The sequence below is a fragment of the Anaerohalosphaeraceae bacterium genome (assembly GCA_035378985.1).
In the GTDB taxonomy this organism is placed as follows: Bacteria; Planctomycetota; Phycisphaerae; order Sedimentisphaerales; family Anaerohalosphaeraceae; genus JAHDQI01.
Genome location: DAOSUR010000003.1, coordinates 1 through 200,009 on the forward strand (window position 1 = coordinate 1; position 200,009 = coordinate 200,009).

Genomic DNA, 200,009 nt, shown 5'->3' on the forward strand with positions numbered 1-200,009 from the left:
GAATCCAGACATTTCCGCCGATAACAGCCCCTCGTCCGACAGTAATGTCGCCGAGAATCGTGGCCTCTGCATAAACCGTCACATCATCCTCAAGCGTCGGGTGACGCTTGCAGCCCCGAATCAGCCGTCCCCGTTCATCTTTCGGGAAACTCAGCGCCCCGAGTGTAACGCCCTGATACAATTTCACGTTCTCCCCGATAACCGAAGTCTCACCAATCACAACCCCCGTGCCGTGGTCGATGAAAAAGCGTTTGCCGATCGCAGCACCGGGATGGATATCTATACCCGTCTGGCTGTGAGCCCATTCGGAAATAATCCGGGGAATCAGCGGCACCTGCATTCGGTACAGTTCATGCGCAATCCGATGGGCAGCTATCGCCGTAATAAAAGGATAACTGATAACGATTTCCTCCAGAGACTGAGCGGCCGGGTCGCCGTCATAGGCGGCCTGAACATCGGTTTTCAGGATGTTCCGAATCTCCGGAAGCCGTACCAGAAGACGGTCCGTGCATTCCAGCGCCAGACGCGGACAGTCGCAGGTCGGACAATCCGTCAGACGGCAGTTATGCCGCAGGGCCCGCTCGATCTGTTCCGACAGTTCACGACGGACGGCCAGCAGCAATTCATGCACCACAGAAAAAACCGTAGGACGCCTGACGGTTCGTTTGCCGGTATAGCCGGGAAAAAGAATCTCAAACAGAAGCTCAACCACATGGATAATACGCTCCCGGACCGGCAGGTTTTTTATGTCGATAAAGTTAATGCCGGAATCGTCTTCATACGTCTTGACGATTTGTTCGGCAACGGCATCATAATTAAATACAGGTTCAGTTTCCATGAGTAGGTTCAAAGCTGAGCATATAAATCTGTGGACAGGTACCGTTCTCCGGTATCGCACAGAATGAAAATGATTGTCTTTCCGTCATTTTCCTTTTGTTTGGACAATTCTACGGCTACATGGCAGGCCGCTCCCGCACTGATGCCGGCCAAGATGCCCTCCATACGGGCCAGCAGACGCGAGGCGGCAAAGGCCTGCTCATTGGTTACCGTCACAACCTGATCATAGATTTTTGTATTCAGGACATCCGGAACAAAGCCCGCTCCAATCCCCTGAATCTTATGGGGCCCCGGTTTTCCGCCGGAAAGAACGGGGGAATCGGCCGGCTCTACGGCTATCACCTTCAAATTCGGATTTCTGTTTTTGAGCACTTCTCCGCAGCCGGTAATTGTTCCTCCAGTCCCGACACCGGATACCAGAATATCGACTTTGCCTCCGGTATCTTCCCAAATCTCCTCGGCCGTCGTCCGGCGGTGAATCTCCGGATTGGCCGGATTCTGAAACTGCTGGAGAATCAGTGAATTCGGAATTGTTTCTTTCAGCCGTTTGGCCTCCTGAATAGCCCCGGACATGCCCAGGGAAGCCGGGGTCAGAACAATCTGGGCCCCCAGCATCGCCAGCAGCTTCCGTCGCTCTATGCTCATTGATTCCGGCATAGTCAGGATAAGCTTATACCCGCGTGCGGCACAGACAAAAGCCAAACCAATCCCAGTATTCCCGCTGGTCGGCTCTATCAGAGTAGTTTCTTTGTTCAGAAGCCCCTTTTCCTCTGCCGCCTGAATCATCGATACGGCTATCCTGTCTTTTACGCTGTGACATGGGTTAAAAGACTCCATTTTGGCTAAAACTGTGCCATACGGCCCGACCATTCGATTTAATCGAACAAGGGGCGTTCGACCGACTGTTTGCGTAATGTCTCCATAAATGCGGCCCATAAATTGCACCTTACCCGGCAAAAGTTAAATTTGGAAGTTCTTGGCGTCCTTGTCCTGGCCTGTCAGGTCGATTAAATCCTTGAGTGTTCTGGAGGCCAAAACTTTGCTGATGGCACTCTGAATCTCATTCCAGATTTGACGCGTGGCGCAATCCGTACATTGAGGTGTAAATTGAGAATGCTTCAGACAATCAACAGGGGAAATCGGGCCTTCGAGTGTAACAAAAATATCCCTTAAAAGAATCTCCTGCGGCGGTTTAGCCAGCATATAGCCGCCCCTTGGTCCCCGAACACTTCGTACGAGACCAGCGCTCTTCAGCATAGCAATCAATTGTTCGAGGTATTTGTTGGAAATGTCTTCTCGGTCGGCGATGGACTTAATTTGCAGTGGTCTCTTGCCGTACTCGAGGGCCAATTCGAGCATGGCCCGGATTCCATACCTTGTACGCGATGACAGCTTCATAACAATCTCCTCTATTTCACAGTATTATAGTAGTTTTATTCTATATACACAAAAATCCTTGGTTTTGTGCGATAAAAAATACAATATTCTGAATTGTCCATCAAGAATTAGACCAATTACTGAAAATAACGGATATGTTTATACCAATATTCGCCTTTGCTTTCTTTTTTTGCTGTTTTCAAAATGAAATGGGTATATAAAATATAAGAGGGAATTTCTATGAAGAAAAAAATGAAAATCGCAACATATAATGCAAACTCCATCCGAAGCAGAATAGAACTGCTGAAGGCATGGTTGGGCAAGCATAAGCCGGATATCCTTTGTGTACAGGAAACCAAGGTTCAGGATGATGAATTTCCCCTCGAAGCTTTTAGAGATACCCGATATGAAGTCGTTTTTCGGGGACAAAAAAAATACAATGGAGTAGCCATTTTCAGCCGTTTTCCGCTTGAGGAAATTGAAGTCGACCTCCCCAATGACCCCGTCCAGGAAGCTCGTTTTCTTAAAGCAAAGGCAGGAAAAATTATCGTTTTAAACACGTATATCCCTCAAGGACAGGAAGTCGATTCAGACAAGTTTCAGTATAAATTGGAATATTTCCGCCTATTAAAATCTTATTTTTCGTCTCGTTTTGACCCTCAAAGGGATTTCGTCCTTTGGTGCGGCGACTTAAATGCAGCCAGAGAGCCCATAGACGTATATGATCCGGAGGGATTGTGGGGGCATGTTTGTTATTGCAAAGAAGTCAAAGAGTCGTTCGAAGATGTAATGAAATGGGGATTTATCGATTTATTCCGTCAATTTCATCCTGAAGGCGGTCACTATACATTCTGGGACTATCGTATCCCAAATTCCTTCCAACGAAAATTGGGTTGGCGTCTGGATTATATCTTAGCCACAGAACCTCTCGCTAAAACCTGTCAAGACTGTTGGATTGATTTGGAGGCAAGACGGGCGGAAAAACCGAGCGATCATACCTTTTTAGTTGCAGAATTTGCTTTGTAAAGACAAAGAAAACCATCTCTTGCAAGAATTGTTAAAACAGGTTATTTTGAAAATAACCCTGTAAACCTAAAAAAGGGTAAGACGATATAATTAGTGAGAGAAACCCAAAAACACTTTAATCAAGACTGATATTGTCTTCTTCTTGAGAGACTAAACAATAAAAAATATGGTACCTCCAACAATCTCCTATGAGGAGTTTCAGCATTTAATTGCTCGGCGGTCGGGTGCTTTGTTTCGTGCATCCGGATTTTTAGTCGCCCATGGGCAAAGCCCGCAAATCCTCACTCGCCCGCTTTTGGGGGAATTGTTGTTCCAATCGACCCAGCTTGAGGAACTTCTGGACGCCTACGGTGCACGAAACAACTCAAAATGGGAACGGTTTCGTTCGCTGATTGCCGCCATCAAGCTGTTTTCGTATGTCAGTTATGAACTTCTGCACATTCAGCACAGCATTCCGGCTTATCGTCTTCTTGATATTGGAGAAGATTTTGAAAAACATACGGTAGATGCGATTGCCTTTACGGAATCCATTCTTGTTGAAGCCACCCGTCGACTTCTCGATGAAGCCAGAACTCTCCATCTGCCGGTCCCAGAAGTGGACTTACCGGAGGAGTATTACAGCGAAAAACTGCCGCCTGGACGGCTGCCTCATGATCTGAGCGCACGAAAAATCGATGCGGTTTCACAGACTATTTCTATGCTGGCCACTTCTTTCCTGAATCTGTCGGCAGAGTGCAAACAATCTCTTCCGAAGGAATCGATGAAGGCCGATGCGCAGTTATGCGATTATATCGGCCCCCTGCGAGAGGATAAACTTCGTTCTTTTGAACTTCGCTTTCACAATCTTCAGTCGCTCTACGATACCTATGTTTCCACTACGGAAACGGAAGGGATAGACCCTGAAATTCCGGTGCTCCGAGGCCATATCAGTGTTGTGCTTCATCTGCTGAGAACCGCCAGAGACTTTGCTCATTATATCGAACGACACGCCGGTCCTTTCCGAGTGCCCCTACCGCCCGGCCGAAAACGTCTGGTGGAGCCCGAAGTTTTATTGCAGGTCATGCTGAATTATTCGATTCATTTTGTTGTTCAGTATCTCAGCAGCGCCGAGAATCTGTGCCGAATGATGCTTCATCGCTATACGGAAATCGGCAGCATTGAAGTACCGGTACCGCCCTATCGAGGTTTTCATGTCCGACCGTCCACCCTGATTGCCAACATTGTCCTTCATTACGGCAGCGAAGTCACAATGGAACTGGACGGCAAAACCTATGACGCCAAGGCCCCGCTTCATTTATTCCGGGCCAATGAAGAAATCAATGCTCACAAGCGGCGGGACATTGCCAATGAAATCATTCGAATGAATCTGCTGCCGGATGCACCGCAAGAAGATGTTCCTTCACTGATCCGTTCCGTCCTGATGACTCTGTCTAAATATAACAAGCTGATTATTTACGAAAAACCGCTTCATATTGAAGCGCCGAAAAACACTCAAAACGTCCCGCTGCTGAAACTGGTAATGGATGAAATTGTCCGTTTGCAGGCAGCCGGAAAGATCGACATATTTACTGATACAAAAGTCCGCTTTATCGGGGACAAACGCGTCCTTGCGGACATCGAACGGCTGGCAAAACACGGATACGGAGAGGATCTGTTCGGGAACAATATCCCTCTTCCAGAAGGGCTGGAATATCTTCGCTACTGCCGCTAAAAAGGCTTTATCCTGCTGATTCAGCCGGCTTCTCCGAAACAGATTTATCTGCCGCCGGCATCTCCGAAGCAGCCGGAGCGGCGGGTTTATCCTCGATTAAATCCTGCAGAGGCCGAATCATTTCCTGAGCCTTATAAGAAGGGATTATATACACCCAGCCGTCATGTTTGGCTGTGAATGATTCGGCGGTATCCCGAGCCAAAAACAGCGCCTCCCGTTCACGGAGTTTTTCTTCGGACTCCGCTTCCTGCTGCACCTGGGGTTCCGGTCCCGTATAACGGGCAGACAGACGAATGTAATATTTGCCGTCCTGCTCAGCCAGACGAACGGTATAAACCAGATAATTTTTCACTTCACAAACATAGGTGTTCGAAAACTTCAGGTCCGGCAATTTGGAGGCAGCGGAAACATCATCCGCCCGCAGATAGGTCAAGGCAGAGAAGGTAGTTTTGGCATTGGCCTGCCGAATCTGTTTGCCTTCCGGCAGAGAGTCCAAGGCCAGATCGGATGAATCCGGCTGTGCTGTTAACGTATAGGTCCGCTGATTCGGGTCGGTCACAGACACCCGAAGAATCTTATCCCGTTCCACCTGAAGAATCTGAGCCTCGATGTAATCCATTGCACGGGTGGATATATAAGGCTCATCCGTCAGGCGATAGACATTGGGCTGATTCATAAGGCGAACTGCGCTGACTGGGCGTGACTGTTCTCCTTCCGTTTTGGATTCAGAAACCAGCAGGCCGGTAATGAGTTTCTGGTCGGCCCCCAGAAACTCCACACGCCAGCGTGCCGTATCCTCCGTGACTCCGATTTGGGCATGATTGGCGGGATTGGACGTAATGAGGGCATCCGACGTAATCCGAATATCCAGACAGTCTGAAATCAGCGAATTCACTTTGCTTACACTGGCTGGGTAGCCGTCTTTTTCTCGGACTGTAAAGGCCTTGTCGCTTCGGTCCAGATGAATCGGCCCGTCTGCACTTTTTGCACCAATGACAATCGTCTGAATCCGGTCGATATCCAACCCTTCAATCAGAGGAAAAATTGTGACGCTCGGCGGGGTATAATTTCGACTCAATCGAGACGAAAGCATAGCCCCCGCCGCCGCCAAAACCGCTACTATTGCCAAAATCGCAACTTTTTTATCGTTCATCGCCGTTGACTCCCTGTCAGATTCATTTCCAGGCCGGGGTTAAGGTTCTCTCATATGCTGAATTGAATATCTGCGTTTGACCGCTCGATACACGGCAAGCACCACCGCGGCCGTCAGCACAGCCAGCGGACCGGGCAGGGTGCAGAAATTCCGGATGCGGTTTTTCAGGGCCTCTTTGTCCGCCACCTTCTTCATTTTCACATCACGAAGACGCATTTCCGCTTCGTGCAGTTTCAGTTCGATTTCCTTCTTTTCTTCCAGAATCGTCTTGTTGATCAGCTCCTTTTCCTTGGATTCGAGCGCCCGCAGTTTTTCATTTAACTGGCTTTCAAACCCCTTGATTTCCGCCATAATTCGTGTCTCTTCTTCCGCGGTTTTTTCCTCTGCCTCTTTCTCGATCTGATCGACGCGGGTAAAGGGCCGCTTATAGCCGCCGCGGGAACGCAGCCGAATCAAATCCGTAGAACCGGACAGTTCCTCCAGAGCATTCAGTACAAAAGCCGCATTGTTCCCGACTACAGCCAGCCCGAAGATTGTTTCCTGATAAGCCAGCACATCACTGAGAAAATCCACATCAGCCACCACCACAACGGCGGCGGGCTGGCGGGCCTCGGATAAATGCTCCGCAGCGGGTTTGGTCTCTTCCGAGGAAGCGTCCTTATTCTCGTCCTTGTTTTCTTCCTTATTGTCTTCTTTTCCCTCCTCTTTTTTCTCTTCCTTCGGAGGTCCGTCCGGGAAAGCCGAACGGAAGGTGCCGGTCACCCGGTAAGCCAGCACTTGTTCCTCGGTGCCGTCCCGAAAACGCCGCAGAATATCCGCATAATCCGGAACCCGAAGTTCGAAAGGACTCGAAATGGTCCAGGTATTGCCCTGCTTGGTTGTCATCATCAGAGGAATGTATTCCATATCCGCAGGCAGATTCGCTGCATCTTTCTTTTTCTTTAGAACACCGGGGAACCAGAAGGTCACCTCGTTCAAGGAGGCAGTCATAGGAACATCTTTATTAAAACAGCCGTACGATGCCGTCAATTTCTGATAAGGAAGAATCTTCATCGGACGTTCGTTCGGCGAAGGAGAACCGATTCCGGCCAGGACTCGGTCGCCCGCAAACGTATTGGCCGGCATCTCCAGACCCCAGGCCGCCAGCAAATCATCGAGGGAGGAAGCCGCCTTGTGTTCCATCCCGTACTGCATCATTGCCGGGTCCGGCCTGTCCACCACGGAGAATGGATCCAGAGCAATCACCGCACGCCCGCCCTTCAGGATATACTGGTCAATGGCATACCGGGTTTTTGCGGAAAGGTCCTTGGGATGAATCACCAACAGCAGGTCCACATCCCGAATCTCCTCCGTATCCGTCGGGATGGAACGCACGTCGGCATACAATTCTTTCAGCTGCCGCACCAGCCCCCACGGCCCGCGCGGCCTCTGCCCCTGCATCCGCATCATCGCCGCCATATAGCCGGACATATCGTCGCCCATCACCGGGAGCGAACTGAGAATGCCCACCCGCGTTTTCGGCGGGTTGACAGCGGTATCAATCAGGTAGGTAATGTCATATTCAATAAAATTCCCCCGGTCGGGGCTGAAAAACGGAATTGTCTTGGTCACCCCCAGCTCCGTCTGAACAACCAGACCAAAGAAGAAGCTTTCTTCCTCTGTAATAGAGAACCGCTTCAAACCATATCGAATAGCCGCCAGTTCTTCCTGCGAATAAGGCCGCGGGTCCACAATCTCCAGCTTGATTTTGCCGTTCGAATGCAGGACATATTCCTCCAGAAGCGCCCGGACATATTCATAATAGGCATTGAAAAAGCGGATTTGGTCCGGTGCACTGAGGGTCGCGGTCTTGGTGTAGTAAAGCCGCAGCGTCAGAGGCTGCTGAAGCGCCTGCAGAATGTTTTTGGTCCCTTCAGAAAGGGTGTACAGTTTTTCCTGCGTCACATCGATCCGCCAGCTTCCAAACAATCGCTGCACAATCTGAATCGCGGATACCGAAATTACCAGAATCAACAATATGACAATAATCAGACGTACGGTTCGATTCATCAGTTCGCCTTCCTTTCTTCCAGAACATACATCGAAGCGTAAATCCAGGTCGCGATGAGAATCACAAAGTAAGCAATATCCTTTACGGAAAGTATCCCCCGCTGAATGGCATCAAACCGGATTTGGAAACTGAGTGATTCAATCAGGGAAAGCACCGGTGCCGGCAGAGTGCCCGACAGGTATTCGAGGGTTGAAGGCATTCCGGCATAAACGAGAATCCCGCAGGCCGCCACAGAAAGAATGAAACTGATGACCTGATTTTTTGTCAGAGCGGAAAAGAACGCTCCAATTGCCAAAAAACCGCCGGCCATCAAAAAGGCCCCCAGATATCCGGCCGCAATCAGACCCGGGTCCGGACTGCCCAGGTAAAAGACCGCTGCCGGCATCGGAAACGTCAAAAGAAGGGCGATTCCCAGAAAGGCCCACGCGGCAAAGAACTTGCCCAAAACCGCCTGCGGGACCGTAATCGGCAGTGTCAGAAGCAGTTCAATCGAGCCGGTCCGGCGCTCCTCCGCCCACAGCCGCATCGCCGTAGAAGGAACCATAAAAACAAACAGCAGCGGAAGCATCTTAAAAAAGAGATTTAAATCCGCCTGCCTTAATTCAAAAAATCCCTCCCGAAACGGCAGATAACCTGCAAAGAACAGAAACACCACCAGAAAAACATATGCAACGGGAGTCGAAAAATATCCTTTTAATTCTCGCTTGAAGACTGCCCAAAAGCCGTTCATTGCCTGACTCCTTAGTGTTTCTTCGTTCAATCCCTGCGGCCGTTAAGCCGTCTTTTTTCCTAACGTAATCTTCCGGAAGACCTCTTCGAGAGTCCCCTGATAATCCGTCTGCAGTTTCTGAGGTGTGGAATCGGCCAGAATCCGTCCGCGGGCAATGATAATCGCCCGTGTACAGATTTGCTCGACTTCCTCCAAAATATGGGTTGAAATGATAATGGCTTTTTCTTTTGCCATCTTCAAAATCAGTTCACGCACTTCATGCTTCTGGTTGGGGTCCAGGCCGTCCGTCGGCTCATCCAGAATTAAGACAGGCGGATTGTGAATCAGGGCCTGAGCCAGTCCTACCCTTCGCTTATATCCTTTGGAGAGTGTGTCAATGGTCTGATGATACACTGTACCAATGGAACAGAGCGGGATAATGCGTTCAAGAGCCTCCCGGCGGGCCGCTCCCTTCAGCCCGCGCGCGTCACAGACAAAATTCAGAAAGCCCGCTACCGTCATTTCCGGATAAGCCGGTGCATTCTCCGCCAGGTATCCTATGGATCGCCGCACCTGTAAGGGCTGCTGGACAATATCGTACCCGCAAACCTCTGCCGTACCGCTGTCAGGGGGCAGAAAACAAGCCAGCATTTTCATTGCCGTGCTTTTGCCCGCGCCATTCGGTCCCAAAAAGCCGAGAATATCTCCCTTCTGAACCTGAAATGAAATCCCATCAACTGCCACAATCGGTCCGAACCTGCGGGTCAATTTTTGTACTTCAATCATCCCTTATACTCCCGTTTTTCAGTTGATCAATCAGAATGGAGCCCGCCGCAGCCAAGCCCTCCAGGAATCGGGCCCTGTTCACATGAGTTTTTCTTTTTTACAATTTTGAGAAAAAATGTCAACCCCGAAGAAGTTTTTTTGGACAGAAATTGCGGACATTGTCAGTCTTATTTAGGCCCATCAAGTTTTTTTAAAAAAAAGGGCTGTCCGATATTCTGGACAGCCCTTCGGGTTTTATAATCGGCTATGCCTTACTGGATAGGCCTGTTGGGACAAGTTACCGTATTTGTACCGGCGCTGCAGGTTGCACTGGGCTGCGTTTGATTCTGATTCGGCGAGCGGTCACGCACAAGGATGTAGTACTCATAGTACGCCGTCGAGACATACACAGGCACCCAGTACTCATTCGGCAGCCGCGGTGTGAAGTCCGGGTCCACGATGCCTGCCACATTGTCCACATTCTGCCAGCCGCTGCTCAAGCTCGGGAATGACACACAGACAAATTTGTATTCCACACCGCTCGGGTCTTGAGCCTCCGCCGCCCGCATGTAGTGATACCACGTATCGTACTGCAGGTGACTCGGCCAGACCGCCCACTGAGCCGGATTCGGCGTCGGCGGCGTTAAATCTACTTCAATCGGACCGGCTGCATAGACGGGGGACGGCTCTGTGTAAGCCACAACCCGAACCGTACCGGTTGCCGTCTCGCGGAATACCAGCTGTGTAAAGACTCGGTAGTAATACGTCTGTCCCAAAGTTAAGCCGGTATCTGTAAACCGCCATGGAGTTGTCGTGTAGACTTTTCCGGACGGCTGAGATGAGTCATAATTCTGCTGAACAATCGGGTTCGTCCCCGCCGGCAGATTCAGCGGATTGCCCGCCGCATCTGTCTTAACGAAGCAGTACTCTACATGGAACGTACCCTTACCGACCAGCGGAGCAGGAACCGCCGGCACACCCGTCGCCTGCACAGCCGTCATTGTGATCGTTGTCGGCCCGGAACCGGCCGGCGGTATCTCAAAGTCCGCCGGATTGGGGGCAAGCAGGTTATAATTGCTGCCCGGTGTGACGGAAGCCGCTGTTGAAGGCAGGGTCACATTCCCGCTCGGGTCGCGAGCGTAAACTACAAACTCGTAGGGTTCGCCCGGATACAGTCCGGAAAGGACCTTTGACGGGTCTGTTGTCCAGACCAGCGGGGTTGTCACAGCAGGATGCGACACACATTCGACCGCATATTCGAGATAGGAATCCGGCCACCAGGCATCGTGGGCCTGAATCGCCTTCATTGCCACCTTGTCAATCCTGTAATCCGGATTCAACGTAACCCCATCGATTGTCAGCGGCAGCGGTGCAGGCAGTTCGGCCCACTGCATCGGACTGGGCGTCGGCGACTGTGTATCCTCCGCCAGCCAGCACACCGCCAGAGAAGCTACGTCGGACATATCGACAAGGCGGTCGAAGTTCAGGTCGGCACCGCCGCACCAGCCGGGTGAACCGCACGGCTGATTGAGCCACTTGGAACCGAGGACGGCCAAATCACTCAGGTCAATCTGGCCGCTCAGGACCAGCGAGTTATCCACTTTGGCGCATTCAGCTCGACGGATAACGAAGTAATGGTACCCCAAATCAACCTCACCGCGGTCCAGCACACCGCTCAGCTGTGTGGTGTAACCGTCCAAATCCAGATTGCGGGCCAAATCGCTGCCCGCATCAATACACGGACTGGACGGATTCAGGTAGTAATATTCTTCCGGCAGCACTTCGCGGGTCGGGTCTTCCGGTCCTTCAAACATCGGATTGCTGCTGAAGACGCCGGCGACCTTGTTGAGCGTGCTCCCGGGCCGGACATAAACTGCATTCCCCGACGTGTTGATATTCAGCACATCCGAGAACGACAGGTTCATTACCGACGGATACGGTTCTGTATCAAAACCGGAGCCCACCGTGGCCTGAGCTCCCTGCAGAGCATAGTTCAGCCAGAAAATGCTGTCGATCACATCCACGGTGCTGCCGTAGCCGATATACAAACCGCCGCCGGTACCCGTCGGATAGTTCGGCCTTCCCGTCGCCTGGTTATCGGCAAAGGTGCAGTTTCGAATGACGGGATTGGCACCCCAGTAAACGGAGGCGCCGCCGCCGTCGCGGCCGGAACTGTTCTGAGCAAACAGGGCGTTCTTAATCAAGGAACCCTTCGCGGAAAGTCCGGTCATGAACAGACCGCCGCCGGAGAAATCAGCCGCGTTCTGGACAAAGATCGTGTCGCGAACGTTCAAAGCGGTACTTCCGACATACACACCGCCGCCCTGACCTAAGAAGGCGTTCTCCACAGGGGCCTCAAACGACGTGCTTCTTGCCAGATTGCGGCGGAACTGGCTGTTCGTTAAAGCCGCTTCATTATAAATCTGGAAGAAGCCGCCGCCCAGATACGCCGTATTGTCAGCCACGTTGCAGTCCTGAATCAGCGTATCGGATGCATTGGCATAGATCGCACCGCCGTCACTCGCTTCGTTTCCAATCATCGTGCAGTTGACGAACTTGGCAACGCAGTCGTACTGATACGCCACGGCACCGCCGAAGGCCACGTGGATGGTATGCGGGTACTGCTGGACATTCGTATCCGCCCTGTTGTTGGCCAGGACGCAGTTTTCAAACTCGAGCGTGCAGTCGTACATCGCGTACACCGCGCCGCCGGCATTGGGAATATCCAGAGCCCGGTCGGGTTCCGGTATATCGTTGAGCGAGTTGGAACCGCCGACGCCGCTTACGCCGCCGTTGCTGCTGTTGCCTTCAAAGACGCAGCCAACAAACTTGGCGCTGCTGCCGTAAGCGCAGAACACTGCGCCGCCGTATCCGCCGTAGCGCCAGTAGGACAAGTAGGCATCATACGGGTCGTACTGGTAATAGACATAGAAGTCCTTCCAGCTCTTGTACTTGTTTGTATCCAGTTCAAACCACTTGGCGAACGTTTCCCAATCATACATTTCAAAATAGAGAGTTGGGAAGTCATACTTATGGCCGTTCGTCCAGCCGTCCCAGCCGCGGTAAATCAGCCAGCCGATTTCGACCTGGTCGGAATAATTCCACCCGCCGCCCAGACCGCCGTAGCCGGGATTCGGAGGCGTTTTTCCGGCGCCGCCGTTGCCGCCGTTGCCGCCCAGAACGAAATTGTTGCGGAACGTACAGTTCTCAAAGGTTGCCTCACTGCTGAATTGGCAGGCCACAGCACCGCCGTAGGCCCAGCCCGGCCAGCCGCCGTCGCCGCCGTCCGGATGAGCATCGCAGCCGGCATTCCCGTTGGTACCATTGCCGCCCGTCACGGAATTGCCTTCAAACAAGCAGCCGATAAACCGAACGGAACTTTCCATCAGATCCACTGCACCGCTTTCCGCCATTCCGCCGTTCACACCATCCTGGGCGCATCCATCCGGCGTTCGCCCAGTTCCACCATTCCAATTGCAGCTGACAAAACGGCAGTTGCGGACGGTTGCAGCGGAACGCTCAAACATCACGCTGCTTTGACGGAAGGTAACCCCTTCAATCAGCGACCCTTCTTTTAAGCCGACAATGTAGAGTCCATGATGATCGAAAATGGTATTTTCGACCGTCTCCGGGTCATCCGGATTGGAACTGCGAATTGTCAACCTCTTTCCGGCAAAACTTGCAATTGTTTCATAGTCCAGATTGGTTGTACTCGTCGTCTGATAGATGCCTGGATTGACAATTATAATGTCTCCGTCCCTGGCGTCATTCATGGCCTGTGACAGCGAATTGTAGGCCGCAGAACCACCCACATGCAGTGTCTGCTGTGCACGGACCTTTACCTGTACCACCTTATTGCCGTCAATAACCGCCCGATTGACTGCTTCAGTGCTTCCGTCATTGATTGTGCCCGACCAGCCGGTAATGACATAACCATTCTGTATCTGGGCCGTCAACTCGACAATCTGGCCTTTATAGTAGGCACTCAAGGCAGGTTCAACCGAAACAGCGCCCCGGCCATCCTGCACGGAAACCGTCAGTGTATACGTCGGCAGACTGGACGCAAACGGGTAGTGATAACCCAAATCCGCCATTCCCGTGTCTGCAGCCGTCCCCGCCGGGTCTGTTGTAAACTGGTCCAGACCGATCGAAGAAGCGGTCATCAGGCCGGCGTTGACCGCAGGACTGGATGTCTGATTCAGATAACAGCCGCCGAGCGGCCCTGTCTCAAACCGCGGATCAGCCGTCAGGGTACCTGCGGGCAGAGCGCCGGAATAATCCGAACCGAGATTGCCGTAGAACAGACACCGCTGAATCTGAGAATCTATGGGAGCATCTTCGGCGACTGCGATTCCATTGCTGCCGACAAAGACAGAGTGGCTCAGCACCGCTGCGCCGTTCGGGCCGATGTAAACAGCCCCGCCGCCGGTTCCGGAGACGCTGATGAGATTGCCGGAGAATGTGCAGAACTCTATCGTCGGGCTGGAGCCGACCTTGGCGGCAACGGCGCCGCCGGCCTGCTGTGCCCAGTTGTCGGCAAACAGACAATTGCTCAGACGGTGCGTGAGAATCACATCGCCGTTGGTAAAGTTGATTGCACCGCCCTGGCCGGTCTGACCTTCCGCACGGTTTTCCACAAACCGGCAGTTCCAGATGTCGGCTTTGGTGTTTATACAGGCAACCGCACCGCCCTGACCTTCGCCGCTGACGGTCTGGTAATAGCGTTTAATACCGGTCGCCGTGTTCAGCGTAAAGGTGCTGTTGCCGACGTTCATCTCACCTTCCGTCAGATAAATGCCGGCGCCGCTGCGGGCTTCATTGCGAATCCACGTGCCGTCCTCTGCAGTCAGATTGACCTTGCGGCCGAAAACGGCACCGCCCAGCAGGAATGCGTCATTGTCGGCAAATGAACAGCCCGTCATCTGCAGCGTCAGCGTCTTGGCCGTTTCACCGGCACTCAGATTGTAATACACATCCACAGCGCCGCCGCGGCTGGCCTTGTTGCCGCCGAACGTGCAGTCGGTCAGCGTCAGATGACTGTCTGAACGAATAGCGCCGCCGCTGCCGAGCGTGTAGTTGCCGAAGAAGCGGCTGTTGGTAATCACAGCGCTGGGTGATCCTTTGCTGAGCGTAATCGCGCCGGCCTCTCCGAGAGATTCCATCAAATCAGACAGGAGCGATTCGTCCACGGAATACAGGAATGTCAGTTCATATTCCGTGTAGAAATCAATCCCAGGCACTTTGTCATAGGTGCCGTTGTCGGAAAACTCGCAGTTGTCAACCTCAACGGCCGTCAATTCATCACACCAGACGGCACCGCCCATGTTTTCTTTAAAGAGGCAGTCCCGCAGCCGCAGCGTACTGCTTTTACCGACAGCCACCGCACCGCCGTCTGTGTAGAGATGCTGCTCAATTGGCACCAAATTATCCATCCACGTCTGGGAAGTATTTTCAAAGGCATAGTTTCCAATGAATGTACATCCAACAATCGTGGCTTGAGCATTGTCGCCCAAACGGATTGCACCGCCGTCCAGCGGCTGGCTCGGATAGACGTTTACCACGCCGTCCGTACCCGGATAGAATTGATCATACGGATCAGAATACGTTTGTCCGGTTCCGGCTGAACCGCCGATGCCGGCAATTCCGTGCTGAGCAAAATTGTTTTCGAAGGTGCAGTTCTGAATCACCGGCTGACAACCGGTATCGGCAAAAATGGCTCCGCCGACGCCGTTGCCGTTGGCATCACCGCCGTCGCCGCCCCAGCTGCCTTTCCCGTTGGTTACACCATTGCTGCCGTTGCCGCCGTTGCCGCCGCAGCCGCCCAAGGCCTTGTTGTTGCGGAAAATGCATCCTTCGATTGTCGGGGAACTGCCTCCTACACAGGCAATAGCTCCGCCGCAGCCCATTCCATATCCGTCGCCGCCGTGCCCGCCGGACTGGCCGTCATTGGCCGGGGCTTGTGCATTTTCAACGGCCGGCCGACCATCATTGCCGTCTCCGCCGTAACCGCCGGTTACGGTGCAGTTTTCAAACACACACTTGCGAATCGTCGGCGAACTGCCGTTTTCACACAAAATTGCACCGCCGTAGCCGTTGCCGAAGGCGTCCATTCCGCTGTTGGCACGGGGCGGAGCTTCCGGATTCTGGCCGGGCGGGGTCGGTTCCCCGGGAATTGCCCCGCTCGCTCCCAAAGCACCGACCATAAATCCATTGCGGATTGTTAACCCCTGAATGATCGTCGAGGGACCTTCTCCGCTGCGGAAGACAAACCCACGGCTGGGCTGATATCGCGTTCCGCCGCAGTCAACAACCGTGGAGGCCACAATCAGCGGGTCATCCGGATTTTCGGACGTAATCACGATGCTCTTGCCCTGCAGGTCAAGCCCTTCACCGATGCCGTCAAAGTTCGTATCCACAAACTCAATCGTATAGGGTGTTCCCGGACGAGGAGCCAGAACAATCGTATCGCCGCTGCGGGCGATTGCAATCGCTCCCGATAAGGTGGCAACCTGAGACGGAACGGTGATAAACTTCGGAATTGCCTCCTCGAATTCCACTGTTACCGTTCGATTCATCCCCATCGTAACCGTATTCGTCAGGGCTGTGGAATTGTCATTATTCGTTCCCGACCACTTCTTCACACGATAAAGGGCCGGATCATCCGGAATCGCTTCCAGATAGATAATCGTCCCTTGTGCAACGGTAATAGGCGGCAGAACCACCGCCGGTCCGACCTCCTGAACGGTACCATCCACAGTCCAGGATGCCTTCAGTTTTCCCATCGCCTTAACGTCTGCAACATAAACCCGTGCATTCAATGTATAGGTCTGCACCGAAGACAAATCAGCATTGTAGTGATACCCCATGTCCACAGTACCGACATCCGGAATGAAATCCGTGCGGGTCGTTGCCGCAAATTCGAGCAAAGCCGACAGAGCGGCCGCCGTTCCTGTTCCTGTATCAATGCAGGGGCTGTTCTGAGCCTGGCCTGCAGACAGGTGGCTCAAGAAGACCGTTCGATTCTGAGGAGAGGCCGCTGAACCAAAATCGACCAGGAGCGGATCGCTCTGGATATTGTTCGGTCCATACCAAAGCCACGGCTCAATCCCCGGAGCCACGTACACCTGACTTTGTCCTCCCTGAACTGTGCTGTAATCCACAAAAACGGTTGTAAAGGGCACTGAATAAGTTTCATACGGGTCACCTACTGAAATCTGCGGCCCCAATGCAGCCAGGTTGCCCCAGAAAATCGAATTGGTGATGTCTACGAAGGTGTCGTGGGTCATCATCGCACCGCCGACACCGTACCACGAGTCTGTTACGGTGTTATCCACAAAGGTGCAGTTCACGACACTCACATCGCTGGACCAGTCAGCCAGGAAAGCCCCGCCGCCGCTGAGTGCTGTATTCTGAATGAAGAGGTTGTTGATGACTTCCTGCGGCCGGTCCCAACCGAGCGGAGGCCCAATCATCGCCAGAGCTCCGGCATAGCCCTTCGACTCATTGGCAACAAAGCGGTTTGCAGCCAGCAAAACATCCGAATCGGAAACATAGAAGCCGGATGCACAAATTAAAGCGTTAAAAGTACCGCTGTCCTGACTTCGGCGCGGACTGAGAAGTCTGCCGGTATTGGTGTAGAAATAGTTGTTCCTGGCGGTCAGGTCGCAGCCGTAAATAAAGCCGCCCGCACCGATATGCCCGCTGTTTCCGATAAATTCTGCACCCGTTATGGTCAAGAGAGATGCATCCGCATTCAGACCGCCGCCGTTGGGCGAACGGTTATTCTCAAACAAACTGCCTTCGAAAGAAACCTTATAAACGGGCTCTTTTTCACCGGCCAGAATATGGTCCACTTCCTTCAGATTGTCCCACATCTCCGTTCGGACAATATACCAGAAGTTAATCCGTCCGTGATTGATGTACTCGGAGGTAATAAAGTTGGAAATTTCCCCGGTCACGTCTTCCGGTTCATCGCTTCGGGCAAAGAAATTATTAAAGTAGGATTCTTCGTATGCGTCGAAGGAGTTGCCGACATAAACAGCTCCGGCATACGATTTGACCAAATCATAATCAGCGGCATTGCCGGAGAAAGTGCAGTCAACAAAGTTCACGTCGGGCGTATACCCTTCAGACGAGGGCCCCAGATTGCAGTAAAGGCCGCCGCCGCTGAAGGCATCATTGTTTCGGAAGACACAATTGGTAAAGACCATGCTTTGGGGCTGGTCAGCAAACATCGCCCCGCCGATACCTTCATAGCGATAATCCGTCGGATTGGTGACATCGGCATAAGCGCTGTTGCCTTCAAAGAGGCAGTTTTCAAAGGTCGCCTGACATCCTTTGTCATACACTTCACCGCCGCCGTGGTTGGCAAAACCGCGATTGTTGGAAACTGTTGTATTCCGCATCGTAATGACGCTGCCGGCACCGTAGAAGTTGGCGCCCGCGCAGGCACCTGCATTGGGCTGAGTCAAATCCGTCGAGGACCACTGCTCCCCAAACGTTGTCTGTGAGGTACCTGAAACACGGGTAGTCAGGTCCCAGTACCACGAAGCCGGGTCTTCCGGATGGTTCGGGTCCATGGTTGCCAAAGTGACCGTGAAGGTCTCGGTTTCCTCTACCAGACCATAGAAGGGATAAAAAGCACAATAAAAGGCCGATATGGTTGTCTCCTGTCCTTCCCCTGTGGTTACCCCCGGTTCTGCCGGAGGTGTCGGCAATTCCGGCAGTTCAATTTCGCTTTGCCATTCCCAGGGAATCACAAAACCGGTTAAATAATCGCCCGCGTCGTCGGTATGGGTATAGGAATTATCGATGTTGGCAATATCTTCCCAGTAATAGGCCATATAGTAAAGATTGGACGGCCAGATTCCGGTATGATCCAGCAGATCGCCCCAGTTCTGAGGTGCCCCGCCCATTCCAAAACGGAATCCGCCGTATCCGCCGGTTCCTCTGCCGCCGGTTCCGGCACCATTCCCGCCGTCTCCGCCGGTTCCGCCGTTGGCTCGGACACCGTCGGTTATCATAGCACCCGTCTGGTCCCGGACTACTCCGAGCTGATAGAGCTTATCGGGGATATAGAAAGCAGGTCCGCCGTGACCGCCGTTTCCGCCGTTGCCGTTTCCTTGACCGTTGCCTCCGTTGCCGCCGTCCCCGCCGGAATAATCCCCGTGAAGTTCGACAACAACTCGGCAGCCTGTGAACGTGCAGCCGTCAATCACGGCCTGTGTATTCTCTCCAAAATAAACGGCGCCGCCGGCGGAATTCGGTGCACGCAAATCTCCACCCATTCCGCCGTTGCCGCCGTGCCCTCCGCGGCCTTCAGTCTTCGCGTCACCGCCGTTTCCGCCGTTGCCGCCGCGTCCGGCTTCTCCAACCTGGATATAGCAGTCGGAAACAACGACATCAATCAATTCAGGGGCACATCCATTTTCAAAATAAATCGCCCCGCCCCAGGCACAGCCGCCCTTGCCGGCGTCTCCGCCGTCCCCGCCGTCAAATCCATCGGCCTGATCTACACTGTCCGGCACCCCTCCTCCGTCGCTGCCGTTGCCGCCATTGCCGGCATTTCCGCCGACGGCGGAACATCCCTCAAACGTACAACCCTGAATCAGGGGAGCTGAGCCGCTGACAGCGTAAATCGCACCACCGTACGCATTGCCCCCGTCTCCGCCCGGAGCCCCCGGACGGCCGGGACCTGTATTGACATTTGGTGCGTTCATACCGTGTGTGCCGAATTGTCCATGTGCTCGGCAGTTCTGAAATACGCAATTTCGCAGAATGGGGCTGGCTCCTGCGTAATCTCCAAGGTAAATCGCTCCGCCTTTCGCATCCTGTCCCGGGCCTCCCACAGGATAAACGGAAACATTCACCGCAAGAGAAGAACCATAATATTCGGGATCATCTACGGCAACAGCATTCCGAATCGTCAGTCCGGCCAGAATGGTATTGCGGCCGACATTCCGGAAGATAAAGGCACGCCGCGGCTCGTTAAACCAAAAATCCCAAATGTCTTCGCAGTCAATTACCGTTTGGCTGACAACATCCGGATTATCCGGATTCAGACTGCGAATCGTAATCGCTTTGCCGTCCACCACAATATTGGTTTCCCGGTACAAGCCCGGATGGATCAACACCGTATCGCCGGAACGAGATGCATCGACGGCGCTCTGAATCGTCGGATAGGCCGCTGACGGAACATGACGCGTAACCGGTTTCGTCGTATAACCTCCCGAAATCGGTTCAGAGGGATCCGTCTTGGGAAGTTCGCCGCCTTCGCCGACTGCCTGCCGAACATAAATCACAAACCGAAATTCCTTGCCGGCCACACCGCCCGGAACCAAAGGCGTGAAGTAATACGGCACGGTCAGCCAGCCGCTGTCATAATCATCCGGATTGCCTTCGGACGCCTCAACACAATCGAAGAAGTATTCCACTCCGTTTTCATCGTACGCCGTTACGGCCTCCATGCCAAGCCGCAGATTGCCCAAAGCACGCGGAGCCGCTTTCCAGCGCGCCGGATTGGGGGCCGGCGGCAGCGTATCAACTCCCGAAGCGGTCGTGGTCTGTTTTGATTCAGACCATTCCGTTTCATTATGATTGTCGGATTTATCTCTTGTTTTAAAACGGAAGGTATACGTTGTTCCTTCCGCCAGCAGGGCACGTTCCTCTGCTGTATCGCCGAGAATATACAGCGGGTCATCCTGCCAGCCGCTGTTTAATGCCGAATTCTCTATGCACTCGAAATAATATTGAACTCCGGAGGCATCCGTTGCCGAAGCTGCTTTCATTACAATATGCTTAAGTCCCGTTGCTGCCGGCACAATATCCCACTGAGCCGGATTCGGTGTCGGGGCAATCAAGTCTTCAATCTCAACGGACAGGGCGGCTTTATACAGATTCAAACGCCCCCCGGTGACACAAAGGTCCTTCAAATTGTCCAGTTTATCCACGGAGCCCAGAATAATTTGTTTGACTTCCGCCGCTGTCATTGTAGGGGACAAAGACCACACCAAAGCACATGCTCCGGCCACATGCGGGCTGGCCATCGAAGTGCCCTGGTAAAATTCATAACCATTTCCCGGCACCGTGCTCAAAATCCCTCTCGCATCATCCTCCGAGTACATTTCACCGCCCGGAGCCGCTAAATCGACGCTCGTTTTGCCGTAATTCGAATAATAGGTGATTTGATCGAAAGGATTAGCGGCTAAAACGGAAATAATTGAAGCCAAATCAAAACTGGCAGGATAGGCCGGGAAATTGTCATTATTGTTTTGTTCATTTCCAGCCGCCGCTACAAAGAGCTGTCCGGCCTGCTGGCTGGCCAAAATCGCATCATACAGCGCCGGATCGTACCCATATCCTCCATAAGAATTGTTGGTAACTTTAGCCCCCATCCGAACGGAATAACGCAGTGCCTCAATAATCGCGGAATCCAAAAGCCCCGGTTCATCGCTGCCCTCTACGGCATAGGCCACTTTCAAGGCCATAATCCGGACATTCCAGTTCACTCCTGCAACACCGAGATTGTTGTTGCCGACAGCGCCGATTGTTCCGGCCACATGGGTCCCGTGTCCGTATTCGTCCATCGGGTCAGAGTCCCCTTCGCCGAAATCGTAGCCGTAAATGTCGTCAACATACCCGTTGCCGTCATCATCCACACCCTGCGCCCCGTTCCGCTCGGCTGTATTGACCCACATATTTGCGGCAAGGTCTTCATGGGTGTAATCCACACCGGTGTCAATTACCGCTACAATCATTTGCTTACTGCCGGTTGTCAGATTCCACGCTTCCGGTGCATCAATATCTGCATCAACCGTGCCGCCTGTTTGCCCTGTATTGTTCAACCCCCACAGCTGAGCAAATCGTGAATCATTCGGCGTTAATGATGGTGTTCGAATAAAGTCCGGACAGGCATACTGGACTCCTGGTGTCGCCTGAAACGCCACGCGCGCCGCTTGCACATCGGTACCCGCCGGCAGCTTTACCAAAGCCAACCCCGGGACAAGCTCGCTGTACATCCGAACAATCGTTCCCCCCCCTGCTTTCTGCACAACGGCTGAACGGATCGCTGCTGCAGAGGACGTGGTGCCTGTTTCATAAAAGCGAACTAAAAGATATCCATCCCGATAGAGGGGAAGAGTAGACGTGCTCAAAGGATTTTGGAAGAACCCTGCTGTGCCAAAAGAGGAGAAAAGAAAAAGAAAAAAAAGAATTGCCAAAGAAAGTTTACGTGCCATGGCACCCTCCGTAAAGGACCCTTTATTTCCCATTTTGACGGCTTCCTCATTTCATTGTTTGCGTATCTTTATTACTCACCTTAGGGAACCTCATGTACCCTGAGCTCTAACGACACCTTTACCGTATCGGAAAACGTAAAAGGCGAGTTTATCTCACCTTACCAAAATGCCTATTTTTAGTCAAGGAACTTTGAAAATACACAAACTGAACAATCTGGAAAAGAATGGTATTATAGGACGCCAAAAACCCCCAGTAGAAATAAGACCTAAAAACTCTTATAATAGCAAAAACATCCTATAAAAACTCGCATATAAACACATATAAACACAAAGAAAATGATTCTTTACTATAATAATTTTTCTTTCCTTTTTCCAGTTTTTTTTGATAAATTTCCATCGGCGTAAAACCTTTAACAAATAATAGAGTTATTATGTCTTGATATATATGAAACTTCACGTATATCCATCAGAGCTGTCAGGGATGGTTTCTATCCCTGGTTCCAAATCTCATACCATTCGTGCAGTCGCCATTGCTTCTTTGGCCTCCGGAAAAAGCCGGATTCGTTTTCCTCTTGTGTCCGGGGACACCTTAAGTGCTGTTTCTTGTTATCGAATTCTCGGCGCTCAAATAGACACTTCCAATGAGAAGGAATGGATAATCAAAGGGACTGCAGGAAAAATCCTTAACGAGCATTGCAGCATCGATGTCGGCAATTCGGGGACTACCCTTCGCCTGGCTATGGGGTCTGCCTCGCTGGCTTCCCCCAAAGCTGCTATTGCGATGACCGGCGACGAACAAATTCAAACAAGGCCCATCGGCGGTCTGCTCCAATCTTTGAAAGACCTCGGTGCCGACGGAAAATGTATCAAAAATAACGGATGTGCCCCTGTTGAAATCCGGGGTACGCTCAAAGGCGGGCAGACTTCGATTGAATGCTTTACCAGCCAGTTTTTATCTTCACTGCTCTTGGCCTGTCCTTTAGCCGAAAAAGACTCCCAAATCAACGTCCTACTGCTGAATGAACCGGATTATGCCAGGATGACCCTCGATTGGCTGGACCGCCAGGGCATCCGCTATGAAAACAACGGGATGAAACAGTTTTTTATTCCCGGCAGACAAAAATACACATCCTTTGATGCTCCGATTCCTGCAGATTTTTCCAGTGCAACCTTTTTTCTGTGTGCCGGTGCTCTCTTCGGCCGGGACATTACCCTGACCGGTCTGGATTTTACAGACAGTCAGCCCGATAAGGCCGTCGTGGATTACCTCAAACAAATGGGGGCTCACATTGAATATTCTTCCGAAGGGGTAACAATTTCAAAATCTCCCCTGAAAGGGATTGATATTGATATGAACCGCACACCGGATGCCCTGCCGGCAATGGCCGTCACTGCTGCATTCGCTGAGGGAACAACTCGTTTTCTGAATGTCCCTCAGGCCCGCAAGAAGGAAACAGACCGAATCGCCTGCATGGCCGCTGAACTGAAAAAACTCGGTGCCGATGTTGAAGAACTGCCGGATGGTCTCATCGTCCATGGAGGCAAACCTCTCCATTCCGCTCATCTGAACGGACGCGCGGACCACCGCATTGTAATGGCTCTCAGCTTAGCGGGAATGGTGCTGGACGGCTGTACAGTTATCGATACGGCTGAAGCAATGAATGTTACCTTCCCCACCTATGTTTCTCTTATGCAATCCCTCGGTGCACGGATGAATATTTTTCCCTAAATCAGTTTCGGTATTTCATTGATCTTTACCGAAAAATCCGTATAATCTTCCGCCCGGCAAAATCTTTCTTCAGAAAGGGAAAAATGAATACCATAGACTACAGAAAACACTGGTCCAGAACCAATCTGCCCGAACACATTAAGCAGATTCTCGGCAGCTGCCGCTCACTTACTTTTCCCCTTAACCGGGATGATATCATCAATTTGGCCATGGGCGGGCTGAAAAGAGGCACCTTTGAGGTCGCCTATGAAGTCCCGGGAAAAAGGATGGTTTTAGAAGCAACCGTTACCCGCTGCAAGAATGGTTTAGCCGTAAACTATCCGGAACCGTACATGCGGCGTCGCGACCCGGATTGTATGTTTGTTGCCGACGAGCGGGAAACAGACAAGGCCAGGTTTCAGGAGCACTTCAAACAGCCTTTTGAACCTCTCCGCCAAGAAACATTTCAATGGCTGCAAAAGCAGGACTTGGCCGTTATTTTCTTTACCATCGGATCGTTCGATGTCCAAAGCGGGCAGGGAGCGATGCTGATTGCTCCCCAAAATGCAGGATTCTTTGTCGGCGGACTGGCTGATCTGCAGGGAATGATCACTCCGGACCGTATTCCCGAAAACTTTCGCATCCGCAGTGTTATCTACCTGGCCCCGCCGTTTCGACATACCTATTTCAACGGCAAACAGGTTGTTGTGCATAACCGGCTTCCCGGGCTTCATGAAATTTTCTCCTTCAACCTCTATCCCGGTCCCAGTGCCAAAAAAGGCATTTACGGTGTGCTTCTTTCCATCGGCGAAGAAGAAGACTGGCCCACGCTTCACGGCTCTACGGTTCAGGTGGTTACACCGTATGACAATATAACCACGATTATGCATGAAGGAGCCAGCGGAGGCGGGAAAAGCGAAATGCTCGAATATGTCCATCGTCAGGAAGACGGCCGCTTGCTGCTGGGTACGAATGTCATAACCGGGGAACAGCGATTTCTGACTCTCAACCAGGCCTGCCGTCTCAACCCCGTAACCGACGATATGGCGATGTGCCTGCCCAATATTCAGAATGCAGGCGGTTATCTGCTGGCCAAGGATGCGGAGCAGGCCTGGTTTGTTCGGCTCAATCATATCCGCCGATATGGAATAGACCCTCATCTGGAAAGTATTACGATTCACCCGGGTGAACCCCTGATTTTCCTGAATCTTCAGGGAATCCCCGATGCGACGTGTCTGATTTGGGAGCATACAGAAGACAGTCCGGGCCATCCCTGTCCGAATCCGCGTGTTATTCTTCCTCGGCGGCTTGTCCCCGGTGCCGTAGAGGGTCCGGTTGAAGTGATGATTCGCAGTTTTGGGCTTCGCACACCGCCCTGCACGAAAGAACATCCAACCTACGGCATTGCCGGTTATCTTCATATTCTTCCGGCGGCTTTGGCCTGGCTGTGGCGGTTAGTCGCCCCTCGCGGATATTCCAATCCGAGCATCACAGATACGGAAGGAATGACCAGCGAAGGCGTCGGTTCCTATTGGCCTTTTGCCGCGGGACGGCTGGTGGACCACGCCAATTTACTTCTTCGTCAAATTCGTGCTACGCCGAAAGTTCGCTATGCCTTAATGCCCAACCAGCATGTCGGAGCATGGGAAGTCAGCTTTATGCCTCAATGGATTGGACGTGAATACCTCGGTCGAAGAGGTCTGGCCCGTTTCCAGCCCCATCAGCTTACCCCGGCGCGCTGTCCCCTTCTTGGTTATGCATTCAACTCAATGCAGGTTGAAGGAACTCCCATTCCTCTGATTTTCCTGCAGACACATACCCAGCCTGAAGTCGGACTGGAAGGATACGACGGCGGCGCCGAAATTCTGCGCAACTTTTTTGTTCAGGAACTTCAGAAATTCCGTCATCCCGACTTAGACCCGCTCGGAAAAGACATCATTGAATGCTGCCTGGACGGCGGAACTGTTCAGGACTATGATGCTCTGCTTTACGATGTTTTCTTCTGATGAAATCCGAAAGGACGAAAAAGAAAAAAGGCCTGTACGGGACAGACCTTTTTTGATGTAGGTACCTCCGCAGATGCCGTGCGGAATCGATTGAAAGCAACCCTGTATGTTTAGGTGGGCGACCGTTGCGGGAGTCCGGAACGTCCTGTCAGGCAGGCATGTCCGATCCTAACCGACCTGGTCTCCCCGATAGGGTGCATCGGTTCTTTCAAATTAGCGTTTCCGTCACGCACACCGCAGGGGCCAACCTGCATCTTCAACTATAGCAAAGTATCGGTCAAAAAGCAAGAATTCTATTACTCAAAAAAAGAAATGAACCCAAGTTCTTTGCTTTCCAGAAGTTAATTTTTGAAGAGCACAAAACTCTGGAACTTATTGAATTCGGATTATTCATCCGAAGGCCGTATCTGGCCGCCCGCGCTGCCACCGAGCAGGCAATTGCCGTCAAAGATGATGTATTCGAACAACTAACGGAGGCCGTCAAGCGATATCCGCACACTGAAAATACGATTAATTTCGATGACGATAAGCTAAAACTGCTCGGCTGGTCGGACACCGACAGTATTGGCCCAGCCCGGAGAGGTGCGCCAACTCGAAGCGCCTAATAAGGACGACAGCTGGGTATTTCTGGACTTGAAAGCCCCCGCCGAAGACGGTAAAATAAATGCATATAAGATTCAGCGACGAAACCGCCCCGAAGGCGATTGGTAGGATATCACCACAGCAATCGAAACCGCAGCTACTTTGGAAAGAAATTGAAATCGAATATCGTGTTATAGCCGTAAATAAACCAGGCGAAAGTTCGCTGAGTAATACCGTGATAGTGGTTTTGTGAGAAAGGAGCAGTTCTTATGCTGCCCAAAAAGCAAATATTCCCACTGTTATGGATATCTTTCCTATCGGTTCATCCGCTAATTACCTTTGCTGTTGAAATCACTATTGGTGAGGAAACGCTTCAAGTCTCAGCACCAGACGGTTTCACAGAGCTTAAATCAATCTCTGAAGAACAATTTGCAATGTTCGAGGGCATGCTTCCCAAATCGAATCGTCTTCTTGCTGTCTTCATTTCTCAACAAGACGCAGGACGTCTTTTACGTGGTGAACCCGCTCAATTCCGGGAATATATGACCGTCCATTCTGTGAAAGAGCTGGAGAATCTGACGTTACCCAAATACCAGTTTGCCGAACTGCGATCCGTGTTGCGCAAGGAATATGATACGCTGCTCCAGAATCAAGAGGAATCTATAGACAAAATGACAAATGAGGCCGGAAAAGCTCTTTCTCAAAGATTTGGAGCCGAAGTCAATTTTAATGTAAACGGTGTCATACCTCTTGGAATTGACAAGGAGACAGCTTCCTACATCACTATGTCACAAATTGCAAAGTATAAATTGTCAGTTGATGGTGACCAAACAGAGCACACTGTGGCGGGGACAATAACCGTTTTATTGATAAAAGGAAAAGTCCTGTATCTGAGTGTATTTAAGACTTACGAAGAAGATAATGATCTTGAATGGACACGCAGTCGGTCAAAAAATTGGTTGTCATATGTCTTGTCCGCAAACGAGACCACTTGGCCACGATCTTTCGGGGTAATCGTACCTAAGGGAACGCAAGTCGATTTGGTTACAAAAGAACTTCTGTCGGAGGAACAAGCAGAATATAATCTGAAATCGCACCCAAAGGCATCTGGATTAGATGTCAGTTTGAAATACCCAAAGTCATGGCGAGCAGAAGAAGGAATTCATCCTCACATAGTACAGAAATTCACGGGAAAAGCGGTGGGCGGAATAATTCCTGGGTGCATGATTATCGTGCAAGATCTTCCAGTTTGGGCATCCCTGCTCCTCGAAGGCGATATAGGAGCGGAAGTTTTGTCCGAGAGTCTGCGCGAAATGATACCACCCAATGCAACTTATCTCGATGGTGGGAAAACCCAAATAGATGGTGAACCAGGAGCATGGCTCAAGTGTCACTATCAAGTTGAACGTGCTGGCATGAGAGCAGATATGTATTCACTAATGTATCTCCTATTCTATAACGGCAAGATGCTCTCAATTGAGTGCGCTGTCGTCGGTGTCACAGAAGACAAGGAAATAATAGAGGATGCTTTTGCTTCATATCTTCCACTTTTCCAAGCTATAGGTAACAGCGTTGTCATACACGACAAATGGGTAAAACCAACAAATGAGGGAGGCGGCTCTATAATGGAGATAGCCTTTGGAGAATACTGGTGGATAACTTTGATCGTCTCTGCCATTTTGACTTGGGGAGTTGGGTTAGCTCCGCCACTGTTAATCAGATTTGCTTTCCTTCGGCGTCCTATATCTAAGGGATGGGCCATTGGTATTGTGGTTTTTTTCTGGGTCATCAATATTATGTTTTTCACTGCGATTGGAAGCAAAAGCGAGACTCATACAGCACTTTTTCTTGTGGCATGGGCTTCCTATGCGATTTTGCGGAAAGGGGCGTGAAAACAGCAATCTATTCAACTTAAAAATGCCTCAGATCCAAAAATTGCAATCTGATGTAATACAGGAAAACATGGAAGCTTTTCAGAATTTTGAACCCGAAAAGCCACACCAAGACAGCCAATCTTTGCTCCAACCTCTCTTAACTGAACCTATGGGGAGCTATGCTACTGTTTTAACAGAACCAGAGATTAGCCCCTCGACTATTGGCACGCCGGATACAACCAACCTCAATGTAGAAGAAGAGCATAAGCAAGAGAAGAACTACGGAGGGATTCGGCGCACTGGATACTTCCTTGGAATGTTTGGGGTTGCTGTTATCAATGCTATTTTCAATGTCGCCGCCCGAGATGAACCAGCCGTGGAATTTTTCGGATTCATAATAACAGTGACGGCTTCTTTTATCCTGGTTGTGAGTCGTCTGCATAACATCGGCATAAGCGGGTGGTAGTCATTGCATACACTCGTGCCGATCGCGAGTCTTTTCGTGGGGGTCACGTGCTTTATGTGCCCAGAGGGATATCAAGACACCAAGAAACTTGACACCGCTGGCAAAATAATTGCCGGGATATTCATCGGCCTTGCCGTGGCAGGTTTGGTAATCTATTTTGCGACATAAATGTTACATCGTCGAATTAAAGGCTTACATTACATTATGGCATTGAAAAATAAAGAAACGACAGAAAAAAGCGTGTTTTTGGCCTAAAAATGGCGATTTGCCTGTTTACTCCATCGCAAAGTCGGTTAACTCCGTGGCGGAGTCGGCTTGCTTTGAGACAAAGCTAGCTAACTCTTTGATAAAAGATAAAATAGGCTTACTCTGAGGCAAAGTAAGCGTAACCTGTGACGGAGTCAGTGAACCTTGAGGCAGAGTCGGCTTACTACGAGGCAGAGCAAGCGTAACTTGAGGCAAAGTCAGCTAACTTTGTGCCGGCTTACAATGGTTTCGGGGCTTACCTCCAAAGCAGCGATTTACCCAGCGTCTCCGGTATTACCGGCGGCCTTGACTACGTTGGTCAGCGTATATACGACCGCCAAGAACGCCGCTATTGCAGCACAGGCTCGCGCAGAGAACGCAACCGCCGTCAAGGATGATGTGCAGGAGGATTTGTCTGATGCGATGAAAAGCGATATCCGATATGCCGAAAATACGGTCAATTACGATGATGACAAATTGAAACTTATCGGCTGGGCGGGCAAATCTTCCCCCGGCGCCGCTGGCAGCGCCCGGACAGGCACGTCTCTTGGAAACGCCCAAACAGGGCGAGGGCTGGGTTTTTCTGGACTGGTAGGCACCGATAGACGGCGGCGTGGTCAGTGCTTATAAAATCTCACGCAGGAAATGACCGGGCGGTTTTATATTTGCTTGCCGCCAGCACCGGCTTGCGACGCCAAGAGTTGCTGTCATTGCACTGGCGTGATATTCACCTTGACGAAAACCCGCCGTATGTATCTGTGCGGGCCGAAATAACCAAAAATAAGAAAACTGCTTGCCAACCGCTGCCGCAAGTCACAGCCGATGTTTTGGCATATTTCAAGACCTATTACCGAAAGCCCGCCAGCGAATATGAATTTGTCTTCTCATTCGGCGGACGTTGGATTGCAACATCCGAATGGCTAAAAGCCGACCTGCAAGCTGCCGGCTTGCCATTGGTAGACCGAGAGGGAAACGAAATTTCTTTCCTTTCGCTTCGAAACACCTACATCGCGCTGCTTGCAAGCCAAAACCTGCCGGTCAAGGTTCGTCAACAGTTAGCCCGCCACAGCGACCCCCGTTTGACGCTGAATACTTATGCCCGCACGCTGCCAGAAACCGAACAGAACGCCATCAAAGCGCTGCCCGATTTTGGGCAGGTTTTGTGGGATTTTTATGTTGCCAAAAGTGTTGCCAAACTGGGCGAAAAACAGCGGATTGCGTCAAAAATGCGGTTTTTAGCCAACCCTGCAATACCCCCAAGGGGACTCGAACCCCTGTTACCGGGATGAGAACCCGGCGTCCTAGGCCGCTAGACGATGGGGGCAAAAAAATGGCGGCGAGTGGATTTGAACCACTGACCCAGGGCTTATGAATCCCTTGCTCTGCCAGCTGAGCTACGCCGCCATCAGACAGACCTGTAGTATAATCCGCTCCCGTAATTTGGCAAGCAAAAAACTCCCGCCTTCCGCAAAGACGCATCAAAAACCCGTTGGCCCTCCTGACAAGCCATTCTGGATTTCTTCGGTCTGATTTTCATCAAGGCCTTCATTCCCCGTTTGACTTTCTTGATTCAAAATCTCTTGCTCTTCAGCCGGAATCTCTTCCATTTGCTCTTCAGAAAGACCGTTTGGTTCAGCCGTTTCCGGTTCCTTGACAGCAGTTTCTTTGGGGATTAATACCTCCTGTTCTTCTTTTTTCTGAGCATCCGGCATCATCTCCGGTTTCGTCTGTTCCTGAGAAGCCGCCTCTGTTTCCCCGGGTCCCCGATTGGGCTCTAACGATACATACTCTATTTCCGTCTCCTGAGCCGGAACAATCCCCCGCAGGCGTTGTTCGATTTGCTCAATGGCCAAAAGAAACGGGTCCTCGTCCGTAGACGAGGGAAACCATCTTCGGGAGGCCCTTTCCAGCGGTCCGATAGCGGAGGCATCTCCAAAACGCCCTAAAAAAACCGCTGCCGCCACCTGGGCCGGATAGGGTCCGGACTGAAGAATCCGTAAAAGCTCAGGTACATCTCCTACAGAACCCGCCGCAAAAACCTGATTCAACGTTTCTTTGAGGTCTTCAGCAGATTCTTTTTTTTCTTGAGGTTCCAAACGGCGGGAAGAAACCGGAGCCGGATGAATGGAAACGGCCGTTTTTTCTTCAGACGGGACGAGCTTTAAAAGAAAAGAAACAAGTACCGCTATTCCCAAACAAAGAACCACTCCGACCGGCCGCAATAAATGCTTTCTCAGCAGAATCCGCTCGGCTCGAATACTTGAGCTCCTCAGATCGGCCTGATGCAAAAGCGTCTCTTCCAGTGCGCGTCGTTTCTCCAAAGGCAATTGGAGAAACGGCGGAATCGAGCGGAAGATTTTTTCCAGATTCCTCTCAAAAAGGTCCAGTCGAAACTCGGCAGGTATTTCTGCAGGAGCCGTTTGCAATTTCTTGAGCCAGGCGGACAAGAACCGTCGAAAATAATAGCGGGCCTGGGCCAAATCCTCCTCATTCCCTTCCGGTAAAGATTCAAAGAAGACTGTAGACATCTCTTCTGTCTCAATCCGGTAGTAGCGGGAAAGCAAAAGCCGTCGATACGGCTCATCCAGTTCCGCAAGAACCGCCTGAATCAGATGAACCGTCAGCGGATTTTCCAAATACTCTTCCGGGAAATCATTTGTCCCGATTCGAGCCAGTGAATACAAAACCTCTGCTGCTTTTGGAACATTCCGAAGATTTTCCGGCGAAAATGCCGGTACTGTCAGCGCGGCCGCCTCCCCAAGAAGCCAAGAATACATCGAACCCGCCGACGGCTCATATTCTTCAATTTTCGAATAAGCCGTCTGAAGCAGATGAGCTGTTTTTTCCTGCGCCTCCTCTTGCCGCAAACCGGAATGACGAACAATCCAGGTGTACAGACAGTCTGCATACGCGTAAAACCATCGGCGAAGCATCCGAACATCCCCGCTTCGCAGCTGTCTGACTTCTGTTTTGGACCAACTCTTCCTCAATCTGTCCTTTCCTTTCTTCTAATAAATCGTCCAGATTAAGGAGAAAACGTAAATCTTTTGTCCAGTATCAACCCAAAAAAATGACATCCCTCTTAGGATGTCATTTTATTCAATAGTTGTCAATTCTTAGCCGGCTGTTCCTTTGAACCGTCCTCTTTTTGTTCTGCTGACTGAGGTTGAGCAGAGGAATCCGCATTTGTCTGCTGACGACGCTCCCGCAGCCGCTGTTCAATGCGTCTCTGCATTTCCGCTCGTCTTTGCTGCAGCAGTTCAATGTTTTGTTTGTACTCGGCATTGTGTTTATCAATCAGTTTCTGGACGGCCTCTGCTGTTTTAGAAGCATTTTCCTCCTGTGCCAATTTTAGAATGGAAGTCAGTTCTGCAATTAATGCCTGATGGCGTGTCTCGAGGGCCGTCAACGGAGTTGTACCCGGCTGCATTTGCTCCCGGGCAAACGGACGGGGAATCGGAGCATTGGGGTCGCTCCTGCTGACACGGGGTCTCGGCTGAAGCCGTTCCCGCAGCCGAATCGGACGCGCCGGCATCTGTGTTTCGGCCTGTTTGTTCTCAGGCGAAGCAGTCTCCGTCTCAGCTGCCGTCACCCAAATCCCCAATCCCAAAAGCAGCACCGTTATTCCCCAAAACCATCTCTTTTTCATTCGCCAGTCTCCTCAATGAAACAGTCAATCTTATCTCATTCCGAAACAGAACGAAGCCGTCAACCATTCCGAAGCTTCCGATAAACCAGGCCTTCAAAGACAGCGGAGGTTTGGCCCTCCTCATCCGTTATGGTAATCAAATAACTGCCGATTCGGCCTTCCCGATTCCGTTCCTCGGCCTTCGCATAAAGGACGCCTCCGCTGACGGCCTTCAGATAGGAAATGTTGATATTGATGGCCACCGCGACATGGTCATAGGAGTTGGCGGCAGCGGCAAAAACCGCATCCGCCAGCGTGAAAATCGCCGCTCCGTGAACGATTCCGACGGCATTCAGATGCTCCGGACGAATCACCAGACGGGCACGGGCCGTCCCTTCCCCGGCCTCCAGCAGCTCAACCCCGCATAGGCGGGCAAATGCATCCTTCTGGAAAACCTCCCTGCCTTTCTCCATACAATCCGCCTTTCCCTGGCTGACATTTTTATTTATTGAGCAGGCGTATTGCCGGCTGTATCTGTATGCACAACAGCGGTTTCCTCAGGGGCTTTCTCCTCCCCGTCAATCCCTTCAAACCGCAGATGTTCTTCATCCTGCACGGTGATGCGGATGACCTTTTTGCCTTTGAATTTCCCGCGCAGCAGGTCTTCCGAAATCGGGTCTTCAATGTACCGTTCGATCGCCCGACGCAGCGGGCGAGCCCCGAACTCCGGATTATACCCCTTGTTAATCAGGAACTCCTTGGCGGCCTCATCCAGCTCCAGACGCAGGCCGTGCTCAATGAGCCGCTTGAAGACTTTGCGGAGCTCATAATCAACAATCGTCTGCAGATTTTCACGCGTCAGCGGCCTAAAGACGATCACCGCATCCAGACGGTTCAGGAATTCCGGACGGAAGTGCCGTTCGATTTCCTTATCCAGCAGCTCTTTCATCTTTTCATAGTTGGCCTGCTCCGTCCGCTTGCCGAAGCCGAATCCGGACTGGTTCTTGATCAGCTCAGCGCCGATATTGCTGGTCATAATCAGGATGACGTTCTTGAAATCGACATGGCGTCCGAAGGAGTCCGTCAGACGGCCTTCCTCCATAATCTGCAGAAGCATATTGTACACATCGGAGTGGGCCTTCTCGATTTCATCCAGCAGCAGTACGGCATACGGCCGACGGCGGATTCGCTCGGTCAGCTGACCGCCTTCTTCGTAGCCGACATACCCGGGCGGAGCCCCCACCAGCCGGCTGACGTTGTGCTTTTCCATATACTCGCTCATATCAATCTGAATGAGCGCATCGGCATCGCCGAACATAAATTCGGCCAATGCACGGGCCAGAAGCGTCTTGCCCACACCGCTGGGACCAATGAAGATAAAGCTGCCCATCGGACGGTTCGGGTCTTTCAGTCCGCTGCGGCTTCGGCGCACCGCCTTGGCCACCGCACTGATGGCCTCATCCTGAGACACCACCGTCTTGTGCAGCTCGGCTTCCAGTTCGAGCAGTTTTTCAGCTTCTTCTTTCTCCAGACGCGTCAGCGGCACGCCGGTCATCTTGCTGACCACTTCGGCGACAACATCCACATCCACGACACCGACCTTGTCGTTGTTCTGTTCCTGCCACTGCCTCTGGACTTCAGCCTTTTCATCCAGAATCCGCTGGATGTCATCCCGCAAAGCCGCCGCCCGTTCGTAATCCGCATTTCGAACGGCCTCATCTTTCTCGGCCTGAAGCTTTTCAATCCTGGCCTCGAATTCCGCCAAATCCGGCGGCGGCGTCATATTCTTCAGACGCACACGAGCCCCGGCCTCGTCAATCACATCAATGGCCTTATCCGGCAGGCAGCGCCCGGAAATATACCGGCTGGACAGCTCAACCGCCTGATAAAGGGCCTCATCCGTAAACCGGACGCGGTGATGCTGTTCGTAGCGGTCCCGCAGTCCGCGGAGAATCTGCACGGTTTCCTCCTTGCTCGGAGGTTCCACAATAATCGTCTGGAAACGACGCTCCAGCGCCGCATCCTTCTCTACGTATTTGCGGTATTCATCAAACGTTGTCGCACCGATGCACTGCACCTCGCTGCGTGCCAGAGCGGGTTTCAGGACGTTGGAGGCATCGATGGCCCCTTCCGCCCCGCCGGCCCCCACCAGCGTATGAAGCTCATCAATGAACAGAATGACATTGCCGGCACGGCGCACTTCATTAATCACGGCTTTGATGCGCTCCTCAAACTGGCCGCGGTATTTCGTACCGGCCACCATCATCGCCAGGTCCAGAACAACCAGACGCTTATCCCGCAGAATCTCCGGCACCTCGTGCGAAACAATCCGCTGGGCCAGCCCTTCCACAATTGCCGTCTTTCCGACGCCGGCTTCACCCAGCAGCACAGGATTGTTTTTCGTACGCCGGCAGAGAATCTGCACCAGGCGTTCGATTTCCGTTTGCCGCCCTATCACAGGGTCCAGTTCATCTTTGGCTGCCAGCTCCGTCAAATCCCGACCGAAGCTGTCCAGCGCCGGTGTTTTGCTTTTGGCCTTGACCGACTGAGCGGACGAAGGCGGTATCGATGGATTCATTTTCATCCCCATAGCCGGATAGCTGCTGTTATCCTCGACTCCGGCTCCCAGCAGATTCAGCACTTCCTGTCGTACATCTTCCAGTTTCAAACCCAGATTCATCAGAACCTGAGCCGCTATGCCCTCCGTCTCGCGAAGAAGCCCCAGGAGGATATGCTCGGTTCCCACATAGTTATGATTCAGTGCGCGGGCCTCTTCGATCGCATACTCGATGACCTTTTTGGCTCTTGGAGTCTGCGGCAGCTTGCCCATCGTGACCATATCGGGACCGCTCTTGACCAGTTTTTCAATCCCCAGTCGAAGCTTCTTGAGGTCCACATCCATGTTCTTCAAAACATTCGCGGCTACCCCGCTGCCTTCCTTGACCAACCCCAAGAGAATATGTTCTGTCCCGATATATTCATGATTGAAACGCTGAGCTTCCTGGTTGGCCAAGGCCATCACCTTTCTGGCTCTGTCCGTAAAACGCTCAAACATATTTATCCCTCTTGTCTATCGTGTATATCCGGTTATTGAACAAGTTCTATTATGCACATTTTTCAGCGAAAGTCAAAATGGCTTATCCGCCATTCGGCAGCAACCCCCTTTCTTAGTATATATAATCTCCATTTTGCGGCTTGTTCAATCAACAAAAAAGACAATTTCAAACTTATTATACACCTTTTCTATCGACTTCTATCGACAAAAAACTTTGCCTACTTTCGTGAAAAGAGAAAAAGGGGAGAAAAGCAAAAGAAATGGGAAAGTCTGGAAAAGGGGAAAATAGCCGACAAAACTATTCTTGTTTCTCTTCGAGGAGTTTCTTCAGATAGGCGTTTTCCCGACGAGTTGCCTCCAGATCAAAAATCAGGTACTTGACACTGATGCGGAGGTAATCGAGAGAATCCTGGAGGGCACAAAGACTGTTTTTCAGCTTTTTCTGATTGTCCTTATGCTGATTGGCGATTTCGAGGAGCTTTTGGTGAGTGGAATCCGGCAAAGCACCCAGCTCACGAACCAATTCCTCGAGTTTTTCTTCAAAAAACTCTTGGTCCATCACGTCCTCATCTCCGAAGCCGTTTTGCATGTTCACTAATTTATCAAGGACATGCCATGTTTAATATACCCTTTTTTACAGGACGAATCAAGACATCCGTCGGGAAAACGCCCGGATACACAAACTTTTTCCAAACGGAAGTCGGTCTATAGCGATTATAGGCCTTTTCTCATTCGAAGGGGTGTGCCGCCTTGTCGGCTTTGGAGTGAATGCCGAACCGATCCTGGATGTACCCGATTTGCTTTCGCAGCTGCTCGAGCCCTTTTTCTTTGAGAAACGGCTCGAGGATTTTCCGGTTCGCCTTATCATAATATTGCAGCAACGCAAATTGGAGCTTCTTTTCCCGAAGTCCTTTTGGAATAGGAATCGGCTTGCCCTGCGGGGAACAGCCGCTCACAAACATGGCCGTTGAAAGGGTCAGCGGAATCGGCACAAAATCCTGAACCTGTCGGGGTTTCCAGTTTCGTCGAATCAGGTAGTCCGTCAGCCGAACGGCCTCTTCCGTACTGCAGCCAGGATGGCCGCTGATGAAATAGGGAACCAGATATTGCTTTTTTCCCGCCTTTCTGGATATCTCTGAAAACTTTTTTTCAAACTGCTCAAAAACCTCAAAAGACGGCTTATTCATCAAAGTCAGGACATCCGGGCAAAAATGCTCCGGAGCCACTTTCAGATGCCCGCCCACAAACTCCCGCACGAGCAATTCAAGATATCGGCTATCCCTTAAGGCCAAATCGTGTCGAATGCCGGAGGCCACAACCATCCGAACCGGTCGTTTCTGGCTTTTTGCCCAGTCTCGCAGTGCCTCCAGCAGGCAAATCAGCCGCCTGTGGTCCGCCTGCAGATAGGGACATACCTCCGGACAGATACAGCTGCTTCGTCCGCAAGCCCTGCCCTTTCTGCCGCACTGCATCCCGTACATATTCGCGGTTGGCCCTCCGATATCCTGGATCGTGCCCTTAAAATCCGGATGGGCCGCGATGGCCGCCGCCTCCTGCAGAATCGACTCCATCGAACGGCTGGAAATAAACTTGCCCTGATGAAAATAAATTGAACAAAAACTGCACCCTCCAAAACATCCTCGATGGGTGGCAATGCTGAATCGAACCGGCTCGAGGGCCGCAATGCCCCCCTGCTTATCATATTTGGGATGCCAGCATCGGGTAAACGGAAGGGCATAAACGGCATCGATTTCCTCCTCCGTGAGCGGTTCGGCAGGCGGATTGACGACCACTATTTCCTGTCCCTGACTTTGAACCACAGGCCGTCCCATCGGATGGGTTTCTTTTTGATAGGCCAGATGGGCTTTCATAAAAAGGCCGCTGTCTGCCCGCAGGTCCTCCCACCCCGGCAGTTCGACTGCTTCCGCCGGCCGCGCGAGCCCCCCTATCAGCCGATAGGCAATTCCGGGAATGTCTGTCAAGTCCGCCAAAGATTGTCCGGCATCAAGCCGGCGGGCAATCTGGAGAATCTGCCGTTCCGCCATTCCGAAAACCAGCAAATCCGCCTTGGCCTCAATCAAAATGGAGCGCTTCAGCCGGTCCTCCACATAGTCGTAATGAACCAGCCGCCTCAAACTGGCCTCCAGCCCGCCTAAAACAATCGGAATACCCTTAAAGGCCTCCCGACAGCGAGCTGTATAAGCCGCCAGCGGTTTGTCCGGACGCAAATCGGTCCGGCCGCCCGGACTGTAATCATCCTTTTTCCGTCGATGGCCCATTGAGGCGTACATCGCCAGCCGGGAGTCAATGCAGCCGGAAGTAATCCCCCAAAACAGCCGCGGCGGCCCAAATTGCCGAAACGGCTCGACCTGCCGCCAGTCCGGCTGGTCCAGTATCACCACCCGAAACCCGTGTCTCTGAAGCCATCGGCCTATCAAAGACACACCAAAAGCCGGATGGTCCACATAGGCATCCCCCGTAATCAGGATGATGTCCGGGCGTTCCCATCCGAGGGCTCGCATCTCCTGCGGAGAGGCAGGCAAAAAACAATTGTCTTTTTTGGGACCCATTTTCTCGACACTCATTGACGACAAGGCCAGTTTACTATACCATATCTCTTTCGTCGAGTTCGCTCTTTTTTCCGGGCCCGTAGCTCAGCGGTAGAGCAGGGGACTCATAATCCCTTGGTCCAAGGTTCGAATCCTTGCGGGCCCATTTTTCGAGAGAAAACCGCGGGAAAAGCAATTTCTGCTTGAAATAAAAACCGCCTCAAGATAGGATATGGGCTGTCCGGCGGCGTACCCAAGCGGCTCAAGGGGACGGTTTGCAAAACCGTTATTCGTCGGTTCGAATCCGACCGCCGCCTTTTGAAATCTATCTGTAAAAATCTCTCCGATTCGAGATTTTCTTGCCTGCAGATAGGACCTTCCCGACCTTAGCAGATACTGAAGGTCTTGTTTTTTTGGAATTTGCGTCAAAAAATGCTGGAAAACCGTTTGAATCTTACTACAATTTCTGGGCATGAAATTTGTTCTGATTGATAAAATTACGGCTCTGAAACCGCGGGAATCTCTTACGGCTGTGAAAAGTGTTTCGCTGGCCGAGGAGTACCTGGCGGACCATTTTCCGATTTTCCCGGTCCTGCCCGGCGTTTTGCTGCTGGAAGGTCTGATTGAGTCGGCTTCCTGGCTGGTTCGTCAGGCCGAAGATTTTGCGCACAGCATGATTCTGCTCGAATCGGCCCGCAATGTCCGGTATAAGAGTTTTGCGGCTCCCGGAATGCAGATTCAGTACCGAGTGGACGCTCACTCCATTGAGCCGAACACCAGCAGCTTCAGCGGCGAGGGAATCTGCGGGAATGAATCCATTGTCGAGGCCAAATTTACGCTGCGGCATTTTAACCTCAGCGATGAAAACCCCAGAATGGCTCGTCTGGATGGACAAATCATTGAACAGATGAAACAGCGCTGGAAACTTTTATACTCAGAAGCATAAAGTCAGCCCCGGGCCGGCGGCTTTGGGCAGCAAAATCAGGGATTGAAATCTACGGAGAAATCGAATTATGGCAATCAGCCGCGAGGAAATTTTCAAGAAAGTTCAGGATGTTTTGGTGGATGCACTCGGTTTGGATGAAGAGGATGTGACGGAAGAGGCCACCCTGATGGGGGATTTAGGAGCGGAAAGCATCGACTTTCTCGACATTGTGTTCCGTCTCGAAAAAACGTTCAACATCAAGGTCCCCCGCGAAGAGCTCTTCCCCGCCGAAAGTGTGCTGAACAACCCGGAATTTGTCAGCGGCGGAAAGCTGACAGCCAAGGGGCTGGCGGAACTGAAGGCCCGTATGCCTCATACAGACCTGAGCAATTTTGCCAAAGACCCCGACGTCAACAAAATTGCCGACCTGTTTACCGTCGGCGCCATTGTCAACTTTCTGGATGCAAAACTGAACGGCTGATTCCGCAGTGTTGAAGAACCTTTTGGGCGCCGGGCTGTTTCGGCCCTGCCGTTTTTTTCCCGATAAAAAATGCGATGGATTTGGATTGACAAGTTTCTTGAGTTTGAAAGCGGCAAACGAGCCGTGGCCCTCAAAAATGTCACGCTCGCTGAAGAACACCTGCACGACCATTTTCCGGGGTTTCCGGTGATGCCGGAATGTCTGATAATTGAGGCAATGGCCCAGACCGCCGGCATTCTGGTCGGACAGGCCCGGAATTTTCAGGAAAAAGTTATCCTGGCCAAAATCAAAAAGGCGGTCTTTTACCATTATGTTCGGCCTGGTGATACGATTACCCTTCATGCCCAGATTGAAAGCATCTCCCCGGAAGCTGCCAGCACCGAAGGGGAAATTCGCCGCGGACAGGAGCTGATCGCACGCATCAGCCTGATGTTCAGCCACATCGATAAAAACCTCTCCGGCAAGCGGTTCCCGGAAGAAAATTTCGTCTTCACCGATACCTTCTGTTCGCTGCTTGACGGATTTGTGCAGCAGGAATCTTCGGAGGGCCGCTCCTGATGGCAGGACGCCGTGTGGTCATTACAGCCGTCGGAGCCGTCAGCCCCCTCGGATTAACCAGCGGTCAGATGTGGGAGGGTCTTCTGCAGGGTCGCTGCGGAATCGGGCGGATTCGAGCGTTTGACCCCGCGAAAATGCCCTGTCAGATTGCCGGCGAAGTCCCGGAATACAACATCCGGGACTATGTCCCCAAAGCCTATCGAAAAGCCGCCAAACTGATGTGCCGCGACATTGAATTGTCGGTGATTGCGGCCGATGAGGCCGTCCGGGCCTCCGGTCTGGTTACCAAAGCCATAGACCCGGAGCATCCGACCCTTCCGTCGGAAAGAACCGGCATTGATTTTGCCTCCGGAATCATCAGCTGTGAGCTGCCGGAAATTGCTCCTTCTGTGGCGGTTTCGGCGGAAAACGGACGGTTTGACATGAAAAAATGGGGTCGGGAAGGCATCCCGACCGTCACTCCCCTTTGGCTGCTCAAATACCTGCCGAATATGCTGGCCTGCCATATCGGAATCATTCACGATATCCAGGGCCCCAGCAATACCATCACCTGCGGCGAGGTCAGCTCGCATATTGCCATCAGCGAAGGGGCGGAAATGATTCAGCGCGGACATGCCGACATTGTCCTGGCCGGCGGCGGGGAAGCCAAAGTCAACCCGCTTCTGATGGTGCGTCAATGCCTGCTGAAGCGTTCCACTTTTTCGGGAAATCACAACCCGCAGGCGGCCTGCCGGCCTTTCGACGCCAAAGCCGACGGTTCGGTCTTCGGCGAGGGGGCGGGCGTGCTGATCCTCGAAGACCTCGATTTTGCCAAAAAACGCGGGGCCGCCATCCTGGCTGAATATGCCGGCGGGGCGTCCAGTGCTGCCGACACCGACGATTACATCCACTTGAAAAACGGGGGGGGGCTGGAAATTGCCGTCCGGCAGGCCCTCGAAGAGGCCCGCGTCCGACCGGAAGAGCTGGATTTGATTATCCCGCACGGAACGGCAGTTCCCTCGGATGACCGCATTGAAGCAGATGTGCTGCAAAATGTACTCGGCAGCGCCGTCAGCCGGGTGCCCGTCTGGCCCCTGAAAGGCCAGCTGAGCCATGCCGGCTCTGCCGCCGGTGCGCTGGACCTGGCGGCCGCTGTACTGGCCATCCGAAACCAAACCATCGGGGCCGCTTTTAATCTGGAAACTCCGCTGGACGGCTGCCGGCTTCTCTTCCCGAAAAAGGCCGCCGCACATCCTGTTCGAACCGTTCTCTGCTGCGGATACAGCTTCGGAGGCCAGACCGCCGCCGTCGTCCTGAAGCGATACGAGGAGAAATCAGAATGAAGGAACGGGTGGTCATTACAGGAATGGGACTTGTTTGTCCGTTAGGCAACGATGTCGCCTCCACATGGGAAGGCCTGATAACCGGCCGGAACGGAATGAATTATACCACGCTCTTTGATGCCTCCACGTATCCGACGACCTTTGATGCAGAAGTCAAAAATTTTGACCTGAATAAGGTTTTGAAATATCCGCAGCGTCATCGGCACTGCAACCGCGGCAGCTCGTTTGCTCTGGGCGCCGCTCAGGAAGCGTGTCGGCAGGCCGGTATCGAGACCGAAACGGACACCCCCGCCGACGGGATTGACCGGCGGCGTATGGGCATTTATCTGGGCGCCGGCGAAGGGGCCATGGACAGCGACGCCTTCTTCACCGCCATTGTCAAGGCCTGGAACAGCCAAACCCAGCAAATGGACTGGGCTGTCTGGACGGATACCACCTTTGCGATGATGTCGGCTGAACACGAACTGGAGCAGGAAACGAACATGCCCGCCGCTCACCTGGCCGTTCTGACGGGAGCCCGCGGAATCATCCGCAGCTGTCTGACGGCCTGTGCCGCCAGTACGCAGGCCGTCGGCGAGGCCGCTATGCTGATTCGGCAGGGGAAAGCGGATATTATGATTGCCGGCGGGGCCCATTCGATGATTCATCCGCTCGGTGTGATGGGCTTTAATCGGCTGACCGCCCTGTCCACTCGAAACGACAGCCCGTGGACAGCTTCACGTCCCTTCACCGCCAGCCGAGACGGTTTTGTTCTCGGCGAGGGCGGAGCGATTGTCATTCTCGAATCCTTATCCTCCGCTCAAAAACGCGGGGCAAACATTCTGGCCGAAGTGATCGGCTTCGGCAGCAGCAGCGATGCCTTTCGGGTCACGGATATGCATGAAGAGGCGCGCGGGGCTGTGCAGGCCATGCGGGCCGCCCTGCAGGATGCGGGCATCGGCATCGAAGACATCGACTACATCAGCACACACGGCACCGGCACCGCCGAAAACGACTCCATCGAGACGCTGGCCATCAAGAAAGTCTTCGGGCCGCGCGCCTACCAAATCCCCTGCAGCAGCCCCAAAAGCCAGTTCGGCCATCTCATCGGCGCCACCGGCTGTGCGGAACTGATTACCTGCGTGATGGCCATCCAGACCCAAACCCTGCCGCCCACGATGAATCTTCACGATCCGGACCCGGCGCTGGACCTGGACTATGTGCCCAATCAGCCCCGAAAAGCCAGGGTCGAGACGGTTCTGAAAGAATCCTTTGGATTCGGCGGTCAGAATAATGTCCTTGTCATCCGACGGTTCGGGCCGTAAACTGGTTTGGCGGAAGCTTGTTTCCGGAGAAAAACAATGATTGATATCAAACTGATTCGCCAAAACCCGCATCTGTTTAAGGACGGCGCCAAAGCCAAAAAGTTTGATGTGGATATCGATGAACTGCTGGCCATCGACGCAACCCTTCTGGATGTCAAAAAGAAGCTGCAGGACATTGCTACCGAAAAAAACCGCCTCGGCAAGGAAATCCCGCGGCTGGACGGCGAAAAAAAACAGGCCTGTCTGAAAACCCTCAGCGAACTGAAAACACTCGAAGCCGAATTGGAACAAAAGGTCAAAGAACTTCAGCCCCAGTTCGACGCTTTGATGCTTCAGGTGCCCCAGCCCCCCGCTCCGGAAGTCCCTTACGGCGAAGACGATACCCAGAATGTCGAGATTCGCCGCTGGGGCACCATTCGACAGTTTGACTTTGAACCCAAAGACCACATCCAGCTCGGCCAGATGCTGGACATTATTGATGTCGAACGCGGCGTCAAACTGGCAGGCACCCGCAACTATTTCCTCAAAGGAGACGGAGCTCTTCTGCATTATGCTGTTCTCCGTTTTGCTATGGATTTTATGGTGCTGCGGGGCTACAAACCGATGGTTGTTCCGCTGCTGATGCGGGATGAGGCCATGCGGGGCACTGGCTACTACCCGGGAGCGGAGGAACAGACCTATCGAATGGAGCGGGATGAGCTGAATCTGGCCGGCACAGCCGAAGTGCCCCTGACGGCGTATTATATGGGCGAACTGCTTTCGGAAGAAATGCTTCCCGTCAAATTTGTCGCCTTAAGCAGCTGTTTTCGCCGGGAAGCCGGAGCCGCCGGCAAGGACACTTACGGACTCTACCGCATCCACCAATTCGACAAGGTCGAACAGGTCATTATCGGCGAAAATGACGAGGCCAAAAGCATCGCCTATCATCAGGAAATCCTCGCCAATTCCGAGGCGGTACTGCAGGCCCTCAACCTGCCCTACCGAGTCGTGAATGTCTGCACCGGCGACCTCGGACGAGGACAGGTTCAGAAGTTCGACATCGAAACCTGGATGCCCTCTCGAAATAGTTTCGGCGAGACCCACTCCGCCAGCCGCTTTTATGAATTTCAGGCCCGGCGGATGAATCTTCGCTATCGAACCGCCAAAAAACAGAATCTGTACTGCCATACGCTCAACAACACCGTTATCGCCTCCCCTCGTGTGCTGATTCCGATTCTTGAACTGTATCAGAACGCCGACGGCAGCATCACGATTCCGGAAGTGCTTCGGCCTTATATGGGCAATCGGGAACGCATCGAACCGAAATCATAATCCTGTGTTCTGAAAAAGAAGGAGAAAACGAAGGAGGACAAAAGGGCTGTGAAAAACCAACGGTCTCAGGCCGACCCGATACGGCTTGAAATAGAGGCCCTTCAGAACCAGCTGCAAGAAAAACGCCCTTTTGCAGAGCAAATCCTTCAATCCGGTCCGCTCCTTCCGGTTGCCGTCGGTTTTATGACAGGGCTGGTTCTTCAGAACTATACCAATCTGCCTTTACTCCTTTGGCTTTCTATTTTGTCTGTCCTTGCGGGGGGTACGCTGTGTATCGGAAAAATCCGAGGGCAAATCCGCCGGCTTCAGGTCCTTTTCCTGTCAGCCGGTTTGGCTGCTGCGGCAGCCGGCGCGGTTCGGCTGAAACTTTTCCAGATTCCATCTCCGCCGGACATCCGCCGCAAAATGGCATCCGCTGCCTCCTTGGCGACTTTGGAAGGAATGATCCTGACTGAACCCCACATCGAAGACCGCAGGCAATGGGTGTTTGCCAAATATCAGTGGACACCGCCGTCTACATCATTCCTTTTGGCTGTCGAAAAAGCCCTCACTACGGACGGCTGGCAGCGGGCGTGCGGCACCCTCGCCGTCTCCGTCAATCAGCCCGTCCGTACGCTCTCGGCAGGTGAGCGGATTCGATTTCACTGTACGCTTCAAAAACTGCCTCCGCCTGACAATCCCGGAATGGTTGATTATGGAAAAACGCTGGCCGCCCAGGGAATTTTTCTGACCGCAGAAATTCCAGGTCCGGAAGCAATCGAAAGAATGCCGTGGGACAAGAAGGGACGTCAGCTCGCCGGAATTCAGCAGTTCCGCAGCCGGATAGCTCAATCTCTCCGCGCATGGGGAGGGGACTATGAAGAATTTTCCTCCCTGCCCGATGCCTTGCTGCTTGGAAAACGCTCCGGCCTCAACACGACAATTCAGACGGCCTTTCGCAACACCGGCCTGGCCCACTTTATCAGTCTGTCGGGAATGCATGTAGGGATACTGGCCGGTATTTTCTGGCAGGCGGGGCGGGTCTTCGGAATCAGCAAACGCTTCCGTGCCGCGCTGTGTATGCTCCTGCTTCTGGCCTATGCCCTGCTTGTTCCGCCGCGTGCCCCGACGCTTCGGGCGGTTGTTTTTGCTCAGTTTTTCCTTCTGTCCGTGCTGCTCGGTCAGCAACCGCGTCCGCTGAACACCCTGTCTTTGACGGCGGTTGTTCTTCTGATGTTTCGTCCAATGGACCTCTTTACCGCCGGCTGGCAGCTCTCCTATGCTTCCGTGGCCGGCATCCTCTTTTTCTATGAACCGATTTTCTTCAACCTGTTTCGTCTGTGTCTGAAAATCCCCTTTTATCCGGCCCTGTCGGAGTCTTTTGTCGGCTCATCTGTCTGTGTGCTGTTGGAATCCGTCCTGAAACTTCTGTCCGTCGGTTATGCTGCCTGGCTGGGCGGAGCCGGCATTCTCCTGTACCACTTCAGCTCGTTCACACCCCTTTCGGCTCTTTGGACGGTTCTGCTGTTCCCGCTGGTCTTTCTGGTTCTGCTGACCGGTTTTCTGAAAATTCTCCTTCTGCCGCTGCTGCCGACGGCAGCGGCCGTTTGCAGTGTCCCGCTGGACAGAGTCAGTGATGCATTTTGTTTTCTGACTATCAAGATTGCAGACGCAAACATCCTTTCCTTCCAAATAGGCCGTGTCGGACTTTACGTCGTTTTGCTTTACTACGTGTGGCTGGCCTTCGTTCGAGGGCTTTCGGCCGGAACAAAGTGGAAATCTGCTCTTCTCTGGACGGGTACAGCCCTGCTCCTGCTGCTGCCTGCTGCGGTTCGTTTCAGCCGGCTCCTTTCAACCGATTTCAAACTGACCTGTTTGTCAGTCGGTCACGGTCTGGCCATTGTGGGGCAATGCCCAGGCGGACAAACCTTCCTGTTCGACACCGGCTCCATTACACGGAAAAATCCCGGCAGCCGAATTGTTGTTCCCTTTCTTTTACAGTAGGGCATCGAATCCATTGATGCCGTTGTCCTCAGCCACGGGGATTTGGACCACTACAACGGCCTGCCGGAAATTCTCTCCTCCATCCAGACCAAAGCAGTCTATGTCAATCCGGGGCTCCTCGAGCGGGCGGAACGTTCACGTGCTGCGGCCTTAATGAAAAACATTCTTACTCAAGAAAACCTTCTGCATCCGTCGATGGAACTGCCGTCCTCTTTGGGGGCCGTCCGGCTGCACCGCCTTTGGCCGACCCCCTCTGTCCTCGAAGACCCCTCTGTATCCGACAACAACAAATCCGAAGTGCTTCTGCTCGAATATGCCGGACGCACCGTTCTGCTCTGCGGCGACATTGAAGAAGCCGCTCAGCGGCAGCTCGGCCTGCTTTATCCGAACCTGAAAGTCGATGTCCTGCTGCTGCCTCATCACGGTTCCGGACGGAACAATCTGCCCGGCTGGATTCGTCAGCTTCAGCCGTCTGTCCGTCTGGTCAGCTGTGCATCGAGGCGTCTGCCTTCCGTCTTGACTCTCGATGACACGGCTGCCGACTTTTATACCCCCGGCGATGGAGCCGTGACCATTACAATAAAAGCCGACGGCACGCTCAGCGCCGTCGGCTTTCTCAAACCATAAAAAGGGAAACTGCTTTACCGCATATGCACCACAATTTCAACCCGGCGGTTCTTGGCCTTGCCCGCGGCCGTAGCATTGGACGCTACCGGCCGGCTCTCGCCGCAGGCGACCCCGCGGATTTGCTGCGGCGGGATGCCTTTGTTGACCAGATACCGAAGAACCGTCAAAGCACGGCCTGCCGACAAATCCCAGTTATCCTGCCAGAGATTTTTCGTCTTGCGAATCGGGTCAGAATCCGTATGTCCGACGACATCGATCTGCCGGCCCGAATACCGCTCGCGAATGACATTGTAAATATGGTCCAGTTCAGCACTCGTTGCCCCTTTCAGCTTCGCGCTGCCCGGAGCAAAGAGAATGGTATTCTCGAGGGTAACCGTAATCGTCCCCGCTTTTTCATCCACCGAGACTTCCCCTACCTGAAAACCGGTAGCCGATGCCGGAGTCGCTTTCTTCTGGGAAATCTGCTTCTGCAATTCTTCTATGGTTGTCTGGCTCTGGCTGAGCTGCTGGCTTAATTCGGCCTGCTTGGCGGAGGAACTGTCCAGAGAGGCCACGCAGTTTTCATAAAGCCCCTTGAGATTCTGATGTTCTACTTCCAGTGCTTTGTATTTCTTTTCCCAGTTTGTGCAGCCGCTCAGAAAAGAGACCGCCGCCGTCATCAAAACCACCCTCAACAATGCTGTTTTCTTTGCCATACGTAACCTTCCTTTCGCTTCCTGTGCGATCCTCTTTTTATTCCAACCCGTAGAACTGATTCAGGTAAACCAAAATCCAATCGTGAAAAAGTATAACCAGCAAAACGGCTGATGACAAGAAAGGACCATAAGGAATTTGTCGACTTTTTCTCGACAGCCACTGATAAAGAGCCCACAGCAGGCCGAAAAACGGAGCAACAAAAAAAGCCAAAACAACCCAGCCGGGCCCGATGACGGCACCTGCCGCCCCCATCAGGTGAACATCCCCGAGCCCCATCGCTTCCCTGCCGAAAATCAATGTCCCTACTATTCGTGTGGCCCAGACAATTCCCGCTCCGGCCAAATAGCCGGCCAATGCCCCCATAAGTCCTGAAACCACAGGAAGTTGTGAAACTCTTTCCCACCCTTCCATCAGCACGGGAAAACGCAGAATGCCCCATCCTGCAATTCCGCCTGCCGCTGCCGGTGCCAAAAAGACAATCTCTTTAAGAATTTCACGACGGTCGTTAAAAACCGGCTCTTTGCGGTCCGGATTTTTCTCTTCCCGTTCTGATTGCTCAGCATAACTGGCTTGGATCCATCCTTTTTTTAGGCATATCAGCGATACCGCCAGTCCGGCTGCCGCCCCGACGGAAATACCCGCCCACACGGGGGTTACCGATGGGAAAAGACCGGCAGCCATCTCCGTCGAATTCGTCTGAACAATCCAGGGAGCAGCTGCCGAACAAACAAATCCAGCCGCTGTCACAAACCAGCACAGAGACAACGGAATCAGCCATAACTCCAAATCAATTGCAGAAGCCGCCAGAAAAGCGGCTGTAAGCACCATCACATTCACATAAAAAAGCCAACCGCCGGAGAAAAAAAAGCGTTCAATGGGTCCGTCCCCTCTCAGATCCGTTGCCCGATACTCCCAAACAAAAAACCATAAATACAACCCCGTAAACAAAACAGCCGTCAGAAGCTCAACAATCGGATAGCGGATCGAAATCGGTGCACGGCAGCTGCGGCAGTGCCCTCGCAGGAGAATCCACGAAATCACAGGGATATTGTCATAAAAGGCAATCTGCATTCCGCAGGAAGGACAGGACGACGGAGGGCTTACAATCGACTTATCCAGCGGCAGCCGATAAATCACCACATTCAGAAAGCTGCCTACACAAGCTCCGAATGCAAACACAAAAGCAAGCCAAATCCCTTCCGGCGTCATCCGCGCACCTTCCCTGAGGAGTTTTTTTATCACCCGCGTTTGGATTTTTTGGCCGGCTTTTCCGGATTCTGACGGCGAACCAGCGCGGCAACCTTCATCGGCAGGCCAAACAGACGGATAAAGCCGGTCGCATCCGTCGGATTGTATTCATCGCCCATCGTAAAGCTGGCCAGCTTCGGGTTATACAGACTCTTCGGACTCTTCACGCCTGCCAGCGTCGCCTGTCCCTTGAAGAGTTTCAGCCGCACCGTTCCTGTCACCGCTTCCTGCGTGACATTCACAAACGCATCCAGGGCCTCACGCAGCGGTGAATACCACTGCCCGTAATACACCAGTTCGGCGTACCGCAGGGCCACCTGCTGCTTGTAATGCATCGTCTCCCGCTCGAGCGTGAGCATCTCCAAGGCCCGATGGGCCGTGGACAGAATCGTCCCGCCCGGTGTTTCATACACCCCGCGGGATTTCATTCCGACCAGCCGATTTTCCACAAGGTCCGCCTGGCCGATTCCGTGAAGTCCGCCGATTTCGTTGAGCATTTCAATCAGCCGCACTCCGCCGACCGCCCGGCCGTTCAGTTTCACCGGAACACCCTTTTCAAAATCAATCTGCACATAATCCGGCCGATTGGGCGTTTTTGAAACCGGACGCGTCAGAACAAACAAATGCTCCTGCGGCTCATTCCACGGGTCTTCCAAATCCGCCCCCTCATGGCTGATATGCCACAGATTGCGGTCGCGGGAATAGATTTTTTTCTTGCTCTGCTGAATCGGAATGTTGTGCTTCCGGGCGTACTCTACGGCTGCTTCCCGGCTGGTGAGCGTGAAATTCGGGTCTTTCCACGGGGCAATAATCTTCAGCGCCGGGTCCAGCGCCATATAGGTCAGTTCGAACCGCACCTGGTCATTGCCCTTGCCGGTCGCCCCGTGCGCCACCGCCGTTGCACCGGTCTTGTGCGCCACATCGACCTGATGCTTGGCAATCAGCGGTCGGGCGATACTCGTTCCCAAAAGATATCCATTCTCATAAACCGCACCGGCCTTGAGCATCGGCCACAGAAAATCCTCCACAAACTCTTTCCGCAAATCGCGGACGATGCACTGCACCGCTCCCGTCGCCAGCGCCTTTTTCTGAATCCCTTTCAGCTCATCTCCCTGCCCCAGCTCTGCAGCAAACGCCACGACGTCATAGCCGTAGGTTTCCTTCAGCCACGGCAGAATCACACTCGTATCCAGTCCCCCGCTGTATGCCAGGACAACCTTTTCCGTTTTCTTCTTAGCCATAGTTCTTGTCCTAAAAAATTCTTTTTCTTACAGTTCAGTATTGTACTGCACCCGAAGAGTACAAAAATGTCAAGATGAAAATCATTTCAGTTTTTCCATCACAATTCGGCGAAGCAACAACTCGTCCGGCTCAACGCCCGTCAGGTGCCGATACTGCACAACGGCCTGTCGGATAAACATTTCCGCCCCGCTGACCACCCGTGCACCGGCGGCCTTTGCCTCCCGCAGAAAGCGGGTTTCCAGCGGGACATACACCGTATCAAACGCCACGGAATCCGGCCCGAACACCTCCGCCGGCACCGGTGTGGAGTCTGTGTTGGGGGCCATTCCCAAACTGGTGCAGTTGACAAAAATCCGAGCTCGGCAGCTGCGGATTTCCTCCAGGGGTGCCGCCCGACAGCCAAACTCCTCTGCCAGGGAATAGGCTTTTTCAAGCGTTCGGTTATACACCGTCACCCGGCAGCCGGCATCCATCAGCCCGACGATCACCGCCCGGGCCGCTCCGCCGGCCCCGATGACCGCCGCTTCCTGATTCCGCAGCTCCTTCCGTTCAACTCCGAGCGTTTCCGTCAGCGCATTCAGAGCCCCTACACAATCGGTATTGTAAGCACTCACCTGACCGTTATGGCCGATTTTTACCGTGTTGGCCGCCCCAATCCGCTCCGCCAGCGGCTCCAGATACCCCCCTTCCCGATGGACAAATTCCAAAGCCGAGCTCTTATGCGGAAGCGTTACTCCAACCCCCCGAAAATCCAGCCAGGGGCGCTGAAGAATCGACAGTAGAAAAAGATTAAACTCCGCCTGTCCCCCTCCCACCTCCAGCGGCAGATGCAGGGCGTTGCGGCCCTGGGCTTCAAAACAGCCGTTATACACCGCCGGACTGAGCGAATGCCCAACCGGATTTCCGATAATCCCGTACAGCTCCGTCTGACGATTGAGGGCATCCCATCGATACAGCGTCTTCATTTTCCGAATCGGAATCTGCCCGGGTGCCGCCGCCGCTGCTTCTTCCGGACAGGCAAAAGTCAGAAATCCGCCGAGCTTCTTGGCCAAAATTCGTGTCATCATTCCCGCCTGCCCCATGGCAAAAACGATCAAATCCTCCTTTTCCTGATGCAGCAGGTCCATCGACTCAAAACATTCGTTGATATGGCGTGCCGTATAGACCAGCTTCACAACCGCCTCCGGACAAAGCGTTCGCATCGCTTCATAACGAGCCGCCAAATCCTCAAAAGGACCGTGAAAGTTGTGAGCGGAAAGAATCAGCCGGCATGCCCGAAAACGCCGCAAGGCCGCCGTGAGCGTCTCCTGAACACCGGGCTGAAGATACTGAGCGAATTCCCAATCAATAAAATCGGCTCCCGCCTCCATCGACGCTGTCAGCACCTTCAGCCGTTTCTCAGTCGGCCAATCCGCCGCGCCGCCTTCCGAAATATGCCGAAAAGTTGCAATCACGGGCAGCCCTTTGGACCTGACATATTTCACCAGATTTGCGGGCGCTGCCTCAGCTTGATTTTTCAGAAAGTCCAGACGCAGCTCAATGGCTTCCGCCCCCTGACAGATCGACCGGTCAATCTGCTCTTGGGCTTTTTCTACGCTTTCTGCTGAAATAGAAACCGCCAGTATTGTCATAAAGAATGACAATAACCGGCGGTTGTGCAAAATTCAAGACAAAACAGAGCCGTTAAGCCCCCGCTTATTTACTTGTTTCCTGCTGCGGCGGATATTTCACCGTACAGCCGTACGGCTTGGTTTCCTTTACGGGCGGTTCTTTTCCGGCCAGCAGGGCATCCAGAGCCTGTTCTACGTAATTGACATACTTTTCATTTTCGGGGACCTTGCCCAGAGGAGCATTGTCAATGGCCCCCTGATAGGCAATATGTCCCTCTAAATCGATTACAAACATCTGCGGGGTATTGGTGGCCTTGTACAACCGGCCGACCTGTCCGGTTGGGTCCGCCAGAATTGGATGCTTCAGCTGGTGCTCTTTGGCCCAGGCCTTGTGGTCCTCCGGCTTGGCATAGTGCGTGCTGTTGATTGTCAGCCACACTACCTTTTTCTCTGGTTCGCCTTCTTTGGCGTTCACATATTTGTCAATCAGTCTGGCGAATGTCTTATTCTGGTAATGCGGTTTGACAAACGGACAGTCCCAGTTGGCCCATTCGAGCACCACAATCTTTTTGCCTGCATAGTCTGACAATTTTATGTCCTTGCCGTCCAAATCTTTCAAAACGAAATTGGGAGCGGCACCCGGACACTTTTCCGCCCCGCACTGATGGCCTTCGGCTGCTTTCTGAGAATCATCTCCGGCCCAAACTCCCTGAACGGCCCAGAACGCCAGAGCAGCCGCGGCCGCTGTCACCAAAATGTTCTTATAGCTCACCATGTTATGCTCCTTTCCAGAATTTCCTCTTTGACAAAAAAAAGATTCTTCGCTACCGTAATCAAAAAAATATACGTTGGAACCGGATGGAAAGATTGTTTTTCTTGGATTTGCCCCTGAATTTTCCTATGAAACAGATGAAAATGAAAAAATGCCTTGTCCCTGTAATCTTCCTGACAATAGCCCCCATATTCCCCATATTAACATCCGGCTGTCAACCCTGGCCGGATCCTTATGCCCCGAAAGTTGTCACTCCGGTTACGATAACTCCCTATTCCATCGGTACTTCCGTTGAAGGGAGGCCTATCGAATGCTATCAGTTCGGCAACACTGGCCCGACAATTCTCGTGCTCGGGGCTATCCACGGCAATGAACCCGCCAGCCGGGTCCTGGCCGACGCACTTAAAGATTATTTAATCCGAAACCGGTATTTGTATGCTCGCCAAAGAATTCTTCTGATTCCGGTCGCTAATCCGGACGGCTTGGCCGCGGGTACACGCGACAACGCCCGCCAAATCGATTTGAACCGTAATTTTCCTGCTGACAACCGGCTCAACAACGACCGATATGGCCGGGAGCCGCTCTCTGAACCCGAATCCAAAGCGCTGTATAACCTGATTGAAACGGAAAAACCTGTTCGAATTCTCAGCATTCATCAGCCCTACGGCTGTATCGATTATGACGGCCCGGGGAAATATCTGGCTCAGCGGATGGCCCTGTGGTGTCCGCTGCCCGTAGAACGCATCGGGGCACTGCCCGGTTCACTCGGTTCCTGGGCCGGTGAAACCAAAGGAATTCCCACCATCACATTCGAAATGAAGGCCGAAGACACCCTTCTGAATCAACAGCAGCTTTGGGACAAATACGGAAGGGCCGTTGTCGATTTCCTGATTGCCCCCTGATAAGACTTAATCGAAATCCGCCGGAATCGAGGGGTCCCGATACATCCGAAAGAACTGTTTGATTTCGTGAGGCAGCGTGCGGCCTTTCGACAGCGGAGGAATTTCATCCTCGCCAAAAAAAGCCACTTCCGTCGTCTCATGGCTGGTTTTGGGCTCTCCTCCGATAATCTCGCACAAAAAGAAGATTTTGTAGATATTAAACGGATACGGCGGCGTGTGCCCCTGACGGTCCCGGTCATAGACCGCCAACAGCCGAACAACCCGGGCCTCAAATCCGGACTCCTCCCGGATTTCCCGCACGCAGTTCTCACTGGCTGTCAGCCCCACATCACACCAGCCGCCCGGCAGCGTCCATCCCCCGTCGGCCGACTCACGAACCAGCAGAATCTTGTTGTCGCGAAAACAAACCCCTCGGCAGTCCACTTTGGGGGTTGGATAGCCCGTATCTTCCTGCAGATGATACAGTATTTTCTCCGGCTTCAGCCCGGTATAGCCTGCCAGAATCTCCGCGCAAATCCGTTCAATCTCTTCGTGCCGCGCCCGCTCGTACTCATTTTGAGCAAATGCCCGACCCGCTTGGGAAATCGCCTTCAGCCGTCTGACAATATCAAACCAGTCCAATGCCACTGTGCACCTCAGCCAATATCACTTTTCCAAAAAGGATAAAAAACTCTCCCATCTATGTCAAATTCGAACAAAAAATATTGCTGCGGAACTCACTGATTTGGGGGCGGCGCAAAGTTTTTCAAAGAACTTGTCGTCTCGCCGAAAAACTGGACTTCTGCGGCATTCCCATACCCGTCGGCCGGGGACAAATACCGGACATATCGGAACCAATTCGGATTTGAAATCGGCTGTGAGGTCAGGACCCCATCCGGCGGCTGTGTACGGATGATAAACAAATCCACAACTTCGTCGGTGAAATCCGCCGTATTAGAGCCCTGAAATCGACCGCCCACCATTCGACTGCCGTAACCGGGCCGTGGACAGTATCTTATCTCTGTAATTCGAGCCCTGACACCTTCCCCAAAATCCAGTCCAGCCCAGGCCGAACGGTTCGGGGCATCAAAAAAGTTTTGCAGGCAGCCGTCAAAAACCGCATCCCTTACTGCACCGGCATTTTGATAGGACCCCTCTGTCCCAATCACCGTTCCAAACAGCTGCTGATTCGCCGTCGCGGCCGCCGGAGCACAATCCTCCGTTTCTCCCTTCGGTATGTTAGAGGAAACAGTGTAATAATAGGTGATTCCCGGCGTCAAACCACTGTCGGTGTAGTGTGTCTCTTTCGTCTTTGCAATCGTCGTATAAGGACCGCCGTGCGAGATACGGCGTTTGATATTGTAGCTTTGAGCGGAAGCCGAACCCGCCCAGGCCAAAACAATCTGCCGGCCCTGAACAGTCAGCCGCAGGGCGCTCGGTGCGCATTTGGAGGCAATCGGCTCCAGCGTATGCGTGAGTGTCGTAAAACCAAGCTGGTCAAATCCGCCGCTGGTCGTCCCGTAATTAAACCCTCCTCCTTCCGGACGAACTTTCTCCGCAAACCGCCGGGTATAAGGGGCTGACAGGCCTTTTCGGTTGACATAATGATTATAAATCATCTCCCAGCCGGGCCGCATTTGACCGCGCGCCGTCGAAGAAACCGCCGAATGAGCCGGCCAGTTGGGATACCTGCAGGTCATATAGATTACAAAAGGCACCTCCTGCCCCAGATTATATTTGGCAATAGATTCACAGCCCGCCAGCACTCGATTATCGTCATATCCGTAAAGGTCAATCCCTTGATTCCAGGCCATCTCGCAAATAGTTCCCAACAGCGGCACCCCCATTAAGGTATGTCCCTGGTCCCGCCCGCTTTCCTGCCACTGGCCTAATCCGTCCGGATGAATAAAATGAACCGCATTTCGAATAGAACCATTCCCTTCCCCATGATAAAAATAATTCAGCCCCTCCTGGAAAATATCCTGTCGATCGCACAGCACACCAATCGCCATCACGGAGGCAACATTCGCCAAATCCCAATTGGCCCAGTAGTGGCTGCTGCACGTGCCGTGATGAGAGGCAAGAAAAGAAGAATTTTTTGCGTAAAAAACATTAAGCATCCACGTTTGAAATGCCGCAAAAGCATCCGCACTCCAGCCGGAATAATCCCGCATCAGCTCCGCTGCACAGGCCAGCTGGTATCCGTATAGACCGGCACGCAGACTGACATTGGTATCTCCCTGCCAGCCGGTCATCACAGAAGCCCAGGCGTTCAAAATCTCCACCGCCTTGTCTCCATACGCCGTTTCGCCGGATATCTGATAACGAAGTGCGCATTGATAAGCCCGGGCACAGTCTCGAGCCAGCCGGATATAATTCTCCGAATGTCCCTCACCTGCATAGATAATCGGCACCGCTTCCGATTTTGTATGGAGAAATGAATTCGTATTGCTCACAAGGATGTCCCAGCTGCCGTTCCATGGCTGCTCCCCAGCCGCAACCTTTGCACGAATCCGTTCTAAATCCACTCGCGTGGACAGAAGCCCCGGATGGACAAACGCAGAGGGTGTCTGCAGCCCCAGAATTATCCAAACGAAAACACTCACCCCCAGACCCTGCATCATCAGGACCCCCTTGCTTGAGAACGATAGAGAGAAGAGCCTACTGGACAATCAGCCAGTTGTCTGCCAGCTCGGCCAAATCCGCCAGATCCACCCAGCCGTCCCCGCCCGTCGGCGCAATATCCGCCGACACCTCATTCGGCTCCCTTAGCCACTGACCCGACAAAATTGAAAAGTCCTCCAAATCCACCAGACCCGACCGATTCAAGTCCGCCAAATTATACCGCCGAATAAACTCCACATAATTCAGCGACACCAGCGAGTCCGCCAGGTAAAACCGCAGCAGACGATTCTCACCCCCCGGCAGATACACCCCCTCAATCACCGCATCCTGCCAGGCACTCCAGCCCCCCGTCCGCGCCAGCGGAAAACTCGCCAAAACCTGTCCCGTCTCCCCGTCCAGCAGCTGCATCGACTGCACCGCATAATTGGTGGTGTACCGAACCCGAAGGGCATACAGCCCTGCCTGAGCCGAACAGGTATATTCCATCCACTCGCCCGTCGTCATATACACCCCGTACCCCGCCCCGCCGTCCGAAATGGCCAAAATGTCCACATCCACATCTGTCCGGTAAGACCCGTAGCTGTTGCCGCCAGTGGTGTCAAAATACGAAATCCCCTGCCCGCCGATGTCAAAATCCTCAAACTGAACAATCCCAGGCAGAACAATCGGGGTCCCCTGATACGGAAGACGGCTTTGGAAGTCTATCCAGTTGACCCGATAACCGCTTCCGACAAACTCAAGTTTTAAGACCGCACTTGCTTTCTCCTGCAGGGCAACAGACGGCACAACCACATTCTGCCAGGCATCCAGGGAACCGGTATTCGGCACATCCACCGTCGCCAGCAGGGCATCATCCAGCCACACCTGAACTTGTCCTCCGGCTTGCATAGCAGCCGCCCGCAGATACAAATCCACCGTCTCTGCGGCCGTATTGACCCGATATGTCAGCCACTCCCCCTCAACAACCTCGATTGCATAATCTGAGATACCGTCTGTTACGGAAACAATGTCCACATCTTCACGAATCCGCAGCACTTCGCCGGAATTGCCCGTCGTGGTATCAAAATACGTAACTCCCTGTCCGCCGACATCGAAATGCTCCGCCTGAATTTTGCCCGGAAGTCCGCGAACCTGTCCCCCGTAGGGATAAGGCGATAGATTCGCCGTAAACGGCTCTGAATAAGCCGTTTCATTCTGATTATCGCTTAAATCCCGGGCCTTCACACGGTAGGTGCTCGTGGTCTGTACAACCCCCGTATCTGTATAAACCGGACTGCTCTGCCAGCCGCTGTCTTTGCCGCCTCCTGAAACACACTGGAAATAATACTGCACATCCGCTCCCTCCGGGTCAACGGCGGTCGCGGCCGTCATCGTTACAGTTCCCATCCCGCTCTCGGATGGCTCTGCCGACCACGTCATCGGATTGGGCGTCGGCGGATTGAAATCCGGGTCCACCAGCACAAAAATCGACGGGTCCCCATACAAAGTCATTCTTGTCGCATTCGGCGGATAGATATAATCCTGCTGTTTGGCATTCGCCAGCGCCAGCCCGCAGGTCTGACGGTTAACCACCATGTTTCTCGTATAACGGTAAGCCAGCGTACCGATGCTTCCGCCGCCGGCAAAGTTGGTCTGTCCTACATCGTAATAACTCTCGCGCGTCGCTGCCACCGTCGTAATGGCTCCCCGCTGCAGAATCTTATAGGCCAGATTGGAGTTGTTCTCCGGATAGGCATTCAGACAGGAGCCCTGATACACCGCACTGGGGTACGAATCATTCAGCCACGGAACATTGTCGTTATTGATGACCTCATTGGCTATATTCCAATACCCGTGCGTCAGCCACGTCACAAACCCATACGGCTGGCTGGCCCATTCCGTCGCCGGATACCGAGTCGAAAGCAAATATTCCGGAGCGGGATTCAGCCCGTAATTGTCCCGATAAATCCGTGTCGAGGCAATCCCGTTTGGAATATAGAAGGTGCTGCGTATCTGCTCGCCGCACTGATAGGCCGGCGTTGTGTCATCCAGCGGAACCATCGGCAAAAGTCCCTTGCGCCGCCACAAGACCTGATGAGAATTCTCATAACTCATCGTCTTCTGGAGAATCGCATCCAGGATGGAAATCGTCCCATAGTTCGGGATCCGCCCAACCACCACCTCCCAGTATTTATCCCAACCGTCCGCCGTGCTCAAATCTGAATACATTGCATCAATCGGAGCACTGCCTCGCCCGTCATCGTACCACCGCATCGGCACCGTTCCGGTATCCGGATGCGGGTCTCCGATCAGCAGCACATACAGAATATCCCTCGTTTGATAATTCGCCCGAAGCCAGTTGCGGATATTGACGGCCGCCGTCGACCCCGTTCCCCCGCCCCAGGTGCTCTCCGTCACCACGCTCACATTCCAACCCCGCGATGCTTTGTGCGCTACAAACGCGGCCAATTTCGTCGAGCTGTTCACAATCGAAGAAGTCGTCAAAATCACATATCCCTTCGAATTCACTCCCGCTGTGCCGATAAGGCTCTCCCCGGACCCCGTCGAAAGGGTTCCGACAACAGAAGAAGCCCCCTCCTCCGCCTCATACTCCGCCGCTGCGGAAGTAAAATTGACCGCCAGTTCCCGAACCCGTTCCCGTCCTCGGCGAGCGTTGATTGTTCGTCCAGCCGCTTCCAACCGTTTGCGCCGCTCCGCCTTTCGGTCCCAATCCGTCCAGACTTTTGCCTCTGTCAGTTCCTGTACCTGTCCGGTTACAGGATTGTATCGAACAAGCGGGACGGCTATTTCAACCAGTTTCCAATCCTCCAGCTGCCCCTTGTGAATCAGCCGATACGTTTCTTTTGGCCAAAAAGCATCACGGCCATAGATTTCCGTATCATATCCATCCACAATGTTTCGGCCCTCCGGCCAGACAAAAATCGGATTTCCCTCCGGGTCCCAAGTTCCCCACGGCCCCCGAGGTGCAATCTTCTGGGTCTCATCAATGGCAGAGTAAACCCCGTCCACCCACACAGCAATCTGCTCCAAATCTGCAAACGGCGGCAGAACTACCCGCAATACCTGCCAGGGAATATCCGGCTCGCCCGGCTGACTTGTATAGGCGGCATCTTCCGCCCAAACTCGAACTTGATTTTGCTCGTCTTGATGAAACCGCAGCGGACGTGTCTCTGCCTGTCCTCCCTGACGAGTTCCTGTGTACACCCGAATAATCCCTGCCGACGATATCGAAACGGCAGACATCCAAACTAGAAGTCCAAATCCCAGAACTCGCTTCATCTCATTTCCCTTGTCCATGGTTGTATCCACTATTGCAAAATCAGCCAGTTGTCTGCCAGCTCGGCCAAATCCGCCAGATCCACCCAGCCGTCCCCGCCCGTCGGCGCAATATCCGCCGACACCTCATTCGGCTCCCTTAGCCACTGACCCGACAAAATTGAAAAGTCCTCCAAATCCACCAGACCCGACCGATTCAAGTCCGCCAAATTATACCGCCGAATAAACTCCACATAATTCAGCGACACCAGCGAGTCCGCCAGGTAAAACCGCAGCAGACGATTCTCACCCCCCGGCAGATACACCCCCTCAATCACCGCATCCTGCCAGGCACTCCAGCCCCCCGTCCGCGCCAGCGGAAAACTCGCCAAAACCTGTCCCGTCTCCCCGTCCAGCAGCTGCATCGACTGCACCGCATAATTGGTGGTGTACCGAACCCGAAGGGCATACAGCCCTGCCTGAGCCGAACAGGTATATTCCATCCACTCGCCCGTCGTCATATACACCCCGTACCCCGCCCCGCCGTCCGAAATGGCCAAAATGTCCACATCCACATCTGTCCGGTAAGACCCGTAGCTGTTGCCGCCAGTGGTGTCAAAATACGAAATCCCCTGCCCGCCGATGTCAAAATCCTCAAACTGAACAATCCCAGGCAGAACAATCGGGGTCCCCTGATACGGAAGACGGCTTTGGAAGTCTATCCAGTTGACCCGATAACCGCTTCCGACAAACTCAAGTTTTAAGACCGCACTTGCTTTCTCCTGCAGGGCAACAGACGGCACAACCACATTCTGCCAGGCATCCAGGGAACCGGTATTCGGCACATCCACCGTCGCCAGCAGGGCATCATCCAGCCACACCCGAATCTGCCCGCCGCTCTGCATCGAGGCCAATCGCACATACAAATCCTTCACGGCCGCACTGCTGCTGACGGTATAAGTGAGCCATTCACCGGTTTCAATCGAATCCACCGCATAACCGGCGACACTGTCCGTAATCGAAACAATATCCACCGACTCGTATATTCGATATGCTCCACCTGAATTGCCAACCGTTGTATCCGCATAGGCATATCCGGGACCGCCAAAGTCAAAGTTCTCTACCTCCACCCGACCCGGCAAAACGGCCGCCGTTCCGTTCCACGGCGACTGCTGCTTGCGAATCTCAACCCAATTAACCTCAAGACCGGCCGACGGAAAACTCAGTTCCAGCACTCGCCAGGCCCCCGCTTCCAGCGGCAAATCATTCAGCATAAATGTCCCAAACGTATCCGGAGAGCCCGTGCTGTTGACCGAAATCGTCCCCAGCACCGCATTGTCCAGCTTCACAGTTACCGGAATATTGTTCCCAATCGCGGACGCCCGCAGATACAGACAGTACAATCCGGATTCCGTCACATTCACCGTATAGCGGAGCCATTCTCCCGCTGCAATGTTCGTCACGGCATATTCGCTGCCGTAATCCGAAATGCTTCGAATATCCACATCCCCGTCCGTCCGGAACGCTCCGCCGCTGTTGCCCACCGTCGTATCATAATAAGCCGCTCCCGACTGCCCGAGGTCATATTGTTCGGCTTCAATCCGTCCGGGAATCACAGCCGGCTGACTGCTGTAGGGACGGCTGCCCCCGGAGGCATATAAGGCCGCCGCCTCACTGGTCGTCACCGCATAATCATAAATCCGCACATCATCCAGCAGTCCCTGATAATAGGCATCCGCCGTCCAGTTGCTCCGCCCGACGTAATTCGCCGTCCGTATCGCACTCTGCGGAATGCTTGTCGTCGCCGTCAGAATCAGCTGACCATTCTTGTAAATCTTCACATTGTTAGAGGAACGTTTGCTGATGCTCACAACGAAATGCTGCCAGACATTCAGTTCCAGCGCATTGGCCGCGCGAACCGCTGTCCCGCCTGCGGATCCGTTAAAAACCTGCACAAACAGGTCATTGGTTGTGCCGTAACGCCCCACGATAATATTATCAGCGTTCGGCCCGCTGCCCAAATCCACAAAACGAGCATAATTCTTCACCGCTGTCGGATATGCCCAGAACGAAACGGAAAACCCGTTGTCAAATTCATAAAAACCGCTCGGAAGCTGAATATAGTCATCCGTCCCGTCAAACTGAAGAGCCTGTCCCAGAACACCGGAGACACTGTTTGACGCAAAATTCAGCCCGCCCGTCAGGGTTCCGTACCGTCCCTTCCCGGACAGGTCGCCGGCCGTTGTCCCTGTCTGCTCATCCAGCCGATAATACCCGATACACTCAAAATTGATGTCCAGAGAGTTCGCCATCGGCGGCAGATGATTGCTGTAGACTACTCCCGCCGGTGTCAGGGCTCCGTCCACAATCATTTCCCGATTGGTGCACCACTGATAAATCGCATACCGCTCCACATACGGCAGACTGGCCATTCGGGTTGTCAGCTCATCAATCTTGGCGGCATTCTCTTCATAGGTCGGATGCGGAGTCGTCCAGTTGCATCCGTTATTGAATTCGGTAATCCACAGCGGCCGTCCCGTCCGCTGATGAATCCCGCGCAGCCAGCTTTCCAGTTGGTCCGCCGTCCAGTTGTTCTTATAATAATGAACTGCCACAAAATCCACCCGCAGCCCCAGTGCATCCGCCTGGTCGATGAAATCATACAGCCAGCTTAAGCCGCCGTCGCTCGGCGCCGGCGACCCCAGCCGAAGCCCCGAGGCCGTCAGATTCGGCCATGCGTCAATCACCTGCTGGACCGTCATATTCGCCTGATCTTCTTTATCCGGCTCATTAAAGGCCAATACATGGGTGGAGTTCTGCTTGCTGTTGATATTTGAATAACTGTTCCAGTTGGCATTGTGCCGCATCGGCACGTACTCCATATCCAGCGTCGAGGTCGCCACGTTGTCCCAGTCATACCGCCAGGTACAGCTGACCATCGCCGCATCCGTCGCACTGCCGCACCAGCCCTTCTTCGAAGGCCACCGCCACGGAAACACCCGCACAAACGATACATCATTTTCCAAATCCGCCGGCATCACCCCTATCCACAGGTCCGCATCCTTAGCAACATAGACCCGGCTGGGGCCTGTCCCGTCGTCATTGGCCGCAAAGGTTGCCATATACCCTCGCTTGAGCCGGAACGAACGGATATTGTTGTTCATCGCCCCCAGCTGCGTCGAACGGTAATACGTATAATTGCCCAGATTTACGGAGCTGCCGGTGAAATTCACATTGCTGAACACCTGCAGGGCCTGATATGTTGTCGAATGCGGGATAACCACGGTTCCCTCTTCGTATTCAACAATCCGAATATTTGTATTCAGAACGGCAGCCGCTCCATTCACCTTAATTTGATTCAGGTAGGTTGACGTATTTACAGCAGACGGCTTGAGCGAATCAAAAAACAGCCAGGCATCCGAAGAATTCAGGTGCACCGTACTGTTTGTCAAAGGACTGCTCGAACCGGTCAAATGCAGCTCCGAAGTGCCTGTCATATAGACCGTCGCATTGCTTAAAGCGCCATAGGTCTGAATACTGTTGTCAATATAGATTTCAGACGGAAGAACCGTCAGCATTCCGCTGCTCTGGTCAAATTGATAGGTAACTCCATTGGCACTCTTTTCCCAAACGCCGCCGCCTTTATTCGTAAAACCAATTACAGTAAACGTAGAACCAAACGTTCGATTCGAGGCACTGACAATCGTCCAGCTGTCTCCCGCATTAGTCCCCGCCCCGCTCAAATTAAATGCAAAATCCCCATTTAAAACAGTTTGAGCACCGGTTCCGGAAATGCTGTTGCAAACCCCACTGGCCCCGATTACAAAATTCAGCACGGCATTATCCGCCAGAACAAACCGTCCGTTGTTAACGATGCTTCCCGTGAACGTATTGGCGGATGAATAAAACGTGAGTGTCCGTCCATCCCCATCCGAACCGGGATTCGTAATTTTCGCACTGCCGCTGATGGCTGCATAGACATTCACCGGTCCCTGCTTGGCATACATCATCGAATCGGCTGCAATATGAATGTTCCCGTACAAATTGCAGACATCGGCCGTCCCATTCCGATGGTCAATAATTGTTCCCCCATTGCCGATGAGATTATTCACCGTGATGCTGCCGGTCGAGCCGGTCCCTTTGTACATCAGAATCCCGCCGGTGTTAATGGTCAGCGAATTGCCGCCGAAAACATAACTGCCTCCGTCCGGCGGGGTGCGCAGCTGAGCAATGCTCACCACATAATCATTGCCCGCGCTCGGCGGCTGACCGTTGCTCCAGTTCAGCCCGCTGTTAAAAGAAGACTGCCCAATCGCATCCCCCGCAACCAATGTAATCGTGGCGGAAAAAACGGGTACCGTCCAAAAAACCGCTGCCAGCAAAATGATTTTTTTCATAATTCCCCTCTAAAAATCCTCTCCTTGGTTTCCATCCGGGTATGAGAGACTGAATCTCTCAAACAAAACCAGCCCCCATAGTCAGAAAGCGAATTGAACATTTCTTTCAGAAAAGACTTTTCTTTTAGACCCCCATTTCTTCAACTTAAGACTTAAATAAATCATTTTGTATCATTATAGCACACTTCCTTCACTTCAGCAAGCCGCAACTGAAACAAAAAAAAGGCAGGCAGAGTCCATTTTGCTCCGCCTGCCTCTTTTATAAACTTTTACCGGCAATCCGGATACAGACCGCAGGCCAGCCAATTTTGAACAAACACAGCAAGGTCCGCTAAATCCACCCGGCAATATGAATCAATCGTGTTGACAAAGTTGTACGCATTGCCCGTGAAGGAAGGCGTCAAACAGGGTTTCAGACCTGTCTTATCCACATACTCCTGCGCAATCACTGTGCCTGAAACAGGATAGTTATACACTCGGAGATTGTCGATGGCTCCGCCTAAGAAGTTCGTCAAAATGGTCCGGTCCGCGGCTGTCCGACTGGCGCCAATCAGCAACCCTCGCTGCCACGGCAGATACTGGTCCGGCTTGCCGCCGGTTACAGAAGCCACCTGCTCGCCGTCCACGTAAATCTGGACAAACTCCCCTTCTTTCCAGGAAGCCCCGACCAAATGCCACCGGCCGTCATAGAGATTGAATCCGGTCATCCCCGGGCGACCCTCCGCTGTACCGATTTCCTGATATTCCTGCTGGAGACCTTCACCGCGGATGTTCAGCCGAGCATTCGGAGCTGTATTCAGCGAGAAGCCGAATCCTGTCGTCGTCCCGTCGTTGTAGTTCAGAAGCACTGTGCCGGCCTGCGTGGGCTTCACCCAGCACAGAACTGTGCCTTCCGACATTCCGTTCGCAAATCCGGACTTTGGATACGCATCGGATCCCAAGTCAATATATTGACCCAGTCCGTCCAGAACAGCATACATCCCGTCAATTGGAGCGGTATTGCCGAACGTCGGTCCGCCGGAGCCCGGATTCGCGTAATTCAGGCCCACGCCGTGATTAGTCCCGACGGAATCATTGAAGTTGCCTTCAAAATCATACCGCGCCAGCAGCCGATTGACAATCAGAGGAGCCTGCTGACTTGTCGTGCTTCCGGTCAGATTTGTCAGCACGCAATAGTAATAGCCCTGATCGCTGAGCCCCGGATTGTTAATGGTCAGCGTCGTCGTCGTATCGTTCCAGGCAATCGAATACTTGCTTCCGGACGTAAGCACGGTATCGTTTATACCGTCCACGTATTTCTTCCAGGTCGGCTGGGCCGCAGAGAGCTCACTGCGGAATGTCACCGTAAAGACCGCCGGAGGCGGCGTCGGATTCGAACCGTCCACCCGGACTTCGCTCGGGTGAGTGAGAATAAGCAGAACGGCCGGAATGGTCTTAAAGGTCCACACTCCGCCTCGAATCGTTCCGGGGTCAGTCGGTGCAGAATTGTTAATGCTTTCATCCACACGCCAATAGTAAGTCCGGTCTGCTTCCAGCCCGGTCGGGGGCACATAAGAGCCGACAGCTCCGCCGGCCGGAATTGTAATCGGGCGTCATTTCGACAAAATTGGGGTCCGTATGACGCAGATACAAATAGTGTTTGGTAATTCTCGGATTGACCTGTGAAGGATTGTTCGGGTCCACACCTGTATTCCAGCTGAGCACCGCATCCAGCAGAACATTTGTGGCCCCATTCACCGGAGATGGATTATAGGCCGATCCGGGCACATACACCGACAGATTCTCGCCGGGACTGGTCACAATGTTGTCAAAATGAAGCCGTGTGCCCGCCGTGATGTTGGAACCATAGTTGGCAATAGTATAAAACCGGTCCAAATCTCCGTCTGTTCCACTCGTGCGGAAAGCGAAATCCGTTGCCACACGGTCTGCCGCCGTGGCCGCAGACGGTGTTGTTTTGATATAAACGGAATAGGTATTGCTGCTGTTATTTACGACAATCCAGAGATAATACCATGTATTGGCCTGGAAGGTTCCGACGGTCTGAGAGGAGCCGCCGTTTCTTACCAGCAGGTTTCCCCGCACCAGAGCGACCTGACAGTTAAAATTGGCAAATCCGCCGCTGGTCGGTGAATCAATCGACGTGAGGCCGAAGGACTGGTCCAGTGCCGTCGTCGTCACATAAAACTGACAGAACAACGTACCAATCGTGCCGTCCTTGACGGCATCCGCCGACGGAATCACCCCATACATTCCATACTGACCGGTGTTGTTGGTTTCCACATAAATCACCCGATTCGAGGGATTCGTCGGGTCAACCGCTATCTGCCGAACCGTCGAATCCGCCCCTGGGTCCGTACCGGCACCGCCGTAAACAGGCACCCATTTGCCGCCGGTTACCTGCGTAATCACCCCCGGCTGATAACTTTCAAAATCATCTACGAGAGCCGACTGTACGGACACGGCCAGTCCGATAAACAATCCCAGAAAAACCAACTTCTTCATCAGAGTTCCTTTCTACACAAAAAGTTTTCGTTGTTACTCCAATTCCTGCCCCCTTTCTCCCCCCCGATGTCAAAAACAAAACACCCCTTCTTTTAAGAGACGGGCTGTCAAGCTTTTCGGCAAGAACAGCCCGTCTCTTGAACGTTTCACTCGAAACAACTGCAACCGCCGGTTCTGTCCGTTTTTACCGCCTGCGAAGAACGCTCAACAGTCCGCCCAGTCCCAGCAGCATCATCGAAGCCGGCTCCGGAATCATCGGATTCGCCAAATTCACTCCATCCATCAGATAAATGTTGTCAATCCGATAGTTGAAGTCTCGGTAGTTCGTAAGCGCCAGAAAATATGACAAATCCGCTATGGTCCCGTTCCGAAAATTAATTGGATCCGGATTAATCGGAGACATCCCAACAGCCGAATCACTGCCGGTTGTGACATACATATCAAACCAGTCACTGGTCTGGTCGATAACCGCCCAGATATTGTACCATCGGCCGATTTCCAAAGCCAGATACGTCTCCACAGTGCTTCCATCGCGAGCCCGTAGGTTGACATGCTGGCTGTCATCCCCGTTTCCCAGAGCCATCTGAACCTCAAAATCACCCCAGTTGGCCGCTGATGTGGTTATTTGATCAGCCAATCCGAAACTCGTATCCTGCAAACTGTTTCCGGCATACACCTGGAGAAATAAAGTCACGGCCGAAGACGTATTCGGAACAGCAGGAATGGAACGAAAAGCCCCGCGGCCGCCTCCTGTCCATCCGGTTTGCAGGAAAAGATTTCCTGCATCCTCCCCAATCCTTGCAAAAGAGGTTCCGGCTGTAATCTCCGTCCAAACTCCTCCGGTCACTCCGTCCCGGATGAGCCCGGCTGTGTACCCCTGAAAATCATCAATCAAAACCGCTTCAGCGGCAGGGATTATCCCAAGCATCAGGAAAAGAAGGAAAAACCTTTGCATCTTTCTTCCTCCGCTAAAATCCTTTTGATTCATCTCCGGCACTTCTTACCGTTTCCGAAACACAGACAGCAGTCCGCCCAGTCCCAGCAGCATCATCGAAGCCGGCTCCGGAATCACGCTCAGCACACCGGTGGACTCATCAAACTGATAAAAGACGCCGTTGGCATGCTTTTTCCAGATCAGTCCATCCACATCCGTAAACCCGACTACGTTAAAGGTAGAACCAAAGGTCTTCGCAGACGTGCTGACGATTGTCCAGCTGTCTCCTACATTCGTTCCCGCTCCGCTCAAATCGAAGATAAAATCCCCATAGAAATCATTTTGGGGACCGGTCCCTGAAATGCTGTTATTGACGCCGCTTGCGCCAATCACAAACCGCAGCACAGCATCATCCGCCAGCACAAACCGTCCGTTGTTAACGATGCTTCCTGTAAACGTATTGGCCGACGAATAAAACGTCAGGGTCCTGCCGGCTCCATCCGACCCGGTGTTCGTAATTTTGGCACTGCCGCTGATGGCTGCATAGACATTAATCGGCCCCTGCTTGGCATACATCACCGAATCCGCAATAATAGAGATGTTTCCATACAAGTTGCAGACATCTCCCACACCATTGCGATGGTCAATTACGCTGCCCCCATTGCCGATGAGATTATTCACCGTGATGCTGCCGGCCGTACCGGTTCCTTTGTACATCAGAATCCCGCCGGTGTTAATGGTCAGCGAATTGCCGCCGAAAACATAGCTGCCTCCATCCGCGGGAGTCCGCAGCTGAGCAATGCTCACTACATAATCATTGGCCGCATTCGGCGGCTGGCCGTCGCTCCAATGCAGCCCGCTGTTAAAGGAAGACTGCCCCAGAGTATCCGGGGCTGTCAGCGTAATCACGTCTGAGAACGCCGGAACTGCCAAAAAAGCCAAGACCAAAACACATATCTTTTTCATCATCTTTCCTCCACATTTTTCGTACCTGCCTATTTGGTTTCATCCGCCCTGCGGCAGGTTCACAAAGACGGATTGGTCCACACCTTCACTACGCACACACCACACTTCACACGGTTTTTTACGCTGTTATTGGTCTCCCTGAATCGCCCGCAAAATCTTCTCAAATGTCTGCACATCATCTCCCGGACCGTTGGAATATCCATCCCCGGCACGATTTCGGTTGTTCCACGTCTCTGCACTGAAAATATTCCGGTCCATACAGAAACTGACGTGTCCGTCGCCAAACAGGGCGGAAACGCCCTGCGGAGCGGAACTGAGGCTGCGATTCTGCCGATGCGGAATCACCTCCCATTCCTGCAGGTTGTCCACTACCACCGGCCGAATGCCCAACTGACTGAAAAACTTCTTATCGTAAATCCAGTAATTATAGGATGTCCTCACAAAAGCATGTCCGCCGTAGGTCGGCACATAGGTCCCCCAGGAGCCCCGCTCGGTGTACGCTTCATAATAATAGGGATACGGATAATCCGTGATCCGCGGCTGAGCCGGACAATAAAAGGCCTTCGGCTCGGTAAAATAATCCAAATCATATAAGACCGCCAAATGAAACGGGCGAGGCCGGCTGTTGCTCAGCAGCAGACTGCCCTGATGGGTAATGACCGCATTATACGGCTGCGGCTTTACATTAGTCACACCGCCGCTTGTGCCGGACGCCGAAGGGTCATATTGATTCCCTGCATAGTTTCCGCCCAAGTGATACATTGGAATCAGCCTGTCATTATAACTTTGGCTGTAGGTCCGCAGGGCTACACCGATCTGCTTAATATTGCTGCTGCAGACAATCCGCTTGGAGATGTCTTTGGCCTTCCCAATCGCCGGAATAATGATCGACAGCAGCAGCCCGATGATTGCAATCACAACCAGCAGTTCAATCAGCGTAAACCCCCCGCGACGGCCGGACTTGAACACCTTCTTCATTTCTCTTTCCTCAGTCAAGTTACGGTTTACCGTTCTCATACAATTCCCGAATTTCCCCGCTCGTCAAACACCGGCGGAAAATCATCAGTTCATCCACGACCCCGTCAAAATCTCCCTCCGGCAGAACATACCCGTCAATCTTCATCGCCCCCAAAATAATCTCCGCCGGCTCTGTCTCCTTCAGCCCTTCATAGGGAGCCGTCTGGAACAAATCTCCATTCACATAAATCTGAAGTTCTTTTCCGTCATACACCGCCGCAAAATGATACCAAACTCCGCTTTGCGGCACGAACGGCTGGCTGTAAAAACCTGCTTTCCCCGCCCCGTCATACTGACGAAACTCAAACCGAGTCTTTTGATAATTGTAAACATACCGGTCATCAAACAGGGAAAACTGATAATTCACCCGATGTTTTTCTCGGCAGGAAATCAAGTGCCCGCCCCAATGCTGATTGTCCGGGAAATAGACCCATGTCGAAATCGTCAGCGGCGACCCAAACGAAAGACCCGCTTGAGGTCCAATCAAAATAACCTGATTTTTCCCCCGTTCAAACCGCACTGCCTCTTTTTGCGGCCAGCGTCCGCTGACCCAAGCGGGTTTATTTCGACTGACATCTCCAAATACCCCCTCCCGCTCGGCTCCGCCGCCGGCTGCATTGATAAGCCGCTCCGGATTGTTCGAATCCCGTTCAAAAAAGTAATGCGCCGCCAGAGAGGGGTCTTCCCGATGCAGCCGGTACACCCACGAACGCCACCGGTAATAGCCGCCGATTTTGGATGCCTGCTCGAAGACCTCCGCCTCCGAAGGACGAACAAAATGATAGGGATTCACGGCTTTTGCCGCCAGCCGTCCCTGTTCATCCGCCGCCGCTCCCTGACCGGCCTTCAGCAGCATACTTTTAGCAAACTTCACCGGGTCCGAAGAATCGCGGATTTGGACAGACCCTTCATAGACATAAGTTTCCGTCTGTCCATTCTGCTGGACGTAGACGCCGAACTCTGTTCCATAGTCCACCAAACTGGCTGTCGGAGAACGCACCACAAAGGCCTGTTTTCCCGCCCCCTTCATCGATGCGACAATGCGTTCTTCCTGAAGGTACATCTGGACCGGGGTCTCGAGTGTAAAGGCAGACGGTCCTTCCACAAGAACCGTTGCCCCCCCTTCCAAAACAATTTCCGCCAATCCTTTAACCAGATGCATTGGCCCCGGATAGAGTTCACTGCCGTCGGACAGATGACGGCCGCTTGCATCCCGCCATACGGCATTGACTGTCCGCTGCAGACGTCCGACCGTTACTCCATTGGTTCGAAGCGGAGAAAGATATGCGTAAGCAATCAGAAAAATCAAAGCCGCTGCAGATGCAAGAAGCGAATAGACGGAAAACTTGCTCACAGGAGTCCGTACAGAAACCGTCGGAGCCTCCGCCGCGCGAACCGGCTCTTCCGGAGAGCGCTCCACACATACCGCCTCTGCCTTTTTTTCCTCTTCCGCCAGAAGCTGCCAAGTGTTTTCATTCAGAAGAGAATCATCCGGCGTCCCTTCGAGGAACAAAGAAGCCCCTTTTCGCCGATGGAGATGCGCATACACACAAAGAAAATCGATGTATTCCCGACGGGCTTGGGGACTCGTTTCCAGAAGAGCCGACAATTGAGAGGTCTGCTCGTCGGTTGCCAGCCCGTAGAGCTCCGCCAAAACCCAGTCATAGAATTCATTCGGCAAAGAACTCATCGAGCCGCCTCCTCGGCAAGAGTTTGTTTGATGCACTGAAGCAGAAACCGATGAATTCGAACCAAAGCGTAATAAGTCGCCCGCGTGGACTTGGAAATATGCGCCCCGATATTTTCCAGTGTTAAGTCCTTCTCATACCGGAGCTTGAGAATATACCGATCCATTTGGGTAAGTTTATCAATGCATTTTTTCATTGCACCAATCCGCAGGTCCATCTCCGGCAGTGCCCGGACAACCTCCTGTTCGAGCGATTCGGCAAGGGCCTCACTTAAACAGAGTTTCCTGCTCTTTTTTTTCTTGAAATAGGAAAGAATCTGGTACCGGGCAATCGTTAAAGCCCACGCCACAAAATCCATCCCGGGGGTAAAAGAGGAGAATTTCCGCCACATCACCGCTGACGCTTCCTGCATAATATCATCCGCATCCGCTGCATTCGGGACAAAGGATAAGATGTAAGCGTAAATTCGCTTATCATTCAGCATCAGCAGACGCAAAAACTGCTCCTGATTTTGTTCCTTTTCTTCCTGCATTTACACGATTCCCTTTGACAGTCCCTCTCCCTCTCAACTTATTTATCCCCAAAGGATTCTTTTTTACCAAAAAAATCACTTTTCCAGATCAAAACCCTTGTTGATGCACCCTACTCTGGACTATATACATCCGTTATATCTTTTATAAGTACCCCGTTTTTCAGAAAAAGCGATTTCTCACCATTTAAAAAAGCAAAAAGCCATCTGGAAAGACGGCTTTTTGCCTTCAGTTCAGTCATCAAACAATTCGGGATCTTTTACCGCTGGCGGCGCAGAACCATCAATCCCCCGACGGTCAGCAGAGCCAATGTAGCCGGCTCCGGAATCCCAACCAGAGTAATGTCGTCCACAAAAAGGGCTCCGGTGCCATAATACGTCTTATCATACCCAACTGTGATATACATCACGTTCTCCAGATTCATTCCCGGAACCGTATAGTCGGCAAAATTCATCTCCCAGACTATCCCATTCGGCCACCCTGTGCCGCTGGGGGTCACATCGCCGGGGTAGCTGGCTCCAAACACCTTCTGTCCCCAGCAGTCAAACATGCTCAGGAACACATCGCCGCCGGAACCGCCCAGTGTCCCCCACGGTGCAACGCCATCGTTTTTGGGAACCGCGAAGGTCATCTTAATCATATAATATCCCGGATAGGTCAGATTAACCCCATGAACCTGCCATACAGCCCCCGGCAAAGCATACTTGGTCTGAGCATAATAGGGCGAGTTCTGATTGTTCTGAATCAGCATACACTTGCCGTTCAGTACTGATTCGAGTGTTTCGCTGGTTATGTTTGAATTCGGATTGACCACCCAGGCCGCATTCAAAGCCGCGCTGTCGGCATATCCTTCAAAGTTATCCACAACCGTCACGAACGTCGCCTGAACAAGACCGATACAGCCCAAAACCATCAAAATTGCCAAACACTTCTTCATCTTTCTTTCCTCCAAAAAAGGTTAAAAGGTTTCCGGATTATTTCTCCACACACTCCACACACGAAAATCTTCCCAATTGACAATTCCGTCGTTATTCAAGTCTGCCGCATAGTCAGAACCCTCCTCAAGCCAATAAGTACACAGCACTTGCAAATCGTTTAGATCAATTTCTCCATCTCCGGATAAATCCGCTGCCGGCATCTGGCGAACCGCCATCCCCAGAATCTGCGCCGGCGACAAAACTCCCTTCCAGATTGCAAACTCATCCAGCTTTCCTGCAAACCGCCTCGGCGCCTGGTCCGGAATTACCGGCAGAATGGAAACACGGTTATCCGCCGTGCGAAATCCCCCCGTGTAGTATCGTCCCTGCGGGTTAAACGAAGCAATGAGATTTCCGTTTTTATAAATCTTCAGGGCCTGGCCCGTAGTATCCGTGCCCTGCTGCTGCCAGAGAGCATGTTCATAGGTGATCGTAATCATCTGCCAGACGCCCGCATCGTAGGGAACATTTGCATACGTCGGCACCATTGTCGTGCTGTAAAAACTGATTCCCTTTCCCCATCCCCAGTTGCCGATGCTTCGGGCGTTTCCGTTTTTGGACCAGCTGTTCGTCCCGAAGGCCGCCAGTGCCAGCGCATGATAATCTCCGCCGATGGAAATCGACGCATTCGGACGAACCCACAGATTCATCGACCAGTCATCGTCGGCATTCAGCGGCAGATTGGCTCCATTCACCAACTCAATCAAGACCTCCGTGCCGTCCAGCGACAGGGCCTGCCCGATTCGCCCTTTGCCGAACCGAAAACCGCCCTGGGCTGTTGTTGCATCATTCCCCCAGCCGCTGGAATCCGTCAGGCTGCCCTCAAATTTCCATTCCAGCACCTTCTGCGGCTGATTCGGCGAAAATTCAAAGGCCGCCGTCAGCACCGTATCAGACGGCAGAGTCAGTTCTATCAAATTCGGTTCGGCCAAATGAAGAAAACGGCTTCCGTCCCCGATTCCCTCCGCGGAATAACTCAGCGCACAAACCCATTCTTTGGGCTGAGAGCTGTTCAGGCGAACGAGACGGCTTTGCGAGCTTTCCGTACCGTTCACCGCCGCCAAAACAATCCCTTTGTCATAACGAAACGCCGCACAGTAAATCCCCTGTTCCTGCGGTCCTGCCGACAGGACTTGAGCCCCGGGCGGAACCAAATCCGTCAAAATCCTTAAAGCATAATAAACCGGCCGCCTGACGCTTCCGTCCGCCGCCCGGCGCTGAAGCCCCCAGCCTGAATCCGACCAGCTCTGATCGGCCGCCTCCCAGACAAAGGGGACCGACGCCCCGCCGTTCAGCAGTGAAAGCGTGTTCTCAAACACCCGAACGGCAAACGGAACCGTGTCCGACGCCGAATAAGTGTAAGCAGAACCGGGCGAAGGATACTCAACCCCGTGGAAAATACGATTGCCGGTCATATACTCCGTTACAAATATGGGCTTTTGTCCCAGCGGGTCTTTCGCTCGTACCGCTGCATAAAACGGCTGCCACCGCTGCCGCAGGAATTCGGGCCCGCACCCCTGCAGGAACGTCTCATCCCAGGCATGAGTCGCAAACGCCCCTAAGGAAGCGACGGCTGTTTCATCCAGCGCCCCCACCCAGAGAGCCCCGCCGCCGTTATGGTCCAGATAGGCCAGCCCCGGCCCGACAATCTGAACGGATTCAAAGCCCCGCTCATTGAGTTCCTGCCGGACCCGCTTGAGCACATCGTTATACTGTTCCGGCGGCACCCGGCAGTTCCACGTCCCTTCCGGCTCGTTGAACAAATCCACATACTCCGGCACAATTCCATAAGACCGCAGATAAGCCAGCTGCGCCCCCCACAAGAGGGCAACATCCTGGTGGTGTTCCGGTTTCAAAGCCCCCCAGACGTTTCTCCACGCAGAAAGATAATGAAACTGATTAAACACCGCGGCAATTCCGAGCTGGCGAAGGAGCTGACAGGTATTCTGCATAGCACTGAGCCGAGAGGAGCCGTAATTAGCAGCCACATATTGGTCAAAGGAAGAGCGAAGCCCGTCGGTCGGCGGCGTCTGCGAAACGGAGGCCCAATTCGGAGTCGCCTCCAGCCGCACATAGCGAATCTTCAGCGAAGTCAGCAGCGGTGTGATGGAATTGTCGCCGGCCCAAATCTGCGCCCCCAGACCGCCGAACGGATGCGAGACCGTATCAGCATCGAACGTCACCTCCGCCCCGCCTGCGGCTGCGGCCGGCAGGCAAAGCATCAGCAGACGAACCAGGATGACTCTAGGGCAAAACACCTTCCCGCTCCTCCGAATCGGCCGGAAAGCAGCCGCTACTGGCCGTAGAAGTACATCGTCCAGCGGCGTCCGGATTCACTGTTCGGCACAACCTCTGCAAAGTCCCTCGGCTCGCGGCTCACATGCCCGTCCACCCAGCCGATCATCCCGATGCCGTAAATATCCGCAGGACGTTTCTGATGCCACCGGGTCTGGAACCAAAACCGCTGGTCGCTCTGAATCTCTTCCGGTTTCCGAGTCGGGTCAAAAAACCAGCGGGCGATGAAATAATATTCATGGTCCATAAAATAGGTCGTCCGTGCCGGATTGCGAATCGTGGACAGTTTGGTGGACCCCCGCTCATCCCAGTACATATACCCGCCTTTGGCCGTTCGCGGACCGTTCTCGCGTCCGCTGCCCACCTCATCATAGCGAGGACCGTCAATGACTCCGGGCGTTCGATTGTTGTAATTGAGAACCATATACCCGTTTACGGCATAGGTAAAAGTCTGCTCATGTCCCTGGGTTTGGTAATCCTCACTCAACGCATAAAATTTGACATTTGCAGCGCTCGGACAGACCAGAGAATCGCCTTTGTTCTTGATGGAGGCGGCCAGATACGGCATCAGTGAAACCTTGGAATTGTCTTCCACCTGCCCGTTAGGGTGGGTGTGCATCGGGTCTCGCCACCATTTCAGCGCCACTGCATATCCGTTGTTGTCATCCGCCCAGAGCCGTGCCGCCATCACCAAAGATTTCAGATTGGTCCCGCAGACCGCCATCCGTGCCAATTCGCGTCCTTTATAAAGGGAGGGGACGATAATCGACAGCAGAAGGGCAATAATCGCTATCACCACCAGCAGCTCAATTAATGTAAAGGCCTTTCGAATTCGCATGATTATCTCTCCTGATTTTGTCTTTTCGGAAAGCGGAACGGATTCCTTTTCCGCCCCGCCCTCCGAGAATTTTTTTATTGAATCCCCAGCAGCCATTCCTCGACGAGGATAAACAAATCATCCATATCCACCTTGCAGTCCTTGTTCAAATCCGCCTGCGGGATTCCCGAACAAACCGGCTCCCGGATAAACCTGAACTCATCGATATCGATTCGGCCTGAACGGGCGTCCGTCCGATCGCTGCTGCCGGTACCAATCAGAATATAGCGAATCTCCGTCAAGTCTCCTTCGTCTGCTGTGCCGACACCGCCGGGTCCCAGAAGCGAATTCGGGTCAATCACCCATTCGGACCACTGATCAACCGGCTGGACCGTCGCGCCGCTTCCGACAATCCACTGCTCCGCTTTAACCTGCATAGTTTCATCGATAAACTTCAGGAAAAGAATATCTTCCTCGCTGTTATTCTGATGCCGATACAGCCGCAGAGAAACCTTCTGAAAACCGGACAAATCTTTCACCTGTCCGAAGTCATAAAGGATGCTCGTGTAATTGTTCGGGTCCGCCGGAGATGTCGCCGGCAGCACATAATCCCACCGCAGGGCGTAATTGCCCGCATACGCATTGCTCGTCTGACTGATGGTGCCTGTGCCGCTGTAGCGGGGGCTGGCATAAACACTCCAGCGGTCCAGCGTCCCTTCCATATCATCGGCCACCAGCAACTCGCCCGGATCCAGAACGGTATCTTCCATCCAGTCTGCGCTGACCGCGGCAGCATCGGTCATATCCACTTTCAGGTCGTTATTGAGATTCGAACGGGCTGCCAGCGCCTGAATCTGCGCCGGAGTAAGGGCCCCATTCCAAATCGTCACTTCATCGATATAGGGCTCTCCCCATTCCCCCAGAAATCCATCATCCGCCCAACTGTAGCCGATAGCCGCAGACAGCGTTCGGGTTTTGTGAGAGCTGCGGGGATAATCCGCCCAGGCGAATTCCTGCCCGTCCAAATATAACGTTGCCTTCGCTGCCTCGCCGTCCGCAACGACCGCCAAATGATGCCACGTCTGTCCGTCCAGATAGGCCGAGGCGTCTGCTTTTATCAAAAATAACGTATTATAATCTCTTTCTTTGCTGATGACCTGAAGTTCTGCATTGTTGGCACGAATCAGAAATTGTGTACCTTTCGCCAGTCCGCCACCGGGATCAGACACCTGTTTTTCCGAATAAAACGCTGTCCAATACGGCTGCTCGCCGGATTTGAACCAGAAACTGACCGTATAATTGACCGGCTGGGAAACACAAAACGGCAAATCAATCTTCTGGTGGCCGTCAAACAACAAAGCATCCCCTCTGTATCCTTCGGCAAGCCAATCCGAAATGGGGTCCGTATATCCCCACAGTTGTCCGTTATTGCCCAGCCCGGAATAATCCGGCATCACAAAGCCGGATGGATTCTCCATCTTGTAATACGCCACCTGACGGGTGGTCGGAACTTCCGCCAAAACCCCCGGAACAATCAGATTCCGGATTTCATCCGCCGTCAGGACGCCCCGCCAGACCGTGAACTCATCAAACCGTCCGATGAAGAAATCATAGGAATTCCAGGGATTGGAAGGAATCCGAACTTCTCCCGGTGCATCCATGAATGTCGTATTCCTCATCGCAATCAGAACACCGTTTTTATAAATGCGAACAATCCGCCCGTCGTAAGTCGTTGTAATCATCTGCCACTGGTTAATATCCCAGGGAATCATCGAAGAAATATAGGTGGTTGCTGTGGTTGTTCTTCCGACGAACGTAATCAGTCCGCCATAATCGACATAGCCGGACGCATAAACAGCCCGCGAGTTTTTGCTCGCATCCGGCTTCTCACCCAAACACCAAAGCGTCCGCCAGTCTCGCGGATTTTCCGTCGGATACACCCAGACATTGACGCTCCAGGTATCCGCAGCCAGGACCGGCAGCAGTGCCGTGCTGATGCCGGTTCGGTACACGCAATTCGTCCCGTCTGACACAAAGGCCTGTCCGCTCACACCGGCCGTATAAGCGGGCGTCCCAAACGCAATCCCATCCAGTCCATTGCCGCTGCTGTCGGCCAGACTGCCGTCAAACTTCCACTCAATCACCTTCTGAGCCCCCATCGACGCCCCGCAGAAAAGTATCGCCAAACAGACGCTCACAATCCACTGCATCCTCAAACTCTTCTTCATCATCATTCTCCTTTCCTGCCGATCAACAAAAAGCATTTTTTCACCTAACAAGAAGGTTTTGCCGTAGAATTCCGAACGATTAATTCGCAGCTGACCCGAATGGTTGCCGCTGGTCCTGTTACTTCTTTTTCAACGCGCTGAACAATGGCCCGGCCGGCGCACTTGCCCACCTCAATGCCGTTCTGACGAACTGTCGTCAGCGGAGGACGCATCTGTCGGGAAAAATCCAAATCGGAAAAGCCGACTACCGACAGGTCTTCGGGAATACGAACCCCCAAATCCGCCGCCGCCAGATACAAATCATAAGCCAAATGGTCCGTCTCGGCAAAAATCGCCGTCGGACGGTCCTTCATCAGCAATATTTCCTTAGCCAGCTGAATCGCATTGCCCCCTTCCTCTTTCAGGTGCCACACCCGATACCGCACATCGGGGGCCAGCGTTCGCAGCGCAAACTCAAAATACCGCTGCCGGCGGAGCTGCCAGCTTCGGGCATCCTTTTCAAATTCAGTAAGACATCCGATATTCCTGTGTCCCAGATTCAGCAGATGTTCCGCCACCAGCCGGCCGCCCAGTTCTTCGTCCGTCTGAACGGAATCCGCCAGCCGGCAGTCCTCCAAAGCATGGTCTACAACCACCAGCGGGATGCCCCGCTCAATCAGTTCACGGAAATAATCTTTATAAGAGGCCGCAAAGTCCGGCCAGACCAGTATCCCTTCTACACGCCGGTCCACCAGTTTGTGAATCTGCTCAAGCCCTTGTCCGTCATCCGCAAACCGTTCCCCATCCCCAACCCACAAGGTAATCGGCATATAATCCGCTTCGGTCAGCACCTGATGGATTCCGGTCAGTACGTTCGTCCAGTACGAGTCAAAGGGCGGGATCAAAACCCCAATCGTGCGTGTCTTGCCGGTCTGAATGCTTTGCACCAGCAGGTTCTGCCGCCAGCCGAGCCGTTTGGCCACCTCCAGAACCCGCTGTCGAGTCTCCTCCGCAAAACGCCCGTTTCCGTTTCGAAGGATGATGGACGCAGTCGCCATAGATACGCCGGCGGCGGAAGCGATGTCTTTCAGTTGCGGCATGGATGGTTTCTTCATTCCTTTTCCCTTCAAAAAACTCAAAAACTACTAAAGTACTTTATCATCAAAATAAGATATTTGTCAATAATTTTTTGCATTTTTTAAAAATTTTTAAGAAATCAAATGCAATTCGTTGAGAAAAAAGCATTTACAAATCTTTCTGTCCAGCTCCGATAATAAAATACTTTACTGAAACCTAAAAGAAGAAAAATCATAAGTCGATATATATTAATATCTTACATAAATTCTTGCTCTTCCGTTGTTTTTTGCCGAGTTCCTCAGTTTTTTTGAGATTTCTTCAAAAAAGATTCCAAAAAACTCTTTTCTTTTGATAAAAAACGCCTATAATGACCTGATAAAGTACTTTACTTCTTTTAAAGAATGAAAGGTTTTTTAACATGACAGATGCTTGCGGGAAACGCCAACCCAGGTTTTTCACCCTTATTGCTTTTGTAAGTCTTTTTTATACAGATTGTTATGTTTCTTTTGCTCAAAAACAGAGTGAGTCACTTTCTGCAACCCGTACTCAAAACATCGCTAATCTTGATTCCGAGGTAATTCGGTCCCTTCAAAATCTGGCTTTAGTCCCGGAAAGCAAATGGGGTTATCTTTTTGAAGCCGGCGGCTCTTTCCCGGCCCTCATGTGGTCTGACAGCTATTTAGTCCAGAAATTGACCGGTGCGGAAAAACCTTCCGTCCGCTGGTTTGACAGTGCCTTGAATGAAACAGTTTCCTGTCAAAAATCCGGTCGTTATCTGGCCTATGCCGAATTGAAACTGCCGGACGGACACCTCATCCGACATTCAGCCACGTTTTATGCAATCCCCCCCAATTCGCATCCCTGGAGAAATGATACCCGTTTTGTCCTTTATAATCGTTCCCGTCCCTGGTGGCACCCCTGGCACGGCAAACCTCATGCTCAAGTCGATTTCTTGGAGAATCTGGGGCTGTCCCGCTCTGCCTGGGAGGCCAACCAGACGCTCCTTGCCGCCTGGGCCGGAAAGGCCTTTGTAGAATTCCTCGAATCCGACCCTTACGGTCCTGTTCTTTTGGGTTTTCTCTCCGAACCGGAGCGATTTGATTATCTGCCCCCCAAAGCCCGCACACCTGAAATCGCCAACGATGAACTCCACCTGCAATTGAAGCGAAAAATCCTCAACCTTTCCGAGCCGGCCCGGAAACTGCTGCCCCCGCCGCCGACTCAGGAACCGTCGGTTGAGCTTCGGCCCGGCTCCCCGCAGGAAGCCGGTTTCAGCCCGGACGCCCCCCAGCAAATCCGTCAGCTCTGTCAAAAATGGTACGAAGAAAGCCGCGAGCCTTTTGCCGTCCTGCTGGCCCGAAACGGAGTCATCTTCTTTCATGAGGCCTTCGGTTCCCTGCCGGACGGCACCCCCATGACCGTGGATACCCCGATGTTCATGGCTTCTATCACAAAATTGATGAGCGGAATGCTTTTCGCCCAGTTTGTCGAGCAGGGATTGGCCGACATCGACCAGCCCGTTGGTGTTTTTCTGCCGGACTGGTCTGTCGAAGGTCCCAAAGCCGTCACATTCCGTCACTGTTTTACCCATACAACCGGCCTGAGCGGTCATTACGAATTCGGCGGGATGCACAATCCCTGGCTTGAAAATGCTCTGGCCCTGGCCGCCCCGCAGCTGCCTGTCGGGCAAGTGCATGAATACAACGGGATGGGGTATGACCTGGCCGGCAAAGCGATGGAGATGATTGCCGGCAAAAGCGCTTTTCGGCTGATGCACGAACAGATTTTTGAGCCCCTCGGGATGAGCCATACCGTCCTTGATGATATGGCCACCTGCTCTACCAGCACCCCGATGGACATCGCCCGCATCGGCCAGCTCATCCTCAACGGCGGCGTCTGCGGCGGCAGACGGTTCTTCTCCGAAAAAACCCTCCAGCGGCTTCTGCCCTGTCCTTTAAATACGTATTATCCCGCTGTCCAGAAAGACTGGGGGATCGGAATGACCTGGATGCCCGCAGAAAACCCGGATGCCGATAAAACCGGCCGAGCGTATCTATTCAGCTCCCGTGTTGTCGGCCATGGAGCCGCCTCCTCCGCTGTCTTTCGCGTGGACCTCGAAAACCGTCTGATTATCGTCCAGACGCGAAACCAGGCCGGCCCGCATTACGACAAATACCTGACGGAGTTTCTTAAGACAATCGACCAAACCATGAATCGATAACCCCTCAAGCAAACCAGCAAGAATGGATGAGGAGTATCCTATGCAGTACTTGACAACCCTCGACTATATCCTGATTGTTCTGTATTTTCTGGCCCTGATCGGCCTGGGCTTCTTCCTGCAGAAACGCGCTTCCGGCTCGATGGAAGAATACTTTCTGGCCGGAAAATCCCTGCCCTGGTGGGCCATCGGCATCTCCGGCATGGGCTGGTCGCTGGATATGACCGGCACGATGCTGATTACCTCCCTTTTGTTTCTGCTGGGACCGCGGGGGCTTTTCCTCGAATTTCGCGGCGGAGTGCCGCTCGGGTTGGTCTTTGTAATGGCCTGGACCGGCAAATGGCATCGCCGAAGCGGCTGTATGACCGGAGCCGAATGGCAGGCCTACCGCTTCGGAACAGACTGGGGCGGGCATGCAGCCCGAATCCTCTCGGCCGTCGCCGGAATCGTCTTTACCATCGGAATGCTTGCCTACCTGGTCAAGGGGTCCGGACTCTTTGTGTCCACCTTTATCCCTCAGCTGTCGCCCGCAGCCGCTTCGCTGATTCTGGTCGTCGTTACTACCTTATACACCGTCACGTCCGGCTTTTACGGAGTAGTATATAGTGATATTCTTCAGGCCTTTCTCATTTTCTTAGGGGCCGTCCTGGTCATTGTCGTCGCCGTCGGAAAAATCGGCAGTCCCGAGGAATTATCTCGACTGGCTCAGGAAGTCACCGGCAGTACCGACTGGATGACTTCCTTTCCGCAATGGAAAACCTACATGCCCCCCGGCTACGAAATGTACGAATGCCTGATGATGTTCACCATCTTTCTGATTTTACGCAACATCATTGTCGGGCTGGGCACGGGCAATACTCCTCAGTACTTCGCCGCCCGCAGCGACAAAGAATGCGGAAAAATCGCCTGCCTCTGGTCCGCTCTGCTGACCTTCCGCTGGCCGATGATGATGGGTTATGCGGTCCTCGGGATTTATCTGATTAAAGAAATGTTCCCCTCCCCCGACCTGTTCGCCGCCGCTGCCGAGCAAATTCATCGGGCCCTGCCCAACCTTTCCAAAGCCCAGTGGTCGGATATGCTCTCTACAATCGCCAACTCCTCGGCGGCCTATCCCGATTTGGCCAAAACCCTCGAATCCGTCCTCGGCAAAGACTGGGCGGTTCACCTGCCTTATGTGAGTTATGAAGGCACCGTGCTGGCCGAAAAAATCCTGCCCGCCGCCCTGCTCTATATGATTCCCGCCGGCCTGAAGGGATTGATTCTGGTCAGTCTTCTGGCCGCCACGATGTCCACCTTCGACTCCACGGTCAACATGGCCGCCGCCCTCTTTACCCGCGATATTTACCAGGCCTACCTGCGTCCCAAAGCCCAAACACGGGAACTGCTCTGGTCCAGCTATATCTTTACTGTTCTGATGGTGGCCGTCGGCTTTTTCATGGGCTACTACGCCAAGAGCATCAACGACATCTGGGGCTGGATTACCATGGGCCTGCTGTCCGGATTGGCGATTCCGAGCGTGCTGCGGCTCTATTGGTGGCGGTTCAACGGCGCCGGCTTTGCCATCGGCACCTTCGGCGGAATGGCCGCCGCCGTCATCCAGCGCATCTATTGGCCCGACTGGACGGAACAGACACAATTTATTGTCCTGACGCTGGCCTCTTTGGTCTTTACCGTTTGGGGGACTTATGTTGCCGGTCCCGCCGACAAACAAACGCTCGAGAATTTCTACTGCACTACCAAACCCTTCGGACTTTGGGGACCCTTTGTCAAACGCCTTGACCCGGAAACCCGCCAACGGCTTTGGCAGGAACACAAAAACGACCTGCTGTCGCTGCCCTTCATCTTCATCTGGATGGTCTGTATGTATCTGATGCCGATGCAGCTGATGCTCGGCACCTACAAGGCCTTCACTATCACAACACTTTTGTTTCTAATCGGAATCGCAGGAATCTTCTGTTTCTGGTATAAAAATGACAGCGGGCTGCCCGATCGGCTCACGCTTCTGGAGGAACAAAAATGAAATCGTTTGCCAATGCCGTACTCTTGGGACTTTTTGCTGTCAGTTTTTGCAAAGGAAACGATAAGCAGTCCTATTCCATCGGCCTCATCGGGGAAAGCCCTGTTGCGGAGCAGGCCCTTCGCCAGGCCGGCTATCCGCTCACAGCCCTGACTTGGAATGATTTTCTCGAGGGCAAAGTCACTGCAGAGCGTTTCTCCTGCCTGCTGTTTGCCCAGCCCCGCCGATTTCCCTATCAGGCCCGCCAAGCCCTTCAGCAATATATGAAAGACGGCGGCGACCTGATCCTTCTGAACGGACCGGCCTTTGAAATCCCTGTCTTTCTGCATCGCGGCCGATGGTACTCCCCGCAGGAACTCCTGCCGCAGCTGGCGGCGGATACCGCTGACCGAAATCTGTCCATCGATTTCGCCAAGGAAGACCCCGCCCGCTGGACTCGGGACTGCGACAATCCCGGCTCTCCCAGCACTCTGCAGAAAAAGGAGGAAGGCGGGTTGACGTGTTTTGAAGCAGCTATCCGTCAATTCTCCCGCTGGGACACCTTCCGCGGCCCCTTCCAAAGCAAAAAAGGTCACAACGCCCTCTGGCTGAAGGTCAGGGGCTCGGACAACCTTCGCCAACTTGTCGTCGAAATTCGGGAGCAGGACGGCAGCCGCTGGGTGGCCGTCGCTGACTGCCCCCGTCAATGGCAGGAAATTGTCCTTCTTCCGGCCGGTTTCCAGTTCCTGCCGGACGGCTCACCGCCCGGACGAGGCGGACGCGGAGACGGACTTTGCCTCGAAAAGGCCGCCTGGCTTCAGTTCGGCATGTCCTACGATTATTCTCCGCATCCGCCCGCCGATTATCAAATCTGCCTGGCACAGGCCGGAACGGCGAAAATTGACCTGCCGGACGGCTTCGGTAAACCTCTCTTCGAAAAGATTCTGCCAATCTTTTCCGCTCAGCCGTTTCACCAATACGACGATGCTGTTTCTGTTCGGCCCGCTCCCCATCAGTCCCTTTTCGAAGGTCCCGCCCAAACCAAAATGGCCTTAAAAGGCACCTCCGCCATCGGATTTCCGTACATCAACGAATCCAAATACACCGGAATCCTGCAGGTCTTTGATGCCTGGGACCGCTCCCGAGGATTCGCCGCCGGCCTCCTTGAACACTACGAGGGCCCATACAAAGGCGGCCAATGGCTCCTGTTCGGCGTCCACACCGAGGGTTTCTATCAATCCAACCTGTTCAAGGACTGCCTGCTCCAAACCCTGCAAAAAATCCGGCAGCCGAATCGCCTCCGACAGCTGGCCGAGGCGGAAAAGCAGGCCAAAGAAAAACGCATGCCCCGGCCCCAAAGCCGATTAAAACCCATCCGCCTCAGTTCGGACGGGAAGCACTTCATCGACGCCGACGGCAAACCGTTCTTTATGCTCGGCGTCAATTACATCGGCTCGTTCGACTGCAAGACCTCCCACGCTTCCGATAACTTCTTTTACGACAAGTGGGAAACCGATTTTCGCAAGGCCCGCGACGCCGGCATCAACTGCCTGCGGCTCTGGATTGAAGGCCTCAACGCCGACAAAAGCAAAATGGACAGTATTCTGCATCTGGCAAACCAATACGGCCTCTATCTGCTTCTTCACCCGACCGCCCACCCCAAAGAAAAGGGCGAAGACCTGACGCAGCTGTTTACAGACCTGGCCCGCCTTGTCTCTGCCGAACCGGCTGTCATCGGCTACGACCTGCAGAACGAACCCTACATTACCACGGTCGGTGCCGTCCGAATTGCAGGACGTCCCAGCGCCGTCATTCAGCATGACCCCTACAACCGCTACGCCGACAAAGGTCTTTATGAGAAAGAATGGGTCGATGTCCGCGCCCAGCACGGCAGCGACTGGCCGCCTGTGAGTGAATGGGCGTCCCGAGAGGAACGCAGGGCCCTTCTGGCCGCCTACAACATCCTGGCTCGATGGAGTGCCCGGTATATCCATCCGCGGGATTACTCGTCTCTGTACGGCTGGAACACGACATTGCCACTGACCGGAGACATGGCCCCCTTCTTTGAGGCCGTTAACCAGACCTTTGCCGACTGGCTGAACCTTCACATCCCTGCCCTCCGCTCCATTCATCCGTCGGCTTTTCTTACCGTCGGCTACAACAGTCTCCTGACCGCCCTGCCTGCCAACAGCCGGCTGGATTTTGTCAATCATCATCTTTACCAGCCGCCGACCTCCTTCGAAGACCTCCGGAAAGCCGTCACGACCTTTGACCGCCTCCGTGAAATCTGGCCCGACAAGCCCATCACGCTGGGCGAATTCGGATACAGCTGCGGCACACGCCTGCCGGACGGCTCCACGCTCGACATCTACAATTCGGCAGCAGCAGAACTGATGATTTACCTTTATGCATGGGCCAACGGATTTGACGGAGCTATGTCCTGGATGGAGTCTGATTGGCCGATTGCCCTGATTGATTACTCCGCCCCATGGGTCAGCAAAACCAAACAGGCCTATGAAGCGGGCTTTGGGATGTACTACTACGATGGAACTGAAACCGGGCATCCCAAACCGATTGTCGGCGCCCTGCGGACATTCCGGGATTATCTGGACCTTTATCCGTCTGAAAAAGGGCAGCTGGAACTGCGGCCCGATTCCGCCCTTCAGACCGGCTGCGGCTGGCTGTATCAGGCCCCCCATGCCCGCTTTGCCGGTACCAAAACCTTTCAAAACGAGCACATCCTGTTCCGCGCTTCACAGGCCGCCGTTCTGTTGCTCTACTGGACGGACAAAGAGCTTTGCATTCTGTCCACGGCGGATGCCCAGCTGTCTTTGAAAAAATCGTTTCTGCGGAACATCCTCGGCACAGACAACTGTTCCCTCGAAGGCCGCCTGAAAACCTCCTCCCAAGCCGAAGAATCCTGGACCCTCGAATTGCTGGAAAGTCAGCCCTGTCGGCTGAGAAGTCTTTAATCGCTGCATTTACGGAGAGTCATCAATGAAACTGGTTCGTTATTCAAAAAATCCGATTCTGAAACCCAACCCGAAGAACTCCTGGGAAAACTTCGTCACAACCAATCCCGGCGCCTGGTATGAGGAAGAAACCGGCCGCGTGCTGATGCTCTATCGGGCCGCCGGCGATGACGAAGCCCATGTCATCCGTTTCGGTCTGGCCGTCAGTTCCAACGGCTATGACTTTCAGCGTGTCAGCGACCAGCCCGTCTTCGGCCCCAGTGCCGACGGATTCGACGCCGGCTGTGTTGAAGACCCCCGCATCATCAAAATCGGTGAGTACTACTACATCACCTACGCCGCCCGTTTTTATCCGCCGGGCCGATACTGGCTGGCTGCCGGAAAACCCCAGGTCTGGAAACAGAGCCCGTCCGAGTTTCCCTATCTGATTCGGGAAAACGCTACTGTTACCGGCCTGGCCCTGACCAAAGATTTCAAAACCTGGATTCGGGCCGGACGTCTTACCAGCCCTCTGGTTGATGACCGCGATGTCATTCTGTTTCCCGAAAAGGTAAACGGAAAATTCGTGATGCTCCACAGGCCAATGAGCTGGGTCGGCCCCCAATACGGAACGGAACATCCGGCCATGTGGATTTCCTTTTCGGAGGACCTGCTCCACTGGCCCCAAAGCACCCTGCTGGCCGCCGCAAAGGAGGATTGGGAATGCAAAATCGGCGGCAATACCCCGCCCATCCGCACCCCGCACGGCTGGCTGACGCTTTACCACGCCGTCGGCCCGGACCGGTACTACCGCCTCGGAGCGATGCTGTTGGACCTGAACAATCCGGCCAGGGTTACCCATCGAACCAAAGACTGGATTTTCCAGCCCGAAGAATGGTATGAAACCCAGGGATGCTATGACGGCGGCGGGGTCGTCTTCCCCTGCGGAAAAGTCGTCATCAACGATACGCTGTTTGTCTATTACGGAGCTGCAGACAAATATGTCGGATTGGCCACCTGCAAACTCAGCGAGCTGCTGGATTACCTGCTGTCTTGTCCCGCCAATCACTAAAAAAACATTGCCCTGCTGAAACATTTGCGGCACTCCCCCTGCAAAGGGAGAGTGCCGCAAACAGCGCACAGACTCATATCGCTGAATCTGTGGCAAAACAAAGTCGAGGAACTCCCTGGACTCCCCTTTGTTCTGTGGAACTTCTCTCCCTGGACCCCAATCAATGCCCAGGACTGGAGTCGAACCAGCACGAGGTGTTACCCCCATCAGGCCCTCAACCTGACGCGTCTGCCAATTCCGCCACCTGGGCTCCATTCAGATGGTATTGTACCGCCCCTATCTATTTTGGCAAGTTTTTTTTCACTTCCTCTTGGGTTGAGCATAAAAAAACACCCCACCTCACACCATCGATTTTCCCAGGGGAAAATCACGATTCCAAAAGAAAGTCTTGAGTTGTCATTAGACGAAAGAATATTATAGCCAGGGTAGATTTATCCGAGATTCCTTCGATAAGCAGGAGACTCTTTATGACTGCACAAAGAAACCGAGTTGCTGCAATCTTGTTCGCATTAGGATTTACCTCTGCCCTGCAGGCAGAAACCGCCGTGGAGGCGGCAATCCGAATACAGAAGGCAATTGACAAGGGTACCCCGCCGGCATGGATGAACCCCGTTTTGCCCGAAAACATTCAAAAAAACATCCAAAACAAAGGGAAAACCCTTGCCCAACACCTGAAGTTAGGCAATGAGGAGAAGGAAGCCAGAGTCGCCTCGCTGCTGGCCGAGCACTACGGCCGGGTCTGGGCGTGGCATCAGCAGATAGATCAAGAACTGGAGGCCGCCTGGTCTGCCTGGGATGAGGCACGAGACCCAGCCAAAGGAGGCAAGGATGAACTGAAGGCCCTGACTGTCATGGTCGAACAGATCGACCCAATCTATGCCCAGTTTGCTCCCCAGATACAGAACCTGCTCGAGGCCCTTCAGCAGATACTCACTGACGAGCAAATCACGGCCCTGCTGGACCAGATTACCCGCTCCCCGGGCGTAGACCGCACCTACAATGCCTACCTCGAAATGGTTCCCCAGATGAAAGACACGGAAAAAAAGATAATTCGCCAACGGTTAGAACAGGCACGACGGGACTCCCTGGCAGCCTGGACAGATAAAGAAATCGTCAGGATTTTTAAAAAATATAAGCTCCGTAATGAATTTTCTATAGATTACTTCGGCTACGGCTATCGGGAACATTACAAGGCATGGGTCGAACGGAACAAACAGGCGAAATGACCCTCTTGGTTTTCTTCCTTCGTCTGATTTATCGCCCCCGCTGCCCATCCCAGAGCATCACCTGGAGCCGCCCCGAAAAAGAAAACCCCGTCTTCAGACAAGACTCCGCGATCCACAGGGCCTTCTGAAGATACTCGGTCCGATTTGATGCCTGCGGCATCAGATAGACTTTGTACGGCTCCACAGTCCCCAGTGTTTCCAGACACACCGCAATCTCATCGAGGTCGTCAGGCCGATCCACAACAAACTTGAGCTGATAATCATAGTCTTTCAGAAGCTTTTTGATTTCATCAGGACGGAACCATTCCTTTGGTCCGCCGGCATTAGACAGCTTCGGACTAATACTCATCAAATCACAGGCAAGCCCTCTGATAGAGCGAATTCCCGATGTTTCAATGGTGATATGACGGCCCTTTCTTGCAAGCTTTCCGACTAACTCTTCCAAATCCGGATGCACCATCGGCTCGCCGCCTGTGATAACAAGATACGGTGTGTCGTAATTGGAAATCTCCTTCTCAACATCCTCGATTTCAAATTCACGGCCCGCTTTATAATCCCAAGCGTACTTTGTATCGCACCACCGGCAGCGCAAAGGACAACCTGATAAACGGACAAATACACTCGGAATTCCAGAAAGACGGCCTTCCCCCTGAAGTGAGTAAAAGATCTCGCTAATCTGTATCTTCAATTATCTGCTCAATGACATACAAAATGCAATTTGTGTACAGGAACGGAGAGGGCGGGATTCGAACCCGCGGTACGGGCTTGCGCCCGTACGACGGTTTAGCAAACCGTTGCCTTCAGCCTCTCGGCCACCTCTCCCGTCGTCGCCAACCACATTTATCGCCTGAACTTATCAGCCGTTCTAAAACTTTTCAAGTACAATCCCCTCAAAACCACCTTTTTCTTAACTTTTTCAACCCTTCAACCTATTAATTTTATTCTATTGACCCCCTTCTAAATTGCCGATATACTCTCAAAGGTTAGGAGTCTTGCCATAAGTCAAAAGAAAGGGTAATTTTATGAAATCCGACAAATTGAATCTTATACTCTCTATCCTCGTTTCTCTTTCCTTGACGGGCTGTTTTTCGTCACGTCCGGAAGATATTCAAGCGTTTCAATTCCCGAATGAGACCGAAGTTACGATGGACGAATACATCCTCCAGCCGCCGGACTCCGTCACGATTATCAGCACAAAAATCCCGCTTCTTCGGGGAGCTGAAACCTCACCGGGGCTTACACAGGTTATTAAGCCCGACGGCACAATTTCCCTCGAAGACATTGGACAAATCCCGGTAGCCGGCAAAACTCCCCGTCAGGTTGCCGACATCATTGCCCAGAAATTGTCTGCTCTTTACAAACTGGCCGGTGAGTATCCGATTGATGTTCAAGTCGTCAACCGAAGCAAATTTTATTATGTAATCGGACAGGTAGAGAGACCGGGAGCATATACTTATACCGGACGGGATACGGCTCTTCAGGCCATTGCCAAAGCCGTTCCTACCAATCTTGCCTGGGAGGAAAAAGTTCAGGTGATTCGTCCTGCCAAAGCCCCATCAGAACGTTCGCTGGTCTTTGCGCTGAATTTCAAGAAAATGGCGGAACAGGGACAAATGAACCAAAATGTGCTATTGGAAGCAGGGGATGTTATCTACGTGCCGCCGACAATTCTGGCCTCTATCGGCCTGACCGTTCAGGAAATCGTAGGACCGATTTTTACCGGCGGAAGCGCATACCGTGTTCTGAATCCGAGCAACTAAGAGAAATGGAGTTGTCTTAGCTGCACAAACAAAAGACAACAAAACCATTTGATATGAAGTTGCGCATTCTGTTGAAATTCCTTCATGTTGCCGGAACAGTCTGGCTGACTGTGTGTGCCGCCTTCCTGCTCATTCTCTCTCTCCGGCAGGCCGGGGCCGGATGGTGGCTGGTTTTCTCCGTAAGCGGCTTTTCAGGCATTGCTTTTCTTCTCCTGATGAGCGTCTATCTTTTTGCCCTCTTCCGCGGGGTTACACGAAAACAGCTGATCAAAGAGCATCCTTTGACCTCCTCAGGGTTTTATCTTTTATTCTATGATGTCTGCCCTCTTTTAGGAACACTGGCAGGACTGGTTTCAGCAGGAGCTGCGGCATCGACAGTACCGCTGGAATGGCTGAGTTTCGCCGCTGAAGGGGCCTTGGCAATGACTTTTTTAGTCTGGATTGTCGGAGATCCTTTGCTTGGACTGATTGAGACCTTTCTGCCTGCCTGTGCAGCAGCCCGCCGTGAACGCCTGACTGCAGAATCACAAATGCGGATGCAACGAGAAGAAAATCGACGCCGGCTGCTCGAGCAAGTCCGTCTGTCCTGCCAAACCGAACAAGCCCGGTGGGAGCAGGAACTGCTGCCGATGGCACAAAGACTGCTCGCGGCTCTCGAGCAGACCAACCCCGGGCTGCACCTTCGTCAGGAATCTATTGAAATCGGCGCATATGCATGGCAAAAGGGCGGCGTGAACTGCATGCAGATTCTTCTGCGCTTAGTCAACCGGCTCTTGCAGGAAAAAGGGATGTCTCCGCTTCCGCATCTGGCATTCTGGTGGGACGGCATCGGAACCTGGCGAAAACCCTCCCTCAGTGAATCTCTGTTGCATAAAACAAAAAATCCTTGCTGAGATTCGGAGATATTGTGAAAAAACAACTTTGGGCAATTTTTATTCTGGCCGGTTTTTCAAGAGGTGCGGATTGGTATGTGGCTCCGGCCGGCTCCTCCTCGCCAGACGGCTCTCGAGAGCATCCGTTTGCTTTCATCCAGCAGGCCCTCGATACAGCCCAATCCGGCGACCGCATTATCCTTCAGCCGGGAATTTATTCGGGTCCAGGGAACGCCAATCTCAATCCGCAAGGAAAAATCCTGACTATCCAGAGTATTGACCCTGAAAATCTTGATGTTGTGGTCTCCACAATTATTGACCCCAACGGCCTTGAACGGGGTTTTGTCTTCAATCACAATGAAACTCCTCAATTTATCCTCCAGGGCTTTACTCTCCGAAATGCAAGGTGTCGTCAGGAAGATGAGTTCCCTCATGGTGCAGGCATATTCTGTTCGGAATCCAGTCCTACAATCCGATTCTGCATCTTTGAAAACTGTGCGGCTGAGGATGGATGGGGCGGGGCCTTTTACGGCGAATTCTGCAATACCGCATTCACGCACTGTTTGCTGGCATGCAACAAAGGCCGTTACGGCGGAGCCATAGCCGCCAATCTTGAAAGCGCAATTTCGCTCAATCACTGCACCGTCTCCGGCAACAAAGCTTTATTTGCCGGCGGGGCGATTGTCTGCGACTTTGAATCATCCATTTCTTTACGCAATTCGATTCTGTTCTTCAACGAAATTGAATTCCCCAATGGGCAGGGATTTCAAATCGAACTCCGCAGTTCTTCTCTTTCGATTTCCTACAGCAACATCGCTGACGGTCCCGGAGATATAAGAGCTGATAGGGAGTCCTTCCTTGCTTATGGAAAAGGCATTCTCCACCTTGACCCTTATTTTGTCTTCTTTGAACCTGGAGCTCCTTTCGAACAACTAAATTTCCGCTTAAAAAGCCGTTGGGGACGCTGGAATCCATTGACTCGTTCTTGGGTTCGTGATTTCTCCACAAGCCCCTGCATTGATGCCGGAGATCCGAACGAAATATGGCTGAATGAACCCTGGCCGAACGGAAAACGAGTCAACCTCGGCTTTTATGGGGGAACCAATCAGGCATCCCTGTCCGGCAATCCCGCCGATTTTAACATCGATGGGATTGTTAATCTTTCAGATCTGTCTGAACTGCTTGAACTGTGGCTGAATGATTCTCTTTCAGGCATTTATGATTTATCTCAGGACGGCCGAATCGATTTGGAAGACTTCGAACAGTTCACGGGTCATTGGTTTCAAAAATCCAAAAGCATTGCCGATTTCGATGAGGACGGGGATGTTGACTTGAATGATCTCTCTGCTTTTTCAGAATATTGGCTCCAGACAGGAACTGTCGGGCAAGATTTGAACCAAGATGGAATCGTGGATTTGCAGGATCTTGCCTTATTCACCTATGAATGGCTTTGGGAAATCTGAAAAGATTAGAGGTATTTAAAAAATTATGGAGAGTCCTTTCGACTCTCCATATGTATGAGTCTACCTTCCGGCTGTTTCAAAAAATCAGCCGGGTAATAGATTCAAAAACAGTTCACACCCGCCTTACAGGGACTTGCGGGTTCTCAACCATCCAACCAAAACCAACCCGAACGAACTGAGCATAACCGCAGCCGGTGCCGGTACAACTGTCGCCGGAGGTGTATAGGTCCGAACGCTGAAGGAAATTCCCTTGTTGTAATAATGGCAATCAGGATCCAGACCAAACATAATTCTGCCGTTTGCCCCATACGTATTCAGCACGGCCAGCTGATCGGCATTGAAACTGATTACCAAGTCCTTTGTCTTGTTCCACTCTTCGGGATCATTCCAATCAATCAAAAGAATACCTTTGTTCTTGAAATAATCCCCTCCGCCCTGACCGTCCCAGTACCGTTTCAAACCAAGCGGGCCTTCATCAATCAGATGAACATACAGATGGTCTTTTTCCACTCGCCAGTTGTAAATATCTGTGAAGGTTAACACCGCTTCCACAATTGGTTTGTCCGTCGTGTTAAAACCCAGATCAATACCCCATGTGTAGGCATAATAATGATCTAAATCAAACACATCCGGGACCGGCGGAACAAATACGGCATCAGCCAATACTGCTCCGCTAAGCAAGACAAAAGTTGTAAGAATAATCGCTCCTTTTTTCATAATTGTTTTCCCTTTCTAAAATAAACTTTTTGACCTATCTTTTTATGATTCCTTAAAACATTCTTAAGGCAGAATTACTCTACCACAGATTAGGGGAAAACATCAGAATGACCTCTTTGAAGAACCCAACTCCTTGCAAACTCCCCACCCCGCTGCAAAAGAGTTTTCTCCGCTCCGGTATTCCTATGTTTTCTCCGCCTCAATTATCAAAATGCTTTGAACCTCAAAGCACTTTAACATGCCCTTACTATACCAACCCCCCCAAAAAAAGTCAATCTTATTTCTTTTTATTCAGCCAAACGAGTATTCCCTACACTGGATAGACTATGTCTGCATATTGTTTAAATTTTTTTCTCGACACTATAACTCCATTTCTTAAAATAAGTTAGGAAACTTTCGCAGTTCATCTAACTGACCCTCTGTCAGAACCGGATTCTGCTGATTCCATCTCTCGACCTCCGCAGACAGCTTCATTGCTTCTTCTTTTTTCCCGAGATTGATAAGTGTCTTAACAAGACGAAAACCGGTTTTGACCCTCTCAGGAGAGAACGGCGGGAAATTCTGAATCGCACTTTCAAAATCTTCTCGGGCCTTAACATAATCGCCCAGCTGAAAATAGATCTCACCCCGTGTATCGAGCAAATCCGCGTTTTTTGGCTGAATCGTCAAACCTTTATTGGCCCATTGAAGGGCTTCCTGCGGCAGCCGATTCTGGTGGAATAAAATCCACGCAAGATTATTCATAACAGTTGCTTTGTCAGCATCATCCAACAGATTTTCCTGCACCAGCAAATCTCGATAAATCTGTTCAGCCGTTCCGTACTGCTGCCAATAATGGTAAAGTTTGGCCAAAGCCAGCATCAGCTGCGGATGTTTCGGATAACGGGTCAGCAGAGTCTGAAGACAATCGGAAGCTGTTTGATGTCCTTTGGGGTCCGAATCCACTCCCATCTGAAGACAAAAACGGGCTGCTGTATCCGGAAGAGAAGGAATTTGGTCAGAATACCTCTCAAACAAATCTCTCAGCAGAGACCATTGTTTATCCTGGACCAAAAGCGCCGCCCATTTCTGAAAAACCAGCAACGGGTCTTTTCCTTCCTTCATTTCTTGGTCAAACAGCTGCGAGGCCTGCTCCGACCGCCCGCTCTGGTAAAGAAGAATAAGATAAAGGACCCGAAATGAAGGATCCGGCGATTTCGAGCGGTTTAAGTGTGCCTGCAAAAGAGATTCGGCATCCTGAAACCGTTTTGCCCGTAGAAGAGTTTCTGCATACTGAGCCGCTATACGTTCATCGTTTGGAAACCGCTGATATAAATCCTGCAAAGTTGGAAGTGCCAAGTGCCCTCCGCGTATCCCCTCCAGACGTGCCTTCAGCAAAAGAAGGGGTTTGCTTTCGGGGAAAAACTCCAGCCCTCGAAGAAGACAATCCATCGCCCGGCCAGTCTGTCCGTTTCGCAGATACCAATCCGCCAGCGTAGCCCAGCCGGCCTCGAGGCGGGGGTATTCATTCAGAAGCTGGTTTAATAGGGTTTCGCCCTCTTCTGCAGAGGAGGCGGTATTTTCCGCCAGAAGCATCTGGGCCTTCAGCAAAAGAAGCAGAGGGTCTTTGGGGTCAGCTGACAGAGATTTTTCAAGAAGAGCACTAACAGTTTTCCGCCGCTGCGGATCTCTCGCATATACCAGAACGGCTTTTCGCAAAACCGCCGAATCCTCCGGAAATTCCTGCACCGCCTTATCCATGGTTTCAACAGCCGCCTGGAGCCGATTCAAACTGACAAATAAATCTGCCGCAAGGAGGTAATTTTCCCGGGAAGAACCGGATTCTCTCAGCAGAGTCCTGACATCTTCTTCGGCTTCCTCCATTCGGCCAATCTGCATACGCGTCATCGCTCGTAAAGCGTATAAACGCGGCTCCGGATGCTCGGCAATCGCTTCATCACAAATCTGAACAGCCCCTTGGGGATTGTTCCGGCGGAGCGCCAGTTCAACCCTGGCGGCGATCACCGGCAGAGAAAATGTCTCTGGCTCCTGCAATTGATGAATGCATTGTTCAGCTTCATCAAGCTGATTTTGATAAAGATACATCAGAGCCAGGGATAATTTAAGATTCTGATCATCCGGAGATTTCTTGATCATTTCTCGAAGGATTTCCGTAGCCGGCCCGAACTTGCCCTGCTGAATCAGACGATGGACCTCCAGTCGTGACAAACGCGGATCGCGGAGTCCCCGGCGGGCCGCCTCCTGAAGAACGGCTTCCGCTGCCTTGTATTCCTGCGCTCGATACATTGCCGCTACGGCGGAAACCACCAGCTCCAAGTTGTCCATATCTCGCGCTAATGCATTTTGGTATTCCTGAACGGCCAGTGTCAGATTGCCGGCCGACTCGTGAACGGAAGCCAAAAGAATCCGGCTGTCTATATCATCCGGATAACTGCGAAGAACTGTACTCAGAAGCGAAACAATCTGCGAATAGTCCCTGTGAATCTCTCCCCGTTCATACAGCAGGCGCGCCTGCTCATACCGCCATTGACGTCCTTGTTCGCCTTCTATACTTTTAATCTCCTCAATCCATTTTTGAAGACGCTCTATTTCTTCCGTTCGGCGGGTCCAGTCAATCAGGCGCCGTCGGATGGAAATCTCTGATGGAAATTGCTTGGCCAAAGCAGAAAGAATCTCTGCTCCTTCCTGAGTCCACCCTTGCAGAAAAAGCACTTCCGCACGCCACGTATTCAGCGTTTTTTGCTGTTCTTTGGAAAAAGAATCCAGAGGCAGAGCATTCAAAAAAGCGGCAGCTTTCTCATACTCTTTGTTTTGAATCGTAAAGACAACCCATTTTTGAATCGGCTCCAAAGAGTTCGGATATTCTCGACAAAGCTCCTCCAGCATCTGACGGGCCTGTTCCAATTGTCCCTTGGCCCTGAGAAGTTCACATTCAAGGATACGAAGTTTAAGGGTTGGACCTCCCTGTTTTTTAAGCTGTTCCAGTTCTGTTTCCGCCTCGTTTAGCTGTCCGGTTTCAATCCATAAGCCGAGCTGTTCTAACAAAAGCGAGGGCTCCTCCTGGGCTACAGACCTTAATTCTTGAGCGATTTTTTCCCGCTCGGAAGATTGCCCAGACTCCTGAACCTGACGAAAGCGGACAGTCAGCCATATCTTCCGATATTCCAGATTATCCGGCTGCTTTCGCAGGGCCTGCCGAATATGATCCGCCGCTTCAGACCACCGCCCTTCCTTCAGGCACCAGCGAGCCAGAAGGGCATGAGCCTGGGTATGGTCGGGAAACCGCAGCAGCACCGTTCGCAGATGCTGAATAGCCGCTAACGGGTCTCCAATTTCCATCAAGGCCTGCGCCAATCGAATGGAAGCATCCGGACCGGCGGAAGCAGAGGATAATTTCCGCCAAATCGATACAGCCGCCGGCCAATCTCCTTTGGCCTGCGCCAAGACTCCCTGCAGATATAAAATCAGCTCCGGCTCTTCCTTCCTCTCCGTCATTTGCCGGATGATGCTCTCTGCCTGTTCCCACTGACGGGCCTGAATAAAAAGTTCTGCAGCTGTTGTCAGGAAGTCATAGGGGTCCGGCTGCAAAGTCGCCATCCCCTCCTGAGCCACGCGAATCATCTCCTCCTCGCTGCCGAGCCGTACGGCCCATTGGGCCCACAAAAGCCATATAGACAAATCGTTTGACTCTTCCGCCTGCAGCGATTCTAACAGTCTCCTCGTCTCCTCCAATCGCCCGGCCGCCAGATAAACTGACGCCATTTGCATCCTTTGCTGCCGTGTCTGAAGCGGCAGAGATTCAGCTTTCTGAATATCCGCCGCGGCCTCTGCCGCCTGCCGATTTTGGAGGATATATTGAGCCCGGTATAAATAGGCTGCCGGATCATTTGGATTGGCATTCACCCCGGCTGTCAGCCACTCCAAAGGTGTTTTGCCTGCCGATTCGGCATCTTGCTGTGCCAGCTGAGCCAGCAGAAGATAGGCCTGAAGACAGTCCGGATGTTTTTCAAGCACCTGTTCAAGACGCCGCCGGGCTGCCGCAAATTGACCGCGCTGCAGGACGGCCTGTGCGGCATAGCAGGCAATTTCCGGACTATCCTGCCGCTCCAGAAAGGACTCGGCCAGACGCTGGGCCTCCGCCGGATCAGTCCGGACATAGAATTCAATCAGCCGTCGGCGAACCTCATCGTTTTCTTCCAGCCGAAGAATCTGGTGATAGGCACGCAGGGCCTGTTCAATATAACTGCGTGACAGCGGTCGCCGATTCATCTGAGCTTCCGCATATTTTAAAAGAATGGCCGTATCCTGTCTGGGTTGTATCGCCGCCAGATAATTGCCCAAATGAACAGCCGCAGACTCCCACTGCTTCTTCTCAAAAGCAGCCAGTCCCCTCTGAAGCCCGCGCTGAGCACGCAAATGTTTATTCCAGTACCATAGCCCCCCTACCGTCAGCATTCCGGCGGTCAGCGCAAAGACAACAACGAACAAAAAACCCCAATTAATCCGGCCAGGTCTTCTAAACATTCAGACTCCCTTTCTTGACTCCCAAATCATCCAAACTGATCTAAAAATGAACCAATGAGTTTCCGCGCTGTCTTCATGCAAATCAGCAAATCCAGTCCCAGCGACAGCCGCCGCACATATTCCATATCATAATAAATCCATTCCTGAAAGTCCCGACCCTGCTGCCGGGTTCGACATACCTGCCACAAACCGGTAATCCCGGGACGAACGGAAAGTCGGGCCTGACGCCAGGCCGGACAATACTCATTCTCGTTTTCCGGGGAAGGACGCGGCCCCACCACACTCATTTGGCCCAGCAAAACATTGAAGAACTGCGGCAGCTCATCGATGCAGGTGTCCCTCAGAAATTTGCCGATCGGACTGGTTCGCGGGTCATCTTCAATCTTAAACTGAGGACCGTCAACTTGGTTGGCGGTTCGAAGCTGCTCCTGGAGTGTCTCGGCGCCAACAATCATCGTCCGGAACTTCAGACAGGAAAACTCCCTGCCGTGAAGCCCCTGTCTGCGGGCTCGGTAAAAAACAGGGCCCGGTGACGTCACTTTGACCGCTAAGGCAATCAAAGGGAAAAACGGCAAAAACAACAAAAGCACAATTATTGAAATCACAATATCCACAAGTCGTTTTCCAAACCGGGGATATGAAAAAAAAGACCATTCTCGAAACGGCTTTTCATCTCGGTTCAGCCCTTCCGGACTGATCGGGAGAGTCTGAATCAGTAAATCCTTTCCTTCGCCGTTCCAAATTCCATGCCTTTGAATCCTCTGCCGGCTTGGCACCGAAACGGAAGGTCCCAGAAAAACTCCCTGCACAACAGCCCCCTCGCCAATGTGTGCCCGGTCGCACAAGATGGCAGGCGCAGCAATCACAGCCCCTGAACCGATTTGAAGTTCCCTGCCGCCGTGGACAATCCCCTTGACAAATGCACGCCCTTTCCACAAGGCTGGATTCACTATCGTCCCCGCACGGTGGGTTTGACTGAACCGAAGCAGTGCCGCCAGACCGGCCTCTGAAAACAGTTCCAACCGCTGCCCGCCTATACTCAGCCAAGACACCTTCAGGCCGACAGATTCACAATGTTTCAGAAAAGAAAGCCCCGGCTTTTCTAACAAAGAACGCAACAGTCTCTCAAACACTTCCGGCCTACAGCAAAAAAAATCCGGCCGCTGCTCAGACGGAAAATCCGGCTCCGCTGCCGGGTGATACTGCCTTCGAAAGCCGACAATCCTCGAATCCCTCGTGAGACGCGCCTGCTCACGCCCTGCATCCAGAGAAGGGTCTATACGAAAAGCCGCTGCCTCCCAGTCAAAAGAAGAAAGAACCTCGCGGAGATACGTCTTCTCGACCTTCGCCAAAACCGCACCATTCGAAAGAAGAATATAATCCTCTTCGGTTCTTTGAATCGGTTCGACGGGACTTTCGGCAGGATAGAAAAAGACTTCTTTCAGACTGTCCAAGTCCATGGTTCGGCAGCAGGCAGGCAGATAAAATCGGCATGGGGCCTGCGCTTCGGTCTTGAGCATATCCAGCAAAAGACGATTCGCCGGATAAGCCGTCAGCAGCCGTTGTCCTAAGGAAGAGTTCGAACCCGAAAGATTTTCAAGCCCAAACCAAAAATAATGCATGAATCTCCCCTCTTCGGATTCCTTACGAAGACCGCGGCAGATGTGGCGGCGGAGGGTTCTGAGAATCTTCCGAAGCACTCAAAAACAGTTCGGAATGTTTCTTGCGGCGGCGTCGGCTTTTTTGTCCGTATGCATAACCGTAGCCGTAACCGTATGAGCGGTAACCCTGGTCCGCCTTCACATTGTTCACCACCGTTCCGATTACTTTGGCCCCCACCTGGCGCAGCCGTGAGAGGGCCTCCTGAATATCCGGTTGGGACGTATGTCCCAAAAACGTCGTCAAAACGACCGCATCCGCCTGTCGAGACAAAACCAAGGCATCCGCAAAAGCCAAAACCGGCGGAGAATCAATCAGAACAATATCAAAGGATTCACGCAGCTTCCGCAGTCGTTCCCCGCTTTGCGGATGCGCCAGCAAATCCAGAGCATCTGCACTGTTTCGAAAATCAGAAGCCAGAATAAAAAAATTGGACTTCGAGTACGGATACAAACACTCCTCCAGCTTTTTCCCAAAGAGATAATCCTGGAAGCCGCGGAGCGCCCGGGGCAGATTCAGCACCTCCACAATATCCGGTTTTCGCAGGTCGGCATCAATCAGAAGCGTCTTTTTTCCGGAATTGGCAAAAGAAGTGGCCAAATTGACACAAAACGTCGTTTTGCCGTCCTGGACACCCGGACTGGTCACCAAAATAATCTTGGACCCCTCCGGATTCTCCAAAAGTCCCAGATTCGCCCGAATTGTTTGATAATCATCATTCAGCTGCTGTCCGAGGAGCGTTTTGTTGATTGAACGAGGGTCCGTTGTGGTCCCCAGAATCCTCACTTGCACCCGTTTGACCACTTCCTGGGGATCATGAATGCGTTTATCAAGCCGGTCAATCAGAAAAGCCGCCAGCAGCCCCAGCATCAGCCCGCCGAATCCCACTGCCGCTGCCATCTTCTTGCGTGTAGCAGTAGAGGGGGAACTGAAAGCATTGTCTGCAACCGAAATCCTCGCCGGACGCTTGCTCTCAATCATAATCTCCTCAATCCGCCGATTAATGCTCAGCAGGTCTTCTTTGGTCTGTTGAAGCTGTTCTTTCTGATCATTAATAATAAACTGCTTGCGCCCAAGCTGAATGGCCTCCTGGTCCTGCTCAGCCAGTCTTTCTTGCAGTTGGTTCTGCAACGCCAGCAGCTGCGTTTTCTGACTTTTCAGCTCATTCAGCTTCAGCTGACGGCTGTTTTGCTGGTTTTGTTCAAAGGTAGCTTCAAACTGCTTTAGAACCTCCTGCTTTCGCTCTTCATACCGATCCTTGAGAGTCTGAAGAACCTGCTCCTGACGAATCAAAACCGGATTGCCGGGCTGCATTGTCTGCCGGCTGATTAGAACCTCTTTTTCATACCGAAGAATATCTTTCCGGAGAACCTGCAAAGATGGTTCCTGCTGAAGAATCCGCTCCCGCTGCTGTTCAAAATATTCCGTATTCGGAACCTGCTCCGCCGCGCCATTTTCCAGGAGATGAATCTGAGAATCCAATGCCAGCAGCTGAATCTCCACATCCGTCAGCTGACGCTGAAGACTGGCCAACCGCTCATACCGCATCTTTTGGAGAATCGTCAGTTCCTCTGTTCCATATTCTTCCGCCAACTGACGAATCGTCTCCTGCTGGGCCTCAATTTTCTGAAGCAGCTGCTTTCGCTTATCCTGCAAAATTGTCAAACGGGCATTTTCCTCCCCGCTTTGGCCTTCCATCGCCACATTCAAATAATTTCGGATGATGGAATTGACAAGAATCTTTGCCTCCTCCGCCAAATGCTGGGGAGTAATCATCTCAATCTTGACTAGGTAGGTCCTCCGGTCCGGCCGAATTGCAATCGTCCCGTTTTCAACCATTTGCCGCAGTGCGGAATACAAATCCGGTACGTTCGCAAACAGTTTCAGATTCATCGGTTTGATTTCTTCCGCCACCCGCCGCAGTACCCGATCACTGGCCATCAAATCCGCTTGAGTATTTTTGAATCCTTCATAGTTCGGCAGCGGACGATCAGATTCATAATCCCGATAAATGATAGCCGGAACAATCGGGGCAATCTCGATTGAACCAACGGTCCGATAAAGCTTTTTGGTCATAATGAGAATCGTAGGTATTCCCGCCGCATAAACAACTCCTGCAACGAGAACAAGAATCCACCATCGCCGTCGAAGAAGCCCGAAGAAATCAAACTCCGACTGAGGAACCTGTTCTTCTGCTTCACCAGGGCGATATTCAACTAATTCCGCAAACGGCTCCGGCATTCCGGAAGTATCTAACTTTCTGTCCGGATAATCCATTTCTCTGTATCCCAACCCATTTCCTGATTAACACGCTCCAAAACCGGCTACAGTTCTTTCTTTTTTCGCCGTTGCACAATCAAGGGTACAGTCTCGGTCGGATGAATAAACAATTTTGAAAGAAACCAAAGTTCCAGAACTGTCAAGGCCACCGCCAAAGGCATCATTGCCAGACCGCCGTAATCATGAAAGGTTTTTTCCCAGTCCTGTCCTTCCAAATACAAGAAAGCAATCGCCGTTAATGCCAGGCGGACCGTATTGCACAATAATGCTATCGGCACACTGGAAACAAAGATTAAGACCTTTTCCCAAAGCGGTCGTCTGCAAATCAAAACAATAAAACCGCTTACGACAAAAAAGGCCGTCAGCATTCGCAGGCCGTTGCAGGCCTCCGCTACAGCTACAAGAGTCCCATTGATATTAATAATATTCCCTTCACGAATCACGTTAAAACCCAAAGTTTCCAGACAAAAAACGGCGGAAATTGTCGCCCACTTCTGAAGGGGAATGGTTATTTTCCATTCTACAAACTTCGGCAGCGGAAACATCAAATACAAGTACAACCAGATGGGGTATATCTTCTTAAAACATGGCCAACCTAAAATCATCCAGAGAAGACTCCCAATGGTTAGAAAAAAAGAGAGTCGCTCGAAGGTCCCGGAGCCGATCAGAAGAGCCCCCAACCGAAGTACCTGCACCGACAAAAGTATGAAAAAAGCCGGCGGAAAAGGACGGATTGGACAGTCCAAAAGTTTCTTTTTCCTGTCCCAGAGAAGGTAAGCCGCTAAAACAGGCACAAGAATCCCGCTGGAATATTCATCACTGCGCATCCAAACCCGCCAAAGGTCAATTAAAGTAGGATTCCAATAGACTGAAATTAAAACGAACAGGACAAGTCCAGATAAAAGAACAGCCCAAACTCCTCCCCAGGGTTTGGCTAACAAAGAAGAGAGTGTTGCCTCCTGCCGAAGTTGTTCACGCCGAACCAGACGTCTTCGGACTCTTTCTTTCAAATCGGCCATTCTTCCCGGGGATGACACAATCAGTTTATCAGATGCTTCTGTGCGAGGGGCAATCACAGCCCCTTTTCCTAAAACACAGCGGTCAATATAAGAATCGGCCCCCACCGTTGCCTGCGGACCAAGGATACACGAACTAACAGTGGAATGCGGCCCTATCCACACATCGGGCTCAATCATCAAAGGACCAAAAAGGAAACTTCCTTCTTTTACAACAGAGTCTTTCCCTATCAAAACAGGACCTGTCACAGACACTGTCGGTGCTATTTGAACATTTTCGCCTGTCCACAAAGGAATAGAGGGGTGCTTGGAAAACTCCGGCAGACCGATGTCCCCATTCTCCAGAGAAACAAAATACCCTCGCATCGAATCCCGATATTCTCTCCACGTCCGATATGTGCCGGTAGGTTTTTTTAGATTTGCACAAGCAATTACGAACCCTTCCTTTACAAGCACAGGCACCAGATTTTCTTTTAAATCAAAATAACCTTCGGAAGGAATCAGACGAACAATCTCGGGCTGACAGAGATAAATCTCTGCATCTTCAAAGAGGTCCGCTGTATCTGTCGGCTGGAAAAAGAACGTAAGCCGCCCCCCTTTTTTCCGGTGCTCTTCCAGCAGTTCAGAAAGACACGGGGGGGTCATCATAGCTCCATTGAAGACAAAAAGAACCGTTTCAGGCGGTTCCGACACCAAAACATCATGGATAGTCCCTGCAGTTCCCCGTGGAAGCGTCTCCAGCCGCACCCTCACATCCGCCCCGGACCCAAACTGCAGAGATTCCAGCTCGCTTCGATTCCGCTCTGAACTGCAAATCTCAATTCGCCGGATTCCCTGTCCGATAATATGTTCCACCAGCCGCAAAAGAACCGGTTTGCCGCCCAGCGGCCAAAAGGCTCTGTGAACACGGCTGGCCAGCGGACAGCGGCCGAAATCCGGCTCCCCGATCAGAATCAGTGCTTTGCTGTCTTTCAGAATGGTTTGACTTGCGGCCATCTATCCCTGATGGGCATTCAGACGCCCTTTTATTTCTTCAATAATCAGCCGAAGCGTGTCGTCCAAAGTATAAGTCGGCTGAAAGTGAATCGCCTGACGAATTCGCTCCAAAGACGGAACACGACGAATCATATCATCAAAAGGCCTGCCGTACACCTCCTCATACTTGCGAAATACCTTCACACTGCGGCTTTGCGTCATTGCTATAATCCGGTCTGCAAGCTCCTCAATGCTGATTTCCTCATCTGAACCGAGGTTAAACACCTGTCCGCAGGCAGACGGACAATTCAGCAGGTCCTCCAGAGCCCGAACCACATCAAACACACAGCAGAAACAGCGGGTTTGTTTGCCGCTGCCGTAAATCTCCAGCGGCTCATTCCGAAGAGCCCTTTCCACAAAACGCGGAATTACCATCCCATACTGCCCTGTCTGGCGAGGCCCTACTGTATTAAACAAACGGACAATCACCACCGGCAGCCCGTACTGCTGATGATAGGCCAGCCCCAAAAATTCATCAATGGCCTTGCTGCATGCATACGACCAGCGGCTGAAACGCGTACTGCCCAGCACGGTATCATCATCCTCATGGAACGGGATCGCCTCGCTTTTTCCATAAACCTCGCTGGTGGAAGCCAGAAGCACTTTCTTGCGGAAACGATTGGCCGCCGCCAGAACCACCTCTGTGCCGTGAATATTGGTTTCAATCGTATGAACCGGCCGCTCCACAATCAGCCGGACCCCCACCGCCGCCGCCAGATGTACAATCACATCGCAGGACTCGGCCAACTGGTTCATCAGCCCTTCGTTGCGAACGGAATCATAGACAAATCGAAAGCAGGGGTTGGGCATAAGGGCCTGAATATTCCGGATATTTCCGGTACTTAAATCATCAATTACCGTAACCGTATGTCCTCCCAGCAGAAGCGACTCCGCCAGATGCGACCCAATAAATCCTGCCCCGCCGGTAATCAAATAATGCATAGACTGTCCTTTATACAAAGATTCTCAGCACGGTTCGTTTCAGAATATAGGTAAAAACCAGAGAGATTGCAAAGACTGAAATGACAACCAACCACGAACCCGACTCCCCCAGAATGAACCGGCAAAAAGACAAAAGAAGCGGGTGAATCAGATAGATGCCGTATGTCAATTCTCCCCCCTTCAGGGCCAGGGAAGCGGCCGGGATGTTTTCCCCGCTCACCAAGAACACCGTCCCCACCAAAGGGCAGGCAATCGCATAGGAAATGCAGAGACCGCTGTAGCCCATTTCATACAAAGCCGCCAAAAGAATTTCTGTACCAACCACCAGAAAAATGCCCGCTGCCAAGCGTCTTCGAAACGGAAGAGATTGGTACATGCTCATCAGAAGCAGTCCGTAAAAAACAGCAGGGGTGCCAAATACCCATTGAGGAAAAGGAACCGGCAACCGCCAGTGCTTTAAGCCGTAGGAGGAAAAGACCAGGACCCCCATAAATCCTGCGATGCAAAGAAACAGGAATGATCGCCCCAATTTCGGCCGCAGCCAAATAAGACCATAAATCAGAATCGATGCCAAAAATGCATAAGGCAGATACCATAAATGAATACTGGTTCCCGTTAAGAATGTCAGGATGGAAAGCCCGAAAGATTCCGGTTTATGAATCCAATAGGTTTTTACAAAAGCAAGCAGCAAATAAATACAAGACCAGAATACCCAGGGGAGCAGCAGCCGCCGGGCTCTCTTAAGCAAAAACGTCGGAAAGGAACCGAAAAGAGAGGAACGCTCAAATAATAAAGCTGAAAAAATACTCAGAAAAGCCGGCAGTCCGAAATATCCGATCGAGCGAATCAATCCCGTCTGCCTGTCATAAGCATGAAACACAACTATCCCAAAAGCCGCAAAAATACGCAGCCACTCCACAAAAATATAATTGTAAGAGGAAGGTCTGATTGTGTTATTTCGACTGGCGTTCATGAAAACATCACAACCCTACTGGGACAATTCTCTCCTCTGCTGAGGCCACTGCTTGGCCAAAATGTAGTCTGCCAGTCCCCGAGCGACAATCCGACATCCCAGCGGCGTCAGGTGAAAGTGCCCTTTTTCTGTAAAAAGCTTCCGGCCCGCATAACGAAGGAAATCCTGAATCGGCGAATAATAATCTAACTGAAGTGAAGAGACCCTTTCCATGGGAAATACGGAACGAAATTCAGTTCGCCCGTAAACCCTCGGAATATCCAAAACAAGAAAAGGGATATTCCGCTGCCGGCATTCCTCCTGCATTTTCGCAAGCAATGCCGCTGTCAACTCCTCCCGATATCGCCGCACGGCTTCAGAACGCAGCGTTTCGTCTTCTTCCGAAACTGCTTTACGGCCTCTCCAGAAAGCCAGCAGGTCTTTGATTTTCATCGCCGTCCATTCTCGTATAAAACTGTAAAGCTGAGAATTTTCCGACAGAAAACGATATCCCGGAATCCGATAAAGAATCCTGGAAACGGCGATTCCCGGTAAATAGGATTGGTTCCGACGAACCAATACACCATCCTGAAGAGCGAACAGCCCCGACCGGACATTATCCAGCAAATCCGTAGAATGCCACTGAAGCAAAACCAAATCCGGTTCATACTGAAACCCTTCGCCGGTGAGCATAATATATTCTTCTGCATTTCCATGGCCTGAAACGGAAAGGTTGACAATTTCAGTTTTCCATCCCGCCTCCTCCAGCATTCCAGCCAGCTGGGAGGTAAACGTATCTTCAAGATTGACTTCATAACCCATCCCGTACGAATCCCCCAAGACAACAATCCGATAAACCCCTTCCGTCTTTTTATAAGGGATCTCTCGATCCGCCCGCAGTCCCTTCGAATTGGTCTGGATAAGAACCCTGCATTCAGGGGTTTTCTGCCAGTATCGGCTGTTCGGAACATTGCCCCGAATCCCGTATTCATTTTCACAGACATAGCGGGGCATAATCGCCACCGGAGCAAAAAATCGAAGATACAATTCCATCAGGACCAATACATACAAAAGCCCCGCCGAAATACGAAACACCTTCCAAAGACGAATGCGTGTTCCCTTCATCACTGTCTTCCTAAAATGCGAAATAAATAAACTCCTGTCCCCCCGGAGCGGACAGTCTCAGCAGAGACATCCCGAGATAAACCCAGACGGCGGCTCGGAGCATCCAGGGCCATCGGCGAATCGGCCATAGATCTCCGGAAAAATACTGAAAAACCTGAAAAGCCGCCAGGAACCAGACGTAATACACCAGTTCCTTTCCGGCTTCTATTCCCTGCAGAGTAAAAGAAAAATCGCTTAAAATCGACCTCAGAATAAGCCATACAGTCGGAAGATTTTGCGACCGAAACAGCAGCCAGCCCAGACAGACCAAATGGAACATCAAGAGCCCTTGAAGAAGAGAAAGAAAAAATCCGCGCCTTTGAGTTCCGACTGAAAAAACACGATAGATAACCAGAATCAGACCGTGGAAAGCACCCCACAAGACAAACGTCCAGGCGGCTCCGTGCCAAAGCCCTCCCAACAGCATCGTAATCAGCAGATTGCGGTACGTCATCCAAGTCCCGCTGCGATTTCCTCCCAAAGGAATATAAAGATAATCCCGAAGCCAGGAAGACAGACTGATATGCCATCGCTGCCAAAACTCTGAAGGAGTTTTCGAAAAATACGGCAAATTAAAATTCAGCATAATGTCAAACCCCATCAGCTTGGCCGTTCCTCGAGCGATATCCGTATAACCCGAAAAGTCCCCATAAATCTGAAAAGCAAACGCGTAAACAGCCAGCAAAAGATAAAGCCCGTCTGTCGAACCGGCCGAAAACTGTCCTTTGTCATAAGGGCCAAATGCCTGATTCACCAGGCGGGCCAAATTGTCGGCCACCACAACTTTTTTATAAAGTCCCCAGACAATCAGCCAGAGCCCCTCCCGAAAAGCTTCCCGGCTCAGAATCCTCGGTCTTTGAAATTGAGGCAGAAGATGCTCGCCCCGTTCAATCGGCCCCGCCACCAGCTGCGGGAAAAATGCCACATAGACCGCCAGTTCAATCAAGGACTCCGAGGCAGGAATTTTCCGACGATAGACATCGATTGTATGACTCATTGTTTGAAATGTGAAAAAGGATATGCCGACGGGAAGAACAACCCGAACCGTCCAGTCATTCAGTGTATAATGAAACAGATTTTCCAGAAGAATCCGGAGATTATCCGTAAAGAAATGAAAATATTTGAAAAATCCGAGAATTGCCAAATTTACCGTCACCGAATAAATCAGATACATTTTTCGGACGGTCTCGCTTGGCAGCCGTCGTCCGAACCCCCTCAGTATTTCGAATCCTGCTATATTCACGACCAGCAGCAAAAGTCCCCAACCTCGCCAGGTCGTCCATAAAATCAGCCCAGAACCCGAATCGATACCGGCAGGACCTTTGTCTGAAAGAAAAACATCCCAGTTCACCAGGACAAATCCGGCATAAGCAATCAAAAGACTTCCGTAAGCAGCAATTCGATACCGAATTGGAATATCCTTTCGGTCAATTCCCAGCGAACACAAATAATCCACCACGGTAGAAAGGATAATCAGAAATAAAAAACGGACATCCCACCAGCCGTAAAAAAGATAACTGGCAGCCAGCAGGATTAAATTCTGGACTTTGTAGTGTCTTTGAGAAAGAAGATAAAGGCTGTACACAACCAGAAAAAAAATGCCGAATACATAGCTGTTAAAAAGCATCAGGGCTCACTCCTTCCCAACAGTCTCACGGCTTCAGATTTGACCGCTGAGTTCAGTATCTGATAGGCAGCTGTATTCCAATGAAGCATATCTTTCGCATAACAGGCCTTCAGTCGGCCGTTTTCATCCATTAACTCGGAACAATTCAATACAGCCGACACTCCGCTTTCCGCCAGATGAGCCATTTCTTCATTCATCCGGCGGATGGCGATATCCGCCTCTTTCGACCAAAGGAATCCCCGAAACCATCCAACTTTACCAGGAGGAAGGATTGGCAGGAGAAGAACCGCAATCTGTCTTTCCTGAAGACAGCGAATCATTTCCTTGAAATTTTTCCTGCACTGAGCCATGACCTCCTCTTTTTTCTCCGGGCAAATTCCAATCACCGTCATATCATTAATACCGACCCCGATTACCGCCAAACGAGTCTGGGAGGGATACCGCATCCGGAAAACTTGCTGAAGCAAATCGGCACTGGTTGCCCCGCTGCAGCCGAGATTCAATACGTCCATCCCGTCAAAAACAGGCAGCGGTTTCCACTGAGCAATCCGAGAATCCCCAAGAAAAAGAATAGAAGGCCTGTCCTCTCTGATTTCCGGCTCAAGTTTGCAGAAGGTCCTCGAACGGTCCAGACGAAGCAGGACATACTGACGAATAAGCATTCGCAAACAGACCACATTGACTGCCAGCGAAACGGCTGCCGTCAACCCCAAAACCGCCGTCAGCCATTTCACAAAGAACCTTCTTTTTCCTTTTGTATGGTTTCCAGATAACATCGAATTCGGCTCACAAGATTCGTACGGGTTGACTCCGGCCAACGGGGCCGGAAGGAGGCGATTGACCGGACCTTTTCCTTCAGTTCGGAAGAAGTGTTGGCCGTCAAAACAACCCCCATTTCCTCAAACCTCCGTGCTGTATCCAGCTGATGATCATTCACATGCTCGCCATACTGTTTCAGTCTGGGCACAACAATCATCGGCTTTCGCCTCGACACAGCTGTCAGAATGCTTCCCATTCCGGCATGGCTGATTACAAATTCCGATTCGTCAAAAATCCGGTCAAATTCATTCTTTTCAAGGACAGAAACCCATCGAATATGCTTCGGCTGATAGGTACTGATGCCGATTTGGGCCAATACCTCCGCAGGCATACTTCCTGCCCCCGCCAGTTCGTCAACCATCCGAACCAGACGGTCAAAGGGGTCAAGCGTTCCGATCGTCAGAAAAATCATAGTACCGAACCTGCATACTCAATCCGTTTTTGCTTATTCTTCAGGGATTCCCACTGAGTCAGGAATAAATCCGCCCACGGCCGGATCAGACGGCCGCTCAGCGAAAGCCGCTGAACATTGGCCATGCTGTCTATCCAAATAATCCTTGCGCCAAACACCTTCCCCCATAGACAGACAAAAAGAGCCGGCGCGGCCCCCGTGCTGACAACAACGTCCGGATGCTCCCTGCGCACAATCTGAAAAGCATGGAACAGGACCCGAAAAAGACGAATCGGATGCTTTCGATTGCACTCCTCCAGAATATACACTGTTCCCAGCGAAGCCAGCTTGCTGCGGACAATTTCGGATGTGGAAACATAAACCGTTTCAAATCCGCTCCAGCAGTCCGACAGCCGAAGCAGCTGGACCAAATGCCCCCCCGCAGAGGCAGCGGCACAGATTTTCAGCGGCTTGACCATTACCACACTCCCAATCGTCGTTGAATCGGTCTGAGCAAAATCTGAGGCCAAAAAACAGGGGAAAACCTGAAAAAACGCCTGAATAAATTATGCCGCAGATTCCGCCGACTTTCCTGACAAAGAACGGAAACCTGCCGTCTGTACTCCCTATCGTAGCGGATCGGATTTTCGATTGCTTCACAGGCAAGCCGATTACGTCGGGCTATCTCCTGCTCATAAAAGGTCCTCTTTTCATCCGGGGCCGGAAAAGGCCGGAAATCCTCTCCCCGCACAATCGGAATTGCCTTCCAAGAGCAAATCCGGCCGTCTTTCGCTTCCACCGAGAAAAGAACAGACCAAGAGGTTTTCTCTGAATAACTGTCAAAAATAAAATTCCCCAGACTGTAGGCAATCAGGGAATCTTTTCTTGCATCAATTCCCTGAACAACATGCGGATGATGACCTACAACAAGATGAACCCCGGCTTTTTCAAATCTATCCGCCAGCTGCCGCTGCTGCACAGAAGGATATTCAATCAGTTCATCCCCCCAATGAACAGACAGTATCACAACGGCCGACGGCTCTTCTCGCCGCACCTGTCTGATTTTATCCAGAACATCATCAAGGACCCCATCTCCCTCAAAAGCATACCGTTCCTGCCGAAGGCAAATGCCCGCAAGATAAAAAACCTGCCCTTTCAGCACCATTCGCGTCAATCGAGTACCGCCTTTTCGAAAATCTCCCGAAGGCCCGCAGCCGATAACCTCCAGACCGGCTTTCTTCATTTGCCCTGCCGTATCTGCTGCTGCGGAAAGTCCTTGTTCAAGAATATGATTGTTCGCGACATTTCCGACCGTAAAACCCCACTGAGCCAGAAAAAAGGCCGTTTGAGGCCTCCCTCGCATATGAAGCCGCCGTAAGCTGTACTCCCTGCGGCCGACATCCGAAAGCACACATTCAATATTTCCAAGCACCAAGTCATGGGAACGGAGAAGACGGACCGTTACCTCCGGAACAAAATCAGCTCCATAACGGTCAATCATCGAAGCAGCCCCTCTCCCAAGCAAGGAGAAGGAATCCCCGCACATCACATCTCCGGTAAACGCCAATTTCACCGTTTCACTCATTCCGCCGCTCATCCAGAACGCATTGAAGAATCTCTGACAGACGGTTCAAATGAACATTCCAATCATGACTGCGGGCAATTTCAATCCGACGTTCTTTTCGAACAGGTGTATCCGACTGAAGTTCCCATCGAAGAAAATGGACATACTCTTGGGGATTTCGAGCAATGCTCACAACATCCCGATACTGCTCAAGTTCCCGAATCGGCACGGAAACAATCGGTTTGCCGGCTGCCATATATTCAAAGGCCTTCAGCGGATTGCAGGCATAAATCCACGGGCTTTGCTTCCAATTCAGCATGCATACATCAAAACCCGCACACAAAGAAGGAATCGTCTCATAAGGAAGAAAACCGGTCAAATGCACATTCCGCATCGAAGCCAGCTTCGAATAATCTCCGGCTGTAACCCGCCCAGCCAGAACAAACGAAACATCCGGCATCTGCTGTGCACAATACTCCCAGAGCGCAATATCATTGGAATCCGTCAGGGTTCCGAAATAGCCGGCAATCGGCCGAGGGATCGCCTGCAGGGGCTCCCAGATTTTCCGCTGTTCCGCCGCCGTATGAAACAGTTCAAAATCCACCCCGTGAGGCAGATAAAAAACCCGGGATTTTTGATTTTTCTTCAACTCATACAATTCCCTCGACACACAAATAATCAAATCCGCCTTCTGTGTAATCTTTTCCTCCCGCTGCTGCTGAATCGACCGATTGGCAACATATCCGTCATGAGAAAACAAGTCGGAAACATGATAGATTTTCAGAGAATTCGGAAAAAACGGCAGCAAATCCGCTGCCCGAAGATTCTCCAGCCACAAGATGGGATTCCGAAGACCGCTCAGCCGGCAGGCCGCTTGAATCTGCCACAGGAGCAGCCGGTTATTCAGACTATCCACTGGCCCTTTTCCCTGAATCGGAATAAAAAACGGGCTGAATACAGACAACCCCTCCTGAGGTTTGCGCAGCCATCGAGATAAGCTCTTGGCTTTTCGAATCAGCCGCTGTGAAAATCCCCTGCGTTTGCCTCTGCTGACCCCGAGGAGGTCGGAACTGAACGGATTGACGTAAAGGACTCGATTTGCACCCGCCAGCCGCTTCATAATATGGGTGGTGCAGCTCGGATTCATCCCCCACCAATCCGACGGTGCGAAACAAAGGATGTTCTGACCTTCGATTGTCATTTTAATGATGTTCTGTGCTGACAAAGGACAAATGCTTTCCGCTGACTGATTGTCTCATCCGGTCCACCCGGCGGACAGACACCTCCATCTCGCTGGGTATCTCCTCCCGAAGCAGGGAGCGAAGCTGTTGTTCGTGTTCTTCCGTAAAAGTATTCATCGCTACATATTCCAAGACAAGATGATTGTCGCTTTCCTGAACAATCTGACCTTCCAAAATCGGAAGATTGTACATCGAATACAAAACTCTGGCCAAAATATATTCAATTGCCATTGCCCCCAGCACGCGGCCGGAAGGTGTTTGAATATAGGTGCCTTCCCGTCCTATAATCCGCTCGACCATCGGAAAGGCGCGTCCGCATTTGCACACCCCTTCGCGGGGCTTAACCAAATCACCGATATCGTACCGAATCAGCGGCATCGCCAGGTTCCAAAAGCCGGTCGCAATAATGCGGCGGCACCCTTCATTCGGCCCGGGTGCCTCCAGCAGCTCCGTCAGCCCGTACTCCGGAATAATATGATAACTGCCGTGCTCACACGTCTGAATCGCACAGACCCGCTCCGCGCTTCCGTAATAATCATACACCCTGCACGCAAACGCTTTTTCAATCACCTCCCTCTGCGCCGGTGACAGCGTCTCCGATGTAGTCAGCACGGCTTTCAGCGGCAGAGTCCGGCCGCGTTCCAGCAGCCCTTTGGCCAAAAAAAACGCTGCAGAAGGATATGCATTCAGCGCCTGAATCCGATACCGGCGCATCGTCTCTGCATAGGGCTCAATCATCGCCTCGGACAAATGGATCGTCGACAAATGCAGTTCTTTCCAGGCCGCATCATATGCATAAAGCCGCTCATGCTCATTGGGAGCCGCCACTCGCCGCCACGTCAAATATGCCACACGGTCCCCCATCCGAACGGAGGCCCAGTCAAACTGCCTGCGAAGAAACGCGTGTTCATTCTGAATCGAACGCAAATCCCGTCGAATCGGCAGCGTAGCCCCTGTTGTTCCGCCCGTATGGACTGTCCGCATCCGCCGCGGATGAAAACGAGTAGAAACAAATCCTTCTCCTTCCCGTTTCAAATCCGCCTTGGTGAGAATCGGGAACCGCCGAATGTCCTCCAGGGTCTGAATATCCTCCGGCCGAAAGCCATGTTCCTGCATATACCGTCGGTAAAACGGTACCGTCTCATACGCATGACGAACCAAATACTGCAGCAGTTCCAGCTGAACCTGACGAAGCCGCTCTGCATCATAGTACTGTGTTTCCTGAAGCCATCGCCGCCTCTTTGCAAAAGGACCAAAATGACGTTTGAGAATCCGTGTATAGAGACCACGCCAGGTTAAACGAATATCTTTTTTCAGACCTTTTAAAAACTGCATAGGTTTATTCCTTATTCAGACACGATCCCGCCAGTCCACAATCGCCCGCCGAATATGAAGTCCGGCCCCCTCTAGCCCCTTTTCAGCAATCTCAAGAATAATCGGCAGCAGCTGCCGGCTGTATCGCTCGGAACTGCTGTAGGGAACCAGAGCCGGATATCCGTAGATACACATATGAACCACCCCATCCACCTCATAAGTCGGTTCTTTCATATCCGTCGGCCGGCACGTCTCAATCGGACTGGGATAATCCACCGCCAAATCCACTATCATCGCCGGACGATTCATCAACCCAAGCATAGAGCGGGTCACCACATGTTCTTTTTTATCTCTTTTTTCCTTCGGCCAGGAAATCCCGTTCACCAAAATATCCACATTCCGGAGAAAATGTTCGATAGCTGAGTACTGACATTTCCTCAGAATTTTCACTTTGGCCCCGAGTTTGGAAGCGATTGTAATCGCTCCGGTTGAAACCCGGCCGTATCCCATCACCAGAACGGTACAATCCCACGGGACTTTCTCAAAAAGATGAAAAGCAAAAATCATCGCCTGCTCTCCGGTCATATCCGTGCAGTCCACATACCGTTCACCGTACTCATTGCAGATGGCCTCCATCGCAATGCCGATGCCGCCCGCTTTCGCAATAGCCATTGCATTCTGAGGGCTCTGTTCCTGATGAATCATTTCCAAAGCCAGCCCGCCCGGTTTCATCATCGACGCTTCCTCCGCCGTCAGGGCCTTCAGTTTGACAATCATATCCCGACAAATAGCATCCCGCGGATGAGCGACGATTACAGCTCCGGCCTGCCGATACATTTCATCCGAAATATGAATGCCGCTGCCGGCCCCGGTCTCCACAAATACGCGATGACCGGATTGGGTCAGCACCGCCACTTCGGCCGGCATTAGAATCACCCGACGATCACATCCTCCGCCTCCGCGTTCTCGGATTATGCCGATTTCCATAAGCGATACTCCTTGATTTTCAGATTATTTCATTTTCGAAGCGTTTGATAATACCGAGTTATCAGATTCGGATAAAAAATCTGCAGGGTCGGGATTTCCTAACTGTTATTGCCTTCCAGAAAAGTCGGTCCTCCTTCTGTAATCGCTATGTCCCATCCAATCGAATGGGTTCCGTAAAAAAATCGATGAAGACGGCAGGCTGCATCGACGGCCTCTTTAAAAAAGGGGATTCGGGTTTTTTCAAAAATAAAGCCGGTCTGAGGATGACGCTCTGTCTTCTTGCCGAAACCGGGTTTAAAAAATCCCCACTTCATCATTCTTCCATCTGCCAAGTCAACTCCTACGGCAAGTCCTCCTTCCGCCAAATTATCGCAAAAGGACTTGCCGGCTCCCAGACGCACCATAGCCGCCAGAGGAATTGTCTCCTTGCCTGAGCGAACTGTAACCAGCCGAAGGGTATTAACAGAAGCAGGATTTATTTCAGACATCAAAGGATGCTGACAAACAGATTCCTGCAGAATATTCAGCGGACTCAGCCGCGGCTTCAGCGTTTCGAGCAAGACAGCCTCCTGTCCGAGAAACAATGTTCCCGACTGGACCGTTATTTGAAAAACACCTTGAGCCCGTTCTCCCAAAACATCTTTCACAAAAAAAGTTCCCTCCTGCGTTTGAAGAAAATCCTCCCAGGAGAGCTGTCTGATCGGATTGAGAAGGCAAACCCCCCCTGAACCAGCCAGACCTAACACACGAGGTGTGGGAAATCCGAGACTCCCCACATACTGCCCGAAAAGAAACTTATCCTGAAGCAGACAGTTGTAATTGATTCGATGCGTTCCGATCTGAGCCCGTGCGTTGACGGCATCCCGATAGCGAATAAATTTCTTCTTGCTCCCGTAATGAAACGGACTGGGGCCGTTCAAGCGGTCGCATCCGTAAAAATAATAAAAATGACTGATTTCCTGATGCCGGAGCATCCAGGCAGTCTGTTCCAGATAAATGCGCAGTCGCGACTTTCGCTCAGATTCAGGGTAATACGTCAACTCTTCGGGGCTTCCAAAAACCAGACGAAGAGAATTGATAATTCGGCAAAGGTGTTCGAGCAAGAGACTCATTCTTTCTTGAGACTGTCCAAAAAAACCCGCTTAATCTTGCTGTCATGAAACTGCTGAAAGGCAATATCCCAGCTGTTATTGCCCTCAATGACCAATGGACCCTGCTCCGTAATGGCAATGTCCCATCCGATTGAATGAACCCCGTAAAAGAACCGGTGCAGTCGGCACACCAAATCCAGAGCTTGCTTGTAATAAGGGATTTCGAAAGTTCGAAATACAACATTTGTCTCCGGATGGGCCTTCACTCGGCCGCCAAATCCGAGCCGAAACGTTCCCTCCTCGTTCAGCCGGCCGCTTTGAATATCCAGTCCGACACCGATGCCGCCGCCCGCCCAGTTGTCAAAACGGTTTCCGCCTGCCCCGATTCGAAACGTTCCGGAGGCCGGAATAATCTGGTTGCCTTTCCGCAGTGTGATCAGACGAAGAGTGTTGATGGAATGCGGATACATTCGACTTAACTCCGGATGCTGCACGACCCGTTTCTGAAGGATATATTTCCCCTCGATCATCTTCTGCAGGTCCGACGGCAGAATCTCCCGCTCATTCAGAAAAACGCGTCCCTCCTCCAGCCGCAGAGGGTAAACCGCTCTCCCGCATCGCCCCAGAGCGTCTTTCAAAAAACCGTCCAGCGGAGCATGGGAAGGCAGCTGTTCCCAGGATTCCGTCCGACGTTCAGCCAGCCAGTAGATTCCATCCTCATCACAAAGAGCATAAATGGGCGGAGTCGGAAAACCCAATGAAGAAACATACTGTCCGAAAAGAAACTTATCCTGAAGCATGCAGATATAGCGAGCCCGATGATTGCCGATACGGCAGCAGCCGTTTGCCCGATCACGAATTCGGCAGAATGCCTGCTCGGGAAAATAATCCTCCGGCCGGTTGAAATCCGCCCTGTCAAAGCCGTACAGATAATAAAAATGATTGATTTCGCCGTGTCGAAGCAGCCAAACAAGATTTTCCCATATAATTCGTCCGCGGCTTTTTCGCTTCTCGTGGGGATAGTATGTCTGTGCATCCGGGTTGCGAACCAGATGATAAAAGGTTGGCACAGCAGCCCAAATTCGCCCGAAGATTCCTTTCATACTCTCTCTCCTTTAGGTTTTGCCTTCTTCCGCAAACCGTCTGCGCCCAACAATGCCCGAAAAGCTCCTTTCCAGTATGTCTCAGCGGTCATTATGGATTGTTTCCGCTCTGATTGTACCAGAAGCCCCCGAAGAAACCAATAGGGTGCCCGCAAAGCAAAAAACAAACCAACCAGAAGACAGGAAAGACAATATTCAGCCTTCGAACGGTGCTTTTTCATAAAAAAGAGAATGCTGCCGCGAAGCTGAAGCATCATTTCCGGACGGTTTTGCCGGCTGCTGGCTCCCCCCAAATGCACAATCCGGGCCTCCGGAGTAAACAGCAGTTTCCAGCCGGCCTGACGGGCCCGGTAACACCAGTCTGTTTCCTCACCATACATAAAAAAGGACTCATCCAGAAAACCTATTTGACGAATAACTTCCGCCCGAACCAGCAGAAAACAGCCCGTAATCACCTCAACCTCTCGAACATCATCCCGCTTCCACCAGGTCATTCGTTCCCGCCCGAAGAAACGGCTCTTCGGAAAAAGCTTCGGCAAATAGAAGGCCTGAAGAAAAAGGTTAAGCAAAGATGGATACTGGAAGCAGGTCGGCTGCAGCGTGCCGTCTGCATTCAGCACCCGACAGCCGATCATTCCCGCTTCCGGATGTTGCTCAGCAAACTTAACCGCTTTCAGCAGACTGTTATCAATTAGATACGTATCACTATTCAGAAGAAGGACATAATCCCCCTTCGCCAGAGCCAGCGCCTGATTATTGGCGGCCGCAAATCCCTTATTGTCGGAATTTGCAATCAGGATGACCTGAGGATAATTCTCCCGAACCATCTGCTCAGAGCCGTCTGAAGAACCGTTATCCACCACAAACACCTCAAACGGCAGACCAGCAGTATAGGTATAAATGGATTGAAGACAATTCCGCAGAATCTCTCGTGTATTCCAGTTCACAAGAATAATAGAAAGCATCGGCTTGGAAGGATGGGGTTCTGCCATATTAACAGGACTTTTCTCGAAAAATGTCAGAAGGAAGCGGATAATACAGTTTGCGGTTCCAAATTCGACGAATAGTGCCACCTAAGGATTTTAATTTTTCGGCAAAAGATAATTTTCGCCAACTCCTGTACAGACCAAATCCGCGATACGTCGGACAGGGAATGCCCGTCATACGAAGAACAGCCAGTCGACCCCAAAGATGACGGCGTTTATTCAGCAAAGAGGGCTGCGAGCGGGCAATCACCGTTTCAGAAACCGGCTGCAGAATCAGATATCCTTTTTGAACGGCTTGACGGAGCAGAGTCCGTCCCTGCTCTGTCCGTACAATCACCAGAGAACGGCCCGGTTCATTTGGTTTCGGCGGCTGATACCAGGGATCCCCAAAAGACAGATCGGCAAATTCCCCGGTCGAATCCGGACATAAGCGGCAGCGAAATTCCACATATCGGCTGAGAATCCCGCCCCAGCACTGCTCATATGTCAATTCTTTCTTCTGTCCGGTTTCTTTTTCAATCGCCGTCGCCTTTCCCGGCCAGCCGCCTCCTCGATACCGAAACGAAGAGAGTTTCTCCGCTGAAATCCCCATCTCCCTCAAAACAGCCAATGTTCCCTCCGTGCTGGGTGTTCCTGCACAAAAAATACTGACGGCCGCAAAAATCTTTTTGCTGATTTCCGGAACAATCCTTTCATATTTCCGCAGCGCAGCCACATCACAGGGTTTCCCCACAAAAACACTCGGTTCGGAAAATTCCAAGATACGCTCAAAAAACTCACACGGACTGGCCGGAGAATATCGCGAACCCGAACACTTTAAGATGTCTTCTCGCGTACGGCTGTAGCAGGTCCGGTTCCGAATAGGAACTGTTCCATCGACTCCCGTCTGTACAACTCCCCCGGCGGAAGCTTGTTCGACACAATACAACGCAAATGCAGACGCTGCTCCGCCTGAAGACCCCCAATAACGAATCTCCGGATCCGCCGCATATCCTTCCCACACTTCCAGAACAGGACCCCACTCCGGTGAATAAAGCAAGGCGTTTTCTCGGTTGTGTTCCAGGCCGACGCCGGGACAAACCTGCACACATCGTCCGCAGCGGCGGCAGTGAACATCCTTCAGAATCGGACGCAGTCCCTCCGCCGGAATATCCGCCATCGAAAGATTTCTTTCCGGACAAACAGATACACAGGCACCGCACCCGCTGCACAGCCGCCATCGGCAGATTTGGTCAACACGTTCAAAACGCATGAAATGGAAAACAGACTGGTGAAAACAAGCTCAGAAAGCCGGTTCATACGAACAATTCGTATGAACCGGCCGAAGAAATTCTTCTCATAGAATAATCTGATTACTGTTCATCTGGCCGCTTGCTGAAATCATAGAAATCAAACGCCGCCTGCTTGGCCATCAGAGCCGCAAGAATCTGCTCATTGCTCTGGCCCTGCATATAGGCCCTCAGGTAGATTGAAAAGCCCGTTCCCGGATTCACTTCTGTATCATCCAGAGAATAGAAAACAATCCCTCTTCCGAGAGTCTGTAGGTAGTAATACCCTGAATTGCAGCTCAGAATAAAGAGCCGTTTATATTTCAGCTCAGCCGGATCGATTTCCATCGGACCGCGGGAAACTATCGTTTTAGATCCGTAATGATAATTGGGGTAATTAACATTGTCGATGATTTTCTCATAGACAATCGCCCGTACAAAGTTGTTTTTCGTCAGCGATTTGATTTCCCCATTGGTAAACCGAACGGTCAGGGTCACAGAGTAATTGCCCGGCTCGAAATACGTATGCGTTGGATTGCTGGACGTACTTGTCGTACCGTCTCCAAAATCCCACAAGACGGAACTGATGCTGCCGGAGGTTCGGTTGCGGAAAGATACCGTAACCGGCCGAGTCCCCTCCCGAGAGGTCGCGCTGAATTCCACCTGCCGCGGCGTAGTTCCTCCCACTGTAATATACCCGGTCTTGGTGATTGTGCTGCTGCCTGCAGAGCCGCTCACCGTCAACTTCACCGTATAAACACCATTGGTCGTATAGGTATGAGTAATACTCGAACTGGTTGTTTTCACCGTACCGGAGCCGTCCCCGAAATCCCAGAGCTTCGTCTGAGCATCGCCGGTACTCTGATTTGTAAAGGTCACATCAAACGGAGCGGTTCCCGTGCGGGTCGCTGCGTAAAAGTCTGCCTGAAGAACGATCGGCGGATTTTGCGGATCCGCCACAAGAACAGCATCCGCAATCACATCCCCGCTGGACGTAGCATTGGTCAAAACAACCGGATATTCAACAACTTTCAGAGCCAGCAGGTCTGTTGTTGAAGCAACCTGTTCAAAATCACTGTCAACAATCAGAGCCGGTGCATCCCCGTAAACATTATCCACATAGAAAGCCCCGGCACCGTCATTCCACTGAGCAAAACTGATATGGGTCATCTCATAGAGAACATTCATTGCCCGAACAGCCGACTGGACCAAAACACCATCCACATAGACATCATAAGTCGCACCGGCTACATCACAATCCACAGCAATTTTATACCAGCGGTCGAATTCAAGACCTGACGCCAGCGGACGCCATTGTGAAGTAACATCAAAGGAATTGCCGGGCTCACGGGCCACTAAGGTCATTGTCTTGCCGTCTCCGGGAGTACCGCCGCCGTCCTCACACCAGAAGGCCATATAAACAAAAGGTCCGGTGCCTCGATTGGGACCGCTGCCGGTATCTGCTCCGACCAACATCATTCCGCCGCGGTCCCGTGTGCTGTCATCCAGAATGGAATCCATATAAATATCCCACTCCAGCCGAACCCGGTCTCTGCGGCGCTCATTAAACTTCTGGGTCAAATACGCATTCCCCGACAGCGAAGCGGCAAAAGCCGCCTTCTTTGTACTGTTGCCCCCGATGTTATCCTGATTTAAACTCAGCAGCGAAGGCATATCATTGCGGCTTTCATACCAGTCCTGGCCTGACTCAAACTCAAAAGTCCCCAGCGTATTCCAAATTCCGCCGTTGACCTTTTGACTGACGGCAACCGTTGTACTGCCGTTCTTATGTGTAATCGTATAAGGAGCCGCGGCAGTTCGACCGGACGAGGCCGCCCATCGAGCCGCTACTTTATAAGGACCGTTGAACGGCACGGAAAATTTCCACGTGGCCTTTTCACTTCCGGTGCCGGCCGGAACCCACAAATAATTCACGCCATAATAACCCGACACTTTTACTGAGCCGCCCCACCCGGCTGTCTTTTCAAACGGCGGGTCCCACGGCTTGGGATTTCGAATAAAATACTGTCGGTGCGAAACAATCGAAGGATTGGGTACAGCACCCGTCGGCGAATACCACGCCGGATACCCCGAATCGGGAAATCGGACCAGCGCCGGATTGCGCGGACTTTGAATGCGGTAATAGGTTGGGTCTCCGGGTATTCGATACGTCAGATAATAATTGTAAGGAGGATTGCCGCGAGGATCCCCAAAATCATACGGCATGACGGCACTGGTTCCATCCTTAAACTGAGGATACCAGTTCGGATAGGCCTGACTGGTAATCATTCCTGAAATGCTCAACGCTACAGTATCTGTGGAATAGTTCAGAATCCGATCGTCATCCACATAATAAACATTTTCAATCACCTGCTTGCTTTGTTCCTCTGAAGTCGGGAAAATCGGGCCTAACCCGTAATTGGCATGGCCGTAAAGCATCACATGAGAATCCGGCGTCTTGAGGGCCTCTTTCGCCCCCTCCAAAGTATTCACCGTCCGGATAACATAACTTTTGTTTTGCGCAGGATTCGTATAAACCCATAAATCATCGACCTTGGTCGCCCCGATATTAACCAGCATATCCTCCCACTGGTAATTCACCCGTTCAGACCCATACGCAAAATACGCAAACACCGGCTCAATTTCCGCAGAATTCAGCACAATCACCTTTCGTGTCGCCGGAGTTGACCATTCTCCGTCATCATCCTGAGCCCGCAAGGAAATCGTGTGAACGCCGACCGAAAGCCCGTTGACTGTCAATTCCTGAGTGCTCCCGATGAAACCATCTAAATCAGACGTCCATTCATAGGCGACAATAGTCCCATCTGCATCAACAGCAGAAGCCCGCAGCACAATCGACTCGCCAATTCGAGCCGGATTGGGTGAAGCAGATTCAAACGTGGCATGCGGAGGCAGATTCTCCACCGGAACCTTGACAAAACGCACGGCATCGGCACAAGCCGTCGGCGTTCCCCCGCTCGCATTCAGTGTTACCGCATAGGAACCGCCTGCCTGCATATAAAATGTACCAAGGAGATTCCACTGTCCCCCATTGATTTGCTGATTTACCGTCGTTTGGCTGGTCCCGAAAAAGTGCTGAATAGACACCGGAAGAGCGGTTCCTCGGGACGAATATTCCGTCCACCACATATAAACCTTAAAGACACCGCTCTTTTCCGGAGTAAACCGCCACGTGTAGCTGGCCACATTCCGGGCCCATAAAGAATCAACCCCCCACGGCGGTATTCCGGAAGAAACCGCCCAAGTCCCTGTCTTGGAAGTTCCCGGTCCTCCATTGTCGATGATCACCTCATACGGAGCATTCGGGTCCGCCACCTCAATATAATTTTCTTTCACCTCCGTATCTGTCCCCGCCGAACCGGATACCGTCAGCGACACAGTATAAACCCCCGCAGCCGAATACGTGTAAACCGGGTTCTGCTCCGTTGAGTCAATCAGCCCGTCGTTGTCAAAATCCCACGCCCAGCTCTCAATCGTTCCGGTACTCACAGATAAATCCGTAAACGACACAGCAAGCGGCAAATCCCCTGAACGAATCGAGGCCTCAAAATCCGCCTCTATCGGAGGAGGCGGCAACTTCACAAACCGTACAGCATCCGCACAAATGCTCGAATTGTCCGTCAGCGTGCGAATGGTCACCCGGTAGGTAAGGCCGGCCTCAAAACGATACTGCCCCAGAACATTCCACATCCCGCCGTTCGTCAGCTGATTCACCGTCAGAGAAATCGTTCCGTCCGCCGTCTCAATCGTCACCGGAGCAGCCGCACTGCGGGAGGAATATTCCGTCCACCACATCGACACCTCATACCGTCCGCTCTCTGACGGCGTAAACAGCCAGCTGAACGACAGATTCGGACTTCTCGCATAAACCGAATCCACCCCCCAATAGCCCGTGGCTCCCGACACCGACCAGGTCCCCACCTTCGCCGTAGCCGCATCACGATTGTCAATAATCGTTTCAGCAGACAGAGCCCCTCCGAGCAAAACAAGAAAGCAAAGGAAACAGAGGAAACCTCCATACGGTGAAAATACACACCCTCTCCGTGAAATTGACGTTTGGTTTTTCATTGTTTTCTACCCCTCGAATTTTAAAGGTCTCTTATTGTACTATCGAGGAGCATTATACCTTTTTGAATGAATCAAAGTCAAGGAAAAGGTCGTTGGCCCCTATTTCTCTACTGAAACAAAACCGCCTTCCGCACGAACAAAACCAAATGTCCTATAAAAAACAGATTATCCCCTGAATCCGGGCAACCCGCGAAATCCCTCCCGTACAGCCTCCAATAGAGAAGGGATTGTTTTCTGAAGTTGAGCTCGAATAGAAGAGCGACTCCGGTAAAACGCCTCTACACGATATAATACATCCTCTTTTCTTGTTTTCCGGACATCGATTACACACTCCCCTTGGCCGGCAGACTCAAAAACTCCCAGAAATTTATCACTATATGCCAATCCGACGGAAGGAACTGTCTGAGAAAGAGCTGCAATACAGCTGTGCATCCGAGAACCGACAAAAAAATCGCACTGGCCGATCATATATTTCATCTGATTCGGAGAATAAGGTCCTTCAGCAACAGAAAGACTGCTGTCGTTTGTTTCTTGTTTTACTCGCCGGCAAATCTGCCGGCAGGCATCCAAATCGTCTTCTGCCTGATAGACCTTGGAAGGCGGAAAAACATGAGGAATAAAAAGAACCAGACACCCCTGCTTAACAAGGAGTGCGGCAATCTCGCAGACCAGGGTCGGATAATCCTCACAGAGTCCAAACATGTTCCGGCCGGTATATCCTCCATGATACAGAAGACCGCTGATGTTCAGACCCGCCGCCGGCCTGCCTTGGTCTTTCCACCGGCGAATTGTCTCCGACAGCGAATCCTCGACCGGATGCGGTTCCAGAAGAAATCCAACATCCGGAATAACACGAATTTTTTTCTGTATCTCCGTACGACCGGCAAACAGACGCCGAAGAAACTCTTCCCCCTGCCGGTCACGGGAGCAAATCACCGAAGCTTTTTTAAGGAGACCTCGCGCGGTCCATAAAACCCATTTTCGCTGAAAAGGACCATAGGTCTGCGGAAGAAAATACAAAGGTTTTCCGCAGACAAGCCAGAGCCACTTCGTCAATGCCCCTTGAAGGAAACGCTTCCAGCCGTATATGTCACTGAAGCTGTCCCCTCCGGTAATATCCGCAACCAAATCCAGACGTGCGATTTGCTCCAAATAAGGATTCCTTCGTTCCGCCCAAGCACGATATCGCCTCATTTTTAAAAAACGCCAAAATATCCCTTCCAGCAATAGAACCACAAAATGATTCTTCAAGAAAATCTGCCGGCAGAACCGTACCGGCAGATTGACAATTTCAAGGGTTCGTGTTCCGATGGTTCGGACCTCTTTCCGGACACTTCTGCCGGATGCCAGCAAGATAAAATTGGCATTCGGCCATTTCTCCAGGAATCCCCGAATAGTCCCTTCGGCCAAAGCGCTTACCCCATAATTCCCCGTATCAAAGGAAGCGCCCAAGAGACCGACCCAAACTGTCTTATCCGATGGAGGAGTCATCTGTTCTCGTCGAGGACATTCGAGCCGAAACAAGTTCCCATGCCCCCCAGCCCAAAATCAGACAAAGGACAACAGCCAGCACCGCCCCGCCTCCCCAAAAATGCACCCATAGCCGCTCCGGCCAAAACACAAGCAGAGGCAGAGTCAAACAGCCGTACACTCCGGCCGCCGCCAATCCCGGCAGCCAGGACTTCCAATACGCAGTCATTGAAAGACCAATCTCCTTTTTCACACAATAAACCTGATAAATTAAAGCAAGAATATTCGACACCAGCAAAAGCCAGCCGATGCCGTCCAGACTGAACCGCTTTGCAGCCGGCCAGATAAACAATCCCAAAAGGATAATACGCAGGACAACATAACGGCGGTGAATTTCCGGTTTCCCTCGGCCGAAGAAAAGTTTTCCAAGCGGAAAGGCCAAAAGAAGAAGGGCATAGGTCACACACAGCAACGAAAAAACTCCGGCAACCGTTTCAAATTCGGGCTTGTAAAGAATCGCCAGAAGGGCTCGCCGGCAGAGAATCATATACATCGTCAAAGGAAAAATTACCAAACCCGTCCAGCGGGTTATCCAGAGAATTCCTTTCTGCAAAGCCGAAAAATTGTCCTGTTTCTCCGCAAAAGCCGGCATCAGAAGCGGCCCAAACACGCGGGTCAGAAATTCCCGAGGAGTGCGGGCCAGAATCAGCGCAAAGCCATACATTCCAATCAAAGCCGGACTGACCAGAAGACTGCCGACCAGTACATCCAGATTGAAAGTCAGATACGTTAGAATCGGCATTCCGGCCATTCCTTTCGAAAACCGCATCAAGGAACGAAAACTGGATCCATCGTACCGAAACGTGGGCCGGAAGGGACACATCACATACGACAGCAGGCACAAAAAGAAGAAATTGCTGATGGTTCCTACAACAAACGCCCACACATTGCGGTAAAGAAAAGACAGCCAAATCGTCAACACGCTGCTTAATATCATACTGCCTTGGACCAGCATAACAGACTTGGCAAAACGAAATTCCTTCAGCAGCACCTCGCTTCGCGGACTGACAAATCCGTTCAAAAGAATCGTCAAAAAAGAAATACGAACCATCCACAGCAGTTCGGCGGGCGTGTAATATCGTCCGTAATCCGAATGTCCGTAAATCCAGATGCGGCACAGCAGCGGACTCAAAAAAAACGCCAGGGCATACAACAGAACCCCTCGGACCGCCTGAATCCACCAGGCCATATTCAGATACGATTCGCTGGCTCCGTCCTTGTGCTGAATAACCGATTGTTTGACTCCAATCTCCGTGAGTGTCTCAAAAAAAGTTACCAGCGGAAAAATAACAATCATCACCCCGCGTTCTTCATTGGAAAGCAGTTTGGCCAGAACCACCTTGCTCGCGAAAGCCACTGCTTTGGCCACAACTGCCCCAACCATCAAACTGAAACTTCCGCGGGCACACCGGGCTTTCAGACTGTCGGATGTCCAAAAACGAATAATCCGTTCAGACAGTTTCATCGCGTTCGCTTTTCCCTTCTCATCTGAAATCCCTGCGAAGGTACGGAACCTGCCACTCCTTGATTCTCTCGAGACGCTGTTCCAGACAAGCTGCTGATCACAGCCAGGATCCAGTACCAGAGAACCGTAATTGTACCGACGTAGGCCAAACCGATAAAATTTGCACAATGCACAAATACACTGACCCCGAGAGACCAGGACAGCGCCAGCCGATACGGCTGTCCGCTCCATCGCCTCCACAGACGTCCGACTTGCCGGAAGGCAACGGTAAGAATGCCGATAAAAAGTCCCAGCGTCAGTGCCCCGCCCATGACCCCCTGATAAACATAATAATTGCACAAATCCTGTGCTCCATAAAACCAATGAGCCGTTGAGGGGGTCCCCAGCAAAGCCCATTCAGGGAAATTCCGAATGGCTTCGTCGATCAATTTATAACGAAAATACCCCGTAGAGCCGCCTACAGCGCTGATGCGAGAAATCAGATGCCACACCGGCCCTTTCATCAGCAAATGAAGCCCGACAAGAAGAAGCAGCAACCCCCAGCGAACCCAGCGCATTTGATACCGCAGAAAAAACATCAGTCCGCCGACAAGACCGCACAAAACTGCCAGAACTGGCGTGCTGGAGGCCGAACAGAATACAATCAGCAGCGACGCAGCAAGGGCGAAGAGGGCCCACAGCCTCCATCTGGAAGACTTCCACCACAATGCGGCAAACAGCGGCATCAGAGACCCCCAAAAACAGCCGGCCATAATCGGATGAGCAAAAGCCCCCTGACAGCGAAGCTTGCCGTAGCGCATCATTGTAATAGACGGAACACCGCCAAAAATGGAAAATAAATTTCTCCCGGTCTGATTCTCATAGAAAAAAAAGAGAGAAACCGGAACGACAAGAACAGCCAGACCTCGAATAAAACAGTCGGCGTCATCCCAGGTTCGGATGAAACACCGAAAAAGAAAATACATCCCAACCGAATCAAACCCGAACCCCAGCCGATTGATAAGAGCTCCGACCGTCTGCTGCTGAAGGGTATAAATCGCAATAAAACTGATTGTCCAACCCACCATCCAAGTATCCAAAGTATTCCAGAAAAAAGGCAGGTATTCCTTGCGCAAAACTACACGCACTGCACCAATTAAAACCATGATCCGCAAGATATTAAAATCAAGATTCAGAAGCGTAATTTTCTGGGTCAGGGGCACAAAACAGGCCATTACCATCATCGGCAGCCCAGCCCAACGGCGAGGTGAAAACAGCATCGCCCCCCCAAGCAGCACCAAAAGCACCAAAGCCGTCGGATGAATATTCGTAACATCCTGAAAAGCAACACCGCCGAATCCTTCCGGCATCGTGCGAATTGCAGAATCCATAAAATTGAATTAGACCTTCCCCTCTGAAAGGCCTATAACATCCACATAAGGACGAGTAAACTGGTCCAGATTCCCTTTTAACTCATCGATGTCTTTCTGCCACCAGGGCTCTCGAAGAATTCCCTCTATAACAGATAGAGAAAACCGATATTTAATCACACGGGCAGGATTTCCTGCTGCTACGGCAAAATCAGGAATATCATGAGTAACAACCGCCCCGGCCCCTATCACAGCCCCATTTCCTATTCGTCGTACGGAGGGGGTAATAATGGCATTTCGCCCAACCCAAACATCGCTGCCGATTTCCAAAGAGCCCCGTGAAATCTTCTCCTCCGAAACATATCCAAATGCCGGGTTATAGAAGAAAGGATGAAGCGAAAGATGCTCAAGAGGGTGATTTCCGTTGAAAATGCAAACCCCCGCTGCAAAAGAACAGTACCTTCCGATTCGGGTCATCGGAGCAATTCGACCGGGAGAGAAACACCCATAACTGTAGAGTCCAACTTCAATTTGGTGATAACGCTTAAAGAGTTCACGAAGGGTTATAGAGTACATTTCCCCGCCCTCCGTTTTTTTCACAAACCAGCGTATAAAAGGGCGAAAACGCTGATATTGATAAAGTTGAATTAAAAAATCTTGTTTCATTGACAAAACTTCATACTACAAAGAATTTTCAGACTCCGTCTCCGTCGGTGAACATAAAGAAACCGACCTCCTAATGGGTTAAAAATATAAACTGATGAATGAAAAATCGGATTTAACAATTTCAGTACTTATTTTATCGGCAAAACAACACCATAAGGATGAACGGAGAATTAAAAAACACTTCCGAAAAAAAGGCAAAAATTAAAAAGACAAAGAGAATCTGTATAGAGGCTTTCTCCACAATTTATGTCTGTTCAATTAAATTCACACCATTTCAAAATATTCATTGAAATTAGGAAGAAAGACCGATAAAATGCGTATTCTTTCTTGTTATAATAAATAAAAAAATGCTTCTATCATAGAAATTGTACAGTTTTTTTCTGTTTCTGAAACTATCATCGGCAACTTCGAATTTGCTTCTCGGAAAATCAGTTATCATTTTCTGCTGACATAGAACATTTCATACAAAACATACTATCTGCCCGTTTTTATCGGAAGCAAACGGCTTTGGACCTGTTCTAACCAAACGGCAAAAGATTTTCTAAACTTTAAGTGAAGAAAAGAAAGCCGAATGGCTGATGACAGTTTCAGAATCAGGGGATAACCAATGACAACAATTCGTCATAAAAAATCTTCACGTTTTCTGAATCGAAATTTGCTTTGGATATCGGCTTCTCTGCTGCTTCCGTTCACGGCAGCATATTCCGCAACCTATTACGTTTCCACGACCGGGAGTGATACAGCCGGCAACGGCTCCCTGACAAACCCATGGCGAACTATTTCCAAAGGTCAGTCAATGCTGGCCCCAGGGGATACCCTTTACGTTCGCGGCGGCGTCTATACAGAAAGTGTGACAATTACCGTTCAGGGAACCGAAAACGCCCGTATCACGATCGCTGCTTACCCGGGAGAAACCCCTGTTCTCGACGGGGCAGAACCTGTAACCGGATGGACATGCTGCTCCGCGGATGAGCCCGGACTGATGGTTGCCGGCATTCCCAATAAATTTGCAGACAAAATCTACAAGGCCAGAATCCCGGCCGCCAAAATGCCCAGTTCCAAAACCAAATGGGTCCTCTTTGAAGATGGAACCCATGCTCGGCTGGCACGCTGGCCCGATCAGAATGTCGGATACGGGCTGGACACATCCCTCTTTCAACTCGTTCCCAGTGAATCCGTCGGGTTGACCACTCAGCTCCGAGACGATACGGTCCTCTCGAAGCTCAATCCCGCTTCCGTTTGGTACGATTATATATCCAATCTGTCCGCTTCGGATTTGGCCAACTATTGGAACGGGGCTTATCTGCAGATTTGGTTTCGAACGGACGGGAATTTCACCTCCAGCTACCTGATAACCGGCGGCGGTGAAAATGCAATTTCCATCGACGGCGAATTTTCCCGGGCCCTTCGGAACACCGATGCCTATAACATTAATCGACATCCTCATCTCCTCAACGAACCCGGTGAGTTCTATTTCACCCCTGAGCCGGACGCCGAAGGATACCACACTTTTTATTACTGGCCCTTGAACGTCGCCAATTTGGCTGACAAGATTTCCATTCCTGCAAAAACCAAAGGATTTTACGCCTCGAACAAGGACTATATTACCATTGACGGCTTTACGATTCTCCGATACGCCGGAGAAGGCATTCATTTTTATCCGGGCGGGACAAACACAGCACCTATCGTGCGCAACTGCACGGTGGAGGACTGCGGCGGAACCGGCATCTATCTGCAGAAAACCGTCGACGGTCTCGTTGAAAACTGCATCGTCAATCGGGCCGGAGACCGCGGCGTCTTTCTCAATGACGGACTTCGAGGCATTGTAAAGGGCTGCACGGTTTCCGACAGCGCCGGAACCTGCATTTCTTTTTACACCGTCGAATACGGACAAATCCTCGACAACCGGATTTACGGAGTCGCCGGTGTTCACGCCAACGGTGTGTCCTGTTATTTGGCCTGCAAAAAGGTGCTCATCGCCCGCAACATCTTCTACAATGCCGCCAACCTGGCGATTCAGAACATCTCTGACGTAACCTGCTTCGCCAACGTCTTCGATGCCAAGCATCTCAGCCGCAACTTTATCTCCACCTGGCCTGACAGCACCAACTCCTCCTATGCCACGCGCGGGCACTTAACCTTTCTGCACAATACAATTATTCGAGGCGACGAACCCCGGCACACGGTCCTGGACTTTCTCGGGGCTATCTGCAAATTCACCGATGCAACGGTCGAAAATGACGGCGGCAAAGTCTGCATCCGTCAGGCCGGTAAATTCTCCAGTTCCTCAATCAAAACCACCGGCGAAGGAACGCAAATCCTTTGCAATTTCTCGGCACCGGTCTATCCGAACGGATGGTATCGAGTCCTGAGAAAAACAACGGATACTGTCACGATAGACCTCGATTACATCAATAGTATCCCCACCGTCAGCGGACAAGCCGGCGGTCATACCAATAACTATCTGTACAATAACCTCATCGGCGGCTCCTACGAATGGGATTTCAACGTACTGGGCCGTTCTCACAACGGATGGATCCCTATCAGCAACATGCATACCATTCCTAACCCCGGCTTAGAAGGCGAATGGTATCTGCCTCGTACCAACCCCGATATTAAGACCCAGTACTCACGCATTTTCAAAGATATCGATGCCGGGGACTACTCCTTAGCAGACAACAGCCCTGCTATCGGCGCAGGACGCAATCTCGACAGCATCCTCGATGACCCCACAATCACAGTTACGGGAACCAGCATTCGTCAGGATTTCCCCGATTTTGATTTCAGCCGGGATTTGGCCGGCAATCCCTGGGCGGCAACACCTTCAATGGGGGCGTATGAGTATGTCTCCGCTGCCCCTGCAAATCCTCAAACCTATACCCTGACGATCACCAGCACAAACGGCACCGTCTCAAAATCTCCAAATAAAACATCCTATATTGCCGGTGAAACGGTAACCTTAACGGCAACTCCCGCTTCCGGCTATAGTTTTTCAGGATGGTCCAGCAGCATTTCCGGAACCGCCAATCCCGTGACAATCACCATGAACAGCAGCAAAAGCATTACCGCAAACTTCACACAGATTCCCGCAGCAACCTATATCCTGAGCGTTTCCGCCGTAAACGGAATTGTCACCAAGTCCCCGAACAAAACATCCTACACAGTCGGAGAAACAGTCACTCTGACTGCTGTAGCTGATTCAGGATACGTGTTTGCAAACTGGTATGGAGACGTTTCGGGCACTGCCAATCCTCTTACCGTTACGATGAACAGCAATAAGACCATCTATGCCAACTTCATCCGCCAAGAGAATCAGATATCGCTGACGGAATTGTCCAAAAAGGCGGTCTTGGCCAAATTGGACCCCCAGCTCTTCGACGGCCAGGATGATTACACCGCCGTATCGACTTCCAGATGGAACCTGTCCGCTATGACGTTTCTGATGTGGTTCAAAGCCGACACTGTCAGCGGAATCCGCTATCTGCTCGGACATACATTGGATGGAGGAAGCAGCAGGATACAGCTGTACATCCGAAATGGTCAATTGTGCCTTGGATTGGGAGACAACAGCAGTTTACGGACCAATATTCAGTCGATACAGACCGGGGTTTGGTACTGTGTTTCCTTGATTCTCGACAACTCAAGATACTCTGTCTTCGTCAACAATGTATTGGCCGCTTCAGGCACATTCAGCGGATTGACCGGACTGAATACATTTGCGGATATCGGGAATACCGGAAATCCTGATGATCGGACAACACAGGCCTTTTCCGGCACAATCGACGATGTCCGCATCTTTCCAGAGGTCTTAACAGACAGCCAGCTCGGTTTAATTTACAGTGCCCAGCGCAATGCCGGACTCACCGGCCTCTGGCGGCTGGATGACTACGGACAAGCCACAACCGCCGATGCCGCCGGCAGCGGCTATAACGCTGTGCTCATTGGAAGTCCTCAGTGGGGACGCTCTTGGGCCGATGAGGATTATCTGCTCTTTACAACCCGTACACAGGCCCTGCAGATTTCTTCGAATACCATTTCTCCCCAGGCCGGCACGATTGCTCTTTGGACTGCCCCTTCGTCCGAAACCGGCGCCCGCTATCTGCTCGGCCATACGTACAACGGCTCCAACCGCATCGCCCTTCTGACTGTCAACGGAAAACTGGCCGTCAGCATGGGAAACGCCAGTCTAATCCAGCAGAACATTGCCGACCTGCCCTACGGTCAGATGGTTCACCTGGCCCTGGTGTGGAACAGCGGACAATACACCATCTACATCGACGGCGAACAGAAGGCTGCCGGCACCTACTCCGGGCTCAGCCAGCTCCGCTCCACCTTCGATATCGGCAACTACGGCGACCCGTCCCTGCGGATTGTCGGATTCCTCGGGCTGATCGACGAGGTCCGTACCTACAACCGCGCACTCGCAGCTGATGAGATTCGCAACCTCTACCAGACCTATCACGTAAAAGAAAACCGTCGGCTTGCCTTTCAGGTCCAGGCCGCTGACCAAACCGGAAAGCCGATTCCCTATCGGGCCTCCAACCTCCCCGAAGGCGCCTCTTTTGATCAAAAAACTCAAACCTTTATGTGGAGGCCCTGGTACAAGCAGGCCGGAGAATACAACATTCTCTTTAATGCCGACGGTCTGCCTTCGCAAACCGTAACTATAACCGTACAGGAAGTTGAACTGCAGGACTGGTATCAGGCCCTGCTGAGTACCGCCGGATTGCTATAAAAGAAAAATCATTAAACCGCCAAAATGCCGTATCTGTATCTGGAGTTGAGTGAATGAGAGTGATGAGTTCTCTGTTGCTCGGTCTGAATCTTATCGGACTGGCGGCAGCCTACGTCTGCCCGCCTTATGACGGTTGTATTTGGGGCTTTTCTGCAAACAATTTCACAATCAAACCCGGCTTTGCTGTTACAAACGCCGTACTAACTCTAACGAATATTTGCCCTGCCGACAATTGTCTGAATCCCGTTCTGTCAATCCGACTGCTGGACAATCCTTCCTCCGGATTTTCCCTCCTGACTGACAGCCTTCAAACAACCATTGACTGTTTTCAAAATGCTCCCGCCCTCTCCGCCGCCTGGCGAATGAATGAATACGCCGGCACACAGGCGAATAACTCCGTTGGAGGCGGGAGCCCGGCGATTTTCATCAACAATCCCGTATGGACAGAGAACGAAGGCATTTCTTTTTCAGACAATCAATACCTTCAAATTGAAGATCCTGACAATCTGTGCAGCCGTTCTCCTTTGGCCGTTTCGCTCTGGTTCAAAATCCGTTCGCCCCGCCGATACGCCAAACTGTTTATCAAACCCCTTGAAACCCGCTCGGCCCCCTGGGAACTGGCGGCTCTGGATTTGGGACCGGATGGTCTGACACCTCGTTTTGTTCTCTCAGACGGTACACCCGGCGGTCAATATGCGGCCGTCTTCGACAGCACTCGTAAGATTTCTCTCAATCAGTGGTATCATCTGCTGGGCACGTTCGACGGCTCTCAAATGGCTTTATGGCTCAATGGGGAATTCGTCGCTCAACGACAGGCGAATTTGACCGTCGGAACCAATCCAATGCCTATCTGTATCGGCGGACGGCTGGGCACGGACACAATGGACGGTCTGATTCGAGATGTAAGGATTTACAGCGGTCCGTCTGCCGGAAAACCCCTCCAATGGCTCCGGCCTTCCGATCCCTTTGCACCGCACGGAACTCTTCTTAAGTCCTTCAACACCCGAGACATCCAAACAAGCAGACAAACTCTAACCCTTTCTTTTCAACAGATTGATTCCCCGGATTCGTGGGTTTACAGCGTTTATCCAAGACCATTCTCCCTGACTGTTCCTCCCCGGCAAACTCCTCTCTCTTTCTCCTCTGCCATGCTCGAACTGCTCGATTTGCTTGGCAGAGGCAGGAATTGGGGCATTGGAATCGATACGGACGGTTTTTACTTTGACACTCTTTCTCTCTCTTTGACAATCGAACCGCTGGACGGCTCCCTGCCCCCGACCTATCAGACGTTTTCGTATCGAAATACGCGAGCCCCAATCATTCTCCCGCGAAACCCCATCACAGCCGAGCCGCAGCAAACTATTGCCTTCACCGTGGCTGTTCTTGAACTGGACGGCAACCCCTATACGGTTGCACCCTCCAATCTGCCTTCCGGGGCCTCCTTTGAGGGCAACACGTTCCGATGGACACCCACAGAGGAACAAATCGGTGAATGGGCCGTTACCTTTACAGCAAACGACGGAGTGATGAGTAGTCAAAGAACGGTATCTATTACCGTGAAGGAACCGACCCCGATTTTCACGCCGCTGGCAGACCAGACCGTTTATGAACTCCAGACCCTCACGCTTCCCGTTCAGGCGGTCAACCTGGCAGGTCAGCCGGTCCCGATTACTGTATCCTCTCTACCCTCCGGTGCCGTCTTTGACGGGAATACCTTCGAATGGAAACCCTCCTATGGGCAGGCAGGCACATATACAATATCCTTCTCCGCCGCCAATGAAATCAGACAGGAAACCGTATCTGTAACGATCACCGTCCTGCCGTACAAACCCCCGGCGAAAAGCAAAACCATTTTAATTCTTTAATACCTCTTCCTGAGCCGTCGGCATATACGACGCGATGAGGGGAGCCGCCAGAGTTGTAAAAGAAAGGACCGACGTTAAAGAAGTGGAGGCAACCTGAATTTGAGCCACATAACGAACCTGCCCGCGTGAAAAGGAAGGAAGACGCCAGCGAAGCCCGGAAAAAATACGATGGTCATTTGTCGCCTGACCGTTAATTAAATAATAATTCAGGACAATTAAACGCGTCAAATCCGGCAGCGGTTTTCGAAAAGTATGAAGAAGAACAGGGATAACCTGTCCATCCGATGTCTGAATTTGACGAGTTTCTGTCTGCTCAAGATTCCAGCCGGCTCCCACATAGCAAAGGTCCGGTCTGTGACCGAGCATCGTGCGGGGCTGGCTGGTATAAGACACATAAAAAGCCGCATACTCCTCTGTGCCTGGTATCCGATATACTCGATTCACATAGTCATCATTACCGGCTATCTGCAGCGTCGTTTCGCTAAGCGGCTGGTCCTCCCCCTCCCAAGGCCCAATCCGAACAGGAAAAGATGAAAGAGGCATCGCAGGAAGCAGCGGATTTTTTGCCAGAGCATCTAAACGCACAGCGGTAGAATGGTAAACAACCCCCGACGCAGCCAGAAGCAAACAGGCAAAAACCGTACTGACCCATATTTTCCTGTTGTGATTCACAAAAACAGCCCTTAAAAAATAGCCGGTCCTTCAAAAAACCGTATAATCAGTTCTTCAAAATAGTATTTCTCAATGCTTGTTTGCAAATAAAAAACCCAAAGAACCAGAGGGTAAATATGATTGTCGGCACAATGACCATTCCGATTCATCTGCACGGGCTCGGGTCCCTGAAGGACAAACGCCGGATTGTCAAAAGCATCATTGAACGTCTCCGCAGCCGCTTCAATGCCTCCGTTTCTGAAGTGGCTGCACAAGACAGCAAACGAATCGCTCTGATTGGGATTGCCGTCGTATCCAACGAAAGCCGTTTTGTTGAAGAGCAAATTGACCAAATCGCCGCTTTTATCCGGGAGGACGGCCGTTTTTTTCACGGTCCCATCCAACGGGAAATCTTCTCTTCTCATTACGACATCCCCCTTGTCTAAAAACGACTCAATCCTTGCAATTTCGAACGAAAGACGGTACGTTTCGGTCTTTTGCTTGGTAATACCGGAGAAAAAACATGCAGAATCGGCAATCCGCCCCAGAGTGGGGCGTTATCTTTGATTTAGACGGGACCATCACGCCGAACACCGCTTATCATCGGCAGGCGTGGTTCGAACTGTGCAAACGGTATAACATCCCGATGGATATGGAGCTGTATCACCAGAAAGTCCACGCCCGCAGCAACGATAAAATCGTTCCCAACCTTTTCGGACCGCAGGCAAGTGAGGCCTTTATCCGCAAGATTGAACACGAAAAGGAATCGCTTTATCGACAAATCTACAGGCCTGTGATGAAACCGACGGCCGGTCTGATGCAGCTCCTCGAGAACCTTCGGTCTGCCGGCATTCCGTGCGGAACCGCCTCCAACTCGCCGAAGGACAACGTGGATTTTGTCCTCGACGGGCTGAATATCAGACCCTTTTTCCGGGCCGTTTTCTACCGGGACCACGTTCAGCACGGCAAACCGGACCCGGAAATCCTTTATAAGACCGCCGAGGGACTGGGCCTGCCGCCGAAGCGGTGCATCCTTTTCGAAGATTCCTCGTCGGGTTTTAAGGCGGCCCGTGCGGCGGGGATGCCCTACATTGTCATCACAGCCGGAGGCGACCCGAATGAACTCCGAGAGGCCTTTGATGCCCAGGCCGTTTTTGAAGATTTCAGAGGGATTACCCCAGAGACACTGCAGACGATAATTCGCAGATATTCGACAGAGGCCCGCTCTGCCTGACGTTCAGAGCAGTTGCGCCAGTCTTTTCAATTCAATTCGTGAATTGACGGTCAAAGATTTGTCCCCGGACTCTTCAAGAAAACGAAGGTGAATTTGGCTGAGCTGCTCATTGAGCCGGTCAATTTGAAGGGTATTGTCCGGGCCGAAGGTAAGTCCTTTCTGCTCCCAATTCTGAAAATTTTTCGGACAAAATGATACGGCGATTTCCGGTTTTTCCGCCGTTTCAGTTTCGAAGGCAATCGGCAGTCCGTGTGTTCGGCAAATCAGGGGGCGAAACGGATAAATCTGACACAGTCCGTCCTTTAGAAAACCGCAAGATGCCGATTCGTCAAAAACCAGATGGGAATAACCGGCGGCACGCAGATCCTCCAAAACAGTATAAAACTCCACCGGCCAGACCGTCAGATTCTGGCAGCAGTCTGTACACCCCGCCCGGCAAACAATCTCCCGGCCGTGAATTTCGAGCAGCCGCGCCGAAATCTGATCCGCTTGAGTCCGAAGCAAACGATACTCTTCAACAGCAGAAATGGCAACATCCCCCGCCAAAACCTACAGATGTTTTTCAATCAGTTCTCGGGCTTTCTCAAGGGCTTCCTTGATTTTTGACGGGTCTTTGCCGCCGGCCTGAGCCATCTGGGGTCTTCCGCCGCCCCCGCCGCCGACAATCGGAGCAATCTCTTTGACAATATCGCCCGCCCTGATTCCTTTCTGAATCAAATCATCGGTTACCCCTGCCAAGAGCAGCACTTTGCTGTCCTCTTCCTTGACCGCCAGAACGATAGCCGCCGAGCCGGCTTTTTTCTTAATGCTGTCAATTGCCGTTCGCAATTGTTCCGCCGGTGCGGATGCAACCTCTCCCACCACAACGGCCGTCTGTCCGATGCGCCGGGCCTTTTCGAGCAAAGCCCCGGCCTCCGCAAGCGGGTCATTTCCGCCGCGAACCACCCCGCTTTTGAGCTGTTTTTGCAGATACTTGTTGTCCTCCAGCACCTTCTTCACTCGCGCCGAAATTTGTTCAGCCGGCGTTCTCAGTGTTTCCACCAGTTCATCCACGATTTGGCTACGACGCCGCAGATGCTCCATCAGTGCACGGCCCGTCAGGCCCGTAATTCTTCGCACCCCTGCGGAAATGCTCTCCTCTTTGAGAACCGCAAAGCCGCCGATGAGCCCTGTTCGCTCCACGTGGGTGCCTCCGCAAAATTCCTTGCTGAAGGCCTCGGAAAGTGTGTCGTTTGAGCGGGCGCCGATGGCGATGACCCGCACCTGCTGTCCGTATTTTTCCCCAAAGAGAGCCATCGCCCCTAATTTTTTGGCTTCCTCAATCGGCAGAACCGCCGTATAAACCGGATGGTCCTCCTCGATTTTCTGCTGAACAAGGTCTTCAATCTTTCGGATTTCTTCCTTTGTCAGTGCCTTCGGCCAGGTAAAATCAAACCGGAAATAGTCCGGGCAGACGAGGGAGCCCTGCTGATGCACGGAATCGCCGAGGACCTGCCGCAGCGCCCATTGCAGCAGGTGCGTAGCCGTATGATTCTTTCTGGACTGTCTGCGTCCGGTATCCACGATTGCCTTGACGGTCTGGCCGACTCGCAGAGAACCGGAGGCAACCTTCCCGCGATGAAGGACGCAATCAGACGCTTTTTCCGTCGTCTTGACCGCAAAGACTCCATCCGGCGACTCGATTTGTCCGCAATCCCCCACCTGACCGCCGGACTCCGCATAAAAGCAGGTTCGGTCCAGAATCAACGCAATGTCTTCCTTCCCGGATGGGATTATCCCTTCGCGGTGAAACCCTTCTTCATCAATCCAGCCGGCAATTTGTGCCGTACACTGCTCGGTCTGGTATTTGAGCGAATCCTCCGTTGCAGGCAGCTGCACACCGCTGAGCAATGCCGTCAGCGCCCCGCCTTTCTGGGCCGCTCGCGCCATCGATCGCTGCTGTTCCATCAGCTGCTCAAAGCCCTGCGTATCGACTTTCAGCCCCTGTTCTCGAGCCATCAGCTCCGTCAAATCCAGCGGGAAACCGTAGGTGTCATACAGTCGGAAGGCATCCTCACCGGAAATTGTCCGCTCTTTTGACTTGGAGGCCTTCTCCGCCGCTGCGGCAAAGAGCTCCAGACCGCGGTCCAGCGTCCGACCGAACGAGCTTTCCTCCGCCTCAATCACCCGGCTGACAAACTCCCGCCGCTGTCTCAATTCCGGGAAATGCCCGCCCATCGACTCTGCCAGGACACCCACCAGCTTATACAAAAACGGCTCGTGCAGGTCGAGGGTCCGTCCAAACCGCGCCGCCCGCCGCAGAATCCGACGAATCACATAACCCCGGCCTTCGTTGCTCGGCGTCACACCGTCTGCAATCGCAAACGTCAAAGTCCGGATATGGTCGGCAATTACGCGGAACGCGTTGTCCGTTTTCTTGCCCAGCTGAGACGTATATCGGATTTTGCACAGGTCCTGCGTCGCCTGAATCAGCGGCAGGAACAAATCCGTATCATAATTGCTCCGCTTATTCTGCAGCACAGCCGTGATGCGCTCCAGACCGGCACCGGTATCCACATAATTTGCACTCAGACGCTCCAGTTTTCCATCCGGCCTGCGGTGAAACTGAATAAACACCAGATTCCACAGCTCGATAAAGCGGGAGCAGCCGCCGTTGACCCGGCATTGATGGCCCGGCACTCCCTGCATATCACACCGGTCCGGCCCCAAATCAATGTGAATTTCGCTGCACGGCCCGCAGGGTCCGCTGGAGCCCATCTCCCAGAAATTGTCCTTGCGTCCGCAGAATAAAATCCGCTCTTTTGGAAGAGGGGTTACCTTCGTCCACAGGACCGCCGCCTCCTCATCCGGCTCGGAACCGTCCTCCCGGTCGCCTGCAAAGACCGTCGCCCAGAGTCGAGCAGGGTCGATGCCGTATCCTTTCGTCAGCAGTTCCCAGGCCCACTCAATGGCTTCAGCCTTGAAATAATCATCGAACGACCAGTTGCCGAGCATCTCGAAGAACGTATGGTGATAGGTATCCAGCCCTACTTCCTCCAGGTCGTTGTGCTTGCCGCTGACCCGGATGCATTTCTGGCTGTTAACCGCCCGTCCGCAGTCCGGCTTGCGGAACCCCAGAAAGATATCCTTGAACTGGTTCATTCCGGCATTGGTAAACAGCAGCGTATCATCGCCGACCGGCACCACCGGCCAGCTCGGGATAAACCGATGCCCCCGCTGCTCAAAAAACTGAATAAACGTCCTGCGAATCTCGTTGCTGTGCACGTTTCTTCCCGCTTTATTTTTCTTTCGGTTCAGCCAAACCCCGTACAACCAGGATTTTCTCTTTCAATTCCTCCGCAAACTCCGGATTCTGCTCCAGATACAGCCGGGCGTTGTCGCGTCCCTGCCCCACCTTCTTGTCGCCGTACAGATACCAGGCCCCGCTCTTGGCCAGGACCCCGCATTCGGCCGCCAAATCCAGCAAATCCCCCATCGCACAAATGCCCCGGTCAAAGAGAATATCGAATTCCGCCGACTTGAAAGGAGCCGCCACCTTGTTTTTCACCACCCGAGCACGTACCCGGTTTCCAATCGCCTCGCCTTTGGCATCCTTGAGCGTCTCCACCCGGCGAATATCCACGCGCACCGATGCGTAAAATTTCAGAGCATTGCCGCCGGGCGTCGTTTCCGGGTTGCCGAACATCACCCCAATCTTCATCCGAATCTGGTTGATGAAAATCAGGCAGGTCTTGCTCTTGCTGATAGCACCGGTCAATTTCCGCAGGGCCTGGCTCATCAGCCGCGCCTGAAGTCCGACATGGCTTTGCCCCATATCCCCCTGCAGTTCCGCCGCCGGCACCAGGGCCGCCACGGAATCAATCACGATAATATCGACCGCATTCGACTTAATCAGCATCTCGGCGATATCCAGCGCCTGCTCGCCGGTATCCGGCTGGCTGATCAGAAGCGAGGAAATATCCACGCCCAGCTTTTTGGCCCACGTCAGGTCGAGGGCATGCTCTGCATCAATAAAAGCCGCCACTCCCCCTGCCTTTTGGGCGTTGGCAATTGCATGAAGGGCCAGCGTGGTTTTTCCGGAGGATTCCGGTCCGAAAAACTCAATTACCCGGCCTCTCGGAATACCCCCTCCGCCCAGCGCCAAATCCAGCGAAAGAGCCCCGGTAGAAATGCCTTCAATCCGGCGAGGGCTCCCGTCCTCCATCTTCATAATGGAGCCGGTCCCATACTGCTTTTCAATCTGGGCGATTGCCCGATCCAGTGCATCCGACTTTACAGATGTTTTTTCGGGCGCTGCGGCGGTTTCTTTTTTTCCTGTCGTTTTTTTCTTTACCTCTTTGGCCATAGCATAATCCTCTTCTGCGTGTTTTTATCCGTTTAAGTCATATTTTCCGGCAGGTGTGTAAATCGGCCCTCCCGCCGACAGCTGACTTTCATAAACCACCACCTGGTCAACCCAGACATCCCCAAACGTGCGAGGCGGCTGCATCTGAACAGCCCGCTCGACGGCCCCTCCTGCCTTTGGGTCTTTGATGCGGGCCAAGGTTAAATGGGCACTGAAGCCCTTTTCCTCCCGCGGCCAGCCGGCCTTTTCAAAGGTCTTTTCGATATCTTCTGCAAGAGCCGCCAGTTTTTCCGACTCCAGCACGCCGACCCAGAGCACACGAGGCGGTTTTCCGAACGTTCCGATTCCCTGAACGCGCATCTCAAACGGGGAATGCCTCCGGGCGGTTTCCTCCGTCAGCCGGCAGACTTGCGGCACATCTCTATCGGGCACCTCTCCCAAAAACTTCAGCGTCAGGTGAATCAGGTCCGGATTGACCCATTTCACACCCGGACCGGAAAATGCCTGACGCATCTGCTTCTGCACAGAAGCCAGCTGCCTGCGAACCTGCTCATCGACATCTACCGCAATAAAAAGGCGCATAAAAATCCTGTCGGGGTCGGACAATCTAAAACTGCGTTACCTTCCGCATAAAATCAAACCGCTCGTCTATCATTTCCCGGGTCGCCGAACGAATCCCATAAATGGAAAAATCCCCGATGGTAAATGATGCCACCACGGTCCCATACACAATCGCATTGCGAAGCGAGATGACGTCCACGCGGTCCGACTGGGCCAGATAGCCCATCATCCCGCCGGCAAACGAATCTCCCGCACCGGTGGGGTCAATGACCACCGGTGTCGGATAAGCCGGCAGGATAAAGCAGTCCCCCTCCCGTGTGTACATCATCGAGCCGTGTTCACCCTTCTTAATCACCACAAAACGGGGCCCCATCTCGAGGATTCGCTTGGCCGCTGTAATCAGATTCTGCTGCCCCGTCAGAAGACGCGCTTCCCCATCGTTGAGAATCAGCATATCAATCCGATCCAGCAGCTCCTTCAAATCATCATTGGCCGTGACAATCCAGTGATTCATTGTGTCCGCGGCCACAAAAGCCGGACTGCCCAGCTGGCTGAGCAGCTCCATCTGAAGGGCCGGCGCCGTATTTGCCAAAAAGACATATTCACAGTCCAGATAACTTTCCGGAATCCGCGGCGGTGCTTCGGCTAATACATTCAGCTCTACCGACTCCGTACGGGCCTCATTCATATCCCCCTGATAGGAACCGCACCAGCGGAATGTCTTGCTGCCCTTGCGGATTTCCAGCCCCGTCAAATCCACCCGGCGTCCCTGGAAAATTTCCTGCAAATCAAATGGAAAATCCTCCCCGACTACGCCAAGGAACTTGACATCTGTAAAAATGCCGGCCCCCATTGCAAAATGGACCGCCGAGCCGCCGATACAGTCTTCGTTGTATCCGAACGGCGTCCGTACCGTATCAATTCCGACCGAACCGGTCACCAGCAGCGACATCGCATCCCCTTTCTTTACGCATGGCCGAAAAGTTGAATCGCTCGTTCAATCCGCTTCACCGTCCGCTCCAGCCCCAGAAGATTGACCGCATCGAAAATCGGCGGGCTAATCATCGTTCCCGTAATCGCCACCCGAAGCGGCTGAGCCACCTTGCCCAGACCGGCCTGTTTTTCTTCCGCCAGATTCCGCAGCATTACTTCCAGCGATTCCGCCGTAAACTCTTTGAGCTCCCGGAGCCGCTGGGCAATCGTCTTCAGGATATCGATCGCCCCTTCTTTCTGCAACACCTTTTTCACCGCTTCCGGGTCATAGGCAACGGCCTCATCCGCCGTAAAAGCAAAACGGCACTTTTCCTCAATCTGAGCCAGCGTCCGAGCGCCTTCATTAATCCGAATCAAATGCTCCAGCATTGCATCATCCGCCGCCGCAACGGGTGAGCCGGTCGTCTCCAAAAAGACGCGAAAATGACGCACCAGCGTCTTGAGCGGTACCCGTTTGATATGCTCTGTATTGAAGGCCAGCAGTTTCTTGCGGTCAAACAGACTGTTGGACTTGTTCAGGCGGCTCAGGTCAAAGGCCTCAATCAGTTCCTGCCGGTCCATAATCTCCTGTCTGCCGGCCGGACTCCAGCCGAGCAGGGCCAGGAAATTCACCATCGTCTCCGGCAGATAGCCGCTCTTGAGGAAATCCACCACGTTAATTTCCGGCAGGTGCACGCCCAGAAATGCCGCCATCGTATCAATCGCCGGCATATCCGGCATTTTCTCCCCTGCCAAAAACAAATTCAGCTCCTGTCGGCTTAGGCCGGCGGCCTTGGCCAAAGCATCCAAATCAACCTCTTTTTTTTCCTGAATTGCTTTCCGAAGGGCTTCGGGCCTTTCCCGCTTGGACAGTTTGCCCCCGCTTTCGCTGACGGTAACAGACATGTGCAGGTATGTCGGTGTTCGAAAGCCAAGGGCTCGCTGGAGCAAAAGATGATTCGGGGTATTCATCAGGTGCTCCTGCCCCCGGATGACATGCGTAACCCCCATGAGCTCATCATCCACCACCACCGCCAGATGATAGGTCGGGAAACCGTCTGATTTTAAGATGACAAAATCCCCGATTTCCGCCGGATTGAACACCACATCCCCTCGGAGCAAATCCCGAACCACGATCGGCTCCGTCTCCGTCACAGCCAGACGCACCGTAACGGGCCGCCCCTGGGCCTGTGCTTTTCGGGCCTCTTCCGGTTCCGGAAAACGCGCCGGCCGCGGGTACAAAAAGACCTGCTTTTTGGCCTCGGCCTCTCGACGAAGCCGTTCAATCTCTTCCGGCGTATCAAAACAGTAATAGGCCTTCTTTTCTTCTATCAGCTTTCGGACGTAATGCTGATAAATCTCCAGCCGCTGCGACTGGAAATAGGGCCCGTTGGGCCCCCCGACTTCCGGCCCCTCATCCCAGTCAATCCCCAGCCAGCGTAAATCCGCCAAAACCTGCTGGGTCGCGGTGGGCGTATTGCGCTTCAGGTCGGTATCCTCGATGCGCAGCAGAAACTTGCCGCCGCTTTTTCGGGCCAAAAGCCAGTTAAACAGCGCCGTGCGGGCTCCGCCGATATGCAGATACCCCGTCGGCGAGGGAGCAAACCGTGTTACAATCATAAAAACCTCTCATAAGTTCCGGAAAACCCGACAAGATAGGTTAATCCCTCTGCAAAGTCAAGAAGTCTCTGTCCGGCTATGAAAGCACTTGTTGCAGAACCCAATTTCTGAAACTTTTTATTGAAAATGCCGAAAGATAGTTTAGTTTATACTTCTATTAGACAAAGTGATAAAACAGAAAATTATAACAGGATACAATAAGTCGCAAAACTATGAGCCCAATTGAATCCAACAATAACAATAATCAGCCGCAGCGGATGGACTTCATTCGGCAAATCATTGCGGAGGACTGTGAAAAAGGAACCTGGGGCGGTCGGGTCCATACCCGTTTTCCCCCGGAACCGAACGGCTATCTTCATATCGGACATGCCAAAAGCATTTGCCTCAACTTCGGCATCGCTCAGGAATTCGGCGGCAAGTGCAACCTGCGTTTTGACGACACCAATCCCTCCAAAGAAGACCAGGAATATGTGGATGCCATCATTGAAGATGTCCGCTGGCTGGGCTGGGATTGGGAAGACCGGCTCTATTTTGCCTCCGACTATTTCCAGCAGATGTACGATTGGGCAGTCGAGTTAATCAAAAAAGGCAAGGCCTATGTGTGCGACCTGTCTGCGGAGGAAACCCGTCAATATCGCGGCACTCTCACCGAGCCGGGCAGAAACAGCCCTTATCGGGACCGTTCCGTCGAAGAAAATCTGGACCTTTTCGAACGGATGAAAAATGGTGAGTTCCCAGACGGCTCCCGGACTCTCAAAGCCAAAATCGACATGGCTCATCCCAATCTGAATATGCGGGACCCCGTGATGTACCGCATTCTTCATGCTACGCATCATCGAACCGGCGACAAATGGTGCATCTACCCGATGTATGACTGGGCCCACGGCCTGGAGGACTCTATCGAAGGCATCACCCACTCGATCTGTACGCTCGAATTTGAAAATCACCGCCCGCTGTACGACTGGTTCCTCGACCAGCTGGGGATTTATCATCCCCGCCAGATTGAGTTTGCCCGCCTGAACCTCACCTATACCGTGATGAGCAAGCGCAAACTCCTGCGGCTGGTCAAAGAAAACTTTGTCCGCGGCTGGGATGACCCGCGGATGCCGACCCTGCGCGGTCTGCGTCGGCGCGGCTATTCACCCGAAGCCATCCGCAATTTCTGCAAGGTCATCGGGGTCAACAAGTTCAACAGCACCGTTGATTATGCCCTTCTGGAACATTGTCTTCGCGAAGACCTCAATAAAACATCGCCGCGTGTGATGGCTGTCCTGAATCCCCTCAAAGTTGTTCTGACCAACTATCCGGAAGGACAGACCGAACTGCTCGAGGCGATTAACAATCCGGAAGACTTGTCGGCCGGCACGCGTCAGGTGCCCTTCTCCAAAGTGCTGTACATCGAGCGGGATGACTTTATGGAAAACCCGCCGAAGAAGTTTTACCGACTGGCCCCCGGCCGCGAGGTACGTCTCCGCTACGGCTACTTAATCAAATGTCAGGAGGTCATCAAAGACAGCGCCGGAAATATTGTCGAGCTCCGCTGCACCTATGACCCGGCCACCCGAGGAGGTGAAGCGCCAGACGGCCGGAAGGTCAAGGCCACGATCCACTGGGTCAGCGCCGCACACGCTTTCGATGCAGAAGTGCGGCTCTATGAGCATCTCTTTACAAAAGAAGACCCGGAAGATGTCCCCGAAGGACAGGATTTCACGGTCAATATCAATCCGGATTCTCTGAAAATCCTGACCGGCTGCAAGGTCGAGCCGTCCTTGAAAACAACCCAGCCGTTTGACCGCTGGCAGTTCGAACGGCTCGGCTATTTCTGCACAGACCCCGACACCCGAGACGGACATCTGGTCTTCAACCGAACCGTCACGCTGAAGGATACCTGGAGCAAAATCCAGCAAAAAGGCGACGCGGAATGACATGATTCAGCCGGAGCGGATTCGAACCCTGAACCGCCGCCAGGCCCTGAGCAGGGAATACGTTCTGTATTGGATGCAAAGCGCTCAGCGGGCCGTGTGCAATCATGCCCTCGAATACGCCGTCCGCTGTGCCAATGAACGGCAAAAACCGCTTTTGGCAGCTTTCGGGCTGACGCCTGCTTATCCGAATGCCAACCTGCGTCATTATATCTTTATGCTTGAGGGTCTTCAGGAAGCTCAGACATCACTGGCACGCCGGGACATTCAGCTGACCATCCAACTCGGCGAACCCGCGTACGTTATTTCCAACCTTGCCGCCCGAGCGGATTTGGTGATTACAGACGAAGGATACCTGCACATTCAGCGTCAATGGCGCCATACCGTCGCGGAAAAAATCGACTGCCCATTGTATGAAATCACATCCAACCTGATTGTTCCCGTGGAAACGGCCTCCGAAAAGGAAAATTATTCCGCCGGCACGCTTCGTCCCCGAATTCATCGTCAGCTGGAACGATTTCTCATTCCGCTGCACGAGACACGACCGCATCGGTCATCGCTTTCGCTGCAGGTAAAAAGCATCCAAATTGACAATCCTCTTAAACTGGCCCGCTCGCTGGGCATCGACAGTTCCGTTCCGCCTTCTCCTTTCTTCCGAGGCGGTTATCAGCAGGCCCGTCGGCATCTGATTCAGTTCCTCCAGACCAAACTGACCGATTATGACAAAGCCCGAAACAATCCCGTCCTCGACGGCCAGTCCAACCTGAGCCCTTATCTGCACTTCGGTCAGATTTCTCCGCTGGAAATCGCTCTGGCCGCCCGAGAAGCTGACGAGAAAGCCGCCGTCCCCTTCCTCGAAGAACTCATCGTCCGGAGGGAATTGAGTCATAACTTCGTTTACTACAACCCGAATTATGACCGATTTGAAGCCCTGCCTCATTGGGCTCAGCGAACCTTGCGGTACCATAGCCGCGACAAACGACCAGCCCTCTACACTCCTGAACAGATGGAGACGGCCTCCACAGCCGACCCGTACTGGAACGCCGCCCAAATGGAAATGGTTCTGACCGGGAAAATGCACGGGTATATGCGAATGTACTGGGGCAAGAAGGTTCTCGAATGGACCCGCCGACCTGAAGAGGCTCTTCGAATACTCATCGCCCTCAATGACAAGTATGAACTGGACGGACGAGACCCCAACGGATACGCCGGGATTGCCTGGTGCTTGGGCAAACATGATCGCCCCTGGAAAGAGCGTCCCGTCTTCGGTCAGGTCCGCTATATGAATGCCGCGGGGCTCCGACACAAATTCAAGGCCGATCTTTATGTGCAGAAAATCCGCCGTCTGCAGGAAGACTTGAAACAGCCTGCGGCCTTTCGGCAGATTACTTGATGTCCCATTTCGAAGAATGCTGGATGAATTTGTGCTGAATAAACATTCCAATCAGCGTCGGCACAATAATCACAGTCGGAAGAAACCACGGATGCAGGTAAACCAAATCCTCAATATATCGAGTGGGCTGCGGCTGATTGATTTCATATTCATGAAGAAGCGCTAAAACCCCTACCATTGTAATCAGACTGCCTCCCATACTCGTAAAGAGCATTACCGAAGCCTTCAGCAGAATAAAAGAAATCATTCCGCCCGCTACAATCCCGATAATCGCCCCCGCCCAGATATACTGCTCCGGCAGCCGGCAGGCATACCAAATCCCGCTGGTGATGATTCCTCCCGCCGCAGCTCCCAGGAAACTGACACACCATTTCATCAGCGGAACAGCCAAAAAAGCAAAAACAGCCGTTCCGGCTAATCCCCCGACTACGACATTGCCAAACCGTTCCCCCGCCATAATGCCCAAAAACATACCCAGGAGCCCGAAACAGATAACAACTAACACTCGAAAAATGCGCCATCCGTACAGCAGATAAACGATTCCAAATGAAATAGCCAGAACAGACTGAAACCAGGTCAGCGCTGTAATTTGTTCCCAGAGGAAATCCACCGTTTGGCGAACCACGCTCACATCCGCACCTGCTGAACGATGCACCTGAGCGGCAAGAAGCAGCCAATGATCCATCTTTTCATCTCCGCAAAATATTCTCTATTTTAACATATATTTGCCCCCTACCAATGTGAATATCGGTAATCTATCAGAAAAACCCTTAAAAAAAGAGGACAAGATATGTCAAAATATATCTGGTGTACCGCAAAATACTCAGGCGAGAATCAAAATGCGGATGAGAGGAGTCGAACCTCCACGAGCGCAATGCCCACAGGCACCTGAAGCCTGCGCGTCTGCCAATTCCGCCACATCCGCAACAATTGCAAAATATAGCCGGGGTTCCCTATCCCGTCAAGAATTATTTATCAACAGTTTTTGCCGCAAACGATTCCGAAATCTGCCCTTTATCTCGTGAAAAATAGCGTTTCCCTATATAGGAATAATCTATACTTATGTGTTTTTTTTATTTTTTCCCACAAAAAATAAATCTTCACAACTGCATTATTATCAACCACATACGCAAGTACAAAATAATTTTTTATTCTCTCTTCTTTTCTGTAAGTAAAATTTATTGTTTGGGAGGAATATACAAGATAAAAGGGTTTTATTAAGTGACCCGTGTCTGAATAGGGGGTTGAAACTTTACGGAAAGGGTGGACATATGCGATTGTCCAGACGCGATTTTCTCAAAATCGCCGGTGCAGCAGGCATCACTTCGGTTCTTCCGCTCGACCTTATCCAAAAAGCCATGGCCGGCAATGGTGACCCTCGTGTCATCTGGCTTCAGGGACAAAGCTGCAGCGGCTGCAGTGTCTCCCTGCTCAACAGCGTAAAAACAACAACGATCGACGACATCCTCCTGAATAAAATCAACCTCGAATACCATTCCACCCTTATTGCAGCCGCAGGAGACCTGGCGATAAAGGGTGCCTTGGGGCCGCATCCGAATCTGACGGAACTGGCCGCATTTGAAAATCAGTGGTTAATGGAAGGCCCCAATCTGAAATTTGACTTTGACAAAGACGGGCGAGTGAATCTGGTTGATTTCAACGCTCTCTGCAAACAAGGTTATATCCTGGTTGTGGAAGGCTCGATTCCTGCAGAAGACGCCGCTTGCCCCGTGAAATTCTGCGACATCGGCGGGCATCTTTCTATGGAGGAGGCATTCAGTATCCTCAGCCAAAAAGCCGACAAAATCATCGCCCTCGGAACCTGTGCCTGCTACGGCGGCATCCCTCACGCAATTCCAAATCCAACAGGGGCCAAAGGGGTATCAGACAAACTGATTGAGCTGGGATACAGTAAACCCCTCATCAATATCCCCGGCTGCCCGGCACATCCGGACTGGTTCGTGCTGACCCTGCTGAAGGTGCTGGCCGGTCAAACCGTAACTCTCGACAGCAAAGGGCGACCAGCGGAGTTATTCGGAGACTCCAACAGCCAGAAAGTACATGCAAAATGTCTGTTTCATCCCTCCCGCTGGCCTGGAACGGAGCCGCCGCAGGCCGAAATTCTCGGCGATTACGGCTGTCTGGAAGCGCTCGGCTGCAAGGGCAAAAACACCTGGTCAAACTGCCCTGTTCTGAAATGGAACAGCGGCGGCCCAGGCCAAAACGGTGTCAATTGGTGCGTCGAAGCTCGAACTCCGTGCTGCGGCTGCGTTGAACCGGATTTTCCGGACGGAAAGACCCCCTTTATTACAGGGTCTTAACCATCGGAGAAAATCAGACCCAGTAGAACTGAGGAGATAAACAATGGCGACAACCTTCACAATAGACCCCATTACACGAATTGAGGGACATTTGAAAATTGAAGTGACGGTGGATACCGTCGACAACCAGCAGCAGGTTGTCGATGCCAGGAGCTGCGGAGTGATGTTCCGAGGGTTTGAAAAAATCCTCATCAATCATGATGCATTCGACGCTCCGATTATTTCTCAGCGAATCTGCGGCGTCTGTCCGGTTTCCCACGCCATGGCAAGCTGTCTGTCCCTCGAAAATGCTTTCGGGAGCACGCCCCCGTCCAACGGACGCATCCTGAGAAATCTTGTGCTGGGCGCCAATTATATTCAGTCGCACATCCTGCATTTTTATCATCTGGCCGCCCTGGATTATATTAATACCCAGAGCATTCTGGATATGGCCCCGTGGGCTCCAAGATTTACTACACCGGACATGCTTTCCGGTGTTCCGGCGGAAACCTTTGTCAGCCATTACGTACAAGCACTGACCATCCGCCGAAAGGCTCATCAAATGGGAGCCCTCTTCGGCGGCAAACTGCCGCATTTGGCCAGTTTCATGCCGGGCGGATGTCTGGATGTGGCTGCAACAGAGAAAATAACGGCGTTTCGGACGCTGCTGGATGAAATTAAACAATTTATTGATACGGTTTTCATTCCTGATGTACAGGCATTGAAAGACTCATTTCCCCAGTACTCGCAAATCGGACACGGATGCGGAAAACTGCTTGCCTACGGTGTTTTTGATTTAAACGATGCGGGCACCTCAAAACTGCTCGATCGAGGCAGATACGATGGAACCTCAATTGAACCGCTGGACCCCGCTGTCATTACAGAAGACGTCAAATACTCCTGGTTCAGCAGCCCCAGCGGTCTGAATCCTTCCGTTGGAGAAACCGAAGCCGACCGTTATAAAGAAGGTGCTTACTCCTGGACCAAAGCTCCTCGTTACAACGGGCAGGTTTATGAACTGGGTCCGCTGGCAAGGATGTGGGTAAACGGAGATTACCGAAACGGAATCTCCGTCATGGATCGTCTGATGGCACGAGCCCTCGAAGCCCAAAAAATTGCGTATGCCATGGACAGTGCCGACCACACCTCGGGCTGGCTGAACGAACTTGCCGCAGGGGCACCCTCTTATTCAAAACCAGTCATTCCGACCGTTCCAAACCCGCTGAACGGAATCGGTCTGACCGAGGCCCCGCGCGGCGCCTTAGGCCACTGATCCACCATCAGTCCATACATTCCGTCCGGAAGCACCACAGTAAAAGGAAAAATCCTGCGATATCAGGTGATTACCCCGACGTCCTGGAATGCTTCTCCGCGGGACGACCAAAACCAGCCCGGTCCTCTTGAACAGGCATTAATCGGAACGCCGGTGGCGGACATCTCGCAACCGGTAGAAATTTTGCGGGTCATTCACTCCTTTGACCCCTGTCTGGCCTGCTCTGTACACCTGCTTCGCCCGGACCAGACCAAAGCCCAAAGGGTTGTTCAGACAGGATGCTGTCTTTGAATGGCGGAAAAACCCCGAACGTTAATTTTGGGCATCGGCAATATCCTTCTGGGCGATGAAGGAATCGGGATCCGGGTCATTGAACATCTGCGAAATTGTCCTCTGCCGGATTCCGTGGATATCCTGGACGGCGGCACGGCCGGTGCTGACCTGCTTGACACATTGTGCCGTTATGAGCGGGTGATTCTGATCGATGCACTGGACGGGAATTATCCTCCGGGCACCATTGTGCAGATGACACCGGATGAACTGCGGCCGCCAACCCCTTCTGCTTTATCGCTTCACGATTTAGACTTGCCGCAGACCCTGGCTATGGCGAAAATGCTTGGACAGGCGCCGAAAGAAGCAATCATCATAGGAATTCAGCCTGAAAGGATTGCCTGCACGATGGAGCTCAGCCCCCGGCTGAAGCGATTGCTGCCCGATGTTGCCGAGCGCGTTTTATCGTTGGTCAATCAATTCCGCTAATCTGACAGAAACCGGTGCCGATATTCAATAAACCTGCGGAACAAAGTTTTGGTCCGTAATCGGCGGCCGCACATACCCTTTGTCCTTCTGCCGGGGCGGAAGTTTGATCGGGGGCGGCGTCAGATCCTTATACGGAATCATGCTCAGAAGATGGGCAATGCAGTTCAGACGAGCCCGCCGTTTATCGTCCGCTTCCACCACATACCATGGGGCCTGCTTGATGTCCGTATGCGCAAACATCTCATCCTTGGCCTTGGAATATTCCACCCAGCGGGCCCGAGACTCCAAATCCATGGGGCTCAGCTTCCACCGCTTGGTCGGGTCCTTCAGACGAGCCTGGAAACGCCGCTCCTGCTCTTCATCGCTGACGGAAAACCAATATTTAATCAGAATAATTCCCGAGCGAATCAGCATGCGTTCGAATTCCGGACAGGAGCGCAGAAATTCGCGGTACTCCTCCTCCGTGCAGAATCCCATTACCCGCTCTACGCCGGCCCGATTGTACCAGCTGCGGTCAAACAGAACCATTTCACCCGCCGACGGCAGATGGGCGACATACCGCTGAAAATACCACTGCGTCCTCTCTTTCTCCGTGGGCGTTCCCAAAGCCACCACGCGGCAAATGCGCGGATTCAATTTTTGTATGATTCGCTTGATGACCCCTCCCTTGCCGGCGGCATCGCGCCCTTCAAAAATGACAACAACTTTCAGGCCTTTGTGCTTAATCCATTCCTGAAGCTTGACCAGTTCAATTTGAAGTTTTTCCAGTTCCTTCTCGTAAAACTTCTTATCAAGCTTTTCCGGCTTCTCCGCAGCAGATTTTTCCCCCTTCTTTTCCCTGGCCTTACTCATCGTTTTCTCCTGTAAAAAACAAAGGCTATTACAGGACGTACTGCGTCTTCTTCATCCTCTCCTTATTGGTTGTTATCGTCGATTTCTTTCGCAGAGTTAACAGGGTAATTTCAGGCGGACAAAAAAACCGAACCGCTATTCCGGAAACCCCTATCCCTCTGGACGTATAGCCGAGCATGGCATCTTTTTTCCAGAAGCCCTTTGCAAATCGTCTGCTGACCGACGAACAGGTCACGGGCGGGAAACCGTTCGGCAAACAGACTTGACCGCCATGTGTATGTCCGCAAAGACACAAATCAAACAAATATCCATCTGTTTTATTCACAATTTCCGGCGAATGTGAGAGCAGAATCTTGAAACAATCATTCGGTATCCCGAATGAAGCGGCCTCTAAATCATCCCCTTTGTAATAATGGCAGTCATCTACGCCGGCCAGATAGAGAGCTTGACCGTCTCGCTCCAGCCGACTATGCTCATTGACGAGCATCTGAACCCCCCAATTTTCCATAATGCGGCCCATTTCATACCGGTCATGATTGCCTAAAATCCCGTAAACAGGCACATGCTTCAGAAGCGGCTCGGCGATCTTCTGCATCTGTTCAACCGCTTTTTCGGTCAGGTCATAATGAAAAGCACAGTCCCCACCCAGCACAGCTAGGTCATAATCAAGCGGTTCCACAGCCTTCATTAAGGCCTCCGGCAGTCCCTCCAGCGGTTCGATATGAAAATCCGACAGCCACAGAATCCGCAGCCCATCAAACGCCTCCGGCAGACGGTCAGAAGCGATTTCGACCCTCTCAATCCGCAAATCGAAAAGATTTTGAAAGCCGATTTTATAAAGACCGGATACTCGAAGTCCTTTTTCTACAAGACGTTCCAGCCGCTCCATGTCCTCCCAGGTCAAGCCGGCAACGCCGGGACGACGCAGCTTATATTTTCCCGTCTTCCGCTCTATTTCCATCCGACTTTTCGATATCGGTCCCATGGATTTGCTGTCCTCAAAAGAGAATATAACTATCTCCATAACAAACAGTTAGGGTATTGTCATATTCTTTTTTAAAAAATTATTTGACAAAAGACGAAAATTGTATTAATACTACTAATACAATTTGTATTATTTGAGAGGATTCTTTCATGGCCCTTTGGGTTCAAATCTCGCCTGGTTCGAAAGACCCTCTTTATGTGCAGATTGCCTCTCAAATCAGCCGGGCGATTGCTCTCGGGCATCTCCGGCCGGGCGATAAACTGCCGCCCGTGCGGAAACTGGCCGAAGAACTGGTTATCAACCCCAACACCGTCGCACGGGCTTACCTCGAGCTGGAGCAGCAGGGTTTTGTTGCCTCCAAAACCGGCTCAGGAACCTTTGTCCTCGACCCCACCCTTCAGGACGATAAAGACCTCGCTCAACTGAATCTGCTCGGTCAGCGCATCGATACGCTTATTGCCCAGGGCCTGAATCTCGGGCTGACACCGGAGAAGCTCATCGAATTCTTTGAAGGCCGAGTCCGCCGTTTTCTGTCTGAACAAAATAAAAGGAGCCCCTAACGATGAACGATTTTGTCCTGCAGACTTTTCAACTAACCAAATATTATCACAAGACCCCTGCACTGGACCATCTGAACCTGTGTGTCCCCAAGGGATGCGTTTACGGGCTGCTCGGTCGAAACGGTTCCGGCAAAACCACGGCGATTAAACTGATTCTCGGGCTGCTTGCGCCGACCGCCGGCCGTGCCGAAGTAGTCGGGCATCCCTCCGACAATCTGCCGCCGTCTCTGCGAAGCCGCATCGGCTACATCACCGAAGGCCATCACCTTGAACGCTGGATGACAATCCGGGAGCTCGAACACTTTCAGAAGGCCTTTTATCCCGACCAATGGGACCGGCGGTTTTTTGCGGAAATGCTCGATTATTTTGAATTATCCCCGAAACGCAAAATCAAGACACTCTCCAACGGCCAGCGGGCCCAGGTCAATCTGGCCCTCACGCTTGCCGCCAATCCCGAACTGCTGATTATGGATGACCCGACACTCGGTCTGGATGCGGCAGTCTGCCGGCAGTTTCTGGAGGGGATGGTCCATCTGATTCAAAAGGAAGGACGCACCATTCTTTTTTCCAGCCACATCCTGAGCGATGTGGAGCGAGTGGCCGACCGAATCGCCGTCATTGACAAAGGCGTCCTTCGGGCCGACTGCACCCTCGAAGAGTTCCGCATGCAGATCAGAAAGTATCTCTTTGAGTTCCCGCAGCCGAACATCCCCGTCGATACGCTGCCGGGTCTGATTCATTCCAAACAAAATCAGCAGATGCTCGAGGCCACCGTCGTCAAAACCCCCGAAGAGGCGATTTACGAATGGGCCCGCCGGCACCAGGCCGCCGTCGAACCCGTACCAATGTCCATTGAGGACCAGTTCATCGAGTTTACCGGCCCCAAACAAGCCCAAAAACTTTTTAGCTGGGAGATGCCCGTATGAAATACCTTGCTCTGCTGCGTAAAGAAATTCGCGAATGCCTGCCCTGGGTCCTGCTGGCCGCAGGAATTCTCTTTGTTTTTGGATTCCAAATGCTCCTCAATAATCCCATTCAATCAATCATTTTCCCTTATCATCTGGATGACCAAGCAAATGAAACGATAGAATCGGCTTATCTCTTTCGCCCGTCCACTGTTGCCAGCGTCGGCTCGATTCTGCTTTTCATATCGCTGTGCCTTGGAGCCGCCCTCAGCATACGGCAGTTTTGGTTTCCGTCTTTCACCAGAACCTGGGCGTTTTTACTTCACCGGAACATCACCCGCACAGCCGTTTTCCTTGTCAAAATCACTGCAGCCGTTTTGGGCTTTGTCCTATCCATTTTGAGCATCTGGACTTTGCTGTTTTTGTACAGCGTTTTTGCAGCGGATTATTCCCCGCCGCCTATGCCTCACGTCTGGCTGGAAGGATTGTTTCTGATTTCACAGGGACTTGTCGTCTATTTTGCATCCTCTCTCAGTTCCGTCTTGACAGCCAAATGGTACACGACGCGGCTGTTTCCGGTCATTTTTGTGTTTATGTCGCTGTATTTTTGCTTTTATCCGAAAACGCCGGCTCTGAATTTTCTCTGTACCGGCCTCTCTATGCTTATCCTCGCCCTGCCGCTCTGGCAGGAGTTCAGAAACCGACAGTTTTAATCCGGAGGAGATAGTTATGATACGCTCCATCATCCGTTCGTTTTCTTCCGCTCTGAAAGCTGTGATTATCCTGCTCATCATGCTGCTCATTCTGCTGGTTATTCAGGCAGTAAGCTTGGATATCCTTCAGATTTCTCTTCGAAAGCAATATTTACCTGATTCGGAACAACCCGCTCTTTCCGAAACAGAACAGCTCCAGCAGCGGATAGCGGAGGCGGATAAAGTCTTTCTGCCGGACGGCACCCTTCATCTTCTTCATTCCGACTGGACCGCCCGCCGGCAAACGATTGAAGTGTATGATACAGCCGGCCGTCTGCTCTGGAAAGGTTCCCGCACTGACCAGCCCTATGAGTATCTCAAGCCGGCAGATGAGCTGTACAAAGAAGACTGGAACGGCTGTCTGAGAATCTCTCAGAATTTTTCCAGAGACCTGATTTTTACGGTCAGCAATGAGAAAAAACAAATCAAAGAATTTTGGCGATACGACTTCAACAAGCGGTATTTTACAGGATATAACCTTCAAAAACAGATATTGGGGTATCTGTCTGCAAGCGGCTTTTCAGAAAGCAGAAGCGAAATCCGTCCCTTTGAGCGACTTCAAAACTTCCACGCGTGGATTCCGGCAGCCTCCTGGAATGCACGATGCCTGCTCTGGACAGAACATTCTTTGTATGAAGCAGACTTCGAAAAACGTTCTATGGAAATCCTGTATGAAAATCCGTTCGTTCCCATCAGCCGACTTTTTGCAGTAAACTGGAAAGAAACCGCCTCTTATAAACCTTCTTTCCTTTCCGCTATCCTGATTGATTTTATTGACCAGCCGCCGATTCTGCTCCAGAAAAATCCGCGAAAGGCCATTCCGCTTCAAATTCCGGATGAACTGTGCAAAACAAGAAAGACTTTCTATTCATCCGAACAAACTTTTTACCTGCAGTTTCAATGGCTCCTCAAGGCACCAATGGATAATAAGCAGTATCGGAAATGGTTTCAAGAAAATCGGGACAAACCCTTCGATTACAGAATCGAACTCTATCAAATCCGAGAGGACGGCACCCTTGAGCATCTCAGTCAATTTGACTACATTAAACCGCCGTACAAATCTTCTCCTTCTGTGAACCTTTACGTGACCAAACTCTGTCAATTTAAAGGGTGGGTCACCTTTTCATCCCCGCCTTGTTTTGCCTGGCTTTACAAAACTTTAATAGCCTTGTGGAAATCAGAACGCTATATCCTGAAAGATTTGAAAGAGTTTACTGAACGAATGGAACCGACAAATCCTTATCTGTATTACCCTGCGGCATCCGTTCTGACGATCCTAACCCTGCTCCACTACAAGCCCCGCCGGGTCGGCTGGTTCAAAGGAACTGTCTGGCTGGCCGTTGTCTTCTGTTTTAACCTGGCCGGGTTTCTGACCTATCTGGCTTTGAATCATTATCCTGTGGTTCGCTGTCATTCCTGCGGTCGCAGACGTGGGCTTAATCGTCCGGACTGTCCGGCCTGCAGGGCCCCGCTGCCTTCGCCGCCCGCCCGAGATACCGACTTAATTTATCCGCCGTCTCCTCAAACAACGGCGTTCTGACACTGGAATCGGCCTGCCGATTGCGTTATACTGGCCGGTTCCGATGAACAGCAAAAAAATACATCTGAAGAGTTTCGGCTGCCAGATGAACAAACTGGACTCGTCGCTTCTGGCCGCCGCCCTGACCGAAAACGGATGGGAAATGACCGATTCGCCCGCCGAGGCCGACGTCGTTGTCATCAACACCTGCTCCGTCCGTGAGCACGCCGAACAGCGGGTCTTCTCGCATTTGGGCCATCTGCAGCATCTGAAAAAAAGCCGCCCGCGTCTGCTTGTGGCGGTCATCGGCTGCATGGCCCAGCGGCTTGGGCCTCAGCTGCTCGAACATCCGGCTGTGGACTTGGCTGCGGGGCCTGAACAGCTCCACGAAGTCCCCGCCCTCCTTCAGCAGGCGATTGAGGAACGGCGAAAAATCCTTGCCGTTACCGAAACAATTCGCCGACCCGCCGACAGCCCCGATGTCCATACTGTCAGCGAGAAGCTGGACGAGTTTGAGATTGCCCATGATTCGGATGAAAATCATCTGAAATCGCAGGCATTTATCCGAACCATGCGCGGATGCAACAATTTCTGCACCTTCTGCATCGTCCCTTACGTCCGCGGGCCCGAAGTGTCTCGGCCGCCCAAGGTCATTCTGCAGCAGGCCCAAAAACTGGCCGAGCGGGGCATTCAGCAAATCACTCTGCTGGGACAGACGATTAACTCCTACCGCTATACCCAAAACGGCCGCACGTATACGTTGGCCGACCTGCTGGAAATGGTCAGTCAAATTGACTCGATCCGGTGGATTCATTTCATCACCAGTCATCCGGCCAAAATGGAGGACTCTGTTTTTGAGGCGATGGCCCGTCTGCCCAAGGTCTGTCCCTACCTGCACATGCCCGCTCAGAGCGGCTCGGACAGGATTCTGAAGGCGATGAACCGCGGCTACACGGCCCGCCAGTACCTGGACCTGATTGAAAAAGCCCGGTCGATTGTGCCCAATCTGGCCGTCACCGGCGACTTTATCGTCGGCTTTCCGGGCGAAACAGAAGAGGATTTTGAGGCCACAGCAGACCTGATCCAAAAAGTCCGCTACAAAAACTGCTTTATCTTTAAATATTCCCCTCGCCCGGGCACCTATGCGGATAAGCGGCTTGAGGACAATGTACCCGCGGAAGTCAAACAGCAGCGAAACATTCGTCTGCTTGAACTGGTCAACAAAATCGCGGAAGAAGACAACCGCCGCTTCCTCGGAAAAACCCTTGAAGTGCTTGTGGAAGGCCCCAGCAAAAAGCCCCACCTGAACAAGGCCGAGTCTGCCGACCAGCCCCAGCTGATCGGCCGAACCGCTCACGACTACATTGTTGTCTTCAACGGCCCTGCCGAGCTGGCCGGACGGTTTGTTCAGGTCCGTATCAGCAAGACCTCCGCCCTGACCCTTTTTGGAGAAATATCATCCAGGTAATCACCGGTCATTCCCGCGGCTTGTCCTCCGAAGCTTCAGCGAAGGAGGAAGGCGGGAATCCAGCGGACTTGCTTTCCGCCTGAAAGCAAACCAGAAAAGACGCTGGTCCTTTTATGATAATTTTCCGTTCCGTCGGCCCTTCATGCGAAAAATCAATCCGGATATAGTCCAGTCCCTCCAGAGCCGCCAGTACTTTGTCCGCCCACTCGATTAAAAGAACCGCATCCGACCCCAGATAATCTGAAATCCCCAGATTCTCGAATTCCTCGATTGATTTGAGCCGGTAGGCATCGATATGATACACCGTAAGCCGTCCGTCCCGGGCGCAATACTCATTCATCAGGACAAACGTCGGACTGTTCACCGCTCCCAGCCCCGCCGCCCCCAGTCCGGCTGCAACCCCCTTGATAAAATGCGTCTTGCCCGTTCCGAGCGTCCCAATCAAGGCGGCCGTTTCGCCCCCCTTCAGCGCCGCCCCGAACCGCCGGCCCAACTCTATCGTCTCTTCGGGCGAATGCGTAATCGTTTCAAAAACGTTTGCCTTGGTCATAAATGGTCATATCCCCGCGGCACCAGCGGTTCCACCCGCCCGTCCGGCATCCGAATCTGCATCCGGCGGCTGTCCGTAATCCGCCCGATGACGGTCAGCGGAACCATCGAAAAACCCTTCAATTTTTCCCACTGGTCCTCCCGCAGCGTAAAGAGCAGTTCAAAATCCTCGCCGTCATTCAGTGCCGCCCCAAGCGGGTCGGGCATTTGTCCGGCCGCCTGCGAAATGGGAACGGCCTCCGCCTCCACCAGGGCCCCGACGCCGCTTTGCGTACAGATTCGGCTCAGGTCTGTGCTCAAGCCGTCCGTGATATCCATCATCGAATGAATCCGGGCCAGCCGCGTCATCTCCAGCGCCTCCCTCACCCGCGGCACAAACTCCAGATGCTTGCCCAGAATAGACCCGCCCAGCGTGCCGGTTACGCAAATCAGGTCTCCGACCTGGGCTCCGCTTCGCCGCACCGGCGGATGATGCCCGCTGGGCCGGCTGAGCATCGTATAGCAGAGAACCAGTTTGCCCTCCGGATTCCGCCATTTCGTAATATCCCCTCCTACTACTTCGCAGTCAAAGGGCTCCCCCGCCCGCACGCGGCCGTAATGCAGCTGTTTGAGATGCTCGATGCCGAAATCCGTCGGCAGCGACACCGCCGCTACGGCACAAAGGGGCACCGTCGCCATCGCTGCACAATCGCTCAGCGAGGCCGCCATCGCTTTATAGCCCGCCTGCTCAAGCGTGCAGGAGGACAGATCAAAATGCACCCCGTCCATCAGCGTATCGGTGGTAATCAGAACCGATACCCCCTCCGCCAGCTGAATTTCGGCCATGTCATCCCCTATCCCTATCGGAAACCGTTTTGGATCCAGCCGGGACTGTCGGACAAACCAGGATGTAATTTGGTCTTCACGCGACATAAATTTTTTCTATTTGCTCTTCCGGATCACTGTTCTTTGATTTTTTCTTTCCAATACTGAATTTGCGCTCGGGTATTTTGAAGACTGCCGGCGCCGAGCGTCTTGTAGTTCCTGCACACGCCGGCGGGGTCCAAAACCTCATACACATCCCTATCAATCACCCGGCAGACGGCCTGCATCTGCTCCAGAGCCAGCTGCGACAGTTTGACTTTGCCCTCTTTTTCGCACTGGGCCACGAGGGTCCCGACAATCCCGTGCGCCTCCCGGAACGGCATCCCCTTGCCGACAAGATACTCGGCCATCGCCGTTGCATCCAGAAAACCCTGGTCTAATCCATCGGCAATCTGCTTTGTCTGAAAAACCGTATGCTCAACAATCGCCCTCGCCATCTGCACGCAGGCCTCCGTTACATCGGCCGCCCGAAATACATGCAGCTTGTCCTCCTGCAGGTCCCGATTGTAGGCGGACGGCTGGGCCTTCAGAATCGTCAGCATCCCTACAAGGGCCCCATAGACTGAACCGGTCTTGCCTCGAATCAGCTCCAGCATATCCGGATTGCGTTTTTGCGGCATCATACTCGACGAGGTGCAGTAGGCATCCGCGATTCGGATAAAGCCGAACTCGGTTGTCGCAAACAGAATCCAGTCCTCCGCCAGTCGGGACAGATGGGCAGCAATCAAAGAGCAGCAGAAAATAAACTCCGCACAAAAATCCCGATCCGAAACGGAATCAATACTGTTATAGGTAATGTCGGCAAAACCGAGCGACTTGGCCGTCATTTCCCGGTCCAGCGGGAGAGTTGAACCCGCCACGGCCCCGCTGCCCAGCGGACAGACATTCAGACGTGTGCGGCAGTCTTTCAGACGGCTCCAGTCCCTGGCCAGCATCTCCACAAAGCTGAGCAGATACGCCCCAATCGTCACCGGCTGAGCCCGCTGCAGGTGCGTATAGGCGGGCATAATCTCCTGTGCATACTGCTCGGCCTGTTTGACCAGCGCCCGCTGCAGGTCCGTCAGATATGCCTGCAGGATCTCAATCTCATCGCGCATCCACAGCCGCAGGTCCGTTGCCACCTGGTCATTGCGGCTTCTTCCGGTGTGCAGCTTCTTACCCGCCTCGCCGATTTTGGCAATCAGCGCCGCCTCGACCGCCATATGAATATCCTCCTGCCGTTTGTCAAACACAAACCGGCCGGAGGCAATTTCCTCGGCAATCTCCAAAAGCCCCTTTTTGATGTCCGCCAACTCGGCCCGGGTAATCAGCCCCCGTGCGGCCAGCATTTCAGCATGCGCAATCGAACCGGCGATATCGTGCTTATACAACCGCCTGTCAAACGACAGCGACTCGACAAAATCGACCGCCAGTTCATCCGGACCGCCCGAAAGCCGCTTTTCCCAGCTCTTTTCACCTTGTGCCATGGTCAGCCTCCAAACCGAATAAAAGACCTCTCGTGTCTATTTCGAAATCATAGACCGCCGCAGAAAAACTGTCAATTGAAGATTTGTTTACTCCTGTTGGTTTGATTCTGACGGGCAGCCGGCCGCCGACAGCTCCTCCTTCGGACGGGTCTTCCAGCGGCGGTGTATCCACCAGTACTGTGTCGGGTCTTTTCGGATAAACTCCTCCAGTGCCCGCGTATACTCCTGAGCCAGCCAGCCCAGCGGGTCCTCCTTATCCTGCCATTCCTGCGGAAGAATAATCCGGCTGCACTCCATCTCAAAGAAAAACCGGTTTCCCACCCGACGGCTGCCTCCAATCACCAACGGCAGGTTGTAGTGAATCGCCAGCAGGGGAATGCTCTTGTAGGAGCTGGCCTTGCGTCCGAAGAAATCCACAAAAATGCCCTTGCGTCCGGCGTCCTGGTCAGCAATAAAGCACAGCGTCGCCCCTTCTTTGACCAGCTGCTCCATCTGTTCAGAAGCCCCGAACTTATCGATAATCTTCTGCCCATGACGCTGACGAATGCCGTACAGATAGCGGTTGATGTAGGGATTATCCAGGGGCCGAGCGATGCTGTACACATTAAACCCCCACTGCCCGAGCATATACCCGATAATTTCAAAATTGCCGTAATGCCCTGTGGCCATCAGGAGCCCCTTTTTTTCCTGCATCATCCATTTTACACGCTCGATGTTCATCAGACGGGCATAATCAGGCCAGCGTTCCTTAACCACCAGCCGGGGCGTAAAAAACACATCCATCACCAGCATCACCAGATGCTCAAACGAACGCCGCCCCACCTCTTCATGCCAGCGCGAGTCTTTCTCCGGATACGCCGCCTGAAGATTCTCCAGGGCCCTCATCCGCCCGCGGTGATAGTGTTTCCAGAGCAAACGCCCTAAAAAACACGCCAGCTGTAAATTCCACTCAATCGGTAAGAAACCAAGAACAAAAAAGACAATCCGCAGGATCACATATCCCAACCAATCCAAAAACGGATTTCGTTCTTTTTTCTTCTTTTTTTTGCGTAAAAGCACAGCTTTTTCCTATCCCGACTCAAAAATAACAAAAATTCTATTATTTCTACAGGACCCAAATTGTCAAGAATAGAGTGAAGCCATATATGGAAACATAGACCGTATTCAACTTGGGGATATTTTTCTTGGGTGATACTATTAGATGGAAATCCGCCGCATTTACGACACGCTGATGTGACCTGCCCATAGTCCAATAAAGCCGTTCAGCAGTCCCGAATGAGTAAACATCGGAATGGATAGAAAGGAGAAAAAAGAAGGTACTGGGCGATACAGGATTCGAACCTGTGACCTTACGGGTGTGATCCGTACGCTCTAACCAGCTGAGCTAATCGCCCGGCCACATAAGCCAGTAAAACAGACAGTTTCCGGATTGTCAAGCCCGTTTTCCCGCATGCTGGTATAATTCATAAATCTTTTAGAGGAAAGGAGATAAGATTACATTGAAAGCCCGCTGAAATTTGGTTTTCTTTCCTCCTGCCAGCCCAAAAAAATTTTTTGTGAGTTCCGATAAAATAACATCTCTCTTCTGAAAATTCAGATTCTTCGGGTGAAATCAAGCGATATGAAAACGTCTTCGGCGTCTTGAACGGTTTTTCTGTTATAATACGGATGATGGCTTTGGGGGAAAAAGAAGAGATAGAAAAAGCAAAAGTACCGGCCCAGTAACAAGCCAAACCGCTGGCTTCGGGGAAACCAACAAGGACCGTTTTGGGGGTGAACCATGTTCGAATCTAATTTTGAGAAAAAGTTTCAGGAATTGCTTAACGAGGTCGACCTGCCGCAGCCGCAAAAGGACAAACTGTTCCTGCTGGCTCGCCGAAATCGGGAGAATCATCAGAAACTCCAGGCCCAGTTCAGCAATCTTCAGCAGTCGCTGGATTATCTGCGGCTGGGCATAAAGTATCTGATATTTGATCTGGAGGCAACGCGGCGGGAAAATCAGGCGCTTCGGGAAAAACTGAATCAGGAAATGGAATGAATCTTTGTCAGTTTGAAGAAAAAGGAATCAATCGATGAAAAGATGTCTCGGCTGGCTTTTTCTCGGTTTGGTAAACAGTCTTGTCCTCGGCATCCCGTCCGGCGCATCGGCAGCGCCGTCAGCGGCTACAACGCTGCTACTGAGCACGGGAGCGTTGCTTTTCGGCCTGCTGAAAAAATAGTCCTCTTCCTCTCTCCACCTTAATTGGATGGAAAGCGCGGCAGGGAGCTGCAACGGCTCCCTGCCTTCTTTTTTGAAATTAAAAAGGGACGACCTGACAAACGATCAGGGCATCCCTTTGAAAGGAGGAGATGTTCAGAACATTGAAAAGCGTTTGTTACCGAATATAGTCCGCTACGGCCTTCAGAAGGGTCTCCGGCTTAATCGGTTTTTCCAATACTTCCTTGACAGGCAGCCATGTCTGATCGGGCTCAAAGCTGAACGGCAGATTCATTTCCCGCCGCACTCCCGTCACCATCACAACCGGTGTACCTTTCACTCCCTCCAATTCGTTGAGTTTGCGGGCCACATTGAATCCCTCATCCTTGGTTGTCATCATCACATCCAGAATAATCAGGTTGGGTTTTTCTTTTTTAGCAGCTTCGACCCCGTCCTTTCCGTTTGCGGCTGAAACCACCTCATATCCGCGGGCTTCCAGCAGATTTTCAACGCTTTCCACAAAATCCGCATCATCATCGATAATCAGTACTTTTTTCGCCATGTGCAGTCTCCCTTTTTCAACGGTTTTCTCAAGGTTTCCCACGTCGAGTTTCCGCCCCGACAGCCGATTTTTCCTCTGCGGCGGCCTTGCGATACTGGTTAATTATATCAACTGTTTTTTTACTATCCAGTTGTCCGTAAATCTTTTCGTCAATCATCATCACCGGTGCTATGCCGCAGGCTCCAAGACATCTCGCCTCCTGAAGGGTAAACAAACCGTCCGATGTTGTTTTCCCGACTTCGACTCCCAGTTCTTTTTTCAAAGTTTCCAGAACGGAAGCGGCGCCTTTTACATAACAAGCCGTTCCCATGCAGACACTGACTACGTGCCGCCCGATTGGCTCCAGATTAAAGTAATGATAAAAGGTTGCTACCCCCCAAATATGAGCCGTAGGGATCTCGAGTGTCTGTGCCACCTCATCCATCATCTCGCGGGGCAGATAGCCGAAAACCTCCTGAACCTTATGCAGAATCCCAATCAGGTGAGATTCCGGATGAGCATCATTTCGAGCCGCCTGCATGGCTTCCCGAATCGCCTGAAGTTTTTCCGTCTGATTCTGAGTCATTTTGAATCTCCCGACAAGGTGCGTTCATTTCGTGGAATAATGCCGACCGGTGTCTTGGCCTTGTAGTGGGTATGCAGATACTGATGAGACACCGGACTAAGCGGACTCTGGAGAAATTCCTTATACAGTTTCTGGACATCCGGGTTGTCATGGCTTCGCCGGATGGTCTTGGCCTTATCCAGGTCATAAAGGGCCTGCGCCCTTTTCCGCAGATTTTCATCATCCAGAGGGATAGAATTAATCTGGGCATAGGGTTGGCCTCCGCCGCCGACACAGCCGCCCGGACAGCCCATAATCTCGATGAAGTGATACCGAGACGGGTCTTGCCGGACCCGCTCCAGAAGCCGGCAGGCATTGCCCAGGCCGTGGGCGACGGCCACCCGGATTTCCTTGCCGTCCATGACGATGCTGCCCTCTTTGATGCCCTTGAGCCCCCGAACGGCCTCTACCTCAATATCTACAAGGGTCTCGCCGGTATACAGTTCATAGGCCGTTCGAATGGCGGCTTCCATTACCCCGCCGGTAGCCCCGAAAATGGCCCCGGCACCGCTGGAAATTCCGAGCGGATGGTCCGGCTCCTCGGGCTGAATATTGACCAAATCAATTCCGGCGGACTTAATCATCCAGGCAGCCTCACGGGTCGTTACGACAATGTCAACCCCCCGCATCCCGTCAAACATCAGTTCGGGCCGGGCGGCCTCATATTTCTTGGCCGTGCAGCACATCACGGCTACACTGAGGATTTTGCGAGGGTCAATCTTTTTCTTCTTGGCAAAATAGGTTTTGGTAACCGCCCCCTGCATCGACATCGGCGACTTGCAGGTCGAGACGTTCGGAATCAGGTCCGGATAAAACTGTTCCAGACATTTCATCCAGGCGCTGGAGCAGGAAGTAATCATCGGCAGGACACCGCCGCTCTGAAGCCGTTCGAGAAATTCGCTGGCCTCTTCCATGATCGTCAGATCCGCCGCAAACTGGGTGTCAAACACATAATCGAAACCGAGTTTGCGAAGGGATGCAATCAGCTGCCCTTCCATATTCAGACCGGGCTCCAGACCGAATGCTTCTCCGATGGCTGCCCGCACGGACGGAGCAAACTGAACCACCTTCACCAGATTCGGATCGTTAAGTTTTTCAAAAAGCTCCTGCGTATAATTCTTTTCCAGAAACGCCGCCGTCGGGCAGACGTTAATGCACTGACCGCAGGCGGTACAGACGCTTTCGCCCATCGGCATGTTGTAGGCCGGCATGACAACCGTATGAAAACCGCGGTGGGCCTGGGTGAGATTATGGACCTGCTGAATCTCCGAACACATCCGCACGCAGCGCCCGCACAGAATGCACTTTTCGGGGTCCCGAATGACGGCCTCGCTGGACAGGTCTTTTTCATAGCGTTTGCGTTCACCCTCAAAATGCCGGGCCCGGATCCCCATTGACGCCGCCAGACGCTGAAGCTCACAGTTGCCGTCACGTTCACAGGTGTGACAATCCTGCGGATGGTTATCGAGAATCAACTCAATAATATCTCGTCGGGCTGTCCGCAGGGCTTGCGTATTCGTGCGGATTTTCATTCCGTCGCTGACGGGAAAGGCACAGGAGGCCACATAGTTCTTCATTCCTTCCACTTCCACGATGCAAACCCGGCAAGCCCCTTCAATGGACAGCTTCGGATGATAGCACAGACGAGGGATATGAAACCCAAGTTTGTCGGCCGCCTGCATAATTGTTTGGTTCGGCTCAACCTGATAGGGCTTATCGTTAATCGTAATCGTAATCAATCGGCTCATTGGATTCCTCACACTTTGGCAATGGCGTTAAACTTGCATGCATCATAGCATTGTCCGCATTTGATGCAGAGATTCGGATTGATGCTGTGTTTTTCCTTTCGATTTCCGGATACGGCATTGACCGGACAGACCCGTTTGCAGGCACCGCAGCCGACACAATTGTCCTGTACTACAAAAGACAGGAGTGCGGTGCATTCGTGTGCACGGCATTTTTTCTGATGAATATGCTCTTCGTACTCCTCCCGGAAGTTTCGAATGGTGCTGAGCACCGGATTGGGGGCAGACTGGCCAAGTCCGCACAGCGAGGCCTTCTGAATCATCGTGCCCAGCCGCTCCAGTTTTTCGATATCCCCGGGTTTGCCCTGCCCGCGGGTGATTCGGGTCAGGATTTCGAGCATCCGCTTGGTTCCCTCCCGGCACGGGGTGCATTTTCCGCAGGATTCATCCTGAGTGAACTCGACAAAGAACCGGGCCATTCGAACCATGCAGGAATCTTCATCAATCACAATCATCCCGCCGGAGCCCATAATCGAACCGGCCTTTGCAAGGGATTCATAATCAATCTGTGTATCCAGATACTTTTCCGGGAGGCATCCGCCGCTCGGACCGCCCGTCTGAACGGCCTTGAATTTTTTGCCGTTGGGGATGCCGCCGCCGATTCCGAAAATAATATCCCGCAGCGTCGTCCCCATCGGAACTTCCACCAGTCCCGTATTGCGAACCTTGCCGGCCAGCGCAAAGACCTTGGTACCCTTACTGGTTGCCGTGCCGATGCGGCTGAACCAATCGGCCCCGTCAATAATAATCACCGGAATATTCGCCCACGTTTCGACGTTGTTAATTAACGTCGGCTTGCCGAACAAGCCGCTGACAGACGGATACGGCGGGCGCGGACGAGGCATACCGCGGGCCCCTTCTATCGAGTGAATCAGAGCCGTCTCTTCTCCGCAGACAAAGGCGCCGGCTCCCAGGCAAATCCGAATATCGAAGGAAAAGTCCGTTCCGAGAATTCGCTCGCCGAGAAATCCTTCCCGCCGGGCATCTTCAATCGCCTTTTTCAAACGCTGAACAGCCAGCGGATATTCAGCACGGATATAAATAATCCCCTGACGGGACCCGATTGCATAACCGCCGATAATCATCCCTTCCAGCACCGTATGCGGGTCTCCTTCAATCGCGCTGCGGTCCATAAAGGCCCCGGGGTCACCTTCATCGGCGTTGCAAATGACATATTTTTCAGGGTCGGACTGTTTGGCGGTGTATTCCCATTTGAGTCCTGTAGGGAATCCCGCACCGCCGCGTCCGCGCAGGCCGCTTTTCTTGACCTCTTCAATCACCTGCTGCGGCGTCATCTCCGTTAGCACTTTTGCCAGGGCCTCGTACCCCCGCATCGCCAGATAGTCATCAATCTTTTCCGGGTCAATGACGCCGCAGTTGCGCAGCGCAATCCGCATCTGACGGCCGAAAAACTCCGAATCCCCGAAGATCCGGAAAAAGCGATTGTATAAATGGTCCTCCTGAATAATCAGGCGGGAAACCGGCTTGCCGTTGATTAGATGTTCCTGAACAATCTCCGGTGCGTCTTCGGAACGGAGGTTTCCATACAGAATATAACCCGGATTCACAATGAGGATGGGCCCTTTCGTGCACATCCCTAAGCAGCCGCTCAGATGAATTTGGACATTCTGCTGAATCTGATGCCGCCGAAGTTCTTCCTCAAAAAGCTGACGAAACTCTCTCGCATGATTTTTCAGGCATCCGGAGCCGTCGCAAAAAGTCAGTTTATATTGCTTGTCTGCCACAACAGGTCCCTTTCCCTAAATCACCCATTCCTGAATTACTTCTCCCTTTTTCAGATGCCGCTCGATGATTTCGCGGGCTCGTTCAGGGGTTACCAGACCGTATTTGACGGGAATCTTGCCTTCCTCAACCACCTCTACCGTGGGCTCCAGATTGCATCGGCCTGCACATCCCTTCTGGCTCAGATATACATCGGTTAATCCTTTGGCGATCGCATCCTGAAAGACCGCCATCACTTCCTTGGAGCCGGCGGCGATTTCGCAGGTAGCCATCCCGACATAAACGCGCTTGGTGGACAGATACCCTTTGCTGATGATTCGATTGACCGCTTCGGCCCGTTTTTTTCTGATCAAATCCATCGGTGTAACCAAAGTTATTCCCTTTCAATCTGAAAAATAAACGCATTTCCTGCCGCCCGCGGTTCGACTCGAATTTGGCCGCCGTGGGCTTCGATAATCTGTTTGGTTATGTACAATCCAAGACCGGTTCCTTTGACCTTTTTCTTGTCCGGATTATCCAGACGGGAGAATTTTTTGAAAAGCAGCGGCAATTCATTCGGCTGAATCGGCCGACCGTCGTTATAAACCTCCACCTCAACCCGTCCGTCCAAAAGGCGAGCCGAAAGTTCAATTCGTCCCCCTTCTGCACCATATTTGGCGGCATTATTAATTAAATTGTTCGCAACAATCTGAAGGAGGTCCGGATCGGCATTGACCCGCAAAGCGGGGTCAATCCGGTTCACAACGGTCATTTGTTTGTCTTCAATCAATTTGGAGAAAATATGTACGGATATATCCACAATATCTTTCCGAAGGCAAATCGGCTGTTTGTTGATTTCCAGTTTTTCCCGCTCTATTCGGCTTAAGTTCAGGAACTTCTTGACCGTAGCATCGAGATAATCCAGATTTCGGCAGATCGAATCAATGGCTCGCTTCTGCTTAAAATTCAGCATCCCCAGAAGGCCGTCCCGCAGCGAATAGGCGTTAATAACCGCGGAAGCCAGCATTCCTTTTAATTCGTGGGCCACAAAACCGATTAAATCCAGATAACTTTTGTTCAGTTCCGCCAGCTTTTCATTGCTGATTTTCAAAGACAGTTCCCGGTGCCTCAGCTGGGCACTCATTTCATTGAAGGACTTGGCCAGCTGGTCAAGCTCTTCGACAGAAGTCTGGGCCGGCACTTCGTGTCCCCATTCTCCTTTGGCCAATTTGCGAGTTGCCTCCAGCAGCAAAGTAATCGGGTGCAGGATGGACCCTGTCAGAACAAAAGCTACAATGCCCGCCAGCAGAAGAGCGGCCGCAACTGCCAGCAAAAACAGCACCAAAATCTTGGCGGCAATATCGGTCAGCTGCTCCTCCAGAATTCCGACATACAGAATTCCAATTATGTTCCCATCAATATCGCGAATCGGTTCATAGGCGGAACGGTACCAGTTGCCCACGACCTCGGCCCGGTCATGCCAGCGTCTTCCTTCCCGAATGACGCTGTCATAAACAGCCTGCGAAACGTGCGTACCAACGGCACGCCGGCCCTCTTTGTCCAAAACGTTCGTAGCAATCCGAATACCGTCCTGAAAAATGGTTACAGTCCCCACCGGTTTTCCGCGATATTGTTCCTCCCCGAAAACAAGAAGCCGAAGTTTATCCACAAATATATAATCCTGATTCACCAGACGTCCGCCGTAAATCACAGATTCGATTTGGCCATCCGGCCCTAAAAGGGGCAAGGCATATTCCTTGACGATTCCGCCTTCTGTAAACTCCTCTTTTGATGAACCTTTAATCGGAATCCGCGCTCGTTGCCGAACCGCCTCCGGCATTCGGGCTAATTCTTCCGGACCAACCAATCTCGTCCCCCCCATGGGGACTCTGCTCTCAAAAACTTTCTGGACAATTCGGCTTGCAGCAATTCGGGCGTTATCCGATGACAAGCGGAAAAGATAATCAAGATCAAGACTTTTTCGCAAAGTCTCAAGGTCTTGATTATAAGAAACCAGTTTCATCCGAGTCCCGATATTTTCTATTTCGCTCGCATAAAACAGACGGGCACTGTCCAAATAATGATTGACCTGTTTTTGTGTTCGCTCAAAAAGCTGCTGCTGAATCACCCAATATCCAAGACAAAATACGCTGACCGCCAAGACGAGATTGACCGTCAGAAAAGAGAACAGCAGGCGATTTTTGAGGGTTTTGATTTTCATTCAATCTGTCCGGTTTTCTGCATCGCATTGACAAAGTAAATCAGGTTTTCCAGCTCGACTTCAAGATTAATATTGTTAATAATGACTTTCTCAGCTCCCCGTAGCTGAATCGGCGCGAAATTCAGAATCCCCATAATTCCGGAACGAATCATTAGTTCAGAAACGTGATGAGCCGCCACATCCGGCACAGCAAGAATCGCCACACGAATCGAGTTTTTTTTCACGTAGTCCGCAAACTCTTCCAAGGGCAGGATGGGCGGGTCAGAATCCCGGTGAATTTTCTCCGGGTCGATATCAAATGCGGCAGTTATTTTGATTCCCCCTGACTCGAATCCCTTGTATCGCATCAGGGCGGTTCCGATATTGCCGGCCCCCACCAAAACCACCCGCTGGAGTTCATTTTTGCCGAGAATTTCAAGAATCTTGGAAATCAGCTCATCCACACTGTAGCCGCCTCGACGATTCCCCGTAATTCCAAAAAGTGAAAAGTCCTTCCGAACCTGGGAAGAAGTCACCCCTGCCGCATCCGCCAGGTTGCCTGAAAAAACTTTTACAAACCCTAAGGCCTTCAGCCGCTGGAGGGCGCTTTTGTATCGCGACAATCTAATTATACATTTTCTGTTCACCATTAACTTCCCCTTTTCCTTTTTTATTTTCCTTCTAATGCCTTTTTATAATTCTTTGTGTCCCATTATTTAAAACAAATATAAAATAGACTCAAAAAATGTCAAGAGTTTATGCTATTTTAATCACAATATTTTTGATTTTTTCACATTTAGAGATAATATATTGTTATAAAGAGACTTAAAATCACAATGGATTCCAAAAATGACCGGTTTTTTGAATAAGCTCATCAGCAGGAAGGATTGAAGATGTTCCGGAGGGATAAATGAATATATTATTTTCTTTTGAGTTATTCCATCTATCTAAAACCGGCTCGAGAAGTTTCCAGGCAAGGAGAATAGAATCATGCCGCGTAAAGAGTGTCTGGTCACCTACAAGGCAATCTAAAAGAAGCTGCTGATAGGCCTCCGGCATCCGGAATCCGAAGATTTGCCGATAATCTACGGCCATCTCGAGGGTTGCAAGAGACAACTTCGCTCCGGGCCTTTTGGCCTGCAATTGCAGGAAAATCCCCTCTTCCGGCTGAATCTGAAAACGGAGACTATTGGCAGGCAGTATCTCTCGCTCAAACTGCGGAAAAAGAGTATGGGGAACAGACTTGAAACAGACAACAACCTCCGTCAGCTTTCGCGGAAGACGCTTGCCCGTGCGCAAATAAAAAGGAACCCCGTTCCAACGCCAATTCTCAATCAGGATTCGAGCCGCCGCAAACGTCTCCGTTATGGAGTCCGGCCGGATGCCTTTCTCCTGCCGATACCCACAGACAGCTTTGCCGTCAACTTCTCCAGGGCCGTATTGAGCTCGGACCACAGAAGGATTCAAAGGGTCCGCAGATAAAGGAGCAATCGAGCGCAACACCTTGGCCTTTTCATCCCGAACGGCCTCCGCACTCAGAGAACTGGGGGGTTCCATCGCAACCAGAGACAGAATCTGGAGCATGTGGTTTTGAAACATATCCCGCAAGGCCCCCGTCTGGTCATAATAGCCCCCTCGATGTTCTACGCCGATCGATTCAGCGATTGTAATCTGGACATGGTCGATATAATTTCGGTTCCAAATGGGCTCAAACAGACTGTTGGCAAACCGAAAGACCAGTATATTCTGGACCGTATCTTTACCGAGATAATGATCCAGACGATAGATTTGGGATTCATGAAAACAGCGATGCAGGGCCCGCTCCAGGTCCGCTGCGGAGGCCGTATCCGTTCCAAACGGCTTCTCCAAAACCAGCCGTACCTGCTGAAAGCGTCCTGTAGAGACCGGACAAGCCAGTTTGGTTTCCGCCAGCCGTTCAACGATTGGTTTAACCACCGTCGGCGGCACCGCCAGATAAAACAAACGAACCCCCTCGATGCTGAAGCGGCTGTCCAGATCTGTCATACGCCGCCGAATTGTTTCATAAAGGTCTTTGGACTGATAATCCCCCGCTGCATAAAAACACCGTTCCAGAAAAGCCGCTTTTGAAGAAACCTTTCCGGCTGTTTCCGCCGGGAGATTTTTCTCAATCCCCGCCCGAAACGACTCATCGGTCATCGGCGTCCGTCCGCAGCCGAGCAGATAAAAGGACTGACTCATCAGGCCGGAGGAAAAAAGGGCATACAGACTCGGATACAGCTTTCGATGGGCCAGGTCTCCGGAGGCCCCAAAGACGACAACGGAGGATGGACCGGCGGCGGTTTCCACGCAGAAAATAGGGCCGCTTTCCTGAAGTTTGGGAACAATTTTTTCCATTCGCCGCTTCCCCAGGCTGTTTCAAAGAAAAAAGCCCCAAGAACATTTCTTAGGGCTTTTCTCAATACCCTGTCATCAGCGGACTTCTTCAAATTCCTCTTTTCCGGCGCCGCATTCCGGGCAAACCCAGTCTTCCGGCAGGTCTTCAAAAGCCGTACCGGGCTGGACCCCGTTTTCCGGATCTCCCTTTTTCGGGTCATAAATATACCCGCACATCAGACAGCGATACTTTTTCATCGTAAACATCCTTTCGAATCCAAAAACCGTTTTACTCAAAGAGAACCCGTACCAGGTCCTCCGGCTCCAAACGATAAGAAGCCCCCTTTCCTTCAAAAAACCCGTGGGCCTCAATCAGGTGGATATTCAAATCCGACCAAACAATCTCGCGTCCCGTATCGAAGCGTCGGCAGACGGTCAGCCGCTTGGGAAAACGGCCCGGATGCGGCCACGGACAGATCAGCCCCCCCTTCCATTCTTCACAGCGGACGTCAAATTTTCCCTCCAGCTGAACGGGATTGCCCAAAGCGGCGGATGCGGCTTCCGTCAGTCTTCGCATTCGCTCGGCAATCTGGGCCGCTGTTTTGCCCAGCCGTTCCAGGCAGGCGGCATCCTCCCGAATCACTTCCTCCGGCGTGCGCGGGTCATCCCCCATAAACCCGCCGGCGACGAACTTGGAGCTTCGGAGCAGTTTTTCCAATCGAATGTCCGAAGGCGAACGTTTCATACCGTTTCTCTATGCAAATTTATCATAATAAATCTTCTCATCGGGTATCCCCATCTGCCGGAGGACCCGCATGGCCGCTTCAATCATCCCGGGGCCGCCGCACAGATACCCCTCCCAGCCGTCCAGCCGCTCAAAACTGCGCTGAACCGCTTCGGTCACCAGCCCCGTCTGACCGGACCATCGACTTTCAGGGGCCGGCTTGGCCACGACCGGCACAAAACGAAAATTCGGCAGGGTCTGTTCAAATGCCTTCATTTCATCCAGCAGACACAAATCCTCCGTGCGGTTTCCTCCGAAAAAGAAAACCGTCTGACGGCCGTCATTGGCATGTTTCATCTGCCAGAGGATGGAAACAAACGGTGCAATGCCGCTGCCGCCGGCGATAAACAGTTTCGGCGTCTGCGTATCCCGAAGATAAAAATCCCCGAAAGGTCCGGTGAACGAAACAGGATCCCCCTGGCGAAGATAGTCAAAGCACCAAGTGGTGCAGATGCCTTTCGGAACACGGCGGATAATCAAATCAATCCGTCGGCTGTCAAGCGGATCGGAGGCGATGGAATACGCCCGCATCACTTCCTCCCGGCTGCCTTTATAGGGGGGACAGCGAAGCTGAACATATTGTCCGGCCGTAAATGAAATCGTCTCCGGTTCGGTCAGTTCAAAGGTAAACCGCTTCATATCATAGGTCAAGTCTTCGATTCGGCTGCATCGGGCCTGATACTGACGCACCCGGAAAAGCTCCTCCGGAATTTCAATCGCCAGCGGTCCGCGCACCTTGACCTGACAAGACAGCCGGACGCCGGCTTGCTGCTCCTGTTGGGTCAAAAGCGGCGTTTCCGTCGGCAGGAACGGCCCGCCGCCCTCAAGGACCTTCACTTTGCACACACCGCAGGTGCCCCGTCCGCCGCAGGCGCTTGGAATAAAAATCTTCTTTTCCTGCAGAGAAGACAAAAGAGATTTTCCGCCCTGAACCGTCTCTTTGCGGGAGCCGTTGAGGGTCACTTCGCAGGGACCATAGTTTAAAATCAGCCCTTCACAAAGCACCAGAATCAGCGTCAAAAACGCCGCCGCAGAACTGACCGCCAGAACATCTCGAATAATCTCAAGCACCATCAGGACAGCACTCCCGTAAATCCGATAAAAGCCAGCACCATCAGTCCGGCGATAATCAGAGTAATACCCGGTCCCTGAAGCCCCGCCGGCACCCGGGACTCATTAAACCGCTGGCGAATCCCCGCCATGGCCAGGATGGCCAGAAGCCAGCCCAATCCGCTTCCGAAACCGTATCCGACGGTCACAATCAGGGAATACTCGCGGATGACCATAAAGAGCGAGGCGCCCAGAATCGCACAGTTCACCGTAATCAGCGGCAGAAAGATGCCCAGATTCTGATAGAGCCGCGGAGAAAACCGGTCCAGAATCATCTCAACTACCTGCACAAACGCCGCAATGATGATAATAAACAGAATAAACCGGAAAAACTCCAGCCCCAGCGGAACCAGAATCCAGTGATAGGCCATCCAGTTCAGCAGACAGGTAAACGTCATCACAAAGACGACCGCCCCGCCCAGTCCGGCGGCCGTCCGCACTTCGCGGGATACCGACGTAAACGGGCACATCCCCAAAAATGTCGTCAGCAAAATGTTGTTGGTAAAGACAGCGGCAAAACAAACCACAACCGCCTGCCAAAGTTCTGCACCCAGTGTATTCACGGCTTCCCCTCCCTGGGCCGAATCGACCGGCAGGCCCAGATAACACAGGCCAGCACAAAAAATCCGCCCGGCGGCATCACCATAATAATCCATTTATCCCAATGCGTGGAGAAATACGGCAGCGGCCAGCCGCAGAAGGTCCCCATCCCCAGCCCTTCCCGAATAACCGCAATCACAAGCAGCACAGCGGAATACCCCAACCCATTAAAAAAACCGTCCCAGAAAGCCGGGCCCGGCGGATTCGAACCGGCAAAGGCCTCGCAGCGGCCCATCACGATGCAGTTGGTGATAATCAGCCCTACATACGGGCCCAGACTGCGGCTCATATCCGGCCAATAGGCCTTCAGAACCACATCCACTATAATCACATAAAAGGCGATAATCAGCGTCTGCACCATCATCCGGATATTCCGGGGGGTCCAGCTGCGCAGCAGAGAAACCGTCCAGCAGCTTAAGGCTGTCACGAGCGTCAGAGCCGTACACATCACAAACGTATTCAGCACCAGATTGGTAACAGCCAGTGTACTGCAAATCCCCAGAATCTGTCGAAAGATAGGATTATCCTTCCAGAGCCCGTCGCGAATGATCTCCTGCATGGGTTTGACAGATGCCGTCTTCACAATCGCCCCTCCCTGCGCATCGTATCCAGCCAATCTTTCAGCTGCTCATTCAGAATCGCCTCCAGACGCACACAGGTCTGTGTGGCTCCGCTGATGGCGTGCACCTGCCCCTCCGACAAAACCGTCCCTTCCGGCTTCAGCTCCAGCAGCAGCCCCTCCGAGCGAAGCCGCAGCCCCTCGAACTGACGGCGGAAAAACGGCTCGACAATCCGGGCTCCCAACCCCGGCGTCTCGTTGACCTCATAAAAAGCCAGCCCCTGCAGCGTTCGACCGTCCGCAGAGACGGCAGCAACTCCCTTAATGGGAGCCCAGAACCCTTTCCCTTCAAACGGCAGAGCAAAACCGGCAAGCCCGCTGTCTTTTTTATATACCCAGGCCTTTCCATATTCCGGGCTCTGCGCAAAATGCTCCTGAAACAGCCGATTGACCTCTGCATCCGTGTCATAGGAAAAAGTTCCGAAAGCCGTCAAAACCGCCTTTTCAAAAGCCAGACGCTCATTGGCCAGAACACGGGTCTGCGTGCCTCGGGCAAATCCGATAATCAGCGTACTGAAGAACGCCGTAACCAGGAACATATAGCCGACTGCATAGAAAGAGCGGGAATTCATACAGCCGCCTCCTGAACCGCTTTGCGGTGCTGCTGCCAGGCATTAACCGCCACATCCAGAATCGGAGCAAACATATTGCCCAGCAGAACGGCAAACATCAGACCGCCGTTAAAAATAGAAAAATTCCGAATCACCAGCGTGCAGGTCCCGATGAGAATCCCATAGATAATTTTGGCCGGTTCCGTACGCGGAGAAGTGACGGGGTCTGTCGCCATAAAAAAGGCACCGAGCAGAAACCCGCCTCCGAGAACGGCCATCATCGCCCCGGGCACCGGCTGAACTCCCAGCCGGTAGAGAATTTCGTTCAGGACAGCATAAGAGCCGACTACTGAAAGAATAATAGTCCGGCTGGCTGTTTTGGTGATAAAAAGGTACACTCCCCCTATCAGAATCAGCAAGGCGCTGGTTGCGCCCGCCGAACCGCCGATTCGCCCGAAGAAAAATCTTTTGAATACCGTCCATTTGGAGACGGTCACGGTCTGTTTTTCATCAATAAGAAAAGGAATATCTCCCGCCGGCTCGGTCCAGGTCCCCAGCTGAATCCTGCCGGCTTTTTTATGAGCCATCGGGGTGGCACTCGTGACGGCCGATACGCCGTCCGGCCCGACAGCGGTTGACCATTGCAGCAAGGCCCCAAGCGGCCCCTGAGCCGGCGGCGACCAGATGCCCGTCATCGCTACAGGAAAGCAGATATAGACGAAACAGCATCCGGCCATCGCCGGATTGAAGAAATTCCTTCCGAATCCGCCGAAAACCTCCTTGCTGAAAATAACGGCAAAGGCCATTCCGACGGCCAGCACATGCCAGCCCACGGTCGGCGGCATAATCAGGACAAACAGGATGGCTGTTACAAACACGGCTTCGCTGACCGGCTCGTTTCGGCGGCGGCAGAAAAGCCATTCTAGAAAAAACCCCCACACGCAGCAGAAGGCCGCCATCGCGACAATCCGAAAACCGAAATAATACCATCCGCCCAGCAGACAGGGCACCAGCGCCAGCAGCACTTTTCGCATCACCGGCTGCTTGCGGAGCCAAGACTGTCGGGCCTGCGGGGTCATCGGGTGTCTCTTGCCTCCCTGCCGCTGCAGATTTCAAACCGTCCTGCTACAAAGACTGGAGTTTTGCTCCCAGTGCCGTGACGTGGGACATCTCCTCCACAATAATTTTCTCAATCTTGTCTTTGCCGGATTTGGTCGGCACCAGACCCTTAATGCCGACATAAAAAGCGATGGAATCCTTTTCAGCATTGATAGCAATTTTGAGCAGCTCAGCCATCGACTCTTTTCCGGTCAGTTTTTCCATCGGTCCGGCCTTGCCTTCCGTACCGTGAAAATCCGCCATCGTCTTGAGGTATTGAGCCGCCTCGCCGTCCGGGTCATAGACAGCCGTATCTTTTTCTGAAGGCGACAAATCTTTCCGCATCAGCGCGAAGGTCTTTTCGTGCCCCTCTTCCATAACCGCCAGGTCCAGCAGCATCTTTTTCAAATCAGGTTTGGCGGCCTTGCCGGCTGCTTCCCGATAAAAACGGGCGGCATTGTTCTCAATTCGTTCTGCAATTTCAAAAATCTCGTCGGCATTAAAAGTGATGGCCATAATTTTAGTCTCCCGCACCACGCTGTCCCATTTCCTTATCAAGCATATACAAGCCGCCTTTGCTGTCCTGAACCATTTTGATTTTCGCCAAAACAAGTTCCGCAGCGGCTTCCTCTTCCACCTGTTCGCTGACAAACCACTGGAGAAACACGCCGGCGGCATAATCTTTCTCCTGGGCAGCCGTTTCTACCAGTTTATGAATCAAAGCTGTCACATGCCGTTCATGCTTGAGAACCTCTTCAAACATCTTCAGCGGAGACTCCCAGTCGGTTGGGGGAGCAGCAATCGCCCCCAGTTTGACCCGGCCGCCCCGCTCCACAATGTGATGATAAAACTTCATTGCATGGGTCATTTCTTCCTGGGCCTGGGCCCGCATCCAGTGAGCAAAACCAGGCAGCTGCATCTCCTCCAGGGCAGCTGACATCGACCAATACAGGTAGGCTGAATAGGTTTCCGCGGCCAGCTGTTCATTAAAGGCCTTTTCAATTGCCTTGGAAATCATAACCATCTCCCCTTTTGCTTATGTTTCGTTTCTTCAGACCGCTCAAAACCGCCTGTATTTTACTGCGGTCTGTTTTTTTTGCAATCTGTTGTTTTTGTTTTTGGTTTATTGGCACAGCCCAGCCTGGCGGTGGCGTTCCAGAATGGTCTGGGCCAGTTCATCGAGGGCGGCAAAGACGGCTTCCGTCGGATATCCCTTGGCAATGACCGGCGGCAGCATTTCCGCCTTCAGCCCACTCAGAAGCGAGGTCATCTGTTCGGGCATTTTGCCGGCCCAGCCGTAGGAACCAATCAAACCGAGAAACCGGGTTTTCGGCCGCAAGGCATTAACCAGCATCGCCGCATAAGCTGCCTGGGGATGAGGTCCCGTCAGAACGGTCGGCGTTGCCAGAACCACTGTCGCAGCATTCACCAGAGAAATCGCCAGCTTTCCGACATCCCCCCCGACAACATTAAACTGCTGCACCCGGATATTTCTGGATGCCAGGGCCTCCGTAAAATACTCCGCCATCCGACGGGTGCTGTCATGCATCGATACAAAGGCGAGCACCACTTCATTCTTGACATCATCGCTGATCCAGTCGCGATAAGCATCCATAATAAAGGACGGCTTGGGATAAACCGGTCCGTGGCTTGGCGCAATCAGACGAATGTCGAGCGATTCAATCTTTTTCAGATTGCCCCGAATAGCCGAACGGAACGGCATCATAATCTCGGCATAGTAGCGTTTAGCCGCTTCATAAACAGCCGGTTCGTCTTCGACAAAAAGTCGGCTTGTCGCCTGATGAGAACCAAAAAAATCGCAGCTGAATAAAATCCGGTCCTCCGGCAGCCACGTACACATCGTCTCCGGCCAGTGAACCCACGGGGTATAGATAAACCGAAGGGTCTTGTCGCCCAACGACAGCTCCTGCCCGTCGTCGACGGTTATAAATTGCTCTTCCTCAAGCCGCAGATGGTCCATCAGCATCGACTTGCACTTTGGGTTGGTCACCACCTTGGCTTCCGGATACATCAGCAGCACATCCGGAATGCTGCCGGAATGGTCCTGTTCGGCGTGATGGCTGACGATGTAATCCAGCTTTTCAATCCCTGTCTGAACCAAATGGTCAATCAGCTCAGAGGTTTTGGCCGGATCAACCGTATCCAGCAAAGCGGTTTTCTGGCTGCCTTTAATCAGATAGGCGTTGTAGCTGGTTCCATCCGGAAGCGGAATCAATTCATCAAAAAGCCGGCGGTCCCAATGCTGGACCCCCACGGCATACACACGTTCAGCCAGAGTGTTCATCGGATTTCTCCTGAAAAGCAAAACATCTTATCGCATCATAGACAACGCATTCAGTACCGCATCATAATCCGGCTCGGTCGCCACTTCAGGCACCAGCTGGATATAGACGATTTTTCCATTTTTGTCGGCAATCATAACAGAACGGGCCAGCAAGTGCAGTTCTTTTATCAGCAAACCGGTCGCTTTCCCAAACGCCGCCTCTTTGTAGTCGGATGCAACACGAACGTGCTCGGCACCGGCTGCACCGCACCATCGTTTCTGGGCAAACGGCAAATCCATACTCACCGTCAAAACGACGGCTTTGTCCTGCAGTTTTTTGGCTTCTTCATTGAACCGACGCGTCTGTAAATCACAGATGCCGGTATCCAGAGAAGGAACGGTCGAAAGAATCAGCGTCTTGCCGCGAAAATCAGAAAGTCTGACATCCGATAAATCCGGTGCCGTCAAAACCACATCCGGCAGCGGGTCATTCACTTTCAATTCTCTGCCCACCAGCGTCAAGGGAGCCCCTTTGAATGCAATCAGCCCTTTTCGTTCCTGCATAGTATTATCCCTTTCCGTTTTGCAACCGGATCCGAACAAAACAATCAAAAAAACAGCTATGCCAATTTTTCTCATGTTCTTATCCATCCCTTCAGGAAGTCCGACCGGCTGCAGGTCTGTCAGTCGGCCGGAACGTTCCTGAAAGGCAAACCGTCCCCTCCGGCTTGGTTATTTCAACAATTAATAATTGACCGCTTCCAATTCAAAAAAGGCCTGCGGATGCGCACAGGCCGGACAGGTTCCCGGGGCTTCAAGCCCTTCGTGAACATATCCGCAGTTCCTGCATACCCAGCGCTGCGGCTTAGGCCGCTTGAATACCTTTCCTTCTTTAATGTTTGCCTGTAAAGCCAGATATCGATCGCGATGTCTGGCCTCTGCAACCGCTATCCTGCGGAATACACCGGCAATCTCCTTAAACCCCTCCTGTTCCGCTACTTTTGCAAATTCCGGATACATCACGGTTGTTTCGTAGTTTTCACCGTGTGCTGCTTCTGCCAGATTTTGTTCAGTGGTCCCTATTACACCCGCCGGAAAAGCAGCGCAAATCTCCACCTCACCGCCTTCCAGAAATTTGAACAGCCGTTTGGCATGTTCTTTTTCCTGTTCAGCTGTTTCCATAAAGATGGCGGCTATCTGCTCATACCCTTCCTTTTTAGCCTGACCAGCAAAATACGTATACCGATTGCGGGCCTGAGATTCTCCGGCAAAGGCCGTCAGCAAATTCTTTTCCGTCTTGGTTCCTTTTACTGACATACTGCACTTCTCCCTTCTTCTAACTGTTCCTTTTGTTCCAAACAACGCTTACAAATGCCTTCAAAATAAACGCTTTTTCGTAAAACGGTACATTGATCCGCCAAACAGGACGGAATTTCAATTGTCTCAAATGGTTCATACTGAAAATCGATGATGGTGCCGCACCGCAGACACCGAAAGTGCTGGTGGTCTTCCAGCCCGCCGTCATAGCGTTTCGGCTGGCCGGTGCCTTCAACCAGAAAAGCCGCCCCGATTTGGAGCAGAGTATTGAGTGTACGGTTAACCGTATCCAGAGAAATGCTCGGCATCTCTCTTCGAACCTGCCGATAAACCTCTTCGGCTGTCGGGTGTTCTTTGGATTCGAGCAATACCCTGAAAACCCCCAAACGCTGCGGGGTGATTTTTAACCCTTTTGACCGGCAGAGGGTTTCGAACTCTTTCAGCCTTTCCTCAATTGTTTTCACAGTCTCTTTGGACATCGATTTTATAATTTTTTACTAAATAGTATATGTTCTTATTTAGTTTTTGTTCTTATGCACATTAGATTTTTATTAAAAATAAAAAAAAAAGAGCACATTCTCTAAAGAGATTTAAACCGGATATCTACACAAGTCCCGTTTATTTCAGCGGTTGCGTAAAACCCATTCTTAAAGGGGCCGGGATTTACAAGAATTGTTCTGCCGATTTTGTCTTGAGATACGGCTTCGTGAATATGACCCGAGACAGCAAGAATCGGCTCCGTTTCTTCGATAAAAACCCGTATCGCACGGCTTCCCGTATGCTGACCTTGCGCAAACCTGTCCACAGATGTATTGAATGCGGGCTGATGGGAAACAAATACTAAGGGCAAGCTCGGCTTCGAAGCAGGTTTTATTTTTTGGAGAGCTTTTCGAAAAGGAGAATTCGGATATTCTTTTTCCCGATTAAATGCGGCGGGTTCTGTTCCGCTTATTCCGGCAAAACAAAGATTCTGATGCTCCACAACTTTTCCATCCAGAAGCGCCCCCCTGTCTTCCAGCAACTCGGCAACGCCCGAAGGGTCACAATTTCCCGAAACACCTAAGATCACCGGGCAATGCTCCTCCAGAACAGATAATATCCGACGGACCTGCTCCAATCCGCCGAAATTGGCGATATCCCCCGCCAAAAGTACAGCATCATGGCCCCCCGCGATGCGTTCCAGCCCATCGACTCTGTTATGCAAATCTGCTAACAGTAAAAGTTTCACAGTAACCCCGCTCTTTTGTCTCAGGATTCTATCCTGCCGAGATGTCAGGGTCAAAATCTTTCTAACCCTTTTGCTTTCTTGAAAAAACTTTCTGCAGATGTTAGATTTCTTTTTTTCTTACGAGATTATGTTTCCGGAAAGAAAAACAATATGATTGTTGTAATGAAGCCAGGGGCCGCTGAGGCCCATATTCAGCACGTTGTCAAATTAATCCGCGAGTACGGTCTGAAAGAACATATTATTTACGGAACGGACCGAACCGTGATTGCCTGTCTGGGCGATAAACGGGCTGTGGACAAGGGAGCCATCGAAAACGCACCGATGGTGGAAAAGATTGTTCCGATTCTGGCCCCCTATAAAATGGCTTCTCTCGAAGTCAAAAAAGAACGCACCGTTATCTCCATTGGTCCAAAACAATTTCCTATCGGGGGAACCAAAATCGGCGTCATCGCGGGTCCCTGCGCCGTAGAAAGTCGAGAACAGGTTCTCCAGACCGCCCGTCAGGCCGCCGCAGCCGGATGTATCGGCTTTCGCGGAGGCGCCTTCAAGCCCCGCACCAGCCCCTACAGCCACCAGGGGCTCGGCAAAAAGGGGCTGGAATTCCTTGCAGAAGCCAGAGAGGAAACCGGTTTAGCCATCGTCACGGAAGTGGTCGGTTTGGAACAAATCGAAGAGATTCTTCCGGTGGCCGATGTTCTGCAAATCGGCGCTCGAAATATGCAGCATTATCCGCTGCTGGAAGCGATTGGCCAAACGAAAAAACCGGTTTTGCTCAAACGAGGAATGAGCGCCACACTGGATGAGTTTCTCCTGGCCGCAGAGTATATTATCAATGCCGGCAATCCCAATGTGATTCTTTGTGAACGAGGTATCCGCACGTTTGAAACCTATGTTCGCAACACACTGCCGCTGGCGATTATTCCCGCCCTGCGGGAGCGAACCCACCTGCCGATTGTCATTGATCCTTCCCATGGGACAGGCCATGCATACATGGTCCCCTCGATGTGTTTAGCCGCCGTTGCCGCAGGTGCTGACGGTCTGCTTATCGAGTGTCATCCCGACCCTGAACATGCAATCTCGGATGGAGCCCAATCGATCACACCGGAAGTGCTGACTCAACTGATGGTTCGACTCAGAAAAGTCGCTCAAGCCGTCGAACGGGATTTATAGATTGTACTCCTTGATTTTTCGGTAAAGCGTGCGCTCTCCGATTTTCAGGATACGCGCCGCTTCAGCGCGATTATGTCCGGTCATTTCGAGCGTTCGCCGGATGTGTTCGCGTTCGACCTCCTCCAGTGATTTGCCCGCCATCTCCCTGAAAAACGAGTCGCCGCCTTCGGCAGCTCCAGCCGAAAAAGCATTCAAAACAATCGGCTCTTTCTCTTTTTTGTCCAACTCCACCAGACCTCCTTCATCTGTATATGAAGTCGGCGAAGGAGCTTCCAGCTGTTTGAGACGGGAAATTTCCGGCGGTAAATCCTGCAAATCCAGGATATCTTTCTCACACATCACAACCATTGTCCGCACGACATTTCTCAACTGACGGATATTCCCCGGCCAGGAATAAGCCATCAGCGCCCGCATAGCCGGTTCCGTAATCAGGTGAATATCCCGTCCGGTGTCTTCACACGCCTCCTTGAGAAAATACCCGAACAGTTCCGGGATGTCCTGCGGACGCTTTCGAAGAGGAGGAAGCGTAACAGCCGCCTCTTTGATGCGGAAATACAAATCCTGACGAAATTTTTTCTGCTCCACCAGTGCCGCCAGGTCATGATTGGTTGCACTGATCACCCGAACATCCACAACAATAGAATGGCTGGCTCCGACGGGACAAATGATTCCATCCTCGAGAACCCGCAGCAGCTTGGCCTGCATCGGCAGAGGCATATCCCCGATTTCGTCCAGAAAAAGTGTTCCTCCGTCGGCAATCTGGAAAAGTCCCTTTCTGTCGCCGGTGGCCCCCGTGAAAGCCCCTTTTACATGACCGAAAAGTTCACTTTCCAGAAGCGTCTCTGCCAGACCTGCACAATTGATCGGACAGAAAGGTCCGTCCTTCCGACGCGAATTTTCGTGAAGAGCTCTCGCGGTCAGTTCCTTGCCTGTACCGGATTCCCCTTCAATCAGCACACTCAAATCCGTGGGGGCAACGCGGCGAAGGATGCGATAGACACTCTGCATCAGAGGGCTCCGGCTGTGCACGCCGGGGAAGACAAAATCATCGACTACTTTTGTCTGCAGGATACCGGGGACGGCCTGCTCGACCAGAGTCCGCAGCTGCTCAGGAGGCACCGGTTTAGCCAGATAATCCCAAGCCCCCCGCCGCATGGCCTGTTTGCAAGTCTCAATCGTAGGAGAAGAAGAGGTAATGACAACCGGAACAGCAGCGCGACGGACCTTAACCGCTTCCAGAAGAACAAAACCATCCGTCCCCCCGTTGAGGTTCAAATCGCAAATCACCAAACAAAGCCCCTCATTTTGGAGAGCATCAAGGGCTTGCCGGGTCGTCTGTACCCAGAGGACCTGAATGGAATCCAAAAAGAGCTCTTCCAGCACCTCCACATGCTGGCGCTCCTCATCGGCAACCAAAATCACCGGCTTTTTGCCCATCGTGCATCCGGAAAAACTACTTTTTTCTTTTTTTCCGCGTCGATTCCTCTGCAGTCTTTTCGGGCGCCGGAAGGTGTCCTTTAGGGGGTTGTCCGCCAATCACCCGGACATTTCGAGCCTGAAGCCCCTTGGGAGTCCGGACCCACTCATATTCCACGAGCTGGTCATGAACCAGACGCCGATATCCTTCCTGCAGGATAGCGGTATAATGGACAAATACATCCTGCCCGTCCGGTCCGAAAATAAATCCAAATCCCTTGACAGGATCAAACCATTTCACTGTCCCTGTCATCCTTATCCCTCCCTCTGCGAACGCCAAGAGGTTTTTTCGTCATTTCGCCCACTCTGCCGCCGCGCTGTTCATAGGTGCATTGTCACCCCTTCCCGCTGCGGCAGGACTTCACCGAATTTATTTCTTCTCGCTGATTCCCTTCTCCTGCAGGACAGCTTTCCGACTGAGCTTAAAACGCCCCTGTTCATCGATGGAAATCAGTTTTACATCAATGGTATCACCGACCTTGCAGACATCCTGGACATTTTTGACATATCCGTCCGACAATTCGCTGATATGACATAGTCCTTCCACGCCCGGGGTAATTTCCACAAACACACCGAAATCCTTGGCGGCCACAACTTTGGCATTCCGGTAAATCCGCCCGACCTGCGGCGGCGTGGTCATCGCTTCAATGATATCCCGTGCGACCAAATGCCCGTCTCCGCCGACACAGCTGATGGAAATCGTCCCGTCTTCTTCAATTTCAATCAAAGAGCCCGTCTGCTCCTGAATGCTCTTGACCATCTTGCCGGAAGGACCAATTACTTTGCCGATGTATTCCGGGTCAATCTTAATGGTAATAATCTTCGGGGCATAAGGACTCAGAGCCGGACGCGGTTTCTCAATGGTCTGCTTCATAATTTCCAGAATCTGCAGACGTGCCTGGCGAGCCCGCTCCATGGCCGCCACCATAATCTCGTGAGGAAGTCCTTCGGCCTTGATATCCAGCTGAATGGCGGTAATTCCCGTATCCGTGCCGGCAATCTTAAAATCCATATCGCCGTAATGGTCTTCGTCCCCGATAATATCAGTCAGCAGTTCATACCGGCTTCCTTCCGTAACCAGCCCAATGGAGATGCCCGCCACCGGCTTCAGAATGGGAACGCCCGCATCCATCAGAGCCAGTGTACCTCCGCAAACGGAGGCCATTGAACTGGAACCGTTGGACTCCGTAATGTCCGAAACGATTTTAATGGTATAGGGAAAATCTTCTTCTTTGGGTTTGACCTGTTCGAGGGCCTTCTCCGCCAGGGCACCATGCCCGATTTCGCGACGGCTGGGACCGCGAACCGGACGCACTTCTCCCACACAAAACGGCGGGAAATTGTAATGCAGCATAAAACTCTGGGCATATTCCTCCGTCAGGCCGTCAATCGTCTGCTCATCCCGGCCTGTACCAAGCGTGCAGGTTACCAACGCCTGGGTCTCCCCGCGGGTAAAGAGCGCAGAACCGTGGGAACGGGGCAGAAGACCCACCTGACAGGAAATCGGACGCAGCTCCGTGAACCGGCGCCCGTCGGGACGTTTGCCTTCGAGAAGGAGTTTGCGAACCTCCGTCCGCTGGACCTTCTCGAGAATACGCTTTACGTCCCGAAGCGTCGCCCTGGGCTCAGCATTTTCAGGCACCACGTACTCCGCTACAATCTGCTCGGCAATCTGCTCAAGAGCCAGCTTCCGCTCACTCTTGCCGTGAATCTGGTAGGCCTGACGATAAGCCGTCGAGGTCTTTTCCGTAATCTCCGCTACAAGCTGCGGATCAAGCTCGGATACTGTCATTTCCTTTTCCTGACCGCATCGGGCAGCCAGTTCATCAATCAGGTCGCACACCTGTCGGACAACCTGATGCGCCTGGGCAATTGCATCGGCAGCCTGTTCTTCGGGAATCTGTTTGGCATCGACTTCGATCATATTGACGGCTTCGCGTCGGCCGGCCAAAACCAAATTAAAATCACTTTTTTCCCGTTCATCATACGTGGGGAAAAAGATGTATTTGCCGTCCACACGGCTCAGCCGGCAGGCCCCAACCGGACCCAAAAAAGGAATCTTGCTGATAGCCAAAGCGGCACTGGAGGCAATCATCGCCAAGACATCCGGGTCATAAAGAGGATCCGCACTGAGAACTGTTGCAATAATCTGAACCTCATTGAAATACCCGTCCGGAAAAAGAGGTCGGATGGGTCGGTCAATCATCCGGGCGGTCAGGATTTCCTTCGTCGTAGGTCTTCCCTCTCTTTTGATGAATCCCCCCGGAAACCGGCCGGCTGCACTGTATTTTTCCCGATACTCCACATTCAAAGGAAAATAGTCAATATCCTCCGAACGCTGTTCCGCTGAAACAACGGTAGATAAAACCATTGTTTGACCAATTTGGGCAACCACTGCTCCATGAGCTTGGCGGGCGATTTGCCCGGTCTCCAGCGAGAGCATCTTCCCGCCAATCATTTTTTCGACTCGATGTATTGAGAACATTCGGTTTATCCTAACAAATACCCAACTTTTTCTTGTCTATCTACAAACTCCACTTTCTCAAAAGGACAAAACTAACATGCCCAAATGAGGTATTTAAAGGAATAGGGCCCTACTTTCGGAGCCCCAGACGGGAAATGATCGTGCGATACCGGTTGATATCCTTGTTCCGAATATATTTGAGCAAGGAAGACCGTGTTCCAACCATTTTCAAAAGCCCTCGCCGTGACGAGTGGTCTTTGGGATGATTTTTCAGGTGTTCAGTAAGTTCGTTAATCCGGCCTGTCAAAATGGCAATTTGCACTTCCGGTGAACCTGTGTCTTTCTCGTTTGTCTTGTAATCCGAGATAATTTTTCCCTTCATTTCCTTTGTCAACATCTTTGTCTTTGCCTTTCCACGCCGACACAGAGCCCCAATGGCCCCTTAAGTCTTTTCTTTTACATATCTTACACACATTTTTTCTTTTTTCTCGGTTCGTCATTATAGCAGATTGGATACAATTATCAACCGTTTTTTCGCAAAGAGATAATTTTAGAGAGGAACTTCTATCCGTAAAAAGAGCTGCTATAATCGGCAATATGCTGATTCATTACTGGGATGGAAACAATACAAATGAATTGGGGGTAATGAGCCGTCAGGAAGTCCGGGCTTTCGACCGCTGGGCTATTGAACAAATGCATATCCCCGGAGCCGTCCTGATGGAAAATGCCGGTCGAGGCGTTGCAGAATGCCTGCTGAGAAACCTGCAGAAAAAACCTCCATCCCGTGTCGTAATTTTTTGCGGGTCGGGCAACAACGGCGGAGATGGTTTCGTTATCGCCCGTCATCTGGCCAATTCGGGCGTAATAACCTCCGTAATTCTTTGCGGCCGGCCTGAACGGCTCGGAACAGATGCAAAACTGCATCTGGAGATTATCGAGGCAATGGGACTCGAAATCCGCTCCCTTGAGCGGAATGCCAGAATCCACAAGCAGGTGAAGGCGTTTACGGAAACAGCGGACTGGATAGTAGATGCGCTTCTGGGAACCGGTCTGGAAGGGACACTTAGTGAAGATACAGCCGAGCTGATAGCGGCCGTCAATGCCGCCGAAAAACCTATTCTGGCTGTGGACATCCCCTCCGGTCTGGACTGCGATGAGGGAATCCCGCTTCCTGTCTGCATTGAGGCAAAAGGAACTGTCACCTTTGCGGCCCTGAAACGCGGCTTTCTCCAATGTCCGGAAAGCAGACAAGCAACAGGGGATATTTACGTTGCCTCTATCGGAATCAAACCGATTTTCTGGAAAAGCCGGCAAAAGTAATCGTTTGTTCCGATTCAGTTCTTTGAAGCCAGCGTTTCGTATCCGAGCAGATAATAAAACTGCTTGAGATTAAAAACAGGGACGGAAAGCAGTTCGGCCTTCTGAAGGACTGCAGCGTACTGGGCCGCATGTGCCTGCGCCTCCTCATAACGCTGCTGAGCAGCCGGATTCAGTTCCAGTTCGGTCTGAGTCGGTTTGGGAAGGCGACGCGGCGAGTCTCCCATAACGACGAAATCTGTATTGACCGTAATTTCATCCTCCAGCGTGCCCCCCCATCGCAAAATCATTTCTCGAATTCGCTCCGCTCCATCCGCTTCCGGAGTCCCGTCTCCGTTGATGTCAAATTCACCAGATATATAGAAGCGATTGCTGGTCTTGGCGTCCCAAATCAGGTTAGCTACAATGTCATCCAGAACAATCGGATTTTTAACCGAAGAACGCAGGATACGAGCCGCCGAAACATTGGGGCTTACCTGAAAGACTTCAATCTCCGCCTTGCCTTGGCCGTCCTCCGGCAGCGGTGCATTGCGGTCATAGACCGCAAAAGTCAAACCGCGATAAACATGATCCTCCATTCCTACATTGAGGTAAAGAACGCCGTTTTGGAAATCAATCTGCAGGATTTTTGCATCGGGCTTGAAAGCCGCCGCCGCAACATTGGGACGCGGCTTGATGCCTTCAATTTTCTCCATGGCGGTTCGGAGAGCGGTTTCGGTTTGCTGAAGCTTTTCCTGAAGTTCCGTAGCTTCCAGCTGCTTTTGACGAAGCTTGGCCTGTTCTTCTTCCAAACGATTCCGCAGCGTCTGAATCTGCTGATCGGCCGTCATTTCAATCATCTTTTTGAGTTCATCATAGCGAGACTGGATTTCATTGGCATTCTGCTGATAAAGCAATGCTTCCTGACGAAGCTTTTCTTCCCGGATAAGGGCCTGCTGAGAGGCCATGGTAAAATCATTTTGAAGCTGCTGATACTGCTGCCGAAGGGTCTCCATTTCCTGGCGAGTCAAATCAAGAGTCTTCTTCAGATTAGCAATGGCCTGGAGCAAAGCGATTCCGTTCGGCCCGTACGCAGGGCTCAAGTCCGCTCCCAAAGACTCCTGCAGTTCCGTAATTTTCATTGCAATCAGATTCAATTTGACGGTGGCCGGCGTATTTTCATCCGGTTCAATTCCGAGAATGGTTCGAACCAGCTGATTAAACAAAGCATTCATTGTACCCAGATAACTCTTGCCGGACTCCGATTTGCCGACAATCCGGCCGACAGCGTTCTGCTCAGCGGGTGTGGCAAATTTGGCCAAGTCGGCCCTGGCAGCTGCTTCAGCCCCTTGATACTCTTCGGCTTGCAGGTAAAAAATAACAGCCAGAGTGGCAGCAATCAGGAACAGAACCACAAACGTTACCAAGGCGATTTTCATCGCATTGCTTTGTCCGGCTCGTACAGCCATGCCTAAGACTCCTTATCCAAATGTTTTTTACCGCCTCACCACCCCGTATGGGGGGAAGAAAGAAAAAAGATAATATCCTCGTTTCAGAACAATCTGTCAATAAAAAAGGGGGCAAAGCGGAGTTTTTCGGAACAGCAGACCTCTTCATTGAAACGCAAAGGCAGGTATGGTATAGTACCGGCTCAATGAGAAAGAAAAAAGGACAACCATCGAATGTACACTCCGGGATGCCGAAACCGGGCCAGCAGCGTCTTCAGCGCATCCTGGCGGCGGCGGGCATCGATTCTCGCCGGAAATGCAAGGCCCTGATTCTCGAAGGTGCCGTCACAGTCAACGGCCAGGTTGTCAACCAGATGCCCGCATTTGCCGACCCGGAAAAAGATGATATTCGGGTTTACGGGGAGCGAATCCGCCGGCCGGAAAAATGCTATTATCTCCTCAATAAGCCCAAAAATGTCATCTGCACGAATTATGACCCGCTCGGACGCCGCCAGGCCGTCGATTTAATCCCCTGCAACAAACGGATTGTCTGTGTCGGACGGCTGGACGCTGACACAACAGGGGCCCTGCTGCTGACCAATGACACAGAACTGGTCAACCGGCTCACCCACCCGAGTTTCAAAGTCCCGAAAACGTATGAAGTGGAAGTAAATGGGAGAATGGAGAGCCAGCATATCGAAAAACTAAAGAAAGGGGTCTGGCTTGCGGAAGGGAAAACGGCTGGCGCAGCTGTCAAAGTGCTTCGTCGAACCAACTTTGAAACAACATTGGAAATAACCATAAAACAAGGGCTCAATCGTCAAATTCGACGCTCCTTCGCACGGCTCGGATTTAAGGTCAAATCCTTAAAACGCATAAAAATCGGCAATCTAAGCATCAAAGGCATTCCAATCGGCGGATATAAAGAGCTGACTATCGGACACATAAAGGGACTTTTGCGAAGCTGTTCCCAGACCAAACCAACTTCGACCATTCCCCAGTCAGAAAGTCAACTGGAAGCCATCGAACCCCCTGAAACAGAGATGAAAGAATAATACTCCATTTGCCTTTCGGAGAATTATTTCCTATCTTTTAAACAACCCAGCGGGGGGATTTGCTGCATGATTTGAACTTGTAATGTGGGTACAGATTTCTTCGTTCAAGAATTCCCCTGCCTCGTTACCTCGTTTCGCCTGGTCCGGGCCGGTTTGACCCATCGCCGGTCCGGATTTTTTATGAAGGCAATCCCAGTTTGGCCAGCACCTGACCAATCCGGTCAAAATTCATCTTGTTGCAGACATCACTGGCACCCGCAGCCAAAAGCAGTTCATTGGCTTCATCTTTTGCCGAGATTCCGATAATGGGGATTTCGTATCCTGATTTTCGAATATATTTGACCAGTTCGCTGCCTTTGCAGTCCGCTAAATCGTAATCGACCATAACCACATCAAAGCCGCCTATGTCAAATTCATGCTGGGCATCCATCACCAGCGAACGAATCACCACTTCGTGTTCTTTCAGGAATGCACTCACTACGACATGGGCAAAGGTTTCATGGCTTTCTACCAGCAAGATTCGCATTGTTTGGGCCCCGCAGAATGAAATCCCTGACTGAAATAAGATTTAAAAGCTTTTTTCTAAATCCTCCAGAAGTTTTTCCCGCGTCTGCTTCCGGAAGAAAGCAACTTTCATATTTCCCCACTCTCGTTTGTCAATCATTTCGAGCTGTCCATAAAGTTCAAGAACAACCGAACGCAAATGCGTTCGCAGAATGACAATGGCACCATCCTTGACCTGCAGATTGATTTGTTTCATCAGGCTGTAAACGTCACTGGCCATATCACAATTCCTGCTCATCTCATACGGCGGATCCACGAAAACCAAATCATACATTTCCTCCTGAACCGCCGCTCCGATTTTCAGTACGTTGTAGCAAATCGTGCGGGAGGATTTGAGAAAGCCGGCTTTTGCGATATTTCTATCCAGAATCTCCACAGTTCTGCGGTCCTTCTCTATAAAAGTCACCCACTTCGCCCCCCGGCTGAGGGCCTCTAATCCGAACGAGCCGGTCCCGCAGAAAAGGTCGGCCACCACGGCATCTGCAGGCAGGTCCCACTTCATCATAATATTGAAGATGGATTCCTTGACGCGATCGGTGATGGGTCTTGTATTGTTTCCCACCGGAGAGAAAAGCCGCATTCCCCGTCGTGAACCTGCTATAATTCTCATCGAAAACCTCAATAGAAATAGGAAATACAAACTTCTATTGTAGCCGGTTTCAGCTCTTTGACAATAAAAAGGTGGAAAATGTCCGCCGCATCTTACGTACCATTGACAGAAATTCGAGAAACCCGGTATAATTTCATTTGAAATCTGACAAGGAGAGGCGGCTATGAAATTATTCGTCAGTTTGAGCGGAAGCAGCGTTAACGAACTGACATTTGACCGGGGTCCCATTTATGTCGGCCGCCAGAAAGGCAGTCAGGTTTTTCTGCCGGATCCGGCCGTTTCCCGTCAGCATGCCGTCTTTTACACAACGAAAGACGGAGCCTGGATTATTGAAGACCTCGGCTCAGCAAATAAAACCTTTTTGAACCGTGTTGCGATTCATAAGGCCGAAATTAAAACCGGAGATACCATCCAGATTGCCGACTTCGAAATCCGTGTTCAGTTGGATGAGGAGGGAAATCACGCGGCTGAAATTAGTGAAAAGGATGATACCCTCGTCGGCACCCAAATCCGAAAGGAGCTGCATACCGTCGAGCGAAATCTGGATGCAGCGGATGCCCCGCCGATTCGTTTTCCGGCCAAACGCGTCCGGCAGCTTACCGAAGTAATCGACCAAATCTGCCACGAACGGTCTTTGGGCAAACTGCACAAAATTCTTCAGGAAGTTCTGCTTCGACAGTTTTCGGGCCTGCACGTCTGGGTTGCCCTGCGCCGCGAACCCAGCGGGCCGATGGAGGCCGAAGGAGGCCGCAAAATCACTACAGAAGCCGTCCAGCGGGTTGATTTAGCTGTCCCAAACAGTCTGGAAGAGGCCCTCGAAAAACACAAATTTATGCTGATCCACCAGCTGCCGCGTCCGATTATCAATCGAGGAATCCGCTCCGTGCTGATTGCCCCGGTGATGTACCAAAAAGACTGCTTCGGAATTTTCTACATCGAAAACTCCACCGAGCATTCCCATTACAGTCTGATGGATTTGGACTACCTGGTGCTTTTGGCCCTTTATACCGGCATCCTGATTCAGCGTCTGCGGGAGACCTAAACGCGTTTGTTCGTCTTACCGCCGCCGAGCGTATTTCCCCATCAATTGGGCCTGTCCGAGTATCCGGCCTTTCATGGCTTTTTCTAATTGAGCCCGTGAAGCACCGGCCGGCAGATCAAGGACGGTATTCAGTGCGTATAGCCGGAAAAAGTACCGGTGCGTTCCGCCGGGTGGTGCCGGCCCCCCATATCCGATTCGGCCGAAATCATTCACTCCCTGCCGGGCTCCATCGGCCAGCTGCTTTTGCATCGGCACATTCTCGGGCAGAGAGCCGGCATCTTTGGGGATATTCCAAATCAGCCAATGGACCCATGTGCCGACCGGGGCGTCCGGATCATCGCAAATCAAAGCAAGACTCTGAGTCTCCTGCGGCAGCCCCTCCCAAGCCAGCGGCGGCGAAATATCCTCCCCGTCGGCCGTGTATTTCGGCGGAATTATCTGCCCGTCGGCAAAAGCAGGACTCGACAATTTGAGCATGGCCTGTCCTCCTTTTTCAGACTGCTTTTTTTGCAAATTTCTTCGGCCTGTTTCCCTTGCTGTATAGATGGATTATATTGTTTGGTTTCCATGGGAGAAAGGAAAAAACTATCGGAGTTGAAAAGGAGAGGATGATGCCGCTCGAGTTGAAAAGATGGCATGTCGCCATTGTGGGTCTTTTAACGGCGGTTTTTGGGAGTTCCTGCCGACAGCAGACCGTACTGCCCCCTGCCTCCGGAACAGTAAAAGTTCTTCACAATGGAATTGAATGGACAAACGGACAATCCTTCACACGAATCCGTTTTTACGGAGACAACAAAGTTCGTGTGATAAAATGGGTAAATCCCGCGGTACCCGACCCTAACAGTTTGGTTGTCATTGCTTCCAACCGGGAGCGGGTAAAGCTGTCTCTGGCTGAAGATGCTTATCAGTTTGTTCTTTGCTCGGATGAGCTCACAGTCCGCCTATCCAAAGAAAACGGCACAATTGAATATCAGGACGCCGCCGGACAAACTCTGTTAAAGGAGCAAGGCCCCCCTGCCATTCATCCGATTGAGATTCCCTATGAAACAAACGTATTCACTCTGGAGCAGCGGTTCACCCTGCGTCCGGAAGAAGGGTTGTACGGTCTCGGCCAGCATCAGGACGGGTATATGAACTATCGGGGCAGAACGGTAACGCTGGTTCAATCCAACACGGAAGCGGCCATTCCGTTTTTGATTTCCACCGGCGGCTGGGGCATTCTTTGGGACAACTACTCGAAAACCGTTTTTTCCGACAGTCCAAGCGGAATGTTATTCCAATCGGAAGTCGGCCGCCAGATGGATTATTATTTCATCGCAGGCCGAACGATGGATGAGGTGATCGCAGGGTATCGAGACCTCACCGGACAAGCCCCGCTGTACGGCAAATGGGCCTACGGATACTGGCAAAGCAAAGAACACTACAAGACCCGTCAGGAGCTGCTGGGCATTGCAGAAGAGTACCGGCGGCGTCAAATCCCGATTGACAATCTCATTCAGGACTGGAACTACTGGGGCGGGAATAACAACTGGGGCGGAATGGTGTTTGACGAAACCCGCTATCCGAATCCCAAAGAAATGGTGGACCTGCTGCATCAGATGAATTTTCACCTGATGATTTCCATCTGGCCGGGGTTGGGACCGGATACAGCCGTTTTTAAAGAGATGGACCGAAACGGATTTCTCTATCCGCCGTTCGGCTGGGCCGGCTTTAAATACTATGACGCCTACAACCCGCAGGCCAACGCCGTCTATTGGAAATACCTGAAAGAGGGGCTCGTTTCGAAAGGGATTGACGGCTGGTGGATTGATTCGACGGAACCGGATGTGATTAACGCCCTGACCAAAGAGGGAACGGAGGCGTGGCTGAAATTCATCGGCAGAAATCATCGCGGTTCTTTTGCCCGCTATCTGAACACCTATTCGCTGGTGATGACGGATGCACTCTATCAAAACCTGCGAAAAGAGAATGAACAGAAACGCGTCTATATTCTGACCCGTTCGAGCTTTGCCGGCCAGCAGCGAAATGCCGCCGCAACCTGGTCCGGGGACATCGGCGCCAACTGGGAGACGTATCGCAAACAGATTTCCGCCGGTTTAAATCACTGCATGGCCGGTGTACCCTACTGGACGTTTGACATCGGCGGCTTTGTAATTGGAAGCTACGGCGGGGTTTTCTCCAACGGAGGCAAAGACCCGGCTTATCAGGAACTCTATACACGAATGTTTCAGTTTGGGGCGTTTTGTCCGATTTTTCGGGCCCACGGCTCAGAAACACCGCGGGAAATCTGGGAATTCGGGGACTTCACCGATACGCTGATTCGGTTTGACCGGCTTCGATATCGGCTCCTGCCCTATATTTACTCTCTGGCCTGGCGAATTTCCAGCGAGGGCTATACCCTGATGCGGGGTCTGCCGATGGATTTTGCCGATGACCGGCAAACTTATTCGATAGATGATGAGTTCCTGTTCGGCCCGGCCCTTCTGGTCTGCCCGGTCACGGAATATATGCGGCATCGTCCGCCGGAAGACAGCGTTTTGATTGGGCCTGAGCATTTCCGCACGCCGGACGGCAAGCGGGGACTGAAGGTGACCTACTACAGCGATGCAGACTTTCAGCAGGTCTGCCGGGAGCAAATGGAACCGACTATCAATCTGTTCTGGTACACCGGCTGGCCGGACTTTATTGAGGATGAAACCTTTTCGATGCGGTGGGAAGGCAAATTGATTCCCACACAAAGCGGGCCGCATCGGTTTCATATGAAAAGTTTCGGGCCCAAGCGGCTGTTTCTGGACGGCAAAGAGGTGCCCTGCAATTACTGGTCAGTGGAGTTCTATACCATTCCGGTCGAACTGGAAGCAGGCAGGACCTATGACTTTGCTTTCGAAACCTCTAATTCGGTCTTGGGGGCTTTCCGGGCCCAGCTGTTCTGGAAAACTCCAGAAATCCTTCGACGCGAAAAACAAACAGAACCGCGAAAGCAGACTCGGACGGTTTACCTGCCGGCGGGAACGGAATGGGTGGATTTCTGGACCGGAAAACGATTGGCGGGCGGACAGACGCTTCAAGCCGATGCGCCGATTGACAGAATCCCTCTGTACGTCCGTGCCGGCTCTATCATCCCGATGGGTCCGTTTGTTCAGTATGCCGCGGAAAAACCGGCAGACCCGATAGAATTACGAATCTATCCGGGCGCTGACGGTTCCTTTGTGCTCTATGAAGATGAAAATGACGGCTATCACTACGAAAAAGGGGCCTACAGCACCATCGTTTTTCAATGGAACGAACAGGAAAAGACCCTGACGATTGGAGAACGAAAAGGCTGCTTCGACGGGATGCTCAAAAACCGCACGTTTCAGGTTGTCTTTGTCCGGGACAATCACGGAACCGGCCTTGAAATCACGAAACAGCCGGATGCGCTCCTTTACTACAGCGGAGCCCCGCGACAGTACATCTGGAAAAAGCCGTGAGGACAGACTACGAAACCGGCGCCCATTTAACCAGCATGGCGGCAGCCACTTTTTCCGCTGCATTCCGGCCGTGAAGCCGTGAAACCAGCTCCAGCGCAAAGGGAATTGCTGTCCCCGGCCCCTGGCTGGTGATGCAGTTTTTATCCACAACCACCGGAGCAGACTGGGCGGAGGGCAGTTTGTCCTGCATCGAAGGATAACAGGTTGCCCGACAATCATTCAGAAGTCCGTGATGAGCCAGCACTACGGCGGGGGATGCACAAATCGCGGCAACCCAGCGGCCTTCTTTTTTCTGCTTTTTGAGCAGGTCAGTCAGGACCGCACAATCGCGCAGATGTTCGGCACCGGGCATTCCTCCCGGCAGTGCGATTAAATCATAGGTTTTGCCTTGGCAATCCCCTATCAGGCAATCCGCCGTCAAGTTCACATCTCGGGAGGCCTTGACTTGGAGAGACTGTACGGACGCAACGGTCACCTGCACGCCTCCCCGGCGAAGCACATCAATAATCGTAACGGCTTCAAGCTCTTCTGTTCCGTGTGCAATGGGTACCAGCGCTGTTTTGGGCATACTTTTACTCCTGTTTTTGCATTCATTAGGAATGATAGCACAGGAACACATTTAGGCAAGACCCAACAAAACAACCATAATGGATATACTAAGTCATATATGTTTTTCTCGCGAAATTTTGCCGAAAAAAAATTGACAAAAAGAAGTCCGGAGTTTTTATTATGGAGTCTCGATGTGGGGCCGTAGCTCAATTGGTTAGAGCATCGGACTGTCGATCCGAAGGTTGAGGGTTCGAGCCCCTTCGGCCTCGCTTCCTAAAACCCTGCAAAGGCTGATTTTGCAGGGTTTTTCTTTTTTTCTTACACTGCTGCGATACAATCAAAAAAGAAGGAGCGTTTATGAGCAGGCGAAAAACGATTCCATACGCCATCAGCCGCCGAAGGAAAAACGGTCTGTTGCTCTTCTGGCTCCTTCTTGTACCGGCAGGATTGGGGATTACTGACCATCGGTTCGGGGGGCCGCTTCGGTCGATTGTTCAGAGACATTTCTTTTACACCCCAGACCAAAAGCAATTTCACCTGCAAACCTTCCCCGTAATCGAGGTCATCGATGGAGATACTCTGGATATCCGCACGGACAGCGGGGAAGTTGTCCGTGTGCGGATGCTCGGCGTGGACACTCCGGAAACCAAACACCCGACTGTCGGTGTGATGTACTTTGGTCCAGAGGCATCCGATTTTGTCCGGCAGCTCATCGGCGCCGGTCCGGTCACTCTGCTGCTGGATAACGTCGGCGATCAGCGGGATTTATACGGCCGTCTTTTGGCATACGTCCGTCTGGAGGATGGACGAATCGTCAATGAAGAAATCATCCGAAACGGCTGGGGGTATGCAGACCTGCGGTTCGAACATTCCCGGTTTGCTCAATACGAAAAATGGATGGAAGAAGCCCTCGAAGAAAAACGAGGGCTCTGGAAAGAAGTCCGGCGGGAGCAGCTTCCGCAATGGCTGCGGGACAAACAGCCCCTGCTGCTCCGGTAAAAACGCCTCAAGGCAGTTTGGACTGAAACTGGTACCGTCCGGACGGAACGAGAATGACCGCCCTGCCGTCCTGCATCCGGAGAAAAACGGCCTCTCGAAAAGCGCCGAGCGGTTTTCCATTCACGCGGACATGCCGGGGGCTGTCTGCCGGAAGTGCCGCCTCCGCTGTTGTATTGCAGGGGACCGTCAGGGTAAGGACAAACTCCTTCTCTTTGCAGGACCAGGAGACCTCAATTGGGCCGTACAGAGAACGGTAAGTCCCTTTGCACCATCGCAGGTCTTCAACCGGTTCCGGCCAGACAAGAAATTTTCGAAAACCGGTTTCCTCCGGATGCGGCCGAATCCCGACAAGGCCCTGTCCAAACCACTGCTGAATATGGCCTAACATCAGATGATTCATCGAAGAGGTAGTCGTTGCATCCCAGGCCTCCGGCAATGAGGTCCAGCCCTGCTGCAGAATCCAGCCGTAACTTCCCCTATCTGTGCGGCTTGCTATCCGATAGAGAACATCGGAACGGCCGGAGTTCATCAAAACCCGCACCAGATAATGAAACCCAATATCACCGGCGGTCTGCTGCCAGTTTCGCTGCCGAAGGTCTTCGATAAGCGTTTCCAGAACCGACGAGCGGGCCTCCTGCGGCGGCAGAGAGAACACCAGAGCCATTGCATGGGCCGTCTGGGGGCTGCCGAAATTCTGATAGACCGCCCTGCCGTCGAAAAATTCGCTGTTGAAGCGACTTCTTATTTTGTCACAAAGGGCGCTGTATCGGCGGACGTCTTCGGTTTTCCCGAGCACCGCGGCGGCATCGGAAAGCGTTTGCGCACAGCCGAAAAAGATTGCCGCCGCCGTCAGCGTTTTCGGCGTAAAGCGGGACGGCCCCAGGGATTGGCCATGCCCGTAATCATACCAATCGCCCAAACCGGAAACGGGAATCAGATTGTCGGAAGTCGCCTCCATCCAGTCGACATAGCGCTTCATCATTTCGTAGTTCTCTTCAAGAATGCGGCGGTCGCTGTACCATTGAAACGTCAGCCAGGGGACAAAAACGCCTGCGGCCCCCCACTCGGGGCTGTACTGATAGGCCCCCTGGAAAACAGGAAAACTGGGCGCCACAGTGAAAATCTGCCCGCTCGAATCCTGTGAATCCCGGATATCCCGAGCAATTTTTCTGAAATATGCCGCCGCATCGTAATTCCAGAAAATCGAAGGCCCCATCAGGTAGGTTTGTTCAAGCCAGCCGAGTTTCTCCCGCTGGGGGCAATCCGTCAGGACATGAGCCATATTGCTCTGCACGGCCCAGTCAATCAGCCGGTCAATGTCATTGAAAAGGGTCATCGAACAAGCAAATGTGCCGACCCGCTCGGAAGCATTTCGCACCTGCACAGCCGACAAGTCCTTTATTACAGGCAGACCGTTCGGATTTGGAGTTCCTTCCGGAACAGCACCGGAGATTTCCAAATACTGAAACCCCGTATAACAAAAGACATCCGTCCAGATTTCTTCCCCATCCCCCCGCAGAGTATATTCCCAATAATTCGGCTTGCCGAGCCCTGCCTGATTGACACGGCCTCGGCCGTCATTGGTATTGCCGGTCTGGCCGTGCCGCTGTTCGGCAGGCGTCATTCGCACTGTCGAGCCCGCAGGCCCAGCAACCGTAATCTGCGGCACAAAGGAGGCGTTTTGTCCGAAATCATATACGAAAAAGCCCGGCTCCGGC

Annotated in this window: 151 protein-coding genes, 9 tRNA genes, 1 other RNA gene and 2 pseudogenes; 49 read left to right on the top strand and 114 right to left on the bottom strand. The window is 52.2% G+C overall.

Annotation, left to right across the window (positions count from 1 at the left end; genetic code table 11):
- The 3 genes from PKY88_03530 to PKY88_03540 all read right to left on the bottom strand — a co-directional run.
- Positions 1–838, bottom strand: an 838-nt coding sequence (locus PKY88_03530; protein ID HOQ04271.1) for a hypothetical protein, incomplete at its 3' end; no start/stop codon positions are given.
- 8 nt (positions 839–846) lie between these two features.
- Entirely contained in the window at positions 847–1,773 is a 927-nt protein-coding gene (gene cysK / locus PKY88_03535) for a cysteine synthase A (protein ID HOQ04272.1), read from the bottom strand.
- 24 nt (positions 1,774–1,797) lie between these two features.
- Entirely contained in the window at positions 1,798–2,235 is a 438-nt protein-coding gene (locus tag PKY88_03540; GenBank protein HOQ04273.1) for an Rrf2 family transcriptional regulator, read from the bottom strand.
- 219 nt (positions 2,236–2,454) lie between these two features.
- Here PKY88_03540 and xth point away from each other — a divergent pair, with 219 nt between their 5' ends.
- Both xth and PKY88_03550 read left to right on the top strand, forming a co-directional pair.
- Positions 2,455–3,240: an exodeoxyribonuclease III gene (gene xth, locus PKY88_03545; protein HOQ04274.1), complete on the top strand. Its 786-nt coding sequence runs from the start codon at positions 2,455–2,457 to the stop codon at positions 3,238–3,240.
- Between the two features lie 166 nt (positions 3,241–3,406).
- Positions 3,407–4,951, top strand: coding sequence for a hypothetical protein (locus PKY88_03550; protein ID HOQ04275.1), 1,545 nt, complete (start codon positions 3,407–3,409; stop codon positions 4,949–4,951).
- 7 nt (positions 4,952–4,958) lie between these two features.
- Here the strand turns inward: PKY88_03550 and PKY88_03555 are convergent, their stop codons facing one another.
- The 5 genes from PKY88_03555 to PKY88_03575 all read right to left on the bottom strand — a co-directional run bounded on the left by PKY88_03555 (position 4,959) and on the right by PKY88_03575 (position 21,780).
- The gene (locus PKY88_03555) at positions 4,959–6,104 is read right to left on the bottom strand and encodes a DUF4340 domain-containing protein (protein ID HOQ04276.1); all 1,146 of its coding nucleotides are present in this window, start codon (positions 6,102–6,104) and stop codon (positions 4,959–4,961) included.
- A gap of 39 nt (positions 6,105–6,143) precedes the next feature.
- Complete coding sequence (locus PKY88_03560) at positions 6,144–8,153, bottom strand: GldG family protein (protein HOQ04277.1); 2,010 nt, start codon at positions 8,151–8,153, stop codon at positions 6,144–6,146.
- Positions 8,153–8,884, bottom strand: coding sequence for an ABC transporter permease (locus PKY88_03565; protein HOQ04278.1), 732 nt, complete (start codon positions 8,882–8,884; stop codon positions 8,153–8,155). Before PKY88_03565 ends, PKY88_03560 begins: the two co-directional genes overlap by 1 nt.
- 42 nt (positions 8,885–8,926) lie before the next feature.
- The gene (locus PKY88_03570) at positions 8,927–9,649 is read right to left on the bottom strand and encodes an ATP-binding cassette domain-containing protein (protein HOQ04279.1); all 723 of its coding nucleotides are present in this window, start codon (positions 9,647–9,649) and stop codon (positions 8,927–8,929) included.
- Between the two features lie 251 nt (positions 9,650–9,900).
- The gene (locus PKY88_03575) at positions 9,901–21,780 is read right to left on the bottom strand and encodes a S8 family serine peptidase (protein ID HOQ04280.1); all 11,880 of its coding nucleotides are present in this window, start codon (positions 21,778–21,780) and stop codon (positions 9,901–9,903) included.
- 529 nt (positions 21,781–22,309) lie between these two features.
- Between PKY88_03575 and aroA the strand changes: the two genes are divergently transcribed.
- Both aroA and PKY88_03585 read left to right on the top strand, forming a co-directional pair.
- On the top strand, positions 22,310–23,593 hold the full coding sequence (gene aroA, locus PKY88_03580) for a 3-phosphoshikimate 1-carboxyvinyltransferase (GenBank protein HOQ04281.1): 1,284 nt from the start codon (positions 22,310–22,312) through the stop codon (positions 23,591–23,593).
- Positions 23,594–23,676: 83 nt separating this feature from the next.
- Positions 23,677–25,578: a DUF4914 family protein gene (locus PKY88_03585; GenBank protein ID HOQ04282.1), complete on the top strand. Its 1,902-nt coding sequence runs from the start codon at positions 23,677–23,679 to the stop codon at positions 25,576–25,578.
- Positions 25,579–25,638: 60 nt separating this feature from the next.
- Here the strand turns inward: PKY88_03585 and ssrS are convergent.
- Positions 25,639–25,824, bottom strand: a non-coding RNA gene (gene ssrS / locus PKY88_03590) — 6S RNA.
- A gap of 605 nt (positions 25,825–26,429) precedes the next feature.
- Here ssrS and PKY88_03595 point away from each other — a divergent pair.
- From PKY88_03595 to PKY88_03605, 3 genes are all read left to right on the top strand, one after another.
- The gene (locus PKY88_03595; protein HOQ04283.1) at positions 26,430–28,052 is read left to right on the top strand and encodes a hypothetical protein; all 1,623 of its coding nucleotides are present in this window, start codon (positions 26,430–26,432) and stop codon (positions 28,050–28,052) included.
- A 70-nt stretch (positions 28,053–28,122) separates the two neighbouring features.
- Positions 28,123–28,500: a hypothetical protein gene (locus PKY88_03600; protein HOQ04284.1), complete on the top strand. Its 378-nt coding sequence runs from the start codon at positions 28,123–28,125 to the stop codon at positions 28,498–28,500.
- Between the two features lie 489 nt (positions 28,501–28,989).
- Entirely contained in the window at positions 28,990–29,376 is a 387-nt protein-coding gene (locus PKY88_03605; protein HOQ04285.1) for a hypothetical protein, read from the top strand.
- A 621-nt stretch (positions 29,377–29,997) separates the two neighbouring features.
- Here PKY88_03605 and PKY88_03610 read toward each other — a convergent pair.
- From PKY88_03610 to PKY88_03645, 8 genes are all read right to left on the bottom strand, one after another.
- Positions 29,998–30,070 (bottom strand) — tRNA-Glu (locus PKY88_03610).
- 7 nt (positions 30,071–30,077) lie between these two features.
- Positions 30,078–30,150: transfer RNA gene (locus PKY88_03615), tRNA-Met, on the bottom strand.
- Between the two features lie 74 nt (positions 30,151–30,224).
- Positions 30,225–31,736, bottom strand: a complete 1,512-nt coding sequence (locus PKY88_03620) for a hypothetical protein (GenBank protein HOQ04286.1) — start codon at positions 31,734–31,736, stop codon at positions 30,225–30,227.
- Positions 31,737–31,855: 119 nt separating this feature from the next.
- Positions 31,856–32,395: a hypothetical protein gene (locus tag PKY88_03625; GenBank protein HOQ04287.1), complete on the bottom strand. Its 540-nt coding sequence runs from the start codon at positions 32,393–32,395 to the stop codon at positions 31,856–31,858.
- Between the two features lie 59 nt (positions 32,396–32,454).
- On the bottom strand, positions 32,455–32,847 hold the full coding sequence (locus PKY88_03630; protein HOQ04288.1) for a PaaI family thioesterase: 393 nt from the start codon (positions 32,845–32,847) through the stop codon (positions 32,455–32,457).
- 32 nt (positions 32,848–32,879) lie between these two features.
- Positions 32,880–35,429: an ATP-dependent Clp protease ATP-binding subunit gene (locus tag PKY88_03635; GenBank protein ID HOQ04289.1), complete on the bottom strand. Its 2,550-nt coding sequence runs from the start codon at positions 35,427–35,429 to the stop codon at positions 32,880–32,882.
- A gap of 298 nt (positions 35,430–35,727) precedes the next feature.
- The gene (locus PKY88_03640; GenBank protein ID HOQ04290.1) at positions 35,728–35,988 is read right to left on the bottom strand and encodes a hypothetical protein; all 261 of its coding nucleotides are present in this window, start codon (positions 35,986–35,988) and stop codon (positions 35,728–35,730) included.
- A gap of 169 nt (positions 35,989–36,157) precedes the next feature.
- Complete coding sequence (locus tag PKY88_03645) at positions 36,158–37,999, bottom strand: YgiQ family radical SAM protein (protein HOQ04291.1); 1,842 nt, start codon at positions 37,997–37,999, stop codon at positions 36,158–36,160.
- A gap of 73 nt (positions 38,000–38,072) precedes the next feature.
- Between PKY88_03645 and PKY88_03650 the strand changes: the two genes are divergently transcribed.
- The 10 genes from PKY88_03650 (at position 38,073) to PKY88_03695 (ending at position 46,489) form a co-directional block, all read left to right on the top strand.
- Positions 38,073–38,144, top strand: a tRNA-Ile gene (locus tag PKY88_03650).
- Positions 38,145–38,221: 77 nt separating this feature from the next.
- Positions 38,222–38,295, top strand: a tRNA-Cys gene (locus PKY88_03655).
- 155 nt (positions 38,296–38,450) lie between these two features.
- The gene (locus tag PKY88_03660) at positions 38,451–38,924 is read left to right on the top strand and encodes a hypothetical protein (GenBank protein ID HOQ04292.1); all 474 of its coding nucleotides are present in this window, start codon (positions 38,451–38,453) and stop codon (positions 38,922–38,924) included.
- Between the two features lie 67 nt (positions 38,925–38,991).
- Positions 38,992–39,384 (top strand): acyl carrier protein, encoded by a 393-nt coding sequence (locus PKY88_03665; GenBank protein ID HOQ04293.1) that lies wholly within the window; start codon positions 38,992–38,994, stop codon positions 39,382–39,384.
- 69 nt (positions 39,385–39,453) lie between these two features.
- The gene (locus tag PKY88_03670) at positions 39,454–39,942 is read left to right on the top strand and encodes a 3-hydroxyacyl-ACP dehydratase FabZ family protein (GenBank protein ID HOQ04294.1); all 489 of its coding nucleotides are present in this window, start codon (positions 39,454–39,456) and stop codon (positions 39,940–39,942) included.
- Entirely contained in the window at positions 39,942–41,264 is a 1,323-nt protein-coding gene (locus tag PKY88_03675; protein ID HOQ04295.1) for a beta-ketoacyl-[acyl-carrier-protein] synthase family protein, read from the top strand. Before PKY88_03670 ends, PKY88_03675 begins: the two co-directional genes overlap by 1 nt.
- Positions 41,261–42,568 carry a beta-ketoacyl-[acyl-carrier-protein] synthase family protein gene (locus PKY88_03680; GenBank protein HOQ04296.1) on the top strand — a complete coding sequence of 436 codons (1,308 nt, stop codon included), beginning with the start codon at positions 41,261–41,263 and terminating at the stop codon, positions 42,566–42,568. Before PKY88_03675 ends, PKY88_03680 begins: the two co-directional genes overlap by 4 nt.
- 36 nt (positions 42,569–42,604) lie before the next feature.
- On the top strand, positions 42,605–43,879 hold the full coding sequence (gene serS / locus PKY88_03685) for a serine--tRNA ligase (GenBank protein ID HOQ04297.1): 1,275 nt from the start codon (positions 42,605–42,607) through the stop codon (positions 43,877–43,879).
- A gap of 48 nt (positions 43,880–43,927) precedes the next feature.
- Positions 43,928–45,862, top strand: a complete 1,935-nt coding sequence (locus tag PKY88_03690; protein HOQ04298.1) for a ComEC/Rec2 family competence protein — start codon at positions 43,928–43,930, stop codon at positions 45,860–45,862.
- A gap of 12 nt (positions 45,863–45,874) precedes the next feature.
- Positions 45,875–46,489 (top strand): MBL fold metallo-hydrolase, encoded by a 615-nt coding sequence (locus tag PKY88_03695; GenBank protein HOQ04299.1) that lies wholly within the window; start codon positions 45,875–45,877, stop codon positions 46,487–46,489.
- Positions 46,490–46,503: 14 nt separating this feature from the next.
- Here the strand turns inward: PKY88_03695 and PKY88_03700 are convergent, their stop codons facing one another.
- The 5 genes from PKY88_03700 to PKY88_03720 form a co-directional block, all read right to left on the bottom strand.
- Entirely contained in the window at positions 46,504–47,184 is a 681-nt protein-coding gene (locus PKY88_03700; GenBank protein HOQ04300.1) for an OmpA family protein, read from the bottom strand.
- Positions 47,185–47,221: 37 nt separating this feature from the next.
- Positions 47,222–48,394 (bottom strand): prepilin peptidase, encoded by a 1,173-nt coding sequence (locus PKY88_03705; protein ID HOQ04301.1) that lies wholly within the window; start codon positions 48,392–48,394, stop codon positions 47,222–47,224.
- A 29-nt stretch (positions 48,395–48,423) separates the two neighbouring features.
- Complete coding sequence (locus PKY88_03710; GenBank protein ID HOQ04302.1) at positions 48,424–49,674, bottom strand: argininosuccinate synthase; 1,251 nt, start codon at positions 49,672–49,674, stop codon at positions 48,424–48,426.
- Positions 49,675–49,755: 81 nt separating this feature from the next.
- Positions 49,756–51,306, bottom strand: a complete 1,551-nt coding sequence (gene aroE / locus PKY88_03715) for a shikimate dehydrogenase (protein ID HOQ04303.1) — start codon at positions 51,304–51,306, stop codon at positions 49,756–49,758.
- Between the two features lie 64 nt (positions 51,307–51,370).
- Positions 51,371–52,060: a redoxin domain-containing protein gene (locus PKY88_03720; GenBank protein HOQ04304.1), complete on the bottom strand. Its 690-nt coding sequence runs from the start codon at positions 52,058–52,060 to the stop codon at positions 51,371–51,373.
- 125 nt (positions 52,061–52,185) lie between these two features.
- Between PKY88_03720 and PKY88_03725 the strand changes: the two genes are divergently transcribed.
- Entirely contained in the window at positions 52,186–52,959 is a 774-nt protein-coding gene (locus tag PKY88_03725; GenBank protein HOQ04305.1) for a DUF2817 domain-containing protein, read from the top strand.
- A gap of 6 nt (positions 52,960–52,965) precedes the next feature.
- Here the strand turns inward: PKY88_03725 and PKY88_03730 are convergent, their stop codons facing one another.
- The 16 genes from PKY88_03730 to PKY88_03805 form a co-directional block, all read right to left on the bottom strand.
- On the bottom strand, positions 52,966–53,586 hold the full coding sequence (locus PKY88_03730) for an NUDIX hydrolase (protein ID HOQ04306.1): 621 nt from the start codon (positions 53,584–53,586) through the stop codon (positions 52,966–52,968).
- 89 nt (positions 53,587–53,675) lie between these two features.
- Positions 53,676–55,562: an alginate lyase family protein gene (locus PKY88_03735; protein HOQ04307.1), complete on the bottom strand. Its 1,887-nt coding sequence runs from the start codon at positions 55,560–55,562 to the stop codon at positions 53,676–53,678.
- Between the two features lie 37 nt (positions 55,563–55,599).
- Entirely contained in the window at positions 55,600–58,842 is a 3,243-nt protein-coding gene (locus tag PKY88_03740) for a DUF5010 C-terminal domain-containing protein (protein HOQ04308.1), read from the bottom strand.
- A 29-nt stretch (positions 58,843–58,871) separates the two neighbouring features.
- The gene (locus PKY88_03745; GenBank protein ID HOQ04309.1) at positions 58,872–63,215 is read right to left on the bottom strand and encodes a DUF5010 C-terminal domain-containing protein; all 4,344 of its coding nucleotides are present in this window, start codon (positions 63,213–63,215) and stop codon (positions 58,872–58,874) included.
- A gap of 269 nt (positions 63,216–63,484) precedes the next feature.
- Positions 63,485–64,765, bottom strand: coding sequence for a hypothetical protein (locus tag PKY88_03750; GenBank protein HOQ04310.1), 1,281 nt, complete (start codon positions 64,763–64,765; stop codon positions 63,485–63,487).
- Positions 64,713–65,717 carry a hypothetical protein gene (locus PKY88_03755; GenBank protein ID HOQ04311.1) on the bottom strand — a complete coding sequence of 335 codons (1,005 nt, stop codon included), beginning with the start codon at positions 65,715–65,717 and terminating at the stop codon, positions 64,713–64,715. Before PKY88_03755 ends, PKY88_03750 begins: the two co-directional genes overlap by 53 nt.
- Before the next feature lie 184 nt (positions 65,718–65,901).
- Positions 65,902–66,672: a PEP-CTERM sorting domain-containing protein gene (locus PKY88_03760; GenBank protein HOQ04312.1), complete on the bottom strand. Its 771-nt coding sequence runs from the start codon at positions 66,670–66,672 to the stop codon at positions 65,902–65,904.
- A gap of 45 nt (positions 66,673–66,717) precedes the next feature.
- Positions 66,718–67,620 carry a PEP-CTERM sorting domain-containing protein gene (locus PKY88_03765; protein HOQ04313.1) on the bottom strand — a complete coding sequence of 301 codons (903 nt, stop codon included), beginning with the start codon at positions 67,618–67,620 and terminating at the stop codon, positions 66,718–66,720.
- A 123-nt stretch (positions 67,621–67,743) separates the two neighbouring features.
- A complete protein-coding gene (locus PKY88_03770; protein ID HOQ04314.1) occupies positions 67,744–68,595 on the bottom strand; it encodes a prepilin-type N-terminal cleavage/methylation domain-containing protein in 852 nt (283 codons plus the stop codon).
- 19 nt (positions 68,596–68,614) lie between these two features.
- Positions 68,615–70,324 carry a FecR domain-containing protein gene (locus PKY88_03775; GenBank protein ID HOQ04315.1) on the bottom strand — a complete coding sequence of 570 codons (1,710 nt, stop codon included), beginning with the start codon at positions 70,322–70,324 and terminating at the stop codon, positions 68,615–68,617.
- Positions 70,321–70,854, bottom strand: a complete 534-nt coding sequence (locus PKY88_03780) for a sigma-70 family RNA polymerase sigma factor (protein ID HOQ04316.1) — start codon at positions 70,852–70,854, stop codon at positions 70,321–70,323. Before PKY88_03780 ends, PKY88_03775 begins: the two co-directional genes overlap by 4 nt.
- A gap of 257 nt (positions 70,855–71,111) precedes the next feature.
- Positions 71,112–71,789, bottom strand: a complete 678-nt coding sequence (locus PKY88_03785) for a PEP-CTERM sorting domain-containing protein (GenBank protein HOQ04317.1) — start codon at positions 71,787–71,789, stop codon at positions 71,112–71,114.
- 21 nt (positions 71,790–71,810) lie between these two features.
- Positions 71,811–74,087, bottom strand: a complete 2,277-nt coding sequence (locus PKY88_03790) for a hypothetical protein (GenBank protein ID HOQ04318.1) — start codon at positions 74,085–74,087, stop codon at positions 71,811–71,813.
- A gap of 35 nt (positions 74,088–74,122) precedes the next feature.
- Positions 74,123–74,962, bottom strand: a complete 840-nt coding sequence (locus PKY88_03795) for a type II secretion system protein (protein HOQ04319.1) — start codon at positions 74,960–74,962, stop codon at positions 74,123–74,125.
- 74 nt (positions 74,963–75,036) lie between these two features.
- The gene (locus tag PKY88_03800; GenBank protein HOQ04320.1) at positions 75,037–77,175 is read right to left on the bottom strand and encodes a LamG domain-containing protein; all 2,139 of its coding nucleotides are present in this window, start codon (positions 77,173–77,175) and stop codon (positions 75,037–75,039) included.
- A gap of 38 nt (positions 77,176–77,213) precedes the next feature.
- The gene (locus PKY88_03805) at positions 77,214–78,263 is read right to left on the bottom strand and encodes a LacI family DNA-binding transcriptional regulator (GenBank protein HOQ04321.1); all 1,050 of its coding nucleotides are present in this window, start codon (positions 78,261–78,263) and stop codon (positions 77,214–77,216) included.
- 623 nt (positions 78,264–78,886) lie between these two features.
- On the opposite strand from PKY88_03805, the gene PKY88_03810 reads away from it, so the two are divergent.
- The 4 genes from PKY88_03810 to PKY88_03825 are packed head-to-tail and all read left to right on the top strand — an operon-like array spanning position 78,887 to position 86,462.
- Complete coding sequence (locus tag PKY88_03810) at positions 78,887–80,446, top strand: serine hydrolase (protein ID HOQ04322.1); 1,560 nt, start codon at positions 78,887–78,889, stop codon at positions 80,444–80,446.
- Between the two features lie 40 nt (positions 80,447–80,486).
- Complete coding sequence (locus PKY88_03815) at positions 80,487–82,463, top strand: hypothetical protein (GenBank protein HOQ04323.1); 1,977 nt, start codon at positions 80,487–80,489, stop codon at positions 82,461–82,463.
- The gene (locus PKY88_03820; protein HOQ04324.1) at positions 82,460–85,411 is read left to right on the top strand and encodes a hypothetical protein; all 2,952 of its coding nucleotides are present in this window, start codon (positions 82,460–82,462) and stop codon (positions 85,409–85,411) included. Before PKY88_03815 ends, PKY88_03820 begins: the two co-directional genes overlap by 4 nt.
- A 25-nt stretch (positions 85,412–85,436) precedes the next feature.
- Entirely contained in the window at positions 85,437–86,462 is a 1,026-nt protein-coding gene (locus tag PKY88_03825; protein HOQ04325.1) for a hypothetical protein, read from the top strand.
- 164 nt (positions 86,463–86,626) lie between these two features.
- On the opposite strand, the gene PKY88_03830 is transcribed toward PKY88_03825, so the two are convergent.
- Positions 86,627–86,712 (bottom strand) — tRNA-Leu (locus PKY88_03830).
- A gap of 217 nt (positions 86,713–86,929) precedes the next feature.
- On the opposite strand from PKY88_03830, the gene PKY88_03835 reads away from it, so the two are divergent.
- Entirely contained in the window at positions 86,930–87,688 is a 759-nt protein-coding gene (locus PKY88_03835) for a DUF3826 domain-containing protein (GenBank protein HOQ04326.1), read from the top strand.
- A 28-nt stretch (positions 87,689–87,716) separates the two neighbouring features.
- On the opposite strand, the gene PKY88_03840 is transcribed toward PKY88_03835, so the two are convergent.
- Together PKY88_03840 and PKY88_03845 are read right to left on the bottom strand one after the other, a co-directional pair.
- Positions 87,717–88,376: a 7-carboxy-7-deazaguanine synthase QueE gene (locus PKY88_03840; protein ID HOQ04327.1), complete on the bottom strand. Its 660-nt coding sequence runs from the start codon at positions 88,374–88,376 to the stop codon at positions 87,717–87,719.
- Between the two features lie 43 nt (positions 88,377–88,419).
- Positions 88,420–88,510, bottom strand: a tRNA-Ser gene (locus tag PKY88_03845).
- Positions 88,511–88,710: 200 nt separating this feature from the next.
- On the opposite strand from PKY88_03845, the gene PKY88_03850 reads away from it, so the two are divergent.
- The 3 genes from PKY88_03850 to PKY88_03860 are packed head-to-tail and all read left to right on the top strand — an operon-like array spanning position 88,711 to position 91,783.
- Positions 88,711–89,448: a polysaccharide biosynthesis/export family protein gene (locus PKY88_03850; protein ID HOQ04328.1), complete on the top strand. Its 738-nt coding sequence runs from the start codon at positions 88,711–88,713 to the stop codon at positions 89,446–89,448.
- A 53-nt stretch (positions 89,449–89,501) separates the two neighbouring features.
- Positions 89,502–90,341: a hypothetical protein gene (locus tag PKY88_03855; protein HOQ04329.1), complete on the top strand. Its 840-nt coding sequence runs from the start codon at positions 89,502–89,504 to the stop codon at positions 90,339–90,341.
- A 14-nt stretch (positions 90,342–90,355) separates the two neighbouring features.
- On the top strand, positions 90,356–91,783 hold the full coding sequence (locus PKY88_03860; protein ID HOQ04330.1) for a hypothetical protein: 1,428 nt from the start codon (positions 90,356–90,358) through the stop codon (positions 91,781–91,783).
- A 123-nt stretch (positions 91,784–91,906) separates the two neighbouring features.
- Here PKY88_03860 and PKY88_03865 read toward each other — a convergent pair whose 3' ends face one another.
- The 25 genes from PKY88_03865 to PKY88_03985 form a co-directional block, all read right to left on the bottom strand.
- Positions 91,907–92,500, bottom strand: coding sequence for a hypothetical protein (locus PKY88_03865; GenBank protein HOQ04331.1), 594 nt, complete (start codon positions 92,498–92,500; stop codon positions 91,907–91,909).
- A gap of 375 nt (positions 92,501–92,875) precedes the next feature.
- Entirely contained in the window at positions 92,876–97,024 is a 4,149-nt protein-coding gene (locus PKY88_03870; GenBank protein ID HOQ04332.1) for a tetratricopeptide repeat protein, read from the bottom strand.
- 26 nt (positions 97,025–97,050) lie between these two features.
- Positions 97,051–98,646 carry a sugar transferase gene (locus tag PKY88_03875; protein ID HOQ04333.1) on the bottom strand — a complete coding sequence of 532 codons (1,596 nt, stop codon included), beginning with the start codon at positions 98,644–98,646 and terminating at the stop codon, positions 97,051–97,053.
- A gap of 22 nt (positions 98,647–98,668) precedes the next feature.
- Complete coding sequence (locus tag PKY88_03880) at positions 98,669–100,975, bottom strand: polysaccharide biosynthesis tyrosine autokinase (protein ID HOQ04334.1); 2,307 nt, start codon at positions 100,973–100,975, stop codon at positions 98,669–98,671.
- A gap of 32 nt (positions 100,976–101,007) precedes the next feature.
- Positions 101,008–102,975 (bottom strand): exosortase, encoded by a 1,968-nt coding sequence (gene xrt, locus PKY88_03885; GenBank protein HOQ04335.1) that lies wholly within the window; start codon positions 102,973–102,975, stop codon positions 101,008–101,010.
- Positions 102,976–103,956 (bottom strand): GDP-mannose 4,6-dehydratase, encoded by a 981-nt coding sequence (locus PKY88_03890; GenBank protein HOQ04336.1) that lies wholly within the window; start codon positions 103,954–103,956, stop codon positions 102,976–102,978. It lies immediately after the preceding gene.
- Between the two features lie 10 nt (positions 103,957–103,966).
- Positions 103,967–104,929 carry an acyltransferase gene (locus tag PKY88_03895; GenBank protein HOQ04337.1) on the bottom strand — a complete coding sequence of 321 codons (963 nt, stop codon included), beginning with the start codon at positions 104,927–104,929 and terminating at the stop codon, positions 103,967–103,969.
- A gap of 15 nt (positions 104,930–104,944) precedes the next feature.
- Positions 104,945–106,033 (bottom strand): hypothetical protein, encoded by a 1,089-nt coding sequence (locus tag PKY88_03900; protein ID HOQ04338.1) that lies wholly within the window; start codon positions 106,031–106,033, stop codon positions 104,945–104,947.
- Positions 106,034–106,043: 10 nt separating this feature from the next.
- Positions 106,044–107,699 (bottom strand): MBOAT family O-acyltransferase, encoded by a 1,656-nt coding sequence (locus PKY88_03905; protein HOQ04339.1) that lies wholly within the window; start codon positions 107,697–107,699, stop codon positions 106,044–106,046.
- Positions 107,699–108,433 carry a GDSL-type esterase/lipase family protein gene (locus tag PKY88_03910; protein HOQ04340.1) on the bottom strand — a complete coding sequence of 245 codons (735 nt, stop codon included), beginning with the start codon at positions 108,431–108,433 and terminating at the stop codon, positions 107,699–107,701. The genes PKY88_03905 and PKY88_03910 overlap by 1 nt, the downstream gene beginning before the upstream one ends.
- On the bottom strand, positions 108,430–108,930 hold the full coding sequence (pssE, locus tag PKY88_03915) for a PssE/Cps14G family polysaccharide biosynthesis glycosyltransferase (protein ID HOQ04341.1): 501 nt from the start codon (positions 108,928–108,930) through the stop codon (positions 108,430–108,432). The genes PKY88_03910 and pssE overlap by 4 nt, the downstream gene beginning before the upstream one ends.
- Positions 108,927–109,388, bottom strand: a complete 462-nt coding sequence (locus tag PKY88_03920; GenBank protein ID HOQ04342.1) for a hypothetical protein — start codon at positions 109,386–109,388, stop codon at positions 108,927–108,929. Before PKY88_03920 ends, pssE begins: the two co-directional genes overlap by 4 nt.
- Entirely contained in the window at positions 109,388–110,494 is a 1,107-nt protein-coding gene (locus PKY88_03925) for a CapA family protein (protein ID HOQ04343.1), read from the bottom strand. The genes PKY88_03920 and PKY88_03925 overlap by 1 nt, the downstream gene beginning before the upstream one ends.
- A complete protein-coding gene (locus PKY88_03930) occupies positions 110,487–111,674 on the bottom strand; it encodes a glycosyltransferase (GenBank protein ID HOQ04344.1) in 1,188 nt (395 codons plus the stop codon). Before PKY88_03930 ends, PKY88_03925 begins: the two co-directional genes overlap by 8 nt.
- A 1-nt stretch (position 111,675) precedes the next feature.
- Positions 111,676–113,049: a hypothetical protein gene (locus tag PKY88_03935; protein ID HOQ04345.1), complete on the bottom strand. Its 1,374-nt coding sequence runs from the start codon at positions 113,047–113,049 to the stop codon at positions 111,676–111,678.
- Positions 113,050–113,064: 15 nt separating this feature from the next.
- Complete coding sequence (locus PKY88_03940; GenBank protein HOQ04346.1) at positions 113,065–114,015, bottom strand: hypothetical protein; 951 nt, start codon at positions 114,013–114,015, stop codon at positions 113,065–113,067.
- A gap of 98 nt (positions 114,016–114,113) precedes the next feature.
- Entirely contained in the window at positions 114,114–115,127 is a 1,014-nt protein-coding gene (locus PKY88_03945) for a sugar-transfer associated ATP-grasp domain-containing protein (GenBank protein ID HOQ04347.1), read from the bottom strand.
- A complete protein-coding gene (locus tag PKY88_03950; protein HOQ04348.1) occupies positions 115,124–116,209 on the bottom strand; it encodes a sugar-transfer associated ATP-grasp domain-containing protein in 1,086 nt (361 codons plus the stop codon). Before PKY88_03950 ends, PKY88_03945 begins: the two co-directional genes overlap by 4 nt.
- Complete coding sequence (locus PKY88_03955; GenBank protein ID HOQ04349.1) at positions 116,206–117,201, bottom strand: glycosyltransferase family 2 protein; 996 nt, start codon at positions 117,199–117,201, stop codon at positions 116,206–116,208. The genes PKY88_03950 and PKY88_03955 overlap by 4 nt, the downstream gene beginning before the upstream one ends.
- A 1-nt stretch (position 117,202) precedes the next feature.
- A complete protein-coding gene (locus PKY88_03960) occupies positions 117,203–118,447 on the bottom strand; it encodes a Coenzyme F420 hydrogenase/dehydrogenase, beta subunit C-terminal domain (protein ID HOQ04350.1) in 1,245 nt (414 codons plus the stop codon).
- A gap of 100 nt (positions 118,448–118,547) precedes the next feature.
- On the bottom strand, positions 118,548–122,552 hold the full coding sequence (locus tag PKY88_03965; protein HOQ04351.1) for a PKD domain-containing protein: 4,005 nt from the start codon (positions 122,550–122,552) through the stop codon (positions 118,548–118,550).
- A gap of 165 nt (positions 122,553–122,717) precedes the next feature.
- Positions 122,718–124,043 carry a polysaccharide pyruvyl transferase family protein gene (locus PKY88_03970; protein HOQ04352.1) on the bottom strand — a complete coding sequence of 442 codons (1,326 nt, stop codon included), beginning with the start codon at positions 124,041–124,043 and terminating at the stop codon, positions 122,718–122,720.
- The gene (locus PKY88_03975; protein ID HOQ04353.1) at positions 124,024–125,547 is read right to left on the bottom strand and encodes an oligosaccharide flippase family protein; all 1,524 of its coding nucleotides are present in this window, start codon (positions 125,545–125,547) and stop codon (positions 124,024–124,026) included. Before PKY88_03975 ends, PKY88_03970 begins: the two co-directional genes overlap by 20 nt.
- On the bottom strand, positions 125,544–126,917 hold the full coding sequence (locus PKY88_03980; protein HOQ04354.1) for a hypothetical protein: 1,374 nt from the start codon (positions 126,915–126,917) through the stop codon (positions 125,544–125,546). The genes PKY88_03975 and PKY88_03980 overlap by 4 nt, the downstream gene beginning before the upstream one ends.
- A 9-nt stretch (positions 126,918–126,926) precedes the next feature.
- A complete protein-coding gene (locus PKY88_03985; GenBank protein HOQ04355.1) occupies positions 126,927–127,472 on the bottom strand; it encodes a CatB-related O-acetyltransferase in 546 nt (181 codons plus the stop codon).
- Between the two features lie 697 nt (positions 127,473–128,169).
- Between PKY88_03985 and PKY88_03990 the strand changes: the two genes are divergently transcribed.
- Together PKY88_03990 and PKY88_03995 are read left to right on the top strand one after the other, a co-directional pair.
- Entirely contained in the window at positions 128,170–132,297 is a 4,128-nt protein-coding gene (locus tag PKY88_03990; protein HOQ04356.1) for a right-handed parallel beta-helix repeat-containing protein, read from the top strand.
- A 53-nt stretch (positions 132,298–132,350) separates the two neighbouring features.
- Positions 132,351–134,162 carry a putative Ig domain-containing protein gene (locus PKY88_03995; GenBank protein ID HOQ04357.1) on the top strand — a complete coding sequence of 604 codons (1,812 nt, stop codon included), beginning with the start codon at positions 132,351–132,353 and terminating at the stop codon, positions 134,160–134,162.
- Here PKY88_03995 and PKY88_04000 read toward each other — a convergent pair.
- Positions 134,151–134,834, bottom strand: coding sequence for an EpsI family protein (locus PKY88_04000; protein HOQ04358.1), 684 nt, complete (start codon positions 134,832–134,834; stop codon positions 134,151–134,153). The two genes, PKY88_03995 and PKY88_04000, sit on opposite strands and share 12 nt — an antisense overlap.
- A 116-nt stretch (positions 134,835–134,950) precedes the next feature.
- Here PKY88_04000 and PKY88_04005 point away from each other — a divergent pair, with 116 nt between their 5' ends.
- Both PKY88_04005 and PKY88_04010 read left to right on the top strand, forming a co-directional pair.
- A complete protein-coding gene (locus PKY88_04005; protein ID HOQ04359.1) occupies positions 134,951–135,259 on the top strand; it encodes a DUF503 domain-containing protein in 309 nt (102 codons plus the stop codon).
- 77 nt (positions 135,260–135,336) lie between these two features.
- Positions 135,337–136,047 (top strand): HAD family phosphatase, encoded by a 711-nt coding sequence (locus tag PKY88_04010; protein ID HOQ04360.1) that lies wholly within the window; start codon positions 135,337–135,339, stop codon positions 136,045–136,047.
- 3 nt (positions 136,048–136,050) lie between these two features.
- Here the strand turns inward: PKY88_04010 and PKY88_04015 are convergent, their stop codons facing one another.
- The 6 genes from PKY88_04015 to gltX are packed head-to-tail and all read right to left on the bottom strand — an operon-like array spanning position 136,051 to position 143,545.
- Positions 136,051–136,551, bottom strand: a complete 501-nt coding sequence (locus PKY88_04015; GenBank protein HOQ04361.1) for a YkgJ family cysteine cluster protein — start codon at positions 136,549–136,551, stop codon at positions 136,051–136,053.
- A gap of 45 nt (positions 136,552–136,596) precedes the next feature.
- Positions 136,597–139,311 (bottom strand): alanine--tRNA ligase, encoded by a 2,715-nt coding sequence (alaS, locus tag PKY88_04020; GenBank protein HOQ04362.1) that lies wholly within the window; start codon positions 139,309–139,311, stop codon positions 136,597–136,599.
- A gap of 13 nt (positions 139,312–139,324) precedes the next feature.
- The gene (recA, locus tag PKY88_04025) at positions 139,325–140,392 is read right to left on the bottom strand and encodes a recombinase RecA (GenBank protein HOQ04363.1); all 1,068 of its coding nucleotides are present in this window, start codon (positions 140,390–140,392) and stop codon (positions 139,325–139,327) included.
- 24 nt (positions 140,393–140,416) lie between these two features.
- Positions 140,417–140,974, bottom strand: a complete 558-nt coding sequence (gene thpR, locus PKY88_04030) for an RNA 2',3'-cyclic phosphodiesterase (protein ID HOQ04364.1) — start codon at positions 140,972–140,974, stop codon at positions 140,417–140,419.
- 25 nt (positions 140,975–140,999) lie between these two features.
- Entirely contained in the window at positions 141,000–141,905 is a 906-nt protein-coding gene (locus tag PKY88_04035; GenBank protein HOQ04365.1) for a PfkB family carbohydrate kinase, read from the bottom strand.
- 14 nt (positions 141,906–141,919) lie between these two features.
- The gene (gene gltX / locus PKY88_04040) at positions 141,920–143,545 is read right to left on the bottom strand and encodes a glutamate--tRNA ligase (GenBank protein HOQ04366.1); all 1,626 of its coding nucleotides are present in this window, start codon (positions 143,543–143,545) and stop codon (positions 141,920–141,922) included.
- Between the two features lie 212 nt (positions 143,546–143,757).
- Between gltX and PKY88_04045 the strand changes: the two genes are divergently transcribed.
- Positions 143,758–145,470: a glutamine--tRNA ligase/YqeY domain fusion protein gene (locus PKY88_04045; GenBank protein ID HOQ04367.1), complete on the top strand. Its 1,713-nt coding sequence runs from the start codon at positions 143,758–143,760 to the stop codon at positions 145,468–145,470.
- 1 nt (position 145,471) lies between these two features.
- Positions 145,472–146,860: a deoxyribodipyrimidine photo-lyase gene (locus PKY88_04050; protein HOQ04368.1), complete on the top strand. Its 1,389-nt coding sequence runs from the start codon at positions 145,472–145,474 to the stop codon at positions 146,858–146,860.
- Here PKY88_04050 and PKY88_04055 read toward each other — a convergent pair.
- Positions 146,853–147,545, bottom strand: coding sequence for a DUF4203 domain-containing protein (locus PKY88_04055; protein ID HOQ04369.1), 693 nt, complete (start codon positions 147,543–147,545; stop codon positions 146,853–146,855). The genes PKY88_04050 and PKY88_04055 overlap by 8 nt on opposite strands.
- A gap of 155 nt (positions 147,546–147,700) precedes the next feature.
- Positions 147,701–147,785: transfer RNA gene (locus PKY88_04060), tRNA-Leu, on the bottom strand.
- Positions 147,786–148,131: 346 nt separating this feature from the next.
- On the opposite strand from PKY88_04060, the gene PKY88_04065 reads away from it, so the two are divergent.
- The 3 genes and pseudogenes from PKY88_04065 to PKY88_04075 all read left to right on the top strand — a co-directional run bounded on the left by PKY88_04065 (position 148,132) and on the right by PKY88_04075 (position 151,192).
- Positions 148,132–149,181 (top strand): hypothetical protein, encoded by a 1,050-nt coding sequence (locus PKY88_04065; protein ID HOQ04370.1) that lies wholly within the window; start codon positions 148,132–148,134, stop codon positions 149,179–149,181.
- A gap of 163 nt (positions 149,182–149,344) precedes the next feature.
- Positions 149,345–150,724, top strand: a pseudogene (locus PKY88_04070) (nickel-dependent hydrogenase large subunit).
- Positions 150,725–151,192 (top strand): HyaD/HybD family hydrogenase maturation endopeptidase, encoded by a 468-nt coding sequence (locus PKY88_04075; GenBank protein ID HOQ04371.1) that lies wholly within the window; start codon positions 150,725–150,727, stop codon positions 151,190–151,192. It begins immediately after the preceding pseudogene.
- A gap of 24 nt (positions 151,193–151,216) precedes the next feature.
- Here PKY88_04075 and ppk2 read toward each other — a convergent pair whose 3' ends face one another.
- Together ppk2 and PKY88_04085 are read right to left on the bottom strand one after the other, a co-directional pair.
- Positions 151,217–152,044, bottom strand: coding sequence for a polyphosphate kinase 2 (gene ppk2, locus PKY88_04080; protein ID HOQ04372.1), 828 nt, complete (start codon positions 152,042–152,044; stop codon positions 151,217–151,219).
- A gap of 28 nt (positions 152,045–152,072) precedes the next feature.
- Positions 152,073–153,029 carry a metallophosphoesterase gene (locus PKY88_04085; GenBank protein ID HOQ04373.1) on the bottom strand — a complete coding sequence of 319 codons (957 nt, stop codon included), beginning with the start codon at positions 153,027–153,029 and terminating at the stop codon, positions 152,073–152,075.
- A 149-nt stretch (positions 153,030–153,178) separates the two neighbouring features.
- Here PKY88_04085 and PKY88_04090 point away from each other — a divergent pair, with 149 nt between their 5' ends.
- The 5 genes from PKY88_04090 to miaB are packed head-to-tail and all read left to right on the top strand — an operon-like array spanning position 153,179 to position 158,233.
- Positions 153,179–153,589, top strand: a complete 411-nt coding sequence (locus tag PKY88_04090; GenBank protein ID HOQ04374.1) for a GntR family transcriptional regulator — start codon at positions 153,179–153,181, stop codon at positions 153,587–153,589.
- A gap of 2 nt (positions 153,590–153,591) precedes the next feature.
- The gene (locus PKY88_04095) at positions 153,592–154,515 is read left to right on the top strand and encodes an ABC transporter ATP-binding protein (protein HOQ04375.1); all 924 of its coding nucleotides are present in this window, start codon (positions 153,592–153,594) and stop codon (positions 154,513–154,515) included.
- Complete coding sequence (locus PKY88_04100) at positions 154,512–155,207, top strand: hypothetical protein (GenBank protein HOQ04376.1); 696 nt, start codon at positions 154,512–154,514, stop codon at positions 155,205–155,207. Before PKY88_04095 ends, PKY88_04100 begins: the two co-directional genes overlap by 4 nt.
- Before the next feature lie 16 nt (positions 155,208–155,223).
- A complete protein-coding gene (locus PKY88_04105; GenBank protein ID HOQ04377.1) occupies positions 155,224–156,786 on the top strand; it encodes a hypothetical protein in 1,563 nt (520 codons plus the stop codon).
- A gap of 43 nt (positions 156,787–156,829) precedes the next feature.
- Positions 156,830–158,233, top strand: a complete 1,404-nt coding sequence (miaB, locus tag PKY88_04110) for a tRNA (N6-isopentenyl adenosine(37)-C2)-methylthiotransferase MiaB (protein HOQ04378.1) — start codon at positions 156,830–156,832, stop codon at positions 158,231–158,233.
- Positions 158,234–158,240: 7 nt separating this feature from the next.
- On the opposite strand, the gene tsaE is transcribed toward miaB, so the two are convergent.
- From tsaE to PKY88_04140, 6 genes are all read right to left on the bottom strand, one after another.
- Positions 158,241–158,783 (bottom strand): tRNA (adenosine(37)-N6)-threonylcarbamoyltransferase complex ATPase subunit type 1 TsaE, encoded by a 543-nt coding sequence (tsaE, locus tag PKY88_04115; GenBank protein HOQ04379.1) that lies wholly within the window; start codon positions 158,781–158,783, stop codon positions 158,241–158,243.
- Positions 158,780–159,694, bottom strand: coding sequence for a thiamine-phosphate kinase (locus PKY88_04120; GenBank protein ID HOQ04380.1), 915 nt, complete (start codon positions 159,692–159,694; stop codon positions 158,780–158,782). The genes tsaE and PKY88_04120 overlap by 4 nt, the downstream gene beginning before the upstream one ends.
- A gap of 26 nt (positions 159,695–159,720) precedes the next feature.
- Entirely contained in the window at positions 159,721–161,112 is a 1,392-nt protein-coding gene (argH, locus tag PKY88_04125; protein HOQ04381.1) for an argininosuccinate lyase, read from the bottom strand.
- Between the two features lie 87 nt (positions 161,113–161,199).
- A complete protein-coding gene (locus tag PKY88_04130; GenBank protein ID HOQ04382.1) occupies positions 161,200–162,126 on the bottom strand; it encodes a lysophospholipid acyltransferase family protein in 927 nt (308 codons plus the stop codon).
- A 306-nt stretch (positions 162,127–162,432) separates the two neighbouring features.
- A tRNA-Val gene (locus PKY88_04135) sits at positions 162,433–162,506 on the bottom strand.
- A gap of 69 nt (positions 162,507–162,575) precedes the next feature.
- Positions 162,576–162,845 carry a hypothetical protein gene (locus PKY88_04140; protein ID HOQ04383.1) on the bottom strand — a complete coding sequence of 90 codons (270 nt, stop codon included), beginning with the start codon at positions 162,843–162,845 and terminating at the stop codon, positions 162,576–162,578.
- A gap of 47 nt (positions 162,846–162,892) precedes the next feature.
- On the opposite strand from PKY88_04140, the gene PKY88_04145 reads away from it, so the two are divergent.
- Both PKY88_04145 and PKY88_04150 read left to right on the top strand, forming a co-directional pair.
- On the top strand, positions 162,893–163,150 hold the full coding sequence (locus tag PKY88_04145; GenBank protein ID HOQ04384.1) for a hypothetical protein: 258 nt from the start codon (positions 162,893–162,895) through the stop codon (positions 163,148–163,150).
- 34 nt (positions 163,151–163,184) lie between these two features.
- On the top strand, positions 163,185–163,331 hold the full coding sequence (locus PKY88_04150) for a hypothetical protein (protein ID HOQ04385.1): 147 nt from the start codon (positions 163,185–163,187) through the stop codon (positions 163,329–163,331).
- Between the two features lie 156 nt (positions 163,332–163,487).
- Here the strand turns inward: PKY88_04150 and PKY88_04155 are convergent, their stop codons facing one another.
- The 21 genes from PKY88_04155 to PKY88_04255 all read right to left on the bottom strand — a co-directional run bounded on the left by PKY88_04155 (position 163,488) and on the right by PKY88_04255 (position 181,384).
- Entirely contained in the window at positions 163,488–163,871 is a 384-nt protein-coding gene (locus PKY88_04155) for a response regulator (protein HOQ04386.1), read from the bottom strand.
- A gap of 28 nt (positions 163,872–163,899) precedes the next feature.
- Positions 163,900–164,436 (bottom strand): NADH-quinone oxidoreductase subunit NuoE, encoded by a 537-nt coding sequence (gene nuoE / locus PKY88_04160; protein ID HOQ04387.1) that lies wholly within the window; start codon positions 164,434–164,436, stop codon positions 163,900–163,902.
- A complete protein-coding gene (locus tag PKY88_04165) occupies positions 164,433–166,223 on the bottom strand; it encodes an NADH-dependent [FeFe] hydrogenase, group A6 (protein ID HOQ04388.1) in 1,791 nt (596 codons plus the stop codon). The genes nuoE and PKY88_04165 overlap by 4 nt, the downstream gene beginning before the upstream one ends.
- An 8-nt stretch (positions 166,224–166,231) precedes the next feature.
- Positions 166,232–168,025, bottom strand: a complete 1,794-nt coding sequence (gene nuoF / locus PKY88_04170) for an NADH-quinone oxidoreductase subunit NuoF (GenBank protein ID HOQ04389.1) — start codon at positions 168,023–168,025, stop codon at positions 166,232–166,234.
- Between the two features lie 15 nt (positions 168,026–168,040).
- Positions 168,041–168,394 (bottom strand): (2Fe-2S) ferredoxin domain-containing protein, encoded by a 354-nt coding sequence (locus PKY88_04175; protein ID HOQ04390.1) that lies wholly within the window; start codon positions 168,392–168,394, stop codon positions 168,041–168,043.
- 2 nt (positions 168,395–168,396) lie between these two features.
- The gene (locus PKY88_04180; GenBank protein ID HOQ04391.1) at positions 168,397–170,223 is read right to left on the bottom strand and encodes a cache domain-containing protein; all 1,827 of its coding nucleotides are present in this window, start codon (positions 170,221–170,223) and stop codon (positions 168,397–168,399) included.
- On the bottom strand, positions 170,220–170,852 hold the full coding sequence (locus tag PKY88_04185; protein HOQ04392.1) for a redox-sensing transcriptional repressor Rex: 633 nt from the start codon (positions 170,850–170,852) through the stop codon (positions 170,220–170,222). Before PKY88_04185 ends, PKY88_04180 begins: the two co-directional genes overlap by 4 nt.
- A 181-nt stretch (positions 170,853–171,033) precedes the next feature.
- Complete coding sequence (gene zwf / locus PKY88_04190; protein HOQ04393.1) at positions 171,034–172,578, bottom strand: glucose-6-phosphate dehydrogenase; 1,545 nt, start codon at positions 172,576–172,578, stop codon at positions 171,034–171,036.
- A gap of 75 nt (positions 172,579–172,653) precedes the next feature.
- Complete coding sequence (locus tag PKY88_04195; GenBank protein ID HOQ04394.1) at positions 172,654–172,815, bottom strand: rubredoxin; 162 nt, start codon at positions 172,813–172,815, stop codon at positions 172,654–172,656.
- Positions 172,816–172,846: 31 nt separating this feature from the next.
- Positions 172,847–173,302, bottom strand: coding sequence for a hypothetical protein (locus PKY88_04200; protein ID HOQ04395.1), 456 nt, complete (start codon positions 173,300–173,302; stop codon positions 172,847–172,849).
- Between the two features lie 9 nt (positions 173,303–173,311).
- Positions 173,312–174,415, bottom strand: coding sequence for a 2Fe-2S iron-sulfur cluster binding domain-containing protein (locus PKY88_04205; protein ID HOQ04396.1), 1,104 nt, complete (start codon positions 174,413–174,415; stop codon positions 173,312–173,314).
- Complete coding sequence (locus PKY88_04210; GenBank protein HOQ04397.1) at positions 174,415–175,014, bottom strand: Rnf-Nqr domain containing protein; 600 nt, start codon at positions 175,012–175,014, stop codon at positions 174,415–174,417. Before PKY88_04210 ends, PKY88_04205 begins: the two co-directional genes overlap by 1 nt.
- Positions 175,011–175,634, bottom strand: a complete 624-nt coding sequence (locus PKY88_04215; protein HOQ04398.1) for an Rnf-Nqr domain containing protein — start codon at positions 175,632–175,634, stop codon at positions 175,011–175,013. Before PKY88_04215 ends, PKY88_04210 begins: the two co-directional genes overlap by 4 nt.
- Positions 175,631–176,242 carry an FMN-binding protein gene (locus PKY88_04220; protein HOQ04399.1) on the bottom strand — a complete coding sequence of 204 codons (612 nt, stop codon included), beginning with the start codon at positions 176,240–176,242 and terminating at the stop codon, positions 175,631–175,633. Before PKY88_04220 ends, PKY88_04215 begins: the two co-directional genes overlap by 4 nt.
- Positions 176,239–177,300 carry an RnfABCDGE type electron transport complex subunit D gene (locus PKY88_04225; protein ID HOQ04400.1) on the bottom strand — a complete coding sequence of 354 codons (1,062 nt, stop codon included), beginning with the start codon at positions 177,298–177,300 and terminating at the stop codon, positions 176,239–176,241. Before PKY88_04225 ends, PKY88_04220 begins: the two co-directional genes overlap by 4 nt.
- A gap of 46 nt (positions 177,301–177,346) precedes the next feature.
- A complete protein-coding gene (locus PKY88_04230) occupies positions 177,347–177,835 on the bottom strand; it encodes a ferritin family protein (protein ID HOQ04401.1) in 489 nt (162 codons plus the stop codon).
- A 4-nt stretch (positions 177,836–177,839) separates the two neighbouring features.
- Positions 177,840–178,337, bottom strand: a complete 498-nt coding sequence (locus PKY88_04235) for a ferritin (GenBank protein HOQ04402.1) — start codon at positions 178,335–178,337, stop codon at positions 177,840–177,842.
- A 105-nt stretch (positions 178,338–178,442) separates the two neighbouring features.
- Positions 178,443–179,624, bottom strand: a complete 1,182-nt coding sequence (locus PKY88_04240; protein HOQ04403.1) for an FprA family A-type flavoprotein — start codon at positions 179,622–179,624, stop codon at positions 178,443–178,445.
- Positions 179,625–179,651: 27 nt separating this feature from the next.
- Complete coding sequence (tpx, locus tag PKY88_04245; GenBank protein HOQ04404.1) at positions 179,652–180,167, bottom strand: thiol peroxidase; 516 nt, start codon at positions 180,165–180,167, stop codon at positions 179,652–179,654.
- Positions 180,168–180,347: 180 nt separating this feature from the next.
- The gene (locus PKY88_04250) at positions 180,348–180,920 is read right to left on the bottom strand and encodes a rubrerythrin family protein (GenBank protein HOQ04405.1); all 573 of its coding nucleotides are present in this window, start codon (positions 180,918–180,920) and stop codon (positions 180,348–180,350) included.
- Positions 180,911–181,384, bottom strand: coding sequence for a transcriptional repressor (locus PKY88_04255; GenBank protein ID HOQ04406.1), 474 nt, complete (start codon positions 181,382–181,384; stop codon positions 180,911–180,913). The genes PKY88_04250 and PKY88_04255 overlap by 10 nt, the downstream gene beginning before the upstream one ends.
- A 914-nt stretch (positions 181,385–182,298) precedes the next feature.
- Here PKY88_04255 and aroF point away from each other — a divergent pair.
- Positions 182,299–183,318, top strand: coding sequence for a 3-deoxy-7-phosphoheptulonate synthase (gene aroF, locus PKY88_04260; GenBank protein ID HOQ04407.1), 1,020 nt, complete (start codon positions 182,299–182,301; stop codon positions 183,316–183,318).
- Here aroF and PKY88_04265 read toward each other — a convergent pair.
- The 4 genes and pseudogenes from PKY88_04265 to rpsO form a co-directional block, all read right to left on the bottom strand.
- A complete protein-coding gene (locus tag PKY88_04265; GenBank protein HOQ04408.1) occupies positions 183,313–184,755 on the bottom strand; it encodes a sigma-54 dependent transcriptional regulator in 1,443 nt (480 codons plus the stop codon). The genes aroF and PKY88_04265 overlap by 6 nt on opposite strands.
- Positions 184,756–184,852: 97 nt before the next feature.
- Positions 184,853–185,047: pseudogene (locus PKY88_04270) on the bottom strand (cold-shock protein).
- A gap of 117 nt (positions 185,048–185,164) precedes the next feature.
- Positions 185,165–187,279 (bottom strand): polyribonucleotide nucleotidyltransferase, encoded by a 2,115-nt coding sequence (pnp, locus tag PKY88_04275; protein ID HOQ04409.1) that lies wholly within the window; start codon positions 187,277–187,279, stop codon positions 185,165–185,167.
- A gap of 109 nt (positions 187,280–187,388) precedes the next feature.
- Positions 187,389–187,655 (bottom strand): 30S ribosomal protein S15, encoded by a 267-nt coding sequence (rpsO, locus tag PKY88_04280; protein HOQ04410.1) that lies wholly within the window; start codon positions 187,653–187,655, stop codon positions 187,389–187,391.
- 200 nt (positions 187,656–187,855) lie between these two features.
- On the opposite strand from rpsO, the gene PKY88_04285 reads away from it, so the two are divergent.
- Positions 187,856–188,578 carry an NAD(P)H-hydrate epimerase gene (locus PKY88_04285; protein HOQ04411.1) on the top strand — a complete coding sequence of 241 codons (723 nt, stop codon included), beginning with the start codon at positions 187,856–187,858 and terminating at the stop codon, positions 188,576–188,578.
- A 14-nt stretch (positions 188,579–188,592) separates the two neighbouring features.
- Here the strand turns inward: PKY88_04285 and PKY88_04290 are convergent, their stop codons facing one another.
- Complete coding sequence (locus tag PKY88_04290; GenBank protein HOQ04412.1) at positions 188,593–190,023, bottom strand: hypothetical protein; 1,431 nt, start codon at positions 190,021–190,023, stop codon at positions 188,593–188,595.
- Between the two features lie 227 nt (positions 190,024–190,250).
- Here PKY88_04290 and PKY88_04295 point away from each other — a divergent pair, with 227 nt between their 5' ends.
- A complete protein-coding gene (locus PKY88_04295) occupies positions 190,251–191,057 on the top strand; it encodes a pseudouridine synthase (GenBank protein HOQ04413.1) in 807 nt (268 codons plus the stop codon).
- Positions 191,058–191,235: 178 nt separating this feature from the next.
- Here PKY88_04295 and PKY88_04300 read toward each other — a convergent pair whose 3' ends face one another.
- Both PKY88_04300 and rsmD read right to left on the bottom strand, forming a co-directional pair.
- Complete coding sequence (locus PKY88_04300) at positions 191,236–191,583, bottom strand: response regulator (protein ID HOQ04414.1); 348 nt, start codon at positions 191,581–191,583, stop codon at positions 191,236–191,238.
- A gap of 42 nt (positions 191,584–191,625) precedes the next feature.
- The gene (gene rsmD, locus PKY88_04305) at positions 191,626–192,231 is read right to left on the bottom strand and encodes a 16S rRNA (guanine(966)-N(2))-methyltransferase RsmD (GenBank protein ID HOQ04415.1); all 606 of its coding nucleotides are present in this window, start codon (positions 192,229–192,231) and stop codon (positions 191,626–191,628) included.
- A 163-nt stretch (positions 192,232–192,394) separates the two neighbouring features.
- Between rsmD and PKY88_04310 the strand changes: the two genes are divergently transcribed.
- Positions 192,395–193,273, top strand: coding sequence for an FHA domain-containing protein (locus PKY88_04310; protein ID HOQ04416.1), 879 nt, complete (start codon positions 192,395–192,397; stop codon positions 193,271–193,273).
- A gap of 15 nt (positions 193,274–193,288) precedes the next feature.
- Here the strand turns inward: PKY88_04310 and PKY88_04315 are convergent, their stop codons facing one another.
- Positions 193,289–193,750: a YbhB/YbcL family Raf kinase inhibitor-like protein gene (locus PKY88_04315; GenBank protein HOQ04417.1), complete on the bottom strand. Its 462-nt coding sequence runs from the start codon at positions 193,748–193,750 to the stop codon at positions 193,289–193,291.
- A 131-nt stretch (positions 193,751–193,881) separates the two neighbouring features.
- Between PKY88_04315 and PKY88_04320 the strand changes: the two genes are divergently transcribed.
- Positions 193,882–196,743, top strand: a complete 2,862-nt coding sequence (locus tag PKY88_04320) for a glycoside hydrolase family 31 protein (GenBank protein HOQ04418.1) — start codon at positions 193,882–193,884, stop codon at positions 196,741–196,743.
- Positions 196,744–196,750: 7 nt separating this feature from the next.
- On the opposite strand, the gene PKY88_04325 is transcribed toward PKY88_04320, so the two are convergent.
- Positions 196,751–197,311, bottom strand: coding sequence for a DJ-1/PfpI family protein (locus PKY88_04325; protein ID HOQ04419.1), 561 nt, complete (start codon positions 197,309–197,311; stop codon positions 196,751–196,753).
- A 176-nt stretch (positions 197,312–197,487) separates the two neighbouring features.
- Between PKY88_04325 and PKY88_04330 the strand changes: the two genes are divergently transcribed.
- Positions 197,488–197,561, top strand: a tRNA-Asp gene (locus PKY88_04330).
- A gap of 88 nt (positions 197,562–197,649) precedes the next feature.
- The gene (locus tag PKY88_04335) at positions 197,650–198,291 is read left to right on the top strand and encodes a thermonuclease family protein (protein ID HOQ04420.1); all 642 of its coding nucleotides are present in this window, start codon (positions 197,650–197,652) and stop codon (positions 198,289–198,291) included.
- A 7-nt stretch (positions 198,292–198,298) separates the two neighbouring features.
- Here PKY88_04335 and PKY88_04340 read toward each other — a convergent pair.
- On the bottom strand, positions 198,299–200,009 hold a 1,711-nt coding region (locus PKY88_04340; GenBank protein ID HOQ04421.1), incomplete at its 5' end, for a family 78 glycoside hydrolase catalytic domain.

Bases quoted from the DNA above. Each gene is read 5' to 3' on its own strand.
- rpsO (HOQ04410.1), bottom strand. From the start codon at position 187,655: ATGTTGACAAAGGAAATGAAGGGAAAAATTATCTCGGATTACAAGACA.
- PKY88_03680 (HOQ04296.1), top strand. From the start codon at position 41,261: ATGAAGGAACGGGTGGTCATTACAGGAATGGGACTTGTTTGTCCGTTA.
- PKY88_04155 (HOQ04386.1), bottom strand. From the start codon at position 163,871: ATGGCGAAAAAAGTACTGATTATCGATGATGATGCGGATTTTGTGGAA.
- argH (HOQ04381.1), bottom strand. From the start codon at position 161,112: ATGGCACAAGGTGAAAAGAGCTGGGAAAAGCGGCTTTCGGGCGGTCCG.
- pssE (HOQ04341.1), bottom strand. From the start codon at position 108,930: ATGATTTTTCTGACGATCGGAACGCTTGACCCCTTTGACCGTCTGGTT.
- PKY88_03865 (HOQ04331.1), bottom strand. From the start codon at position 92,500: ATGAAAAAAGGAGCGATTATTCTTACAACTTTTGTCTTGCTTAGCGGA.
- PKY88_03625 (HOQ04287.1), bottom strand. From the start codon at position 32,395: ATGAAAAAGAGATGGTTTTGGGGAATAACGGTGCTGCTTTTGGGATTG.
- xth (HOQ04274.1), top strand. From the start codon at position 2,455: ATGAAGAAAAAAATGAAAATCGCAACATATAATGCAAACTCCATCCGA.
- PKY88_03950 (HOQ04348.1), bottom strand. From the start codon at position 116,209: ATGAAAGGAATCTTCGGGCGAATTTGGGCTGCTGTGCCAACCTTTTAT.
- PKY88_04265 (HOQ04408.1), bottom strand. From the start codon at position 184,755: ATGGGCAAAAAGCCGGTGATTTTGGTTGCCGATGAGGAGCGCCAGCAT.
- PKY88_04035 (HOQ04365.1), bottom strand. From the start codon at position 141,905: ATGTCGCTGCTGGTGACCGGTTCGGTCGGAATTGATACGGTACGGACG.
- PKY88_03595 (HOQ04283.1), top strand. From the start codon at position 26,430: ATGCTGCCCAAAAAGCAAATATTCCCACTGTTATGGATATCTTTCCTA.
- PKY88_03770 (HOQ04314.1), bottom strand. From the start codon at position 68,595: ATGAAGAAGGTGTTCAAGTCCGGCCGTCGCGGGGGGTTTACGCTGATT.
- PKY88_04320 (HOQ04418.1), top strand. From the start codon at position 193,882: ATGATGCCGCTCGAGTTGAAAAGATGGCATGTCGCCATTGTGGGTCTT.
- PKY88_03825 (HOQ04325.1), top strand. From the start codon at position 85,437: ATGAAACTGGTTCGTTATTCAAAAAATCCGATTCTGAAACCCAACCCG.
- PKY88_03670 (HOQ04294.1), top strand. From the start codon at position 39,454: ATGCGATGGATTTGGATTGACAAGTTTCTTGAGTTTGAAAGCGGCAAA.
- PKY88_03965 (HOQ04351.1), bottom strand. From the start codon at position 122,552: ATGAAAAACCAAACGTCAATTTCACGGAGAGGGTGTGTATTTTCACCG.
- PKY88_03810 (HOQ04322.1), top strand. From the start codon at position 78,887: ATGTGGTCTGACAGCTATTTAGTCCAGAAATTGACCGGTGCGGAAAAA.
- PKY88_03780 (HOQ04316.1), bottom strand. From the start codon at position 70,854: ATGCAGGAAGAAAAGGAACAAAATCAGGAGCAGTTTTTGCGTCTGCTG.
- aroF (HOQ04407.1), top strand. From the start codon at position 182,299: ATGATTGTTGTAATGAAGCCAGGGGCCGCTGAGGCCCATATTCAGCAC.
- PKY88_04150 (HOQ04385.1), top strand. From the start codon at position 163,185: ATGAAAAGATGTCTCGGCTGGCTTTTTCTCGGTTTGGTAAACAGTCTT.
- PKY88_03795 (HOQ04319.1), bottom strand. From the start codon at position 74,962: ATGCGAATTCGAAAGGCCTTTACATTAATTGAGCTGCTGGTGGTGATA.
- PKY88_03835 (HOQ04326.1), top strand. From the start codon at position 86,930: ATGACTGCACAAAGAAACCGAGTTGCTGCAATCTTGTTCGCATTAGGA.
- aroA (HOQ04281.1), top strand. From the start codon at position 22,310: ATGAAACTTCACGTATATCCATCAGAGCTGTCAGGGATGGTTTCTATC.
- tpx (HOQ04404.1), bottom strand. From the start codon at position 180,167: ATGCAGGAACGAAAAGGGCTGATTGCATTCAAAGGGGCTCCCTTGACG.
- PKY88_03555 (HOQ04276.1), bottom strand. From the start codon at position 6,104: ATGAACGATAAAAAAGTTGCGATTTTGGCAATAGTAGCGGTTTTGGCG.
- PKY88_03930 (HOQ04344.1), bottom strand. From the start codon at position 111,674: ATGACAATCGAAGGTCAGAACATCCTTTGTTTCGCACCGTCGGATTGG.
- PKY88_03710 (HOQ04302.1), bottom strand. From the start codon at position 49,674: ATGGCTAAGAAGAAAACGGAAAAGGTTGTCCTGGCATACAGCGGGGGA.
- PKY88_04205 (HOQ04396.1), bottom strand. From the start codon at position 174,415: ATGGTGCTTGAGATTATTCGAGATGTTCTGGCGGTCAGTTCTGCGGCG.
- nuoE (HOQ04387.1), bottom strand. From the start codon at position 164,436: ATGACTCAGAATCAGACGGAAAAACTTCAGGCGATTCGGGAAGCCATG.
- PKY88_04230 (HOQ04401.1), bottom strand. From the start codon at position 177,835: ATGGCCATCACTTTTAATGCCGACGAGATTTTTGAAATTGCAGAACGA.
- PKY88_04055 (HOQ04369.1), bottom strand. From the start codon at position 147,545: ATGGATCATTGGCTGCTTCTTGCCGCTCAGGTGCATCGTTCAGCAGGT.
- rsmD (HOQ04415.1), bottom strand. From the start codon at position 192,231: ATGAGAATTATAGCAGGTTCACGACGGGGAATGCGGCTTTTCTCTCCG.
- PKY88_03720 (HOQ04304.1), bottom strand. From the start codon at position 52,060: ATGGTGAGCTATAAGAACATTTTGGTGACAGCGGCCGCGGCTGCTCTG.
- PKY88_03870 (HOQ04332.1), bottom strand. From the start codon at position 97,024: ATGTTTAGAAGACCTGGCCGGATTAATTGGGGTTTTTTGTTCGTTGTT.
- gltX (HOQ04366.1), bottom strand. From the start codon at position 143,545: ATGATTGTAACACGGTTTGCTCCCTCGCCGACGGGGTATCTGCATATC.
- PKY88_03775 (HOQ04315.1), bottom strand. From the start codon at position 70,324: ATGAGTTCTTTGCCGAATGAATTCTATGACTGGGTTTTGGCGGAGCTC.
- PKY88_04010 (HOQ04360.1), top strand. From the start codon at position 135,337: ATGCAGAATCGGCAATCCGCCCCAGAGTGGGGCGTTATCTTTGATTTA.
- PKY88_03735 (HOQ04307.1), bottom strand. From the start codon at position 55,562: ATGATGCAGGGTCTGGGGGTGAGTGTTTTCGTTTGGATAATTCTGGGG.
- PKY88_03660 (HOQ04292.1), top strand. From the start codon at position 38,451: ATGAAATTTGTTCTGATTGATAAAATTACGGCTCTGAAACCGCGGGAA.
- PKY88_03560 (HOQ04277.1), bottom strand. From the start codon at position 8,153: ATGAATCGAACCGTACGTCTGATTATTGTCATATTGTTGATTCTGGTA.
- PKY88_03755 (HOQ04311.1), bottom strand. From the start codon at position 65,717: ATGAAGAAGTTGGTTTTTCTGGGATTGTTTATCGGACTGGCCGTGTCC.
- PKY88_03895 (HOQ04337.1), bottom strand. From the start codon at position 104,929: ATGAACGCCAGTCGAAATAACACAATCAGACCTTCCTCTTACAATTAT.
- PKY88_03960 (HOQ04350.1), bottom strand. From the start codon at position 118,447: ATGCGTTTTGAACGTGTTGACCAAATCTGCCGATGGCGGCTGTGCAGC.
- PKY88_04295 (HOQ04413.1), top strand. From the start codon at position 190,251: ATGCCGAAACCGGGCCAGCAGCGTCTTCAGCGCATCCTGGCGGCGGCG.
- PKY88_04050 (HOQ04368.1), top strand. From the start codon at position 145,472: ATGATTCAGCCGGAGCGGATTCGAACCCTGAACCGCCGCCAGGCCCTG.
- PKY88_04045 (HOQ04367.1), top strand. From the start codon at position 143,758: ATGAGCCCAATTGAATCCAACAATAACAATAATCAGCCGCAGCGGATG.
- PKY88_04185 (HOQ04392.1), bottom strand. From the start codon at position 170,852: ATGGTGAACAGAAAATGTATAATTAGATTGTCGCGATACAAAAGCGCC.
- PKY88_04325 (HOQ04419.1), bottom strand. From the start codon at position 197,311: ATGCCCAAAACAGCGCTGGTACCCATTGCACACGGAACAGAAGAGCTT.
- PKY88_04220 (HOQ04399.1), bottom strand. From the start codon at position 176,242: ATGAATTCCCGCTCTTTCTATGCAGTCGGCTATATGTTCCTGGTTACG.
- xrt (HOQ04335.1), bottom strand. From the start codon at position 102,975: ATGGCCGCAAGTCAAACCATTCTGAAAGACAGCAAAGCACTGATTCTG.
- PKY88_03990 (HOQ04356.1), top strand. From the start codon at position 128,170: ATGACAACAATTCGTCATAAAAAATCTTCACGTTTTCTGAATCGAAAT.
- PKY88_04235 (HOQ04402.1), bottom strand. From the start codon at position 178,337: ATGATTTCCAAGGCAATTGAAAAGGCCTTTAATGAACAGCTGGCCGCG.
- PKY88_03760 (HOQ04312.1), bottom strand. From the start codon at position 66,672: ATGCAAAGGTTTTTCCTTCTTTTCCTGATGCTTGGGATAATCCCTGCC.
- PKY88_03675 (HOQ04295.1), top strand. From the start codon at position 39,942: ATGGCAGGACGCCGTGTGGTCATTACAGCCGTCGGAGCCGTCAGCCCC.
- PKY88_04165 (HOQ04388.1), bottom strand. From the start codon at position 166,223: ATGAGCCGATTGATTACGATTACGATTAACGATAAGCCCTATCAGGTT.
- PKY88_04195 (HOQ04394.1), bottom strand. From the start codon at position 172,815: ATGAAAAAGTATCGCTGTCTGATGTGCGGGTATATTTATGACCCGAAA.
- PKY88_03985 (HOQ04355.1), bottom strand. From the start codon at position 127,472: ATGTACTCTATAACCCTTCGTGAACTCTTTAAGCGTTATCACCAAATT.
- PKY88_03630 (HOQ04288.1), bottom strand. From the start codon at position 32,847: ATGGAGAAAGGCAGGGAGGTTTTCCAGAAGGATGCATTTGCCCGCCTA.
- PKY88_03925 (HOQ04343.1), bottom strand. From the start codon at position 110,494: ATGAGTGAAACGGTGAAATTGGCGTTTACCGGAGATGTGATGTGCGGG.
- PKY88_03700 (HOQ04300.1), bottom strand. From the start codon at position 47,184: ATGGCAAAGAAAACAGCATTGTTGAGGGTGGTTTTGATGACGGCGGCG.
- PKY88_03935 (HOQ04345.1), bottom strand. From the start codon at position 113,049: ATGCAGTTTTTAAAAGGTCTGAAAAAAGATATTCGTTTAACCTGGCGT.
- PKY88_03540 (HOQ04273.1), bottom strand. From the start codon at position 2,235: ATGAAGCTGTCATCGCGTACAAGGTATGGAATCCGGGCCATGCTCGAA.
- PKY88_03945 (HOQ04347.1), bottom strand. From the start codon at position 115,127: ATGAGTCTCTTGCTCGAACACCTTTGCCGAATTATCAATTCTCTTCGT.
- PKY88_03850 (HOQ04328.1), top strand. From the start codon at position 88,711: ATGAAATCCGACAAATTGAATCTTATACTCTCTATCCTCGTTTCTCTT.
- PKY88_03900 (HOQ04338.1), bottom strand. From the start codon at position 106,033: ATGAAGGGAACACGCATTCGTCTTTGGAAGGTGTTTCGTATTTCGGCG.
- PKY88_03725 (HOQ04305.1), top strand. From the start codon at position 52,186: ATGAAACAGATGAAAATGAAAAAATGCCTTGTCCCTGTAATCTTCCTG.
- PKY88_04095 (HOQ04375.1), top strand. From the start codon at position 153,592: ATGAACGATTTTGTCCTGCAGACTTTTCAACTAACCAAATATTATCAC.
- PKY88_03905 (HOQ04339.1), bottom strand. From the start codon at position 107,699: ATGCTTTTTAACAGCTATGTATTCGGCATTTTTTTTCTGGTTGTGTAC.
- PKY88_03645 (HOQ04291.1), bottom strand. From the start codon at position 37,999: ATGGGTCCCAAAAAAGACAATTGTTTTTTGCCTGCCTCTCCGCAGGAG.
- PKY88_04300 (HOQ04414.1), bottom strand. From the start codon at position 191,583: ATGCGAATCTTGCTGGTAGAAAGCCATGAAACCTTTGCCCATGTCGTA.
- PKY88_04065 (HOQ04370.1), top strand. From the start codon at position 148,132: ATGCGATTGTCCAGACGCGATTTTCTCAAAATCGCCGGTGCAGCAGGC.
- PKY88_03970 (HOQ04352.1), bottom strand. From the start codon at position 124,043: ATGACTCCTCCATCGGATAAGACAGTTTGGGTCGGTCTCTTGGGCGCT.
- PKY88_03765 (HOQ04313.1), bottom strand. From the start codon at position 67,620: ATGATGAAAAAGATATGTGTTTTGGTCTTGGCTTTTTTGGCAGTTCCG.
- PKY88_03565 (HOQ04278.1), bottom strand. From the start codon at position 8,884: ATGAACGGCTTTTGGGCAGTCTTCAAGCGAGAATTAAAAGGATATTTT.
- PKY88_04285 (HOQ04411.1), top strand. From the start codon at position 187,856: ATGCTGATTCATTACTGGGATGGAAACAATACAAATGAATTGGGGGTA.
- PKY88_03745 (HOQ04309.1), bottom strand. From the start codon at position 63,215: ATGAAAAAAATCATTTTGCTGGCAGCGGTTTTTTGGACGGTACCCGTT.
- PKY88_03600 (HOQ04284.1), top strand. From the start codon at position 28,123: ATGGAAGCTTTTCAGAATTTTGAACCCGAAAAGCCACACCAAGACAGC.
- PKY88_03815 (HOQ04323.1), top strand. From the start codon at position 80,487: ATGCAGTACTTGACAACCCTCGACTATATCCTGATTGTTCTGTATTTT.
- PKY88_03890 (HOQ04336.1), bottom strand. From the start codon at position 103,956: ATGCATTATTTGATTACCGGCGGGGCAGGATTTATTGGGTCGCATCTG.
- PKY88_04250 (HOQ04405.1), bottom strand. From the start codon at position 180,920: ATGTCAGTAAAAGGAACCAAGACGGAAAAGAATTTGCTGACGGCCTTT.
- PKY88_04310 (HOQ04416.1), top strand. From the start codon at position 192,395: ATGAAATTATTCGTCAGTTTGAGCGGAAGCAGCGTTAACGAACTGACA.
- PKY88_04315 (HOQ04417.1), bottom strand. From the start codon at position 193,750: ATGCTCAAATTGTCGAGTCCTGCTTTTGCCGACGGGCAGATAATTCCG.
- PKY88_03940 (HOQ04346.1), bottom strand. From the start codon at position 114,015: ATGGAAATCGGCATAATCCGAGAACGCGGAGGCGGAGGATGTGATCGT.
- PKY88_04085 (HOQ04373.1), bottom strand. From the start codon at position 153,029: ATGGGACCGATATCGAAAAGTCGGATGGAAATAGAGCGGAAGACGGGA.
- PKY88_04100 (HOQ04376.1), top strand. From the start codon at position 154,512: ATGAAATACCTTGCTCTGCTGCGTAAAGAAATTCGCGAATGCCTGCCC.
- PKY88_04090 (HOQ04374.1), top strand. From the start codon at position 153,179: ATGGCCCTTTGGGTTCAAATCTCGCCTGGTTCGAAAGACCCTCTTTAT.
- PKY88_03585 (HOQ04282.1), top strand. From the start codon at position 23,677: ATGAATACCATAGACTACAGAAAACACTGGTCCAGAACCAATCTGCCC.
- PKY88_04240 (HOQ04403.1), bottom strand. From the start codon at position 179,624: ATGAACACTCTGGCTGAACGTGTGTATGCCGTGGGGGTCCAGCATTGG.
- PKY88_04225 (HOQ04400.1), bottom strand. From the start codon at position 177,300: ATGACCCCGCAGGCCCGACAGTCTTGGCTCCGCAAGCAGCCGGTGATG.
- PKY88_03875 (HOQ04333.1), bottom strand. From the start codon at position 98,646: ATGCATTATTTTTGGTTTGGGCTTGAAAATCTTTCGGGTTCGAACTCT.
- PKY88_03570 (HOQ04279.1), bottom strand. From the start codon at position 9,649: ATGATTGAAGTACAAAAATTGACCCGCAGGTTCGGACCGATTGTGGCA.
- tsaE (HOQ04379.1), bottom strand. From the start codon at position 158,783: ATGACCAAGGCAAACGTTTTTGAAACGATTACGCATTCGCCCGAAGAG.
- zwf (HOQ04393.1), bottom strand. From the start codon at position 172,578: ATGGAAAAAATTGTTCCCAAACTTCAGGAAAGCGGCCCTATTTTCTGC.
- PKY88_03805 (HOQ04321.1), bottom strand. From the start codon at position 78,263: ATGAAGAAACCATCCATGCCGCAACTGAAAGACATCGCTTCCGCCGCC.
- PKY88_03550 (HOQ04275.1), top strand. From the start codon at position 3,407: ATGGTACCTCCAACAATCTCCTATGAGGAGTTTCAGCATTTAATTGCT.
- PKY88_03605 (HOQ04285.1), top strand. From the start codon at position 28,990: ATGGTTTCGGGGCTTACCTCCAAAGCAGCGATTTACCCAGCGTCTCCG.
- miaB (HOQ04378.1), top strand. From the start codon at position 156,830: ATGAACAGCAAAAAAATACATCTGAAGAGTTTCGGCTGCCAGATGAAC.
- PKY88_04180 (HOQ04391.1), bottom strand. From the start codon at position 170,223: ATGAAAATCAAAACCCTCAAAAATCGCCTGCTGTTCTCTTTTCTGACG.
- pnp (HOQ04409.1), bottom strand. From the start codon at position 187,279: ATGTTCTCAATACATCGAGTCGAAAAAATGATTGGCGGGAAGATGCTC.
- PKY88_03705 (HOQ04301.1), bottom strand. From the start codon at position 48,394: ATGACGCCGGAAGGGATTTGGCTTGCTTTTGTGTTTGCATTCGGAGCT.
- PKY88_04075 (HOQ04371.1), top strand. From the start codon at position 150,725: ATGGCGGAAAAACCCCGAACGTTAATTTTGGGCATCGGCAATATCCTT.
- cysK (HOQ04272.1), bottom strand. From the start codon at position 1,773: ATGGGCCGCATTTATGGAGACATTACGCAAACAGTCGGTCGAACGCCC.
- PKY88_04145 (HOQ04384.1), top strand. From the start codon at position 162,893: ATGTTCGAATCTAATTTTGAGAAAAAGTTTCAGGAATTGCTTAACGAG.
- PKY88_03820 (HOQ04324.1), top strand. From the start codon at position 82,460: ATGAAATCGTTTGCCAATGCCGTACTCTTGGGACTTTTTGCTGTCAGT.
- PKY88_03665 (HOQ04293.1), top strand. From the start codon at position 38,992: ATGGCAATCAGCCGCGAGGAAATTTTCAAGAAAGTTCAGGATGTTTTG.
- ppk2 (HOQ04372.1), bottom strand. From the start codon at position 152,044: ATGAGTAAGGCCAGGGAAAAGAAGGGGGAAAAATCTGCTGCGGAGAAG.
- PKY88_03740 (HOQ04308.1), bottom strand. From the start codon at position 58,842: ATGAAGCGAGTTCTGGGATTTGGACTTCTAGTTTGGATGTCTGCCGTT.
- PKY88_04005 (HOQ04359.1), top strand. From the start codon at position 134,951: ATGATTGTCGGCACAATGACCATTCCGATTCATCTGCACGGGCTCGGG.
- PKY88_03640 (HOQ04290.1), bottom strand. From the start codon at position 35,988: ATGGACCAAGAGTTTTTTGAAGAAAAACTCGAGGAATTGGTTCGTGAG.
- PKY88_03980 (HOQ04354.1), bottom strand. From the start codon at position 126,917: ATGGATTCTGCAATTCGCACGATGCCGGAAGGATTCGGCGGTGTTGCT.
- PKY88_03975 (HOQ04353.1), bottom strand. From the start codon at position 125,547: ATGAAACTGTCTGAACGGATTATTCGTTTTTGGACATCCGACAGTCTG.
- recA (HOQ04363.1), bottom strand. From the start codon at position 140,392: ATGGCCAAAGAGGTAAAGAAAAAAACGACAGGAAAAAAAGAAACCGCC.
- PKY88_04200 (HOQ04395.1), bottom strand. From the start codon at position 173,302: ATGAAACGTTCGCCTTCGGACATTCGATTGGAAAAACTGCTCCGAAGC.
- PKY88_03800 (HOQ04320.1), bottom strand. From the start codon at position 77,175: ATGATGATGAAGAAGAGTTTGAGGATGCAGTGGATTGTGAGCGTCTGT.
- aroE (HOQ04303.1), bottom strand. From the start codon at position 51,306: ATGACAATACTGGCGGTTTCTATTTCAGCAGAAAGCGTAGAAAAAGCC.
- PKY88_04335 (HOQ04420.1), top strand. From the start codon at position 197,650: ATGAGCAGGCGAAAAACGATTCCATACGCCATCAGCCGCCGAAGGAAA.
- PKY88_04105 (HOQ04377.1), top strand. From the start codon at position 155,224: ATGATACGCTCCATCATCCGTTCGTTTTCTTCCGCTCTGAAAGCTGTG.
- PKY88_03785 (HOQ04317.1), bottom strand. From the start codon at position 71,789: ATGAAGAAGTGTTTGGCAATTTTGATGGTTTTGGGCTGTATCGGTCTT.
- PKY88_03855 (HOQ04329.1), top strand. From the start codon at position 89,502: ATGAAGTTGCGCATTCTGTTGAAATTCCTTCATGTTGCCGGAACAGTC.
- PKY88_04290 (HOQ04412.1), bottom strand. From the start codon at position 190,023: ATGGCTGTACGAGCCGGACAAAGCAATGCGATGAAAATCGCCTTGGTA.
- PKY88_03995 (HOQ04357.1), top strand. From the start codon at position 132,351: ATGAGAGTGATGAGTTCTCTGTTGCTCGGTCTGAATCTTATCGGACTG.
- PKY88_03635 (HOQ04289.1), bottom strand. From the start codon at position 35,429: ATGTTTGAGCGTTTTACGGACAGAGCCAGAAAGGTGATGGCCTTGGCC.
- serS (HOQ04297.1), top strand. From the start codon at position 42,605: ATGATTGATATCAAACTGATTCGCCAAAACCCGCATCTGTTTAAGGAC.
- PKY88_04120 (HOQ04380.1), bottom strand. From the start codon at position 159,694: ATGTCGCGTGAAGACCAAATTACATCCTGGTTTGTCCGACAGTCCCGG.
- PKY88_03955 (HOQ04349.1), bottom strand. From the start codon at position 117,201: ATGGCAGAACCCCATCCTTCCAAGCCGATGCTTTCTATTATTCTTGTG.
- PKY88_03920 (HOQ04342.1), bottom strand. From the start codon at position 109,388: ATGGTCAAGCCGCTGAAAATCTGTGCCGCTGCCTCTGCGGGGGGGCAT.
- thpR (HOQ04364.1), bottom strand. From the start codon at position 140,974: ATGCGCCTTTTTATTGCGGTAGATGTCGATGAGCAGGTTCGCAGGCAG.